The sequence below is a fragment of the Chryseobacterium amylolyticum genome, assembly GCF_051011775.1.
Classification (GTDB): domain Bacteria; phylum Bacteroidota; class Bacteroidia; order Flavobacteriales; family Weeksellaceae; genus Chryseobacterium.
In genome coordinates, this window is sequence record NZ_JBPCHX010000004.1 from 115,343 (window position 1) to 346,028 (window position 230,686).

Sequence of the window (230,686 nt, forward strand, 5' to 3'; positions counted from 1 at the left end):
AACTTCTCTTGAGTGCTGAAGTAAGTTCTGTCCGTAAGAAGAACGGTATTTCATTCTACCTACGATTTTGATCAGCTCAGGGTGTAATCCATGGATTCCTAAATCAATGATCGTTCTCTTACCTACTTCAATGATTTCCTCCTCGATCTGTTTTCTTGTTTTTTCAACCACTTCTTCGATTCTTGCCGGGTGAATTCTACCGTCAGTTACCAACCTGTGAAGGGATAGCCTTGCAATTTCTCTTCTTACCGGATCGAAACAAGAAAGAAGAATTGCTTCCGGGGTATCGTCAACAATGATTTCTACTCCTGTTACCGCTTCCAAAGCACGGATATTTCTACCTTCTCTACCGATAATTCTACCTTTTACTTCATCAGACTCAATGTTGAAAACTGATACTGAATTTTCGATAGCCTGCTCCGTCCCGATTCTCTGGATCGTTTGGATAACGATTTTTCTTGCTTCGTTTTTAGCATTCATCTGAGCTTCCTCCATAATGCTCTGAACGTGTGCCTGTGCTCTTGTCTTCGCTTCAGCTTTCATGGTTTCTACCAGTTCAGCCTTAGCTTCTTCAGCGGTATAGTTCGAAATTTTCTCAAGTATTTCGACTTTCTTAGCCGTTGCAACATCCAGTTCCTGTTGTTTTCTTTCCAGAATTTCGTTCTTCTTAGCGTAGTCAGCAATCTGCTTATCCAGATCTTTTTCAAGTTTTCCGGTCTTACTAAGCTCGTCATTCAGCTTATGTTCTTTATCCTTGATTCTTTTCTCAATCTCCTGCATTTTCTTTTCGCGGGCCTGAATGTCAGCGTCATGCTGTGATTTCAGTTCCAGGAATTTTTCTTTTGCCTGGAGATTCTTTTCTTTCTTTATGGATTCAGCCTGTACATTAGCTTTTTCTATAAGGTTTTCGGCATTTTTCTTGGCATCATCTATGATGAATTTTGCTTTAGTATTCAGAGAACTTCTGGAAAAAAACATTCCCACTACGGCTCCGATTACCAAACAAACAACACCGACTATAACTTCTATCATAATATATATTGAGTTTTAATTGTATTCATATCTAAATAAAAAAGCCTACAATAATCCAGAGATTGAGAGTAAACTCCTAATCAACACGATTTGAACTGATTTCCACTGTCTGTAATCCGGAAGCCCGGCACGCCATTCAATGGACATTTGTTCGGTAATTGTTTAGCGTTGAGTTTACCTTTAATGTGTTAGAATTATTGTAGGCAGTAATTTTTCAGGAAAAAAAATCTATTTCCCGATTTCATTCAGCGATTGATTAATCTGCGTTAATCTTTCGTTGGTAGAATTAATATTTTTCTCGTAGTTAAGAGAAACCACTTCTGCATTGGTTCCCAGTTTAAGGGCACACATAGCCAAAGCATCCTGTTTATCTCTTACATCGAAGTTCTGTTCAAAATCTTTAATCATATTCTCGATCTGCTTCCCTACTTTGCGCAAAGTTTCTTCCTCTGCTGCCGGTACGTTCAGCGGATACACTCTTCCTGCAATGTTGACGGTTATTCTCCTTATCTCCATTATAATCCACTGTTTTGAAGCTGAGCAATACAGAAATCAATTTCTTTTACCAATCTGTTGATATGGTTTTTCATTAATCTATTGTGTTCAGGATTTCCTGATATTGCTGAATAAAGTTTTATATTTTTTTGTTCTTCTGCTAATACCTGATTTTTTCTTCTTTCTTCATCATACTTCTTCTTCAACTCTTCATGCTCAATACTTAATTCTTTTAAATTTTCCGTAAGATTTTTATAGTTCTTTTGCAGAGTCGAAATCTTTCTCTCTAATTCTGAAAAATTATTTTCTAAATCTTGAAGCATTTCAGGTTTGTATATTCTAACTAAAAGCAAAAATAAAAAAATAATAACACTAACAAAAATAAAACGCTCTATATTTTGATATATAAACAAAAAAGGAGGCGCCAGAGCGTCTCCCATGTATTTTCCAGTGAAAATTTTTATTCAAATTTCAGCACGAACATTACTGCTCTTGTCTGTAATGTAGAAACAGCAGATGCCCAGTAAGGAGGTGTAGTCGCGTTATCCGCCACTTTCTCATTGTTCATGAAGAATGTTCCTCTGATTGCAGGAGTCAGTTTAAACTTGTTGAAATAAAACTGGATTCCCATTTCTGCAGACCATGCAAAGTTGTGCGTGGTAGATCTGAAGATACCCTGCATGTTATCATCGGTAGAAGTTGCATTAGACTGCAGGTTTACTACATAGTTCACCCCTGCTGCAACGTAAGGTCTTGAGTTATACCATCTTTGTCCGTGAAGCTCCAAAAGTACCGGAATATCAATTAATGTGGATTTAATTTCTCTTACTTTATCCTTTTCCTGTAAAGGGAACGGTATGAAGGGATCATTCGTTAAAGATCCGCCTGCATAAATATCATTGGATTGAGTATTAAAAGTCAACTGTCTTTGTGCAAACTGTAAACCTGGCTCTATTCTTACGTCTAGATAGTCGTTCAGTCTCCATTTTGCAATAAGCCCGGCACCGAAACTATAACTTTCCTTGGAGGTAACAAGGTTTTCATTATCATTCATCCCATATTTCGGATGTAAAACAATGCGGTAATCCAGTCTGTTCCCGTTCAAATAAAACCCCCAACTGAATTTCTGTTCGTCGAAATCTTCCAGCTTATCCATTCTGTTTCGGGTTCTGAATTGCGCGTTTGCAAAAACGGCAACATTTACTGAGGTTAAAACCAGTGCTTTTAATAGAAATTTATTCATAGGTTACTTTGTTGCTTTATAAATTGTGGCTATACCTAAACTTAATTTTTTATATTCAACTTTCTTAAATCCCGTATCTAAAAGAATTTGCTTCATCTTCTCCCCGAAAGGAAAAGCATTTACAGAATCCGGAAGGTATGTATATGCCCTATTATCCTTGGAAACCAGCCTGCCAATCGCAGGCAATATATTTTTGAAATAAAACATATACAATGGCCCCATGAAACCCTCAACCTTTGAAAACTCCAGTATATAAACACTTTTGTTATCTTTAACTACTCTTCTTAACTCTGCCAAACCTTTGGTAAGGTTCTCAAAATTCCTTACTCCAAATGCAACGGAAACCGCATCAAATCTATTGTCCTCAAAAGGTAAATTTTCTGCATCTCCTTTTTGCATGGAAATTTTGCCGTCTAATTTAAGTTTTTTTATTTTAATAACGCCAACATTCAGCATTTGTTGTGATAAATCTAATCCGACTACTTTAGAACCGGTTCCTTTTTCTATAGTAATAGCCAGATCTCCCGTTCCTGTAGCCACATCCAGCACTTCCTGCGGATTATCATTTTTCATCCATTTTACCAGTTTATTTCTCCATAAAACATCAATTTTCATGGATAAAACATGGTTCAGAAGGTCGTACTTCGGTGCAATGTTGTCGAACATATCCTCTACCTGGCTTTTTTTCGTAGCCTCTGAATTGTAGGGAGTAACTTTGGTAATATCTTTTGTCAAAACTTAAAACTTGTAATATTCTTTGTAATAATTTAGGTAATCCTGCTTTCTGAAGATTTTGGATCTTGATTCCACTTTCTGGATATTCTTGATCACTTTGTCATAGTCTTCATCCACATTGTAATAAAAATCTTCTGTGTAAAGCTTGTTGAAGCGTTTCGCTCCTCCGTAATAATCTTTTCCGTCAATAACTGTTTTATCAAGTGCTGTCAGTAGCGAATCCTTTTTAAGGTTGTATCCGTAGTACTGATCATTGATATAGTAATCCTGGTGGGTAATATTGATCAGACCGCGAAGCTTGTTGACTTCAAATGCCGAATCGTACAGCATTTTTTTATTCTGATCAAAAACCTGAATAGAGTTTTTCCCCTTATTCAAATCCACATGCACATACTGCCCCGCTGAAATAACGCCTTCAGATCCGTTATTGATCTTGAAATAATAGGTATTCGGGGTAGGATTATCTACAACATAATAATTCTTCTTGGCTAAAAAAAGGAAGTAGATCCCAAAGGCAACGATAAACGCCACAGCTGCAATAAGTAAGCCTTTTAAGGACGAGTTGTTTTTCATAGATTGTAAAGTACAATTTTTGCAAATTTAATAATATTTTTAATTCTCCGTTATTAATATTAATTATTAACTTTGCAACTTTAAAAAAATCATATAAACGAATGCCGAATACGATCATTATTGGCTCTGGATGTTATATTCCGAACAGAGTTATTGGTAGAGATTACTTCATGAATTCTGAGTTCTACACTGAAGACGGAGTAAAGATTGAAAAGCCTGTGGAAGAAACCATTGCGAAATTTGTAGAGATTACAGAAATCGAAAACAGGAGATTCATTGAGGATCATCTTTCCAACTCACAAATCGGTTATGAAGCTGCAAAAATTGCCCTTGAGGATGCAAAAGTAGATGGCGAGGACCTGGATTATATTATTTATGCAAGCAATTTCGGGGAAGTTACTGAACACGGATATGCTGATTTTATGCCTACCATGGCAGCGAGAGTGAAGAACAAACTGGGAATCAAAAACAGAAAGTGCGTAACCTACGATATGCTTTTCGGATGCCCTGGATGGGTAGAAGCCATGATCCTGGCAGATAACCTGATTAAAGCCAAAGTAGCCAAAACGATCTTGGTAATAGGAGGTGAAACATTAAGCCGCGTAACAGATCCGCATGACAGAAACAGAATGATTTTTGCTGATGGTGCAGGAGCTGTAGTCGTAAAAGCAACTGATGAAGAAAATGTGGGAATTATCGCTCACAATACGATCTGTGACAATGGCCCGGAACTGAACTATCTTGAAAACGCTCCTTCCATCAATAAAGAAGTAGATCAAAGACGTCTGTATGTAAGAATGTTAGGAAGAAAAATCTATGAGTATGCTTTAAAAAATGTACCGGTTGCGATTAAGGATACCATTACCGATGCCGGTCTTTCTATTGAAGATATAGACAAAATCTTAATTCACCAGGCAAATGCTAAAATGGATTATGCAATGATCGAAAGGCTTCACAAGCTTTATGATGTGAAAGAATACGATCATGCCATCTCACCTATGACCATTCAGGATTTCGGAAACACTTCTGTAGCAACGATTCCTACCATGTATGATTTAATAATTAAAGGAAAAATGGAGGGTCAATCGTTTAAAGAAAAAGGTAACATTGTGATGACTTCGGTAGGTGCCGGAATGAACATCAATGCTATCGTATACAGATTTCCTTAAAAATATTTAATAAAACAAAAAAATATAAAGCACAGGGAAGTTATTCTTTGTGCTTTTTTTGACCAGACATGCAAAAGAATTTTTTAATCATTGCCGGAATCTTCCTGTTTTTGGAAGTGTACATTTACCAGGCTGTCAGAACACTTACCGATAACCTGTGGATCAAAATCGGATATTGGGTTATATCATTAGCTGTATATGGAATCTTCGCTTATGAAGTTACCCATTACCAGCGATCAGACAGAAGCATGGTAAGGGCCCAGATCATGATTTCATTATTTTTGATTTTTATCCTTCCGAAAATTTTCGTGGTTCTGTTTTTATTAATTGATGATATCATCAGAATCGGAGGCTACCTTATCGGTTTTTCCAAACCTTCGGAAAATTTCTTCCCGGAAAGAAGGAAATTCTTGAGCCTTGTGGGACTGGGAATGAGCGGAGTCCTTTCTGCCCTTTTCATAGATGGAATTACGTTTGGAAAGTACAGGCATAAAGTAAGAAGGGTAAGGGTAAATTTTACCAATCTTCCGAAAAGCTTTAAAGGATATAAGATCATTCAGATTTCGGATGTTCACAGCGGGAGCTTCTCTGATCCTAGCAAATTAGAGCATGCCATTGAGCTGATCAATGAACAAAAGCCCGACCTGGTATTATTTACCGGAGATATGGTAAATAATGTTGCGGATGAGTTCAAACCATTTATACCCCTGTTTTCTAAAATTCAGGCTAAAGACGGTAAGTTTGCAGTCTTAGGCAACCATGACTACGGAGATTATGTGACATGGGCATCACCTGCTGCCAAAAAAGAAAATCTTGACACCCTGATCCGTTATGAAAAACAAGCCGGATTTGACATGCTGAGAAATGAGCACAGGGTTATTGAAAAAAACGGAGAAAAACTCTATATACTGGGTGTTGAGAACTGGGGATTAAAACCATTCCCTCAATTCGGAAAAATAGATGACGCCTTAAAAGATGTACCGGAATCCGCCACGAAGATCCTGATGAGCCATGACCCTACCCACTTTGATTATGTGGTAAAAAAACACCCTGCAAACATCCATTTAACCCTTTCAGGACATACCCATGGAATGCAGTTTGGTCTGGATCTTAAAAATGTAAAATGGTCACCGGTACAATACAAGTATCCTAAATGGGCGGATTTATATGAAAGTGAAGGAAAGCTGCTGTATGTCAACAGAGGATTCGGAGTATTGGGATATCCGGGAAGAGTGGGTGTATTGCCGGAGATTACGCTTTTTGAACTGAGTTAGAGAGCGGTTATTGGTTGCTGGTTGTTTGGTTGCTGGCTGTTTGGTTGTTTGGTTGCGAGTTAGTTTATTCCGGGTTACATGTTACACAGAACATCAAACATTAAACCTTGAACTTAAAACCTTAACCCCTTTACCTGATCCCTGCAACCTAATATCTGCAAACTGGCACCTAACATCTAAAAAATATAATCTTTCATACGGGAAGTAGCCATTTCCCTGTCGTTGAGAAAAGTAAGGAGGGCATCTAATTTGTCCTCCATTTTTTTACCCGAAAATAAGCTGCGGTAAAAAGGAATATCAAAGCGGTATTTTTTGAAATCCGTAAACTGCCATGTGTTAAGATAGATCAGCACAAATTCTTCATTCTGCAGAGTCTCCAGTACCATATTCTGATAATACTTCATCGGCAGGATCTGGAACACGAAATCATTATAGGGCAGCTGACTGTAAGGAGAGATACTTTCCGGGACAATACTCAGTCCGTCCTCTTCTATAATTTCCGTATCTCTTTTGAGTCTTTTGAATGGGAAAAGAATATTGGCATTATCAATATTAGAAACGTAATTGAATTCCATCAGCTTCAAAATATCCTGCGGAACTTTCACATCTTTCTGGCGGATTCCCCTGATCTGTTTTTCCAGAAGATCCTGAATATTCTTTTTGGCATTTTCAATTTCTTCAGGATTTGAACCTTTATTATAAAAAGCAATTTCATGCCCTTTGGATGAAATTGCTTTTATTAAATTCTGAAGTTTTTCAGTAAGAGAAATTTCTACAAAAAAACTTGATTTGATATCATGAATATCTAAAATTCTAAGAATTGCTTTGGTATTATTTTCTATGATTTTCAATCGCTCTTCATCGGAAATCCGGAAGCCTTTTTTTACTTCAGCTTCAATACAAGTGATGTTAAACGTCAATAATACCATTTAAATTAAATTTTATATAAAAGTTTTAATATATTAAAAATCAGATGTTAAAAACATTATTATTTAAAGTATTACTTTACCTTATTAATTCTTACCCAATTTTACTTTCAGATTCCTGATCATATCTTTTGTCATTTCAGAAATTCCGAAATCATATGTAAGGCCCCAGTCTTTTTTCGCTACCGAATCATCAATAGAAGCCGGCCATGAATCTGCAATTGCCTGTCTGAAATCCGGGTTATAATCAATCGTAAAATCCGGAATTTCTTTCCTGATTTCTTCCGCCAGTTCTTTTGGGGTAAATGACATTCCACCCAGATTGTAAGAAGAACGAACTGTTACACTTTCTTTTGGAGCTTCCATCAGTTTCAAGGTTGCATTGATGGCATCATCCATATACAGCATCGGCATTCCTGTATTTTCGGAAATAAAGCTTGTATATTTTCCGTCTTCAATTGCTTTGTAGAAAATCTCAACAGCGTAGTCAGTGGTTCCTCCTCCTGCGGGAGTCTTCCATGAGATCAATCCGGGATACCTGATACTTCTTACATCCACTCCATGTTTGTCGAAATAGTATTCACACCACTTCTCCCCTGCCATTTTTGAAATCCCGTAAACAGTGGTAGGATTCAACACTACATCCTGTCCCACGTCATGCTTTGGAATTCCTTTTCCAAATACAGCGATAGAACTTGGCCAGAAGATCTTTTTAAGAAGCCCTTCTTTCGCCATTTCACAAAAATGAAGCAGTGGCTCAAGATTCAGTTTCCACGCAAAAATAGGCTGCTTTTCCGAAGTCCCGGATAAAAGCGAAGCAAGGTGATACACTGTAGTGATATCGTAATCTTTAATCACCTGCCTTACCAATTGCGTATTGGTAACATCCATTCTTTCATAGTGTCCGGCAGAAGTAATTCCTTCCTGCCATCTGTCCAGTCCTGAAGCAACAACATTTTCTGCTCCGTGGATTTCAACAAGTCTGTTCGTAAGTTCGGTACCAATTTGTCCCAGGGCACCTGTAATCAGTATTCTTTCCGTATAGGATTCCATTTTCAGATTTTTTTAGAATTGTACAAAAGTAAAAAAAACATGTCAACCATAATAAAAAAGGTGTATTTAAAAAATACACCTGATGTCGCTGAAAAAACCTTTATGAATTCCAGCCAAAAAACAAAGCTAATCCATGCACTACCTGTCAGAGTTTCTTACAGTGTTTCAGTTTTCATATTTAATTTTTTTCGTCTCAAGGACCGCAGTACCCGTTACATCTATAGGATTAGAAGGATCAGTAATATCGGTGACTTTAATCAACTTTCTCATATTTGCCATTGTACTTACTATTATTTTGCTATCGCCCATATAAAGCAGGTCATAGGCGTTGATATTGTTTTGCGATTGTCCCGAATTCTCTATACCGGTATATAAATAGCGGTTTTTGTATCCATTGGCTAGTCCTGACTTTGAGGCAAATACCCGCAAAGGAACATTGATAAGCGGCTCCCAGGTACTTTGATTGAGAGAAATAAAAGGAGGAACATGAAAATCGCTTTTATCTTTAAATAACTTTTGAAATACCTTCAGATAGGCCCCTCCATTGATATCGATCTGTTTCCGATAGCCAAGCAGCTGAACAAGGATTTTTTTTCCTTTGGCCACCTTAACCGTTACAGCCGTTTTGTACCAATTTAATTTCCTTGTGGAAGTTGTAAGTGTTTCTGAGTTAGTACTGCTGTATTCAAATTTATATGCTGTATTCGTTTTTATCGTGACCACTTTAAGCACATTGACACTTACTTCATACGATAAGGTAACACCGCCAACAAATTGATTCTCGGTACTATTGGTCATTACTACTGTCTCTTCTTCCTGTTCACTAAATTCACTCATCAGACTTACTTCATCTGATTCAGTAAGATTTTGCAGCACGTCAGATTTGATTTCGACTAAATCTCCTTCAACGTTAGTATAAGTTGACACGTTCTCTCCACCTATATATTGCCCCTGAATGTTCGATTTCAACCCCGGATGCCAGCTTTTGTAAGGTTCTCTGGAAGCCGCAGACTTACTGATATCCGACTCAGGCGGCTCATCATAATAGTACATAAAATCCCACGGTTTATCAGGATCTCCGGTATTATACACCCCATACGTCAACGGCAGATCCCACCATATTCCCAGATTATAGTAATAGCCGTCATGATAGGTTTTATTCAGGAATTCACTTTTAAAATCCCCTCCCCTCAAATTGTCCTGCAAATAGTAACCGAAAGCAGCATGTGAATTACTTAACTGTCCGGCACCATACCCATCTACAACCAACATAGGGTCAACAGGTCTTAAGTCCACATTCTTAAAATAACCATTATACATATAACATTGATTGAAATTATTAGGACCAATGAAATTCCAACTAAAATCATGTTCAGGAACACTCCACCATTCTTTTCCATGTCTGTTGATACTCGTTGTCTGGGTTTGGTTTTTATACAATAAATCCATCCGATGCTTATTATCGTTAGGAAATATAGAATTTGGCCTATGAGTCGATACTGTACCTGCAGCCAAAATAAAATTATTAAAACCGGGAACTTGAGTTTTTTGGGTTAGCTTACGTAAACTTTGATGGTTAATACCCCAGCTATAAAGCACAGCAGGAGGCAGTTCAAAAATCTTTCCGTCAGAGGCTTTTCTGGAAACTTGTTCAGGAGCGTTTTGAGAGAGGATTGCGGGGGCATTTTCAAAATCTAAGGCTATTGCATTTTTTACCAGGAGATCATACTCAGGGGTTCCCTGCTTAATAATTTTTTTTCCGTTAAAAGTTTCTCCCGCAGGTTTGTCGGGTTCATGAGAAGCTTTAAGCACTTCCCGTTCAACTTCACAGGCTGTTAAAGATAAAACAGCCATCAGAAGGACTATAATTTTACTGTTTTTTTGCATTTCTATAGTATTTATGAGGTTAGTTTTTCGTACAAAGAACACCTTAAGTCCCAGACATCAGTATCTTACCGGTAGTATAGATTTCTATAAGAGATGGCTGATTTCTTTTGCCCTTTGAGAGTTTTCCCGGCCATTTCAAATTAATTAACTGATTAAAAGACCGGCAAAAGCCAGTCTTTTAATCAGCGATCAGTACCTTCATCCTGCATTAATTATATCGAGCATTTATGTTAGCCTTACTAGTCACATCCCGAGGACGGGTAGGGTCAGTAACATCGGTGACCGTAACCTTCTTTCTCATATTTCCTGTTGTAATTATTTTTATTTTGCTATCGCCCATATAAAGCAGGTCATAGGCGTTGATATTGTTTTGTGGTTCTATCGAATAGTCTATTCCGGTATATAAATAGCGGTTTTTGTATCCATTGGCTAGTCCTGACTTTGAGGCAAATACCCGCAAAGGGACATTGATAAGCGGTTCCCAGGTACTTTGATTGAGAGAGATAAAAGGAGGAACATGAAAATTGTTTTTATCTTTAAATAATTTTTGAAATACCTTCAGATAGCCTCCCGCATTGATATCGATCTGTTTTCTGTAGCTAAACAGCTGAATAAGATATTTTTTCCCCCGCGGTACATTAATCGCCACACTCGTTTTGTACCATTTTAATTTTCTGTTGGAAGTTGATTCTGTTGTTGTGTTTGTACGCTGATATTCAAAATTATATGCTGTATTAGCTTTAATATTGAACAAACCAGCCAGACCGGCACTTACTTCATAGGTTAAGGTAACACCGCCAATAAATTTATTCTCGGTATTACTGCCTGTTGTTATCGTCTCTTCTTCCTGTTCATTAAACTCGCTCGTCAAGGTTGCGTCTCCCGGTACATTAACATTTTCCAGCATATCAGATTTGATCTCGATTAAATCCCCTTCAACATTAGTATAAGTCGACACGTTCTCTCCATCCATATATTGTCCCTGAATTTTCGATTTCAGTCCCGGATGCCAGCTTTTATAAGGTTCTTTAGAAGCTGTCTGTTTAACAAATTCCTTAAAATCATAAGAAGGAACGTCATTATAATCCATAAAATCCCACCCAAGTTCAGCATTTGCATTCTCATATGTCCCATACATCAGCGCTATATCTTTCCATACTCCAAAATTATAAAAATACCCATCCTTAAAGGTCTTGGTAAGGAATTCATTTTTAAAGTCCCCTCCCTGCATACCGTCCTGCAGATAGTAACCATAAGCCGCGTTCGACCAAATAAATTCCCCTTTTCGGGTATCATATGCATGTGTAAGAAAAGTAGCCGAATTAGGAATTTTAATCAACACCCCCTTGAGAGTATTTTTATAAACATAACGCTCAGTACCAGAGCCATCAAATTGGGGAAAACTCCACCAGTTTTCTCCATATTTAACAACCTCCTGCCTTTCACTGAGGTATGTTCTATATTCCCCCTCATACATCTGGTACTCTCTAGGAATTAAAATAGCAGGCATACGATACTTTGCTGTGAATTGAGCATTACCAAAGTTCTCAAAGCCGGGACATCCGTCAAATACCGTTAATTTTTGTAAGTTTGCTGTGTTAATTCCCCATCCATAAAGCACATCAGTCGGCAGTTCAAAAATTTTTCCTGTAGAGGCATTACGGAAAGCTTTTTCGGGTAACTTTTTCAGGGGGCTTCCGGGAGAATCGTCCTGAAAATCCAAATCTACTCCATTTTTTACCACAAGATCATACTCAGGGGTTCCCTGCTTAATAATTTTTTTTCCGTTAAAAGTTTCTCCCGCAGGTTTGTTGGGTTCATGAGAAGCTTTAAGCACTTCCCGTTCAACTTCACAGGCTGTTAAAGATAAAACAGCCATCAGAAGGACTATAATTTTACTGTTTTTTTGCATTTCTATAGTATTTATAAGGTTAGTTTTTCGTACAAAGGACACCTTAAGTCCCAGACATCAGTATCTTACCGGTAGTATAGATTTCTATAAGAGATGGCTGATTTCTTTTGCCCTTTGAGAGTTTTCCCAGCCGTTAAGTCCCGGCGTACTTTATTGGATCTTAATATTTTCCGGTCCGTATAACAGCGAGCCGGCGATTACAATCTATTTAGCAGACAGAGGTGAGACCTTCATGAGTTACAGGCTCATATTTAATCTGAGAAACAGAAATCTTCCATTCATTCCAAACTGGGAAACGTTTCTGGAGTAGACAAACTGATCCTGATTGGTAAGATCAATACTCCTGATTGCATTTCCTGCAGCATCTACAGAGGGAATCTTTAAAGATTGGGGTCCGATGTTTCTGTCCGGATAGATATCAAACAAATTATTGGCACCTAACGTCAGCCGAAAGCTTTTAGTAAACCGGTATCCGATGGAAAGATCTGTAATGAGTTTACCTCCCCACACAGGATGTTCAACAGGAACCTCCTGCCCGTTGATGAAAGTACTGTTGACGATACCATCTCCATTTACATCTGTTGTATTGGGGTCAGTAACTTTTCCAAAATATACATTCCTCAAAAGAATACTAAATTTGTTAAACTCCAAAGCATTATTCAATGAAGCTTTAAAACGTGGCACAGCTTCCTCAAGGTAAACGCGGCTGGTTTCGGAATAATACTTATTGACCTGTCCTGCATTAACCAAAATATCAGAACCATGAATATTTCCTACCCTGTTGGTTTTGGAAAGTGTTGCTGCGAGATCAGAATTCAGCGATACTTTGTCAGAGGCTTTCCACCTGTGGGAGACTACCGCTTCTACCCCTTTGGTTTGGGTATCGATGGCATTCGCAAAGAATGTTGCAGCATTAGCATTAGCTTTATCAAACCCCTTTTGAAGTTCATATTGAGGACTTCCTTCCGGAAATGTACCAACAGGTCTGGAAAACTGATCTGTTAATACTACTCTATTTTTTATTTTGATATAATATCCGTCTACGGTAAAAGTTAAATTCACTTGTGGAATCTTAGCAGTAATACCTACAGAAAAACTTCCGGACTTTTCTTGTTTTAGTTGCGGAATACCTAAAATCTGCGCCACATCAGAATCATTGGAAAAGGTGCCTACCTCATACGCTGTACCGCCAACGAATTGGGTAGCTGTTGCATTAAAATAAATCTGTTGCAGAGAAGGGGCTCTGAAGCCTGTTGAATGGGCAGCTCTGATATTAATATGGTCTGTAAGTCTAAAACGCGATGCTACTTTATAGTTGAAAGTAGAACCAAAGTCCGAATAGTTCTCGAACCTCAAAGCTGTATTGATCAGAAGTCGGGTCGTAACATCCAGTTCTGTGTCCAGATAAGCAGCTACGGAACTCCTCCCTTTTCCCAATGCATTTTCAGGTCTGAATCCCGGAAATACCTGTGCTCCTCCCGGCCTGGTTGCCCCCATAAAATCCGTGGGTTTTAGTAAAGCATCTGTTCCGGGAGTCTGTATATTCCCATGAATATCATAAAGTGCCCATGAATCTTGTTCTCCATTATTTATCTTATATCGTTCCAGCCTCATCTCCGCACCAAAGGCAATATTAAAACCTTTCATCCATTCAAATCTGATATCAAAATCTGCATTAACAGTATTTTGCAGAAATCCTAAACCTCCGGCCCTGAACTCTCTTTTATCTGAACGTAACATGGAAGTATTAGCTGTATTCTTTATCGTATAATCAAACGTATTCTGACCAAAAGTATTGCTGATATCATAACCGATCTTTCCTACTTTCCCTTTAAAACCGGCTGCCAATGAGAGATCAATCACATCAGAATCAATTTCCGGAAGAAAGCCGTTGGGGTAAAGGGAAGTAGGCGTACGGCTTTGGTTGGGTCTCCTATAAAATCCACCCGCATTTCCCTTCCTGTATGAAACTCCTCCAAATGCATATCCACGAACAGACGAAGAAATATCAAATTCTGAATTCACAAAAAGCTGTCCCGATTCCAGTTTAGACTGCCCGACCCGCATATTAAAATCTCTTCTCTCCAGCCTCCTATAGGCCAGCTCATTCTCTGTAACATCAGTCCTTAAAATTGATTGCAGCGCAGGGATTGTATTAGCCTTTTGTATCTCTGTTACCATGGCCGGACTGAAATAATTCACTTGGGAAGCATATTGATGAATATAATTGATAATCTGCTGAGTATTGGGTGTATTTCCAATATTTCCAAATAAAGAGTTGATATCCACCCTGTTTTCACGGGCTCTCTGTTCAATGGCATTGTAAGCGTTAAAGATATTTCCTGTTGCTGTTCCTGCTCTTCGCGTCATGTCCCGGTTCAGAATGCTTGCTGTCATATTAACAAATCCTTTCTGTCCGAGCTTTACTCCGTAGTTGAGGTCCAGCTGGTATTTTTCTCCATCCCAGCCATCCTGGTGATCGTTGGATCCTTTTGAATTGAAACCTCCTCCGGTAATGGCTGCCGTGAAATTATTCGTATTTTTTTTCATGATAACGTTAATAACACCAGCGATGGCATCAGAGCCATATTGTGCGGATGCGCCGTCTCTCAATAGCTCGAGTCTTTCAATGGAAAAAGCAGGAATCGCATTCAGATCAGTCCCTACGGAACCTCTTCCGGGTGAGCCGTTAATATTGACAAGGGATGAAGTATGCCTCCTTTTCCCATTCAGAAGTACAAGAACCTGATCAGGGCCCAATCCTCTCAGCTGAGCAGGATCAATATGATCCGTTCCATCAGCAACGGTGGTAGAATTGGAGGTAAATGAGGGGGCTGCATAATTCAGAATCTGGTTAAGATCCATTTGAGGGCTAAGAAGTGCTTGAGATCCGATATTGATTACATCCACAGGAACCGGTGTATCAACAGCTACCCTGCTTTTATTTCTCGATCCAACAGTAATTTTAACTTCATCTACAGTTTTAACCTGTATTGAATCTCCTGTCTGCGCATATCCATGGGCAGAAACTAAAAAGAAAACCCCCAGAGAGGTAATTTTATAATTTTTTTTCATCATTTGTTTTTTTCAAATGTAAACAAAATCATGATATAAATCATATTTATTATTCAATAAAAGACCGCATTTCATAAAACAAATTCAATACAATTTATTTTATACTAAATAATAACCAATTTATCACACATTTTAACATTAAAACAACAAATACTTTAAATAATTTTCACAACCATCTGAACAATAAGTTTTGTATAAAAAATTCAATAATTTTGTTTCAAGAAAAAACAATCATATGAAGAAGATTTTAATTGCTTCGATGCTTTTGGCAGCTCAGCTCAGCTGGGCTCAATTTACTGACATCAATATCATCAAGGAAGTACAGGTAAAAAATAAAGGTGTGGTAGTCTCTGCGCACCCGCTGGCCAGTGAAGCGGGAGCCAAAATCTTAAAGATGGGCGGAAATGCTTACGACGCTGTTACAGCCACACAGTACGCCCTTGCCGTTGTGTATCCGCAGGCCGGAAATATTGGCGGCGGCGGGTTTCTGGTAGGGGTAAAAAACAATGGGGAAAAATTCACATTGGACTACAGGGAAACTGCTCCTAAAAAAGCTTCACGGGATATGTATATCGACAAAAAAGGAAAGGCAGATACGGATCTTTCTCAAAACGGAAGACTGGCAGTAGGCGTTCCTGGAAGTGTGGCAGGATTTTTTGCTACCTTGAAGTATTGCAAGCTGCCGATGGAAAAGATCATCCAGCCTGCCATTGATCTCGCAGAAAAAGGGTTTGCCATCACAGACAAAGAGGCAGAAATGCTGAACAGCCAAAGAGAAAAATTCCAGAAGCATAATAAATCTTCTATCATTTTTGTAAAAGATACTCCCTGGAAAGCCGGAGATCTGTTAATTCAGAAAGACCTGGCCGAGACTTTAAAACGAATCCAGAAATCAGGAGCCAAAGGTTTTTATGAAGGGAAAACAGCTGAACTCCTGGTTGCTGAAATGAAAAGAGGAAACGGAATCATCACTCTGGAAGATCTTAAAAACTATAAAGTTGCAGAAAGAAAAGCTCTTGAATTTGATTATAAAGGAAATGATGTTGTCACCATGCCTCTACCATCAAGCGGAGGAGTGTTGCTTGCACAGATGCTGAGGATGGCAAGTTTTGAAAACCTGGAAAAATATCAGCAGAACTCAACAAAAGCAGTTCAGATTATGGCTGAAGCAGAAAGAAGAGCTTTCGCAGACAGAGCAGAATATATGGGTGACCCTGATTTTATTCAGGACAAAACTTCTTACCTGATTTCTGACGAATACCTGAAAGGCAGATGGAAAAGTTTCAGTTTTGATAAAGCTACCCCAAGTGCAGAAGTTGGCAAAATCATAGAACAGCCTAAGGAATCAATGCAGACTACTCATATTTCCGTATTGGATAAGGATGGAAATGCTGCTTCAGTAACCACAACCCTTAACGGATATTACGGAAGTAAAGTTTTAGTTTCCGGAGCAGGATTCTTTTTAAATAATGAAATGGATGATTTCTCAATCAAGCCGGGTGTACCGAATATGTTCGGAGCTGTGGGTGGAGAAGCCAATTCCATTCAGCCTAATAAAAGAATGCTTTCATCTATGACCCCAACCATTATCCTGAAAGGCGGAAGGCCTTATATGGTAGTGGGAACTCCCGGAGGAACAACTATTCCAACATCAGTATACCAGTCTATTGTGAATGTTGTAGATTTTAAACTGAACGCCAATCTCTCAGTAAATGCACCAAAGTTCCACCATCAGTGGCTTCCGGAAACCATTACGGTAGAGAACAATTTCCCTGAAAGTACTATTTCTGAACTGAAGAGTAAAAATTATGTTATTGAAAAGACAAAATACATCGGAAAAACAGAAATGATCGTTCTTGATGAAAACGGAAATATCCATGCAGTGGCAGACGGCCGTGGGGATGATTCCGTAGCCGTGGAATAAACATTTCACAATTATCAAAAAGTAAAGTTCCGGCTTCATTCTTCGAATGAAGCCGGAACTTTTTACTCCTTATAAAACCAGTCTTACAGATTCTTTTCAATGACTTTTGTCATGTTTTTAGATAAATTTTCTTAATTTTCGCCCTTAAAAAAACAAAACGACTGTTCTTTGAAAGCAAAAAAAATATACAATCAGCTTTATTTTCAAGTCATTATCGCAATTATTGCAGGTATTCTTCTTGGAAAGTTTTATCCTGAACTGGGAGAAAAAATGAAACCTTTGGGAGATGGATTTATCAAATTAGTGAAAATGATTATCGCTCCGGTTATCTTCATTACACTTACGCTGGGAATTGCCCACATGACCGATTTAAAAAAAGTAGGAAGAATTGCAATAAAGGCAATGATTTACTTTTTCACTTTTTCAACCCTCGCTCTTATTATCGGGTTAATAGTAGGAAACATTCTACAACCGGGACATGGTTTAAATATTAATCCTTCTACCCTTTCAGGAGATGTTTCACAATATCAGGCAAAAGCACATGAATCTACTCTTACGGGCTTCATTATGAATATTATCCCGGAGACTTTATTCAGTCCTTTGGTAGGAGATAATATCCTTCAGGTTCTGCTGGTGGCTATTTTAATGGGAGTTGCTTTGGTTTTAACAAAAGAAAAAAGCCGGAAAGTAACTGACTTTTTACAGGATCTCTCAACTCCTGTTTTTAAAATCGTACATATGCTTATGAAGCTTGCGCCAATCGGAGCTTTCGGAGCAATGGCCTTTACCATCGGAAAATATGGACTTCATTCTGTACTGAATCTGCTCTTCCTTGTCGGTACATTCTATATTACGTCTGTTCTTTTTGTAGTTATCGTACTGGGAGCTGTGGCCTGGTATAACGGTTTTAACATTTTCAAATTCCTTTTTTACCTTAAAGAAGAGCTTCTTCTTGTTCTGGGAACCAGTTCTTCGGAATCTGCCTTACCGGGAATCATGGAAAAACTTGAAAAAGCCGGCTGTTCAAGAGCTATTGTAGGTCTGGTAGTTCCTACAGGATATTCTTTCAATCTTGACGGAACCAATATTTATATGACACTTGCCTCTCTTTTTATTGCACAGGCATTAAACATTCATCTACCTGTTGAAAAGCAGCTTATGCTCCTTCTGGTAGCGATGTTAAGTTCAAAAGGTGCAGCAGGTGTTACAGGCGCTGGGTTTGTTACTCTCGCAGCAACATTGGCTGTGGTTCCTGAAATTCCAATTGCGGGAATGACCTTAATTCTCGGAATTGACAAGTTTATGAGTGAATGCAGAGCTTTAACAAACGTTATTGGAAATTCTGTAGCTACCGTTGTCGTTGCCAACTGGGAAAAGCAGCTTGACAGGAACCGGCTTCAATACTGCCTGAATCATCCTGCTGAAGTAGAGAAAAAGCTGGAAGTGTAGATCGGTGGCAGATCTTAGATTGCAGCTATAAGGAAGTATTCTATGAAGTTTCAGTGGAAGTTTATTAAGGTCAATAGTGAATTTGCCTGGCAAGTGAATGGTGAATTTTATCAGTAACTAACAACCAGCAACTGATAACTTTAAACTATCTTTTTGTAGCTTTAAACTCAAAACCTTGAACCTTAAACCAAAATATTCAAACTTGAAGGCTGTACTTTAACGTGAATGGGTGATTTGATCTTATTGAATTCACCATCAAGGTGCCAGTTTTTGGTATTGACTTTAAATGATATTTCAGAGACGGGAAGATAAGTGACATATTCATCATCTTTAAGTCTTTTGGTAAACATTCTGAAAGCAAAAAGAGCAGAATACGTCAACGGGAACTTTTTCACTAGAACCATATCAACCAAACCATCACTTTTGCTGGCTTTGGGAGCAATGTATGCATTGTTGCCAAACTGACGGGTATTGGCAATGTTCATCATCAGGTATCTTCCATTGTACTGCTGATATGCTTCATCGAAAAATTTTACTTTGATCGGCTTATAATTGAAGAAAGTTTTCAGGGAAACTTTGATATAGTTTTTGAATCCCCGGCTTGTTTTCTCAAACTCCTTTACTACTTTACCGTCAAAACCTGTTCCTGAAACATTGATGGAAAGCCTGTCGTTCACAGTAAATGTATCAATCTTCCTGGAGTTTTTTGCTTTTATTTTTTCCAAAAGTTCATCCAGATTTTTGCTGAATTGTGTTTCATTGGAAAACCCGTTTCCAGAGCCGGCCGGAAAAATTGCAAGAATTTTTTCAGTATTAATAAGGTTTTTGGCTACTGTAGAAATGGTACCGTCCCCTCCTATTGCCACAAAAATATCCACTTCCCCAAAATGAGCCTGAATAAACCTGTCTGTTCCTGGAATAGATTCTGACACGTAATACAACGGGTCTTTAACCTTCGTTTTAAGTTCGTTCAAAAACGGCTGATAGTTTTTTTTGGCCGAAAAAGGATTGATAATAAAAGCTACTTTGTCCATCACCACAAAATTAAAAAATGCTTCCAGAACTGGAAGCATTAATTTACTTAATTTTCATTCTTTCTTTGAATTCTGCATTTAAGGTGCCTTTCAGATCTTCCCATGAAACAGGAATTGTAATGTCTCCGGCAGCAAAAGCTGCAATTTCATAAGGACTGTAGTGGAAATACAGGTTTTTATCATCAAAATAGAAATTATCGGAAGCCGGAATTTTATCTACCAATAACATTTCTGAATTCTTAACTTCCCCATCGCCATCCATCGTTCCGCTGTTAATTTTATCGATATTTTTCATCAGGATGGCTTCAATTTTATTTTTAGGCATTGACGTAATATCTTTCAACTCCAGTTTTCTGTTGTTTTTAAGATCAAAAACCCTTTCTGAAAATCCGTAATTATCATGGGCACCTCCTTCATAGCCGCTTCCTACATACTGAATATGCATATACCCATTTTTATTGGAAATCAGGTTCATGTGGGAGCTAGAATACCAATTCTGGGCATACGTCACATCTGAAAGCCAGTCTTTATTATCATTTTTTACAGAATTGAAATAATCATTCTTTTCTTTATCAAGATAAGCCTGAAGCCCGGCTTTGGAAAAGTCTTTGATTTTTTCATTCTGGAAATAGATGCTGTCCAGCAATTTTTTATCTTTTAAAGTAGGGAAAACCAACAATTTTGAAGTGAAGCTCACTTTTAAGGAATCTGTAATTTTTGTAGAATCATTTACTTTTACAGAATCTACTACAAATTCTTCAGCTGCTTTGTTTTCTGTTTTTTCTGCCTGCCCTGTTGTTTCACTTTTTTTACAGGCAGCCACGGCCAGGAAAGAAGACAATGCTATAACAGCAATCGTGTTTTTCATAATTTATTTTTTGGTATCAAATACAAAAACCATTCAAAAGATGAATGGTTTCTGAAAATTTTTTATTTTTTGTGTAAATCGTGCTAAAAAATTACTTTTTAACAAGGCTGATCACCTGGTTTTCAAATTTCGAAGCTACTCCCCAGATTTGTTTAAATGCGGGATAATATTCTTTCGGATAGTCTGAACTGTTAACCTTTGTAGTAGTGGTGACCTCCAGTTTATTTCCTTTTTGTTGTACAGAATAGGTGTATGCTATCTCTTTGTCTTCCGTTACAATCTTTTTTTCTTTAGGCATTTCTTCAATCACATATCCGTCCGGGATTTCAAGAGTAACCTTTTTCACTTTGGTTATCGGCGATCCGAAATCGATAGGATATTTTCGGACCTCAGTCTGATCAAATTCATTGGAATTCTTATTTAAAAACAGCATCGGATTAATGATCATTTTCTTTCCTACCCTATCGATAAGGTTTGTTGAAGAAAACTTCATACTGCTTTCAAATTCGCCGTTGTCCAATACTTTTGAATCGATATCCGTAAAATCTATTGAGAAGTTTTCTTTATACTGTTTTTTATATTTTTCAGGATTATCATCATAGCTGTCTTTAACATACATTGCATATGCACCCGTATCTTTATCTGAATAGGTTCCGGAAATACTTCCGTCATCATTAATTCTGGCATTCACGGTAAGGTAAGTATTGCTTGATTTCAGATTAGCCATCTGAATCTGCAGCGCTTTATCCTTGGTTACCAGGATTCCATACTGGTTCCAGTTTTTAAGAGGAATTTCATCCAATGAAGACTGTTTGGAGGTAGCATCATAAATATGTAACTGATCATCCAGCTTGATAGCTGCCAGCACAAAATTCATATTGGATACGTTAGGAGACACCAGATTGATAAGGCCGTTTTCTACGGTAGAAATAACCAGTGGATCAGCCTTAAGACCTGCTTCACGAAGCATCATAACAAGAAAAAGATTAATTTCTGCATCATTCCCTGTTTTCGTTTCCAAAAGCTTCTTAATCCCGTCTTCAGTATAAATTCCTTTATCTTTATTCCAGGTAAAAGTTTTCTGTACGTATGAAAAAATAGCATTTGCCTTTTCAAGATCAGTCTTCATTTCCGAAACTCCTGCAGGCATATTTTCTTTGGCAAGCTTTGTTCTTTTCAGTTCTCCTCCAAAGTCTTCACTTTCATAAAGTCTCTTGGCAATCTGGTCCCATGAAGATGAATACAGCTTAAGCTCACCGAAATTAGTGGAGTTCAGCTCCGCACTTATTTTGGTTCTGAAATTCCTGTCATTTCTTACAAATTTCTCAGTTTTAAAACCGGTTAAATTTTCATAAGCAAATCTAAAGGTCTTATATTGAGTGCCATACAACTGCCTCTCCTCCATTTCCCTGTACTTAGGCGTAATACCTCCGGTATAGTTTACATTATAAGACATATTGATCGGTGCATCAAAAACATATTCTGTATTCAGTGAAGGGGTATCAGACTCTATCAGTACTTCCGGAATCATAAACCGGAACGGGGATACAATTTCATACTGATATTCTATGACAGATCCGTTTTTTACGCCTGGAAAAGCAAATTTTGTCAGCGTAACATATTTATTCTCTTTACTTTTATATTGAGAACTCTTTTCCACCTTTACAGGAACAGCAGCTCCATTCTCAAGGTTATAGGTAAATGCCTTGAACTTCCCCAACGATTCCCTGTTGGTCCCGACATTATAAATAGGAATTTCAAGATTCAGCCAGTCTTCAGCTTTATCTTTATCATATATCTTAACTCTGTAAAAATATCTTTTGTGAAGATTACCCGTATTGGCATCTACCATAAAATAAGCAGATTTGTACAAAATTTCGGCAGGAGCATTTTCATCTAATAAAGATTTTGCTTTAGACAGATCTGCCTCGTTAAACTTAGGTGGATTCAGAAATTCATATTTCTTCTGAGCATTCAGCAATATTGCATTGGCAGAGCAAAGAAGCAATACTATTATTTTTTTCATGGTTATATTTTTGTTATTAAAATTTTTGAATTGTCCATATTCAGAATTTTCTTTCTGAAACTGATATAGTCGTTGTACTTTTCTTTAGGATATAATCCTTTATTAATCTGCATTTTCCTGGTCACCATTATCTGCCCGTCACTTTTAACAAAACTCAGCTTATAGGATCCGAATTCAGAAGTGATATTTGAGTTGTCAGGAACTTCATCTACTTTATAGCCCAAAGGGACTACAAAAGCAATTTCATATTCGTCCTCATAAGACATCCCTACTTCAAAAGGAAGCTCACGGTTTTCATCCGTTTTAAAGACAGCATCAGTAAAAATAGGTACAGATCTGAACAGGAGGCTGTTTCCAGCTTTTTTAGAGAAATTATTGGTCTTAAAATCCAGATCATAGGTAATAATGGCATTGTCTCTGTCGTTATTAAAATTTTTCATTTCAACTTTTTCAAAGTTTAAAATATCAAACCTCCTTTTTATCGCATCATTTTTTTCCTTAGGATCAAGATTGGCAAAACTTAAATTGTAATCATATTGATTTCCGGTATAGGAAAAGCTGCCGCTTCCCGTAAGACTGTTATCCTCATTAAGGTTGACTCTCAGTTTCTGCTTTTCCTTGTTCTGTTCCGCTTTATAAACGGGTGTATTAATCAGTTCTATTCCTTTCGGAGTTACAGCAAGCACATTTCTGTCGGTGGTACTGTAACTTAAATGGTTGAAAGCAATTTGCTGAGAGGTATTTTCAAGCCATATATTTCCTTTTTCTGTCGGAACCATAAGAATAATATGATTTCCCCCCATAGACGGAAATTCCGGATCAAAGGAAACCTGTGAACGCCCGGAATTGATGATACAATAATTAGAAGGAATTCCCGCTTCATTCAAAAGAATCTTCATATAGTTGGTAAGTCCCTTGCAGTCACCATATCCTTTTTTCTGAACTTCATCCGGCAGCATGGGCTGCCAGCCTCCTATCCCTAATGAAACAGCTATATACCGGGTTTTATTCTGCATATACTGATAAATTTTCTTTACTTTATCTTCTACAGATCCCTGTAATTGTAAAGAAGCAACCTCGGCTTTAATAGCAGGAGTAGACGCAGAAACGGGCACCAAAAGATCATTGTAAATCCAGGTTCCGAAATCTGTCCAGTTATTCAAAGTTCCCTGCTTCCCTGCGAGGCTGAATTTTGCAAGAGCAAAGTTGACCGCAGGTAAGATTTTAACAGGCTGCGGGATCATAAAAGCATCGTCTATTGCAGGTACATTTTTATAGGTATATGTTTTATCATTTCCACTACCGCTTTCTATCACGGAAGTATAGTTGTATTTTGATGGGTAAATTTTAGATCTGAGTTCTATTCCCGAATTGTTAATGATTTTAAACTGTGCTTCTTCCAGAGCTATTTTGGTAGCGTTAAAAGGCACAAAATCCGGAATGAAAACGGTGTCTTCATCTTCCACTTCATAGGAAAAATCAATAGTATAGGGATATTGAACCGGCGTATACGAATAAACCAATATCCTGTTATCAGAATAAAAAACTCCCTGAGGATTGTTAGCTACATCTTTAAAATCAGATTTTGAAACACTTTTAATTTTTTTTCCTGATTCATCATAGATTGTAACCTTTATATTCGAAATACTTTTTGACTTATCATAAGGAATGTAAGCTACTGCCTCATCGTCACCATCTTTATTTAAAACTGTAGTTACCGTATTATGCTGATACTTTATTTCATCAACTTTATTGATCTGAACAGTTGTAAAATCCTTCCGTATAACGACGTTAGCGTTTTTCTTCAGATTCTCCGGAATTGCAGAAGCAGGATAGCTTTGTGCAAAATATAATGAGGCGGTAGATAAAGCCCCAAGGACTAATATTTTCATCATAGTTATTAAGATGATGCAAAAATAAGAAAATCTTAATAACTGTTAAAAAAAATATAAAAGACTTCAACCAGTGAAGCCCTTAACCTAATACTTAAAAAAAGTACTGTTTTGAAATGTACCTATAAGGCTATGAACACATTATCAACTTTTCATTAGTAATTTCTGAAAAGTTAAAGCAGAATATTTGTATTCATTCTATATTGAAAGAAGAATATGTATTCTGCTACATGAAGGGATAAGCTTCATATTGTCTGCGTTTCAAATTTAGAATAATTTAGAATTCATATAATTCAAAAGGTGTAGAATTAATTTGAAACAGGAGTACAATTAATTCTACAAATGATGGTAGCAATAAAAAAGACCTCATTGCTGAAGTCTTTAATTTTCTCTTTCTTATATTATTTAATCATTTGGAATACGCTTGCTATCGAACTGATCACTTCCAAGGCCCAATACCGGAATAAAAATAAATCCGAAAAGGAGAATCAGAATCGTGTAAAGTGGTGTTTCTTTTCCAAATCCTTTGGCAAGCCTGTCATATACCACCCAGCATGCAAAAATATTAACCAATGGAATAAAGAAAAGGATGAACCACCAGATTGGTTTTTTCACGATTTCCAGCAATACAATTGTATTATAAATAGGAATAAAAGCTGCCCATGCATCCTGTCTTCCTGCTTTCTGAAAGATCTTGTACATGCAATATCCATAGAATATATAGCACAATAATCCGAAGAACATAGCTCCCATCCCTATGCCTGCAGCGGCTGCGCCAGACACGGCATCTGTCCCGTTATAAGGGTCTGTTTGTAAAAGAGTTAACATATTATTTGTTTTTTGATTTGTCCAAATATAAAAAAAGCTTCCAAATAATCGGAAGCTTTTTTATTATATTTTTAAAAACGTTTATGCATCAATTTTGGCATATTTCGCATTTTTCTCAATAAATTCTCTTCTTGGCGGAACCTCGTCTCCCATCAACATGGAGAAAATACTGTCTGCTTCCACCGCATTATCAATGGTTACCTGCTTCAGAATTCTGTGTTCCGGGTTAAGGGTTGTTTCCCAGAGCTGCTCCGGGTTCATTTCTCCAAGACCTTTGTAACGCTGTACTTCTACCCCTTTTCCGTCCGGAGACATTTCCAAAGTAAACTCTTCACGTTCTTTTTCGTTGTAAGCGTATACTTTTTTGTTTCCTTTCTTTAACAGGTATAAAGGCGGTTGAGCAATATAGATATAACCGTTCTCAATAAGTTCTTTCATATATCTGAAGAAGAAAGTAAGAATCAGTGTAGAAATGTGAGATCCGTCAATATCGGCATCGGTCATGATAACGATCTTGTGGTATCTCAGTTTTGATAAGTTCAATGCTTTGCTGTCTTCCTCAGTTCCTACAGAAACTCCAAGAGCTGTATAGATATTTCTGATCTCTTCGTTATCATACACTTTATGAAGCATTGATTTTTCTACATTCAGGATTTTACCTCTTAACGGTAGAATTGCCTGGAAGTGTCTGTCTCTTCCCTGCTTGGCAGTACCCCCTGCGGAATCTCCCTCTACAAGGAAGATCTCAGATTCTGCCGGATCTTTTGATGAACAGTCAGACAGTTTTCCCGGAAGACCAGAACCTCCCATCGGAGATTTTCTCTGAACCATTTCACGGGCTTTCTTAGCAGCCTGCCTTGCTTTTGCTGCCAAAACCACTTTCTGAACAATCTGTTTCGCTTCATTTGGGTTTTCTTCAAGGAAATTGGTAAGCATTTCCCCTACAATTTTATCTACAGCACCGGAAACTTCAGAGTTTCCTAATTTTGTTTTAGTCTGTCCTTCAAACTGAGGCTCCATTACTTTTACGGAAACTACAGCTGTTAACCCTTCACGGAAGTCATCTCCTGTAACTTCTACTTTTTCCTTCTGTGGAATCCCTAAATCATCAGCATATTTCTTAAGGGTTCTCGTCAAAGCACGTCTGAAACCTGCCAGGTGAGTTCCCCCTTCATGGGTATTGATGTTGTTAACATAAGAGTGAAGATTCTCATTGAACGAAGTGTTATAACGCATTGCTACTTCTACCGGGATATCATCTCTTTCTCCTTCCATGAAAATCACATGCTCCATGATAGATTCACGGTTACCGTCAATGTAAGCAACGAACTCTTTCAATCCGCCTTCAGAATGAAAAACTTCTGAACGGAAAGATCCGTCTTCCAATTTTTCTCTTTCATCGGTAAGCGTAATGGTAATCCCTTTATTAAGGTAAGAAAGCTCTCTTAAACGGCTTGCTAATGTATCGTAATTGTAAACTAATTCTGTAAATATAGTATCATCCGGCTGGAAAAACTGCTTGGTTCCTCTTCTTTCGCTGTGACCGATCTCTTCAACACCGGTCTGCGCTTTTCCTCTGGAATAAATCTGCTGGTAAACGTTTCCGTCTCTGTAAACAGTAGTGATCATCTCATTGGAAAGTGCATTCACACACGAAACCCCTACCCCGTGAAGACCTCCTGAAACCTTATAAGAGTCTTTATCAAACTTACCTCCGGCTCCGATTTTAGTCATTACAACTTCAAGGGCTGATTTCTGCTCTTTTTCGTGGAAATCAACCGGGATACCTCTACCGTTATCACTTACTTCAATTCCGTTTCCTTCCTTGATGCTAACGAAGATCGTATCGCAGTATCCTGCCAAAGCTTCGTCAATAGAGTTATCTACTACTTCATAAACCAAGTGGTGAAGTCCTCTGACTCCTACATCACCAATGTACATTGAAGGACGCATACGAACGTGTTCCATTCCTTCCAATGCCTGAATACTACTAGCTGTATATTGTTTTTGACTCATATTAAATATTAAAAATCCTGCTCTATGCAAAGACTTACAAATATCGTGATTTTTTTCGAGGTATGAAAGTTAAAAAGTGTCAAAAAAATGGAGTGTTTTCTTAGCCCAGACATAAGGGATAAGAAGTCAATAAAAGAATCAAAATTAAAATGTATTGGTGAAATATCAACTGTTGTAAATCATATTCATCATCAATAATTTATGCGTAAATTTATTTACTGAAAAGTTGATATTATGGATGATTTTATAGCAGCACGTGCTCAGATGGCACTTTCCCTGGGCTTTCATATCATATTCTCCTGTGTGGGTATGGTGATGCCTTTTCTGATGGCTTTTGCCCATTGGAAATATCTTAAAACCAACAATGAAGTATATAAAGGATTAACAAAAGCATGGAGCAAAGGGGTGGCTATCCTTTTTGCCACCGGAGCTGTTTCCGGAACAATGCTTTCCTTTGAACTGGGACTTTTGTGGCCCGGTTTTATGAAACATGCCGGTCCTATTTTCGGAATGCCTTTTTCTCTGGAAGGAACAGCCTTTTTTATTGAAGCAATTGCCATTGGGTTCTTTCTCTATGGCTGGGAAAGGTTTAATAAATGGTTTCACTGGTTCTGCGGATTTCTTGTGGGGCTAAGCGGACTTGCCTCCGGAATTCTGGTGGTGGCAGCCAACTCATGGATGAATTCACCGACCGGTTTTGATTATATTAACGGGCAGTACCTTAATATAGATCCTATAAAAGCAATGTTCAATGATGCATGGTTTCCTCAGGCTCTTCATATGACAGTGGCAGCATTTTGTGCGACAGGATTTGCAGTTGCAGGAGTTCACGCCTTTATGATCATGCGAAAAAGGAATATTGAATTTCATACCAAAGCTTTTAGAATTGCGGTGGGCTTTGCCCTTATCGGAGCTTTTGGCGCTCCTTTAAGCGGTGATGTCGCGGCTAAATCCGTTGCGGAAAGACAGCCCATCAAACTGGCGGCTATGGAGGCGCATTTTGAAACTGAAAAAGGAGCTTCATTCGTGATTGGAGGAATTCCAGATGAGAAAAATGAAGAAGTGAAATATGCAGTGAAAATTCCAAAGGTTTTGAGCTTCCTGGTAAGCAACGATTTCAATTCCGAAGTAAAAGGTCTTAAAGATTTTCCGAGAGATGAGTGGCCTCCGGTTGCAGTTGTTCATTATGCTTTTCAAATCATGATTTTCTTTGGTGTGGTCATGATTGTTATCGGAGCTGTCTATTTATATGCTTTTTTCTTCAGAAAAGAATGGCTGAACAAAAACTGGCTGTTAAAAACCTTCCTCATCGCAACACCTTTTGGATATATTGCACTGGAAGCAGGATGGACCGTAACTGAAGTGGGAAGACAGCCATGGATTATCTACGGCATTATGAGAACTGTAGATGCCGTAACCCCGATGCCGGGAATACAATATTCATTCTATTTCTTCACCGCAATTTTTGTATCCTTATCACTGATCCTTATTTTCCTTTTAAAAAGACAGATTCAGATGGTACCGAAACTTTACGACCCTACCGATTCTCAGTTTAACGATAAAAACAAAAAATCATGATTTACATTGTAATAGGTTTTCTCTGGCTTTCCATCTGTCTTTATATTATTCTGGGAGGTGCTGATTTCGGGGCAGGAATTGTGGAACTCTTCACGAATAAAAAAGCCCGTCATAAAACTCAGGAAATCATGTATGAATCCATAGCTCCTGTATGGGAAGCCAACCATATGTGGCTGATCATTGCCATTGTAATTCTTTTTGTAGGATTTCCGGAAATTTATACCACGATGTCTACCTACCTTCATATTCCTTTGGTTCTGATGCTTTTGGGAATTATTGCGAGAGGAACGGCGTTTACATTCAGACATTATGATGCTGTAAAGGATAACTGGCAGGTTTTATACACCCAGATTTTCTACTACGCGAGCCTGTTAACACCTTTCTTTTTAGGATTAATTGCTGCTGCAACAGTTTCACATTCCATCAACCCTGATGCAGCAGGTTTTCTGGATTTGTATGTTTTCAGCTGGCTGAACTGGTTTGGGGTTTCTGTGGGCTTATTTACGGTAGCGCTTTGTGCTTATCTTGCTTCTATCTTTTCATTAAGAGAAACGCGTGATAAGGCCGATCTTTTATTAATGATAAGAAAATCCAAGCAGACGATGATCTTTGTTGTGGTTACAGGAATATTGGTATTTGTTACGGCTTATATTTCAGACATTCCACTTTTGATGTGGGTATTTTCGAAGCCTTTGGGGATTATGGCAATTGCTTTTGCAACAATTGCGCTATTACTCGTCCTACGAGCAATGAACCGTCAAAAACTGCTTCCGGTACGTGCATTGGCTGGATTTCAGATGGTGATGATTTTAGTTGCGGCAACCTATCAGCATAATCCGGATATTATTTTATTGGGAAACGGACAGCATCTTTCACTACTGGAGCATATGGCCCCTGAAAAAACGATTGCCGCATTGGGATGGGCCCTGATGCTGGGATCATTGTTTATTCTTCCGTTTTTATTTTACCTGATGGCTTCTTTCAGTAAACTGAGAAAATAAGTAAGGTATGCAGGGATACAGGAACAAAGAGGAATTTATTGAAGAGCTCAAGAAAAGATACCAGCTCTATAACCAGGAATTTAACGATATAAAGGAAGATGAAAAGAATCTTCTGCAGCCGGGTGTAGACAAAACGCCATCGCAAAATATCTCCTATCAATTGGGCTGGACACACCTGCTCTTACAATGGGAATCTGATGAAAGTAACGGAATTGAAGTAAAAACTCCTGCTCCTGATTATAAATGGAATAACCTGGGAGGATTATATCAATCTTTCTATGATCAATATGGCTCTTACAGTTTACAAGAGCAAAGAGAACTGCTGCAAAATAAAGTTAATGAAATCATTACATGGATAGAAAATCTTGACGATGAAACATTATTCACTCCCGGACGGAGAAAATGGGCAGCTACTCCTGCTCAGTGGCCGGTCTGGAAATGGATTCATATCAATACCTTAGCTCCGTTTAAAAGCTTCAGAACACAAATCCGGAAATGGAAAAAAGAAAAAGGTACAGCATAACACTGTACCTTTTTTATTTATATTTTCTTAGAAATCTTAAGCCAGTTTCATCAAAAGATTTTCGTCAATCTTCTCTACTTTCACAATATTGTTTTTTGTCAAAGTCTTGGAAGCTTTATCCCATTTTTTACCGGATAACTGGCTTCTTTCTTTTACTTGAGCCAAAGCCATCGGTTCTTCCTGGGAATTAAGGATTTCAAGGATTACTTTTTCATCCTCTCCCAATTCAATCTGCGGTGCAGCTTTTTCCGGTCTCATCTGAGGGAAGAATAATACTTCCTGAATCGATGCATTATTGGTTAGGAACATAATCAATCTGTCCATTCCGATTCCTAATCCTGAAGTTGGCGGCATACCGTATTCCAATGCTCTCAGGAAGTCCTGATCGATGAACATTGCTTCATCATCTCCTCTTTCAGATAAAGCCATCTGTGCTTCAAAACGCTCTCTCTGATCAATAGGATCATTAAGCTCTGAATAAGCGTTGGCAATTTCTTTACCGCACACCATTAATTCAAAACGTTCTGTTAAACCTTCCTTGCTTCTGTGTTTCTTTGTTAATGGAGACATTTCAATCGGATAATCTGTAATGAAAGTCGGCTGAATGAAGTTTCCTTCACATTTCTCACCGAAGATCTCATCAATAAGTTTTCCTTTACCCATCGTCTCGTTCACTTCAATGCCGATAGACTTTGCGAAATCATATAATTCCTGCTCAGTTTTTCCTGTAATATCGAAACCTGTAAATTTCAGGATCGCTTCTGTCATAGAAACCCTTGGGTATGGAGCTTTGAAATCCACTTCATGTTCCCCAAAAGTAGCTTTTGTAGTTCCGTTTACCTGGATCGCACAGAATTCCAGTAATTTCTCAGTGAAATCCATCATCCAGTTATAATCTTTGTAAGCCACATAGATTTCCATAGCAGTAAATTCCGGGTTATGGGTTCTGTCCATCCCTTCGTTTCTGAAGTTTTTGGAGAACTCATATACTCCGTCAAAACCACCTACGATTAGTCTTTTCAGATATAATTCGTTGGCAATTCTTAAATATAATGGAATGTCTAATGCATTGTGGTGCGTGATAAACGGTTTTGCTGCTGCTCCACCTGGAATCGACTGCAGGATTGGGGTTTCCACTTCAAAATATCCTGCATCATTAAAGAAAGTTCTCATGGCATTGAACAATTTTGTTCTCTTCACAAAAATTTCTTTTACCTGTGGGTTTACCGTTAAATCTACATAACGCTGTCTGTATCTTAATTCAGGATCTGTAAAGCCATCGTGTACCACTCCGTTCTCGTCAGTTTTAGCCTGGGGAAGAGGACGTAAAGCCTTTGTAAGAAGCGTAAAGTTTTTCACTAAAACCGTCTTCTCTCCTACCTGAGTGGTAAACAATTCTCCTTCGATACCAATAATATCACCGATATCCAAAAGGTGCTTGTATACTTCATTGTATAGTTCTTTATCTTCACCCGGACAGATCTCGTCCCTGTTGAAATAAACCTGAATTTTTCCTTTAGAATCCTGCAATTCTGCGAAAGAAGCTTTCCCCTGAATTCTGCGGGACATCAATCTACCAGCGATCTTTACCTGTTTACTTTCAGAAAAATCCTGTTTTATAGATTCTGTCGTATCTGTAATTGTATACTCATCCGCAGGGAACGCATTAATCCCCATTTCAGTAAGCTTGTTCAGCTTTTCTCTTCTAATGATTTCTTGTTCTGATAATTGCATTTCTTATTTTTCTAAAAGCGTACAAATTTAGGCATTTTTGACTTGACCGTCAATGGCTTTTTTAAGAAATTTTAAAAAGTAGCAGAGATGCAGGGTGTTGAGGTCCGTGTTACGTGTTACCGGGCTAAGGGTGTGAGATTCGAGCCTGGATTATTGTGCTATTGGCCTCAGCCCTTAAACATTGAACTTTAAACCTTGAATTTTAAATAAACCAGTTTTTTCTGTCTTTTTGAGGAATAAATGTCCAGGCAAGTATTCTGCTTACTTTTTGTCCCTGGGCCATATCGATGGTTTTCACTTCTGCAGCTTTTACTTTCTTTAAAAGATTCGTCAGTTTATTGAGATTATCTTTTTTAGAAACCAGACATGTGAACCAAAGAACCTGCGATGAAAACAATGTACTTTCATTGATCATTTTAGTAATAAAAGCAAGTTCACCACCTTCACACCAAAGCTCAGACTGCTGACCGCTGAAGTTAAGAAGAGGTTGGGTTTTCTTCGATTGATGAAGGTTTTTTGTTTTCCTGATATTTCCTTTCATGGCAGACTCTTCAGAATCATGAAAAGGAGGATTGCACATTGTAAAGGTAAATCTGTCTTCCGGATTAATGATATTGACAAAGATATGGTCTGCATCAGGCTGACTTTTCAGCTGAATAACAGAAGCCAGATCCGGGTTCTGATCTAAAATATGCTGAGCATTTTTCAAAGAATCCTGATTGATATCCGTCCCCAGCATGGCCCAACCATAAGATCTGTGACTGATTAAAGGATAGACAAGATTGGCGCCTGTTCCTATATCCAGACCTTTTACAGAATTTCCTGCCGGAATTTTGTCAAGCTGTTCGGCTAAGAGATCGGCAATATAATGGACATAGTCTGCTCTTCCCGGAATAGGCGGACAGAGATTGGTGTCTGGAATATCCCAGCCTTTAACATGATAAAAATGTAAGAGTAAGGCTTTGTTGAGCAGTTTCACTGCCTGTGGAATGCTGAAATTAATGGTTACCGTCTGATAAGCATTCACAAAAACATAATGTTTCAGTTCCGGCACACAAGAAATAAGCTGATCAAAATCATAGGGATTACGATGCAGGTTTCTTGTGTGCAGACTGGATTTTTCAGCGGACATATTTTATTTCTTCTGACTCAAAATATATTCCACCATTTTTTTGGCATCTTCTTTTGACACCTGTGGATGGGCAGCCATAGGCACACTTCCCCATACACCACTTCCGCCTTCTATAATTTTGGAAGCCAGCAATTCCGTATCCTTTTCAGAATACTTTCCTGCAATTTCCTGATAAGAAGGTCCTACCATTCTTTCATTCACAGCGTGGCATCCTGAGCAATCCAATGTTTCGATGATCTGATCACCGGAAAGATTGGATTTTGCCGGTTCTGAAACGGTAGCCGTTTCAGAAGAAGCTGCCACTTCTGCTGTATTTTCTTTTTTAGAACAGGAAAGGATCATAAGACCCATCACTCCTGCCAAAAGTATTTTTTTCATTATTTCTTCGCAGTAGAATCTGTTTTAGCAGCTTCAGGTGCAGGTGCAGCCGGAGTTGCAGCAGCTGGAGCGGTAGTTTTAGCAGTAGAATCTACAACTGTAGTTGCTTCCGGTTCTTCAAGCATTGTGTTGCTATCCTGTAAAGAGTGATCCGGCTTTTTTTTGCAGCCTGTCAATAATAAACCTCCGATAAATGCGATTGCTAATACTTTTTTCATTTTTTTCTAATTTGGAAGCAAAAATATAAAAAATAAACTTTTAAACTTATGACAAATGTTTTCTTTAGGAAATATTTTTACGTCAGGATCTTAACCAAATGACAAAAAAATAATTCAAACATCAGAGAGTTTTAAATAAGTTGTTATTTTTGTATATCGGATGATTCAAACCAAAACTCAACTTATTAATTGAAAATGTATGATTAAAAAAAATGTATCAGGTACAACGTTCTTTGTTGTATTTTCTTCCCTCCTTCTGTCATGTGATAACTCCTCAAACGAGCCACAATCAGAATATTCTGATAAAATTGAATCGGTAACGCTTTTAAAAACAACAAAATCCTGGGACGGAACAACGTATCCGGCCTATCCTGCAAGCCAGCCGGAAATTTCGGTTCTTAAAATTGCCGTACCTCCCAATTCAGCCCTGAACTGGCACAAACATCCGGTCATTAATGCCGCGTATGTGGAAAAAGGCGAAATTCAGATTGAAAGAAAAGAAGACGGCAAAACGCAATGGGTAAGAAAAGGTCAGGTACTTCCTGAAATGGTTAATACCGGCCACAGGGGCAAAACCGGAGAACAGGGAGCAACTTTGATTGTTTTCTACAGCGGAACACCAGACATTCCATTGTCTGAACCAGTACAGTAGAAAGTTCAAACGCCAGGTTCGCAAAGCCATTATGTTAAAACTCTGTTTTTCGTTATCAGGACTACTACTTTAGCTAATGACATTACATTTTGCTGAGTAAAAAGCCTTTAGGTTCTCTCTAAACATTTGCATTAATTATATCTTTGCGATCCCGGCGTTTAAATAATTATTATATTTAATGCATGGTTTTAATTTCAAAAATTCTGTTTTTCACCAGTCATCATGGTTTTTATACTGTGATTCTGCTGCTGGTGTTCTTTGGAGGGCTTTCCTACCTGACCAAAAAAGCCTGGCTTTTAATTCCTATCATTCCTCTGGCGATATTGAACGGGTTCGGAGGACAGTTCCTAAATGCGTGGTTCTTGAATAAATACGGTGTTGAAAGCACTGCGATCATTACTGCTGATGTAGAGACCAATTCTACCCTGAATGACATGTATATTCACGATTATGAAGCTATTGTAAAGAAACAGGACGGAAAATACACCACTACTTTCTTCTCTACTACCAGTGCTGCAATTTATCCAATCCGAAATTCAATCAGAATTCCGGATGACAAGGATATTCCCGTAAAATACATCCCGGGATATGAGAAAAACATTGTCATCCTTTATGACCAGTCCAGGGAAGGAAAAATTGTATTACAAAATGAAAAACTGGCTCCCGTTAATTCTGCAAAAATAAAATATGAGGCAGACAGAACGAATAAGGAATTCATTAAAGAATATATTAATGCGCTCGAAAATTATGTAAAAGACTATGATGATGAAAATTACAATAAGAAACTTGAGGAATTAAGGCAGGAACTCAAACAGCTTAAATAAAAGGTTTCAATGTTAAGTTTTTTTATTTTCAGAAATTTTTTAGTCCAGGTATAAAAAAAATTTCTACATTTGTCCCATGTTTAAAATGAACAACAATATTTGGTGGTGGCTTTCAAACTCTTCGTCGGGTCTGAAGGTATTGTCATGTTGTTAATTACAGCAGAAATAATCAAAAAACAATATATAGGCTTTGACGGATACCGTTGAAGCCTTTTTTATTCTTTAACCTTACAAAAAACAAAAAGATGTTTACAGACACAATCAAAATAAAAACTGTTTCGAAAAAAACACTGGGAGACCTTCACACTCCCATGAATATTTACCTCAAGATCAGGGATAAATTCCGTGATACAATTCTTCTGGAAAGTTCAGATTCAAAAAGTATTGATAATAACTTTTCCTTTATTGCAGTGAATGCCATTGCCGGAATTGAAGTAAAAAACCTCAACAAATACGAAATTAAACTTCCTGCCTCTACTCCTGTAAAGCAGTTTATTATGGAGCGGAATATCACAGATATTTTTGAAGATTTCCGCAATATTTTTAAATGTGAACCCACCAATGACGCAATAGAGCAGACAGCCCAGAGCCTTTTTGGGTATACAAGCTTTGAAGCGGTACAGTTTTTTGAAAACATCAGCCTTAAAGCACAAAGCAAAGAAGTTGAAATTCCTGTCCTGAGATACAGATTATACCAATATGTGATTGCTATCAATCATTTCAATGATGAGATGTATCTTATCGAGAATTTTATTGATGGAGTAAAATCTGAGCTTCACCTGTTGGAAAATCTTATTAAAAATCAGAATACTCCTATTTATCCTTTCGAGAAAACAAGTGAGGAAACCTCCAATATTACAGATGAAGAATATATTGAACTGGTAAAAACAGCTCAGAAACACTGCATGCGCGGAGACGTTTTCCAATTGGTTCTGAGCAGACGATTTGAACAGAAATTCAAAGGAGATGAGTTCAATGTTTACCGGGCTTTGAGAAACATCAACCCTTCCCCTTACCTTTTTTATTTTGATTACGGCAATTATAAATTATTCGGATCAAGTCCTGAAAGCCAGTTAATCATTAAAGATAATAAAGCCACCATCCATCCGATTGCCGGAACATCCAAAAGAACGGGAAATTTTGAAGCTGACCTTGAAGCCATTGAAGTCCTGAAAGCCGATCCTAAAGAAAACGCAGAACATACCATGCTGGTGGACCTGGCAAGAAATGATCTTGGAAAGCTAGGAAAAAATGTAACGGTGACCAAACTTAAAGAAATCCAGCTGTTCTCGCACGTTATTCATATGGTAAGTGAAGTGACTGCTGATGTTTCTGATGATATTAATCCTCTTGAAATGGTGTCTGCCACCTTTCCCCAGGGAACCCTCAGCGGTGCACCCAAACATAAAGCGCTTCAGCTGATCAATCAATATGAAAAAGATTCCCGCGGTTATTATGGCGGCTGTATAGGAATCATCGGACTGAACGGAACCTGCAACCAGGCCATTATGATCAGAACTTTCTTAAGTAAAAACAATACATTATTTTACCAGGCAGGTGCCGGACTGGTGGCAAAATCTGTCCCGGAAAATGAGCTGCAGGAAGTCAATAATAAACTGAATGCCCTTAAAAAAGCTGTGGAAAAAGCAGAAAAAATAGTTGAAAAATAAACCCACCAACTATCAACCAGCAACAAAAATAACCAGCAACAAAAAATAACCAGCAACTATCTAACAAAAAAGCAATGAACAACACTATAAACTCTCAACAGCCGTCACTCAAAGTCCTCGTTTTCGATAACTATGACAGCTTCACATACAATCTGGTCCAGATCATCGAAAGAATTCTGAATCAAAAAGTGGATGTGGTAAGAAATGACGAAATCACTCTGGAAGAAATCGGAAAATATGACAAAATCATCCTTTCTCCCGGCCCCGGAATTCCCGAGGAAGCAGGTATTTTATTAGACCTTATCAAAGAATATGCTCCTACAAAAAGCATCTTTGGTGTATGTTTAGGCCAGCAGGCTATCGCGGAAGCTTTCGGGGGAAGCCTGATCAATCTGTCTGAAATCTTTCACGGAGTGGCTACCACGACTGAGCTGGTGAAAGAAAATACCAAACTTTTCAAAGATTTGCATTCTGGTCTGGAAGTGGGAAGATACCACAGCTGGGCAGTCAATACTGAAGGTTTCCCGGAAGAGCTGGAAATCACTGCTGTAGATAAAGACGGAATGATCATGGCTTTACAGCACAAAACGTATGATGTACATGCTGTACAGTTTCACCCTGAAAGCATTTTAACGCCCGAAGGTGAAATGATCATTAAAAACTTCCTACTGTCATGAAAGCTTTAGAAAATCCTTCAGCAACTATAAAAGCACCTCAAATGAAAGAAATACTGCAATACCTGTTTAATCATAATACGCTTTCAAAATCAGAAGCTAAGGCTACGATGATTGAGATTGCACAGAATAAATTCAACTCCGCAGAGGTTACTGCCTTCATCAGTGTTTTCCTGATGCGGAATATTACCCTGAAAGAACTGGAAGGCTTCAGAGAAGCTTTATTACAGATGGCCGTTCCTGTAGACATTGATTCCAGTGATGCCATTGATATTGTAGGAACGGGAGGTGATGGAAAAGATACGATCAACATCTCTACACTGGCCAGCTTTGTGGTAGCCGGAGCCGGTCAAAAGGTAACCAAACACGGAAATTACGGAGCTTCTACCACTACAGGCTCTTCCAATGTACTGGAAGAATTAGGCTATCAGTTCAAAAACAATTCGGAACAATTGAATGAGGATCTTGAAAGAGCCAACATCTGCTTCTTACACGCTCCTTATTTTCATCCCGCACTTCAATCTGTTGGATTATTGAGAAAATCTCTGGGATTAAGAACATTTTTTAACCTCCTGGGCCCGTTAGTGAATCCTGCAAAACCCAAATATTCAATGATTGGGGTGTACAATCTCGAAATTGCCAGAATTTATCAGTATCTTCTTCAAAAGGAAGAACGTGAATTTATTCTGGTCCACGGTCTGGACGGATATGATGAGATAAGCCTTACCGGCGACAGCAAAATCATCACGAAAAACGGTGAGGAAATCTATTCTGCTGAAGACTTAGGCTTCAATGCTGTAACGCTGGAAGATATTAAAGCAGGAAACTCCATTCAGGAAACCGCAAAAATATTTATGAATATCCTGGAAGGAAAGGGTACGGAACAACAGAACTCTGTGATTCTGGCCAATGCTTCAGTAGCGCTGTACAACACACACCGCTTCGGAACATATGATGAATGTCTTCTACTGGCTAACGAAAGTCTGCAAAGCGGAAAAGCATTGAAAAGTTTTAATCTTTTGATTAATTAAAATTCACCATTTACTAAATTCTAAACACAAAAATGACCATACTGGATAAAATTATCGAACGAAAAAAGGAAGAAGTTGCATCAGCTCAATCAAAAATGCATCTTGATCACCTAAAAGACAGTGCTCTTTTCAGGAGAAAAACAATTTCTCTGAAAGAATCTGTCAAAAATAAAAATGGGATCATCGCTGAGTTTAAAAGACAATCTCCTTCAAAAGGAATCATCAACAATACCGTGGAACCATTAGAAGTGATTTCAGCATACGAAAATTTTGGAGCCAGTGGAATTTCCATTCTTACCGACAGAGATTTTTTCGGAGGGGATTTAACGGATATTGTAAATGTAAGAGAACAGATTACAATTCCCATACTCCGTAAAGATTTCATGATTGATGAATATCAGTTTTATGAAGCTAAAAGCATCGGTGCTGACGTGGTTCTACTGATTGCATCTTGTCTTTCACCGGATCAGGTTCAGGAATTTACAGACCTGGCCCACGAACTGAAAATGGAGGTTTTGCTGGAAATTCATACCGAAGATGAACTGAAGCATTTTAATTCAAAAATTGATCTGGTAGGCATCAACAACAGGAACCTTAAAGATTTCAAAGTAGATCTGCAGCATTCCGTTCAGCTGAAAAATCAGCTTCCGAAAGGCGTTTTGTCTGTTGCAGAAAGCGGTATTTACAGTCTGGAAGATTTCAGATTTTTAAAGGAAAAAGGATTTGACAGCTTTCTGATGGGCGAATATTTTATGAAAAATACAAATCCGGCCAAAGCGTTTGAAGAATTTGCTTCTCAAATTTTAAATAATAATTAACAATGAACCTGCAACCTCCGACCTTATACCAGCCATCTTTGCTCAAAGTCTGCGGACTCACAAAGCCGGATCAGATTCAGGAATTGATTTCTATGAATGTAGATTTCCTCGGTTTTATTTTCTATGAAAAATCACCGAGATATGTTTTGAATCGTCTGAGTACGGAAGAGATCTCAGCTATTGATCATCAGGGAAAAACTGGTGTTTTCGTTAATGAAAAAATGGATATCATTCTACAGATGGTACAAAAAGCAGGATTGAATTTTGTTCAGCTTCATGGCGATGAAAGTGATGATTTCATTGTTGAACTAAGACAAAAACTGAATCCGGCAGTTGGTATTATTAAAGCAATAAGGATCGGAAACAATGCAGCTGAAAATAAAATGAAAATAACGCAGGTTTTTCACTTTCAACGGACAACCTGCAATCTGCAACCTGTCACCTATTATCTTTTTGATACAGACAGCAAAGCCTTTGGCGGAACAGGAAAACAATTCGACTGGAATATCCTGAATGAACTTGAGATTCCTCTACCCTACTTTTTAAGCGGTGGTATTTCAGAAGACAACATCGGGAATATTGAAATATTGAAGCATCAGCCTTTTGCACTGGATATCAATTCAAAATTTGAAACAGAGCCCGGACATAAAAATATTGACAGAATAAGAGAATTTAAAAGCCTGTACCAGCAGAATAATAATAAAAAAAAACACAATGATGAATATACATTTGCTAAAAAAGACATTTTACAAAACATTATTTCCCCCTAAATTCGGGAATGAAAAAATTCAGAACCTGTACCATTTTGTTGCGGAGAATGACAGTAACACAGAACATTGGGAAGCAGGCGGGTTATTGTCTGATTTCATCTGTATCATTAAAGATTTTGAAGAAGGAGATATCCAGTATTTTTTTGAAAGAATCAGCCTGTGGAACAGCTATTATCTGGTTATTATTTCGGATAAATTTTTAGAAAACCATGTCAGATCAGTGGTAAAGTATGACTTAGGATTAATTTATGCTAAAATATTTTTACTTTATGACGATTCTGACTCTTACTATCTGATTGATAATCTCGAAATTGCTATCACGATGTATCAGTCGAAAATAGACAAAGCAACCTTAATAGATTTAATGCACAAAATTGAGTTGTTATATTATAAAAAACTGATCACCAAACAACAATATGATTACCATCTTACATTTATTAATAGTTTAAACCCATGAAATATCAGATAAAAGAAACTCAGGATTTAAAGGAAAAGGAAATAGAACATATTTTGCAACTATGGGATATTTCTGCATGGAACGCCATGAAATCTGCCTATTTTATTACTTTTTTTAAAGATTCGGAATTTCATTTCCTGTTGGATACGGATGAAAATATACTGGCGGTTATGCGGGTGAATTTTGATTTTACCTTAGAAATAGCAGGCAATGAATATTCCTTTGCTGAAGTGGTAGGACTTGTTTCCGCTCATAAAAAGAAAGGATATGGAGCAGCGTTGGTTCGTCATTTCAAAGAGAATGCTGTACAAAGAAATCTGGAGGCGATTGGTTTCTGCCATTCGGATCTTCGTCCTTTTTATGAAAAATGTGATATTGAAATACTTCATGACAAAGCCAAAATGATCAAAGAAAGTATCGGCTCGGAATGGGTGAATTCTGAAGATGATGATATTTTGATTTTTCACACCACACAGGAAAGAAAAGAACTGCTCAACCAGCTGAGCCCACAAAACAATGCTTATTTAATGACTAAAGAATAAAAAAATGAATTATAAAAACCCCGATGAAAACGGATATTATGGAGAGTTTGGAGGTGCTTTTATTCCCGAAATGCTCTATCCTAATGTAGAAGAGTTACAAAGAAACTATCTTGAAATTATAGAATCTGAAGATTTTCAGGCTGAGTATCAGGATTTGCTGAAAAACTATGTAGGACGTGCTACACCGCTATATTTTGCTAAAAATCTAAGCCAGAAATACAATACGCAGGTCTATCTGAAACGGGAAGACCTCAACCATACCGGAGCCCATAAAATCAATAATGCCCTGGGACAGGTTCTTCTGGCAAAACGTCTCGGAAAAACGAGAATTATTGCTGAAACCGGAGCCGGGCAGCATGGTGTTGCCACTGCTACAGCATGTGCTCTGTTGGGTTTACAATGCATCGTTTATATGGGAGAAATTGATATCCAGAGACAGGCCCCGAATGTGGCGAGAATGAAAATGCTGGGTGCAGAAGTTGTAGCAGCCACTTCAGGTTCAAAAACCCTGAAAGATGCTGTGAACGAAGCCCTGAGAGACTGGATCAACAATCCTGTAACGACTCATTATGTGATCGGAAGCGTGGTTGGCCCTCACCCGTTCCCGGATCTTGTGGCACGATTCCAGAGTATCATCTCAAAGGAAATCAGAGAACAGCTTAAAGAAAAGACCGGAAGAGAAAATCCTGATTATGTGATTGCCTGTGTAGGTGGCGGGAGTAATGCTGCCGGGACTTTCTATCATTTTGTAGAAGAAAAGGAAGTAAAAATTATCGCCGCTGAAGCCGGTGGTCTGGGTGTAGATTCAGGAAAGTCTGCTGCCACTACTTTTTTAGGAACGCTTGGTGTACTTCACGGAAGCAAAAGTCTTGTAATGCAGACGGAAGACGGACAGGTTATTGAGCCGCATTCAATTTCCGCAGGACTGGATTACCCTGGAATAGGACCTTTTCATGCGAATTTATTCAAAGAAAAAAGAGCTGAATTCTTTAGCATTAATGACGATGAAGCTTTGCAATGTGCTTTTGAGCTGACCAAACTGGAAGGAATTATCCCGGCATTGGAAAGCGCTCATGCCCTTGCTGTTCTGGACAAAAAGAAATTTAATGAAAACGATATCGTTGTTATTTGTCTGAGTGGCCGTGGGGATAAGGATATGGAAACGTATCTGAAGAATTTGTAAAATGTCAGATGTAAAATGTCAGATGTAAAATGTACAATGTACTTTCTCACCTGAGTTTAATACTACTTTATACATTGTACTTCGTACATTATACTTTGTACATTATACTTTAATACAATAAAAAATGAAAAAACTGAATATATACTTCACAGCAGGAATTCCACAACTGGAAAATACCGCTGATATTATACAACTGATTCAGGATTCCGGAGCAGATATGATTGAAATCGGAATGCCTTATTCTGATCCTGTAGCAGACGGCCCTGTGATCCAGAAAGCTCACGAACAAGCTTTACAAAACGGAATGACCATTGAAAAACTGCTGTCACAATTAAAAGCCATCAAAGACAAAATCAGAATTCCTGTTATTCTGATGGGCTACATCAATCCGGTATTGAGTTTCGGATTTGAGAAATTTTGTGCGGCGTGTGCAGAAAGTGGCGTTTCAGGACTGATCCTCCCTGACCTCCCTCCTATTGAATTTGAGAAAAATTATCAGCAGATTTTAAAACAATACCATCTTAATTTCACCTTTCTTGTAACTCCGGAAACATCCGATGAAAGAATGATCTATCTGGATTCATTAAGTTCAGGATTTCTGTACGCAGTAAGTTCTTCTTCCACCACCGGAAATGAAAATGCAGTTGTAAAAAATGAAGATTATCTTTCCAGACTCGCTGCCCTTCCGCTTAAAAATCAGATAATGATCGGGTTCGGGATTAAATCGAAAGAAGATTTTGAAAATGTAACGGAAAAGGCAGATGGCGGTATTATCGGAACTGCCTTTGTCAATATCCTTCTGAATGATAAAGACTGGAAAAAGAATGCCATAGATTTTATCCATTCTATAAAAGCGTAAAATTCACTAAATTTGTATATCAAAAATTGCAATGAATACAAATCAGAATAAAGTAGTAGAATTTGAAGATTTAGGAATCAGAGAATATCAGCCGGCCTGGGATTATCAGGAGCAACTGATGAAAAACATCATTGATACCAAAATAAAAAACAGGGATCTTCCTGCTGAACAACATAGTACCACCCCGAACCACCTTCTTTTTGTAGAGCATCCGCACGTGTATACATTGGGAAAAAGCGGGCATGAAGAAAATATGCTTGCCGGTATTGATACACTGAAAGAAATTGATGCCACTTTCGTGAAAGTAAACCGTGGCGGAGATATTACCTATCATGGCTACGGACAGGTTGTGGGCTATCCTATTCTGGATCTTGAAAACTTTTTTACAGATATTCATTTATATATGAGAAACCTGGAAGAAGTGATCATCAGAACCATTGCCGAATATGGTATTAAAGGAGAACGTTCCCCGGGAGAGACCGGAGTATGGCTGGATGTAGGAAAACCTTACGCCAGAAAAATGTGTGCTATGGGCGTGAAAGCTTCCCGCTGGGTAACCCTTCATGGTTTCGCACTGAATGTGAATACGGATATGCGTTATTTTGAATATATCATCCCATGTGGTATCAAAGACAAGCAGGTGACTTCTTTAAAAAGAGAGCTTGAAAGAGAGTTGACACCAGAAGAAATGGAAGAGCTGAAAGCAAAGATCAGAAAACATTTTGCAGACGTTTTTCAGGCAGAATTGCTTTATAAATAATCAGAATAATTTTCATCAAGATATAAGAATGCCAGTTTCAATAAATGAAACTGGTTTTTTAGTTTAATCCGTAGTTAAGATTCTTACGGAATGGACAGAGTATAAACAGCTTATCTTATTGAAAAACATTTGTATGTCAGGAATAAATTATCCATCCACCTTGTCCATTCCGTAGGAATCCAGTTCCTGAAATTCTATTTCAAGATTTTTCTACTTTTACAGAATTCTACTATTATTGAGACTGTTTTTAGATGTAATCCGTATTACATCGTTGAGATTCCTATGGAATGAACAAAGTATAAACAGCTTATCTTATTGAAAAACATTTGTATGTCAGGAATAAATTATCCATCCACCTTGTCCATTCCGTAGGAAGCCAGTTCCTGAAATTCTATTTCAAGATTTTTCTACTTTACAGAATTCTACTATTATTGAGACTGTTTTTAGATGTAATCCGTATTACATTGTTGAGATTCCTACGGAATGGACAAAGTATGAATAGACTTATCTTATTGAAAAACATTTGTATGTCAGGAATAAATTATCCATTCACCTTGTCCATTCCGTAGGAATCCAGTTCCTGAAATTCTATTTCAAGATTTTTCTACTTTACAGAATTCTACTATTATTGAGACTGTTTTTAGATGTAATCCGTATTACATCGTTGAGATTCCTACGGAATGGACAAAGTATGAATAGACTTATCTTATTGAAAAACATTTGTATGTCAGGAATAAAGTATCCATTCACCTTGTCCATTCCGTAGGAAGCCAGTTCCTGAAATTCTATTTCAAGATTTTTCTACTTTACAGAATTCTACTATTATTGAGACTGTTTTTAGATGTAATCCGTATTACATTGTTGAGATTCCTACGGAATGGACAAAGTATGAATAGACTTATCTTATTGAAAAACATTTGTATGTCAGGAATAAAGTATCCACCCACCTTGTCCATTCCGTAGGAAGCCAGTTCCTGAAATTCTATTTCAAGATTTTTCTACTTACAGAATTCTACTATTATTGAGACTCTTTTTAGATGTAATCCGTATTACATCGTTGAGATTCTTACGGAATGAACAAAGTATGAATAGACTTATCTTATTGAAAAACATTTGTATGTCAGGAATAAAGTATCCATTCACCTTGTCCATTCCGTAGGAATCCAGTTCCTGAAATTCTATTTCAAGATTTTTCTACTTACAGAATCCTACTATTATTGAGACTGTTTTTAGATGTAATCCGTATTACATTGTTGAGATTCCTACGGAATGGACAAAGTATGAATAGACTTATCTTATTGAAAAACATTTGTATGTCAGGAATAAAGTATCCACCCACCTTGTCCATTCCGTAGGAAGCCAGTTCCTGAAATTCTATTTCAAGATTTTTCTACTTACAGAATTCTACTATTATTGAGACTCTTTTTAGATGTAATCCGTATTACATCGTTGAGATTCTTACGGAATGAACAAAGTATGAATGGACTTATCTTATTGAAAAACATTTGTATGTCAGGAATAAAGTATCCATTCACCTTGTCCATTCCGTAGGAATCCAGTTCCTGAAATTCTATTTCAAGATTTTTCTACTTACAGAATCCTACTATTATTGAGACTGTTTTTAGATGTAATCCGTATTACATCGTTGAGATTCTTACGGAATGGACAAAGTATAAATACAGCATAATGTATTTTTTTTCAAAAAAATTCTTGCATATATTTTAATTTTCATTACTTTTAATATCACAAATAAGTGAACTATTACAATTAAAAAGTTCATTGAAAACTAACCACCAAAATATAAAAACTATGAAAAAATTTCTGTTATCCATGATGGCATTCGTGACTATCCTGTCATTCAATGCCTGCTCAGATTCAAATGCCAACCAGGATCCGAATCTTGTCGCTAAGGAATCTAACGAAATTGCTATGAAAGATTTCGGCAAGACTGTTCCGGTAGGGATTGAAAAAGAAGATGGAAAGTTTAAAATCTCATTTATGGTTACTGCCCAGCCGTATGAAATTGCGGACAGTAAAGAAAATGCAGGCTATATTTCCATGATCAGACAGGCTGTTGAGAATGAAACTCCTGTTCATGTTTTCCTTAAAGCCAATACCAATAAAATTGCAAAAGTAGAAAAAGCAACAGATGATGACATCCGTTATTTCAAATCGGTATTCAACAAAGAAGAAAGAGGGGAAAGCAGTAAGGCTGTAAGCGTAATTCCTAATCTTGCAACGTTAAACAGCCTTTTTGCTCAGATTAAAAACCAGGCTTGCGGAACTTCTACCGCCTCTTCACCATGTATCACTTTCAGATATCCTGTAGACGGATGCTATGCAAGAGCACACAAAATGAGACAAATACTATTGAATGCCGGCTACGACTGTGAAAAGCAGTTTGTATATGGTAATCTGAGAGCTTCTACAGGAACATGCTGCGTATCCTGGGTATACCACGTGGCGATATTGGTAAGCTTCAAAAATGCTTCCGGAATTGTTGAAAAAAGAATCATAGATCCTTCATTATTCTCCAGCGGACCGGTAACTGATTCTGCATGGAGAGCTGCATGTACCAACACAAGCTGCGGATCTGCTTCAGTATCTTCTTATGCCAATACTGCAGGAAATGTATACTACAGAAGTCCGTCAGGTTCATTGCTGTATGACAACAACTATGTGAATACCAACTGTGTACTGAATATATTCTCATCCCTTTCAGGATGTTCTCCTTCCCCTGCACCAAGTGTAGCAAGCTGTGGATTTTAACTAATTTATATAGAGCTCCTGCAATTATTTTGATACATTGCAGGAGCTTTTTATTTAATACTTTTTCATTATGAAAGCCTGGTCCTATTTATTATTAATTTTTATTATGATTGCATCCTGCTCCGGTAATTCCGGTTCACAGAATTTAACCTGGTATAATAATGCCACTATTTCAGATATCACCGAAGATCCGGACAAACCCAATGAAATGGTACGTGTCGCGATTGGAATCAGTGCTCAGGTATTTTATCTTTCCAAAAAATCGCCGGATTATAAAGCTCTTATGGAAAAAGCAACCCAAAGCTTTAAGAAAAGTAAGGCTTATAATATAGGTATTGAAAACAAAACCAATATCATCAGAGAAATTAAAGATATTCAATAATCGTATTATCTGATTACAGAAATACCTGCATCTACTTTTACTTCCGCTCCGTGGATATACGACGCCTCCTCCGAAGCCAGAAACAGTACTACATTAGCTATTTCGGAAGGTTCGCCCTGCCTTTTAAAAGGAATCGTGGGAATGATATCTTCAATAGCACTTTCAATCTGCTCGCCGGTTAAACCAGTATTGTTAAAAATATTGGTTTTGATATGTCCGGGGCTCACTCCATTGACACGAATACCGCGTTCTGTAAGTTCTACTGCAAACGTTTTGATAAATGACTGCACCGCAGATTTTGCTGCAGAATACACCGAAAAATTAGGCATGGCAATATCCGTTGCCACTGAAGTATTGAAAATAACGGAGCTGCCGCTTTTCATTAAAGGCAATACCTGCTGTACCGTAAAAAACGGCCCTTTTACCAGCATATTAAATAATTCATCAAACTGATTTTCATCTACATATTCCACAGGAGCAAATCTTCCATATCCTGCATTGGCAAAAATCACATCAATCTGTTCCGTATATTTTCTGATTTCGTACTGCAGGTTCATAAGGTCTTTCATATTTCCGGCATTGGAAACAATTCCAAAAGCCCTTTCTCCAAGTTTGTCTAAAGCTTTATTCACCGTTTCTTCACTTCTTCCGGTGATGATCACTGATCCTCCTTCATCAATAAATTTCTGAGCGGCAGCCAGCCCCATCCCGTTCGTTCCGCCCGTAATTAATGCGGTTTTGTTTTTAAATCTCTGCATTGTTTTTAATTTAAAATTCTATGGCAAAGATTGGAATAGTGGTTGTTTTATAAAATCCGAATCGTGTGGAATTGAGTGAAAAGGCAAATAATGCAACTCCTGTTTGCGATTTAGCTCTTTTATTTTTTGCCATTTAAAGTTTATCAATAATTGCCATCAATAAAATCACTCAAAATTAAATTGTACACAATTAAATTGATTGTATATTTGTACTGTTAATTCAGCTGAACATAAAAGCTGAAATTTAAAAATCAACAAGTAGTTTAATTTAAAAACAAAAAGAAAAATGTCATTAATAGAAGATCTGAACTGGAGACATGCTGTAAAAGCTTATGATCCAACCAAAAAAGTTTCACAGGAAGACCTTAACACTATTTTAGAAGCTGCGAGACTGGCGCCTACTTCATCGGGATTACAACCTTTCCGAATTATTGTAGTTGAAAGCCAGGAACTGAAAGAAAAAATGGTAGCCGGAGCTTTAAACCCTGAAGTAATGAGAGATTCTTCTCACGTTTTGGTGTTTGCTGCATGGGACAGCTATTCCAATGAAAAAATTGACAAAGTTTACGATTATCATACTGACGTAAGAGATCTTCCAAGAGGCCGTTTCGGAAGCTATACTGATAAGATCAAAGAAATATATGGTGCACAGACTCCTGAAGAGCATTTTGCACATACTGCCCGCCAGACTTATATTGCATTAGGGATTGCCCTTGCTCAGGCTGCAGAACTTAAAATCGACAGTACTCCGGCAGAAGGATTCAGCAATGATGTTGTGGATGAAGTACTGGGACTAAGAGAACTGGGATTAAAAAGTGTAAGTCTTTTATATCTCGGATACCGTGATGAAGCTAATGACTGGCTTTCCACTATGAAAAAAGTCAGAATTCCAATGGATGAATTTATCATAAAAAAATAATACCTTCATCGAATCTTTCGTACTCAAAAAATTATGGAAAATCCGAAAACACCCAAACTGGAAAACCAGATCTGCTTTCCACTATACGTAATCGCCAAAGAGATTACGGGACTTTACCGTCCCTTTCTTGATGAACTGGGCATTACTTACCCACAGTATCTTGTTATGATGATATTATGGGATGGAGACGGACTTACAGTAAGCCATATCGGGGATAAGCTGTTTCTGGACAGCGGTACTCTGACGCCTCTTCTTAAAAGGCTTGAGTCTAAAGGATTTATTACCCGAAAAAGGAAAAAAGAGGATGAAAGAGTAGTTGAAGTATTTTTAGACGAAGCGGGCAGGCAGCTTCAGCAGAAAGCTTGTGAAATTCCGGGGAAAATTCAGGAAAAACTGGGAATACAACCGGAAGAACTGCTGCACCTTAAAGACACGGTACTAAAAATATTAAACAAAATAGAAAATAAATGAAAACGTTATATACAACACAGGTCACTGCTAAAGGAGGCAGAAACGGCCATGTAAAGAGTGCAAACGGAGTATTGGATCTTGATGTAAGAATGCCGAAAGCTTTAGGAGGAGCCAATGATGATTTCACCAACCCGGAAATGCTGTTTGCAGCAGGATATTCTGCATGTTTCGACAGTGCTCTGAACAGAGTGATCAGTCTTTCTAAAGTAAAAACCGGGGAAACAACGGTAACAGCAATGGTGAGTATAGGACAGCTTGAGAATGGCGGTTTTGGGCTGGCAGCTGAACTTGATGTCAATATTCCAGGTGTTTCTCTTGAAGAAGCACAGGTTTTGACAGAAAAAGCACACCAGATTTGTCCTTATTCCAATGCGACAAGAAATAATATGGAGGTGAAGCTTTCTGTGACCAACAACGATTAATCCAATTTTTTTAAGCATAGTTATAACGAAAGGAGCTGTTTCACTGGAAACAGCTCCTTTTTATTTTTAGTTTCCCACAGATTTCCCAGATGGGCACAGATGATTACGGATATTTTTGGGCGTAAGAATTTCATTCATCATTCATCATTACCTTCTCTCTTTATTTAGATCGCTTTTCTGATAGGCATCTACTTTTTTATAGGAATCATTCTTCTCTTTTTCTTTTTTATCGGAAATCAGGATGCCGAAAAGATGGTCGATTTCATGCTGGAAAATAACGGCTGTAAAACCTTCTACAATTTCTGAATATTTCTGCCCTTTCAGATCGACATATTCCAGCTGAATGACTTTACTTCTGTAAAACTGGTCTCTGAAGTCGGGAATAGAAAGATCGCCCTCGGGACCAAGATTCTGCAGATCGGAACGCCAGACAATTACCGGATTGATAAAGTATTCCAGCGGAGTTCCTTCTTTATCGAAACGCTGTACCCAGATGATCTTTCTGTTGATGCCTACCTGTGGAGCTGCAATTCCTACTCCTCCGTCTGTCGACAGAAGAGATTCTTTCATCCTTTTTACCAGAACTGCGGTATTGGGATCAAGAGGATCTGCTTCTGAAGAAATGCTCAGCAGTGTTTTATGCTGATTGGAATCTGTGGTCTGATAAATCGGTAAGGCTGTATTCATATCTCCCTGATTAATTATGGAAAGTTCATGGGAAGTAAGTTTCTGAGCGTTGAGAAATCCAATAAAAAAGATCAGCAGGATGGGTAGTTTCTTCATGTTTTTTGAATGTGATAACAAAGGTATAAATTGTAGAATAAAAATTAAACGCTATTCAATAATTATGTTTGGGCTAAAGCCATCGGAATTTGGTTTAAAAAATAAAACGGGCTGAAGCCCGTTTCTATTGAATTCAATGTAAGTAATTGATTTTTGTCATGCTGAAAGGAATGGAAGGGAGTGAAGAATCTTAAAATTAATTAACAGTGAGATTCTCCCTTCGTCATAAATGGAAGATTCGACGTAGGCAATGACACTTTTGTAAAAATTAAAAAGTCTTGGTCATATCAGCAGGAATAATAAGATTAAAATCTGTCGGGATATACTCTTTAGCTGGCACTTTCAGATCAGGATCTTCTGATTCAAAAACAGAGATGACGGCCATTTTCAGGTTAGGATTTTTTTGTTTGATATACCAATAGATACCTCCAAATTCTTTGCTGTGATAGTTTCCGTTATAATGGACAAATGTTTTTCCGGACTGAACGTTTTCAAGGATAGATTCAGCCATCGTTGCGTCTTTTGTAGCCTGGGCTGAAATAAAATTCATTACTTTGGTTCCTTCCGCATGGTCACCCATCATCTTTTTCATTTCCGGATATCCCGGAGTATCGAGGGTAACTTTGATAGGCAGTTGCGCAATGTAAGTTTTCTCTTTTTCGCTTAATGTATTTAAAGATGCAAGACCTTCTTTGGCAGTTTGAGAGGCATATCTTCTTGGGATATTGGTGGCAATAAACTTCAGCCTTTTATCTTTGGCAAAATCCACCAAAGGTTTATAATCTGTTGAATAGTTGTTCCATAAACGGGCGGAATCTTTTAATGTTTTGGCATCAAATTTCCCATTTAAATACTGATCCAGCTGTGCCTGGTTATCTCTTTCAAACATCTCTGCTCCCAGGATAAGCTGGCCGTTCTTTTTAGCAAACAGAGCTTCTGTAATTTTAAGCTGAAGCCAGTGATTGATAGAACTGTTATGGTTTTCACCAAAAAAGACCACATCATAATCCGCCAGTTCTTTCACCAGTTTTTTCGTCTTTACTTCTTTTCCTTTTTTATCATAAAACTGATACGCCTTAAAGTCCTGACCCTTCAAAGAACAGAAACCGACTATCAGTATCGCTATGAAAATATTTTTCATTTTGTTTTTATAATTTAATTACAAATTACACAAATATTCTGGCACTTACAGATCGTTTGTTATAAAAAAGACCGCTTTGAATCTTACAAACAAAACGGTCTCATTCAAATTATCTAATTATTACTTTTCTAAAGCTGCTACAAGATCCTTCCATTCCTGCAGCTCAGGAATTCCGGGTTTTCTCTTTCCAAAGAACTGGACGATAAAATCACCTTCTTTGTTGAATACTTCGATAGCGGTTACTTCTCCGTCTTCAGTTGGTTTTTTAACGATCCAGGCTTCTGCAATTTTTGTTACATCAAGGTGCAGGTTGAAATCCGGATCCATTACGTTGAACCACTGCTGGTGCCAAAGTGTTTTGTTTACATTTCCTGTGTGGATCTGAATAATTCCTCTGTTTCCAACGAAAACCATGATCGGAACGTTCTTTTCAGAAGCGTCTTCAAGGATATTCACCACTTGGGCATTATCTATTTTCTTTGCAAATCCTTCCGGAGCCAGTCTTAAGGCCTGCGTTCTGCTTACTCCGTATTTTCTGGTCATCATGAAGAAGTCATGGGTGTCTTTCAGTTCTTTCCAGGCCTTTTTAAAGCCTTCCACATCAATTTCCGAATCTGCTTTTTCAGCCTGCTTTGGAGCTACTGCTTCAAATACAAAAGCCTGGTTCTGATCTTCAGCCTTGAATTTTTCAACCAAAGCACCGAAAGTTTCTTCGTTACTGTTTTTTGTCAGATAGATCTTATGAAGGGCCAATCCGTCTTTTCCAAAAAACTGAAGGCTTTTCTTATCTCCTTCCACTACTGCAAAAGCAAACTTCCAGTGGTTAAGGAAAATTCTGAGATCGATATCTTCTCCCACAAAAAGCTGTGCATGCGGACTGCTGAAATCTCCGTTCAGATATGTCCCTTTTCTTTCATGAACACACTCATCGTTACGGGTGAGTGCCATTACTTTTCCAAGCTGTCCGGCTTCCGTAAGGATTCCCTGGAAATCCGGGTTCAGCACCGTTACGCCTTCTCCTATGCCTGTCACTAATAATTCAGCTTCACTTACTCCCAGCTGTGTGGCTGCATTTCTTATTCTGATATGTGGATTTTCTGCTTTCAGAGCTTCCCATTTTTCCTTTAAATCATTAACTAATGTGCTCATTACTTTACTTTTTTATGGTTAAAATTGTATAAATTCTTCGTATGGTTTCGTTTCCTGTTTTACTTTTTATTTCTTCTTCTTTTTCAGAGGTTTTCATTCTTTTAAAATGACTTTTGGAGATCAGTTCTTCCATTTCACTGTTGCTGTACAAGGTGAAGTCATATTCTGTAAACGGCAGTTTTTCCATGAATTCTTTTTGCCCGAATGTTAGAACGAATGTTCCGTCATCTTTTAAAACCCTGTAGATCTCGTTTAAAAAATCCACTGGGTTTTCCCAGAAATACACGGTGTTGACGGTAACTATTTTATCGAAAATGCCATCCTGAAAAGGAAGCTTTTTTCCTTCATATAAAACAAATTCTGCCTGCCTTTCAAATTCTTTATTGAGCCTTTTGGCTTCATTGTGCATGGTTTCAGAAATGTCAATTCCTGTATACCTGAGGTTTTTGGCAAGATTCATTATACTTTTAAGGTGTCCGGCATTTCCGTGTCCTATTTCAAGGATTTGCTGGCCGTCATCTATCGAAAGTGCTCTGATACTTTCTAACGTCATACTGATGTTAGTGGCATTCATCATTTCACCAATCTCGATGCCTTTTTCTCCCCGGGGATTGGCAAGATTCTGTGCGAGGTTTTTGAGTTCTTCTTTTTCCATGGTTATCCAAAAATGATCATTGGGTTATTCGTAATAGGATGGCCGCAGATGGTACAAGGAAAGTTGTAGGCTTTACTGATATTTTCTGCCGTAAAAACTTCCTGTGGGGTTCCATACGCGGAAACTTTTCCTGATTTCATTAATAAAATCTTGTCAGCAAATTGAGCGGCAAGGTTCAGATCATGCAAAACAACAATGGCACTGTTGGCTTTTTTTGTAAACTTTCTGATGATTTCCAGCGCTTTATACTGATGTTTTATATCCAGGTTATTCAGAGGCTCATCCAGAAAAACCAGTTTATGGGTAATGTCGTTCTGTAATTGCGCCATTACTCTTGAAAGATGTACCCGTTGTTTTTCACCTCCTGACAAAGAATTATAGTCTCTGTCTTTCAAATGGAAAATGTCGGTTTCATACAGCATATTATTCATTGCTTCAAGATCCTCTTTTCCAGGCTGTGCTTCAAAATAAGGATATCTGCCCATCATAACGACATCTTTTACATCAAGCGGAATATCATTGCTGTTGTGCTGTGAAAATTTTGCCTTATGCTTTGAAAGCTCCTTCACGTTCCATTCCTGAATAGGCTTATTTTTAAATAATACTTTCTGCTTTCCGGATTTCACTTCATCTGCCAGTACACTCAGAAGGCTTGACTTCCCTGCTCCGTTCGGACCTACAATGGCTAAAAATTCGCCATATTCCAGGGAGACATCTACCCCATCCAGGATACGGAATTCTTTATGTTTATAATTAATCTGGTGTGCCTTGATCATTACAGTGATTTTTTAAATTTAACCAAAATAGCAATAAAGATAGGTCCTCCCATCAGCGCGGTCAGGATTCCGATCGGAAGTTCGGACGGTGCTACAATACTTCTGCTGAATGTATCTGCCGTCAGCAGCAAGATACTTCCACACATCGCTGATAAAGGCAGGATAAAGGTATTATCGGATTTGAATAAAAGCCTTAAAATATAAGGTACAATCAATCCTACAAAACCAATAGTTCCTGAAAATGCTACGCATGTCCCCACCATTAAAGCCACTGTGATAATGATCTGTTTTTTCAGCTTCTCCACATTGATTCCAAGGTGCTGTGCATCTTTTTCTCCCAACATCATGGCATTCAGAGCTTTTCCTTTGGGTAATAAAATGATGTAAGCTATAATCATGACCACGGCCAGAATAATATTCTTTGTCCATGTGGCAGCAGCCAGGCTTCCCAGATTCCAGAAGGTTAAATCTCTGAGCTGTTCGTCTTTTGAAATATAGATCAGGAATCCGGTAATTGAGAAACCGATTGCTGTTATTGCCACTCCGGTAAGCAGCATCATCACTACATTTGTCTTTCCTCCGCTTGTTGAAATTTTATACACCAGCATCATGGATAAAAAAGATCCTGCGAAAGCTGAGATTCCCACCAGCGAAAACTGTACAGCTTCAGGAAGATATGCTTTGACATGTCCTCCCAAAACAATCGCAATGGCCGCCAGCAGTGTTGCTCCTGATGTAAGGCCAATCAAATCTCCGGTTGCTAACGGATTTTTAAAAAGTCCCTGAAGGCTCGTCCCCGAAACGGAAAGCATTCCTCCAATTAAAATGGCCATAACGATTCTGGCTGCTCTTACGTCCCAGATCACATATTGATCACTCAGCGATAAACCGGGCTCTCCTTTTATAAATTGCCACAGGATCATGAACGGGGAATTCCCTCCGAAATCATAAACTCCGGTATTAAGTGACAGTACTGCTATCATAATAAGCAGTACTGCACTTATGATAAGATAAAAGTATAGTTTACTTTGTGTTTTCAATTAAAAGTTTATTTAATGCTACTGCTGCTTCTCCCAGTCTAGGTCCGAAACCTGATACTAAACCTCCGTCCATTGCGATGATCTTCTTATTTTTACCGGCATTCGTTTGTGATACTCCCGGCATTTTAAGGGCTCCTTCATTTCCTCCGGCACCCTGCAAACCAGTTTCGAAGAAGAATAATACATCAGGGTTGGCTTTTACAACGGCTTCAGGTGTCAATGGTTTGAAATCCTCAAAATCCGTTACGGCATTTTCTCCGCCTGCAAGAGTGATCAGTGAAGCCATGGGTGTATTTTTACCGCTCACCATCAGCATATTTCCTCTGGCGTAGATGAACAGTACTTTTGGTTTTTTAGCAATGGGCTGTACCTGTTTCAGATCAGCATCAATTTTGTCGTTTAATTTCTGGTAATCTGTATTTCCGATCGCTTTTGCTACCTGTTCGATCAGTTTTTTAGTTCCCTCTACAGAGTATTCCTGTTTGAAAACTTCAGTCTGAATCCCTGACGATTTGATTTTTCCCATTAGTTCCGGGTTGATATCTTTATCAGAAGCCAGAATTAAAGTAGGGTTTACAGCCATGATCGGTTCAATCGTCATTGATCTCATATGGCCCAAGTCTTTTGCAGTAGCTTTTAATGAAGCCGGATAGGTACTGGTAACATCGGTACCTACGATTTCTTTTTCGTGCCCCAAAGCAGCTACGATTTCAGTAATCCCACCATTTAATGTTACTATTTTATTATTGGTTTTTGGTGCTTCAGAAGCAGCTTCTGTAGTATTTTCTTTTGCTCCTGCTTCTGCCTTTTTGCAGGAATATACTGCTACAAGAACAGAAGCTGCAAGGATGAATTTTTTCATGATATACTATTATTTGATTATTTATAAAGGTTTGTATTCAAATTGAGGTCTTCCACGTTCTCCTGCTGTGTTTGTTATTCTTGTAAATCTTAATTTAAAATAATACCCTTCGGCATCTTTGATCACATAAAAGCGGTCACCATATACTTCAAGCCCATTGGTACCTACAGGATTTCTCCAGTTTCCCCCAATCACTCTTTGGTCACTATAAATAAATTTGGAAGGATCAATATCTGAAGTTTTGAAGTTATTGTATGCTTCTACTCCTGATCCTGAAGCTACTTTCACTTCATAGGCACCTACTCCACCTACATTGTTTGAAAGCACAAAATCAGCATAGATGTAACTTCCCGCTCCGGCAATCAGATTGGTAAATACGGTGAAGCACAGATCCCATTTCTTTTTTTCCGGCTGTATTGTTACCTCACTATTTTTTTCCAGACTTACAAAATTGTAGTTGTAGGCTGTGTTTTTGGTAATGGTTAATTCTTTATGCTCTGTGGCATTCAGTTCAGCATATTTTATTTTGTAGTTGGCGCCCGATCTTACCACCTGAACTTTCATCCAGCCTCTGCTATCACCTCCTGTAGTTACTGATCCTGTAGGAACATTTCCTGTAAAGATCTTTCTTCCCATATTAACAAGATAAATACCATTTTGGGAATCATCAGCTTTGATTTCTTCTATTGCGGTATTGCCTGTAGGGAAATTACCTTTTACATCATCAATATAGGCTTCATTGGCAGGATTGAAGTTCGCTACCTGAACCTGCTCTTTTAATGCAGTAACACTTGCATCTGTAACCAAATCTATATTGGTTGCATTAGGTATCTTACCTGCCGCCATCATGATAGACGAATTCAAAACTACTTTAAATGAAGTCCCTGTATAGAATGCAAAATCCCAATCTGTTCTTTTGGTTGCAACTTCTGTATTGGTACCTAAATCAATCCAAACCTGGTTGGGCTGAGTGGCTCCCCCTACATTTGGATTAACAACAGCTCCATCGGATGGTGCTACCATAACAGCATCTTCATTATCATTAATACAAGATTGAGATATAAAAGAAGCTCCTATTAAAAGGGAAAATAGTATTTTTTTCATTTTTAATCCTTTAAAAATTATAATTTAATCTGGCAAAATAACTTCTGCCATAGAATAGATTCTGTTGATCTGCAGCAGCATTGTGGCTGTTTCCTGCCTGTATTGTATTTCTGACAGAGGTAACGTCAAAAATATTTTTAACCCCTACACTGATTTCAAAATGATTTTTAAAGAAAGGCTGGCTTACTGTGAAGTTCATCATATTATAATCACCAATTTCTCCCAGCACATATTGTCCCGGATCTTTTGGATCCTGCAGGTTTGTCTTATGGGTATATCGTTTCTGAGCTCCTGTATATTTGTAATAAAAAGCAAATAAGGTTTTCGTATAAGGTAGTGTATAGTTGGCTGCCAGATTGGCTTCAGCATAAAAATTGTAATCATCCGGTGAAGTAATATTTCCGGTATTAAGAACTTGGGAAACTCCCATTACTGAAACACCTGCATTCAAAGAAAGATCCCCTTTTCTTACATTTATCCCTCCTCCGAACAATAGAGACTTATAATTGTCAACATTTAAATAGGTAATTTGTAGAGGACTGTTGTTCACAATTACACTTTCAATTCTGTTTTTTACATCTAAAAACATTCCTGAAGCACTGAAATTAAATTTCCAGTCGTTTGAATTAGCCGTTGCATAATCCCAGAATAAAGATGTTGAATATCCCGTTTCAGGTTTCAGATTTTCATTCCCTCTGATATCATGGTTATTATCTACTACAAAAGTGTATAATTCATCGTAGGTAGGAAACCTGTTTGCAGAACCGAATACCAAACGGATGTCAGATTTTGCAGTAGTTTTAAACCTTAAGGTCGTTGAATAGTTATACTGAGAGTCGAATTTATCACTCAAAGCCAGTCTTACACCAGGACGTAGGGAAAACCAATTGTTTACATTCCATTCTGCGGATAAGAAATTAGCATAATTGAATATGGAACGCTGAATATCCTTTCCGTTATTATTGCTTTCAAATGTGCTTGCGCCAGCAAAACCTTTTGTTCTGTCCAACTCATATCCTAACTGAAAATTGATTTTATCACTGTTCAAAAAGTTACTGAACATCCCTCTGGAATAAAGTACGTCAGACTTATAGAAAGTCAGACTTTCATCTCTTGACAATTCCTGTCTGCTCGGAACATCGTAAGTATAGTGTTGTGACTTCCTTTCCTGTGTCTGATAAGAGAAATCTCCGTTGTAATTGATTCTTCCTATTTTAGTCTGGATATTAAATTGATGAATCCATCTTTTAGTATCATAATCAATATCTTGTGCTGTATAAGTTCTGTTACCTCCTCCCAGGTAAAGCTCACTTACTAACGGGTTGTAATAATTGATTTTTTCGGAAAGGAAATTCATTTTATAGTAAAAACTCGTATTATTTTTACTGTAGCGTATCACACCATTGGTTGTGATCTGATCTTTAGGCTGCCAGTCATAACCACGCTGTCCGTCATTGCTTTCACTAAAGTATCTATATCCCTGAAGATTTCCTTTATAACCCTGAAAATCATTATGATTAATATCTGCAGAAACAGACCAGTTGTCATTTATTTTATATCCAACATTCAATGATTGGATATGTCGGCCATTTCCTTTTTTAAACCAGTCATAATCTTTATTAACTGTTTCTTCCTGCAAGGAAGCCAGAATCGAAACTTTTTTGCTATAGCTTTTCTTGGTAATAATATTAATCACACCAGCTAAGGCATTATTACCATATTCTACACCCATGGAACCTTTTACTACCTCAATACGTTCGATATTATTAACGTTAATCTTGGTAAGATCTACAAGATTTCCCATCCCTTCATCACTTACAACAGGAATATTGTCAATAAGAATTTTGGTGTAAGCCCCACTCAATCCCATAATATTGGCACTGGAATTTCCTGAGCCTCTGTTCGGTTCTATTAAAATATTCAGATTTTGATTTAAAACTTCGGCAACATTGGTAACAGCCATATTTTTGATTTGCTGTGCATCAATCACCTCTACCTTGTATATTGATTTATTGATTGACTGTTGCATATACTGACCAGTTATAACAACTTCATCAATGTTATTTTTATTCAGAGAATCTTTTTGTTGTGCGTTCATCCAAAAAGTAATGGACAGTGACAAAACGGTAATCACTTTCTTCTTCATAACTATTGAGAAAAATTTTCAGCAAATATAAAACTTTATTTAGACTCATTAAAAATAATTATATATTTTTGTGTAATAATTCTAAATAAAAATAAAGTTATGACACTAAGATTACTTATTGGAGGTTTAATGCTTACAGCGTTTGGTATGAATGCACAGATGAATAGCATTAATGAAAACTTTGATTCTTTTGCGAATGCTGGCGATGGATCTCTACCTCAGAATGGATGGACAACACAGATTTCAGTTACAGATGCCAGCGTAGCACCAAGACTATCAGTGGAAGCTCCCGGAGCTGCAGACAAATACATCCAGGCCTACTCTCTGTTCTCACCGAATACACCCTTTTATTTAGTATCTCCTCAGATAGCTGCTCCAACCGGAGGCCAGACATTATCTATTACAACATTAAGAATTGGAGGAGCTCCGGGTTCTGGAAGTGTTGAAATGGGTCTTGTAGCAAGTCCTACTGACATGTCCACTTTTACTTCATTAGGAAGCCCTGTTCCGATGACGAATGGTACAGCTGTAGTGACAACTGTAAATGTACCTGCTTCAGCATATCAATACATTGCATTTAAATTTTCGGCAACAGCAAACCACCAGGCTTTGAGATTAGACAATGTCGTTCTTACTCCTGCAGGCTCATTAGGCGTTAATGACGCTTCAAAGTCAACAGAAAATATAAAGTTTATAACGACTTCAGATAATACAGCATTGCAGTTTATCAGCAAAAAATATCCTAAGAATATCCAGATTTATTCTGCAGCAGGTCAAAAAGCAGCTGAAGGAAAACTGAACGGGCAAAGATTTGATATCAGCGCACTTCATACAGGAGTGTATTTCATGAATATTGAAACTGCAGAAGGAAAATTGATCCAATCAAAATTCATCAAGAAATAAAGTTTATTAGACTATTATTTGCCTTTATTAAAGCCGGTAGGACTGTTCTTACCGGCTTTTCTATGTTCTGATTTTAGCATTTTCCGGTGTGATTAAAATAAAAACACGATAAAAATCATGTTTTTATTTAGACTGATTAAAAATAATTATATATTTTTGTGGAATCATTCTAAATAAGGATTTAAAAAATAAATTATGAAAACAAAACTATTATTGGCTTCAGTACTCGCATTGTCTGTTCAGCAGACTGTTTTGGCGCAGACTGACGCGTTGGGATATTCACAGGTCAATATGACCATGGGGAGCGGATATCAAAACCGTGTGTTTGTGAACCTTGCAGATGGTAATATGGTTTCTCAGCCAGCCAATACCTGGGATATTGCTTTTTATAGAAACTCAAACTACGCATTCGGATCAAGAGTAAATGATGCTAAAGATATTGAAGTATTCACCGCATCAACCAATCTAGCCGACTGGGATAATATTAATATCAGCAACGAATCTTCATGGGGAGCACCTCTTTATAATCCGGATCAGACTACTGACTGGAGCCAGGGAGCTTTCGAACAGGGCCCGGTGACTTCTCCAAACCCCAATATCCCATCAACAGGATGGGGTGTTTACAACCCGGTGAATCACCATATTCAGGGGAAAGCAATTTTTGTTTTAAAATATGCTTCAGGAACCTATATTAAATTCGCTATTGAAGATGCGTTTGCCGGATATACCTTCAGATATTCAAAGTGGAACGGAACAGCATGGGGAGCTACCGAAACAAGGACTATTGCCAACGGAACAGATGATTCTTATTTCAATTATTTCTCCTTCGATACCGGGGAAAAAGTTCCGAACCTGGAACCATCCAGAACTGCATGGGATTTTGTATTCACTAAGTATTACACATTCTATATGGGAGTGCAGATGTATCCCCTTTCCGGTGCTATCCAAAGCCCGAATATAAAAGTAGCAATGGTACAGCCTGAAACCCAGCAAACAGCAGCCGGTTCTATTCCTGCCAGTACAAGTTTCTCATCAGCGATTACAACAGTAGGACATTCATGGAAAGGGATCGGGACCGTAAAAAATGATGTTGTATACTACGTCAAAAAAGGAAATGACTACTACAGAATGTACTTCACGACCAATGGTGGAGCAAGTACAGGAAACATGTATTTCAAATACAAGAAGATTACTGAAACATTAGGCATTACCGAAGTTGGGAAAAAAGCATCTTTCGGTTTGTATCCTAACCCTGCAACAGCTGATAAAAAAGTAACGGTTCTTTTTGATGTTAAAGAAAAAGCAGGCAGCAAAGGGAATGCAGAGGTTTATGATCTTACCGGCAAAAAGGTCTATTCTGCGGAACTTACCAACCAGGCAGGTTTCTATAAGCAGGAACTGAACCTTTCTACCCTTACTTCAGGAAATTACCTGATAAAAATTACTTACGGAGGCCACTCGGAGACGAAAAAGCTTATCGTAAAATAAATATTTTATTGTAATACTTTCTATTTTTTCTAATAAAAAGGCGGTTTCAGAGTATTGAAGCCGCCTTTTATTCTTTATTGAAGTTGAGAAAAATCTTTAAGTTTTTAAATTCTTAAATCTTTAAATGTTCAATTAATATATTTTAAATCCTTTATAAACCTCTGCAGAACTCTCCATGATTTTGGAAGCATCTTTACGGAAATCCAACAGATGGTCCTGGCCATTATGCCTGTTGTGGTGCTCAACACTTTCCCAAAGCTCGATCAGGAAAAAAGTGCCTTTATTATCTTTATCTTCAATCAGGTCATACTGCAGACAGCCTTCTTCTTTTCTTGTTTCTTTCACAAGCTTCTGAAACAGCTCTACGGCATCCATCAGATAGTTTTCATTAAACTTAAAAAGTGCAATGATATGTAAATTCATGTTCTAATATTTAGTGATGTAAAAGTAAAGTATTTTCAAAATCAAATATCTTTTTGCCCCTTTTATTTTTCCACACCGAACATATTTTTTTAATTAAAAACTGATTTATAAATAGTTATGGAACTCATCACAATGACCAAAGTTCCGATAATTACAAACATTTTCTTTACAGGAAGCTTAGCGGTAAGCATTGCTGAGAAAGGCGCAGTAACAATTCCTCCGATCAAAAGGCCAAGAATGATATTCCAATGCTGAATTCCCAGGGTAAAGAAAAAGGTAACGGCTGCGGTGATGGTAAGGATAAATTTGGCTACAGTAGAACTTCCTACAGCAAATCTTGGAGTAAATGCATTTTTGATCAGTGTTCCGGTTACCAAAGGCCCCCAGCCTCCTCCTGCAAAGGAATCTATAAAGCCGCCTATCACACCCAGCCTGATCAGATTGGTTTTTCTTTTCAGGGCTTTACTTTGTTTTTCTTTAAATGCATTTGATAAAATCTGAAAACCGAGATATAAAGTATAAAAAGCGATCAGTGTTTTGGTGATCTTCGCGTAATATTCTCCAAGATAAGTAAGACATACCGCACCGATAATTGCCCCGATTACAGCCGGAACAGCCAGCTTTTTCACCAGGTTCTTACTTACATTTTTCAATTTAATATGACTGAGGCTTCCTGCAGCAGTGGTAAAACTTTCTGCCGAATGAATACTTGCACTTACAATATGCGGCGGAATATTCAGAAGCATCAGCGTTGTGGTACAGATTACCCCATATCCCATTCCCATTGATCCGGCAACAATCTCTGCAAAAACGCCCACCAATAGCATCCAGTAAAAAATATAATTATCTTTTGCCAGGATTGCCTGCAGCTCTTCCAGATATCCCAGTTCATACATTGAAAAAACAACAATGGAAACAAGAGCTGCGGTTACCAAAAGAACATTAAGCCTTATCTGAATTTTTCTCGAAATTACCATATCAAAAAGCTGTTTTTGGCCAGTACTCTTTTATGATCATTGCCATTGACAATAAAGGCATTAAACGATTGTGTGTCATCACTATTTCCAGGCCGGATTTTTTTTTCAGATACAATATATGCAGCAGCCCAATGGACTGTAATACGAGAAGGAGTGATCTTTTGTATTTGGTTTTCCTCTTCTTTTGAAATCATAGTTTATTCATTTGAAGTAGTGCAAATATCTGATAAAATATTTATCCTACAAAACAAGTAGACTATTAATTCAAAAAAAAGGATCAGGTTAGTCAACCAGATCCATTAAAGTTTTACTTTCCAGAATATTCAGGGATGCATCACGAACCTCTATCAGTACATCATGAAGTCCGCAGTGGTCTTCATTGCAGTCTTCACATTTTTCATAGAAATTAAGACTTACACAGGGAAGCATGGCAATAGGACCGTTTACCAGACGAATAATTTTTGCCAGTTTCACATTTTCAGGCTTTTCTTTGAAGAAGTATCCTCCACCCTTTCCTTTTTTACTGTCAAGGATATCCGCTTTTTTCAGTTCAAGAAGGATATTTTCCAAAAACTTTAAAGGAATCTTTTTATGTTCCGCAATTTCAGAAATAAGAATCGGGCCTTCATTTCTTTTTTCTACAAGATATGAAAGCGCCTTAAACGCATATTGAGATTTTTTTGAAAGCATTACAGCAAAAATAAGAAAATTGTTTAATATTTGAAAAGAGAGAAAAGTGAAACTGTAAATGAGCAAAAGATAATTTTTTTCATCCGTAATTTTACGGTTTTATATACCACATTTTTGCCTTTCTGCCATTAAATCATTATGTTTGCCATATGTTCAGTAAACAAGAGGCACAGCAATTAAAAAAGGAATTTTGGACAGCTTTCGGAAAGTCATTTCCCAGAAAATGGATTCTTTATGATACCAAAATCAAGGACATGGCATTTAAATTTTCAGCCGACAATAAAAAAGCAGAAGTTTCTCTGGATATCGAAATGAAAGATGAAATTTTCAGAAATGCTTATTATGAGAAAATCTGGTCTCTGGAAGATATTTTAAAAGATTTCGTTGGAGATTTTCAGAAGGAAGAATATTTTACCCTTGAAAATGGCAAAGTGATCAGCAGGATATGGGTTGAAAAACATAGCGTTTCCATTTTTAATAAAAATACATGGCAGGAAATTTTTGAATTCTTTGTAGACAAAATGGATGGCTTTGAACGGTTTTACTATGAATATGAGGATTTTATAAAGGATATATAGAATACTTACGAAATAAATACTATTATGCTTCAGATTAAGATAAAAAAAGAAAACTTATCTTTGCTACACCACTTAAACTAATAGATGAAACAAAATAACATGATTAAAAATGAGAAAAGTGTACAAAAACATTTTTGGAGAGGTCATTTCCAAAAGTAAAGCTGTGAAGCTAAGCGAATATCATCTGTATTATTATGAAGAAGGTACCGATTTCCTGAAAGAAATTGAATTTATTAATGAAGACAGTGTTTACAACATCAATTATTTTTTAAGTGACGAAGAGGACGAAGCGCAGGTAGTGGATTATCTTAAAGAAAAATCTGACTTTTTTGATATTGAAAAAAAAGAAACCACTGACAGCTTTATTATTTCTACCAATAAATTGTATTCCTTATCTGTAGACGACCTCCCTTTAATTTCTAAAACCGTTTTCAAAAAAGACGACCCCGAAAATTTCATCTGTTCACAGGTCATCGATAATGAAACCCACGAACCGCAACTCGAAAGAACTATAAAATGCTGGTACACCAACGACAAAAACGGTGAAAAATATGCAGCGATAGAATGCAGCTATCAGGAAGACGGGAAACTTGAGCTGGCTGTAGATAAAACCCCTGATCCCGATCATGAAGAAAACTGGGTTCATTATGATTATGATACTTTCCAGGATCTTCAGGCACAAATACCCACTGACATCAGCTATTACAAAACAGCCGCCTTACTTCCCAAAGAGGCCTATCAACAATAATCTTTAACACCTATCTCATAGTAAAATTATTAAATGGAAGACAATCCTATTTTTTTTGCAGACGGAAATGATCCGCAAATGATTGAAGCTTACAAAAAAGCACAGGAAACTTTTAAGTATTTCTGGCGCGAACAATCCTGGGAATACAGAAGAATTATTCCGGGGCTTACCGTATCATGTGTTAAAACTGCTTTTGAAGAGCAGGATGAAGAAACCGGAGAAAGCCTGGTAGAACATATGTGGATCAATGAAATATTTTTTGACGGGGATCATGTAAGAGGATATCTTATTAATGAGCCTAACAGCCTTAAAAACGTACAGGTTGGTGATTATGTTGAAATCCCTTTAGAGAACATCACTGACTGGCTTTTTGCCATCACCCCGGGTGTACAGAAACCTAAAGGACTTTCCAGGCTGTTTTCATCTTCTTCAACCCCGCTTCCAAAAGCTTACGGAGGTTTTACCATTCAGAAAATGCGTGCTGATATGTCCGATGCGGAAAGAAAAGAACATGATAATGCCTGGCAGCTTGATTTCGGAGATTTCAATGATATACTTTTGGTCAATAACCAGAAAGAAAATCCGGAAAATCTGATTGAGCATCCCATGAGTAAAAATATGAAGGAGGAATTTGCAAAGTTCTTACAGCAATATCCGGATGAGCTTACACAAGCTGATGAATACGGCCTGACACTTCTTCACAAAGAAACGATTGCAGGAAACTTAACCACTGTGCAGATAGCTTTGGAAGCAGGAGCTGATAAAAATATCCGGTCTAAAAAAGGAAAAACAGCCCTTGATTATGCAAAACAGCTGAAATGGGAACATCTTATTCCGGTATTGGAAGGTTAAAATAATAGAGAGAAGTGTGTGCTTCTCTTTTTTTATTTAACGTAAGCTGTAAAATGTTTTATACTATCTTTTAATCTTACGCAAATTTCCCAGATAACGCAGATTTTAAGATAGAAATATCTTTAACAGATAAGAAGAAAAATGATGTTTTTTATGGGATTTGAAATGTGCCGGAGAAGGAGCAGAGCTTTTTCAATAAGCAGGTTTAAAATTTCACTCCTTTTTAATTATATTTGTAGAAAGACACAAATATAAAAGTCGTTATGGAAAAGCTAAGAAATCTAAGAAAACAAAGAGGCTATACACAAGAATATATGTCTAATATCATATCCACAGATGTCTCCAATTATTCCCGAAAAGAGAATGATGAAGTCAGAATATATGATGATGAATGGGAAAAACTTGCTAAAGCGCTTGATGTTCCTGTAGAAGAGATCAAAGAGGAAAGAAAAACAGCTATTGTCCATAATAATCATGACAATACGACTTTTAATGATAATGCAGGCAGCTATTTCAACAACTTCCACAGTATTCCGGATTCTATTGTAGAAAATTTACAGAGCTATATTAAAATTTTGGAAGAACAGGTGGAAGCTTTGAAGGAAGAGAATAAAAAGTTGAAGTCCAGATAGATTTTTTATTATTACGTCAATATAAACAAAGCTCCCGGCAGAGAAATCTTCCGGGAGCTTTATATTTTATCCAAATTTCTTTTTCCTTAACCAGAAGAACAGTCCTCCCAGAAGGCCGATAATAGCCAGTGGAAGCAATAAGTTCAGCCACTGCCAGGTAGATTTCTCTTCTGTGATTCTTTGCCTGTCGAGAAGTCTTTCTTCGATGTTTCTGTTTCTCAGCTCCATCAGGTTGCTGTCATCCAGCAGATAATCCAAAGCATTTCTCAGGAACTGCTCGTTTCCGAATTGTTCGTTCGTCAACAGATCTACCCCCAGTGGAAGCGGTTTTCCTTTGATCACTTTGTTTCTTCCTACATCTCCGTCTGCAATCACGATCATTTTATTATCCGGACTTGATGTTTTGAATCCCGGGTAAGACTTTCTTTCAATTCTTGATGCATACGCAGAGTTGAATTTCCCTTCCAATGCTACAGCGAAAATCTTCGGAGTACTAGGTTTTTCCATTTGTCCAAGACTGTCTACGCTTGCAATTTCTTTCAGATCCACATAGTTTGGAACCTGTTTCAACAATGTTCTTTCACTGGACTCAAAAAGCACTTTTGTTTTGATATTTTTTCTTCCTCCCAATGTATCGATGGAAGTAGGGAATTCAAACTTTACAGGGTTAATATTTTTGGTAACCGGATTATTGTTTTCAGCAATTCCCAGAGGATAATAAGGCCATGGCAGGCTTGTGTACTGAGGATTTCCGCTTACTTCTCCTGTAACGAGTCTTAATAATGCAAATTTTTTAACGTCTTTTACCAAAGCAGGATTGATTCTTACCCCGTAATTGAAAAAGAAGTCAGTCATATTGATATCGATCGGGAAAGGCATTACTTTTTTGGATCTTGTTAAGGTATCCATTTCAGCATTTACGGCATCAATCATCCAAAGTGTTTTCCCGCCATTCATGATGTACTGGTCAAGAATTACTTTTTCATTATCTGTAAAAGCTTTTCTCGGTTTTGCAATTACCAGGGCGCTCATCTGTTTCAATAAAGGAACATCTTCCAGTGAAAGCTCAGTCTGATTTTTAGGAATAATAGGCCCTGCATCATAATTTTCCATCGCCAGCTGCACAAACCCCTGGAATTCATCCGGATTCAATTCATCATGGTTGACCAAAATCCCGATTTTTTTCCTTTTGGCTGCTGCAATATTTTTAATATTGGAAACAAGGTTATATTCCAGGCCTTCAATAGATCTTGTTAGCTGCTCATCGGCATCAATTCCTGCCTGCTGAACCACTAACGGAATAGAAACACCGTCATTTCCGTGTTTGATCACAGCATAAGGGAAAAGCGTGATCTGTGAGATCTTTCCGTCTTTCACATCGGGAAGAATTGACGGCTGCATTCCCATGGCCATCAGGGTATCCTGAGACATTTTGGTTTTAATCGGATCGATAAATTTAAAATCAATCTTCGGATTAATCTTTCTGAACTCTTCCAGCATGAATTTCGTTTCGCTCTGGAGCTGTTTGAAACTTGCCGGAAAATCTCCTTCCAGATACACTTCTACGGTAAGAGGCTTTTTTACAGACTCCAGTACTTTGATGGTGTTATCGGAAAGTGTATATCTTTTTTCTTTTGTTAAGTCTAACCTGATCCCCGAATACGTAAGGATAATAACCAAAGGAACAATTACAATTAAGAAAATTCCCAGAGGAGATTGAGCATTGAACTTCTTCATGATTCTACTTCTTTTTGTTAATAAAATGATTAGACAATACTAATGAAGCTCCAATGACAAGAATAAAATAAGCTACATCTTTACCATCAATAAGCCCTCTTGTGAAGCCTAAGAAATGCTGATAAAAGCCAATATTCTGAAGAATGAAATCAGCTCCGCCCAAAAGTTTATAACTTGCCAGCTGCTCAATTCCAAAATACATGATGAAGCACATAAAAACACCCAGCAGGTAAGCCATAATCTGGTTCTGTGATAATGAAGAGGCTAAAATTCCCACTGCTGAAAAGGCTGCAATTAACATGATTAACCCAAGGTAGCTTCCGAAGGTCATTCCGAGATCGATATTTCCTGCAGGAACTCCCAAAACATATACCGTATAAAGGTAAATCAGTGAAGGAATAAGGCACAGAATCCCGACAATCCATACGGAAAGGAATTTTCCTGTAACCAGTTCTGAAACCTTTAACGGCTGTGAAAAAAGCCAGTTTAATGTTCCGGTTTGCTGCTCTTCCGCAAAAGTCTTCATGGAAAGGGCCGGAATGATAAACATCAACAGCCATGGTACCAATACGAAATAGCTCTGCAATGAGGCCATTCCGATCTCAAAAATATTAGAATCGTTGTCGAAAAAGAACAGGAAAAGGGTTGCTATCAGGCTGAAAGCAGCAATGATCACCCATGCACTCCAGTTTCCAAAGTAACTCCAAAGTTCTTTCTTTAAAATTGCAATCATAGTTTTTTGTAAGATATAAAAAGGATGGATGTTTTCAGACATACGTCCTGCTCCACAATTATTTGTTTTTTTTGTTTTTGTTAACCAGTTTTACCGTCATCATGATCAGCAATACAAGAACGAAAAATCCTGTAATTAATTGCCACCAGTATTCGATCACCATTGATTTTAAAATAACTGTAAATACCACCAGAAACAGAATGAAGGTTGCAATCTCATTGGCCTGTCTCAGTTTGATATTGGCAATGGGTAGTGTATCTCCATGCAGTTCCTTTAAATGAAGAACTTTTTTCCAGCACCAGTAATGGTAGGCCGCAAGCCCGATAAGGAAGGTCAGTTTTAAGTGGAACCACCCCATTTTCATCAGTCCCTGATTTAAAAAAATCATGACCAGCCCGCATACTGCCATAATTACTCCCGCAGGAACGGTGATAATATTCCACAGCCTTCTGGCCATAAAAGTATACTGCTCTCTCAGAATTTTCTTTTTTTCTTCCGGAAAATCATCAGTGTCTTTATAGTAAACGAAAATCCTTACGAGATAAAAAATTCCCGCAAAGTAGCTTACCATAAAAATAATGTGCAGCGCTTTGATTATTGTATAAAGCATTCAGAAAAAATTAACAGCAAAGATAAGCTTATTATATAATTGTTAAAAATAAATTTCTTTTGATCAGGAAAACCCAATCAAAAACGGATTTATATAAAAAATAGTTCGGCTCGGGGCAGCAAAGCTGCCCGAGCCGAACCTTATATTTTCATTATTGTATCCAATTCAGCGATTAAGAGATCACTCCTAATTCTTTTCCTACTTTTTCAAATGCAGCAATCGCCTTATCCAGGTGCTCTTTGGTATGAGCAGCGGATAACTGTACTCTGATTCTTGCTTTTCCTTTCGGTACTACAGGATAGAAGAATCCGATCACGTAGATTCCTTCATCCATAAGCTTTTCGGCCATTTTCTGAGAAAGTGGCGCATCGTAAAGCATTACCGGAACAATAGCAGCATCGCCTTCAGGGATATCAAAGCCTTTTGCTTTCATTTCTGTTCTGAAGTATTCTGCATTTTCCATTACTTTATCACGAAGAGAAGTGTCATCAGAAATCATATCCAATACTCTCAATGCAGCTCCTACGATTCCAGGTGCTAAAGAGTTTGAGAATAAATAAGGTCTTGAACGCTGTCTCAACATATCAATGATTTCTTTTTTACCGGAAGTAAATCCACCTAAAGCACCTCCTAACGCTTTTCCTAATGTAGAAGTAATGATATCCACTCTACCCATTACCTCATTTGCTTCGTGGGTTCCACGGCCAGTCTTTCCAATGAAACCTGTTGCGTGAGAATCATCTACCATCACCAAAGCATCATATTTGTCTGCAAGATCACAAACTCCTTTTAAGTCTGCAACAATACCATCCATTGAGAATACTCCGTCTGTTACAATAATTTTAAAACGGTGGTTCTTTTCAGAAGCAGCAATCAGCTGAGCTTCCAGATCCTCCATATTATTGTTTTTGTATCTGTATCTTGCCGCTTTACAAAGACGGACACCATCAATAATTGACGCATGGTTCAGTTCATCTGAAATAATAGCATCTTCTTCTGTAAATAAGGGTTCAAAAACACCTCCGTTAGCATCAAATGCAGCTGCGTAAAGGATGGTATCTTCAAGACCAAGGAAATCTGCAATTTTTTTCTCAAGCTCCTTGTGAATATCCTGTGTTCCGCAGATGAAACGTACAGATGACATTCCGTATCCATGAGATTGGATCATATCCTGAGAAGCTTTCATCACTTCCGGATGATTGGATAATCCCAGATAATTGTTAGCGCAGAAGTTTAAAAGCTTTTTTCCGTTAGCCTCTATTTCTGCACTCTGTTGAGAAGTGATGATTCTCTCTCTTTTGTAAAGTCCGTCATTCTCAATATTCTGAAGTTCATTCTGTAAATGTTGAAGGTATTTTTCAGAGATCATTTTTAGTAATTTTTTAGATGTGCTAATTTACTAAAAAGGCAGTAAAATAAAACCTTTTATAACCTTAATTCTAAAAAATCAGTTAAGGTTTAAGTTTTAACACTATTAGTCTACAAATTTAGTAGGATAATATTTATATTTGCTTAAATTTTGAATATATGAGATTAAAGCCGGTACAAAAAATAAAGACAATCAGCTCAGATACCTTTATTAATAACCATATGAAGCCGAGAATTCCAATTATTATTGAAGATTTCATACACCCGGAAAGCCCGGCTTTCAAAAAGTGGAATTATGAGTATTTCAAAGAGATTGCCGGAAACCAGATGGTCAATATATACGGCAGTGAGCTTGATTCCCTGGACAGAGTCGCAAGTGATCCTATTGCCCAAGCCACATTCTCAGAATATCTCGACCTGATTCAATCAACCCCTACCGAACACCGGCTCTTCTTATTTAATTTGCTGAAAATAAAACCTGAACTTAAAAATGATATTATCTACAATGATGTAACAAAGGGTAAAATACTGAAATGGCTGCCATTTATGTTTTTCGGCGGTGAGGGCTCCGTAACCAGAAATCATATTGACATTGATATGTCCCATGTTTTTATCACCCAATTCCGGGGAATCAAAAGAGTCTGGCTCTTCCCCTGGGAGCAATCTGATTTTATGTATAAGCTGCCATACAATTTTCACAGTCTGGTTCAGATTAAAAATCCGGATTACAGAAAATACCCTGCCCTGCTCTATTTAAATGGTTACGAAGCAGTCATTCATCCTGGAGACACGCTGTATATTCCTTCCGGATGGTGGCATTATATTCAGTATGATACAGAAGGATATTCTATATCGGTAAGAGCACTGCCTTCAAGTCCTCTTGAAAAATGGCGCGGTTTTAAAAACCTTGTGATCACCAGACATTTTGATAACCTTATGCGTAAGATATTCAAAGACAAATGGTTCTCCTACAAGGTCAGACTGGCGAGGCAAAGAGGAGCCAGAGCAGCAAGAAAACAAAGAAGCTTTCAAATATGAAAGCTTCTTCTGTATTATATTTAAAAGTTTTCAGAAAGTACCCTCCATACTTTCCCGACCTTCATTTTAGTGCTTAATAAATTTGATATTCTTTTCATCAATCGTAATAAAATAGGCTCCCGGAACCAATTCTGAAATTCCGATCGCTTTACCCGGCTGATATGTTCCTTTTCCTACCAGCTTTCCGTCAATTGCGTGAATCGTAAAGTCCACAGCTCTGTTAATACCTTTCAGATTAATTTCATTTTTAGCAGGATTCGGATATAAGCCAAAATCTTCCTTCTCAACAGAAGAAACACTTAACGTATTATCCTGGGTCACTGTAGAGTTTTTCTCAATAATCTGATACTCATAATTAAACTGTACACTCGCTATCGGGAAGGTTACCGATTGAAGGAAATATTGATTATTTGAGGTATTGTTAAGAACCAGATACGCCGTCTGCCCGGATGTTCCTGTCACTTTAACGGGCAAAGGCATTTCGAAAAAGCTTACCGTAGAGCTGCTCTGGGTCTGTGAAACCTTAAATAAAGCCTGATTCCCGCTCTGCATCCACTTTATGGTATAGGTAGGATATCCTTCTCCATACACCCAATCATTAAAAAACTCTGTAAAATCTGTTCCTGTTGACTGCAGTAAGGAGGCATTAAAATCAGCTGTACGTGCATAGCTGTATGCAAGATTGGGTCTTGCATGATAATCCTTCAGCGCCTGGTAAAACACTGTATCTCCTAAAATCCATTTCAGCATTCTCAGCACATATCCTCCTTTGGCATAAGAAAGCCTGCTGTCAAATATTCTGTTAATGCTGGAAAGTCCGCTATCCGGTACATATACGCTTCCGGTTGTGCCTGCTGTAATATAATTGGACTGACCTTGTAAGTAATTCAGAAAATCTGTATTGTTCATCAATAGCTTCTCATTGGCAACATGTTCCCCGAATGTGGCAAAACCCTCATTCAGCCAGATATCATTCCATGCACCGCAGGTTACCTTATCACCAAACCACTGATGAGTAAGCTCATGAGCAATAAGCTGTTTGCTCCATCCGCCCATAGAAGACATGGTCTGATGTTCCATTCCTCCTCCGTACATAAATTCCATGTGTCCATATTTTTCATTCCTGAAAGGATAAGGACCAAAATAGGTTTCAAAAGTATCCATTACCTGCTTTGTCCAGTTAATATTAGCTACGCTGGTTGCATTTGAGTTTGTGGACGGATAAATATAATTCACAAAAGGGAAAGGAGGATTTCCGATGGTATCAGTAAGCTTTACAAAATTTGTAATCGAAAGAGCGATCAGATACGCCGGTGTAGGATACATCGTTCTCCAAAAGGTCAGTTTGGTATTCCCTGTGGGAAAAGTTTCAGACATCAGCTTTCCGTTAGCTGCTACACTGTAGTTGGATGGAGTGGTAATTTTAAAATCAAATCTTTCAATTTTATCATTTAAACTCTGCTTGGTAGGAAACCAATCCTGCGCACCATAAGGCTCATTTAAAGTAGAAAGCACCGGAGTTCCGCTCTGAAGAGCCGTTTTGAAAGCATCATTACTTGTAGATGGAGCTCCTGCATAATAAATGGTAAGAGAGTCTACTATATTGGCAGGAATAGAGGCCGGAAAATCAATTTTCAATTCTTTTGAAGGAAGCTGCTGAAAGCTTGTAATGTTGATCCCGTGATATTTCACCTGGGAAACCGTTAATGAATTGGAAAGATCAAAATAAATGCTTCCCATACTTTGGGTAGGTTTGAAATGTGAAGTTACCGAACCGGAAATATTGTAGACCGCAGGATCCAGGCTGACATCCATTCTCTGATACTGTAAGTCGTAATTCAGGGTATTGGGATTGATATTCCCGATATTCATCTTTTGGGTGAAGGATTTTTTCTCTTTTTCGATTAATCCTTTCATATCCGTATTTTGCCTTTGCTTCTGGCCATAAAATTGTTGAGACAATAAAAATCCCAACACCAAAAGGTACAATTTCGTCATGTTTTGAAAAATTTAATCAAATATAAAAAAAACCTTTTAATCCATGATTAAAAGGCTGTTATAATATATAAAATAAAAAATTTTTACAAATCCAGTGCAGGTTCAAGAATTTTTTCCATTCTTTTCTTCACCATATCTACCGATCCGGAATAATTATTCACCATTAAAGAAAAAACCAATGTTTTTCCTGAATTCGTTTTCAGATAACCGGCTAATGTTTTCACTTTGTTCAAAGTTCCTGTTTTCGCAAAGACCTGTCCGTTCCCTCCTGCATTGAACATTCTTTTTAAAGTTCCGGATTGCCCTCCGACAGGCAAAGAAGTCAGATAAGATCTGTAGTATTTCTGATCCATCAGGGAAGTAAGGAATTTCACCTGAGAAATCGGGGTTACATTATTACTTCTTGAAAGTCCGCTTCCATCGATGTAGTTAAGTCCGGTCATATCAAAACCTGCATCTTTAAGGTGATTAGTCACCACTATTCTTCCGGATTCTGAAGTCTGGTCACCCATTTTCTGATATCCTACGGTTCTCAGCAAAGCTTCAGCCAATGAGTTGTCACTGTGCTGGTTCGTATAATAAATAATATCGCTTAAAGTTGGGGATTTATATGCTGAAAGCATTTTTCTGTTTTCCGGTGCCGCATCTGTCATTTTCGGAGTTACTTTTCCGGTAACAGGAATGCCGCTTTTCACCAGTGTTGTCCTGAAAGAGTTGGCAAGGTAAGCAGGTGCATCAGGAAGCTTGGTTGTTAAAACTCCGTTTCCTTCGTATTTATCAGCATAGACCATCTGATGATTGTAAGGGGAAACATAGAAAAATTTCTTTTCTGTGGAGAAACCACCTTTTTTAACGATTAATTTTTCGTTGGCCGGGTTGATATCGCGGGTAGTTCCTGCCGGTAAATAATAGTTATTGTTTTCCAACCATACAACATTTTCCGGAAGCATTGAAATATTGCCTTTGAAAAGCGCTGTCTGAATGATAATATCACCATTTACCTTTTTGATTCCCTCTCTTGAAACACCACTTACGAAATCTGAAATGATATCTCTATAAGATGCTGCTCCTGCTTTGTTTGTTCCCAAAGAAGGGTCACCGCTTCCTATGACATAAAGATTTCCGTTTAAAACTCCATTTTCATCTATGGTTCCTGAATATTCCAGCTGAGTCATCCAACGGTAGTTTTCGCCCAGCATATTCAGAGCGGTTTCCGTTGTCAGTAATTTTGTGGTAGAAGCAGGTACTAAAGGAGTATTTTCATTGTACGAAGAGATTACTTTCTTCGTTTTCGGGTCATACACTACGAATCCCCAGGTTGCATTTTTCAGCACAGGATCCGTCATCATTGTGTTCACATTAATGTCTACCAGTTCTTTTGCTGACAAAACAGTTTTCTCCACCACCGTGCTAACGGGTGAAGGTAGGTTTAAGCTGCTTTTCTGATTGTCATAATTCTGAGAATAAAGAACGGTAGAAACGGTAGATTGAGCCAGGAAAAAACCAGAAGCCAACACCGCCGCACTTGAAATATATTTTCTGAAATTTACCATCTATCTTCTTTTTGTTCTATAGCTTTGACTCTATAAAAAATGACAGGTTAAATCATTCATTAAAAGAACCAAACACTTAATCAACGTCCAAAAGTAGAAATTATTGTCATACAACGGACTACAGCCCTATTATAAAAGAGTGTAAAATTTGTTAAAAATTGTTAAAAATCCACAAAAACATCTTTTTTAATGCTTTGATAAGCAGTGATTTCATCAAATTCTTTCAAACTTATTAAAACCATATTCTTGAATTTTTCATAGTTCTTCCCACGGGGAAGTTTAAGCATAATCTGGAACTGGTACAAATTGTTCAGCCTTGCAATCTGAGCTCTTTCAGGGCCTAAAACACAGTCTTCAGGAAGGTATTTTCTGAGAATAGAACCCAGAAACTGAGAAGCACGGTCTGCTTTATCTTCTCTTCTGTGTTTCAGCTCAATCATGATCAGCTTGGTAAAAGGCGGATAATGAAATTTCTGACGCTCAGTAAGGATATATTTATAGATTTTAGCGGGATTGTTCATCTTGATCAACTGAAATACGGAATGATCAGGATTAAAAGTCTGAATGAGAATTTTTCCTTTTCCGGAAACCCTTCCGGCCCTCCCTGAAACCTGTGTGATCAGCTGATAAGCCCTCTCCTCTGCTCTGAAGTCCTGTACATATAATAAGGAATCCGCTTTAGGAATCGCAACCAGTTCGATATGGTCAAAATCCAGCCCTTTGGAAATCATCTGTGTTCCTACGATAATGTCTGTTTCTCCATCTTCAATCTTTTCATACAGCTTTTCGTAGGCAAATTTCTTACGCATAGAATCTACATCCATTCTATCCACCTCATTTTCCGGAAACAGTTTGGAAACTTCTTCGTGAATCTGCTCTACACCTACTCCTCTTTCGTTCAGCTTTTCGGAATTACATTTAGGACAGGTTTTAGGTTTTGATGCTCTCTGGCCGCAATAATGACACTTCATTTCATTGGCCGCTTTATGATACGTCATCACCACATCGCAATTGGAACAGTAATTCACATACCCGCAGCTTTCACATTCAATTACATTGGAATAGCCACGGCGATTATGCAGGACAATAGCCTGATTTTTTGCATCTACTGTTTTCTTAATATCCTCAATAAGCTTCAGAGAGAAGTTTCCGGAAACCTTTTTAGACTCCTGGGCTTCCTTAAAATTGATCAGTTCATATTCAGGTAAATTAACGTTCCCGAATCTTTCATTCAGAAAAACGTATTTCATTTTATCTTTTCTGGCGCTGTAGTAGCTTTCAACGGAAGGTGTGGCAGATCCCAGGATGACTCCCGCCTGATAAAGCCTGCCCAAAACCAATGACGCATCCTTAGCATTAAAATAAGGAGATACTTCCCTTGGTCTGTAAGCAGCATCATGTTCTTCATCCACTACAATAAGCCCCAGGTTTTGGTAAGGTAAAAACAGAGCATTACGGGTTCCGATCAGAATACGGATATCGTTCTGTCTGATTCTTCTCCATACTTCCACCCTTTCAAAATCAGTAAGTTTCTGATGATAAAAGCCTAATTGCCTGCCATATTTTTTTTCTAACCGCTGGGTAATCTGTTTGGTCAGGGAAATTTCCGGAAGTAAAAACAGAACATTCTTTCCGTCACGGATGCATTCATCTATTTTCTCTAAATAAATATGGGTTTTTCCTGATGAAGTGACACCGTGAAGCAGCACATTTTTCCCTTCTTCAAAAGCTTCATCGATCTCGGATTTGGCTGTTTTCTGCTGTTCTGAAAGTTCCTCAAGCTCTTCAATTTCTCCTTCATAACTCGCGATCCTGTCTTTCTGCATATAATATTCCTCCACAAGACCTTTGTCTGCCAGAGGCTTGAAGTGCGAACTTCCAAAATAACCATCTTCAAACAGTTCAGATTTTTTTATAGGTGTATCCGGATTTTCTGTTTGTTTTTCCAGAATAAGAAGGAAAAGATCTTTCTGCTTCTGTGCCCTGTTCAGCTTTAAAAGAATTTCCGTGAGGTTCTGATTGACCAGCACCTCATCATTAATCCTTACATACGCTACTTCTCTGGCTTTATATTTTTCAGCAATCTTCTCATCAATTTCAATATACTGAAGATCGATAAGTGAATTGATGGTTCTGATGATATCTTTTTTAGGTATAAATGCTTCAATATCCGTCAGGTTGATCAGCTGACGCACCTCGAGTGCCTGAATCAGGTACATTTCGTTAACATCCAGATTTTCGAAGTCAACAATTGCACCCGGTTTTAATTTTAAATAGGTTTCACTTTCAAGTTTTAAAGAAGAAGGAAATGAAAACCTGTAAATTTCCCCAAGATTGCACATATAGTATTCTGAAAGCCAGTTCCAGAAATCGATCTGCTCCTGAGGAAGAATAGGTCGATCATCCAGCATGCTGATGATTTCCTTGGCAACAAAATTTTCCGGTGCATTATCATGAAGCTCAAATACAATTCCCGTATAGATTTTCTTCCCGCCAAACGGTACCAGAACACGCATTCCAGGCTGGATTTCGGGCATCATTTCTTCAGGAACTTTATAGGTAAAAGATCCTTTTAAATTCAATGGTAAAACTATCTGAGCGTACTGCAAGGGAAATATTTAAAATGTAAAATTAGATTTTTCCTGAGAGAACTGCAAGTTTACAGAAATTCTTTCATCATCTTTAACCAAGACCTGAAACTGCATTCTACTCTTTATTTTCTCCTTATTTTTGTCCATTCCTATTTCTATGACAAAGCGTGTGGATAAAAGAACAACACAAATCCAGAAAGGATCGAGGAAAGGATTCATGAATGACTAAAAAAGAAGTTCCGTGATCTGATACCAGAATGCAGAAGTAAAAAAGCCTACAATAATACTGAATCCAATGATCAGGTTGGTCAGTTTTGTATTCAGCCTGAACTGTTCTGCAATAATACTTGAGGTTACCAGTGTCGGCATTGCTGCTTCAAATACCGTAATTTTTGCTACATTTCCTTTTATTCCCAGTAATAAAGCCATTCCTAAAACAATTGCGGGTGCCAGAATAAGCTTGTAAAGCATAGACATAGACATCTGCGGGATCAGTTTTTTCCAGCCGTTAAATTTCAGCTGCAAGCCGACAGAAAATAAAGCCAGTGGACTTACCGTTGCTGCCAGCTTATCAAAAAACGGCTCTGCAACAGTAAAATCAATAAACTGTGAGAGTATTAATGCAGAAATACAACCTATTAAAGGAGGAAACGTGACAAGTCTTTTTAAGATGAATATTGCACTTACTTTACCGGATTTACTGCCTCCTTTTACTGCCGCAATAATTCCCAGCGTGGAAAGGGCAAAGAACATGGTCTGATCACAGATAATCGCGATACTCAGAAGCCCTTCCCCATAAAAAGCACTGATCAACGGAAATCCTATGAATGAAGTATTGCTATAACCGCTTGCCAGTTCTAAAGTACTCCTTGAACGCCTTGAATAGCCTCTGCTCCTGCTGTAAAACATCATAAAGAAAAAGCAGAACACTGAAATTAAAAATGTGGCTGCAATCGGGAACAGCATTTCTGTTGTCCATTTTACTTTAGGCAGGTATTTAAATGAAACTGCCGGAAGAGCAAGATAAAGAATCCAGGTATTGATACCCTTATGAGCATCGGGGTGGATAGATTTTGTTGCTTTGAATATCATTCCTGCAATAATGCATACTGCAATCAGAACAAAATTTACCATAACTGTAATAAAATATGGAACAAATTTACGGCTGATTTTTCAGTTGGAAAGGTAAAATTTATATTTTTTTGAGTTAAATTCTAATGACTTTCTTTCATTTTTAAACCTTATAGGCTTTAAAAACCTCTAAGGTTTGGAGACCATTTGCTGTATTTTAACCTTTCATCACCTCCCAAAGACTCAACGTCTCAACATTTTCCAAAGGTTTTGAGAGGATTATTCTTTTTGAAGTTTCCGGCAGGAGATCAAAGAAATTATCACTGAAATGAGTATCTCCAATCAGATAAACATCTTTGGCTAAAACATCTGTAGAGATTTCAATTTCAGTGGGTGATATTTTTCTGATCTTAATCTCAGGTTGTAAAAGTTTCAGATCTTTTGGCTTATTAAAAAAGAACAGCTTTTCGAATTTTGTATCTTTTTCAGAGCTGATCTTTAAAACAGCTCGGGACAAATCAAACTGAGCCAGCTCTGACTTATTGATGCTTCGGATTTTCTTACTAATATCAGTATTGATGATATCTGACTGGTTAGCTTTCCAAAGTGTTTTCCCTTTGAAATCAATGAGTTCAAGCTTGATATCTGCTTTTAATTCTTTGAGCAAATCACTTATCAGATAAACGTCATAATTTTTTTCTGTTTCAGCTACTGATACCAAAACAGGCTCAAAGCTTCTTTTCGCCTGATAATGGAAAGCTTTCCAGTTTCCTAAATAATCGATGGAAGACCATGAGACTACCGGCCAACAGTCGTTGAGCTGCCAATACAATGTTCCCATATTATAGGGTTTTGCACGGCGGTGAGCTTCAATGGCAATCTGCATTCCTCTTGCCTGCAACAATTGTGAAATGTAGTTATATTGTACGAGATCAGTCGGAACCTTATAATCACGCTTCATATATTCATTAATGATATCCCAGCCTCTGGCATGTTTTTCATGCGCTTTGATGGTTGGATTCTGAAGGTTTAAATCAGGAGTTCCGGAAAACATTGATCTTGTCGTTTCAAGAGCAGGAGTTCCCTGAAAGCCATATTCAGACATGAAGCGACCTACTTTTTCGTTGTAAATCTCAAACGGCTGCTCACCCCACCATACGCCCCAGTAATGAGAGTCACCTTCTGTGAGACTTTCTTTATGTCCCCAGCCGATAGACGGAGAGCTCGGCCAGTAGATATTTTTATCTGATTTCAGGTTTTCTGCCAATGCCTTGGGAATGACATCGTGAAACAATTTTTTATAGTCTTTCCAAACCTGAAGGGAGTCATTTTCTGAATATTTGAACTGCTTCTGGTACCCCCAGTTGACAATGGCTTCATCAATTTCATTATTCCCGCACCACAAAGCAATGGATGGATGATTCTGAAGTCTGGCGACCTGATCTTTAACTTCTTCTTTTACGTTATTTAAAAAGGCTTCATCTGCCGGATAAAAGCTTCCTGCAAACATAAAATCCTGCCAGACGAGGATACCGTTTTCATCACAGGCTTTATAAAATTCATCGTCTTCATAAATACCTCCGCCCCAGATGCGGATCATATTCATATTGGCGTCTTTTGTGTCTTTGATCAGTTTCTGATATTTTTCTCTGGTCATTCTTGGTGAAAAACTATCGCCCGGAATCCAGTTGGTTCCTTTGATATACAATGGTTGCCCATTCACTTTAAAGTAAAATGACTTTCCTTTTTCATCTTTTTCCTGAACCAATTCTACGGTTCTTAAGCCTATCCTTATATTTTTAACATCTATATTTTTCTGATCTTTGGAAAGCTTCACTTCGAAATTATAGAGATTAGCCTCACCACGTCCATTGGGTTGCCAGAGCTTCATCCCTTCAGTATCATAAGGAACCGTAATTGTGTTGTTCCCTTTTTTTAAAGTAATTTTTTTATGGATGGAATTAAGGTCCAGCGTATAATCACCGGCGTTCTGCGCATACATTTCTACATCAAAGTGTAAATTGTGAGAGGGTTCAGCATATTTGCTCTGAATATCTTTAACCGAAGTAATTCTGGCATTATTCCAGAATTCCAACTGAACATCTTTCCAGATTCCTGCGGTAACCAGCCTTGGGCCCCAGTCCCACCCAAACTGATATTGAGCTTTTCTTACAAAGCTTCTTGGGGACTCCGGCATGGTAAACGGAACTTTCTTAGCCAATTCTTTTCCGGTATTTACTGCAGAGGTAAACCTGACCTGCAATGTATTGCTACCTGCTTTCAGATATTGTTTCACCGGAATACTCCATTTCCTGAACATATTATCTGTTTTCTTCAGCATCTTACCGTTAAGGTAAATTTCAGAAAATGTATCCAGCCCATTGAATACCAGATCTATATTGTCATTCATCAGTTCCCGGGAAGAAACGGTAAATGCTGTCTGATAATCCCAGTTTTCATTTTCTATCCATTGTACTTTCTTTTCATTTTCATCTTTGTACGGATCCGGAATCATCTTGTTATTCATCAAATCCAGATGAACTGTTCCCGGAACTTTAGCAGGAAGCCAGCTCTGTTCTTTTGAGTTTTTAAACTGCCAGCTCTCCGAAGACAAGCTCCTTTGTGAAAACTGTGCATGAAAAATATTCTGCATGAAAAGGAAAGCAAAAAGGATTGTTCTATTCATCAATAAATTTTTTTTGTATCGTTATCATACCAGTGATTTGTCATTCCGAGGGACAAAGGAATCTCTATTTTATCGGTTTAGATTCCCGCTATGCCTGGAATGACAACCAGAGTGCATATCATTTATTCTTCAACGCAACCACTTCATCCGCATTCGCAAATGCCCCACCATCAGTAATGGCTGAAGAATGGAAGTAACCGGCATTGGTCACAGCTCTTATTTCTGCAATATTAGATGAACGCAGACCTCCTCCTGCGAGTATTTCTATTCTTCCGTTGGATAGTTCAACCAGCTTTTTCAGATTCTCTTTTCCTTCTGAGACATTGGGTTTCTGACCGGAAGTAAGGATGGTTTTAAAACCACATTGAATGACTTTCTCTAAAGACTCTTCCAAACCTTCGGCACGGTCAAAAGCACGATGAAAAGTACATGGAAGCGGTGAAGCCAATTCTACCAAAACTTTATTCTGTTCCATATTAACCTCATCATTTTCATCCAGGATACCGAATACAAAACCGTCTGCATGTAAAGACTTCAAATGAACCAGATCATTTTTCATCTGTTCAAACTCTGAGTCGGAATAAGTGAAATCTCCTCCTCTCGGACGGATCATCACAAAAATCGGGATATTCATTTTTTCACGAAGCTTTTTCATGGTTCCGAAATCCGGAGTAGTTCCGCCTTCGCTGAGACCGTCACATAATTCTATTCTGTCTGCCCCGTTTTCAAAAGCGATTATCGCTGATTCAGGATTAAAACACGCTATTTCTATTTTTGACATTACTGTATAGGTTTAATTTTATTTCGGTTCTCCCTGCCATACATCTGCAATCAGAAAGGAACCGTTTTCTTTTACTACTTTGATTACTGACGGATATTCTGCTTTAAATTTTTTGTCTGTCAGCACTACATTGAAGAGATATTCATCTTTTGAGGAGAGTTCTAAATCACAGCTTCTAACTTCAATTTTATCCCAGTCCTGTGCTGCAATCAGGAAGCCCGCTCCAACACCTGCTTTACTTATATCAAATCTGGTTTTCCATTTATCCTGAAATTCTTTTTCAGTAAGGCCTCCGTCTACATCCAGGTCAACATTCATCGCATCCGTTTTATAATCGAAGTAATCTTTGGTTGTGATCTTCCGCATATTCTTTTCTTCACTTCCGATATCAGCATTAAAGTAATCTGCAATACTCTTTTCCAGCCATTTCTTAGCATCTGCTGCCTCATTGGACTCCTTATTCAGAACTACTTTCTCTTCTGTCTGCTGCGGTTGGGCCTCTGTTTTGATCTCCTTCTTTTCTTCCTTGCACGCAATAATGAGAAATAAGGAAGCGATAATGGTTCTTTTCATTTTTTATTTTAAGTTTTGGCTAAAGCCAATAGATGTTTTATTGATTTTTAAAACGGGCTAAAGCCCATTCCTATTGAATTTTAATTATTTCAAAGCAAATTCAGGCTTTTCAAGGCGGTTTCCCTTCTGGTCATATACCGCAAAGTTGAATCCATCCTGGATACAGTACGATCCATATTCCCCTTGTTTATTGATCGCAATAAAACCTACCTGAATGTCTTTCAGATTTTTGTTTCTTCGCTGATTGATTTTTACAATTCTGTCTACGGCTTCTTTACAGGCTTCCTGCGGATTCCTGCCTTGTCTCATCAGCTCAACCACGAGATGGGTTCCTACAGTTCTTATCACTTCTTCCCCATGGCCGGTTGCTGTAGCGGCTCCTACTTCATTATCTACAAACAAACCTGCTCCGATAATCGGGGAGTCTCCTACTCTTCCATGCATTTTAAAAGCCATTCCGCTGGTTGTACAGGCTCCGGAAAGATTTCCTTGGGCATCCAAAGCAATCATTCCTATGGTATCGTGGTTTTCTATATTGGCAATCGGTTTATACTGGCTGGTCTTTAGCCATTCTTTCCATTCTTTTTCAGATTCCGGAGTAAGAAGATTTTCTTTTTTAAAACCCTGCGAAAGGGCAAACTGCAAAGCTCCGTCACCTACCAGCATCACGTGGGGTGTTTTTTCCATTACTGCTCTGGCCACTGAAATAGGATTTTTAACATGCTCAAGACATGCTACAGAGCCAATATTATAGTTTTCGTCCATGATACAGGCATCCAGCGTCACTCTTCCATCTCTGTCCGGACGTCCGCCATATCCCACACTTCTTTCTTTGGGGTCCAATTCTACGATACGAACTCCTTTTTCAACCGCATCCAGCGCTTTTCCTCCTTTTCCAAGGACTGTCCATGCTTCTTCATTGGCTTTCAGTCCGAAATTCCAGGTAGAAAGAACAATTGGTTTGTTTACTTTTGCTGTGTTATCAATAAAGTCTTTAGCAATTACATCCAAAGGGTTTACGGCCAGTACCAGGGAAGCTGCTGCGGTTTTTTTTATAAAGTTTCGTCTACTTTGCATATCAGGTTTATTAGGCCTACAAATTAGCAATTTTCCGGCTGGTAGAAAAGTAAAAAGACTGCAGAAAAATGATCCGCAGTCTTTTGTCAGTTTAGATCCATTTAATATAATTGGATGGATTGTTGAATACCATAAATTTCTTCTTTCAATGTGGTAATTTGTCTCTGAAATACCCATATACCCATGTTCCGGCAATAGCACTCAGTAAAGTAACGGATACTGCTAAAGCTCCCGTTCCGATCTGCGCGAACAGAGGTCCGGGGCAGGCTCCGGTAATGGCCCAGCCGAACCCAAAGATCAGCCCTCCATAGATCTGGCCTTTATTAAACTCTTTAGGGGCAATTCTGATGGGTTCCCCATATATTGTTTTTATATTGAACTTTTTGATCAACGTTACTGAAATGACTCCTACCAATACAGCACTTCCGATGATTCCGTACATATGAAAAGACTGCAGGCGGAACATTTCCTGTATCCTGAACCAGCTGATCACTTCTGCTTTCACGAAAATGATTCCAAAAATAATCCCTGCCGCAAGATACTTCAGGTTGTGATACCATGGACGGGTAAGAATGCTTTCGTTTACACAAACGGTATCCTGCTGATCTATGTTCTGTTCTTTTTCTTTTTCTTTTTCTTTTATCATGATATAAATTGCTCTTTTAAAATTAGACTTATAAAGAAAGAATTACAGGCAGGATAAGGTTAGCCATTAAAAATCCTCCGATCATAAAACATATTGTCGCCACCAAAGACGGCCACTGCAGGTTGGAAAGCCCCATAATGGCATGTCCGCTGGTGCATCCTCCTGCATATCTTGTTCCGAAACCTACCAAAAATCCTCCTGCAACCATAATTATAAATCCTCTCAGTGTCAACAGGCTTTCAAAATTTATAAGCTGTTCAGGAACCATACTGCTGTAATCTGTAATTCCGTAGCCAGCCAATTCTGTTTTCAGTTCGGGATTTACCGTTATTTCATTGGGGTTAACCAAAAAATGGGCAGCAATCATCCCTCCGAAGAAAATTCCCAATACAAAAAATAAATTCCAGGCTTCTTTTTCCCAGTCGTATTTGAAAAATTTCACATTGGCTGGAAGGCAGGCTGCGCAGATATGCCTTAATGAAGAGCTTATTCCAAAGGATTTATTGCCCATAATCAATAAAGCAGGTACAGTAAGGCCAATTAACGGACCGGCAATATACCACGGCCACGGTTCTTTTATCATTTCCAACATTTCTTCTTTTTTAATCTAATGTATTTAAAATTTTAGTCCGGCAGACAAAATCACTTTTAGGAATACCTGTAGAAGCAATCGCTTTAAAGCCTCCTTCAACTTCTGTAAAGTTTCTGTATCCTCTTGCCTGAAGAATGCTTGCTGCCATTGTACTTCTGTAGCCACTTCCACAATGCATGTAGAAATGTTCTGCCGGCTCGATCTCATGAATCCACTCATTGATATATGCCAGAGGCTTGCTGTAAGCTTCATGAATATGTTCTGCATTGTATTCACTTTCTTTTCTTATATCAATAATTTTTGCTTCTTTTTCTTTGATTTCTGCTTCAAACTGTTCTGCATAAATACGGTTGACAAAGTCAGTTTCCATTCCGCTTTTTTCCCATGCTTCAAAGCTTCCTTCCAAAAAACCCAGGATATTGTCGAATCCTACTCTGCTCAACCGGGTTACCGCTTCTTCTTCAGTTCCTTTTTCAGCTACCAGCAGTATAGGCTGGCTGACATCTGCAATTAAAGCTCCTACCCACGGGGCAAAATCACCATCCAGTCCTATATTGACAGACTGCGGGATAAAGCCTCTGGCAAAATCACGGTTGGTTCTTACATCTAAAATCAAAGCTCCTGAAGCTTCAGCAATTTCTTTAAATTGTTCCGGTACAAGAGCATGCAAGCCTTGCGAAAGAACTTTATCAAAACTGCTGTATCCTTTTTTGTTCATCATGACATTCATCCCGAAATAAGCGGGCGGAGGTAAAAGCCCGTCTGTCACTTCTTTAATAAAGCACTCCCGGTCTTTCTGATTTAAAGCATAATTGGTTCTTTTTTGGTTTCCCAATGTATCTGCCGTTTCTTTCTGCATGTTTTTACCACAGGCAGAACCTGCTCCATGCGCCGGATAGACAATAATCTCATTATGCAAAGGTAAAATCTTATGATAAAGACTATCATATAAAAGCCCTGCCAGTTCTTCCTGTGTCATATTTGCTCCTTTCTGTGCCAGGTCCGGGCGGCCAACATCCCCGAGGAATAAGGTATCACCACTGAAAAGTACTTTCTCAACGCCATTTTCATCAATCAGCAGATAGCATGAACTTTCGAGGGTGTGTCCCGGTGTATGCAGCACCTTAATTTTGATGTCTCCAATTTCAAATATCTGTCCATCCCCTGCGATGACAGCCTCAAAATCAGGATTGGCCGTGGGTCCATATACAATCGGGGCACCGGTTTTATAGCTTAAATCAAGATGTCCGCTGACGAAATCTGCATGAAAATGAGTTTCAAAAATATATTTCAATTCTACTTCATCTTCTTTCAGTCTGTTGATATAAGGCTGAGTTTCTCTTAAAGGGTCAATAATAGCGGCTTCTCCGGCTGAGGTGATGTAATAAGCTCCCTGTGCCAGGCATCCCGTATAAATCTGTTCTATGTTCATTGTATTTATTTTTTGATTTTGTTATCCGATACAAATTTCCCGTTTTCTTTTTTCCTTCACAGCTACTTTTGTTACACAAGAAGATTAAAAGAAGATTTCTTTGGTAATAATATAAATGCCCATCATCAGGATAAACCATCCGAATGCCGGTTTCAGTTTTTTACCGTCAATTTTTTTTGATAACTGAAAACCTATGATTATTCCCGCAACGGCGATGATTGTAACAGAAATCAATAGTTCCCAATCTATTCTCATATGATTAACCGAAGAAAAGAATCCAATTAAAGAATTCAGGGAGATAATGACCAGAGAAGTCCCTATCGCAATTTTCATAGGAATTTTCAACAGGTTTACCAATGCAGGAATGATCATAAAGCCTCCTCCGGCTCCCACCAATCCGGTTAAAATACCCACTAAGGAACCCTGCCCTGCTGCCAGCAAAGCATTATTCTTATCTGTCTTATGATCTGAAGTATTTTTTCTTATCATTTTATAAGAAGCCAGCATCATTAAACCGGCAAAAATCAGCAGTAAAAAAATATTTCTGGTAAGGGTAAAGTTCTGTATTCTGAATACGTCCTCAGGAATCAAGGGAAGAAGATACATTCTGGTCAGAAAAATAGAAACTATCGAAGGAACTCCAAAAACCATTGCGATCTTAAAATTGATCAATCCTTTTTTAAAGTATGACACCGAACCTACAAGGCTGCTTATTCCTACTACAAAAAGAGAATATTCTGTTGCCATAAAGGCATCGATGCCAAAAAGATAAACAAGTACAGGAACGGTGAGGATACTTCCTCCACCTCCTATTAAACCGAGAGAAATGCCTATAAAAACGGCTGCTGTATATCCTATAATTTCCATTTCACTATCCCATTAATTCTGATGCAAAAATGGAAAATCGGGATGAGGGCTACAGCTACTTTTGTTACATAAGGAAAGATTTAACACGAATGGACACTAATTTCCACAAGGGCACTAAGGGGGTATTGTGAGAATATTTTGACCACCCCGTCAAAAATTTTATGAATTTTTGCCACCCCTCCGGAGGAGGGGAATGGTGTACGTATCAGTAAATTGAGATAGGATTTATGAATTAAGGGACTTCAGAAGGGTGATTTTATTTCTGCCGAGCTTTAACCTTCCGTCTTCTTCCAGCTGCTTGAGAAGTCTGGATACCACTACCCTTGCGGTACCCAGCTCATTGGCCAGCTGCTCATGGGTGGTATTGATGGTTTCGGAACGGGTAAGCTCTGACTTTTTCTGCAAAAGATTCAGCAGCCTTTCGTCTACTTTTTTAAAGGCAATAGCATTAATGATATCCAGAAGCTCTTCAAATCTTTTATGGTAGAGCCTGAAGATATAATCCAGCCATTCGGGATGTTCTTTAATAAATAAAGATACCTTGTCTACAGGCAGAAAAAGAATTTCGGCATCTTCTTCAATTTCAGCTCTTACAATACTTTTTTCGTTGTGCATTCCGCCCAGGAAAGACATGATACAGCTCTCTCCTGCTTTGATGTAGTACAGTAAAATTTCACGCCCGTCTTCTTCTGTTCTGATGACTTTAAGCATTCCTTTCATCACAATAGGAATAGAACGGATGGAGGCATTTTCATCTAAAACAATATCTCCTTCATGATAATTTCTAGTTGTACCATACTGATACAGCTTTTCTACCAGTTCCGGAGATGATGAAAATTCGGAAGAAAGTACGGTATCGCCCTGCATTTTTTATTCTAATTTACACCAATTTCATCAACAAACAACCATGCTTTTGAATCTGCTCCCGGATTTCCTGCCGGGATAATTCCAGCATTTTCAATACTTACCTTCAGATATTTAGCATTCTGCGATCCTACATTTATTTTGATTTTGCCATGGGCCTCCTGAATTTCTGATGTCCCAATCTCTTTGATCAGTTTAAAATTCCTGTTATCATCAGAAACAAAAATCTTTGCAGATTTTGCAAGGTGAATCCAGCTGCCTTTATTTTCAAGGGTATTGAAATAGACTTCCGTAAAAGCTGTTTTCTGACCAAAATCTATGGTTGCCACTACATCTTTTCCCTGGAAACCAAGCCAGGTTTTACCCAATTGCTTTATATTTCCGATAATACCGTCTACTAAAGTAAAAGCCCCGCCAAAAGAATAGTTTTCACTCGGCTGTTGTTCTAAGGTTATATTCTTCCCTGTAGTTTTTGAAACAATAAATTCCTGTGCAGAAACCGCACTCTTTAACTGGCCATTTTCAAAATAAGCTGTTTTTATCGTTAAAGAATTAGGGATCTGAACTGCTTTCTGATACGTTTTAGAACTTATGGCAGGAACAGTTCCGTCTAAAGTATATCTGATGCCGTTTACGTTTTGTGAGGTTGACAGTTCGTAAGCAATTCCGTTATTGGAAGGAATTACTTTTCCGGTGATATTATAAATGCTTCTTGCATAGTTCACCTTCATTTCATCCAGCATTTTAAAATGGCTGATCACCCTGTTTTCAAATTCTTTATAATTTTCAGGATCCGATGTTCCCCATCCCACTTCAGAGAGTGCCATTAATCTTGGAAAGATCATGTACTGTACCTGTTTGAAATCCAAAATATATTCTGTCCAAAGGTTAGCCTGAACTCCCAAGATGTATTTGGCCTGCTCTGCATTTAGCTCGGAAGGGACAGGGTTATAAGAGTATACTTTGTCTAAAGGAGTAAAACCACCAAAAGCATTAGGCTCCGATTGAGGATCCCCCTGATAATGATCAAAATAACAGTATGCTCCCGGAGTCATTACAGCGAAATGTTTTGATTTTGCAGCTTCAATACCTCCGTTTACACCAGTCCAGCTCATTACCGCAGCATTCGGTGCCAGCCCTCCTTCTAAAATTTCGTCCCAACCGATGATTTTCCGGCCTTTACTGTTCACATATTTTTCAATACGATGAATAAAGTAGCTCTGTAAGCCATGTTCGTCTTTTAAATTATTTTTTTTGATCAATTCCTGACAGTGTGCACATTCTTTCCATCGTGTTTTCGGGCACTCATCACCACCGATGTGAATATATTGAGATGGGAAAAGCTTTATCACCTCATCCAGAACGTTTTCCAGAAAAGTAAATGTTTCATCTTTCGGGCAGAAAACATCATCAAAGACGCCCCATTTTGTGGCAGGTTCAAAAGGACCTTTTGTACATGCCAGTTCGGGATATGCAGACAGCGCTGCCAAAGCGTGTCCCGGCATTTCTATTTCCGGAATAACAGTAATATGCCTGTCCTGAGCATATTTTACCACCTCTTTTATCTGTTCCTGTGTATAAAAATAAGGGCCGTAAGGTGTACCGTCAAATGTATTGTCAACGTAAGCTCCGATCATAGACTCTTTACGTTTTGAGCCAATCTGTGTTAGCTTCGGATATTTTTTGATTTCAATTCTCCATCCCTGGTCATCCGTTAAATGCCAGTGGAAAGTATTCAGCTTATACATGGCCAGATAGTCAATATACTGCTTTACCTCATCTACTGTAAAAAAATGACGGCAGACATCCAGGTGCATTCCTCTCCATGCAAATTTTGGCTGGTCTTCAATTTTTAAAGCAGGAATTTTCTTAGTCTCCTTATATTGTTCGAAAATCTGAATCAGGGTTTGCAGCGCAAGGAAATATCCTTGTCTGGTGTAAGATTTTATACGAATCTGCTCCGGAGAAATTTCTATGGAATAAGATTCTTTTTTCTGTTCAGCACTGACTGATGTTGGCGGCATTACAGAATTGACCAGATGAATCCCATTCCCTTTCTGGATATTCTGAAATTTAAACTGAGGACTTAAACGTTTTTTAAAATATTCCGTCTCTTCTTTTGGCAGATTACTGCTTAATACAAGCGTTTCCGGGATTACAAATTCTCCCTGGAGAAACTCAAGTTTTTGAGGATAAGGAATTAAATTCAATTTATTTTGGGCAAAAATCACGTTTGAAAGCAATATAAAAAATACTAAAAAATTCCGTATCATTGGAGGTGGTTAAGGTTTGAGCTAAGATAATTATTTTTCAAAACTCCCGGAGTCTTTTTAAAAACAAAATTCAGATATCTTAATTATCCGGTTTATGAAGCATACAATTAAAGTTACTAAGTGACTTGTATAGAAATTGTTCTATTCTATTCTGTGTATGATGGTTTGTTTTTTGATCAACTTTGACGACTTAAAAAAATTAAAAGATTTAAATTTGTAAAAAAATATGATGAAAAAAAGCATTTTTGTGGCAGCCGGATTATTATTCTCAATGTCAGCACAGGCACAAATTTTAGATATTATAAAATCTACCGTTAAAAATAAAACAGGTGTAGACCTTAATGTTCCGGTAAAAAATAATGGTACGGCAGCGCCCACCAAGACTACCACTACCACCTCCGTTAATTCGTCGGCCAGTATTGGAAACCTTACTTCCACTCAGATTTCATCGGGATTGAAAGAAGCCTTAAGCATTGGGGTAACCGATGGGGTTAAAAAACTGGCGGTAACCGATGGTTTTTTCAAAAATGAAGCGGTAAAAATTTTAATGCCTGAAAAGTTAAGAAAGATTGATACAACCTTACGTTCCATCGGTATGGGCAGTCTTGCAGATGAAGGTGTTAAGCTATTAAACAGAGCTGCTGAAGATGCCGTAACAGAAGCGGCTCCTATTTTCACCAATGCGATTACTTCCATGACGATTACAGATGCAAAAAATATTCTGTTAGGCAGTAATAATGCAGCAACTAACTATCTTCAGGGAAAAACACAGACCCAGCTTTTCAATGCTTTTCAGCCTAAGGTAAAAGCCTCATTGGGAAAAGTAGGAGCTGATACGCTTTGGAAAAACCTGATTTCAAAATACAATACATTTACAGGGCAGTCTGTAACAACAGATCTTAACGAGTATGTTACTACAGAAACCATTAATGGAGTGTTCAAAATGGTAGCAGACAAAGAAAGCGGGATCAGAAATACGCCCGCTATGAGAACGACCAGTATTCTGCAAAAGGTTTTTGGAGCGCAGGATGGGAAATAAATGAGAAGTTAGATAGCAGAGGGTAGAAATTAGATGACAAACTAACCTTTACAATTTTAAATATAAAAAGCTGTTTCATGATGCAACAGCTTTTTATAATTTCTTTTGTCTTGAAATCGAAGATTCGACGGAGTCAAACAAAAGAAACAAAAGTTCAAGACCTGGATCTCTACGCTAAAAATAAATCCTGTTCTCTAAAAATTCTAAACTTGCGCGAAGTCTTTATTTCTTAATCGGTTCTAATTGTGTCTCGCGCTTCGGACAAAAGAATTTTCTTAACGTTCACAGCATTTATTTTTTTGACGCTCCGATCTCCTATGTCGTTTATAAAAAGATTCGGCCTCACAAAGTGAGGCCGAATCTTTTTTATTTTTTAAGCAAATTAGAACTGCATTTCCGGAATTTCTCCTTCAATAATCAGATCTGCTTCTGTCGCTTTGATAATATCTTCTACTGAGACACCCGGGGCTCTTTCCACCAGTTTGAATCCTGCCGGAGTTACATCCAGAACAGCTAACTCAGTAACCACTTTTTTCACACAGTTTACTCCTGTTAAAGGAAGTGTACATTTTTTAAGGATTTTACTTTCTCCTGCTTTATTCACGTGCATCATTGCAACAATAATATTTTCAGCAGAAGCTACAAGATCCATGGCGCCTCCCATTCCTTTCACCATTTTTCCGGGAATTTTCCAGTTGGCAATATCTCCGTTCTCTGAAACTTCCATAGCACCAAGGATGGTAAGGTCAACTTTCTGACCGCGGATCATCCCGAAACTGAATGCAGAATCAAAAAATGAACCTCCTTCTAAAATAGTAATAGTCTGCTTTCCGGCATTGATGATATCAGCATCTTCTTCTCCTTCGAAAGGGAAAGGCCCCATCCCCAGAACTCCGTTTTCACTCTGGAATTCTACGGAAATACCTTCCGGAACATAGTTGGCAACCAAAGTAGGAATCCCAATTCCCAGGTTTACATAATAACGATCTTTCAGTTCTTTTGAAATTCTTTTGGCAATTTGTTCTTTTGTAAGCATAATAAAAACTTAGACTGCAATTTAATTATTTTCACTTGAATACAAAAGGCCTTTGTTGTATTGAACAATTAACACTGTTAGTTAAAATAATATCTGTAATTTTGCTTCATTATTTTAACAGAATGAAAATACTTTTTAGATATCTTAAACCTTATCAGTGGCTGATTATCATTTCTTTGTTTTTGGCTACTGTCAATCAGGTTTTTTCTTTATTTGCCCCGGCTATTACAGGAAATATCCTGGATCAGCTGGTTACCCATCCTAACTTTTTTGATAAAGAAAAACTGCTTCCCAGAACCCTGAATGAGTATTTATACGGAAGCCCTGAATACCATGGTGCTTTTTATTTCCTGGGACTTCTGATCGGGACGGCTATGGTGAGCAGAATTGCCAAAGCTTTTCAGGATTATGTGGTAAGTGTAATTACACAAAAATTCGGAGCAAAAATATTTACAGATGGTTTAAAACATTCTATGGCGCTGCCTTATCAGGAGTTTGAAGATCAGAGAAGTGGAGAAACTCTTTCAATTTTAACGAAAGTAAGAGAAGATACCGTAAAATTCATTACGAATTTCATCAATATTTTCTTTGGAATTCTGGTCAGTATTATTTTCGTGTCCGTATATGCAATCCGTTTACATTGGTCTATTATGCCGGTGTATATCTGCGGGATTTTCTTTATTGCCATTGTTACGAATTTACTGAGCAAAAGAATAAAAGTAATCCAGAAAAATATTGTTACTGAAACCACAGCGCTGGCCGGAAGTACTACAGAAAGCTTGAGAAACATTGAGATTGTTAAAAGTTTAGGATTAACCAGCCAGGAAGTAATCCGTTTAAACAACAATACCTATAAAATCCTTGGCCTTGAACTGAGAAAGGTAAAAAGCATCCGTTCTTTGAGTTTTATCCAGGGAACAATGGTCAATTTTCTTCAGCAGATGATTACCCTTACCTTATTGTATCTGATTTTTAAAAATATTGTGACTCCGGGTCAGTATCTGTCTCTGATGTTTTATGGCTTTTTTATTTTCGGGCCTATGCAGGAAATAGGAAATATTATTATTTCTTACCGTGAAGCAGAAGCTTCTCTTCAGAATTTTGACCGTTTGATGAAAAAGGAAGTGGAAGAAAAACCGCTTCACCCAAAACAGATCGGTGCCATTGAAGAACTGGAGTTCAAACATGTTTCTTTCAAACATCAGTCTGCTCAGTATAAAGCTCTGAATAATATTTCCTTTGATGTCAAAAACGGAGAAACCATTGCTTTTGTAGGACCAAGCGGTTCCGGGAAAAGCACACTCGTCAAATTACTGGTTGGGCTATACAGACCTCAGGAAGGAAATATTTTTTATAATGGAATTAATGGAAAAGAATTTGATTTTGATGAGCTGAGAAATCAGATTGGCTTTGTTACTCAGGATACTCAGTTATTTGCAGGAACCATTAAAGAAAACCTTCTCTTTGTTAATCCTTCGGCTACTGATGAGGAGCTGGCAATTGCTTTACAGAAATCAAGCTGTACTGCATTGCTGGAAAGAGCAGAAAAGGGTATTGAAACCATTATCGGCGAAGGTGGTCTGAAGCTGAGTGGCGGTGAAAAGCAGAGAATTGCTATCGCAAGGGCCCTTTTGAGAAAACCTCACCTGCTGATCTTTGATGAAGCTACTTCTGCGCTTGACAGTATCACCGAAGAAGAAATCACCACTACGATAAAAGACATTTCAAAAGAGAAAGAACAGATTACTGTTCTTATTGCCCACCGTTTAAGTACGATTATGCATGCAGACAAAATCTATGTTCTTGAACGCGGACAGATTGTAGAAACGGGTTCTCATGCGAATCTCATTGACGAAAAAGGACTCTACTACGCCATGTGGAGGCAACAGATCGGAGAAAGAAAAACACTTACTCCCCAGGCATAAAAAAAGCGCTGAAATTGTTTTCAGCGCTTTTTATTTTATTATTTAAGCTTATTCTTTAGGTCTTACTGTTCTCTGTTCAATTCTTTTTTCAAATTTTTCTCCCTGGAAAATTCGCTGAACCATAATTCCCGGAATGTGAATTTCATTGGGATCTAATTGTCCCGGTTCTACCAGCTCTTCTACTTCAGCAATAGTAATCTTTGCAGCACCTGCCATCGGATGGTTGAAGTTTCTTGCAGAACCTTTGAAAATAAGGTTTCCGGCATGATCTCCTTTCCATGCTTTTACGATAGAAAAGTCTGCATCATAAGCGTGTTCTAAGATATGAGGTTTTCCTTTGAATTCTTTTACTTCTTTCCCTTCTGCTACTTCAGTTCCGTAGCCTGCAGGCGTGTAAAAAGCAGGAATTCCCGCCTGAGCAGCCCTGCATTTTTCAGCTAAAGTTCCCTGCGGCGTAAGTTCTACATCCAGCTCCCCGGAAAGCATCTGTCTTTCAAATTCAGCATTTTCTCCTACATAAGAAGAGATCATTTTCTTAATCTGCCTTTTGTGAAGCAGTAATCCTAATCCGAAATCATCTACTCCCGCATTGTTTGAAATACAGGTCAGATCTTTCACATCGCTTTCTACCAAAGCATTGATTGAGTTTTCAGGGATACCGCAAAGTCCGAATCCACCAAGCATCAGTGTCATTCCATCTTTAATTCCTTCGATGGCCTCCTTTGCATTTTTTACTCTTTTATCTATCATGAAATATTAGATTTTTCTGTTGGCTAAATTTAATAAATTTTCCTGTATATCTGATGAATAGAAAAGCCTTTGAAATTTCACACTGTTTTCCCAACTTATAAAGCCATAAAAATCAAACCCTTACCTATAAAAACGAACAGATCTGTTCGTTTTTTGTGGGATTTTTCATCTATATGATTTATCTTTGAGGCTTTAAATTCAGAAACACAGCTTATTTGTTGTTTTCAGAGATCATTTTTTAAACACAATTTTAATGTAGAAATTATTTTATGACAGGCTACTATTGCCTTTTCACTTCTTGTGATCTATCTATACATAGATCTTCTTATATCAATCATTACATTAATCATATACAATATTAAGCTTACATAAAAACATGAAAAAATTATTTACCTCAGCATTACTTGCACTGGTACTTAGCATCAATGTATGCGCACAGGAGAAAACTTATTTCGATGAAAACTGGGAAAAAACCACTCAGGATAAAATGGAATATTACCGTGAAACAACTTCAAAAGGAAAACTAACCTTTATCAAGGATTTCTATAAGGATGGGAAACTTCAGATGGAAGGTCTTGCTTCGGATCCTACCCCCAACAGTGAAGTCTTTGAGGGAAAAGTGACCTGGTATACCCCTGAAGGAAAAGTATCAAATTTTGCCACTTATTCCAAAGGTCAGCAGATAGGTCCTGCCCAGACATATGATGTTAAAGGCAGACTGACAGAAGATGTTGTATATAAAGCTGACGGGACTTTTTCAGGAAAAATGTTCAGCTATAAAGATGCTGAAGAAGGGGTTGACTTTAATATCCTGGTCGATTATGAAAACTCCATACCTGTCAAAACAACGGTTTATGATGATGACATTAAAGGCATCAGAAGTGAAACCATTACCGGTAAGGATTATAATACTGAAACGAAATATTACGGAGAAAAGGGTAAATATCTGGGAAGCGGCACCAGCGGTCCGGGCGAAAATATGGTGGTTGATTATTATTCCAACCCGATGAGGATTTCCAGAATAGAGAAATACAGTAAGGACGGCAGCGTAAAGGAAGGTGTATCCTATAGCAAAAGCGGAAAAGTTTTACAGGAGCAGAAAATGAATAAGAAAGACGGCTATAAAACCACTTATGATGAGTCAGGTAAAAAAATAGGACATCTTGTATATCAGTATGATAAGGAAAACGATATTTATAGTCCTATGAATGGTGAAGATTACCAGATTTCTTATTCACAGATTTCATCGATAGATATTTATGAAAAAGGCTCGATTGTGACCAGTAAGATTTTTGATGAAAACGGAAAATTATCCTATGAAAAGTTTTTAAAAGATGATATCACCCAGGAAATTAAATATTATGCTCCTGACGGAACATTGAAATCAACCTTAACCTATAAAGATGGTATTCCTTATAATGGTACAGCTTATGAGGGTTTTAATGAAACAGTTTATAAGAACGGTGTTATTTCGAATATCAAAAACTTTTTCGAAGATCATACACTGAATTATGAAAAAAAGCTGAATGCTAAGCAAACAAGCTATGAAACAACTGTGTATGACAGAAAAGGTACTGTTTTGTATACTTTTTCACAACCTGTCAGTGAAGACGGAGAAGATTATTCCTTCACCGCACAAGTTACACAATATGTAAAAGGGAAGCCTGCCAATAAGTCTTCTGTAAAAGCAGGTGTTATTCAATCCGGAAAAATCAGACTGAAAACATTGGATGGCGCCAAAGAACTTGAACGTAACGGAAAATGGGTTCTTTTAAGACTTTATAATACGGATGGAAAGCTTATTCAGGAAACGAAGACGCTGGCCGATGCTCAGGATGAAAATGCCTCTGCTGAAAACCAGACGCTGTTAAGTGAGGATGATCTGTACTATCAGTTTGACTAATTATCACAACTCTAATATCAAAGCGGTTTCAATTTTTGGAATCGCTTTTTTTATTTGGGCACAGATTTTCACAGATATTTCCGGTTAGATGTACCTTATTTTTAAGATTTTTAAAAACTTATGTGAACTTATTCTCTGTAAGAATATCTTCTTAATTAGCTTAGGTGTTCAAACCTTTTGTGACTCTTGTGGTTTGTTTTTGCCCGCAGATTACACAGATTTTCACAGATGATTATGGGAAATTGTACTTTTTATATCAATAAAAAGAGACTATCATTTCTGACAGTCTCTTCGCTATGATTGTGTTTTAGTTTACCTTACTGAATAATCAGTTTTAAAGTAAATAGTTTTCTTCCATGCACTTTTACAAAATAAACACCTGCAGGGAGATTTTCGTTCACCAGAGAAAAACGCTGGTTATTGATATTTTTTGATACGTAAAGCAGCTCTCCTGAAGCTGAAACCAATTCGATTTTCTCAATCGGGTAGTCACTTTTAATAAAAGTAGGCTGTCCCGGTTTGGTTGGATTTGGATACAAGACTACATTTTTCTCTGTGCTTCTGGTTTCTTCAGTTCCCAACGTTGGTGAAGCTACCTGGAACTGTACCCTGTTTGAAACTTCTGTATAGGAATCATTGGTAAACATCACCATGTAGTAATTCCCCGGAGTTGCAGGTACTGCTGTTCCCTGGATGGTTTTTGTTCCCTGAGTCACTCCGTCAAAATAAGTATACGAAACAAAATTATCGTCCGGTGTCTGAACACTTTGAGGATAGATTCCCAACCAGTCTTTAATGATTCCCGGAGAATCCGTCCAGGAAGCGGTAATATTTTCACCTAAAGTATAAACAGGTTTGTTGATCCAAAGATCTGTAACAATATCCCCTACTTTAAAGAATACCTTTTCCCCGATTCCGTTATATCCGTCTTCCAGTAAATACTGAGCATAATAATATCCTTTTGGAAGCCCTGTAAAATTAAGAGTTCCGGATGCTGTTGTTACATAACTCCATTTGATAGACGCTGTCGTTCCCGGAGTCTGTCCCATTTTATAAATTCCGATCCAGTCTTTCTGTAAGTTGGGACCGTTTGTAAAATTAATCGTAACAGTTCCTCCTACCGGATAAGTATCAGCGGTAGCCTGCAGCTGCACTTTCGGTCCTACATAGAAATTTTTCCTTGGGGTGATTTCCGTATATCCGTTGTTGGCAAAAAAACCTGCAAAATACTGGCCTTTATTAGGAAGACCATTATTGAAAGTTACGGTTCCTGCAGTCTGTCCATTCGTATAAATATATCCTTGTGAAGTGGTTGTTGCCGGAGTTTGTCCTTTCTTATAAATTCCTACCCAGTCCTGCTGATTTCCGGGGCCTCCTGTGAAAGTAGCTGTGATGGCTTCATTCTGAGCATATTCTGTTTTGTCTAAAGTAAAAGTCGGGTTTGACACCACACTCCCTGTAATTTCGAACTGCTTCACATCACTCCAGTCGCTCCATTCAAGGTTTCGGTCTCTGTAACGTGTTTTTACGTAATAAATTCCATTCGGAATAGAATTCGCTGCCAATGTTGCTTTAGTGATGTCTACTCCATCATTCAGGTTTTTGGTTTTATCCGGAGTTCCGTTTCCATCTTTTCCGAACCAGTTTTCAAAATCACGGTAAAATTCTTTTTCAATTACAGAAAAATTCGAAGCTTTACTGATCAGGAACTGAGTTGTATTCAACAGTTCTCCGCTGGAAGAAGAAAATGCACTTCCATTCAAGGTTAAAGGTAAAGTAATCGGACCTGAAAAATTGTTTGTAATAGTTGGTTTCGCCGGCTTAGGCTGATTTTTATACCTGTGGAAAGAATCTACCAGCACATTGTTTTTCTTATTGTACACCCCACCGATAGAATAGCATTCAACATCAACCTTTCCGGTTGGAACATCTACTTCCACAATCTGGTACGTCCAGTCTGTAAGGGTTTTCTGAACATCATCAAAATCCTGCTCATTAGACATTCCCCAGTACTGATCCCAGGCTGTTCCTCCGGAAATAATCTGATAATTCGGGGTATTTTTAAGCTGGCCTCTGTGGTATAAATGATGGTGAGCTCCAACGTGCATCAGATATTTATTGGAAGTTACCAGAAGCGGTACCGCATTTTCTCTCACCCATGTGGAGATATCTCCTACATACTGCTCAGCCTGATAAGGTCTGTGGCTTAAAGAAATAATCCAGTCTACAGTCGGATCATCATTAGCTGCCGTTAAGACCTGCTGAAGCCAGGTCTGCTGTGCTGATCCTGTATGCTCGGAACTTAAACTTACAAATAAAACATTCCCGGCCTGCTGGGCATAGTAGTTCTCATTACCGGAACTGATATTCTTATATTTGATTTCGTCAATATAAAAGTGGGCATAATAAGAATTCATTCCTAAAGTACCGTAGGTTTCATGATTTCCTACCGTTGTCTGAATAGGCAGATACGGAGATAGCTTGATATTCTTTTTAAAGTGAACATTCTCATAGTGATCCAGTGTTCCCACATCCACCTGATCTCCCACCATAAAGGTAAGGGCAATATTATCTGAAGGATCTGAAGCAGCCCCGAATTTTTCCTTTAATTTTTTATAAGCATTCAATGTAAGCGTATCATATCTTGGTTCTGCTTTGATCTGGTTGTCACCCATGATAAGGAAACGGATCTTCCCATTGGCCGTTGCAGCCTGTCCCGGCAGGGGAAGTGTTCTGAAATTATAAACAGCAGACTCACTGGTTCCTGTTTTTATCTTATAATAATACTTTGTATTAGGCTGCAGATTGGTAATCTTTGCCGTGTGATAATAGTAGTTGTTGTTGTATCCCGTATCTGAAAAAATATTGGTGGTTCCGGTTACCGTCACGTTCAGATTGGATGGAGAATCTCCATAGATTACTGTTGTTTCATTATTGGAAGAAGTTTTCCAATTGACGATCATAGAATTCGGAGTGGGATTTTGTAAATAAGGAAACAAAACCTGCCCGAAAGCCATCTGGACCGCGAAACAAAAAAAGAAGAAATAATGTTTCATAATCGTTTTCGTTTTAAAATAACATATAGAATTTCGAATTGTAAATCAGCCATTTAAAAATCCCTGTTCAGATTTTCATTTCGGGCAAAAGTAGAGTTCATATATAAACTCTGGCTGATGGTATTTTAAAGAAACCGTTAAATTTTGAACAAAATCAGGAAGAAAAAATTATAGTTTTTAGCACATAAATTATTTGGCATATTTGAAAACTATTTTGTACATTTGCAACCTGTTATTCAACCTCTGACGAAAAACGTGTAAGTTGCTTAGCTTTAACATTTTATTTATTAATAATGGATTTATTAAAGTACGTACAAGACAAGTACATCGCGAAAAAAGAATTCCCTGAATTCAAAGCAGGTGATACAATTACTGTGTATTACGAAATTAAAGAAGGACAAAAGACAAGAACTCAGTTCTTCAAAGGAACAGTTATCCAATTGAGAGGTACTGGTTCTACAAAAACTTTCACGATCAGAAAAATGAGTGGTGATGTAGGTGTAGAAAGAGTATTCCCTATCAACATGCCTGCACTTCAGAAGATTGAAGTTGACAGAAGAGGTAGAGTTAGAAGAGCTAGAATTTACTACTTCAGAGACCTTAGAGGTAAAAAAGCAAGAATCAAAGACGCTGCTTACAAGAAGAAATAATTCAGACAACAATAAATGCAAAAAGAGGCTGTTTACTTATAAACAGTCTCTTTTTTTGTTGAAGTATTCCCTTATTTTTTATATGGAGTTCCGCTCCCTGTTTCCAGAAACTTTTTTAAACTCCCAAGGAATTGCTGCCACCCGCCGGAACAGATTTCATAGCATTCAATATCCGGATTCAGGCCGATATGGGTAAGCTTTACCTGGGTGATATTATTATTCTGTTCAATTTCCCAGACAATTGTTGTTCCTATCCATTCCGTCTGATTTTTTAATTCAGGAAGCGCAATCAGTGAATCTTCTACCAACCAGACAATTTCTGCATTGTCCGTTAATTTTTTTATCTGCATTGTTTTGTGAATCTGATCTCCGAATCTTATGGTAAAGACGCTGCCCACCTGTGAAGATGATCCTTCAAACATTTCAGTCCACCAGAGAGGAATTTCGTGGGTCAGAGCATGAAATACTTTATCTGCTGTAGTATTGACCTCCATTATATGGGTGTAATTCTCAACGCTATTTGTATTGATTGTTTTCATAAAATTATTGTATTAGGTACTACAATTTTATGTAAATTATTCTGAATCAGACTTTTCATAAGACAAGAAATATACAGAACATTAAAGATGCAAAACATCAATTACTCATTCTTCATAAGATACTGCAAAGGCGTTGTTCCTGTATATTTTTTGAAAAAATCTATAAAAGCACTGTCTGATGAGAAGTCTAAAATATGTGACACCTCTCCTATTGAGTTGCTTTCTGCCAAAAGTTCAATCGATCGCTGAAGCCGCCATTGCTGTCTCCAATCCTGATAAGACAGTCCGGTTTCTTTTTTAAAAATGCGGCTGATAGTTTTTTCTACAGCTCCGGTTTTTTTTGCAAGGTCTTTCAGCATTGGCGGTACAGACTGCCGTAACGTCCATTCTTCAGCAACTTTTGCAAAACGTTTATCCTTCGGCATTTTAAGTTCCAGTTTTTCTTCCGGAGCTTTACTCATTTCATCCCAGAATACTTTTAAAAGGTTAGCCTGATCATTACCAAGATCCGACCATTCCCAAAAACAAATCCTTTCAATAATCTCCTTTAACAAAGAGTTTACATGAAGAACCTTCAGATCAGGCTTCATATATTTCCTGGAGTAGCTTACGTCAAAATAGATTGACCTGTAGGCTACAATATTCCTGAAATTCACCCGGTGAACTTCATGGGCAGGAATCCAAAGCATCCTGAACGGAGGAAGTATCAATTGCCTGTCAGAGGTAGTCACTGTCATACAGCCAGCCGGTGCATACAGCAACTGGGCTTTTGTTGTATGAAAATGAAATCCGGAATCATGCATTACCATATCAGAAGCTATGCCGACTACGTGTTCATGAATTGAGTCTGCATTAAAGTCTTCATTCTGTTTCAGTACAGCCATGTCCTATTTTTGATATTTTTTGTTTTTATATCATTATAAATATACATTGATTTTTTGGAAACTTTGCAGGAAAAAAATGAAAAAGACAAATCCAATCTGGCTCCTGACTCTACTTGTTATGCTTCCACAGTTTGCAGAAACTATTTACAGTCCCGTTTTGCCGATGGTACAAAACCATTTTGGAATCAATGAAGAATCAGCTACTCTGACCATCAGCTTATATTTTATAGCATTTGCATTGGGAGTTGCATTTTGGGGAGTTCAATGCGACAGGATCGGAAGAAAAAAATCCTTGGAATACGGTCTTATCACCTATGGGGCAGGCACCCTGGCAGCTATTTTCGCTCCTGATTTTATCACTCTTCTGGGCGCCAGAATCATTTCCGCATTCGGAATTGCTGTGGGTTCTATTGCAACCCAGACCATTTTAAGGGATACTTTTGACAAAGACAATATCAGCAAAGTATTTTCCTGGATCGGAATCGGTTTGTCTATCAGTCCGGTAATAGGAATGGTTACCGGTTCAATACTGGCTTTCTTCGGCGGACATCAGGGCATATTTATTACATTGTGTATTTTGGGTATACTTTTTTTACTACTTTCCAGGCAGAAGATTTCTGAAACTCATCGCTCAAAGAAATCCATCAATATAAAGACTTTAATCAATTTACTGAAACGGATGCTTCGTGATCAGAGCATCATTAAATGCTGTTTACTGATCATGAGTTTTAATGTCCTGCTGTTTTCATATTATTCACTGGCTCCGTTTATATTTAAAGAAAATCATTATTCTTCTTATACTTTCGGATACAGCAGCATCATTCTGGCTGGAGGCACATTCGCCGGAGCAAAGCTCAACCGGTTTCTGCTGCTGAAAAATATACAACCTGACTATTTAGTGAAAGTGAGTACATTTTCAGCATTCATTGCTTCGGTATTTGTATGGATTCTTATCAATACAGGAATCTGTTTTTTAATCCCTTACTTTCTTATTGTGATGGCATTCAGCATTGCCATTCCGAATATTCTGAGTACCGCACTAATTAATTACAAAAATGAAACAGGAACTGCAGGAGCTTTATTAGGGTTGATTTATTATATATTGATAGGTTCAGGACTGATAAGTATTGGGTTTATACAAAATCTGGGAATTTCATGTGTCTTGTTTTCAGGAATTGGAGTTTGTACTTTATTATTTTTTAAGAACAAATAAATTAATCTATTGTATAAAATTATACAGTGCTTCAAAAAATTTCGGATATATTTCTATATGAGGAAGATGCCCAACATTATCGATTTCCACAAGCTTTGAACCTGCAATTTCACGTTGGGTTTTCTTTCCCAGTTCCTGATACTGTCCCATTTTAGGTTGTAGTTCTTTAGGGGCTCTGTCCTTTCCTATCGCGGTTCTGTCTCTCGTACCAATAATAAGCAATGTAGGAACTTTGATATTTTTAAACTCGTAGCATACCGGCTGGTTGTAGATCATATCCGAAGTAAGCGCTGCATCCCAGGCCACCTGAGGATAATCTTTATGAAGAGTCCATCCTGCAATTAAGTCAAGCCAGGGTTGGTATTCTTCTTTCCATTTGTTATCATAATAGAATTTCAGCTGATAATTTTTATAGGTTTCCGCTGTATTTTTAAGCTCAGACTGGTAGGCCTGATCAATGGTCTGGTAGGCTGCGAAAGCTTTATAATCTTCGAGTCCTATCGGATTTTCGAGAATCAGTTTCTGCACTTTATCGGGATACAGTAACGTAAATCTGGTTGCCACCATTCCTCCCATTGAATGCCCAAGCACTATTGTTTTATCAATTTTTAATTCATCCAGAACCGCTTTGGTATTTTCTGCCAGCTGTGAAAAGGAAAACTGGTAAGCATGAGGTTTTGAAGACTTTCCAAATCCTATCTGATCCGGAATGATTACCCGGAATCCCCTATCAGAAAGGTCTTTCGCAGTTCTTTCCCAATATGCTCCGTTAAAATTTTTCCCATGAAGAAGCATGATTACTTTTCCATTTGGTCTTTGTGGCTTTACATCCATATAAGCCATTTTCAGATCTTCTCCCTGGGACTTTAAATTAAGAAAATGTACTTCATAGGGATATTGATAATCAGATAACATTGCATCCAAAGGTCTTACCTGTGAAAACATAAAACCGGACACCGTTACTGTGAAAACGGCTATTATATTTCTGAAATATTTCATGAAGCTTTATTTTAAAGACTAAAATTAAAAAAAACCGCTCCAACGGGAACGGTTTCAACTGTTATTTTTAGTTAAATATTTTTAAGATACTTCTGCCATTGAAACTTCTTTTTCTTTTTTCGAAGGTAAATTCATCAAAACAATAGCAAAAAGAATCAGGGCAATTCCTACCCATTGGATGAAAAATACTTTTTCTCCCAATAAAACAAAAGCCATCGTTACAGAAACCGGAAGCTCAAGTGACGAAACAATACTTCCCAATCCTAATCCTGCATTCGGGAAACCGATATTGAATAAAACCGGTGGAATGATCGTCCCAAACAAAGCCAGAACAAAACCGTATGTCAGGAAAATTGAATAGTTGAACGGATGAATATGCTCTGTATTATCTGTAAAATTTAAGTATAATGATTTTAAGCCATCAAAATACATCGGCCCTATCTGAGCAAAGAATAAAAATGCAAAAACCACTACAGAACCTCCTGCCAGCATGATGATACTCTTTCTGAAAACCGGAAGATGGGTGGCCAGCGTATTGGAAGTAAACATCGTTAAGGTATATGAAGCAGCTGCCATCAATCCCCAGAAGACGCCATGCCAGTCCAGTTCTATTTCCATATTAATAAGATTGGTTGCCAGAACGGTCCCGAGCAATACAATAATCACAGAAACTACTTTTCTTGCATTAGGAAGTTTCCGGGTAAGGATACTTTCAACTACCACACTGAACCAAACCGACTGCATCAGCAATACAATAGCAATGGAAACATTGATGTATTGAACTGCAATATAATAGAACAGACTCGTTCCTCCCAGGGAAGTTCCTGCAAGCAGCAGCATTCTGACTTCTTTAGAACTTGGCGTCGATAATTTCTGTTTTGAGGTTAAGGTTTGAATAAAATTAAGGATCAGAAGTCCCGTCAAACCTAATACGAACTGGGAAGTAGTAACTTCTGAGGTTGTAAAACCATCATGGTAAGCCATTTTCACAAAAGTGGCCAACATACCGTATATACTAGCTCCAATCCCTACAAATAAAACGCCTTTTAGTATATTTTTCTTCTTCATAATTTTTTTAACAGCCTGCAAAGGTACGATATAAAAATTAAATGATATTGAAGTGCTGTGATAACGGATAAATAAAATCGCCACAAGCTAGCTTGTGGCGATTCTGAAATGAATTATAAAAGTAAATTATTTTTTAACCATTACTTTCGAAGCTGCTTCGAAACCAAGCCCTTTTATTTTAACCATATAAGTCCCGTTGACAAGATTGCTTGTAGAGATTGCTTTCTTGGCATCCGGTGAAATCTTATCTTCTGAAGAAACCAACTTACCAGACATGTCATAAAGCTCTACACTCACTTTTCCAAGGGTATTGCTTGGGAAGTTAATATAAAACTCGTCTTTAGCAGGGTTTGGATAGATAGAGATATTCTTATTCTTATCAGCATTCACTTCATTGGTAGCCAGTAAACATTCTTCCGGTACATTGAAGTCCTGAACCTGATCATTGATATTATTTTTAACTCCTGCAGATGCATTCACTCCCAGACCTCTTCTTGCAAAAACTCCCCAGATCATACACTTATCCTGTCCCTGGGTAGTAGCTAATTCTGCAGCCAGTATTGCATTTCTTCCATCAATAAAGCTTGGATTACATCCCTGTAATTTCAGAGCATCTGTTACCAGCTGTAAAACTTTTGTACTTCCATTAGGAGTTGTTGATAATACATCTGAAGAATAGCCATATTTCTCAACATATTTCCAGTGAAGATCCCATAACATTGTTGCCCATACAAAACCAATAGAGTGTACATCCGGAACGATTGCTGATCCGTTATTGTATTCCATTCCGTTGGTATTTCCGTAGGTAAATCCGTTAACGGCAAGATTTGTTGAATATTTTGCCGGTCTGATACCGGCACCTGTTATCGCCTGCCCCAGTGCATAAGTACCTGTACCTCGCGCTACAGTGGCATTGTCACCTGCTTTATTAGTCAACATCAGAGCAAAGAAATCAGACCAGCCTTCTCCCATTTGTTCTTTACTAATATTAGCATTCAGACATGCATATCCTGCACCTGTCATTCTGTTTGATATTCCGTGGCCGTATTCATGGGTTACAATTCCGTTATCAAAGCTGCCATCCGGCGTCATATTTCCTTTTAGGGTAACATTTACAGTTGTACTTGCTGCAAGCTGAGTTTTAATGTATTCTCCTTCTGTATTGGTTATCAATACTGAAGGAATGGTAATTGTAGGATCATTCCCTGCCATATTTCCTATAGTAGAGCCATTCGCAACATTATTATACACAATAGCTGCTTTAGCTCCGGCATCCTGAAGGTTTTTTACTTTAATTGCAAAAGCACATGTTCCTCTTTCAACCAGTCCTATTTTATCAGTCAGTGAACTTGCCGGCAAAGCTGTACAGCCATCCAACACTGGTGAAAGCGTTACATCTCCGGTTATCCCGTTCATAGGCAACGGATTTCCAAACTGCGCAGTTCCGGCTCCCGGCGTACGGGAAACAGCTGCAGTAGGGGCATTATAATAAAATATTCTTCCTACCGGAGACCAAAGGTACATCTGCATCTTTCCATTGTAACCGTCCTGTGGTGAAGAGAAATTTGCGTTATTCAAGCCGCTTCCATCCTGTGCTTCTGCATATACAGAATCATCATCTCCTCCTACAGGCCCACTACCAAAATTGTTCTGCTGAAAATTTCTCGCAGATTCTGTAAATCCGAATTTGTAGAAAATATCGTGAATCCTGTTATTCAGATAAAATAAGTTGGTAATAGCAGCATTTCTGTTGTTTAATGGCGTTTCATTAATATTAAAAGGGAAATCAAAATTCCTCGCAGCTCCTCCGTCTGCCGGAGTTCCTGTAAGATAATCAGGAGCTGTTAAAGCTGTTCCTGCTGCATCTTCATAAGCAAAAACGTTATTTCCTCTCGTAATGGTATAATGATTGGTTCCGTCAGAATGCCATCCTTCAGGAGAAGCACTCAGAATCCATGGGTTGGTGATGACGGATCTGGAACCAAAAGTAGGCGCTTCAATAGGCAATGGAAATACATTGTATGATGCATTATCCGGTAAAAGTAATGGAATGTTATTCTCTGCTAAATTATTTTGAGGTCCTGTTAATGTATTTTCAAAATGATCAGCATGGCTGTACTCTGAATCTGAACTATAAGCATCATGATGGAAATTACATGACAATGTCAGGTTATTTTTTAACAGAATGTTTCCATTGTTGGCATCTACTAAAATGTTCCAGTAATTGGGAGTCTTTGGCTCCATTAAGGTATATTCATACGCAAGACGAAGGTTACCATTTTCATCATTCGTATAAACCAGCCTTTGGTTGGCTGAAGCAGCTCTTTTCTGCGTCTTTTCAAGGTATCCAAGAATGGTAAAATCAGCAATAGCAGGGTTCTTCAGTTCTTCAGCAATCTTTTGAAGCGCTGTAGTTTTATTAATAGCAGCTGTACCTGATGTAGCGGTAGTATAATCTTTTACAAAATTATCTGTGTAATAAACAATTTTATTATCCTTAATTAATGCAGTTCCTACAGAGCTGTATATAGGTAAGCCATTATAGGTCTGTAAAAATTTTATAACGTTTCCGTTCAGTGATTTTGAAGGATCTACATTATCAACAATGAAATTATTAAGGTCAGACTTTTTATATTCCCTTATTTTGTTTTGAGAAATATAATCTTTAATTAGTTTTTCATTATCCTGTCCGGATAATATTGCCGGAAATACAGAAAATACTGCAAATAAAAGAGGTAAAGCTTTGTTTTTCATATCCATTATTAAAGGCGCTAATCTACAAATAATTCACACAAGTTTAATATTTTTTTTATCAAAAATTAAAATATAACGAAATACATATATAGAACAGAATATTAAAATTATTTTACATATTTGTCAATCAACAGAAAAGTATAATATATTTAGATTTATTAGGTTTTGTTTCTAGACTTTTTAAATACTTTTGATTTAAATATTTCCGTCAGATAAATCATTTTATTAATAAATTTTTATTGTGTATACCAATTAACTTTTAATATTTTACTTGAAGAAACTCGTTATTTAATATTTTAAATATTCTGCTGTTCTTCATGACATAGATTCACAAAAAAAGCCGCTCAAATGAGCGGCTCCATATTTATATCAATGGTTCAAAGATTATTTACCTTCTTCCATTTTTCTTTTCAACTCTGCTAATGCATCGATGTCTCCAAGAGTAGATCTTTCTTCGTTGTTAGAAGAAGAAGTTACGTTTCTAGAAGAAGCTTCTTTTACGTTTTTCTTCTCTTCGTCTCTGAAGATACCTGTGTGAGATACTACTACTCTCTTGAATTCTTTGTTGAATTCGATTACTTTAAACTGAGCTTCTTCACCTTTTTTGATTTTAGATCCATCTTCTTTCTCTAATAATCTTGAAGGGCAGAATGCTTCTACTTCAGCATCTTCGAATTGAACAGAAGCTCCTTTATCGTGAACTTCTACAGCTTTACCAGCGTGGATAGTTCCTTCAGCATATTTAGTTTCGAATTTATCCCATGGGTTTTCAGTCAATTGCTTGTGACCTAGAGATAATCTTCTAGCCTGAATATCTAATTCAAGAACTACAACGTCTAATTTATCACCTACTGCGCAGAACTCAGATGGGTGCTTGATTTTCTTAGTCCAAGAAAGATCAGAGATGTAGATTAATCCGTCGATACCTTCTTCCAACTCTACGAATACACCAAAGTTAGTGAAGTTTCTTACAGTTCCTACATGCTGAGATCCTACAGGATACTTAGCTTCGATGTTTTCCCATGGATCTTTAGACAATTGCTTGATACCAAGAGAAATTTTTCTTTCTTCTCTATCTAAAGTTAATACTTCAGCTTCTACTTCATCACCTACTTTTACGAAATCTCCGGCAGATCTTAAGTGAGTAGACCAAGACATTTCAGAAACGTGGATTAATCCTTCAACACCTGGAGCGATTTCTACGAATGCACCATAGTCAGCAAGAACTACTACTTTTCCTTTTACTTTGTCACCTACTTTCAGGTCAGCAGAAAGAGCATCCCAAGGATGAGCTTCTAATTGCTTCATACCTAATTGGATTCTTGTTTTCTCATCATCGAAATCAAGGATTACAACTTTTACAGTCTGTCCGTCCTCAAGGATTTCAGATGGGTGGTTCACTCTAGACCAAGAAAGGTCTGTAATGTGGATCAATCCATCTACACCACCTAAGTCGATGAATACACCGTAAGAAGTGATATTCTTAACAGTACCTTCAAGAACTTGTCCTTTTTCAAGTTGAGCGATGATTTCTTTTTTCTGACCTTCGATATCTGCTTCGATCAATGCTTTGTGAGATACAACTACGTTTTTGAACTCAGGGTTGATTTTCACAACTTTGAACTCCATAGTTTTTCCTACGAACTGATCGTAATCTTTAATTGGCTTAACGTCAATTTGAGAACCAGGTAAGAATGCTTCGATTCCGTGAACGTCAACGATCATACCTCCTTTAGTTCTTGATTTAACAAAACCGTTAACGATTTCACCAGTTTCGTGAAGTTCGTTTACTTTATCCCAAGCTTTAAGCGTTCTTGCTTTTCTGTGAGATAATTGTAACTGACCAGTTTTGTCTTCTCTTTTGTCAACCATTACTTCTACCTCGTCACCTACTTTAAGGCCTTGGTTGTAACGGAATTCGTTAAGAGAGATAACACCTTCAGATTTGAAGTTGATGTCAACGATAGCTTCTTTATCAGTTAATCTTACAACTTTACCAATTAGAACGTCATTATCGTCTAAGTTGTTTAAAGATCCGTTGTAGATTTCTTCTAAATCGCTTTTCTCTTTTCTAGCATCAGCATCAAGACCAGATTCGAAAGAATCCCAGTCAAATTGTTCAGGTGCTACGTTTTGGTTTAATAATAATTCAGCTGAATTTGTCTCTTTTGACATAATTCTAAAAAAATTTGTATTCCTTCTCTTTCAACGGTCTTAATCAATGTGATTGAAAAATACGGAAGTTATTAATATTTAATATTTTACTTTCTCAGACCTTTACCACAAAAAGTGGGTGCAAAGATAAGAATTTTATTTAAGATAAGCAACAGGTTATATAATCTTTAAAGTTCATATAACTCAATGATAATCAGATATCACCTTATCCTTTTCCATAAAACAGTACAGCGGATTCTGGAGATTCTTCACTGCGCTGCATTCAGAAAGACAGCAACATCAAACTATAACTGATCATCATCTCAAACCTCCCATTCACAACCCTCAAACCCTCAAACCCTCCTACTCTCAGACTCTAAGACTCTCCCACTCTGAACTTTCAAACTCCAAAATTCACTACCTTTGCACTATGGAACTACAATCAATCTATCAGAAACTGCAGATTCAGGATATGAATCAGATGCAGAAATCTACTTATAAAGCGTCTGAAAATAATACGGATATTGTTTTACTCTCTCCTACAGGATCCGGAAAAACCCTTGCTTTTTTATTTCCTGTTCTCAGAAATCTGAAAAAAAACGTGCAGGGCGTTCAGGCATTGATATTGGTTCCGGCAAGAGAACTTGCCCTGCAGATTGAACAGGTTTTTAAAACGATGGGAACAGATTTTAAAGTTTCTGTTTGCTATGGCGGACATGATAAGAAAATTGAGGTTAATAATCTGATTGAAGCTCCGGCTGTATTGATCGGGACCCCGGGAAGAGTTGTTTATCATTTAAGAAATAACAATTTTGATCCGAAAACCATCAAAACACTGGTTCTTGATGAATTTGACAAAGCACTGGAACTGGGCTTTCATGATGACATGGAATTTATTTGTAATTCTTTAAAAGGTCTTTCACAGAGAATTCTGACGTCTGCAACAACTATGGATGAAATTCCTGCTTTTACAGGATTGAAAGATGAAAAAGTAATCAGCTTCCTGAAAGAAAATGATGTAAAACCGGATCTCCAACTGAGAAAGGTGATGACGATTCCAGAGGAAAAACTGAATACGCTTTTCAACCTGGTTTGTAAAATCGGAAACAGAAGAACCCTGATCTTCTGCAATCACCGTGATGCCGTAGACCGTATTTCAGAACTTCTTCACCAGATGGGAATAGACAGGGAAACCTTCCATGGCGGTATGGAACAGGATGAAAGAGAACGTGCCCTGCTGAAATTCAGAAATGATTCCGCAAGGATTCTTATTACAACAGACCTGGCTGCCCGCGGCCTTGATATTCCTGAAGTAGAATCTATTGTTCATTACCAGCTGCCTCCGAAAGAAGATGCCTTCATCCACCGAAACGGACGTACTGCAAGAATGAATGCCAAAGGTTTTGTCTATCTGATCATGACTGAAGAGGAAAACTTCCCGTTCATTAAAAATAACACCCCCGAAGAAAGTGTTGCCGGATTTACTAAAGTTCCACAAAAAACACCTTTCCAAACGGTATACATCAGTGCAGGCAAAAAGGATAAAGTAAACAAAGTGGATATTGTAGGTTATTTACTGAAGAAAGGCGAATTACAGAAAGAGGATGTGGGAATTATTGAAGTAAAGGATACTACGTCCTATGTTGCCGTTTCCAGAAATAAAGTAAATGCACTTTTGAGAAAGCTTCAGAACGAAAAACTGAAAGGAAAGAAAGTGAAAATGGAGATTGCTTATTAAGTTTTCTGCTCAACACTTCTATTGTCATTTGTCATTGCGAACGAAGTGAAGCAATCTCAATATTTAATGAAAAGAGATTGCTTCGTCGCCATGCTTTCCGCAAAAATTATTTTATTCCTCTTACTCTCAGAGGGAAAGTATAAACAGACTTAGAGGCAGTAATGAAAAGAATATCATTATTTTTTCCGCCAAAAGTGACATTGGAAGTCCAGTCTTCAGGAATCGGAATATGATAGATCTTCTTCCCGGAGCTGTTGAAAACATGAACTCCGTTTCCGGTTAAATATAAATTTCCATGTTTATCCATAGTCATTCCATCTGAGCCCATTTCGCAGAACAGTTTTTTCTCAGACAGTTTTCCTTCCCCTAAAATATCATACACATAGGTCTTCCCGGCATCAATATCAGAAATGTATAATTTCTTTAATTTTTCACTTCCAACAATTCCATTGGGCTGTGTGAATGTTTCCAGCTTTGTAACTTTTCCTGTTTTATCCCTGTAATAAAGGCTTTTATGAGGCAGTTCCTGTTTGAAATCTATCCAGTAATCCCTTTTGTATAAAGGATCTGTAAAATACATTCCTCCAAATTCATCATTCCACACATCATTGGGACCATTCAGTCTTTTTCCTTCAAAGCCTTTAAGCAGAACTTCCACTTTTTTATCTTTGGAAATCTTCCAGATCTCTCCCTGGTCGTCTGAACAGGTGATCAGATACCCGTCTTTGTCAAAATGAGTCCCGTTGGCTCTTCCTGTTTTATCAAGAAATTCTATTACCTGATTACTTTTCCAGTCCCAATAATAGATCTTATCATTAGGCTGATCCGTAAAGTAAACATTTCCATCCTTATCTGCAGATGGCCCTTCTGTGAAACTGAACTTGTCTGAAACCTTTTCCGGCTGTACTCCTTCATAAAACATTTTACTATAATTTACTGATTGACAGTTTACCAATGCGAAAACCAAACCAATCATACCTATTTTAAAGATATTCTTCATGCTTCATTTTTAAACCCGCAATTTACAATATCAATAATAGCTTTCAAAATATTTTCTCTTTCTGATACAATAAAAAAACAAATTTAAAAATGTCCCAATTGTACTATTTTTTAAGTAGATCATATTAGCAGCAAAAAGATATAATCCGGAGCTTTGCAGTAGCAGGATCAATCATTTTTTCATGGAAGTGAATTTGAGAAATAAGATCGGTCAGGATGAAAATTGTACCAAAATACTTTTATAGCATACAACAATGAGCGCAGAGTCCAACAATATCAAGTCTTTGGAAATTGAAAATAAAGATTTCAGAAATTCCGTAGGAACCATGGATGAAACCGGAAAAAGGAAGTGGGTTTTTCCCCGAAAGCCTAAAGGTAAGTACACGAACTACAGGAATTACACGAGCTATCTTCTTCTTGCTTTATTTTTCGGATTGCCGTTTGTAAAGATCAATAACAATCCTTTTCTGCTTATCAATGTTATCGACAGGAAATTCTTTATTCTCGGCCAGCCTTTTTATCTGCAGGATTTTTTTATCCTTGCTTTGGGAGCAGTAACTTCTGTGATTTTTGTAATGCTGTTTACCGTAGTTTTCGGGAGAATATTCTGCGGCTGGCTGTGTCCGCAGACCCTTTTCATGGAAATGGTTTTCCGGAAAATCGAGTATTGGATTGAAGGAGACCGGAATAAACAGATGAAGCTCGACAGACAGGAATGGGATTCAGAAAAAATACGGAAAAGACTGACTAAATGGTCTGTATTTCTCCTAATTTCACTGATCATTTCCCACTTCATGTTCATGTACATTGTCGGATATGAAGAGGTTTTCCGTATTATGAGTGAGGGACCTGCAGAACATTCACTGAAGTTTATGGCTATGATATTCTTTACCATGACTTTCTATTTTGTCTTTGCATGGCTTCGTGAACAGGTCTGTACATTGGTTTGTCCTTACGGAAGACTTCAGGGCGTATTGATTGACAAGCAGACCATTAATGTATATTATGATTTTAAAAGAGGTGAAGGCCGCGCAAAATGGAGAAATAATGAAGACAGGAAAGCTGCGGGGAAAGGAGATTGTATTGACTGTAACCAATGCGTTGTGGTCTGCCCTACGGGAATTGATATCCGAAACGGCCAGCAGCTGGAATGCGTGAACTGTACGGCATGTATTGATGCGTGCGATGAAGTAATGGAAAAAGTAGGCTTGCCTAAAGGCTTGGTACGCTATGCTACGGAAGCAGAAATTGAAAACCGCGATAAATTCAGATTTACTCCGAGAATGAAAGCTACCACTGTAATTCTTGCCCTGCTAATCGGATTTCTTGGATTTTTAATGTACGACCGTGGTTCTATGGAAGCCAAGTTCATTAAACCGGCGGGTTCTACCTTTTTCGTTAAAAATGGTAAAATCACCAACACCTTTATTTATACTCTTCTGAATAAATCTAATGAGAAGAAAACCCTTACCATTAAAGTTATCACTCCGGCAAATGCGGAAATCACTTATTTTGGTTCTGAAAAAATCATATTGAAAGGAGACCAGATCCTGAAAGGTAACATCAACATTTCTTTCCCTGAAGACGAAATTAAGTTCTCAAAACAAAATATGGTCATCGGTGTTTTTGATGAAAAAGGGAAACTTGTGGATTCATTTGAGACAACTTTTGAAGGACCGTTTAAGTTGGCACTTTAGGTTGCAGATGGCAGGAGGAATGCGGCAGAGATCAGAATAGTAGTTGCTATTTCCCTAATTCCCCTCCTCTGGAGGGGTGGCGAAAATTCAAAGAATTTTTGTCGGGGTGGTTTTCAACAGTCTCTCTCCCAAACTTTGAACCTTACACTTTAAATTTTAAACTCATCAAACCTTATATTTCCTCATAAACTGCGTGGGAGTCATTCCGGAACTTTTCCGGAATACTCTTACAAAGTAGGAATATTCTTCGTATCCCAGCCGGAAAGCAATTTCCACCAGGCTTTCGTCCAGGTACATCAGCATCCTTTTGGCTTCCAGCACTACTCTTTCCGTAATAACATCAGTCGCTGTTTTTTGAACAACAGTCTGTGCAATCCTGTTCAGATGTTTGGATGAAATTCCCAGCAACGATGCATAATATGCAATTGATTTCTGCTGTGTAAAGTGCTGCTCAATCAGGTTTTCAAAATCCTGATAATGTTTAAAATAAGAAAGTCCGGCTGAAGAAGCCAATGTATCAAAGTCTTTCGAAAACAATCTGGCAGCATTGATGAAAATCCGGGACATCAATGACAAAATCAAACCTTCTTTCATTATATTTTTTGCCTGATGCTCTTCCCCCAGTTCCTGAAATAAATTTACATATTTCTTTAGCTCATGCGAATCCAGCTGAAGTTTCCTCGGGAACGATACAGATCCGAAAAAAGGAAAGTTTCTGAGCTTCTGATTGACATAATGCATTTCATAAAATTCCTGAGAACAAAAGAAAATATAGCCTTCAATATCCTCCGAAAGCTCCCAGCTGTGAACCTGCCCCGGCGACAGAAAGAAAAGACTTCCTTCAGAGACTTCATATTTATGAAAATCAATTTCATGGACTCCTGTTCCTTTCGTAAAGAGAACAGCGGCATAAAAATCATGTCTGTGGGGTTTCTCTATATGACGATGTCCCACCACCAGATGATTCTTCATCGTGTTAAAATAAAAATCTGAAGTATTTTTACCCGCCTGAAAAAGATCGATATGAAGAACTGAGATCGGATTCATTAATATTGGTATAAGAATTTACAAATTTAGATAAAAAGAACTGGTATATAATGATCCTTACCATCTGTACTTTATTTTACTCCCATAAATTTCCTTTAAAACAAAGCCTTACCTTACTTTTTGCAATATATTTTGGATAAAACTTTAAAAAATTTTTATCTTTGAAGTTTAGGAGTTGTAAAATGAAAATAAATTTACCTGATAAACTGTACTATTCTATAGGAGAAGTTGCAAAAGCATTCGATGTAAACACTTCATTAATACGTTACTGGGAACAGGAATTCCCCATTATCAAGCCTAAAAAAAACAGAAAAGGAAACCGATATTTCACCCCTGAAGACATCAAAAATCTTCAGATGATCTACCATTTGGTAAAAGAAAAAGGATACACTCTTGACGGAGCCCGTGTAGCTCTTACCACCAACAGTAAAATTTCTGAAACCATCACCCTGATTGACCGGCTGGAGTTTGTAAAAGCTGAGCTTATCAAGCTGAAAGAATCCCTGGGAGAAAAAGATAGTGAATAAATTATTCAAAATACAGAAAAGGCGCCGCAATGAATTGCGGCGCCTTTTTATTGATACACTCTTATTGAGTTATTAGCTGCAAAGCAACAATTAATTCCTATTTATTCAGGTAAAAATCACTTATCCTCTTTCTTAAAGCTCACCACCAGATATTCTCCGTCTGAACAATATTTCTTACAGCTATCATCTTTAAAACTTTCAGGTTTTCTGGTGAACTCTTCGATATATTTGGTGCTTTCAGCCGTATCAGCCGGAACGATAACAATATGGTAATTATCAACAACTGTACTGTCAGCCTTTTTCAACGCTTCTTCCTTGTATTGTAATGCTTCACTGTATTTCATAGTATTATCAATTAATGGGTGTTGGATAAATAAAAAATTACAAAAACCAAGCCGTTAAGAAAAATATACAATATAAAAACAATCACAACTTTTAGCTCTGATAACGAAATTATATCACATAAAGAACATGATCCTCATTATCTTTTAAACAATAAAGTATCTTCTCTATATAATCTTTAACCATTTCATCATCAGCTATTGCTATGCTTTATTTTTATCAATAAGTTTACTTCATGATGAGAAAAAACGATTACCGGAAACTGGCATTTATGGTCACATTGCTGACTGTTTTATTTGCCTATCAGAAATATACCAGTAGGGAAAAAGAACCTTTTCCTGAGGTAACATTCATTACAGAAGCTTCAAAGCCGGCAAGCCTATCGGATTTTGATCCCAATGTTCTGAACAAAGAGCAATGGAAGAAACTGGGGTTTTCAGAGAAACAAACCGCTACCATTCTTAAGTATAAAGATATGGTAGGCGGAACGTTTACTTCAAAAGAACAGCTGAGAAAATGTTATGCTATTTCTGAAGAAAAATTTAATGAAATAGCATCTTTCATCCTGCTTCCTGAACTGACAGAAAAAGAAAATTCAAAAGGAGTCAATACGTCCGGAAAAAGAGGAATCACCATTTCAGGAAAATTCAATCCTGATCAGTTTTCTGCTGATGACTGGCACAGGATGGGCTTCAGTGAAAGGCAGGCAGAAGCCATTATAAAGTATAGAAATTATTTAGGCGGAAGCTTTATCAGTAAAGAGAAATTTAAAGAATGCTTTATTATTTCGCCAGAAAATTACAGCAAACTTGAACCCTATATTCTACTGCCGGCAAAAACTCCCGAAAGTTTCAGAAAATTTGCGAAGAGCAATACTGTAAAATCTAAAATTCAGTATCACAATTTTGATCCTGATCAATTAAACCTGGACGGGTGGAAAGCACTTGGATTCTCAGAAAAACAGGCTGCCGCCATCATCAGTTACCGCGACAGGAATTTACAGGGAAGCTTTAAAAGTCCTGAAGAGCTGCAAAAATGCTTTGTGATTTCCGCTGAAAAATTTCAGGAAATGAAGCCTTATATCAAACTTCAGGAAAAACAGCAGGAAAAAACAGATTTTTCAAAAACAGATCTCAATATCATTACTTTCAAACAGCTTATGGAGTTCGGGCTGGACGAAAGAAGCGCAGGTTCAATTATCGGTTTCAGGAAGAAGCTGGGAGGTTTTATGAATAAGCAGCAGATTCTAGGCACTTACAATATTGATCAGGACCTTGTCCAAAAGCTGATTTTAAAAGCACCGCTGGATACATCCAATGTTCCAAGATACACATTAGCAGACGCACCGGAAGAATGGCTTAAAAATCATCCTTATTTCAAATATTCTGCAGACAAAATCATATTCTACCGGATCAGTAATCCGGATGATAAAAAAATATGGAAACTGTTAAAATTGAAACCCGAGTATGAAGAAAGAATGAAATTATATTTAAAATAAAAACTATTCCAAAAAATAATATCCGGAATAGTTTTATTAAAGCAAAATACTGAATGTTAATGATGCATATAACTGCTGGGGCCATTGGTCCCTTCAATCGATTCCGGCAGTATCCCGTATTTGTTGCGCAGATCCACTGTTCCCAGTTTTTTTCCGGTATTAATATCAATAATACTGATGGTTCCGGAGTTTAAATCAGGAAGATCCAACAGATTATTTTGTACCGCTACCACATCTTTTCCTGATCTGGTTTTAAAGAAAGCCATATGATGAGCTCCTTTATCAGCGTCAAAAGTTTTCAAAAGCTTCAGCTGAGGAAGATTGCTTATATCAAACACAAGCACTTTTCCAGGATCTGCAAAACTTACGTAAAGTTTATTTGAATCATCAATATACATTTCAAGTGTCCAGCCTAATCCTTGTGTGCTTCCGTCAAAGACCTTCGTAAAAGCATCATACTTTTGGGTTGTGTTATTGTATGGAGCTATCCAGATATCGCCGCCAAGCATGGTCGTAGCAAGTGCATATTGTGGAAATTTTCCGCGCAGCAGTAAAACTTCAACGGGAGCAGACAAATCCGTTGGTGAATCTGCTACCTGATAGGTCTCCTTGATTTCATAAGTATTCAGATCCAGTAATGTACACGTATTTCCCATCCCTGTTGTAAGATCCGGATGAATGGTAGAGGTTACCATCATCAGTCCTTTTTCTTCATTAACCGAAATACCATGCGGATACATGATAAATTTATTGGGATTACTCTGAACGGGTGCTTTAATCGTCTTGATAAGCTGATTATTGTTAGCATTAAAAACCCCGATGCTTCCATCTTTCGGACCTCCTGCACCCCCCATGAAAGTCATAAAATATCTTCCGTCATTAGTGAAAAATAAATTTTCACCTACCGTATTCTCCCCGGTATCAATAGGGGTGGCGCTTATGAGTTTCGGCTGCCCATTTTGATCTTTTCCTGTTTTTATTTCATAGAGATAGCTGCCTCCTAAAGCTGTTGTAAACATTTTTTTCGCATCCAGATTATAATAAATATGATGCGGCAATACACCAATACCCAATTCAAGCCTGCTGCTGATGTTTCCAAAATTCGGGGCCTCAGGATCAAGTTCTATAACTGCTATTCCGTCTGATGATCCTTTTAAGCTTCTGTAATCAATGTAAAATGAAGTATTATGAGGATGGTCGGGATTGTGGTTCTCATTCAGACAACTCGTAAATATTACCAAATTAATAAACAGGAATACTGATTTAAATTTTAATTTCATGATTTTATGATTATGGTTATTAGTCTTATAAATATAATATATTTCCTGTAAAAAACACAATATATTACACCAATATGTGAAAAATCATTACTCATAAAAAAATACCATCCGGTTTATATTACCGAACAGTAAGAAATTAAAATCATTAAAAAGTTCTGTTTTTAATCAAAGGTTTTACTGGAATCCGCCAGTAAAGTGTTTAGCATATTAAGCTCATCATCAGTCAGATCCCTCCACTTTCCGACCGGGAGATCAAGCTTGATATTCATGATGCGGATTCGTTTCAGCTTTTTTACTTCATATCCGAGATATTCGCACATTCTTCGGATCTGTCTGTTAAGACCCTGAGTAAGAATGATTCTGAAATTCATTTCATCAATCTTCTCAACTTCACATTTTCTGGTAACGGTATCAAGGATGGGAACACCGTTTCTCATTTTTTCCAGAAACTTTGGAGTGATCGGTTTATCTACACGGACAAGATATTCCTTCTCGTGATTATTACGGGCTCTCAGAATTTTATTGACAATATCACCGTCACTTGTTAAAAGAATGAGTCCTTCACTGGGTTTATCCAGTCTGCCGATAGGGAAAATTCTTTTCGGGTGGTTGATATAGTCAACAATATTATTCTTTTCACGTTTTGTATCTGTAGTACAGACAATTCCTACCGGTTTATTAAAAACGATATATACCGGTTTTTCCTGAGGTTCTCTGATCGGCTTTCCATCTACTTCTACAAGATCTTCGTCTGAAACTTTTGTTCCCAATTCAGGAATTTTTCCGTTTATTGTAATCCTGCCCTCTTCCAGAAGTTTATCTGCCGCTCTTCTTGAGCAGTATCCCACTTCGGATAAATATTTATTGATACGCGTCTTTTCCATTAGTCTTTTCCGTAGCCGGTATAATTTTTATTGCTGAAAATAGTAATTCTGTAAGTTAAGCCTGTAAAAAAATATCAGCTCCATTTTTAAGGTTATGTCATTCCTATTCTCACAGACTTTCGAATCTATAATCATTATTCAGGAACTGATCTGTAGCATCTTCAATCGCATAATCACCGATTTTGGTACGCCTCAGCTGTGTCAGATAAGCTCCTACTCCCAGTTCCTGCCCGATATCATGAGCCAGGCTTCTGATATATGTTCCTTTTGAGCATCCCACCATGAAACTTACAAGAGGAAAATCTATTTTGATATCTTTAATATAATGAATGGTTGTTTTTCTTGCCTTCATTTCAACTTCTTCACCTGCTCTGGCAAGGTTGTAAGCTCTTTCACCATCAATTTTAATCGCTGAATAAACCGGTGGTTTCTGCTCTATTTCTCCGACAAATTTCTCCAGAGCGCTTTTTACCTGTTCTTCAGTAATACCCGAGATATCCTGATGAAGGATTTCAGGCTTTTCGGTGTCATAGGATTCTGTCTGTACACCAATCTTGATCTCTGTCCAGTATTCCTTGGGAGCGTCCTGAATCTCAGGAATTTTCTTAGTAAATTTCCCACAGCAGACAATAAGTAGTCCGGTTGCCCTAGGATCTAACGTTCCGGCATGTCCGATTTTAAATTTCTTGGGAAGATCAAATTCCCTTTTAAGTTTATATTTCATTTTATTGACAGCCTGGAAGGAAGTCCAGTCCAGAGGCTTATCCAATAAAAAAATGTATCCTGATTTCAGTTCTTCAGCAGTCATGAATGGGTATAGTATGTAATTTCTTATTTAAAGAAATAAAAATAAATCAACAGGGCTATTCCAACAAAAATACGATACCAGCCCCATGGTTTAAATCCATATTTGTTAAGTACTCCAATGAAAGCTTTAATCGCAATAAGAGCCACGATAAATGCCACTATATTTCCGATCACAAAGATCATAATGTGATCCTGAGAAGCCATAATCATTTCATATCCTTTCTGTGGATTGGCTGTTTCCTTTCCCCAGGTCTTAACGAAAACTGAATATACAGTTACTGCCAGCATGGTAGGTACCGCAAGGAAGAAAGAGAATTCTGCGGCTGCTTTTCTGGTAAGACCTTGTGCCATTCCCCCAATAATAGAGGCTGCACTACGGCTTGTACCCGGCATCATTGCAAGACACTGCCAGAAACCGATGGTAACAGCATTTCTTATGGTAATTCCTTTTTCATCATCAATTTTAGGATTCTTAAACCATTGATCTGCAAACAATAAAACCACACCACCTAATACCAATACTGAAGAGATCGCAATCTGATTTCCAAGGACAGCTTCAATTTTATCATCAAATAAATACCCCAGTACCAAAGCAGGAACTACAGCAAAAGCAAGTTTGAAATAAAACTGGATATTATTTAAATCAAAAAATTTTTTCCAGTATGCCACTACCACAGATAAAATGGCTCCAAACTGAATAGACACCTGAAACATTTTTAAAAATTCTGTTTCTTCCAACCCCATAAGATTTGCTGTGAATCCCATATGTGCTGTAGAAGAAATCGGAAGATATTCTGTCAGTCCTTCTACGATGGCAATAATAATTGCTTTGATTAAATCCATATTCTTTTAAAAATTAAAAAGATTAAAAGATTTAAGAATTAAAAAAATCGGCTCACTGGCTTACATCTTTCAATTCTTAAATTTTTTAATCCTTAAATAAAATTATTATTTATTTTCTTTTTAAGATCGCGTACACTTCTATTACAAACCCGATCACAACAAACAGAGGCGCTATTCTGATTCTTCTGATAGAAAAGATATCGTCATTCCATGAGTTGGGATCAAATTTTCCATCTACCGTATTGGCATCAGGCCCCATCATCAGTAGAAATCCTACTACAATAAATGCCAGCCCTATCAGCATCCATTTGAAATTCTGCTGCCCGAAATAGAAAGCGTTTTCCTGTGGTACTTCTGCTTCACGTCCAAAGTCTGAAGCGGAAAATTTATTTGTTTTTTTGCTCATTATTAAGAGTAATATAAATCGTCAACGTTTGATTTTAAGAATCTCCATGTAGCGAAAATCGTACTTAAGACAGAAATAAAAATTCCTACTCCAAGCACCAGGATGACCAACCAGAAATATTGGTTGTTGTCCTGTACAAAGGCAGAGCCAATCTGGCTTGTGAAATAGTACCAGACTCCTCCCAGAGCAAGAAGACCTATTACAGAGCCTATAGCTCCCAAGATAACAGCTTCCACAATGAAAGGTTTAAGGATAAATCTTCTTTTCGCCCCTACCAGCTGCATTGTTTTAATAATAAATCTCTTAGAGAATATTTTCAGACGGATTGAGTTGTTGATTAATACAACGGCCAATATCAGGAATAGGATGGAAAATCCAAGGATCCATTTTAAGATTCTGCTCAGGTTATTGTATACATCCACCATCAAAGTACTGTCATTCTTAACATCAATGATTCCCGGAACGGACTTGATCTCTTTAATGGCTTCATCAATTTTGGCAGGATCTACGAATTCCGGCTTTAAAGCAACTTCAATAGAGGAAGGGAAAATATTTTCCTCGAACAATGCATCACTGTCGATTCCCATACTTTTCTTGGCTTCTTTTGCCGCCATATCTCTTGAAATATAGGTTGCTTTTTTTACAGGAGCTAATAACTGTACCTTTTTAAAAGTTTCTTCCTCAAGTTTTGCAATTTTTACAGAATCTTTAGCATCATAGTTTTCATCAAAATAGGCGTTTACCACCAATTGTTCTTTGATATAGTCAGAATACTTCTGGGCATTAATCAGAATAAGCCCCATTAATCCTAACAAAAATAACACTAAGGCAATACTTATCACTACTGTAATATTGCTGGACCGAAGCCTTTTCTTATTAAATTCATCTACAGATTTAGCCATTAATATTAAAATTTTTGGCTAAAATAGAAAAAAACTTCCGAAATTTGGGACGAAATAAAGAAAATCATTGTTAATAAAATCATAAAAAACTTTGAGTGTAAAAGCAAAAAAACATCTGGGGCAGCACTTCCTGACAGATGAAAACATCGCAAGGAAAATCGTAGAAGGCCTTAGTTTTGAGAACTATAATAATATCATGGAAGTAGGTCCCGGAATGGGCGTTCTTACCAAATATCTTCTTGAAAAGGATCAGAATATCTACCTTGCAGAAATCGATACGGAATCTATCGAATACCTGAAAAACAATTATACAAAGGTTACTGAAGAAACTTTTGTAGGAGATTTCCTGAAGCAGGATTTCAATTTCATCAAGGAGGATCAAATTGCCATCATCGGTAATTTCCCTTATAATATTTCATCCCAGATCCTGTTTCAGATTGTGGACCATTATCAGTTGATTCCGGAAATGGTAGGAATGTTCCAGAAAGAGGTAGCGGAAAGAACAGCCGCCGTTCCGAGAACTAAAGATTACGGTATTCTTTCTGTTCTGATACAGGCCTATTATGATGTATCCTATATGTTTACGGTACATGAGAATGTCTTCAATCCTCCACCAAAGGTAAAGTCGGGAGTCATCAGGCTTACAAGAAATCCTAAGGAAGGCCTTGCAGGGAACGAAGTTCTTTTTAAACAGATTGTAAAAGCAGGATTTAACCAAAGGAGAAAAAAGCTTTCCAATGCTTTGAAAATATTAAACATTCCTGAAGCTTTAAAAGGCCATGAATTTCTTGACAAAAGAGCTGAAGAGCTTAGTGTTTCAGATTTTATACACTTCGCCAATCTCTGGAAAGAAAATCAGTAAAAACATCAAAAGCTCCTATAGCAGGAGCTTTTTTAATGGACTTAAACATGACTGTATTAGCCGGTAAAAAGCAGAAAGCCTTTCAAACGTATTCGAAAGGCTTTCTTTATGTTGCATTATCAATTTTAGTTTCTGTTCTTCAGCATGATCCATCCTGACCAGTTCATCTGAGCTTTTGATTTTGGATACTCAAAATTGAACTTATACCAGTATGTAGCTGTCGGAAGTCTCTTACCTCCTACTGTTCCGTCCCAGGTAGGGTTTTCTTTTGAGAACCTGAACATTTCTACTCCATATCTGTCATATACAGAACCTGTAAAGTTTTTAAAGTCTCCGAGAGCTTTAAGGTCCAGTACATCATTGATTCCGTCTTGGTTCGGAGTGATAATATTGTTGATCTGTAAAGTAAAGAATTCAAGAGATCCAACGCAGTGTGTGCCTACTCTTCTCACTAAAACAGTATAGTTTGTATTATCTAAAAGGTTGCTGAACACGTTGGACGCCTGCCAGGTTATTCCGTTATCTAAAGAATATTCCAAAGTACTTGGTGTATTGTTCATTGGCGGGTTTTCAGCAGTGATGGTTACTGTTTTCTTGATGCTTTCATAATTTAAAGCGGTAACAAAAGGAGTAGCCGCTCCCATTACTTTGGCTTCAAAAACTTTTTTACAGATACCGTTATCAACTTCCACGCTGTAGATACCCCATTGGTCTACATTAATTTTCTGTGTTGTAGCACCCGTGCTCCATAGGTATTTGAAACCTTGTCCTGCTCCTGCATCAAGGGTTACGGTATCCCCTACACACATTTCAACATCTTTTAATGGTGACGTGATTTCCGGTGTAACTTCAATTCTTATGGTTGCCGGATTAAGGGATTTACAACCTTTTGTTCCAATTGCATATACTGTAAATGTTGTAGTCTGGTATAGAGTAACCGTCTGCATATTGCCTGTTCCCATGAAATTGCTCCACAGATAGGTATCTCCTCCTTCAGCGGTAAGGGTTACAGATTCTCCCGGACAGATTTTTATTCTGGAAGCTTTTACTTTAGCCGTAGGTGTTACTTCTTTCAGTAATTTCAGTTCTACAATCTTACTACAAAATGCTCCATTGGAAACAAGCACATACAGGATTTGGCCGTCGTTACCATTATAGTTTAACGGAGTCTGAATATAATTCCCGTTTTGTGCAATTGCATCCGCCTGGTTTTCGTAGAACTTAAAGATGGCTCCCGGTGTCGGGCTTATGGTGGATGTAATTGTACTCAGGTCAAACGTAGTAATATCCGGTGTGGTACATAGCAGCAATGTCGCATCCTGAGCCTGAGGGGTTGTTCCTCCGTGAATTTCTATTGATGCTTTCCCCGGACATGGGTTACCAGGAACACTTACTTCAATGGTATAAGTACCTGGCTGTATTGCTGTAATGGTATTGGTAGTGGCATTTGGTACCGGTGCACCATTATAATACCATTGGTATACAAGGTTAGGATCACTTACAGAAGCCGTAATTACCTGAGGTACATTATCACATACATTGATATCTGAAGGTAATTTTGTTCCTGCTGAATCTAAAAGGTCTACCCCGATATTGAAAGATCCTCCTTCAAGAAATACCGCAGAGTCATAACTGTGGTCACTGAAATCGGCAATTACCATTTTGAAGTGATATTGCTGTCCTGCTACTACTGTTGCTGTTGCCGTTAACGGAATTGTTCTTCCGTTAAAGTTGGTTTCAACGTTAGCTGTATTGTATCCTCCAAAGTACTGTTCGTTTACGGCACCACAGCTGCCTGGTACTGCAGGGTGGATATTCGTAATACTTACCGGTCCTGCTCCACCAGGAAGCACAGCCATATTTACATAAGGTCCGCCTGAAGTAGGTCTCAGCAAAATAGCAAATGCATCTGCAAAGTTACAAGGGAATGAACCTGTATATTCTTCTGATGCGATCAGGTAATTAAATTTAATCTGCGAGGTTGTAGGAACGAAGTCAAATTCCAGAAGAACAGCATCATTCAGTCTGTTTTCCACTACCCCGATTACCTGTGCCAGATCGGCATCTGATCCTCCGCCATTAACATCATTAAGTGCACCTTCAAAGCCATTACCTGCTCTTCTTGCAAATCCGGTGGAAAGTATAAGTCCATCTTTAAATGGAAAATTGGTAGTAGCTTTATGAAAATATCCCCATGCTCTGTTGGCATCACTTGCAGCATGATTAGGAGTAATCTTCACATTGGTAACGTTCGGAGTAAGACAGGTATTAGTCCCTGATGAGATCAATACATCTTTAACCATTTTCTCAATAGTATAACTACTTTCAGCATACTGCGGAGCGTTCACATCAATAAAAACACCTGCCCTTCTGGACATATTGGAAGGAGTTTCTTTTACGGGTTTACGTGGAGGCAGATTCTGTGAAAATAAAAAAGTCGAGATGACTAAAAAAAATAAACAAAGCGGTAGATATCTTCTCATAATATTTTTGTTTCAACAAATTTAATTTTTTTTTAAATATCTCATATACATATTTATATTTTTTACATTAAAAAAACAAAACAAGAATGTTTTACAGTAAATTTTCGTTAATCAACCTTTATCCGGACAAACCGTAAATTGTGTGGCAGTATTGTTTTAACATATTTGCCATCTATTTTAAATAATTCACGAAACACGATACAGTTTCCCTTTAAAAACAACAAAATCTCTCATTGCTGAGAGATTTTGTTGTTTATTTTTTATTTTAAAAATATTTAATTTCTGTTTTTCAGAAGAATCCATCCTGAGCGCTGTTCCAGTTTTTTACTGGCCGGGTTTTCCCACTGTACCCTGTACCAATATGTTCCTGTAGGTAGATTGATTCCTTTTAAGGATCCTCTCCAGATAACATCACCTTTACCGGCTTTGAATACCTCTGCTCCATATCTGTCAAAGATGGAAGCTGCAAAATCTTTATATCCGCTGATTCCGGAGAAGTCTATCGTGTCATTGATACCGTCCATATTAGGGGTAATAGCATTGCTGATGACGAATGTAAAGTAATCCAGTGAAGTACCGCACTTAGCTCCTTTCACCCTTACCATTACGGAATACATGGTATTATTCAAAACTCCTGTAAATACATTTGATGACTGCCATGTCAATCCGCCGTCTATAGAATACTCTAAAACACCGCCTGTAGGATTACTTGCCGTAAGCGTTAGAATATGATTGTCGTAAACAATATTTGTAAACTGCGGCAGGTCAGGATTGATCAGCTGCGCAGAGAAAGTTTTGGAACAAACTCCATTGCTGATTGTCACGGAGTACGTTCCGGGAATATTAGTTGTTATAGTTTGTGTTGTAGCTCCTGTACTCCATACATAGGTATAGTTTGGCCCTGAACCGGCATCCAGAGTTCCTTTATCTCCGGCACATACAAATACATCTTTTAAAGTAGAAACGATTGCAGGAACTACTTCAATGGTAACTTTAGCCGGATTAACAGAACTACACCCGTTTCCTCCCAATGCATATACTGAATATTCTGTTGTTGCTGTAGGCGTAACGATCTGTGTGTTTCCGTTTCCGGTAAGTCCCACCCAGTTATAAGTAATACCTCCCGAAGCTGTTAATGTTACAGATTCGCCTTCACAGATTTTTAATTTAGATGCTGTAAGCCCTGCTATTGGCGGGCCTACCTGAACCGTCACACTTGCCGGCGTTGCAGAAATACATCCGTTAGCTCCAACGGCAAATACTGTATATACCGTAGTTGTAGTAGGCGAAACAACCTGAGTATTTCCATTTCCGGTAAGACCGTTACCCCAGTTATAGGTTACTCCTCCTGAAGCTGTTAATGTTACAGATTCACCAACGCAGATACGGGGTTGTGATGAAACAAGCGCAGCAACCGGCTGTACCTTATCTTCCTGCACTGTTACCGTTGACGTAAAGGTACAGGTCAGGTTTCCTGGTTGTGATACATTAGTAACTGTTAAAGTATATGTTCCGCCAGCGCTTACTACAGGGGTCAGTGTATTTCCTCCGGATACAATAGTTCCTCCGGTAGTTGTCCAGGCAATAGTAGATCCTGCAGGCACTACAGATGCTGAAGCGTTGATTGTGATCTGAGGGGTTGTACAGGTAATTGTTTGTGGCGCAGCAATCGTAAGCGTTGTCTGAGCTGTGCTTAATAACTGCAATGATACTACGTAGCTGCATCCTCCGTTGCTTACCAGTACGTAAATAGTCTGACTTGCTCCCGGCGGCGTATAGGCTGTAGGCGTTACAATAAAGTTTCCGTTAGCAGCAATAGCATCAGCCTGATTGACGTAGTAAGTAAAAGTAACTCCTGCTGTAGTGGTGATCTGAGGCTGGGCTTCTGTAAGATTATAAGTTAATCCCGGCTGGTAACATTTATGTAATGTTGCATTCTGTGCTGTAAAAGGTTCTGAAACTTCAATTGTTATACTCGCGGGATTTTGGGATGCACAACCGTTAGCTCCCACTGCTGTTACGGTATAAGTAGTTGTCACAGTAGGTGAAACAACCTGAGTATTTCCGTTTCCTGTGAGGCCATTACCCCAGTTATAGGTAGCTCCGCCCGAAGCGGTAAGTGTTGTGGAATCTCCTTTACAGATTTTTATTTTGCTTGCCGTAAGACCTGTAACAGGCGGAGCGCTGTTTCCTGTTACGGTTACAGTTCCTATTGCTGTACAGCTAATGTTTCCTGGCTGATAAACTTTCGTTATGGTTAAAGTATAGGTTCCCGGAGCGTTAACAACAGGATTCAGGGTAGTTCCTCCTGAGACAATATTTCCTCCGGTAGTCGTCCAGTTAAATGTTGCACCTGCCGGATAAACGGAAGCTGATGCATCCAGTGTAGTCTGAGAGCTGGTACAGGTAAGTACTGCCGGCGGTGCAATAGTAGGAACCATTTGTGGGGCTTTTACCAATTGAAGCTGTGCTACTTTTGCACAGAAGCCGGTTGCTACTCTTACATATACTGTTCCTCCTGCACTCGGATAAGCGGTAGGATTGGGAATTGTATTGGCATTTCCTGCATTGGCATCTGCCAGTGTGGTATAGTATGAAAACACAGCTCCCGGAGTTGTACTTATTGAAGCCTGTGCTGATGTTAAATTAAAGGTTGCATTTCCGGCAGCATAACAAGCCGTCAGTGTGGCATTCTGTACCGTGGGAGATGTTCCGCCAACTACCGTAATGGTAGCCTCTCCGGGACAGCTGTTACCCTGGATAAAAACCTTAACGGTATACACACCTGGTGCTGTCGCCGTGTAACTTGCGCCGGTAGCTCCCGGAATCGCATTGGTTCCCAGATACCACTGGTATGTTATATTAGGTCCCTGCACAGAAGCTGTAAAAGTCTGTGGGGTATTATCACACATATTGACGGATGAAGGCAGCTGTACTCCAGCCGGATCCAGAATTTTCACTCCGATATCGAATGATCCTGCTTCAAGAAATACGGCAGAATCAAAGTTGGGATCCTGGTAGTCTGCAAGGACAATCTTAAAATGATAAGTTTCCCCTGGAATTACCGTTGCATGAGCAGTCAGCGGAATGGTGCGCCCATTAAAGTTAGTTTCAATCTGAGCTGTATTGGTTCCTCCGTAATACGCTTCATTCTTAGGTCCACAGTTTTGGTATTGCGGATGGATATTGGTAACGCTTACAGGTCCTGCTCCTCCCGGAAGCACTGCAAGATTGGTATAAGTAGGATCAGATGCTTTTTTTAATAACAGGGCAAAACCATCGGTAATGGTACATGGAAAGTTTTGCTGATATTCTTTAGAAGCGAACAAATATCTGAAAGTAATTTCGGTAGAAGCAGCTACAAAGTCAAACTCTATAGATGTTGCATTGGTAAGGCTATTATTACTGATTCCCAAAGCGTTTGCCAGGTCTACATCTCCTCCGGTTCCCAGATCATCACTTAGAGTTCCCTGAAAAACATTCCCGGCTTTACTGGCATACCCTGTAGAAAGGATAATCCCCTTACTGAAAGGAAAATTGGTATTTGATTTATTAAAATATCCCCAGCTTCGGTTCTGATTGCTTGCAGGCAGATTTGGGGATACCGTTACATTGCTTACACTTGAGCTGGTACAGGTAGTTCCTCCTGATATGAGAACATCATTGATCAGCTGGGTTATAGGATAGCCGGATTCCGGATAGCTTGGTGCATTCACATCTATAAAAACACCAGCCCTTAAAGAAGCAGCCTTAGGTTTTGCAGCAATTTCTACCCTTCCTTTATTCTGAGCCAGAATAAAATTTCCCATGAAAGCTAAAAATAACGCTAAAAATAAATTTCCTCTCCTCCTATTTAACATTTTATATTATTTTAAACAAAAATACTATTTTTTTTAATTGAAATTCAAGTTAACACAATTTACATTATTACTAACGCAAATTTATTTATGTTAGAATATCAACTCTGTTTATTTTAAAATAATAAAAAAAAGACTGACAAAATTGTCAGTCTTTCAGTTATAGTTTAATTATTCTATATTTTTAAGCAATATCCATCCTGTTTTCACGGTAAGTTCCTTACTGGCAGGATCTTCAAAGGTTACCTGATACCAATATGTTGAAGTAGGAAGCTTTTTACCCTGGAAATATCCGTCCCAGTACGGCCTGATCTTCTCTGCCTTGAAGACTTCTCTTCCGTAACGGTCGAAAACCTGTCCGCTGAAATCTTTATAGTTGACTACTCCGCTAAAATCAATAGTATCATTAATATTATCCCCGTTCGGAGTAATTACATTTTTCATTACGAAGGTAAAAAATTCAAGGAAACCTACGCAGCTTGTATATTTAACTCTAACCCTGATCGAAATGATTTTATTTTTAGGCACATTGTTAAATACATTTGAAGACTGCCATGTAACTCCGTTATCCACTGAATATTCCAGAATACCATTACTTGGATTACTTGCCGTGATAATCATAGTTCCGCTCTCATTATAATCCACTTTTATCACTTCAGGGATTACGGCTTTAATCACCTCAGTTTTAAACTCTTTTGAACAAACTCCGTTACTGATCATTACCGAATATACTCCCGGAGTAGCTACTGTAATACTCTGACTTGTTTCGCCAGAACTCCACTGATAGGTATATCCCGGTCCTGAACCGGCATCCAGGATAATTTTATCACCCTGACAGATATGGCCTCCTTTCAGGTTTGAAACTATAGCCGGAACCACTTCAATTGTAATACGAGCCGGCTGAAGAGATTTACATCCCTGTGCTCCGATCGCGTATACAGTATATGTTGTTGTCTGAGTTGGGCTTACGGTTCTTATTCCTCCGGTAGCCGCTGCAGCATCACCCCACTCATATGTTACCCCTCCGGATGCAGTTAACAATACGGATTCACCGGCACAGATCTTTAATCTTGGAGCTGTCAGCACAGCGGTTGGTGTTTCTTCTTTTCTTAATGTTAAAGTAGCAATCTTACTACAGAAAGCACCATTGGAAACCAGCACATATAATATTTGTCCATCCGTACCTGTATAATTGGTCAGATTGGTAATATAGCTGTTATTTTGAGCCTGCGCATCAGCCTGATTTGCATAGAAACGGAATACCGCTCCCTGCGTTGTACTGATGAGAGGTTTTGCCGTTTCCAGATTAAAGGTAGTCAATGAAGGTGTTGTACAGAGCTTAAGTTCAGCATTCTGTACGGTAGGACTTGTTCCTCCGACGATTGTAATGGTTGCTTCACTAGGACACTGGTTCCCCGGAACCATTACTTTTACCGTATAAACTCCTGCCTGGGTAGCTATATATATAGCACTGGTTGCTCCCGGAATGGCCACGCCGTCTTTATACCACTGATAAGTCATTCCCGGAATCGGGGCTACCTGGGCTTTAAGCTGTTTTGGTGTGTTGTCACACATATTGATGCTTCCCGGTAAAACCACTCCTGTTTCATCTACAATCTTAATTCCAACATCAAAAGATCCTCCTTCCAGGAATACTGCTGAGTCATGAGTAGAGTCTTTTGCGTCTGCCAGTACCATTTTGAAATGATAGGTCTGCCCCGGGATTACATCTGCAACAGCCGTTAAAGGTGTTGTTCTTCCAAAATAATTAATAAGCAGATGCGGGTTTGCCAATCCTCCAAAATAAGCAGCATTGATAGGTCCGCAAGTGAATCCATTTCCTGAAGGGACAATATTGGTTGCACTTACAGGCCCCGCAGTTCCAGGTAATACCGCAAGATTGGTATAAGTGGGATCCCCTACTTTCTTCAGCAGCAGTGCAAAAGCATCAGAATAACCGAGACATGGATAATTTGAAGTATACTCATCGGAAGCGAATATGTAGTTAAATTTCACCTGGTTGGAATTCGGAACGAAATCAAATTCAAGGGCTACTGCATCCGTTAAGTTAACATTGGCTCCGGTAGCTGCTACAAGATCAGCATCACTTCCTGTTCCTACTGATTGTCCTACAGCTGCTACATAGCTATTACCTGCTTCAGAAGCATACCCTGTAGTCAGCACAATCCCATCCGTAAAGGGAAAATTGGTTGTTCCTTTATGAAAATATCCCCAGAATCTGTTGTTGTTGGTCACATCATGATTAGGAGATACAGTAACATTCGTAACGTTGGCTGTCGTACAGTTGGTACCGCCATTAATCAAAATATTCTTTACCAGCTGCTCCGGAGTATAGTTTGAAGGGGTATAAGGAGGTACATTCACATCAATGAATGCTCCGGCCCTGAGACTGGCGGCAGAAGGCTTTATCTTTTCTGATTTTCTGGCAGGTCTCGTTTGAGAAAATGCAGAAATAGAAATCAGTAAAAGAGAAAAAAGGAAAAAATAGTTTTTTAGTCTATAAGTTAACATTTTAATTTCATTTGTTCAAATGTAGCAAAAAAAAACATACTAGATCAGCCTTTAACATTACTATTTCATAAACATACAGATAGATTCACAACATTTTTTCCTTATTGTTACATTTTCTGCAAATCATAAAAACAAAACCCATAGCATAAAAAAACAGATCAATAGTATGATCTGTTTATGTTTTAACGGCTATTCTTCCGTCTGTTTATCATCTTTTTTCAACTGATCGATTTCATTCTGCAGCTGAGATATAATATCTTTTAAAGCCTTTATTTCATTTTTGTTCGAGCTTACATTACTTTTCAGCATTACATTTTTTGCTCTTTCATTGTGATCTTCTTCATCTTCTTCCTCATTGATCTCCTCAATATCTTCCTGGATGTCTTCGATATCTTCGTTAATTTCTTCAATGTCTTCACTGATTTCTTCGATATCCTCGCTGATCTCTTCAATATCTTCCTGGATATCTTCAATATCTTCACTGATCTCCTCAATATCCTCCTGGATATCTTCGATTTTCTCATGGCTCTTGTTCACGGACATCTGGATGAAGATTGCCAGATAAATAGCTTCCAGAGAAAGCACTGTCGTAAGAATCAGAAGCATTTTATCAAAATTGACAATATCCAGCATCGGAAGCACAAACGAGGTAATGAACAGTAATGTATGGACAATCAGAGACTGGATAGATCCTATCCATGATGTAATCTTATCTGCTATTTTTTCAAGAACTTCTGTTTTTTCGTTATATTTTTTCATCCTTATATGTTTACAACAGTTCCTTTGTTACTCCTAATCCAAACAAAGCAAAATCATATTTTGCCGGATCTTTCTCATCAAATTTTCTGATGGCAGTATCCAATTCTTCCACCGTTTTCCAGTCATTCTGGGTTCGGGAAACCAATCCCAGCTTTCTGGAAATATTTCCGGTATGCACATCCAGAGGAATGGAAAGGTTTTTCTGATCTATATTTTCCCAGATTCCAAAATCTACGCCACGTTTATCTTTGCGCACCATCCACCTCAAAAACATAATAATTCTTTTGGCAGAAGAATTTTTATAAGGTGAGCTGATGTGTTTATGACTTCTGTGCTTTTCTGTTTCCAGAAATCCGCTTCTGAACCTTTCTATGGCGTGCAGAAAGTTATTCTCCGTTTCTTTTACTTCAAATAAACTCTCCAGACTTTCATTTTCTTTATAAATCCTCTTGAACTGTCTGATGAAATAGGAAAAATCCTGCCCGTTGAACGTTCTGTGAATGCTTTTATCCTGAATATTTTCCAGATCTTTTTCTGAATAATTCATCACAAAATCATAGGGAGAGTTTCCCATCATATCAAGCATCTTATCCGCAGAATTAATGATCGACTTTCTGTTTCCCCAGGAGATCGTAGCTGCCAGAAATCCTGCAATTTCAATATCCTGCTTTAAAGAAAAACGATGCGGAATCTGTATCGGGTCATTTTCAATAAAATCGGGAGCGTTATACTGATCTGCCTTTTCGTTAAGAAAATCTCTGAGTTCTTCAAATTTCAGCATATTCATTTTAAATCTTTACACTTTCCAATGCTTTTGGCAGGAATGTATTGGGAAAAATTTCTCTGGCTTCATCGGTAAATACGGTCAGATCGCCGTATCTGTTGGAAAAATGCCCTAAAATCAGCTTTCCTACCTGAGCTTTCTGAGCAATGGTTGCTGCTTCTAATGCCGTGGTATGTCCTGTATAATCCGCCATCTCTTTCAGATCATGTAAAAAAGTAGATTCATGATATAAAACCGTCACATTTTTGATAATCGGAATAACGCTTTCAAGATATCGGGTATCACTACAGAATGCATAGGAAACTGATGGAGCCGGATCAACAGTCAGGATCTCATTTTTAAGAACATAACCGTCACTCAGTACAAAGTCCTTCCCTGCTTTGATATGATGATAATCGCAGGTTTCAATTTCGCTGTATTTAGCAATCTCTTTCATATTAAGATGCCTGTCTTTCGGCTTTTCTTTAAAAAGGTAACCGTTACAGTAAATCCTGTGATCCAAAGGAATAGTATATACCTCTATCCTGTTGTCCTCATATATTTTTTCAGAATAATCTTTATCCAGCTCATGGTAAACCACTTCAAAACCACGGTGGGTTTCTGTTATCTGAAAAATGGTTTCCAGCATTTTTTTAATTCCTTTCGGACCATAAACATGCAGCGGGTTTTCTCTTCCCAAAAGACGGAAAGAAGCAATAAGTCCCGGCAGCCCGAAACAGTGGTCGCCGTGAAGATGGGAAATAAAAATATGATTGATTTTTGAAAATCTTGCTTTCGCTTTTCTCAGCTGTACCTGTGTACCTTCTCCACAATCGATCAGGAAAAGTCTTTCTTCCATTTCCAGCAGCTGGGCTGTGGGGGATGTGTTGATGGTTGGAATCGCTGAATTAAAGCCTAATATTGTTAAATAAGTACTCAAATCAATAATTTATGATGACAAATGTACAACAGAAAAACCAAATGGACGTTTTGCCCTGATATTTAAACTTAATCAGTCACTTTTAAAAAATCCATAAATAAATCTAATGCCTGCTTACGGTGGCTGATCTTATTTTTATCTGCAGGATCCATTTCTGCAAAGGTTCTTTCATATCCTTCAGGAACAAAAATCGGATCATATCCGAATCCTTTAAAGCCTTTATTTTCTGTGAGTAAATTTCCGTGAACCCTGCCTTCAAAATATTGGGCCCCGTTTTCATCATAGTAGCACAGAACTGTCACAAAATAAGCTTTCCTGTTTTCAATGCCCTGCATTTCTTCCAGTACTTTTTCAATATTTTTTGCAAAGTCATGATCTCCGGCATAACGGGCAGAGAAAATCCCAGGTCTTCCATCCAAAGACTCTACAACCAGACCGCTGTCATCCCCCAAACTTGGAATGCCTGTTTTTTCAAAGCAATATTTGGCCTTGATCAGGGCATTGGCATGGAAAGAATCTCCATCTTCCACAATTTCTTCGTGAATATTGTAATCGGTAAGACTTTTCACAACGCACCCATTCCCCAGGATCTGCTGTATTTCTTCTTTTTTATGTTCGTTGTGGGTAGCTACTAATAATTCCATTTCTATATTCATTTTCAATTTTACTTTTTTAATCAGGTTACCTACATTTCAGCATAATGCACTTTATACTTTTTCATAAAAAGATAATAGAATAAAGAAAAAAGTACAATTCCTGCAGCCAATACAAGCCATTCTGAAATATGAAGGACCTTCGCAAAACTCTCATCTTTACCGTATAGTACCAGTAAAGACAGGGTTAAATTATTAAATGCATGCAGCAGTATCGGCAACAGCAAAGATTTTGTTTTATGATATACCAATCCCAGCACACAGCCCAGCATTACTGCACTGATAAACTGCCATGGATTTCCGTGAACAACTCCAAAAATAACAGAGGCATACAAAATGGCTCTCCAGGGCTTCACTCCTTTGTTGATCAATCCTTTCTGAATAATTCCCCTGAATATAATTTCTTCAAAAACCGGAGCCATAATTACCGTCATAATAATCATTACAACGGGATTATCAGTTAATTGACTCATCAACTGAGTAAAATATTCATAAAAGTCCCCGAAAAACGGCCCTGTTGTAGGAATCTGAGCGGCAACAAACTCAGAAATAAACATCATCCCGGCCATCATTGGGAAAATAAGAAGGTATGTGGAAAAATTAACCGATGATAAGTTAAAGTTAAGCCTCTTTTGGGTGGTACGTCTTACGATGAGAAAGTCAAAAAAGACAATTGCAGTAAGGAATCCCACGGAATTCGCCACCATCAGAAACCAGTCTTTCAGTTCAATATTTTCCCTGAAAACAACTTTCCAAAAAGTGCTGAATAAGGAAACAGCCATTGTTCCTACGAATAATCCAACCACCAAAACAACACCGCCAATCCATGTAAAAGTAAACTTCGGATATTTGCTATTTTCCATCCTTTATCTGTAAAAGTTTATCAGAAACAAAGATAATTTTTTTGACTGCCACAGGCAACTAAAAAAGGATTTTCTTATTTTCGTTCCTTTATCCATGAACATCACAAAATGCAAACAGAATTTCCATTCCAAAGAATTGAGTCTACCACCAACAGGTGGATGACTGTTGTCCTGAATGCTCTTTTCTTTGTGATCTTTATTCCTTTCGCTTTGCTTTTCGTTTTGGGTCCTGTTTACGGAATTTATAAAAGAGGATTTGAAGCCATGCTGTACCCTACCGTGATCGGCTGGGGACTTTCATTACTGATTCTGATTCCTGTTATCCGTTATTATATCATCAAAAGAAAAAAAATAGCCTGCAAAATTGTGATTGATGAAACCGGGCTTTCATTTTATAATTCACAAAATAAAATTGTGGATCAGATCCTTTATACAGAACTCCGGCCTTCAAAACGGGATTTTGATATTTACAAGATAAATCCGTTAGGATCAGGAATCGCTCCTTTACTGGAAGTAACAATCTTATCAGAGAAAAAAGAAGAAACAACAAGACGTATTGATATGAATCTTCCTTTAAAAGTGGTAAAAAACAAATCTGCTTTGTATGCTCATTTTCTGCACGGCATTGTTGCTTTCCGCCCTGATTTAAAGGTAGATCCTCTCGTTTTCCGCAGCTATTCTATTGATACCGAAACCTGGAAAGTGAACCGCAAAGGGATTTCTTTGGGAGCCTGGCTTTTATTTCTGGCAGCACTCATAATTACGGCACTTATATGCGGGCTCGTTTTTTTGTTAACTGAAACCAAGAATTAATATGATTGAAAAATTTCAGGCCATAGAATCCAAAATCAATATACCCATTACTTCTTTTCTCATGGGAATTCTCTGGATCGCTGTCATTCTGATTATGGTGGTAATCGGGGTTGTTTTTAATCTTATTTATAATAATTTCAGACCACATATAGAAAATGACCTTGGTATCTCTGTCACGATTCTCATTGCCCTGCTTCTACTTATGTTCTGCTGCATCGCTTTGATCGTGGCTTTAACTTACAGAAAAAAACAAAAGATCCGAAAAGCCATTGTGGATGAAAAAGGAGTAACATTCTACAACCACCGTAATATAATTATTGAGACTATATTATATCATGAACTTCAGCCAGCTCAGCACTCATCCACCGATGTACACGTTTTCAACACCCAGACCGTAAAATACGGCAAAACGACATTGCAGGTCTACTTAAAAAATAAAGCTGGGGAAATTATGCCTTCAACGGTAGATTTTAATTTTAATTTAGTAATTCTACGCAACCAATATCAGCTTTACCGTCATTTTCTTAAAGGTATTCAACACTTTCGTCCGGATCTGAGAATAAGCCAACAAACAATTGATCAGTACAACCTTAGCTCAGAACCGCAAAAAACAGAATTTGGAATATTTGAATACATCATGTCTGCAGTTTTTATACTGATTGCTGCCGGATTGGTTTATGTCTTTATATTGCTGATCAAAATGTTTGCCTGATAAGTAGCGTTGACGCAAAGCCAATTACTGATGAGCTTATAGCCATATCTTTCATTCTCAAATGCGGTGATCCTTCTATTCTTCTGCGTTATGAATATTGTCTTCATTTAAATTTGAAAACCTCGTAAAAAATCACGATTTTTGCAACTTCAAAATACGATATGTCAGACTTAATCAAAGAAATACAAAAAAGAAAAACCTTCGGGATCATTTCCCACCCGGATGCCGGAAAAACAACCCTTACAGAAAAGTTACTTCTTTTCGGGGGTGCTATTCAGGAAGCGGGTGCGGTAAAATCCAACAAAATAAAAAAAGGAGCCACCTCCGACTTTATGGAAATCGAAAGACAGAGAGGGATCTCCGTAGCAACTTCCGTATTGGCTTTTGAATACAGAGACCATAAAATCAACATTCTTGATACTCCGGGTCACAAAGATTTTGCTGAGGATACCTACAGGACATTAACTGCTGTAGATTCCGTGATCGTTGTTATTGACGTTGCAAAAGGGGTTGAGGAACAGACCGAAAAACTGGTGCAGGTTTGCAGAATGAGAAACATTCCGATGCTTGTTTTCATTAATAAACTTGACCGTGAGGGTAAAGATGCCTTCGATCTTCTGGATGAAGTAGAACAGAAATTAGGATTAACCGTTTGTCCGCTTTCTCTTCCCATCGGTATGGGAAGTGATTTCCAGGGAATTTATAACATCTGGGAAAACAATATTCAGTTATTCCTGGAAGAGAAAAAACAGAAGGTTGGTGATTCCATTAAGTTTGATGATATCAACGATACTTCTATTGACGAGGTTATCGGTGAAAAAGCGGCTAACACTTTAAGAGAAGAGCTGGACCTGATCCAGTCTGTATATCCCGAATTCAATCGCGATGATTATATGAGAGGTGATCTTCAGCCTGTATTTTTCGGTTCGGCTTTGAATAACTTTGGTGTCCGTGAATTATTGGATGCTTTCATTGATATTGCTCCGATGCCACAGCCAAAAGAAAGTGATACCCGTCTGGTAAAACCGGAAGAAAACACTTTCACAGGGTTCGTTTTCAAAATCCATGCGAACATGGACCCTAAGCACAGAGACAGACTTGCTTTTGTAAAGATCGTTTCCGGGACTTTTAAAAGAAATGAAAACTATTTACTGGTAAGAGAAGGTAAAAAAATGAAATTCTCCTCCCCTAACGCATTCTTTGCAGATAAAAAAGAAGTGGTGGAAGAAAGTTTCCCTGGTGATATTGTTGGTTTACATGATACGGGAAGTTTCAGAATCGGAGATACACTGACGGGTGGAGAAAAATTAAACTTCAAAGGTATTCCAAGCTTCTCTCCTGAACATTTCCGTTATATCAACAACAATGATCCGTTAAAAGCCAAGCAGTTGGCAAAAGGTATTGATCAGCTGATGGACGAGGGAGTTGCACAGCTGTTTACCCTTGAAATGAACGGAAGAAAGATCATCGGAACAGTGGGAGCCCTTCAGTACGAGGTTATTCAGTACCGTCTTGAACATGAATATGGTGCCAAATGTACTTATGAACCATTATCCATGCATAAAGCATGCTGGGTAGAAGCTGATGAAAAGTCTGAAGAGTTCAAGGAATTCGCAAGATTAAAGCAGAGATTCCTGGCAAGAGACAAATACAATCAACTGGTATTCCTTGCTGACTCTTCTTTCACCATTCACATGACACAGGAGAAGTTCCCGAATGTGAAACTGCACTTCATCAGTGAGTTTAGAGATATTAAATAAGGCAAAAGGTAAAATCGCAAAAAGGCGAAATTGTTTCAATATAGATCCGCAGAGAATTTCTGCGGATTTTTTTCTTACTGTAGAATCATTTTGATAAAGGATGTGATTTTTAATATACCCGGATTCCTACGGAATGACAAAGTATGGACAAAAGTCAGCATTCTGTATGTCATTCCATAGGAATCTAATCCATGAACAATAAAGCTTTGTGATTAAATAATTCTTTAGAGAATATAAATCCTGTTGTTACACTCCTAAAACACAGAAAAATATTTTGTAAATCTTTTGTAAAACAAATACAAAACACTGAAAATATAACAGTTATAATTTTACCAGCGGAATACAGCCTATTTACAACTGTTACAAGAACTTCACTTCTAATTTTACTTCATCAAAAAATTAATCTTATGAAAAAGTTCATATTACTCGTTGCTGTATCAGGCACTTTCATTATGTGTAAAAAAGGAGAAGCTGCTCAGGATAAGATCACTGAAGCAATCCACACAGCTGACAGCGCTGCGGCGGTGGCTACGGAAACTGTTGACAATGTCAGCAAAACAGCAGATAAGGTTCTCGATTCTGCCAGTATCAAAATAAAAGATTTTGAAAATACCAGAAATGACATCCGGCAAAAAATAGAAAACACTTCCAAAATGGTAGATTCGTTATCTGAGAAAATAGCTTCTGCAAAACTGGAATCAAAAGTCGGAAAACCAGATTCTGCAGAAAAGAAATCTGAAAAAATTGCTGTAAAAACCCCTGCTCCGAAGGTTATTAAAGAAACCAAAATCATTTACAAAGAAAAGCCAAAAAATGACAGCTATGAACTGAATATACCGAAAGATAAGATGGTAAAATCAGGGTATCTTGCCATAAAAGCAGAAAATGCAGAAACGGTAAAGGAAATCATCAGGGAAGAAGCCTATAGAAACAATGCTTACATCAAAAATGAAAATCTTTCTTATGAAGAATCTGCCAACCCGCACGGAGAAGATCAGAAAATTTACAGCCTTGATATTAAAGTTCCTATCCGCCACTTCGACGGTTTAATGAATGCTATCAGCAACAATATCGGGGATATTGACACAAAAGATATCCAGGTTTCGGGAAGCCAGTATGCAGATAATACCATCTGTACGATCAATGTCAGGATCAGTGATCAGTCCAAAGCAGCAAAAGAACCGGAAACTTTTGGTGGAAAATCATTAGCTGCCATTGAATCAGGGTGGAATGTTATTACTTCCATATTCCTGTTTATCCTGCCGTTATGGCCTTTATTTCTTATTGCCGGTATTGGATATTATTTTTATAAAAAGAAGAATAAAAACACCGCTGGCAATGGCTCTCATTAGATTTTTAATTTTTTTTTAATGAGATTTGGAACTGATGTTCGATTCTTATGGTTAATTTTATCAAATATTCAACGGAAGTATTGTTTATTAGAAAAATTACTACTAACTTTAAGTATAATCAAAGTGAATGAATCTTCGATACAGACGAAGTTCTCAATAAAACGGAAATTTTAATTTCATATATTAATATTTTGTGATTTGGTGTAAAAGTAAGGCTCTCAATATGAGAGCCTTATTTGTTTTATTTCATATTCACTACTTTATCAACGATAAATTTTGTATTTCCTCTCCACGGAAGAGCCCCGTTGTACTCTTTATAATGCAGATCAAAGGTTTTACCGCTATTGGTTTCCAGTTGTTTGAAAACTTCAGGATCATCTACAGAAAACTCAAACTCATAGCTTGTAATGGTTCCTGTTTTTCCCCTTCCAAAACCTTCCTGAATCAGTTTTCCTTCATAGGTTTTAAAGATATAGCCTTTTTTCATGGCATAATTCAGGTATCCGGATTTTACTCCTTCCCCGAAAACGAAATAATACTTATACCATACAAATACTCCCAGTAACAGCAGTACAACACCGAGGGTGATCCACAAAGATTTTTTCATAGTAGTGTGTTTATAAAATGTTATTTTGCGATGCTTCTTGAGATCACAATTTTCTGGATTTCAGAAGTTCCTTCATAGATCTGAGTGATTTTTGCATCTCTCATTAATCTTTCTACGTGATATTCTTTCACGTATCCGTATCCACCGTGGATCTGTACTGCTTCAATAGTAGTATCCATTGCTACCTGAGAAGCGTATAGTTTTGCCATAGCTCCGCTTTCAGAAATATCTTTTCCCGCATCTTTTTCACAAGCTGCCTTGAAGCATAACATTCTTGCTGCAGTGATCTGAGTAGCCATATCTGCCAGTTTGAACGCGATAGCCTGGTGGTTGATGATCTCAGTTTTGAAGGCTTTTCTTGTTTTAGCATATTTCAGTGCCAGTTCGTAAGCTCCTGAAGCAATACCCAAAGCCTGGGAAGCAATACCGATTCTTCCTCCGTTCAGTACAGCCATTGCAAAGTTGAACCCGAATCCGTCTTCACCGATTCTGTTCTCTTTTGGAACTTTTACGTTATTAAAGATCAAAGAATGTGTATCACTTCCTCTGATTCCTAATTTGTCTTCTTTTGGTCCGATTTCAAAACCTTCCCACCCTCTTTCTACGATGAAAGCATTGATTCCTTTATGCTTTTTCTCAGGATCTGTCTGTGCAATGACAATATAATAGGTAGCTGTACCACCGTTTGTGATCCAGTTTTTGATACCATTTAAAAGATAGTAATCTCCTTTGTCTTCAGCAGTTGTTTTCTGAGAAGTTGCATCAGAACCTGCTTCCGGCTCAGATAATGCAAAGGCTCCGATTACCTGCCCGCTCGCCAGTGGAGTAAGATATTTTACTTTTTGCTCTTCAGAAGCAAATTTTTCAAGACCGGCACAAACCAATGAATTGTTTACAGACATTACAACAGCTGCAGAAGCATCCACTTTTGCAATTTCCTCCATGGCAAGCACGTAAGAAACGCTGTCCATACCCGCACCTCCGTATTTTGGATCTACCATCATTCCTAAAAGCCCCATTTCTCCCATTTTCTTCACCTGTTCTGCAGGGAATTTCTGGTCACGGTCTCTTTCAATCACTCCAGGTAAAAGTTCGTTCTGTGCAAAGTCTCTTGCTGCCTGCTGAATCATCAGCTGTTCTTCCGATAAATTAAAGTCCATAAAAAAAAATAATTAGATAGCCGTAAATTTACACTTTTTAAGCAAATCTGAAAAAATAAATTAAAAGCAGGAAAAAGGCACAGAAAAACCAATTTTTGAGAGGTTTAAGGATCTGAGCTACCTGTTTCGGGATTCAAAAAAATAAGATCTCAGATTGAAACTGAAATATCACAGGAATTGTGGAGTTATATAAAAGACCAATCGAAAGGATAAACCTCCCATTGAGGCTACCAGAGCTGTTTTTGATGAAAATTATTATGGTAAGCATTTAACTAATTTCTAATTATTGGCTTCAGATGTTTTCAATTAAAAAAAATGCTTATATTTAAATTTCTTTATAAATTATGTAAAAAATCATGACGATCAAGAGATTATTCGATATTCCGCACTATGCTTTAGAAAAATATCCTAAAACGGATATGTTTGTAACGAAGTATCATGGTGAATGGAAAAAAACTTCTACGCAGGAGTTTATTAATGAGGGAAATAAGATATCCAGAGGGTTACTGAAGCTGGGCATAAAGCCTGGTGACAAGATCGCTTTGATTACTACAAATTCCCGCACAGAATGGGCAATTATGGATTTCGGGCTCTCTCAGATCGGGGTTGTTTCAGTACCGGTTTATCCGAGTATTTCTCCGGAGGATTATGAATTCATCTTTAATAATGCAGAAATTCAGTACTGTTTTGTTTCTGATAAGGAGCTGTTGAATAAGGTCATGAAAGTAAAACACAACATCCCGAGCTTACAGGGAATTTTTACTTTTGATAACATCAGTGGCGCGGCCAACTGGAGAGAGATTCTGGATCTGGGTAAGGATGAATCTACACAAATTGAAGTGGATGATCTTTCCAATGCGATCAATACGGAAGATCTTGCAACCATCATCTATACTTCCGGAACTACAGGAAGACCTAAAGGGGTAATGCTTACCCATAATAATATTGTTTCAAACATCCTGGGAGCCATTCCGAGGATTCCCAAAAAGAGAAGTTTTGATTACAAAGAAGCCAGGGCACTAAGCTTCCTTCCTATCTGTCATATTTTTGAAAGAATGCTGTTTTATCTTTATCAGTACAACGGTTTTTCCCTTTATTTCGCGGAAAGCATTGAAAAAATGGGTGAAAACGTAAAAGAAGTTAAGCCGCATTACATGACTGTAGTACCAAGACTGGTAGAAAAAGTATATGATAAAATTTACAATACAGGATCTTCTGCCGGAGGACTGAAATCAAAAATCTTCTTCTGGGCACTGAACCTAATCAGTAAAAAGAAAACCATTTCAAAGCCATCCGGACTTCAGGAAATTATAGCCGATAAACTTGTATTTTCCAAATGGAGAGAAGGTTTAGGCGGTGAAATTGTGACTTTGGTTTCAGGATCCGCAGCATTGTCCACAAGACTCAATTTAATGTTCCAGAATGCAGGAATTCCTATTCTGGAGGGGTATGGTTTAACAGAAACTTCTCCGGTAATTTCTGTAAACAGCTTTGAAAAGATGAAGGTGGGAACCGTAGGGATTCCATTGGATAATTTAAAGGTAAAAATACAGGAAGACGGGGAAATTACCGTTAAAGGCCCATCTGTATTCAAAGGATATTTCCAGAATGAAGAAATGACCAGAGAAGCCTTCACAGAGGATGGATACTTCAAAACCGGCGATATCGGACATATAGACAGTGACGGATTTTTACAGATTACCGACCGTAAGAAAGAAATGTTCAAGACTTCAGGCGGAAAATATATTGCTCCCCAGACTATTGAAAATTTAGCAAAAGCTTCTAAATTCATTGAGCAGATTATGGTAGTAGGTGATGGTGAAAAAATGCCATGTGCTTTGGTACAGCCTGATTTCGAATTTGCAAAAAGCTGGGCCATGAGAAACAACCTGAATATCGGCTCTACACCGGAAGAGATTGCGAAAAGTCCTGAACTGAAGCAAAGAATTGAAAAAGAAATAGAAGGCATCAATGAACACCTTGGAAACTGGGAGAAAATCAAAAAAATTGAGCTTACCCCTGAAGTATGGAGCATTGAAAGCGGACTGCTTACGCCAACGTTAAAACTGAAAAGAAAAGCAGTAAAAGAGAAGTTTATTGCTTTGTACAATAAGATGTATGATCATCATGATTAAAAATCATCAACCGCTTCATTTTGAGGCGGTTTTTTTATAGGTTTTGGCTGAAGCCAATGGAGAATATCTTATTTTTGATTAAACGGGCTAAAGCCCGTTCCTACTGACTCCCATCATTCAGTTTTTTAATCAATTACAACACTATCACTGTCATTCGCAGGAATCCATGCTATGTTTAGATCAATTCATTCAGATAAAAAAAGCTGTTTCATTTCTGAAACAGCTTTTGTATGTTATAAAATCAATAACTAAAATTTAATTACAGATTTCATTTTTTCGTTTTCTTCCATTACCAACTCGTCATCAACAAGGATTTTCCCGGAGTGCTCATCAATGATGATTTTCTTTCTCTGAGCAATTTCCATCTGCTTTTGAGGAGGAATCGTGAAGAAAGATCCTTTTGGAGCTCCTCTTTCCAATCCTACTACAGCAAGACCGTTGATAGAGTTTGTTCTGATTCTGTTGTAAGAAGCCAGTAATCTCTCATCGATTTTAGCTGCGAATTCTTTAGACTGCTCCAGAAGATATTCTTCTTCTTTCTGTGTTTCAGAGATCAGGCCATCCAATTCTTCTTTTTTGAATTTCAAGTGGCTTTTCAAATCGTCGATCTTAGCATTCAGTTCGCTTAAAGTTTCGTTTTTGTGAGCAATTTTAGCTCCGAATTCTTTAATTCTTTTTTCAGCAAGCTGAATTTCCAGATCCTGGAATTCTATTTCCTTCCCTAATGCTTCAAACTCTTTATTGTTTCTTACATTATCCTGCTGAGATTTGTATTTCTCAATTAAAGTTTTAGCATGGTTAATCACTTCATGCTTTGTTTTGATCTGATCTTCCTGATCTTTGATATCTGCATGAAATTTTTCAGCTCTTTTTTCAAGACCTTCAATCTCGATTTCAAGATCTTCAACTTCAATTGGCAATTCTCCTCTAGTATTTCGGATTTCATCCAATCTTGAATCAATGATCTGTAAATCGTATAAAGCTCTTAATTTTTCTTCAACTGAAATATCGTTGGTTTTTGCCATATTTAAATGAAATAATTTACTGGGTTTGTTTTTTCAATAGATTTTGAAATTGCAAATGTACTAAATTTTTGTGATAAAATTTCAAATAATTGTTGAGTAACAAATTGTTCAGATTCATAATGTCCTATATCACAGATCAGCATTTTAGACTCTGCCAGAAAATAGTCATGGTATTTAAGATCTCCGGTAAGGTAAGCATCACATTTTTTGGCGGCTGCAGATCGTATTCCACTGGCTCCCGAGCCACCCAGAACCCCTACTCTTTTGATTTTTTTATTATTGAAAGCCGAATGTTTTATGACTTCAAGGCCAAACTTTTCTTTCACAAATCCAAGGAAATCTTTTTCATCCATTTCTTCTTCCAGGTCTCCGTACATTCCCAGTCCGGCATAATGATTTTTATTGTCCAGACTGTATATCTGGTGAGCCACTTCCTCGTAAGGGTGGGCCGCTTTCATCGCTCCTACAATCTGGCCCTGTTTAAAGCTTTCAAAAATTACAGAGATCATGTCTTCATCCGCATTTTCACGAATTCCCTGCTGTCCGGAAAACGGATCTGATCCTTCCACCGGTCTGAATGTCCCGTTACCGTTCACTGTAAAACTGCATTCGTCATAAAACCCGATATTGCCTGCACCGGCTGAGAACATAGCTTCTTTTACTTTTCCTGAATATTCTTTGGGTACAAAGACCGTTAATTGTTTTAAATTATTTTCTTTTGGCTGAAGGATTTTCATATTCTTCAGTCCCAGCTGGCTGCAAATTCCATGGTTTACCCCAAAGAAATCATTATCAAATGCGGTATGAACGGCATAAATCGCCACTTTATTTTCAATAGCCTTTAAAACAGCTCTTTCCACATAGTTTTTTCCTGTTAAGGATTTTAATCCGGAAAATATAATAGGATGAAAACATACAATCAGATTACAGTTTCTTGCAACCGCCTCATCTACCACATTCTCCAGTGCATCATGGCATACCAGAATTCCGGATACATCGCGGTCATAAACACCACACAGCAACCCTACATTATCAAAATCTTCTGCCTGTCTGATCCTTATTTCCTCTTCTATCTTTGCAATTACAGTTTTTAGTTTCATTACTTTATATTTTACGGTTGCAGCGAAGATATTAATTTTACTAAAAATCCGGAAAATTTTCTGCAGCAATAAAAAAACCGGCTTTCATCGGCCGGTTTCATTTTGATATTAAAAGAATAAAAAAGGCTGTTAATCTTTGAAAAGCGATACTCTGGTAAAGGATTCTATTACTACACCGCAGTTTATATCAGACTCCATAAAAAGCTGGTAGCCTCTGCCCGGATCAAGACTCGCAGGGTCTGCAATGGTATAGAAATAAAAGGTAAGAATGTTACCTGTTCCACTAGAACCGCTTGGAACCAGCTGGATAGAGTTAATTTCAAAACCGGAATCAGGATTTTTAAAAGTAGCTTTTATTGATCCTGATGAATTGGACCCTGGAGTAATTGTAGCAATGGCTCTCCAGATGTGTACTTGCCCGTAAATTTCATTTTCCCTCCATTTACCGGTGGCCGAGACATAAATATTACTTGTAACTCCCGGAAATGGAACCGTTGTTTCCGGCCAGCTTGTAGTAGGGCTTGGCGCAAAGACCAGCGGTGTGGCATAAAGCACCTGTTGTCTCGGGCCATAGCCGCTTCCTGCTGCACTTAAACTGAATGAGGGTTTTACATTTGCGTTTCCAGAATTTATTTTAACGACACCGTCGTTACCAGCCTGAGAAGATGTGGGAACAAAAAGCTGTCTCCAGAGGGTACCATCCCAATACTGGAAGTTATTCGTTGTCGTATTAAAAATAAGGGTTCCTGCAGTAAGGTTAGCATTTACAACACCTGCAGGAGGTACTGTGGAAGCATTATTATCAGCCAGGTAAGTATCCCGGTCGGTATCGGTAAGACGAGGAATAAGAATTCCTTTCTGGTTGGAAACTATATCCAGTACTGAAGCACCATTCGGCGCGGTAGTATTAATCCCAACCTGACCATACATAAAACTGCTTATCAAAAACAGCATAAACAAGGTTAAAATTTTTCTCATGATATAAAGCTTTTGTAGAATAAAATTACAAACTTGACCCATAAAAATGTTAAAAAAAACATTTTTATATGTCATATTTTATTCGTATTTTACTAAATATAACACATTGAAAAACATGTAATTAAGTATAAATAATTCACTTTTTAATGACAGAAAATTCATTAACATTTGCAGGATTCTTTTAACAATCATATATTTACCCTATACTTTGCAGAAATTATTAACTTCGCTGTGAAATAACCCTATAGAAATGGAAAGAGAACATAATCTTGTTCCTGAGGATAAACTTTGGAAAAGATACCTTTACAGGATAATTTATCGCTCCGATACAAAGCTTGGAAAACTCTTCGACATCATATTATTATCTTTAATTCTTGTAAGTACTGCCATTATTATGATGGAAAGCGTGCCTAAGCTTGATAAAAGATTCCATTATACCTTTCTGATCCTTGAATGGGTAATCTCGATTTTTTTTACTGTTGAATATTCTATGCGGATTGCTGTAGTAAAAAATAAACGTAATTATATATTCAGTTTTTTCGGAATTATAGACTTCCTTGCCCTTGTACCTTTTTACCTCAGCTTTTTCTTCCCTGTCACCAAATATTTCCTGATCTTCAGAATGCTGAGAATGCTGAGGATATTCAGGATTTTCAATTTGCTGGATTTTATGAATGACGGTTACTTAATTGTAAGGGCTTTAAAGAACAGTTCGAGAAAAATTTACATATTCCTTCTGTTTCTGATCATTTTCTCCGTTATTGTAGGTTCGCTTATGTTTATGGTGGAAGGCGGAAGAGAAGGCTTTGAAACGATACCGCAATCCATCTACTGGGCAGTGGTTACGGTAACCACCGTAGGATATGGTGATGTGTCTCCTATTACGCCTTTAGGAAAGTTTTTTGCAGTTGTTCTGATGCTTGCCGGTTATTCCATTATCGCAGTTCCTACCGGTATTGTAACAGCGGAAATGAGAAACAAAAGACAGAACCTGGAAATGGTATGTGAACGGTGTGGCAATGATGACATTGATGATGACGCAAGGTATTGCAAGAAATGTGGCAAGAAATTAGCTTAATATTTGATATAAGTAAAATATTCACCAAATACCACGAAATCATGGAACCGAAAAAGAAAAACAGACCCAATAGCCTAGTGATTATTCTTTTTGCACTGGTAGTGCTGATGATCATCATTTACTTTATCTTAGTAATGTTCTTCCCTACTGTTTTTGATCTTATGAATAAGGGAGATATACAGCCGGTGCCCAACAAATGACAAGTAATGGGTAATAAATAATTCATAATAGATGATCATCATGATAAAATAAAAAAGATGAGTGAAATTATTTCACTCATCTTTTTTGATCAATTAACATCTAAATAAATCATTTACCAATAAAAATGACGGGTCAATGTGACCCGTCATTCTCTTTTTATTTAAATGATTAGTTACTTTTTAATTGCTTTAATGGTCTGCTTGGTCCCGTCCTTCATTTCAAGAGTTACCCAATAGACACCTTGCATTAAATCCTTTAAATGGATCGCAGATTCAGGGTTTGTCATAGTTTTCACCAATCTTCCTGCAGCATCTGTTACCGATATATTTTTTACATTCTTACTGTCAGAGATATTCAAAACATCTGTAAACGGATTAGGATAAACCTGGATTGTATTTTTTGCCACAGCAACTTCAGATGTTGCAAGGTTCGCATTGTTAATACTAATATCATCAATATACAGATAATACTGGTCAGAATCTGAATAGGCATTAAATCCAAAGAAATACACGCCTGTTACAGGAACTGTAAATGTCACAGACTCCGTATGGGCAACTCCATCATTGATTGAAGGATAATCTGCTACAGAACCTGTCATCGCTGCTGCATCCGGTGAAGTTCCATAGGCTACTTTCAATTTTTCAACATAGGTTGATGAGTTATTACCATACTTATAGCTGATGGTATACTGTACTCCTGCCGTTAAATTCAGTCCTTGTGTAAAGAACCAGGTATTGGCAGCGCTGGAAGAGTTATAATGATATTTCAATACATTAGTCGTGAATCCCTGGCTGTCAGAAGGTGGATCTGACGTTTCCCAATTATTTCCTGTTCCCGCATTAACATTCGTTGTACAGCCCGGAAGCGCCGGAACAGTAACATTTTCAAAATCTACAGTATAAGGAAGGCCGGAGCTTGAACATAATGTTGTAAATGAAGCCGACTCACTCCATACACTTTTACTGGTGGCACTGCATGCGGATCTTACCCATACATAATAAGCAGTAGAAGCTGTTAAGCTAGGAATATTATAGGTAGTCGCAGTAATTCCTGTGAAATTAGGTGTACTTGTTGATGTAGGTGCTGTATTGGTTGTACTGTAATAGATATCATATCCGTTCGCAGGGACGGGAGTTGCTCCTGTCCAGGAAACTGTAGCTCCAGCTGCACTAAGATTGGAAATGACTAATGCGCTAGGTTCACTACAAGCCGGTGCCACATCTATATTGATATCATCCACATATAATTTATTCATATTAGCATCAGAATAGGCCTGGAACCCAAAATAATAGACTCCTGTAGAAGCTGGTGTGAAATTTACAAAAGCACTTGTTGCCGCACTGGTGACAATATTCGGGTAATCTGCCAATGTATTGGTCATTCCTGCACCTGTAGCGGAAGTGCCGTAAGCTACTTTTAACTTTTCAGCGTACACAACTCCTTCTGCATTTGCATATTTATATTTTATCCTGTAGGTAACTCCAGCGGTAAGGTTAATTCCATTCGTGAAGAACCATGTATCAGCACTATTGGCATAGTCATAAGAATACTTAAGTACATTTCCTGTAAATCCTTGTGCATCCAGGTCATCTGTTTCCCACATGTTTCCTGAGCCGTCATTAACCACTGAGGTACAGTTCGGCAGGTCAGGAGGAGTTATACTTTCGAAATTCAGGGTATATGGTACTCCTACTGCAACGCAGGATGTCATAAATGTAGCCATTTGAGACCACGTACTTTTATCTGTAGCAGTACATACAGAACGTACCCATACATAATAAGTAGTTGCCGGTGCAAGTGAAGGCAGATTGGCAGTCAGTCCGGTGCTTGTTCCGGAAGCTACGGTAGTAGCAGGAGGATAGGTACTGGAAGTTGAATAGTAATATTCATAACCAATGCCCGGAGCAGAAGACGGAGCTGTCCATCCAATCTGGGCTGAATTCGCCGTTACGGCAGAAACAGTTACGGCAGAAGGAGCAAAACAGGTTGGAACCGCGCCAATTACTACTGTATAATCATGGGCTTCTCCATATCCATCCATATTACAAGGAATAGGATCACTCGAATAACGGTCACCTACCCTCATTCTGTAAGTACCGGGAGTAACGGTGGAAGGAATCGCTATAAGTCCCGAAGTAATATTGTTTCCACCTACAAAAGTACTGCTTGCAGAAGCTACAAGCTCCGGAGCTGCATCATCAAAAGTTCCGTCATTATTAAAATCTATCCAGATGCGTACATTCTGATCACTGTAATTATGTTTAACGCTAAAATCATAACTCAAACCTGCATTCAGGTTGATTGTCATAGAAGTGTAATCCCCGTATGCATCCGTAGAGCATCCTGTATTCGAATGATCAAATCCGGCACCCGGAATTTTAAAAGAATCTATCATGTCCCCTCCATCACAGCCACTGGCAAACTGAGGTATACAGTAAGTTTGGGCGGAGGATAAAAAGCCGGCTATAAAAAAACCAACAAGTAAAAAGTTTCTCATATAAAACAGTATTAGTTAATCAAATCTAGTGAAAATCAGTAATAAAAAAAATAATTTATTCATAATATGACAACAAATACAAATTTCCCTTCAACAAAAGACAATTCCACCTATAAAAAAAGACTGCCCAGTTTGAGCAGTCCTTTTTTCATATCATTTAAAAGTCACTTATCTTTTAATTGCTTTAATTGTTTGCTTAGATCCGTCTTTCATATTTAAAACAACCAGATATAATCCTTCTTTCAGATCTCTCAACTGAAGTTCAGAAGATGGTTTTTCAATTGTCTTAATCAATCTTCCGGAAACATCAACAATTGAAACGGACTGTACCTTAGAAACATCAGAAATTGTTAATGTATCAGTAAACGGATTCGGATATACATTAATATTATTCTCTTTCACAGCAGTTTCAGAGGTTCCCAAATTAGGATTTTGTTTTATTTCAACATTATCTAAAAGAACATCATCATAGAAGTATCCGTTACCATTTACATTTTTATTTACAGTAAACCTTACCTGAATAGTAGCCCCGATATAGGAAGCAGCTAAAGGAACAGCAACTGTTCTCCATTGATTCAGGTTTGTATTATCACTAAAGATCACTACCCAGCCATTTCCATCATTCACCTCTACAGTAAGTTTATTGTTGTCATAAGTAGATGGAGAAACCGTAGTAGATGTTGATGTTGAATGATTTTTAAACCAGTCAAAAGAAACAAGTGGTGCAGTTAATCCTGCCAGATTCACAGAAGGAGTAACCAATTGTACTGTATTGACTCCTGCTCCGCTATATGGTGAACTTGCATCTACCCAGGCATAAGTACCTGCCGGTTTTCCATTGTTAGCTGTATTGGCACCATAATCTGCTGATCCTGAGAATTTCCAGAAAAGATTCGCATCAGTAGTAGTTGCCGTAGGATTTACATTATTCCAGCAGCTTGGAGCAACTCCCGCATCAAAGTTTTGAGAGAAAGGAGCTGTTACTGCGTTACAAAGTGTAGTAAAAGCAGTTGCCGGAGAAGTCCAGACACTCTTGTCAGAAGCGCTGCATACAGATCTCACCCAAACATAATAGGTTGTAGAAGCCGATAAGCCGGATAAAGGCACTGAAGCTGTAGTACTGGTTCCCGAAGCAGTTGTAGAAGCTGTAGGAGCAGTATTGCTTGTAGAATAATAATATTCATATCCATTTCCAGGAGCTACAGCAGGAGCAGTCCAAGAAACAGTTGCGCCACCGTTTGTAACAGCAGAAACAGTAACACCTGATGGCTCTGAACAAGTAGGGGTAACATCTATATAAATATCATCAACATAAATCTGGTTCATATCCGCAGCAGAATAAGCCTGGAATCCGAAATAATAAACTCCCGTTGCACCTGGTGTAAAGTCTACGAAAGCACTTGTGGCAGTTCCACCGGTAATATTAGGGTAATCAGCTAAAGTATTTGTCATCGCTGCACCTGTAGCTGAAGATCCGTAAGCAACTTTTAATTTTTCAGGATACTGTGTTGTTCCTGTTGAATTTGCATATTTATATTTGATTCTGTAGCTAACTCCGGCTGTAAGGTTCAGCCCTTGTGTAAAGAACCACGTATTAGCAGCATTACTGCTGTTGTATGAGTAGTTAAGTACTTTTCCTGTAAAGCCAGTTGGTCCGGTCGCTGTTTTCCATAGATTTCCAGAACCATTATTAACAACTGTTGTACAGATAGGTAAAGCAGGCGTCGTAACATTTTCAAAGTCTAAAGTATAGGGTAAGTTGGTAGAATTACATATTGTCTGGAAAGACCTTACCGTACATGCTGTAGCCGGCCCTGTAATATTAGCTGTATATGCAGTAACAGAGTAATAATAAGCTGTTGAAAAATTTAAAGGAGAAGTGAAAGTATAAGATGTATTAGCTCCACCAGCAATATCCGTATCTAAAATATCATTTCCTCCTGAAGTTGTTCCAACTTTTAACTTGTAGCCTGTAGCTCCATTTACAGCATTCCATGTTATTGTAGGGGTTACACTTACTCCTGTAGCACTGGATGCCGGAGCGGTAACGGTAGGACAAAGACCTAATGTTGTAAAGTTGGCTGAACTTGACCATACTCCTTTATCTGTTCCGTTACAATTTCCTCTCACCCAATAATAATACTGAGTTGAAGGCGTCAGACCGGATAAATCTGCGGTTGTTATTCCGGCACCTACAGAACCTGAAGGAGTAGCCGTTGAAACAGGTGTTGTGGAAGATGTAGAATAATAATATTCATATCCGTTACCTGGCGGCGTTGTTGAAGCAGTCCAGCTTATCGTTGCAGTTTCAGGAGTTAAAGCAGAAGACGAAAGACCAGTAACTGTACTTGCACAGTTGGCCAATGTTGTAAAAGATCCTGCAGAAGCATAACCGCTTCCTGTTCCTGCAGCATTTGGAATATGAGAGTAAACAGATTGCACCGAACCATTTAAAGCCTGCACCTGTACCTGATACGTTGTATTCTGAGCCAGCCCTGTAATTGTGGCAGAAGTAGCAGAAACCGGATTACCAACGAAGTCAGTCCAGTCACAGCTTCCCACCGCTCTGTACTGAACATTGTAAGCCGTTGCACCTGTTGGAGCGGTCCAGTTGATTGTCGCGGCATTATTAGCAATTGCAGTTGCAGCAGCAAAAGTTCTCACTGGCGCCTGCGTGCCTGGAGTCCATTTATACTGCAGTCCGGCCGGAATTTTAACACTTGCATTGGTTGTACTGGAGAAAAGCATAGTGCTGCTATTAGCACTACCGGTAACAGCTTTAGACCAATCACAGGTAGTACCGGAAGGTACATTTCCAATCATCAGAGAGTTTACATTGGAAGCGTAGGTAGTACTATTTCCTCTTATTCCTACCTGAGGTGTACTGTTGGAAGTACTGGTTCCAGGATCTGTACAGTTTCCATATATGATTTTGATTTCTCCGGTAGCATACACAAGACGGATCTGAAAATTCAACCTTTCAGTAGATCTGTTGCTGTAATTGGCATGATCCTGCCACTGTACAACAAACTCAGTTCCCAGATCCTCATATCTTACTTCATGATTTCCGGGTGGCTGTGTTGTATCTGATGATGAAAAACCACCATCCTGCCCAAAGGCTGAAATAGCTCCTGTTGTTGAGCCCAGAGATGATAAAGGAGTATAATTTGTCCCTGAAGGCGCAGCTCCAAAGGCTATAAATCCATTAGCACTCACATAACATGTAGTCATGGCAACACCTCCAAAATTAAAAGGGGAAGAAAGAGGGATTGCCGCAGATACGTCATTATCATAAGTTGTATTATTTCCTACCGGAAATAATTTTGTCCCTCCCGTAATTGAGGTGTAAGTCACCCCCGTACTTTTAGAAAAAGTATAGTTGGCAACGTTGGTTTGTGCATAGACTCCCATACTTAAAGAAGCCAGACACGAAAGTAGTAATTTCTTCATAAATATAGTAATAATAAAAGTTAGGGCGGTAAATGTATAAATATTAATTTAAATTTTAAATAAAACACTAAAAAATATCATAAAATTTTAAATAAAAACAAATAAAAAGAACATAAAGACACAATAAAATCAAACGTTTATTTAATTTTGATATTTATTTCGCAATATGTTGAAAAATAACAAATAACTGACAATCAATATTTTAATTACCATACTATTAAAATAGACTTCAGAAAATTTTTCTAATTAACATAAAAACACGTTAATTTTTTTTCATAAACACCCTCAATATGCAAAAAAAAAAAAGAGTGACCTAAGCCACTCTTTTATATTCATATTTTATTTATATACTAATTCAAATAAAACTCATATTTATTCAATAACTGAATTTCTTTAATCAGATCTCCGTTCAGATCAACTGAATGTTTCATAGACTGCACTTCGATATGGGAATCATCTTCAAGGTTTTTAATAAAGAACTTCAGTTTTTGATTTCCTTTATTCCTATCCAGAACTGTCCTGAAAAAATCAAGGTCTTCAGGTCTTACATCCATTACATCCATCACAAGCGATATACTTTTTGCAAATCTTTCGAATGCTTCCTGAAGCTCTATAACGTCAACTACATTAACAAAGACTCTTCCGTCTTTCACCTGGGCAAATTTTATTTTAAAAATAACAAATCTCTGAACTTCCAGTTTTTCCTTCAGTCTCATATAATCCCTGTCTCCCAACCTGAATGAATATGACCCGGAATAGTCTTCCAGCGTAACAAAAGCCACTTTCTCACCACTTCTGAAACCATCCTGAACTCTGTATTCCGTAATAAGGCCGGCTACAGTATACTCTTTTCCTCCGCCGCCATTTTCTCTTTCTTTCTGAAGGGTTTTCCAGTCTTTCTTTTTCTCTTCAAACAATTCCTCCTGCTTGTTGGCAAAAGCCTGCTCTTTGTAAGCATCCACCTCATCGAGATTCAGGAACAGGAAATTTCCTTTGGGTTCTGCTTTTTTGGTCACTTCTTCTATAACTTCTTCTTCTCCCACTGACAAATCATCAGAAACAATCTCGCTTAAATCAACAGCATCATCCTGGGAATCAGGCTCAAGAACAGGAGCTTCATCTGTAACGATTTTCTCCTCCACTCCTTTTTCCAGGACCGCTTTCTTGGAAAGCTGCCCCTGCATAAACTGGAACTGATATTTAAATTCATCCAGCGGATGTGCAGAAAGGTAGAAACCAATAATCTCTTTTTCTTTATTGAGCTTATGCATATTAGGCCATTCAGGACATGGTGCAAGTTTAGGCTGCTCAATCTGAACTTCTTCCGCAAAATCTGCAAATAACGAGTGTTCCATCTCATTTTTACTTTCCTGGAAGCTTTGCCCGTATCTGATCAGTCTTTCCAGGTTGGTTTTCCCGGCCATATCAATATCAAAATACTGACCTCTGTGGAAAGAATCCAGCTCATCAAATGCACCGGCAAGCACCAAACTCTCCGCTACCCTCTTGTTCATCTGGGAAGGTAAAATTCTTTCAAAGAAATCGTAAATATTTTTGAATCTTCCGTTTTCCCTTTCTCTGGTGATCGCCTCACTTGGGCCTTCACCAATTCCCTTAATCGCTCCCAACCCAAAACGGATCTGTCCTTTTTCGTTTACTGAGAATTTATATTGAGATTCATTAACATCAGGACCTAATACATCTACTCCCATACTTTTACAATCTTCCATGAACATGGTAATTGAATCCGTATTGTTAATGTTGTTACTCATCACACTCGCCATGTATTCTGCCGGGTAATTGGCTTTTAAATAAGCGGTCTGATAAGCGATAAAGGCATAACATGTTGAGTGAGACTTATTGAAGGCATATTCTGCAAAGGCTTTCCAGTCATTCCAGATTTTCTCCAGTCTCTCTTCATTCAGGTTGTTTTTACGGCCACCTTCAATGAATTTCGGGTACATTTTATTCAGAACGTCAATCTGCTTTTTACCCATTGCTTTCCTTAGCGTATCAGCCTCACCTTTGGTAAAATTGGCCAGCTTCTGGGATAAAAGCATTACCTGCTCCTGATAAACGGTAATCCCGTATGTTTCTTTTAAATATTCTTCCGTTTCCGGTAAGTCATAGACGATTTCTTCAATTCCATGCTTTCTGTTGATAAAGTTTGGAATATATTTAATCGGGCCCGGACGGTACAAAGCATTCATTGCAATAAGGTCGGCAAAAACCGTTGGTTTAAGCTCCCTCATATACTTTTGCATGCCGGGACTTTCATACTGGAAAATCCCTACTGTTCTTCCTTCTTTAAATAACTGATAGGTTTTGGCATCATCAAGCGGAATAAGATCCGGATCAATATCTACTCCATGCCGTGCCTTCACCAGTTTTAAAGCATCTTTAATGATCGTCAGTGTTCTGAGTCCTAAAAAGTCCATCTTCAGAAGGCCTGCACTTTCCGCCACCGAGTTGTCAAACTGAGACACCAGGATATCAGCATCTTTGGCTGCAATCGTCACAGGAACCAGATTACTCACATCTTCAGGTGTGATGATCACCCCACAGGCGTGAATTCCGGTATTTCTGATACAGCCTTCCATCTTTTTAGCACTGGCCAGAACACCGTGCCGCGAATCATCCGGACTCTCCAGAACGTACCTCATTTCATCAACGAGCATCTGTTCTTCCGGCTTTAGTTTATCATATTTCGCCAAAGCTTTGGCAATATTCATTCCGGGTGTGGAAGGAATCAGCTTGGCAATATTATTCGTATCCGGAATCGGAACATCCAGTACTCTTCCGGCATCTTTAATCGCAGACTTCCCTCCAAGTACAGAATAGGTAATAATCTGTGCTACCTGACTCTGTCCGTATTTTTCAATTACCCACTTGATAACCCTGTCTCTTCCTTCATCATCAAAATCAATATCAATATCGGGCATAGATACCCTTTCCGGGTTCAGGAACCTCTCAAAAAGGAGGTCGTATTTAATAGGGTCTACATTGGTAATTCCAATACAGTAAGCTACTGCAGATCCTGCAGCGGAACCCCTTCCCGGACCAACCCAAACGCCCATTTTACGGGCTTCATTACAGAAATCCTGTACAATAAGGAAGTATCCAGGATAACCGGTATTGGCAATTACTTCAAGCTCAAAGTCAAGACGTTCCTTAATTTCTTCAGTAATACCATCTGCTCCATATCTGTTTTTTGCCCCTTCATAGGTAAGATGCGTCAAATAAGCCATCTCTCCTCTTTTCCCTCCGTCTGCCTCATCCTCTGCATGGATAAATTCTTCGGGAATATCAAACTTCGGCAGGAGTACATCTCTTTTTAAGGTATAAGGTTTAAATTTTGCCGTAAATTCTTCATAAGCATCAAATGCATCCGGATAAGCTAAAAAGGCTTCTTTTATCTCATCAGAATTCTTGATGTAATACTCACCTGTCGCCAGCCCTCTTCGTTTTCCAAATCCTTTTCCGATAGGTGTTGTGAGTTTTTCACCATCTTTGATACAGCTTACAATATCCTGGATATTGGCATCATCTTTATTGGTGTAAAAAGTCTCGTTCTGAGCTAAGATTTTGACATTATACTTATCCGCCAGATATAAAAGCACTTCATTCAAATGCTCTTCTTCAGGCAGTTTATGATTCTGAATCTGGACATAGAAATCATCTTCAAAAGTATCTTTCCACCATTTGAAAAGCTCTTCCCCTTTCTGTTCACCGGTATTTAAGATGGCATCAGGAATATCTCCCATAATCCCGGAAGTTAAAGCTATAACTCCTTCTTTATACTGGGCAATCAGTTCACGGCTTACCCTTGGAACTCCAAAATAGAATCCTTTAAGGAAACCAATACTGGAAAGCTTTGCCAGGTTTTTATACCCGTTAAAATCTTTTGCCAGAAGCACTACCTGCGTTCTCCTGTCAGGATCATCCTTGGTAAACTGCTTTTGCTCGTAACGGTCTGAAATATAAAATTCACACCCCACGACAGGAATAAGCGGTTCTGAAACAGGTTCTTCTTCATTAAATTCTGTTCCGTTTTCTTCTGCTTCCTGTTTTTTAGCAAGATATTCTTTATGTTTTTTCGCTCTGTCTGCATTAGCCCCTTCCACTGCTGAAACGAACTTAAAAGCTCCCATCATATTTCCGAGATCCACCATTCCGACAGCTGGAAAGTTTTCATCAGAAGCTTTTTTAATCAGATCATTGATACTTGAAGTAGCTGTAAGTGTAGAGAAAACACTATGGTTATCAAAATTGAAATATTTACCTAAATCAATTTCATCAATGCTTCCAAAATCCTGTTGCTTTTTCTTATTATGAAAATCAGCAACCTGCCTTCTGATAACAATATTGAAAGGCTTTATCGGACCCGGGTAAAGACTCTTGAAATAAGCCAGCTGGTCTTCCGAAATCTTTAATGTTTCTGCAGGAACCACCCCAATTCTTACCATTTCGAAGAAAGCTCTGGCCGTTGCATTAACATCGGCTGCAGCATTATGGGCTTCATCAAACTTACTTCCGTAAAGCTTCTCATAAAGCTCTTCAAGTTTCGGAGGTTTAAATCTTCCTCCACGACCTCCACCAAGCTGACAGAAGTCGGTACCCAAAATCATGGTATCCGCTTTGGGCTTTTCCTGGAGATTGTCTTTAAGATTCTTCCTGTAAAATTCTGCTCCTACAATATTATAGTCGAACTCTACATTATGCCCGGAAACCACTCTTACCTTTTCCAAAACTTTGGAAAATTCTTCCAAAATCTCCTGAAGATCTCGTCCTTCCTCATTGGCAATTTTCGTGGTAATCCCGTGAATCCTAGCTGCGTTGAAGGGAATATCATACCCTTCAGGTTTTATTATATAATCCTGGTTTTCAATCAAGTTCCCGTCATCATCGTGCAGCTGCCAGGCAATCTGTACCATTCTCGGCCAGTTATCCGAATCTGAAAGCGGAGCGTTGAAATTTTTTGGTAAACCGGTTGTTTCTGTGTCAAAAATTAAATACATATAATGCTCTAACTTTTTTATAAAAGAGAATGTAAAGTTACTTCATTTTTTCGAATTACATTCTGAATATTACAAGATAAACAATCAACATTTTTGAAACTCAATATCGAAATTATCAATAAAAATACCTTAACTGCGCATAGAAATCAATAGCCTATAAAAAAACTTAATTATTATAATTATCCAGAAATTCATTTATCTTCTCACACTTAAATTAGCAAAACAGAAGGCTAAAAAAGACTTATCTTAAAAAAAATAATTATAGAATATGCAGTAAATCAATGAATTTATTACAAAATACTAACAGTTGTTAGTATTTTGTTTTTTTATGTATATTTGCTTCCTATGGAAAATGCACTTCACGAAAAAGTTTCTCAAGATATATTACTCAAAGCGTATAATCATATGATGCTCGCCAAGGCAATGGCTGATATTTACGAAGAAAACAGAAACGTATGCAAATATGTTCACAGTACTTCAAGAGGTCACGAAGCCATCCAGCTTGCAACAGCTTATCAGTTAAAAAAAGAAGACTGGGTTTCTCCTTATTACAGAGATGAAAGTATTCTTTTAGGCATTGGTTTTGAACCTTACCAATTAATGCTCCAATTACTGGCTAAAGCTGACGACCCTTTTTCGGGAGGAAGATCTTACTATTCGCATCCTTCCAGCAGAGATGAGAACAAGCCAAAGATCATTCACCAGAGTTCCGCAACCGGAATGCAGACTATACCTACGACGGGAGTAGCACAGGGAATCAAATATATTCAGGATTTTAACCTTCAGAATTTTGAAAACAACCCTGTTGTTGTCTGCAGTCTTGGGGACAATTCAGTTACAGAAGGTGAAGTGAGTGAGGCATTACAGTTTGCTGCCCTGCACCAGCTTCCTATCATCTTTCTTGTTCAGGATAATGAATGGGGAATTTCTGTAACCAAGGAAGAAGCAAGAACTTGTGACGCCTACGATTTTGTAGCAGGATTCACAGGATTAAGCAGAATGAGAGTAGACGGAACTGATTTTGTGGAAAGTTTCGAAGCTATGAAAAAAGCTGTAGATTTTGTAAGAACGGAAAGAAAACCTTTAGTTGTTTGCGCCAAAACAGTACTGATCGGACATCATACTTCCGGAGTAAGAAGAGAATTCTATAGAGATGAAGAAGATTTAACTAAACACAGAGCAAAAGATCCGGGAGAAATCCTTAGAAAATATTTACTGGAAGCAGGTGTTGACGAAGATCTTTTAAAGCAAATTACAAAAAAAGCACGTCTTGAAACAGAAGAAGCTTTCGAAAAAGCTAAAAACGCAGAAGACCCGAAGCCTGAAACCGTAATGCAGCATGTTTTTGCTCCTACTCCTATCACGGAAGAAACAGGAACACGTGAACCTGCTAACGGTGAAAAAATTGTAATGGTAGACGCCGCAATCCACGCCATTCAGGAATTAATGTGGAAACATCCTGAGGCCCTTCTTTATGGACAGGATGTAGGAGAAAGGATAGGTGGGGTTTTCCGTGAAACGGTTACGCTAGGAAAAAAATTCGGAAGCAAAAGAGTGTTTAACACGGCTATTCAGGAAGCTTATATTATTGGGTCTACAGCTGGCATGAGTGCTGTTGGATTAAAACCGATCGTTGAAGTTCAGTTTGCTGACTATATCTATCCGGGTATTAACCAGTTAATTACAGAGATTTCAAAATCAAGTTATTTAAGTGGCGGGAAATTCCCGGTAAGCAATATTATCCGTGTTCCTATCGGAGCATATGGAGGTGGCGGACCTTACCACAGTGGAAGTGTTGAAAGTATTCTTGCCAATATCAAAGGAATCAAAATAGCATACCCAAGCAATGCTGCAGACTTTAAAGGTTTATTAAAAGCAGCCTATTACGACCCGAATCCTGTAGTGATGCTTGAGCACAAAGGATTATACTGGAGTAAAGTTCCGGGAACTGAAGATGCAAAAACCATAGAACCGGCCGAAGACTATATACTTCCGTTCGGAAAAGGTAAAGTAATCATCGAAGCTGATCAGGCTGAAACAGAAAAAGGCAGAACTTTATTGGTCGTTACTTATGGTATGGGTGTTTACTGGGCTAAAGAAGCAGCCAAAAATTTCAACGGAAGAGTTGAAGTGATCGATTTAAGAACTTTAATTCCTCTTGATGAAGAACTTGTTTTCGAAAAAGTGAAAACACATGGAAAGTGTATTGTTCTAACTGAAGAGCAACTTAATAACTCATTTGCAGAAGCATTTGCACACCGTATTTCTAAAAACTGCTTCAGGTATCTTGATGCTCCTGTAGAAACAATGGGATCACTGGATGTACCTGCTGTACCCATCAATCTTGTACTGGAAAAAGAAATGCTTCCGAATGCAGAGAAGCTTTCCAAGAAGATCGAAGAAATGCTGAAATATTAAATATATGAAACCTCTGATTTTTCAGAGGTTTTTTTATTAATTTTAATAAACAGAACGGATACCTCATTTTGGTATTCATTTTGTTTATATGCACTCCAAATTTCATACGTTTTTATGATTACAACCAAATATGTTAATTATAAGCAGGTTCTCAATTTATCAGGTTTTCACCTCATCCTGATTTCAATCTGGTGTACCCTGATCGCTGTGCTGTTCTATTTCTTCAACTGGCAATGGATGACCATTCCATGGGTTCCTGTTGCCCTGATTGGTACTGCAGAAGCATTCCTTGTGGGTTTTAAAAACAACCAGGCGTACGACAGACTTTGGGAAGCCAGAAAAATCTGGGGTGGAATTGTGAATTCAAGCCGCTCGTTTGCTTCTATGGTATACGCTTTTGATACTAAAAATGAAGAAATCGGTGTATTTGATCTTGAAGACCGTAAAAGAAAAATTGTTTACCGCCATATTGCATGGCTGTATACTTTCCGTGAGCAGCTTCTGGTTCCAACGGAATGGGAGCATATCAGTACAGAAAATAAATTCGGGAACATCAACCTGAGAAGGAACAGACTGATCAAAGCAGGATTTCCTGATTACGGAAGAGCTCCTATTTTCTTACATAAATACCTTTCAGAAGAGGAATATGATCTTAAAAATGATTATAAAAACTTCGCTACTTACCTGATTGCCCAACAGGCAAAAGATATCAATGAGCTGAAAAACATGAATGCTATCACAGATTTTAACCAGACTCAGCTGCAGAACAGTCTGAATGAATTTTATAATTTCCAGGGGCAGGCAGAAAGAATCAAGAAATTTCCTTCACCAAGACAATTTGCCAGTACAGCCTTTGTTTTTAATATCCTGTTTATCATGCTTCTTCCATTAGGATTGGTAAACGAGTTCGCAAAGCTTGGCGACTGGGGAATCTGGACCTCAATTCCTTTCTGTATCATCATCGGATGGATCTATATCATTATGGAACTGGTGGGAGATTATTCCGAAAATCCTTTTGCAGGGCTGATGTTTGACGTTCCTATGCTTTCTATCTGCAGAACCATTGAAATTGATCTTCTTCAGCTAGGCGGAGAAACAGAACTTCCTGATCCTATCTCTTCCAAAAACGGAGTTCTGGTATAATTTCTTTTTCCAAAAATCATTGTAAAAAAATTTCAAAGTATATTTCAAATTTCATTGTTATTTCATAACTTAGAGAGTTGAAAACATCAGCTGAAATCTGTCCAAAATTGGGGTATTATTCTATTTCGGACAGATTTTAATTTATAATTTTCTCCACTAATAATTTATCCTTTTTTTTAACAATGAGATCCAAGCAAGTACTGCAGGTTATGACAATGCTGTGTCTTATCCTATCCTGTCCTGAAGTAAAGTCACAGGCTGCTTTCAACAAAGAATTACCCAAAGAATTCACAGACAGATTTACCAAAGAAATCAACGACAGTATTCCTTCTCTGGGATCTTTCATTGTTTCTCAGAATGACAGGATAATTTATGAGCAATATTCTCACGGAGCCGGCAAAGAGACTGTTTTCAGTATAAAATCTGTTACCAAAAGTATCGTTTCTGTTCTTGCGGGAATTGCAAAGGATAAAAACTTACTTCCCAATCTCAACACTCCGGTTTTAAAAATCCTTCCGGAATACAATGTTTCAAGGAGCAGTTTCAAAAATATTTCCAATATCGAAGGAAAAGTGCTTCACGATTCAATAAGAAATACATTAACGTTAAAAAATCTGCTGACCATGCAGGGAGGATTTGACTGGGTTGAAAATTCAAAAATCTCAACAGCGATGTCATTTTCCGGTGATCCTGTGAAGTTTGTGCTGGATCTTCCTTTTGAGGAGTATCCGGGAACTGTATTCAATTACAACAGCGGCGAATCTCACCTTTTTGGCGCTGCACTGGCAAAAATTGTAAAAACCAGTCTGAAGCAATTTGCAACAGAAAATCTTTTCAGACCTTTAAAAATGAACGTTTCCCAATGGGATACGGATTCAATGAACAGAAATCTTGCAGGGTCTGAGCTTTTTATGAAGCCTGAAGATATGTTGAAATTTGGCTTAATGATCCTGAACAACGGAAAATTGGGAGGCAGGCAGATTGTATCCCAGAAGTGGATCCAGGAATCTACAGCTGAACACGTAAAACTGGATTCCTGGGATGTAATGCCGGATGCCAACGGATATGGCTATTACTGGTGGCGAAGAAAAACCAACGGTCACCAGGCTTTTGTAGCAACCGGCTATGGAGGACAGCTTATCTGTGTCATCCCGGATTTAAAAACGGTTATCGTGACGACCTGTTTTTTGAATGACAAAAACAGAGGCAGAACCGAGATTAAAAGGCTTCATTATTTTATTGATAAAGTCACCAAGGAGATTGATAAGGATTAATCTCCCGTTCAATTTAAGTCAAAAGTTTCGGTAATCTATAATACGATTGCTGTTGTATTTTTTACTTCGGAAATCATAAATGAACTGTGTGTGCTTGCAATATGCTGAAGCGTTGTAAGTTTCGTCAGCATAAAACTGCGGTAATCTTCAATATCTTTCACCCCTATCTTAAGGATATAATCATAATCTCCGCTTACATGAAAGCATTCTGTAACTTCTTCAAGATCCATCACTTCCTTCTCAAACTGAAGTACAAATTCTTTTTTGTGCTGGCTTAATTTTACGTGGCAAAGCACAATAAAGTTTTTCTTAACTTTACTCTTGTCCAGCAAGGCTACATATTTTGAAATAACGCCCGCATTTTCAAGCTTTTTGACACGCTCATAAATTGCTGTAACAGACAATCCCAGCTTACCGGACAGTTCTTTGGTGGTTTGTTTGCAGTCTTCCTGTAAAAAATACAGGAGTTTCCTGTCAGTTTCGTCAAGTTCCATAGATATTTTTTTGGTGAAAATTTAACAATCCCGAAGATACTAAATATTTTTTCTAAATAACCAATATTTTACAGTTTTATTTTCTATAAATTCAAATTTATGTTGTAATAATTAACAAATTAATGCAAATTGAGACCATAAAATAAAAACGATATTTATGGAAAACTTTAACGCAGCCAATGAGATCCAGGATCTTCAGTATTTTGGTGAATTCGGAGGAGTGAATCCTTCTATCTCTGACAGCTCTACGTATACATTCCTTTCTGCAAAGACCATGTTTGATACTTTTGAAGGAAATGCTGAAGGATGCTATCTGTATTCCAGACATTCATCCCCGATGAACCTTTACCTGGCTCAGGCTCTTGCCAAGATGGAAAACACAGAATCAGCCAATGTTACAGCATCCGGTATGGGAGCTATCACTTCCGTTTTAATGCAGGTATGCAAAAGCGGAGACCATATTATTTCAAGCAGAACCATCTACGGAGGAACCTATGCTTTTCTTAAAAACTTCTTTCCCCAGTTTAATGTAGCAACTACTTTTGTTGATATCAACAATTTCGAATCTATAGAAAATGCCATCACTCCCAATACTAAGGTTATTTATTGCGAAAGTGTGAGCAATCCGCTTCTTGAGGTGGCAGACCTTCGAAAACTTTCTGAAATCTGTAAAAAACATAACCTGAAACTGATTGTAGACAATACCTTCTCTCCTCTTTCGATCTCTCCTACATTATTCGGGGCAGATGTTGTGATTCACAGCCTGACAAAATTCATCAACGGAAGCAGTGATACGGTAGGAGGTGTATATTGTGCCACACAGGCTTTCATTGACGATACTAAAAATGTGAATTCAGGAGCATGTATGCTTCTTGGGCCTACGATGGACAGTTTGAGATCTTCAAGCATTCTGAAAAACCTGAGGACATTACATATCCGAATCAAACAACATAGCCACAATGCCATGTATCTTGCGGAAAGATTCGAAAAAGACGGATTAAAAGTATCTTATCCGGGATTGCCATCACACAAAAACCATGAATTGATGAAAAGCATGATTCATGAAGAGTACGGATACGGAGGATTGCTGACGCTGGATGCCGGAACTACAGAAAAAGCAAACGAACTGATGGAACTGATGCAGACAGAAAACCTGGGTTATCTCGCAGTAAGCTTAGGCTTCTATAAAACCTTATTCTCATGCTCAGGAAAATCTACCTCCTCTGAAATTCCTGAAGAAGAAAGGGCTTCCATAGGCATTTCTGACGGGCTGATCAGATTCTCCATCGGTCTTGACCACGATATCAAAAGAACTTACCAGAAAATGAAGGAATGTATGCTGAAAGTAGGAGTTCTTAACCACCATGAAAACATTTCCATATCCTAAATTTATTGTAAAAGGCTGTTTCGTTTTTGAAACAGCCTTTTTTATTTTGGTTTAAATCACAACATATAATTTTAGATTCCTACGGAATGACAACTTTGTGTATAATAATTCCTGCTAAAGAAAATCAATAGGAATGGGCTTTAGCCCAAACTTAAAAATTACATCTTACTATTTCTTATAATAATGATGCGGAAAGGCATCCTCAGGTTTCATTCTGAAAACATTCAGCAAAATCCAGGATTTTAAGAAACCATATCCGTAAGAAAACATCTGGATATAAGTGGAAATAACCGCCATTCCGGCAATACTGATATTTTTAGTCAGGAATAAGGCATGAAACAACACCAGGAAAGTATACAAGCCATAAAAAGCAAGGATGATTCCTCTATGCATGATGAAATACTCCAGGAAGCCCATTACATATCCTAACATAAATAAGGTAGGAAATGCGAAAGAGATTTTCACATAATCCGGATGTCTCTGGTTAAGAATCGGCCTTGCACAACCAAACTGATAGACCTGTTTGGAAAATTTCCCAAAATCGACTCTGCGTTTATGATAAACGGCAATATCATCAAAAAAAGCAGTGGTAAATCCGTTTTCCCAAAGCGTCATAGAAAGATCCGGATCCTCACCGATTCTCATTTCAGAAAACCCGCCCACTTTCTTAAAGACTTCTTTTTTCACGCCCATATTAAAACTTCGGGGCTGAAATTTGGAAACCGCTTTCTTACTTCCCCTGATTCCTCCGGTTGTAAACACCGATGTCATAGAATAGGAAATGGCTTTCTGCATCAGGTTAAATCCTTTATGCGCTTTATCTGCTCCTCCAAAAGCATCACAGGGAATGGTCAGGATATCGTTTTTAATATGCTCTATATAATCTTTTTCAACGATGACATCACTGTCTACAAATACCAGCCACTCATTTGCTGCTCTTGCTGCACCATAGTTTCGGGTCAGTCCGGGTCCTGAATTATCTTTTCTGAAATATTTAATATCCAGAATTCCATCAAAATTTTTAATGGTAGGCTTCAGGTCGATGAGAGAACCATCATCTACAATAATGATCTCGAACTCCTTATCCGTCTGCTGGGTAAGGGAAGTCAGCAACTCAAAAAGTTCGTCTTTTCGGTTATAAATAGCAACGACAATGGAAATAGTGGGCTTCAAATTGAAAATTTTTCAAAATTACTTATTCGCGGAACAACCTACAAACAGTTTAACAGCTTATTCAGAGAAATTAACGATATTGAGTTTATTTACCTTAATGAATGGGGATTACACATGAAATTCTGGACCAAGTTATTTGGCATTTTAAACAAAATAAGCACCGGGAATCCATCCTAATTTTGCTATAGAAATTTAAACCAATAAAAAATGGAAACAATGATCAGCGCATTACAGCAACCTATTAACTCAGGCTTTAATGCTTATTCAACAGCTCAGGAAGTTATTCAGGGAATTGATCTGACCGGAAAAACGGTGATCATTACCGGCGGTTATGCAGGAATAGGTCTCGAAACCACAAAAGCACTTACTTCAGCCGGAGCCCATGTTATTATTCCTGCAAGGGATATTGAAAAGGCAGGAAAAAATCTCACAGGAATTGAAAATATTGAACTTGAAAAAATGGATCTGATGGACCCGGCATCCATTGATGCTTTTGCAGAACGATTTACAGCATCAGGCCGGAGTCTGGATATTCTTATTAATAATGCAGGAATCATGTGGGTACCTCTCCGCAGGGACAGCAGAGGCATCGAGTCTCAACTGGCAACCAATTATCTGGGACAGTTCCATCTTACCGCAAAACTATGGCCGGCACTGAAAAAATCAAATGGTGCACGGGTTATCAGTGTTTCTTCTTATGGACATCAGATGGCACCGTTTGATTTTAAAGATCCCAATTTTGAGAGGAGAGAGTATGATACCCTTTCCGGATACGGACAATCCAAAACGGCCTGTAATTTATTTGCTGCAGCATTGGATGAAAGAGGTAAAGAACACCATATCAGAGCCTATTCTGTTCATCCGGGTTCTGTGTATGGGACTGATCTGGGAAGAGAAGAACCTATCGAACTTTTTAAACAGCTTGGGACACACGATGAAAACGGAAATATCAAACCTGAAGTACAAACCCGGTTAAAAACAATCCCACAAGGAGCTGCCACTACAGTCTGGTGTGCTGTAAGTCCGTTACTTCAAGAAATCGGAGGCGTTTACTGTGAAAACTGTGATATTGCTGAAATAGACAGAGGACAAATTGAGCACAGGTTTGATGAACCGGCAACCATCCGTGGAGTACAGCCCTATTCTATTGATACGGAAAATGCAGAACGTTTATGGAAATTAAGTGAAGAGATGCTTGGATTCCGGTTTGAAACCAAGTAATTGTTTTTAAATACATTTGTAATATTAAACTTTTGACAATGGATTTCCAGATACAATACCTCACACCGGATATCAAGCTTTCCAGTTATGATGACAGGCTCTTCAAAACGGAAACGGTTTTTGAATACCATATGTTGGTCTGGTTCATATCAGGAGAAACAAAAATTATCCAGGCAGATAAAACCTATTTATTTAAGACAGGAGATATTTTCCTGATTCCAAGAAATCATCTTGCTACCATTATCAATTATCCGAAAGACGGGCTGCCACATAAGGCTGTAGTGATGCATCTTACGACAGAGCGCCTCAGAGATTTTTACAGTTCTGTTGATCATCAAAAGAAAAACAGCCAGCGGGAATCCAGTATCCACAGTTTCAGCAGCCACCCGCTTCTGAAGAGCTGTCTTACCTCACTTATTCCTTATTTTGAAATTGAAGGGCCGTTTCCTGAAAACATTGCTGATTTAAAGATCACTGAGGCCATCAGTATTTTAAGGGAAATTGATCCGGATATAGATGCTGTACTTGCTGATTTTGATGAGCCGGGAAAAGTGGACCTGATTAATTTTATGGAAAAGAATTATATGTTCAATATGCCTCTGGAACGATTTGGCTATCTGACAGGAAGAAGCTTATCTACGTTCAACCGGGATTTCCGAAAAATTTTTCAGACCACTCCGCAACGGTGGCTTACCCAAAAGCGTCTTGAACTGGCCTACTATCATTTGTCAGAAAAGAATAAAAAACCTTCCGATGTTTTTCTGGAAGTAGGCTTTGAGGACCTGTCGCATTTTTCGCATGCTTTTAAAAAACAGTATGGGTTTGCCCCTTCACTGGCAAGATAAAAAAAGGTTGTACTGACGGGTACAACCTTTTTATTATTCAAATCATAGCATCTGATTTTAGATTCCTACGGAATGGCAATGGAAGTAGAAAAAGCGCTACTCTAACTGTATACAAAAAGCTTCTCAATAATTGAGAAAACTTTTTCCCCTGCAATTTCTGAAAAAAAGGAATATTTTTTCGCGTAATATTTTGCATATTTGTAGAAAATACGGGTCATGCAAAAAGAAAAACTACGCAACGTAAGAAAAAGAAAAGGTATCACACAACAGCAAGTGGCAGATTTCATGGCTACAGATGTATCTAACTACTCCAGAAAGGAAAGTGGTGATGTATCTATAAGAAATGACGAATGGGAAAAAATCGCCCGCTTTCTGGAAGTTCCTGTAGAAGAAATCTATGAAGAAGATGAAGCGAAACTGATCAATAATTTTGAAAATAATACCAATAGTAATAATATTGGAACAGTAAGCAATACAGTAAGCAATAATGAAATTGCAACAGTAAGTGGAAATTATTATTGCAACGTCCCTGAATTTCTTCTGGAAAATCAAAAAGACTATATAGAGCTTCTGAAAAAGGAAAACGAAAGGTTACGGGAAGCCCTTAAGAATAAAGAATAAAAAAACTCAGCAATGTGCTGAGTTTTTTTGTCATTGCTAGCAATGACAAAACCTTATTTCTGCGGTATAGTGTCACCATAATCTTTCTTCTCTAGCGAAAAATTTTTAGCCGCTTCTATCAGAAGTTGAACATGAATCAGAACCAAATAGTTCCAATACATTGACAATTATTTCAAGTCCATCAAAAAAATTCCACGACATTTATTCTCAGAGTTTATTAATTATTACCCTCCAGCTTATGTACTTTCTTCGTTCCTTCATACATTTCGTACTGTAAAAATCTTGTTTCCAGTTTTCCGTTGAAAAGTTTGATTTTTCTGGAAGGACGCAATCCGATTTTCTTCACTGCTTCCAGATCAGAGGAGATCAGCCACGCCAGTGTATTCGGATAATTTGTTTTAAAGGTATCCCCGATCTTTTTATAGAAGTCATCATCATTAATGGAAATTCTCTCATCATATGGTGGATTAAATACCATTAATAACGGGAACAGTTCTTTTTTAGAATCAAAGAAGTTTTGTTTTTTAATCTCAATAACATCTTCCATTTCTGCCGCTTCCACATTCATTCTTGCCGCATTCAGCATTCTTGCATCAATATCGTATCCTACAATTTTCCCGTCAAACTGTCTGATTCTGTTTACTCTGAATTCTTTGATCTTTGCAAACAGATCTGCATCGTAGTTATTCCAGTTCTGGAACCCGAATCTCTTTCTGAAAATCTGTGCCGGAAGATCCATCGCGATCATCGCAGCTTCAATCAGCAATGTTCCCGAACCACACATGGGATCAAGAAAATTTCCCTTTCCGTCCCAGCCTGCCAGCTGAAGCATTCCGCTTGCCAGAACTTCATTGATAGGTGCTTCCCCCTGCTCTCTTCTGTAGCCTCTTTTAAATAAAGGATCTCCGGAAGAATCCATGGAAATCATCACCAGCTCCCGGTCAATATGGAGATGGAATTTAATATCCGGATTTCTCGTTTCCACATTCGGGCGTCTTTTGAATTTTTCCTGGAAATAATCTACAATGGCATCCTTCATTTTCAGAGTGACAAACTGAGAATGTTTGAATGTTTCAGAGTTTACCGTTGCATCAATAGAGAAAGACTGGTCAACATCCATGAAGTTTTCCCACTCAAATCTGAATAACCTGTCATAAAACTGATGCTGATTAAAAGCTTTAAATTCATGAATCGGCACCAATATTTTCAATGCTGTTCTTGCAGAATAATTGATCTTATAAAGAAAACCAAGATCTCCTTCACAATTTACCGCTCTGTTTTTAATTTCAACATTTCTACCCCCTAATTTCTTGATTTCTTCTGCCAGAATCTGCTCCAATCCGAAGAATGTCTTTATCTGTATTTTAATATTTTCTGTATCCATAAGTATGTATTAAAAGATTTAAAGCTTTAATAATTAAAAGATTAACCATCCGATTTCTTCCCCAATTGAATTTTTCAATCTCTTAATGTTGTAAAATACTTTGCTTTTAACCGCACAAATTTAACTATTTTTGCGTTATGGAATGGTTTGAATCTTGGTTTGATACCCCTTATTATCATTTGCTTTACAGCAACAGAGACTATACTGAAGCTGAAAACTTCATTACAAAGCTCACTGCGGATCTCCAGCTTCCGCCTCAGTCGAAAATCATAGATCTTGCCTGCGGTAAGGGAAGACACTCGGTTTTCCTCAACAAATTAGGGTATGATGTTTTGGGATTGGACCTTTCAAGACAAAGTATTGAATCTGACAAACAGTATGAAAATCAAACCCTGCTTTTTGAAGTTCATGATATGAGAAACCCGATTGATGCAGATCCTATGGATGCGGTATTCAATTTATTTACGAGTTTTGGGTATTTTGACAATGAAAACGATGACAAAAAGGTATTTCAGTCGGTTTACAATGTTTTAAAACCGGGAGGATATTTTGTACTGGACTATCTGAATGAGGAATTTGTAAGAAATACTTTGGTTCCTGAAACCACGATTAACCGTGGGGATATTGAATTCAGAATCCTTAAGAAGATCGAAGGCAGGCATATCATCAAAGATATCCGTTTTGAAGCAGACGGTAAACCTTTTCATTTCTTTGAAAAAGTAAAGCTTCACACCTTGGAAGCCATCCACAGTTATGCTTCTGAATGTGGGTTTGAAAGAATTAAAATCTGGGGAGATTATCAGCTGAATGAATTTAAAAAAGAAAATTCCCCGCGATGCATCAATTTATTTAAGAAAAAATAATGACAACAGTATTTTTACTGATTTTAAGTGTCGTAACAGGAGTATTTCTGGGAAAATACTTTGGTAAGAAAGAGAAGCTGGCCAAAAACCTTCTGATATTAAGTGCCGGCTTTCTGATTACGATCTGTCTCAACGAAGTTTTTCCCCAGGTTTATACCTCATCCGGAAGCAGCAACCTTGGGATATTCGTTATCGCAGGAGTACTTCTCCAGATGATTCTGGAGGCTCTTACCAAAGGTTTTGAGCACGGACACTTCCATCATCATAATGAACATAATATTCTTCCCGTTGCTTTAATGGTGGGATTATTCATCCATGCTTTTATTGAAGGAATTCCTTTGGCTAATGAACAGCACGAGATGTCGCCTTACCTTTGGGGAATTGTATTTCACAATCTGCCCATATCATTTATTCTGGGAGCATTTTTATTTAACAGAAAAGGAGAATCAAAAGCTTCCTCATCTTATCCCTCTATTCTCATTGTAGCCTTATTTGCACTGGCTTCTCCCATGGGAATGTTATTGGGGAATTATTTCAATCCGGATCTTCAGCCTTATTTTCTGGCTGTTGTAGGCGGAATTTTCCTGCATATTTCATCCGTTATCATTTTTGAAAGCAATAAAAATCACAATATAGACTGGGTAAAAATCGGGCTGGTTGTTTTAGGAGTTTCACTTGCATTGATGATGCATCTTTTTCACCAGCATCCCACTGCTCATTCTCATTAAAAAAATTAAAAGCTCCGGAATATCCGGAGCTTTTATTATATGGCTTACGTAAAGCTTAGAATTTCCATCCTAATGTAAGGAAGAAATTATTTCTGTTGTTTTTCACATCGCTTACAGCATACGAATCACTTTCAAAGATTTTACTCGAAGAATAATAAGATGAGTCAAAATTATCCCCCATATATCCTCTCATAAAAGGGTTGGTATATTTAGAGGAGATGTTCTGATAAGATGCATCGATGTAGAATGATTTGAAATCATATCCGATACCGAATGAAAGCGTATTTCTGTCACTTAGCATCAGATTGCTGTAAGACTGGTCACCCACAGTACCGGCATCATTAAACCTGCTGATTGTAAGGGCATCAAACGGACTTGACTGGTAAGAATACCCACCTCTCAGTCTGAACTGCTGTACCCGGTACTCAGCTCCTACTCTTACTTCCGAAAGGTTCTTGTAATTATCTTTAAAGAAGTCATTCAATTCTCTTTCTGCACCTCCATATACTTTATAATCAGGTTTTGTAAGGCCAAGGGTATAATCTACGTTTAATGAGAAATTTTTACTTGCTACAAAAGCTGCACTCACAGTTGCTTTAAGCGGTGAAGTAAACTTTCTGTTTTCAGCACCCATATCATCTCCGTAAACAGGATCGTTGTAGAAATAATAATTTCTGTCTATTGTCCAGAATGTAGGCGTCTCAAGGGATGCTCCCACTCTGAAATTAGGGCTTAGCTTTCCGATCACCCCTAAGGAAGCTGAAAAACCTGAAGATCTTTCTGAATAAGGGGTATCCTGCTTACTGAATCCTTCCGTAGAATTATTTGCCAGATTTCGATAAAATAAGCTGTCATACTGGTCCAGTGAAGCATTAAAGAAATTAAAACCTGCTCCTAAATATAAATTATGATTATAATTAGCCCCAACCCCAAAGCTCATCTTTGACAAATTACCATATCTTTCATACATATGGCCTGCCAATGCAGCATCTTTGGTGATATCATCCTTATCAAAAGCATACACGATATTATTATTTCCCGGTGACTGGATTACATTGTCCAGCGTCTGGTTGGAGAAATTAATACCTATATTGATAAACTTCCATCCTGTTTCTGTCATCAGAGGAAAAGCAATGATTCCTCCGGCATTTCCAAGATCACCTTTCGTTTTGCTATAATCTATGGTAGCTCCCGCTAAAGAACTGCTGTTTTTATTTCCTAAAATAGATAAAGTTCCTGAAACCTCTCCTGAAATAGCTACTCCTAAACCTGCAGGGTTCGTAAGCAAAGAATTTGCATCACCACCCAGCGCACCATTAGCTCCAGCCATTGCATTAAACTTAGCTGATCCCACCATAGGAGTACTTGAGTAAACTTCTACAGTATTTCTTATCACAGAAACATCCTGAGCCTGCGCATAAAATGCAGCAGAAATACTCATTAATACTAAAGATTTTTTTAACATTATTTTTTTATAGTTTATTAGTTTGAACAATTATCTGAAGCCTCCTCTGCCGCCGCCACCGGATCTCATTCCGCCGCCGCCAGAAGAACCACCTCTGAAGCCTCCGCCTCCGCCATTGAAACCTCCGCTGGATCTGAAACCTCCGGAATCATTAGATCTGAAGCCTCCGTTATTGTATCTTGGCTGTGGCTGCTGATAATTATAGTTAGGTCTTGTTTGTGGTGCAGAATTACGGAATCCACCATTGGACTGAGTATTTCTGAAACCTCCTGAACTTCCGTTTCTGAAGCCTCCGGAGTTGCCCCTGAAGCCGCCATTTGAGTTAGAGTCTCTGAAACCGCCGTTATTGGTGTTCCTGAATCCGCCATTTCCGTTGCTATTTCTGAATCCTGAGTTAGCTGTATTCGTTCTGTAAACTGCGTTGGCTACCCCTGTATTCTGGAATCCTCCTCCACTGATACCGCTTCTTCTGTAAACAGGTCTGTTGTAATAGCCGCCACCCCAGTAGCCTCCTCCGTATCCCCAATATGGGTTTCCGTAGTACCCGCCCCAGAATGGATCATAATATCCTCCCCAATAAGGAGAGTAGCCCCAGTATGGACTTCCCCATCCGAAAGAGCCTCCCCAGCCCCAGCCGAATGATCCGCCCCATCCCCAGGAAAGGCTTGCACCCCAGCCCCAGCCGCGGTTCCAGCCCCATCCCCAATATGGGCTATAACCACCATACCATCCCCACGGAGATCCCCATCCCCAAGAGTTGTCATAGTAGTTTGTCTGAGAACCTGCATAAAGTCCCCAGTCGGAATCTGTAGCAGTGGTATTCCAATTTGGATTGGTCCCGCTCCAGTCATTATATCTGTTCTCCTGCTCACGGTTATTCGCCTGTGCATTCTGAATTACATTGGAATCCTGATAGTAGTCATAATATTCTCCTACTCTGTTTCCGCTATCATTGATGATAACTCCTTCAGGTAGCGTATCCTTATTGGGGTCGTAATACACCCCGTCTGTCTCGCTATACCCTCCCATCTGAGCACCACAAGACACAAGTAATAATCCGCCTGATATAGCCAGAATCCCTTTGGATCTTAGCAGACCAAGCAAATTTTTATGTATATTTCTTTTCATGATAACGTAAAAATTTTTAATTTAAATTATATTTGCAATCTGTACCAAAAATGTACCAAAATACTGGTAAAAAAATCTATCAAAAATAGATTTTTATTTTTAGATAACAATAATGTACAAAAGTTAAAAAAATTAAAAAAAATAATGGCAAAATTAACCTCAAGAAGCGAAGATTACAGCAAATGGTATAATGAGCTGGTTGTAAAAGCTGATTTAGCTGAAAACTCAGGCGTGCGTGGATGTATGGTGATCAAACCGTATGGCTATGCGATCTGGGAAAAAATGCGTGATGAAATGGATAAGAAATTCAAGGAAACAGGTCACGTTAACGCATACTTCCCGCTTTTTGTGCCCAAGAGCTTGTTTGAGGCAGAGGAAAAGAATGCAGAAGGTTTTGCAAAAGAATGTGCTGTTGTTACCCACTACAGATTAAAGACGGATCCGGATAACCCATCCAAGCTGATTGTGGACCCGGATGCAAAACTGGAAGAAGAACTTATCGTTCGTCCTACTTCAGAAGCTATAATCTGGAACACATACAAAAACTGGATTCAGTCTTACAGAGACCTACCGATATTGATCAACCAATGGGCTAATGTTGTCCGTTGGGAAATGAGAACACGTCTTTTCCTAAGAACTGCTGAATTCTTATGGCAGGAAGGGCACACTGCTCACGCTACAAAAGATGAAGCCGTTGAAGAAGCAGAAAAGATGAATAAGGTATATGCAGATTTTGCAGAAAACTTTATGGCTATTCCTGTTATCCAGGGGTTAAAAACACCTTCTGAGAGATTTGCAGGAGCTGATGAAACTTATTGTATTGAAGCATTAATGCAGGACGGAAAAGCCTTACAGGCCGGAACTTCACACTTCCTGGGTCAGAATTTTGCAAAAGCATTTGATGTAAAATTCACCAACAAAGAAGGAAAAATTGAACATGCATGGGCAACATCATGGGGAACTTCAACCCGTCTGATGGGAGCTTTGATTATGACACACTCTGATGATTTCGGATTGGTACTGCCTCCTACTCTTGCACCAATTCAGGTAGTAATAGTTCCTATTTTCAAAGGGGAAGAGCAATTGGAACAAATCAGCGAAGTGGCTTTGGATATTCAGGCTAAACTGAGAGCAAAAGGAATTTCTGTGAAATTTGACAATGATACTCAGAACAAACCAGGATGGAAATTCGCAGAATACGAACTGAAAGGAGTTCCTGTAAGAATCGCCATGGGACCAAGAGACCTGGAGAACAAATCTGTTGAAATCGCAAGAAGAGATAACCTGACAAAAGAAGTTCGTTCTATTGAAGGACTTGATTCTTATATCGAAGATCTGTTGAAAACTATTCAGCAGGATATTTACAACAAAGCATTTGAATTCAGAAAAAATAATATCACCAGGGTGGATACTTATGAAGAATTCAAGAAAGTTCTGGAAGAGAAAGGAGGATTTATCTATGCTCACTGGGATGGTACTGCTGAGGAAGAGGAACAGATCAAGGAAGAAACAAAGGCAACCATCAGATGTATTCCTTTGGATGATGATATAGAAGAAGGTATTTCACTGATCTCAGGCAAACCGTCTAAAAGACGTGTGTTATTCGCAAAAGCTTATTAATAATTTTAATGATTTTAAAAAAAATCATTAATTTTTAAAGAAATATTCAAAAAAAGGTGACATTTGGACGGATTTTTTGTTTAAATTTATCTCAACATTAATCCAAAAAAATTTATTATTATGTCTTTAAATGTCATTGATTTAATTAAAGGACAATTAGGTCCCGCTTTGGTTTCACAGGCTGCATCGCAGTTTGGAGAAAGTGAATCCGGTATTTCTAAAGCAATTGGCGGATTATTACCTGCTGTAGTAGGAGGATTAGCCAATAATGCAGATAAGCCTGGCGTTGTGGATGCTATTACACAAGCCTCTTCAAGTGGAATTTTGGGAAATTTATTAGGCGGAGCGTCTAATAACCCTATTATTTCGAACTTGCTATCTTCAATATTTGGAGATAAAATAAGCGGACTGGTAAATTCCATAGCCAGTTTTTCAGGAGTGAGTAACACCACTGCAGGTTCTTTATTAAACCTGGTGACCGGAGCTACAGTAGGCACTGTTGGAAAATATGCAGCCGACAATAATCTGGGGGCTTCAGGTATTTCCAGCTTACTGAATGATCAGAAAGGCATTGTTTCTTCTCTGCTGCCTGCAGGTCTTTCTTTGGCATCCTTCGGATTAGGAGCTGAAAATTGGTTTGGACAGGCAAAAGAAACTGTTTCTTCAGTAACCTCTACAGCTAAAGATAACATCGCTGAAAGTGTTGCTACAGCAAGAGAAAATGTTTCAGAAGGAGCTAGAGAAGTAAGAGAAAGATTTGAAAATAACAACAATAATAATCAAGGCGGAGGTTCAATCTGGAAATGGTTGCTTCCGCTTTTATTATTAATAGCTGCTGCTTATTTCTTATGGAAACAGTGTGAGAAAAAGCAGACCACTACAACTACTACCACTACGTCTGATTCAACAGCAGCCGGTTCAGCTACTGATACAGCTGCTGCTACAGGAACAGCAACACCTGCACCGGCAACCGCTAAAACTGATGAAAACATTGACCTTAACGGGGTAATGTTAAAAGGTTACAAAGGCGGAATGGAAGACCAGATGATTTCATTCCTGAAATCCGGAGGTTACAAAAATGCAGCTGATGATTCTGCATTGAAAGATAAGTGGTACGACTTCGATCACGTTAATTTCAAAATGGGAAGTTCTACTGAACTTGAAGCAGGCTCACAAGGACAGCTGGACAACTTAGTGGCTATCCTTAAGGCTTTCCCGGATGCAAAAATCAAAATCGGAGGATACACTGATAAAACAGGAAATGAAGCTTCCAACGTTAAACTTTCCCAGGCAAGAGCTGATTATATCAAATCTGCTTTAGCTAAAGCAGGTGTTGGAGGTCAGGTACTTGGTGCTGAAGGCTACGGAAGTAAATTTGCTAAAGTTGACGCAAAAGCTTCTGATGCCGAAAGAGCTGCTGACAGAAAAATGTCTGTAAGATTTGCCAAATAATCTTTAGACTCAATAAAAATTAAATCCCGGAAAATAGTTTCCGGGATTTTTTTATCTCATGATTTTTCTGTTTACATTTATTTAATTAAATTTGTTAGTCATTTCTAACATTTATGAATTTCAATATAAAAAGCGCCTGGCGAAAAGATAAAACAAATCATTCCTTATCAGAGGTTTATTCATCCATCAAAGTACCTAAAAATGCAACTTTCTGGAGAAAATATCTTGCCTTTGCAGGACCGGGATTAATGATTGCCGTAGGTTATATGGATCCGGGAAACTGGGCAACGGATATTGCAGGAGGAGCTCAGTTTGGGTATACACTTCTTTCAGTGATTCTTATCTCCAATATTTTTGCAATGGTTTTACAGCACTTATCTGTGAAACTCGGAGTTGTTGCCGAAAGAGATCTTGCACAGGCCTGCAGGGACCACTTCAGCCCAACCACCAATTTTATACTCTGGGTATTCTGTGAAATAGCGATTGCAGCCTGCGATCTCGCCGAAGTCATCGGATCTGCGATTGCCTTAAATCTGTTATTTCATATTCCGCTGACCTGGGGTATTGTTATCACAACGGTAGATGTGTTAATTATCCTTTTGCTTCAGGCGAAAGGCTTCCGGTGGATCGAGAGTATTGTAGGCGGGCTTATATTCATTATTCTGGCTTGCTTCATGTACGAAATTGTTATTTCCAAACCTGCGTTTAATGAAATTCTGGGAGGGTTGGTCCCACAAAAAGAAATTATTCAGAATCCTGCTATGCTTTATATTGCGATCGGGATTTTAGGAGCTACGGTAATGCCCCATAACCTGTATCTGCATAGCAGTATTGTACAGACCAGAGATTATGCCCGTGATACAGAAGGGAAAAAAGAAGCCATAAAGTTTGCCACTATCGACAGTACAGTTTCATTGATGCTGGCTTTCTTCATCAATGCAGCAATCCTTATTCTGGCTGCAGCCACATTCCATACAACCGGAAATGAACATGTTGCAGATATTCATGATGCCTATAAAATGCTGACTCCCATTTTAGGAGCTTCAATGGCAAGTATTGCCTTTGCTATTGCTTTGTTGGCATCCGGGCAAAACTCTACGCTGACAGGAACTCTTGCCGGTCAGATCGTGATGGAAGGATTTCTGAATATCAGATTAAAACCATGGCTTCGAAGACTGATCACAAGGCTTATTGCTGTAATTCCTGCACTTATTGTTGCTATACTTTACGGCGAGCAGGGAACGACAGAGTTATTGGTTTTAAGCCAGGTAATTCTATCTATGCAGTTAAGTTTTGCAGTGGTTCCATTGGTAATGTTCACCAATGATAAAGCCAAAATGGGTGAATTTGTCAATAAACCCTTTCTTAAAATCTGTGTTTGGATTATTTCCATCATTATTATTGTTTTAAACCTATATCTGCTCTACCAGACATTTGCCGGAAAATAAAAAATAAAAAATACAGCTATAGTTTTAAATTGGCTATTGGACATTGTTAGGTCAATGGTCAATAGTCAATTTTTATTTCGCAAAGTCAATTCTTAATGCTGGACAATTACAATTCACCATACATCGCTGCTCATTTTTCTGCCTTAATGTCCAGATTTCAGATTTGGCAGGTTCTTTGTCAAACAATCTGTAAATAAATATTGAATTATGGAAAACCAGGATATTAACGAAGAAAGCATCAATAATCAGGAAGAAAACAATGTTCAGAATGACGCAACATCTCAGGACAATGTGACAGCTACTCCTTCTGCGGAAGAACTTTTGGCAGAAGAAAAAGACCGTTACATCAGATTGTATGCTGAATTCGAGAATTATAAAAAGAGAACAAGCAAAGAGAAGATGGAATTCTTCCAGTATGCCAACCAGGAGATGATGGTTTCAATGTTAGGGGTTTTAGATGATTTTGAAAGAGCATTAAAAGAAATCGCTAAAAACGGAAATCCGTCTGATCTGCAGGGTGTAGAACTGATCTATCAGAAATTCAAGAATAAACTTACTGAAAAAGGCTTAAAAACAATGGAAGTAAAGGCTGGTGACAGCTTTGATGTTGATTTCCATGAAGCGATTACCCAAATCCCTGCTCCATCAGAAGATTTGAAAGGAAAGATCGTAGACGTTATTGAAACAGGATACACTTTAAATGATAAAGTAATCCGTTTTGCAAAAGTGGTAACAGGAAATTAAAATTCATAAATGATAAATGGTGAGTGATAATTGATGAATGTTTCACTTATTAGCTTTACAATATCTTTTATCATTTATCAACAATCAATTATAAAATTGTCATGTCAAAAAGAGATTATTACGAAGTTCTTGAGATCAGCAAATCTGCATCAGGCGACGAAATAAAAAAAGCATACCGTAAAATGGCCATTAAATATCACCCGGATAAAAATCCAGGGGATAAAGAGGCTGAAGAAAAATTTAAAGAAGCTGCTGAGGCTTACGAAGTTCTGAGCGACGATCAGAAACGTGCCAGATACGACCAGTTCGGGCATGCCGGAATGGGTGGAAATGGTGGTTTCGGAGGCGGAGGCTTCGGAGGCGGAATGAACATGGAAGATATTTTCAGTCAGTTTGGAGATATTTTCGGAGGCGGTTTCGGAGGTTTTGGTGGTGGCGGTGGCCGTCAGCAGGTAAAAGGTTCTAATTTAAGAATCAGAATCAAGCTGAACCTTGAGGAAATGGTAAACGGAACTCAAAAAACCATTAAGGTAAAAAAGATGAAGATGGCAGAAGGGGCCACTTCAAAAACATGTCCTACCTGTAACGGTTCCGGTGTTCAGATAAAAGTAATGAATACGATGTTTGGCCAGATGCAGACACAGACTACCTGTGGTACATGTCAGGGAATCGGAAAAGTTGCCGATAAAATTCCTGCCGGTGCCAATGCACAGGGTCTTGTTAAGGATGAGGAGGAAATTACAATCAATATTCCTGCAGGGGCAAGAGACGGTATCCAGCTGAATGTAAGAGGAAAAGGAAATGATGCTCCGTTCGGAGGAACTCCAGGGGATTTATTGGTGATCATTGAAGAGGAAATAGATCAAACCATCAAGAGAGAAGGTGATAATCTTCACCAGGAGCTTTACGTTTCATTTGCTGAAGCCGCTTTGGGAACCAAAAAGGAAATCCCTACAGTAGGCGGAAAAGTAAAAATCACTGTTGATCCGGGAACACAGTCCGGAAAGATCTTAAGATTGGCAGGAAAAGGACTTCCAAGTATTGACAGCTATGGTAAAGGAGACATGTTCATCCACATCAATGTATGGACACCACAGAAGCTTACCAAAGAGCAGAAAGACTTCTTTGAAAAGCAGATGTCCAGCGGAGAAATGGTTGCAGAGCCATCCGGAAAGGAAAAAACTTTTTTTGATAAAGTAAAAGATTTATTCAATTAATATAGAAAAAGAGACTTTTTACAAGTCTCTTTTTCTTTGTTCAAAGTTTAGCATCGAAAGGTTTTAAATTATATTTCAGCCACATCATAAAAAATCCTGCACCTTTCCGGTACAGGATTTTTTGGTTATTTAATTCTAATTCTGTTTATTTTTTTGTTGCCAGGGAATAAATTGATTTTCCTAAAGTGAACACTGCTACTGCAGCAATCCCTCCTACAAGACCAAATGTAAACTCTTTCAGCATAGCCGGCCATGTTGGAAGCAATTCATGCAGGTAATGAATATTGTGAGCAAAAATACCGCCTGAAACCAGGATCAGAGCAACAGTTCCCACAATTCCCAGAAGTTTAATAATAACGGGCAATGCTTTTACCAATAAATGTCCGATCTTGGAAAAAAATCCTTTATCATGACTTTTTCTGATCAGGCTGAAACCGGCATCATCCATTCTCACGATCAATGCTACAATTCCATACACCCCAACCGTTGCCAAAAATGATACAAAAGTTACTGTTAAAATCTGTGTAAGGAGCGGGTGTTCCTGCTGAATAACAGTTCCCAATGCAATAATTACAATCTCAATGGAAAGGATAAAATCTGTTCTGATGGCTGAGTTTATTTTCGCTTTTTCAGAGGCTTCGGAATTTTCTTCTTCATCACTTTCTTTAATGACTTCATGTCCTTTTTTGGAACGGTGAAACAGGAATTCTATAATCTTTTCCACTCCTTCAAAGGCAAGATAGATTCCACCTAAAATAAGAATCATTTCAATAGCCGGCTTATAGAGCCAGTTGAGCAGAAAAGCGATGGGAAGAATAATCAGTTTGTTGATAAATGAACCTTTGGTAATAGCCCACAGCACAGGAAGTTCTCTTGAAGAAAGAAAGCCCGTAGCTTTTTCTGCATTTACGGCCAGGTCATCTCCTAAAATTCCCGCTGTCTTTTGTGTAGCAATCTTACTGGTAACCGCTACATCATCCATCAATGCTGCAATATCATCTAAAATTGCAAAAAAGCCTGATGCCATATTTTAATAATTTTTTAATCTTTGTTAAGTTCAGCAAAAATAAATATTTAATTCCGTTTTTGAATTCATAATCTGACAATAATTTTGAAAATTATAAGATCGATTAAACAATGCTTAGCTTTCAATATTTTATATCTTTGTTTAAAATCTATCCGATGGATGAAAACTGGGAAACCCAATTACAAAGTATATGGCTAAAACTTGGAACGATAAGCGATGAAGAGTTTATTCAGCAAATTGAAAATCATGTAGAATTGCTTACCATTAAGGATGATCAGGCTATTGCTGATTTTGAAAGAGCGTGTGCTTTTGACTCCACCGGACATGAAAAGGAAGCAGAGCCTTTGTACAGATCAGCATTGGATCAGGGATTAACCGGCTTACGAAGAAGGAGAGCAAGAATCCAGCTGGCAAGTACCTTAAGAAATAACGGAAAAACAGAGGAAAGCATCCGTATTTTAAGGGAAGAAAAAGCCCGTTATTCTGATGAGCTGAATGATGCGGTAGATTCTTTTTTAGCACTATCCCTTTCTTCAGCGGGAATGTATGAGGAAGCTTTATCACTAACCCTAAAGGCAATTTCACATCATTTACCACGATACAGCCAGTCTCTTTACCGTTATGCAAATGCTGTGTATAAAGAATTGCCATAATATTTCTTTATTTTGATTCTATGAAAAAACTCATTCTCAGGTATCATTTTTTCGTGATGGGATGCATTGGCTTCGTGCTGCAGTCCTGCAATACGAAATTCAGAGTCTGGGTAGGCCCCGGAGGCCAGCAGAAAATCTATAATCTCAAATATGGTGAGCATAAAAGGCAGAAAATGGATGTCTTTCTTCCCAAAGATTATGCTGAAGATACTCCTGTCGTTCTTATCGTTCATGGCGGAGCCTGGAGTTTAGGTAAAAAAGAGCATATGATCCAGATTCAGAAAATGCTTTTTGAAAACAGGATTCCAAGCATCAATATGAATTATAGATTGGTTTCTGCAAAGAAAAAAATCACTTACAAGCAACAGCTTGAGGATATTGGCCAGGTGATTGAAAAATTTAATTCACTCACGGATAAAGCTCAGCTTCAGCCCAATAATTATATCCTTCTGGGGGAGAGTGCCGGCGGACATCTGGCTCTTCTTTACGGATACCAGCATCCCGAACAGATCAAAAAAATCATTTCACTAAGTGGACCAACAGATTTTTTCAGTTCGCAATATCTTAAATCCTTTTATTCAAAATATACCTCTCCTACTATCCAGAAAGTGGTAGGTACCAAATTCGACCGCAAAAATGTTTCTGAAGCCTTTAAGGCAGCCAGCCCTATTGCAAATATTACCAATGTTCCTACACTGTTATTTCAGGGAAACAATGATGTCCTGGTCAATCAGCATCAGGGAATTGCCATGGATTCGGCGCTTACCCGGATGAATGTTCCGCACAAATTTGTCTTTATGAAAGGAGCAGGGCATGCACCAAGGTTCTTCAGTAAAAGAAAAAGAGACAGTATTATTTATCCTAATATCCTGGAATGGATCAAAGAATAAAACTACTGAAGGGACTTTATTTTATTTAACGCAGAGGTTAAAATGATTCCACCGTTCCGTTTTAAGAGCAAAGAGAAGTGACTTTGTCACTGATGAAGCTAACGAATATATCTCCATACACTTAGAAAGAATCAATTTCATTGATTTCTGCCTTTGTGCTCTTAAAAGAATACTCAATACAAATTAATCTTTGCGTTTAAGCAATAAAAAAGCCATCTCATATTGAGACGGCTCTATATTTTTGATTGAATCTAATTCTTATTCAAAGTCCTGATCTTCGTATTTGGATAAATCTTCCTTTTTTCCGAAAACAAACTTGATGATTACCGGAAGTGTAGTTACCAATACAATTACAATAATGATATACTCCAGTTTTTCTTTTAGGTTGATTCCAAACTGTTCCATAAAGAGCTTATCCAGATAATGTCCTGCAAAGATCAGAATGAACGACCATAATACGGCACCAATAATATTATCTCTTAAAAATTCTTTTTTGTCCATCTTCACGATACCGGCTACAATAGGGGTAAATGTTCTTACAACTGGTAAAAACCTTGCCATAATCACTGCCAGCGCTCCGTGTTTTTCAAAGAAATCATGTGCCTGATAAAGATATTTCTTTTTGAAAAGCATTGAATCTGGTCTTTTATACAAAGCTGGTCCAGCCTTTCTTCCGAAATAATATCCCACTTCATTTCCAATAACGGCTGCAAGGGCTACTCCTGAAGCTAATAGTGTAGTATCTAAGAAATCGCTCCCTGTAGAGCCAAAAGTCTCTTTGATAATTTCAACGGCATAAATTCCTGAAACGAATAAAAGTGAATCTCCCGGCAGGAAAAATCCTACAAAAAGCCCTGTTTCAGCAAATACGATAAACAAAATAAGCCAAAACCCTCCCATTTTAATATAAAACTCAGGGTTTAATAAATCCTTCCAGCTATTGAAATCTTCCATAAATATCGATGAACAACAAAAATAGGTCTAAAATGTCTGAAACAAAAATTAATTATAAGATTTTAACTAAAATTCAAACATGATTTTTATAAGTCGAGGTCATCATCGGAAACTGCCGTCCCATCGGCCATTAAGAATGCTTTCAGGAAAGGAGTGATATTACCGTTCATAACAGCATCCACATCTGACGTTTCATGTCCTGAGCGTACATCTTTTACCAGCTTGTAAGGGTGCATGACGTAATTTCTGATCTGGCTTCCCCACTCGATCTTCATTTTGTTGGCTTCTATCTCGTTTCTGGCTTTCATACGTTCTTCCAGTTCCATTTCGTAAAGCCTTGAACGTAAGAGCTGCATGGCTTTCTCTTTATTCTGAAGCTGGGAACGGGATTCGGAGTTTTCGATGATAATGCCGGTTGGAGCGTGACGAAGACGTACAGCGGTTTCCACCTTGTTTACGTTCTGCCCTCCGGCTCCGGAAGCTCTCATGGTTTCAAAACTGATATCGGCCGGGTTGATATTGATCTCAATGGTATCATCCACCAAAGGATAAACATACACGGAAACAAAGCTCGTATGACGCTTCGCATTACTGTCAAAAGGTGATATTCTTACCAGTCTGTGAACTCCGTTTTCTCCCTTCAGATATCCGAAAGCATATTCCCCTTCAATTTCAAGGGTTACAGTTTTCACTCCTGCTACATCACCTTCCTGGAAGTTCAGTTCACGGATTTTATACCCCTGCTTTTCTGCCCACATGGTATACATTCTCATCAGCATGGATGCCCAGTCACAACTTTCTGTTCCTCCTGCTCCTGCTGTAATCTGAAGAACGGCAGAAAGCTCATCCCCTTCATTGGAAAGCATATTCTTGAATTCAAGGTCTTCAATTTTTTCCACCAATTGCGGAAATGTTTCATCCAGTTCTTTTTCAGAATCCGGATCTTCTTTGGCAAAGTCAGCCAATACCTGCAGATCTTCAAACTGTGTCTGAATCTCATCATAGCTTTCTACCCATTTTTTCTTGGAACGAAGCTGTTTTAAAAATGCTTCAGCCGTTTTTGGATTGTCCCAAAATTCCGGAGCCGCAGTTTTTTCATCATCATTGGCTATTTCAATCTTCTTTTTCTCAATCTGAAGATACCTGTGTAAATCTTCAATTCTGGATTGAACTTCTTTTATCTGGTCGTTGTTAATCACGAATGTTTCTTTTTTGCAAAAATAAGGAATTCTTTTAGAGTGGAGAGAGGCGGGTTAAAGTTTTGGATCCGAAGTTCGGGTTCCGGGATGGAGTTAAAGGTCTGAATTTGAAATTTAAAGACGACAAAATATTTTTCCTTTATATTTATACTTTAAAACAGGTTAAATGGATATCAATGATTGGATTAATCAGCGTAAGGGAAATTTTGCTCAGTTAAAAAAGCTTATTATTTCAATGAATATAATGCCTGGTCTTTCTAAAAACAGTTTTGACCACTTAACAGAAAAGCTTCTTCAACAACTGGAAAAAGGAGCTGATCAGGAAAAGCTGGAAAATATTATAGAAACCGAGTTGGGAGTCACTTACGGTCTTTACAGGTCTGAGTTTATTGCTGAAGACATTGCAAAACCTATTTTAAAGTGGTGGGAAAACAGCTAAATCACTCATTGATAATTTCAGCTTCAAAACTTCTTCTAAGATATTCTTTTGCTTGTTTACTTTCCGATTTGAACCCTGCCATAGTTAAAGCGTAGACAAACAGGAGCATGCCTAAAGGAAGAAAAAGCTCTACCGCTATTTCTTTTTCTCTTATAGCTCTTAGAGAAACACCTATGAAGAAAATCAGGGCAAATGAGCACCAGACTATTAAAAAAAAGAAGACAAATGCATGTAGCGACATGGTTACCTGTATCTGGGTTCCGTTATTTTCATTTTGAATTCTACCGTTTATCTGGGGAAGAAAAGAATTTCTATACTGAATAACTCTGCTTATTTCAAAGCTATTATTATTCACAGATCCTTCATAGTCTTTTATATAATTCTTTCCCAAACCAAATTTTTTAGGTTCTACAAAACCGGAAAGTCTTGTTAAAACTTCCTGTTCAGACAAGTTTGTTTTGTAAGTAATACGTTCAAATGGTAAGTATTTCATGAGTATCAACGTAGTATTTATATCATTTCTGCTATCATCTCACCAATTTTGGGGGCTAAAGCTACTCCCATTCCTGAAAGCCTAACGGCGCAAAACTGTCTTTCAGAAACCTGTTTTACAATAGGTGTTTTTTCCGGACCCATTGCCATTATTCCTGACCAGCGGAGTGCAATTTTAAAGTCTTTATGAGGAAGAATAACTTCTCTTAAAAAGTTTTCCAGGTGATTCTGCAGAAATTCTGTGGTTTCAAAAGCAGTGGTTTCTTCGGTTTTAAAATCCTGATTTCTTCCACCGCCCAGCAATATCCTGTTTCCTAGATTTCTGAAATAATAATACCCTTCATCATAATGGAACGTTCCTTTAAGCTTCAAACCGTCTATCGGTTCTGTCAAAATAACCTGTCCACGGGCAGGAGCGATATTTTCTTTTACCAAAAACTTTGATGTGAAAGCATTGGTACAATAAATTACTTTACCAGCTGTTACTGAAACATTGCCGGAAAGATAAACCTCAGCATTTTCTGCTCTTTCTTCAATCTTCAGGACTTCTGTTCCGAATAAAAACTCAACCTTCAATTCATAACATTTTTCCAGCAGCTTTTGTAACAGTTTCCCCGAATGAAGGCTTCCTTCACATGGGTTTTCTATCAGGAATTCAGATTTTTCAAGTCCGAATTCCTGTATTTTATCCTGTTTCGGAATATACGTTTTATCCAGTCCGGTTATTGATTTCAGTTTTTCATTAACACTATCGATATGAGTTAAAGGTCCTTCATTATTTACAATTTCATAACCTCCTTCAAGTTCAAAATCAATTTCATCATTTTTAAAATAATGCTGAATTTTCTGAAGCCCATCAAATCTCATTGTAACAAGCTCCAGTGTTTTTTCCCAGCCCATTTTCTCAGAATCAGCAATGATTTCGGTAAGGCTTCCAAAACAGGCAAACCCTGCATTTCTTGTTGAAGCGCCTAACGGAATAGCGCTTCTTTCAACAATTACAACAGATTTTTCAGGATATTTCTCTTTGACAGCTATCGCAGTCCAGAGTCCGGAAAATCCTGACCCTATGATGATAACATCTCTTTTCCTATAGAAAGTGTCCAGCTCCCAGATGCTGTTCATAAATAATGAGTGATTTTTATAAAACCTTAAACTTTAAACATCGAACGATTACCCTTTATCTCCCCCATCATTATGTTGAAAACCGATGGCTCTTTGTGGCTCTTCCACTACTCTGTAGGTTTCCAGTTCATTTTTCAATGCCTGAATTCTGAACTGAAAATCATCAAAATTATTGATAATTACATCAGCCAGGAATCTTGCTACCTGATCAAGATATTCTTCAGTGAGCTTGGATCCGGCATCCCTTAAGGCACCGTTTAAAAGATTCTGGTCGATCTTCAGTTTTTCGTTTCTGGTTTTCTGGTAAAGGTTTTTAATCCTTTTCTTTAAGCTTTGGGTAAAGTCGATCATCATGGTATTGCTGAATGCCTTCATCTTTGAAGAGATGTCATGCCAGAAAGGAATTTTATCCGCTTTGTTGTTTTTAAGGATTTTATACAATAAAGAATCTTCCTCAAGACCTCTTGTCATGGCATAAAGAATAATTTCAGAACGTTCAGAAGCATTAGGAGGAAAAACAGGGATCAGTACATCAAATCTTCCGGGTGCCAGAATTTCCTCATCAATTTCTGCCACAGAATTAGCTGAGCCTACCATCAGAACTCCTTCTTTTTCAAATTTGCTGATATAATGAAGAATAAGCTCCTGCGCTTCCAGATTACAGGAAGCAACATCCGTCTCTGCTTTTCGCTGCATCATAATTTCGTCAAAATCATCCATGAAAAGAAGCATTTTATTTTCCTTCATCATGCTCAGCAGAAAATCACTGAAATTGATTTCGTTGCCGTCAATCAATGAAGTTCCGAGATAGTGTTTTTTGACTTCTTTAAACTGATAACCGATGATTTCAGCAATCTTGTTGGCCCAGAATATCTTACCGCTTCCGGGAGGCCCATACAGGATAATTCCTGCCGGTTTGTTGATTCCCCAATCCTTGATCTGCTGCGGATTGAGGAAGGGTTCCAAAACAGTGGAGGTATAAAAAAACAGGTCCCTGTATCCTATGAAATCTCTTTGCTGCAGACTGGTTTTATGCCCGAAATAATCATACACAAACTGATAGTTTCCTCCCAGTTTATTATCAATTCCATAACTTGATACAGAAGATTTGAAAAAACCGTTATCGAAAATATTAAGGTTATTATCTTTGATGACCTTTTCAACCTTGTCTTTTGGCTGCTTGATCACTTCTGCAATCTGCTCCAGGGTCTTATTTTTATCAAGATCTTTTTCGTATAACCTTAGAAAATCTACATTTTCACGGGCAAACTTTTCAAAATCTTTCTTTACCTCAAAGTTGGTACTGATACAGTCTACCAGTTCAAGATCAAAATCCTGAATAAACTGTTTGATGGCTTCTGCAGATACATTTAATTCTTCTGCCAGTTCAATTAGCTTCATAACTGTTGATTAATTCTATCAAATTTAATGTATTTACCCTTAAATTAATATTGATTTATAATAATTCTGTAACATTCTCTAATTTATATAGACTACTACTATGTAAAACAAATTACATGGAAAAGATTTTATCAGTAAAAAATTTGACGAAGAAATTCAAAAGAGTTGTGGTCAACAATATTTCTTTTGACGTCGAAAAAGGCAATGTTTATGGGCTTCTGGGGCCAAACGGAAGTGGAAAATCCACAACTTTTGGAATGCTGCTTTCAACCATCAACCCTACCAGCGGCGACTGGTTCTGGTTTGGAAAAAAGGGAACCGATCCGGACACCTTAAAAAAGATCGGGGCTATTATTGAACAGCCTAACTTTTATCCTTACTTAAGTGCGGAAACCAACCTTAAGATTGTTGCAGAAATTAAAAATACTCCCTATTCAAGGATTGATGAAGTTCTGAAAACCGTTAATCTGTACGAAAGAAGAAAAGATGCTTTCAAAACTTTTTCTTTGGGGATGAAACAGCGTCTTGCCATTGCTTCTGCCATGCTGAACAATCCGGAAGTATTGATTTTAGACGAGCCTACCAACGGACTGGACCCCGAAGGGATCATACAGATCAGAGAAATCATCAGCGATATTGCCAAACAAGGCATCACCATTATTATTGCAAGCCATCTTCTGGATGAAATTGAAAAAATCTGCAGCCATGTAATTGTATTGAAAGAAGGAAATTCCATTTACTGCGGAAGAGTGGATGAAATGACCTCCAACAATGGGTATTTCGAATTAAAAGCAGACAACAACACTTTGCTTTTAAATGCTTTGAATGAACTTCAATGGTTCTCTTCCATCAATCAGGAGGGTGATCTTATCAAAGCTCAGATCCGTGATGATGCTTCAATTTCAGCTTCGGCAATGAATCAGAAGCTGGCAGAGAAAGGAATTTATCTTTCCCATCTGACGAAGAAAAAACTGTCCCTTGAATCTCAATTCCTTGAACTTGTAAAAAACACGAATTAATCATGATAAAATTATTAAAACTGGAATACTACAAAAACCTGAATTATAAGCCATTCAAGGTTTTTACGATACTTTATTTCGCCATTCTTATTGCTTTGCTTTTCATTGGATTGGTAGACTTTGATGTTTTGGGAGGGACTGTTAACTTAAAAGAACAGGGGATTTATAATTTCCCGGAAATCTGGAACTTCACCACCTGGATTGTTGCCTTATTGAAAATCTTCCTGGGACTGATTATTGTTTTCTCCATTTCACAGGAGTTCAGCAACAGAATGTTCAAACAGAATACGATTGATGGGCTGAGCAGAAAAGAATTCATTACTTCAAAATTACTGACGATAAGTATTTTCACCATTGTTTCAACAGCCATTGTATTGGGAATTACTTTATTTCTGGGATATCAATATTCGAATACAACGGAATCTGCAAAGGTTTTTGCTGAAATTTTCTTCATCGGAAACTACTTTGCCAAGCTATTCACTTTCTTCTGCTTCTTAATGTTCCTGTCCGTTTTACTGAGAAAATCAATTTTTGTATTTCTCGCTCTTTTTGTTTTCTGGATTGGTGAGGGGATTTTAACAGCTGTTGAAGTATTCTCAAAAGTAAAAGGAATGCAGGGCCCGCAAAGAAATGAGATTCTTCAGAATGATTTCTTTATCACGCATCTTTTGCCATTGGAGAGTATGTCTAACCTTATTCCAAATCCAATGATGAGATTAAATATGGCCAAAATGATGGGTGTAAAATATGAATTCCACTACCCTACGGAAAGTCTTATTGCCTGTCTGGTGTGGTGTGGTGTTTTTATATTCGGATCATATTGGATCCTGAGAAAAAGGGATTGGTAGTTTTCTGTGCTGAAGATTAAAAGATTTAATTATTAAAATATGTAAAGATTCTTTTTAAGTGGTTCGTTTTCCGGATCACTTTTTTTGGCTTAAAATTTTCATTCAATCCTTTTAAAAAACTAACCATGAAAAAAATATACTACTTTCCGGGATTGATCAGTGCCCTACTGATTCCTGTTCTGTTTTGGTATTATGGAAATCAGAAGTTTGAAAACATTAACGTTTCTGTTATTGACATCGGACTTCCTGCCAAAGAAAGAGAAGGGATTAAAAATACTTTAGCAAGTTTCGAACCTGCACGGAACTGGAATTACAAAAAAATAAAAATAGCCCCCGGTACAGCTAAAGAAAATTCAAATTTATATGTTTCAGAATTGAAAAATCTCCAGAAAAGAAATGAGAAAGAGTCTGGTATTGAATTTATTTTAGATCAAAATAATACGTATGGTGATTTTGTCTCAGTTTTAAACGATCTGGCAATAGCTAAACAAGAGCAGTATGCAGTTGATGTAGAGAAAACGGGACATATTTTTGCTGTTTTTAGCTATATTGATCCTAAATTACAATATCCTGAATATGAATGTTTGCTTTGTAACGATACTATAGATGGGGGACCTGGAGAAACTGCAGATATTTTCGAATTTACCTGCTATGGAAAAATCTTTAACCTGTTTACAACCGCTTCCAGAGAAACTTCCTACATTATTTTTGGATTCCTTATATTTCTGAATATCTCCATGTTCAGCATCAAAGAAAGATTTCAAACTCATACATAAAAAGGCTGCCATTCGGCAGCCTTCCTTTCACATTACTTTTTATCTAACAACGGAAGATATTTTCCGTATCCTTTACTTTCCATTTCTGCTTTTGGAATAAATTTCAGAGAGGCACTGTTGATACAGTAACGAAGTCCTCCTTTATCTTGCGGGCCATCTGTAAAAACGTGTCCTAAATGGGCATCACCGGTTTTACTTCTTACCTCTACCCTTGTCATCCCGTGGGAACGGTCCATTTTTTCTTCAATCAGGCTTTTTGTAATCGGTTTTGAAAAACTTGGCCATCCACATCCGGATTCAAATTTATCTGTAGAAACAAACAATGGCTCTCCTGTGGTGATATCCACATAAATTCCTTCACGGGTTTCATTCCAGTATTCGTTTTGGAAAGGTCTTTCTGTACCGTTTTCCTGGGTAACGTTATATTGTTCTGCAGTCAGTTTTTCTTTCAAAACTTTTTTATCCTGTTTTTGATAGGCCGGTTTTGGAAGAGGATTGGCTTTTTTTGCCATTTCAAAAAGTCCCGGTTCAATGTGACAATATCCGCCCGGATTTTTGTCCAGATAATCCTGATGATAGTCTTCTGCTTTGTAGAAGTTTTTCAACGGAATAGTCTCTACCAATATCGGCTTGCTGTAATTTTTTGCCAGCTTCTGAACTTCATCTTTTACTACCGCTTCATCGGATTTGTTGGTGAAATAGATCCCGGTTCTGTACTGGTTTCCTCTGTCATTTCCCTGCTGATCTTTACTGGTAGGATCAATAGTTTTAAAATACAGATCAATCAACAGTTTCAGATCTACCTGTTCCGGATCATACTTTACTTTTACGGTTTCTGCAAAACCTGTTGTATGGCTCACCACTTCTTCATAGGTAGGATTTTGAGTATTCCCGTTGGCGTACCCCACTTCTGTTCCTACCACTCCACGAATCTGTTGAAAAAAATGTTCTGTTCCCCAGAAACATCCACCTGCAAAATAAATCTCTCTAACGTTTTTACTATCCATAATTTTTTCATTTTCTTTTTTTACTTCCACTATGCCGGGCTTCGTTTTCTTAAACAGTCCCGATCCTGCAGCAAATACTGCGATACCCAGAATGATTCCGAGTACGATTAATATATTTTTCATATTGAGCTTTTTATTCATTACTTATTATTTTGAACGATCATTAATCCAAATCCTAAAAGCATAAGATCTTTTACAATAAAGAAATCCGTCACAGGCACTCCATCCACTATCTTCCACATTCCAGGAGTAGTAAACAGATAGCTTAATGTTGTCAGGAAAATGACAATCATTCCTGTTCCTGCATACTTCCTTAGTACAGCAAATTTCGCACTAAATACCAGGAGTAATGCAATGATAATTTCTATCACTCCGATAAGATTAGACACTGCCTGGACGCTTATAATCTTATATACGAAAAAAGTTAAGAAATGGTTTTCCACCAAAGGTTTTATTGCGGCTGCTTCTGTAGGGGTAAATTTGAAGATACCGATCCACAGCAAAATAAGAGCTGCTCCGAAGAGTGAGATGTAATACCCTGTCCGGGTTAACTGATTTTTAGATTCCTGTACTGTTCCGACCATGTTTTAAGATTTTAATTAATACTTTATCGTTTTCAAAAGTATAGTCGGAGCCTTTTTAAAATCCTGACAGAATTTTTATCAGAAATCTAATTTATCGAACATTTTATTTTTAAAGTCCTGAATTTCAGAATCATTTATTTCTGTTTTCTGGCCCGTAAATGTTCTGGCCAGCATTTGATCCAGAACTTCCAGTTTCCGTTTGTACATCCTGCACCATTTACAGATCATCAGATGCATGGTAAGCTTTCTTTTTTCTTTGGCGGAAATGGTATCGGCATTACGTTTTTCCATGAGCAGCGTTGCTTCACTGCATGGTAAAAAAAGGATATGTAGTATTTTTCTTATCATTTCATTTACGATCTTAAAAACCAATTGAGCTCCAGACATTCTCTGAGCTGTACCCGGCTTCGTTGAAGGATCTTCCAAAGGTTAGTCGTGGAAATATTCAATTCCTGACTTACTTCCGGAGCTTTTTTTTCTTCAATATAATACATTTTCAGCAGGATCTTCCATCTGGAGGGTAATTCTTCGATACATTCCTCCAATGTTTTATTAAAATCGCGGTTATCTAAAAGCTCGCCGCCTTCCCCCGATACATTCCAGTCATTTAAAACATTATTATCTTTCCATGAACCGGTTTCATCAAAAAAATGATCAAGCCTGATATCAGGTTCCGATTTATATTTTTTCCGGTAAAAATCCGCAACTTTTCTGTTAAGAATAGCCATCAGCCAGGTCAGAGGCTGACTCTTTCCTTCAAAAGAATCATATCCTGAATAGGCAGCCAGAAAAACTTCCTGAACCACATCCTGTGCATCTTCTTTATTCGAAAGTACATACAGCGCCCGCTTCAAAAGCGGCCCTGAATATTGTTCTATCCAGTTTTTCAACTCTTCATCTTTTGTCATGGGAAGGATTTTTGTCTTATTTCAGATCACGGCGAAGGTAATAAGTTAAGTGTGAAACTGCAAAATTCATGAATTATTAAATTAAATATATAACTTAAGTCTTATCTTCCTGTTTGAAGCTTTATTTTCACCCCCAAAACCTTACAGGTTTTAAAACCTGTAAGGTTTATCCGGCGTCTGTGCTGAAAAAACAAAATATGAAAGCTAAGGCCGTCACCATTCAAAACATAGCATAAAATTATTACAAATCGCTTAAAAATAGTAAATTTGCATCTTATCAAAATTTGATACTAAAAAAAGCAAAAGCAATACTATGACATCACAAGAGATACGTCAAAAATTTTTAGATTATTTTAAAAGTAAGGAGCATTTAATCGTTCCTTCAGCTCCTATTGTGCTGAAAGACGACCCTACCCTTATGTTTTCCAACTCCGGAATGACGCAGTTCAAGGATTTCTTCCTTGGATACAAAACCCCTACCGCCCCTAGAATTGCCGATACACAAAAGTGTCTTAGAGTTTCAGGGAAGCACAATGACCTGGATGATGTAGGTAGAGATACTTACCACCACACCATGTTTGAAATGCTGGGAAACTGGTCTTTCGGGGATTACTTCAAAAAAGAGGCTATTGCTTTTGCCTGGGAATTACTGACTGAAGTATACGGAATTCCGAAAGAAAATTTATACGTTACCATTTTTGAAGGGGATGCTTCAGAAAATCTGGACAGAGACCAGGATGCTTATAATTTCTGGAAATCTCACATTTCAGAAGACAGAATCATCAACGGAAATAAAAAAGATAACTTCTGGGAAATGGGTGAAAGCGGACCGTGCGGACCGTGTTCAGAAATCCATATTGACCTGAGAACTCCTGAAGAAAAAGCAGCTGTTCCGGGAATTTCCCTTGTAAATCAGGATCACCCGCAGGTTGTGGAAGTATGGAACCTTGTTTTCATGGAATTCAACAGAAAGGCAGACAAATCTTTAGAAAAACTTCCTGCTCAGCACGTAGATACGGGAATGGGCTTTGAGCGTCTTTGTATGGCGCTTCAGGGAAAATCTTCCAACTATGATACTGATGTATTTACTCCGCTTATTTCTAAAGTTGAGGAGCTTTCAGGTAAAAAATACACCGGAATCTTAGAAGATGAAAAAGATATCGCCATCCGTGTTGTGGTAGACCACATCAGAGCGGTTTCTTTTGCTATTGCTGACGGGCAGCTGCCATCCAACGGAGGTGCCGGTTATGTAATCAGAAGAATTTTAAGAAGAGGAATTTCTTATTCTTACCGATTCCTGGATATGAAAGAGCCTTTCCTTTACAAACTGGTTGCTGTTCTGCAGGAACAGATGGGGCCATTCTTCCCTGAAATTGAAAAGCAGGGTAAACTGGTTGCTGAAGTAATCAAAAGTGAAGAAGATTCATTCTTAAAAACTATTGAGAACGGTCTGATCAGAGTTGAAAAGCTGATACAGCAGACCATTGCCAATAATCAGAAAGTATTACCAAGCGAAGAAGTGTTTGAACTGTATGATACTTATGGTTTTCCTGATGACTTAACAAGAATTATTGCTGAGGAAAAAGGATTAACGATTGATGTAGCAGGTTTCAAAGCTGAAATGGAAAAGCAAAAACTTCGTTCCAAGGCAGATTCTGCCCAGAAGGTTTATGACTGGGTTGTTTTAGAAGAAAAACCTGAATCATTCGTTGGATATGACCAGATTGAATCTGAAACCTATATTACAAGATACAGAAAGGTAGAAAACAAAGACGGGGAATTTTACCAGGTGGTATTAAGCAGCTCTCCATTCTACCCTGAAGGCGGTGGACAGGTTGGAGATAAAGGTGTTCTTGAAAACGCTGCTGAAAGCTTTGAAGTACTGGAAACTAAAAAGGAAAATGGTCTTATCATTTCTTTAATTAATGGTCTTCCAAAAGATGCAGGCGCTTTATTCTATGCTAAAGTTAATGCAACAGACAGAAAGAACTCTCAGGCTAACCACTCTGTGACTCACCTTCTGCATGAAGCTTTAAGAGATGTTCTGGGAACTCACGTGGAGCAGAAAGGTTCTTATGTAGGTCCTGATTATCTGCGTTTCGACTTCTCTCACTTTAATAAAATGACTGAAGAAGAAATTGCTTTAATTGAAGAAAAAGTAAACCATAAGATCAAGGAAAGCATTGCTTTACAGGAATTCAGAAGCATCCCGATTAAGGAAGCTCTGGAAAAAGGTGCCATGGCTTTATTTGGCGAAAAATACGGGGACAATGTAAGAATGATCCAGTTCGGAAGTTCAAAAGAGCTTTGCGGGGGAACTCACGTAAAAAATACCAGCGAAATCGGTCATTTTAAGATCACTTCTGAAGGTTCTGCGGCTGCAGGAATCAGAAGGATTGAAGCTATTTCAGGAGATAAATCTGAAGAATACTTCAAAAACCTTGAAAAGCAGATTACCGAGCTTTCCCAGTTATTAAAGTCTAAAGATGTGGTAAGATCTATCGAAAAACTGATCGAAGAAAACACTTCACTGAAGGCTGAGGTAGATGCTCTTAAAAAGGAAAAAGCAAAAGGAGAAATCGGGGAATGGAAAAATGCTTATGAGCAGAAAGGTAATAAGCAGCTTCTTGTGAAGAAAACTTCTCTGGATGCTGGTTCTGTGAAAGACATCGTATTCCAGCTGAAGCGAGAAATTCCGTCTTCAGTAACGATCATACTTTCTGATGCAGACGGGAAACCAATGATTACTGTTGGAGTTTCTGACGATCTTGCTGCAGATTACCAGGCTGGCGCTATCGTAAAGGATCTTGCAAAAGAAATCCAGGGCGGCGGCGGCGGTAACCCGGGCTTTGCTACGGCTGGTGGTAAAAACCTTGAAGGTTTAGAAAACGCTTACCAAAAAGCATTGAATATCTAATAGAAACATCTGTTATAAATTTTAGCCCCGGCTGTCTAATTCTGAGACAGCCGGGGCTCTTTTTGCCATACATATATTATTTTTAACTCAAAGCTCAATACTTATATTTCAGAAGGCAGAACGGAATCAATTTAATTGATTCTTACCAAACGAAGTAATAATTCTATGTCGCAGATCAGGTATGCTTTACCCGTAATAACTGAGCAATCTGTGAAATCAGCGGGAACCTTTACGAATGAAAAAAAATAGAAATAAAACTTTTTGGTACTCTGCGTTGCAACACATATCATTTTTTACTGTTAAGATTTTTATTCGTATTCTTTATTTATATCCATTCTAATTATTGACCTTGCCTTAACAAATCATCACCTAATCTTAAACTATTTGTTTTATCTTCTTAAAACTTAATTAACACCGGACCATTAGTTTTGCCATAATCGAAATTCAAAAAATGTAATTATGAAAATTAACAAAACTATCGGAGCTTTATTCCTTGCAGCTATTGTTTTTCAAAGCTGTAATGATGATAATAACGGGGGTTCCAATACCCCTCCCAATGACAAAATCAAACTTGAAAACTTTTCTAAAGAACCCGCTTTCGTTTTTGGGATGCCTGGTTTTGAAAATTTAAATATTACCACTCTTATTTCCAGTTCCGATGTTCTTCCAGGTTCTCCTGATTTCGTTTTCGGAGGTCAGCCTGACGGTATGGGAATTATGAAAGATCCTAACTCTGACGGTTATCTGATGATCACTAATCACGAGATCAAGCAATCTGTATCAAGAGTATACTTAGACAAGACTTTTAAACCTGTAAAAGGAGAATATATCTTAAACGGAACCGGAGGAATGACAAGATTGTGTTCTGCAACACTGGCAACTCCGGAAATTCATGGTTTCAGCGCGTTCCTTACCGCAGGTGAATCAGGTGAAGAAAGTATGGTTCATGCTTTAAACCCATTGGCACCGGTATCTCAGGCAGCTGATAAAACAAGAGTAAAACCTGCTTTGGGAAAAGCTTCCATGGAAAATGCAGTTCCGCTTCCTAAAGATGTTTCTAACGGAAAAACGTATATCATTATTGGTGAAGACCAGTCTTATTCTTCTTCCCATCAGTCTGCAGGACAGCTGATCATGTATGTAGCCGATACACAGGGAGATCTGGATAACGGTAAGCTGTATTCTTTAAGGAGAACAAACAGCAACTATACAGAAACGGATATGACGAAAGGAAACAGCTACGATGTAGAATTTGTTGAAATTCCTAACGCCAAAAATCTTACAGGTGCACAGATCAATCAGAAAAATATTGATAATAACGCGATCCGCTTTTCAAGAGTGGAAGATGTAGACTACAGAAAGGGAGCAGGAAAAGGAAGAGAAATTTATTTTACCGCTACCGGAGAATCTTCCGACGGCATCAATCCAAAAGCAGGATTAACCATGTGGGGAAGAGTGTACAAACTTGTTCTGAACTCCAATAATATGCTTACAGGAAAATTAGAAGTAGTTGCTGAAGGGGACTCTAATCCTGGAAATAACCTTATCAATCCTGACAACTTATGTGTTACTGAAAACTTTGTTTACATCCAGGAAGACGGAGATTCTTACTACAAAAATGCCAACCACGATTCTTACATCTGGCAGCTGAATATTGCCACCAAACAATATAAGCCATGGCTGAATATGAAGCACAACAGAAATGACTCTGCATGGCAGACTGCTTACAACCAGTCCGGAGACCTTCAGAAATTCGGTTCATGGGAATTCGGGGCGATGGTTGATATTTCAGACATCATCGGAGTTCCGAATACATTCTCTGTGAATATTCACTCTCATACGTGGCAGCTTGATAAATTCAAAAATCCTGACGGTTCCGGAATCAACGCCAATAAAGAAGGCGGGCAGATTGTAATCATCAGAAACGTAGAAAAATAGTTTCAAATTCTTCATATCAAATTCAATTAAAGTATCAATAGAAAATCTCTGTTGATACTTTTCATACTTATGAATACACTTTCAAAATACCCGATACTCCTCTTCCTGTACTCTGCTGCAGCATTTTTCACCCTTTCCTATTGTAAAAACAATAAGCAGCAGCCGGTATATGAAGATCTTGGTTCTGTAAAAAACACGATTCTCAAAACCAATACAGATTTTGAGAAACAGATCAACCAACTGAAAACCCTTGTTACCAAAGATTCCGATGAAAAACTTCTTCAGCAGCAATTCCAGGACATCAGAAAAACCTATAAAAAAATGGAATGGGCTGTAGAATATTTCCTTCCCCACTCCGCAAGGTTTATCAACGGTCCTGCTCTTCCGGAAATTGAGATGGATGAGCATACAGAAATAGAGCCCGAAGGCTTACAGGTATTGGAAGAAATGCTCTACCCTTATGATAAAAGAAATAAGGAAGAGGTGATCAGAATGCTTAACAAGCTCATAAACAAAAGCAACACCATAAGCACCAGCTTTCAGGTAATTACCATCAGTAAGGATCAGGTTTTTGATGCGTTAAGACAGGAAACTTTCAGAATTTCAAGCTTAGGAATATCAGGTTTTGATACCCCTGTTTCAGGAACATTTTTACAGGAAATGCCTTCTTCTCTTCAGGGAATTAAGGAAACGCTTAAACAAATTTCCACTGAGCGGTCAAGAGACAAAGCATTAAAAAGTATCGAAACAGAAATCAATTCGGCAATTGAAGTGCTGAAAAGAAACACAGATAAAAATACGTTTGATTACGTCAGTTTTATCCCTGACCACCTGAATAAAATCACGGCCTTAATGCTTGAGTTTAAAGGTCAGGAGAAAATCCCGGATGTTGAAGTAACAACAGCTTTAAACAAAAATGCAGCTACTTTCTTTGCTAAAAATGCTTTTGATCCTAATGCCTTCACTCCCGGAAAAGAATATGCCTATTCTGAAGAAAAAGCCGCTCTGGGTCATCAGCTTTTTAATGATAAAATTCTATCCAGCAATAATAACCGGAGCTGTGCAACATGTCATATTCCGGAAAAAGCTTTTACTGACGGACTTGCCAAAGCAATGTCTCTTGAAAATTCGGAACTGGCCAGAAACACACCTTCCCTTAATTATGCGGGATATCAGCATGGTCAGTTTTGGGATATGAGAAAGGATGATCTGGAAGGACAGAGCTCCGATGTGATCTCCAATAAAGAAGAAATGCATGGTGATCTGAATGTTATTCTTGCCAAGATCAATCAGGATAAAAAATATCAGGCAGCATTCAAAAATATTTATCATTCTCCAAAAACAGAAGTTTGGCAGCTTCAGAATGTATTGGCAAGCTATATCCGGTCTCTGGCTAAATTCAATTCTGATTTTGATGAATATATGAGAGGAAATAAATCAGCGATGACGGATGACCAAAAGCGGGGCTTTAATCTTTTTGTAGGAAAAGCGCAGTGTGCAATATGTCATTTCCTTCCTTTATTCAACGGTACGGTTCCTCCTAATTTCAAGAAAACCGAACAGGAAGTTTTAGGATCAGCAGTAAACGGAGAAAACAAGACTTTTGACCATGATCCGGGAAGAGGTAAGTTTCATGAGACAGTTCCCTCATTACAGCATTCATTCAAAACACCCACCCTAAGAAATATCAGCAAAACAGCGCCATATATGCACAATGGCGGTTATAAAACATTGAAAGAAGTCATGAACTTTTATAACAAAGGTGGTGGAAAAGGTTTTGGATTTAAAGTCGAGAATCAGACACTCTCTGATGCGCCTCTGCAGCTTACAGATCAGGAGGTCAATGATATTATTGAGTTTATGAAATCCCTTGATGACAAATAAAATACGATTCTAAAACACAAACAGCAAAAAACAATTAAAACTCCCGGATATCAATTGTTCAGGGAGTTTTTTTATTGGTAATCTCAGGAAATACAGAAAGAGTATCTGAATAACTTATCACTCAGTTTTGTCACGGAAACGTCCATAAAAACATTAGATTAAATCAATGTTATACTCTGTTAAAAACTTTTCTACCACAATAAATATTATTAATTTTGACCTAGTTTTTTTACATGAAAAGGGGTTTACTGTTAATATTTTTTCTGATCTGCTTTCTGGGGTATTCACAAACAAAAATTAAAGTTGTGGATGACGCCAGTCAAAAGCCTGTCTTTAAAGCTAAAGTATCCTGTGACAATACGGTTATCGGATATACCAATGAACAAGGTATCCTGGAATTTAAAACAGGATGTAAAAATATTGATATTGAAGCGGATTCTTATCAGAAAGAAAGCCTTACTGTAGAGAGCAGCATGGAAGTTTCCCTGCTGAAAAAAACATCCAGAACCACCAATATTGAAGCGGTGGTGATTGAAGATAAAAGTGATCCCAGGGCTTTGGAAATTCTAAAAAAAGTAAATAAGCTCTGGAAAGAAAACTCTCCGAAAAGCTTAGGTTCCTATTCTTACAAATCCTATGAAAAAATTTCCCTTGATATTGATGAGGACAGCCTTTCTCAGTTTAACCAGTATTTTAATGATCTAAATATTTTCAGGAAAAAAAGGGAAAAAGACTCTTTGAATAATATCACCGCAAGCAAAATCTTTTCAAAAAGTAAGCTGTTTCTCTGGGAAAGGGCTCAGGAGTTTTTATATTCCAAAAAATACGGTGAAAAAATCAATATTCTGGACAACAGAATTTCAGGTCTGAAGCAGCCTATTTACGAAATGATCGCCCTTCAGCAGAGTAACAGGGATGTTGTTCCCGAACAGGTAAAGCCGGAGAACAGAGGGCTATACAGATTCTTTCTTTCTGATACCGTTACCCTGGACGGAAGAAAAACCTTTGTGATCCGTTTCCGTGAAGTGAATTACAAAAAACCAGACAGAAAACGAAAATATAACGGTGCCATCTATGTGGATACTGAAACGTACGGAATCAAAAAAATCGAAAATTTCAGTAAAAATAAAAACGAAGGAATCATTACCAGCACCTGGGTATTTTACAATAACAAATGGTTTCTTGCCCACGAAAAAGCCAAGCTAAAAATGGGTAAAATGGCTATGGATGACAAAGTGCATGCAGATGATAAGAAAGACAAAAAAAGCTTTGGTACCTACGCTTTCCTCACTTCAAAATATTTTGATTTCGAATCTCCTATTGAAGAAGATCCCAAAGATTTCAAAGGCTACACTTTCTCGGTAAAAAATATTGACGGACAATCACTGGACCGCTACAGAACCGAAGCTCTTACTGAAAGAGAACAGAACACCTATAAAACTATTGACAGCTTAGGGAAAAAATATAAAATTGACAGCAAAGCACAGATCTTGTCAGGATTGCTGAACGGACAGATCAGAGTGGGTTCTGTAGATTTTGCAGTGGATGAAATTGTGAATTACAACTCTTATGAAGGATTCAGACTAGGTTTAAAAGCCAAGCTTAATGAGAATTTTGATCCGCATTTTTCACCGGATTATTATTTCGCCTACGGGGTAAAGGACAGAAGATGGAAATACGGAATGGGGCTGGATATGAAAACCACACTGGAAAAAAACTCTTTTTTCAGATTTGAGGTTTATGATGATGTAACGGCCTCAGGAGAGTTCAACCGAAAGCTATGGAATTTCAAAATGAGGATGATGAACTTCGGGAATAACCTTAATAACGACAAATACTTTCATTTTAAGGGAGCTACATTATCTTATATGAATGATGTCACCAACGGTCTAACCCTTGCCCTTGCCGTAAGAAGAAATACCGAAGAAGCAGAGTTCGATTATCAGTTCAGGGACAGAGGCACTTCATACAGAAACTTCAATACCCTGTTTACCCTGAAGTATTCTCCGAATTCAACCAATATTATGACGCCTCAGGGAAAATCCCTGATCGATCAGAAGTATCCTGAACTGTACTTCAACTATGAGCAGAGCTACAAATTACTACAGGGAGATTTTAATTATTCCCGTTTTGACGCCCTGTTTGTTCATAATTTCAAAACACCCATCGGAACTACTGGTTTCAGGCTGTACGGAGGAGTTGTTCTGGGAGGAGCTCCAATCTGGAAAAACTTTACGATGAACGGACTTGCTTCTCCGGGAAAAGACTTTAATTTTAACCTTACTTCTTACCTTGGGTTTGCCACCCTGGAGGGCGGAAAATATTATAATGATAAATTCGTAGCCTATTATTTCACTCACAAACTGCCCTGGTATTTAAAAAGCTTCGGACATAATATTTCCAGCTTTGATTTTGTCCTTAGAGGAACTATCGGGGATATGAAGCATCCGGAATACCATCAGTTTAAGTTCAGAAAGCTGGACCATCTTTATCAGGAAGTCGGTGTGGAATGGAGCAATTTTCTTTCCAGCTATTTCAATCTTGGGGTATTCTACAGAGTGGGTTATTATGCAACACCTCATTTCAAAGAAAATTTTGCTATTCAGTTTAAACTGAAGTTTCTGGAATTTTAATATTCCCGATCTTTACAGCAAAAATTATACATTATACATTATACATTATACATTATACATTATACATTATACATTATACATTATACATTATACATTATACATTATACTTAATATCATGCAGAAAATCGAGATCAAAGCAGAACAGTTTTTTGAATTATTAAAATTAAAAGACACTCCGATGTGGGAGATTTTCTCACAGATGATTGATGGAAATGAAAAAGAAATTATCTTTTTAGACAATGAAGAAAAGATTCTTTTTAATTATATTTTACCTTCCACACAGGAGAAGCTGGAAGAAGACAGGAAGGAATTTTCAAAGCAGTTTTCAGAGAAATTAGCTAACTTTAATTAAAAGTTTGTATGAATAAAAGTTATGTTTTCTGCCTGTTAAGCATTTTTCTGTTGACCCTTGGAAGTGCCCAGACCTATAAAAAACCATTGGTTTCCGCTATCAAAGAATCTGACCTCCGCACCGATATGTATCAGCTTGCTGCAGACCAGTTCTGGGGCCGTGAAGCAGGAACCCCGGACGAATTAAAGGTTTCCATGTGGCTTGCTGACAAAGCCAAAGAAGCAGGAATGAAACCTGCCGGAGATAACGGAACATTTTTCCAGTTCTTTGATATGTACAGACATCAGGTGATCCCGCAAAGCACTCTGAAAATCGGAGACAACAGTTTAAAATTATGGAAGGATTTCCTTGTTGCAGAACCAGTGAATGCTTCTGTAGACGCTGAAATTGTATATGCAGGAAACACAGAGCCTGAAGATCTTGCCAGACTGAATATCCAAGGAAAAGTTCTTGCAGTAAACGCATCCGGCAAAAATATTTCTAAGGATATGACCCTTTTTGTAAGAAGATATCCTGGATTTGTAAGAAATAAATATTACAATAAAGCTTCTGAACTGGGAGCCAAAGCCATTATCTTCATCACCGATGATATCTCCGAGCAAAGCTGGGTAGAAGTACTGCCTCAAATGACAAGAGGAAGCTACGGCGTGGAAGGATTAAGAGAAAAAATCACAAATAATATTCCTGTTTTGTGGATCAAAAGAGAAAATGCAGCTTGGGTAAAAAACAATCCGAAAGCATCTTTAAATCTGATCACTGAAACCTACAAATACCCTTCAGTAAATATTATCGGGAAAATAGAAGGTACAGATCCTGTTCTTAAAAACGAATATGTTTTGCTAAGCGGACATCAGGACCATGACGGCATCAGACATCCTGTAAAGAACGATACCATCTATAACGGTGCTGACGATAATGCAAGTACATGCGTTGCAATGTTGGCTATGGCAAGAGCTTATAAAAAGCAGCCGGGAAAAAGAAGCATTCTGTTTGTTTTTCATGGAGCCGAAGAGAGAGGGTTATTAGGATCGAGATGGCACGCAGCCCACCCTGTTGTTCCGAAAGAGAAAATTGTAGCTGTTCTGAATGGTGATATGATCGGAAGAAATGACAATAATGAAGCTGCTTTATTGGGAGGCAATGCTCCTCATAAAAATTCTGAAGAGCTCGTGAAAATGGCCGAAGAAGCCAATAATGAAAGTACAAAATTCAAATACCTGAAAGATTGGGATTCTCCAAGTCATGCTGAATATTTTTATTTCAGAAGTGATCATCTTCCGTATGCTAAAATCGGGATTCCGGCGATATTTTTCACCAGTGTACTGCACGACCAGTACCACACTCCGCAGGATGAATCTGAAAATATCAATTACAAAAAGCTTTATAAAATGACTGAGTGGATGTATAGAACATCCTGGAAAGTAGCTAATGAAACGGAACGCCCAAAAGTAATTGCGAATTTTTCACTTGAAAGATAATATATTAGATTTAAGAAGAATTTAAGTTGTAAGGAAAGTTAAGATTCAAATTCATTTGAATGATGCGTTCTGCTTATTCAATATCGAAAGAGATTTCCTTCATTATTCTTTTGTCTTGAAACAAAAGAATCAAAAATTCAAGACTCAGAAACTTCCGCTAAAAATGAAATCTGTTCTCTAAAAACTCTAAACTCGTGCGGAAACAGTCTATATTTAGAATCAAAGATTATCCCGTACTCAGGACAGTAGAGTTTTTTTAACGTTCACAGAATTCATTTTCTTAACGCTTCAGTTTCTTATGTCATTGACATTGTCAAAAAAACAAAAGCTTCACGGATTGTGAAGCTTTTTCATTTCATCATTGTGTTTTTAGAATCTGATTGGGTACAAATAATTTAATTTAAATATCATTTGGAACATTAAGAAGATTCAGATTGTAAGGAAAGTTAAGATTCAAATTCATTTGAATGATGCGTTCTGCTTATTCAATATCGAAAGAGATTTCCTTCATTATTCTTTTGTCTTGAAACAAAAGAATCAAAATTCAAGACTCAGAAACTTCCGCTAAAAATGAAATCTGTTCTCTAAAAACTCTAAACTCGTGCGGAAACAGTCTATATTTAGAATCAAAGATTATCCCGTACTCAGGACAGTAGAGTTTTTTTAACGTTCACAGAATTCATTTTCTTAACGCTTCAGTTTCTTATTTCGCTTTTTAATGTCATCAAAAAAATATTTCTCTTTTTCAATCTACTTTTTTTAAATCAGCAAATTCATCAGCGCAGGATCATTATTCAGATAGTTGACAAAGAAATCATATTCCTTCATCTTACTCATCAAAGGAGGAAAATCTCTGTTTTTTTTCAGCGCAATTCCCACAACTGCAATTCCTTTTTCTTTTGAATTTTTTTGGGTGTATTCAAAATAGGTAATATCATCATCCGGTCCCAGCACATCCATTACAAAAGTTTTTAATGCTCCGGGACGCTGCGGAAATCTTACCAAGAAATAATGTTTTAATCCTGCGTGCAGCAAGGCTTTTTCCTTGATTTCTTCCATACGGGTGATATCATTATTGCTTCCGCTGATAATACACACTACATTTTTACCTTTTATCTCTTCTTTATATTTGTCCAGTGCTGCTACTGAAAGCGCTCCGGCCGGTTCTACCACGATAGCATCCTTATTATACAGTGATAATATGGTTTCACACACTAATCCTTCATCTACTGTAGCCATATCATACAGGATATTTTTACAGCGCTCGAAAGTAATGTCTCCCACCTGCTGTACAGCTGCCCCGTCTACAAAACGGCTGATCTTTTCAAGAAGAACAGGTTTTCCCTTTTCAAGGGCTTTTTTCATGCTCGCAGCTGCTGAAGGTTCTACACCAATAATTTTTGTTTGCGGCGACAAATGCTGAAATACAGTGCATATTCCTGCTGCCAGTCCGCCGCCGCCTATCGGCACAAAAAGATAATCCACCATACCTTCCGCCTGTTCCAGGATTTCCAGCGCTGTTGTAGCCTGCCCTTCAATAATCGCCGGATCATCAAAAGGATGAATAAATACACTGTCATGCTCTTTGCAAAACCTCATCGCAGCGTCTTTAGATTCATCGAATGTATCTCCGAATAAAATAACATCAATGTATTCTCCACCAAACATCTTTACCTGTTCGAGCTTTTGTCCGGGGGTTGGCAAAGGCATAAAAATCGTTCCTTTCACTTTCATGGTATGGCATGCAAAGGCTACTCCCTGCGCATGATTTCCGGCACTGGCGCAAACGGCTCCTCTGGAAAGTTCTTCCTGTGACATGGTGGCCATTTTATTGTATGCACCCCTTATTTTATAGGATCTTACTCTTTGCAGGTCTTCCCTTTTAAAGCTGATGCTTGCTTCATAAATGGCTGACAAATTATTATTGACAGCCAAAGGTGTTTTTACCACTACATCTTTTAATCGTTCCTCCGCTTTATAGACATGCTCTAAAACGGAGGAACTTACTTCCTCTTTCATCATCTTTAAGTAATTAATTGTTTTCGGGTCTCAGGCTGCGCACTGTCTTACCGGCTTTCCACATTTCGCTTTCTCTCAGCTCAGTAAGTTCGGCTTCCAGTTTTTCACGATAATCCGGTTTGCTGTTGCTGTCAATCGAGCGTTGTGCTTCATTTCCTTTAGCTACGTTGTCATACAATTCTTCAAACAAGGGCGAAGTAGCATCTCTGAAACGTTTCCACCAGTCCAGTGCACCTCTCTGAGCGGTTGTGCTGCAGTTGGCATACATCCAGTCCATTCCGTTTTCTGCCACTAATGGCATTAAAGACTGCGTCAATTCTTCTACGGTTTCGTTAAAAGCTTCCGAAGGGCTATGCCCATTTTTTCTCAATACATCGTACTGAGCGGCAAATATTCCCTGTACAGCGCCCATCAGTGTACCCCGTTCTCCGGCAAGGTCACTGTATACTTCTTTTTTAAAGTCGGTTTCAAACAGATACCCGCTTCCTATTGCAATTCCCAATGCGGTTACTCTTTCTCTGGCTTTTCCTGTAGCATCCTGATATACGGCAAAACTGCTGTTCAGACCTCTGTCCTGCAGAAACATTCTTCTCAATGATGTTCCTGAACCTTTTGGTGCTACCAGAAAGACATCTACATCGGATGGAGGAACAATTCCTGTACGTTCGTTGAATGTAATCCCGAAGCCATGTGAAAAATACAGCGCTTTTCCAGGGGTAAGATGCTGTTTTACTTTTGGCCAGTATTCAATCTGTGCGGCATCACTCAGAAGATAGCAGATAATGGTACCTTTTTCCAGAGCCTCTTCGATTTCAAATAATGTTTCTCCCGGTACAAACCCGTCCGCTACTGCTTTATCCCATGATTTGGAGTTTTTTCTCTGCCCTACAATGACATTAATTCCGTTATCTTTCTGATTCAACGCCTGCCCTGGTCCCTGTACTCCATATCCAATGACTGCCACAACTTCGTTTTTTAATACTTCCTGGGCTTTTTCCAACGGAAATTCTTCTCTTGTTACTACATTCTCCTCTACTCCTCCAAAATTCAATTTTGCCATTTTTTTTGATTTTATTTATTACTGATTATGATGTTAATTTCTGAGCTTAGCTCGCGTGTTCTACTGCCGTCAGGTAAGGATTCCTATGATAATGCACTTCCAGAACGTCAACCTGCTTTTCCATCTGTCTGCTGATTTTCTGAACAGAATCTTCCGTTTCCCTGATCACAATGACAAACTTTTTTACTTTTTCCATTTCTGAAGGACCTACATTAAAGGTCACCATAGAAATTCTCCTTCTTGAAAAAATAGCATTGATACGGCTGATCAATCCTAAATAATCTTCTGTATACGCTGTAATGGTATATTCTTTATGATCTGTTTTCATCTTTTTATTTTTAAACTTTATTATTTAGTACAATCTCCGAAACACTTTTCCCCTGGGGAATCATCGGAAATACATTGTGTTCTTTTCCTGTCATCACTTCAAGAAGGAAAGCTCCTTCATGATCAAGCATTTCGCGGAGTGCCCACTTCAGATCTTCTCTTTCAGACACTCTGTTTCCCTGAATATTGTATCCTTTTGCCACCTGAACAAAATCAGGACTCTGAATATCTACTGAGGAATATCTTTCTTCGTGAAACAATTCCTGCCACTGTCTTACCATTCCCAGATAGCAATTATTAAGAATTAAAATTTTTACCTCAGGATGATACTGCATAATGGTTCCCAGCTCCTGGATATTCATCTGTGCTCCGCCATCACCCATCACTGCAATAACAGGCCGGCCGGTTTCCGCATAGGATGCTCCTATCGCAGCGGGAAGACAGAACCCCATCGTTCCCAGCCCTCCGCTTGTCACATTGGTACGGGAATGTTTGAAATGCGAGTAGCGGCATGTTGTCATCTGATGCTGTCCTACGTCTGTCACAATTATGGCTTCACCTTGTGTCATTTCATTCAGAGACCGGATCACTTCTCCCATGGTAATCTCTCCTTCATCAGGATAAAGTTCTGTATGAATCAGATTGATGCTTTCCACTTCATGGCATTTTTCAAATCTTTCATGCCAGGCATGATGTTCTCTTTTTGCAACCCTTTCCGTAAGAAGGGGAAGGGTATGTTTGCAGTTACCAAGAACCGGGACATCAACTTTTACGTTTTTATTGATCTCTGCTTTATCAATATCCAGATGAATAATTTTTGCCTGTTTTGCGTACTGATCCAATCTTCCTGTTACACGGTCGTCGAAACGCATTCCTACAGCAATCAGAACATCACATTCGTTGGTTAATATATTCGGGCCATAGTTTCCATGCATTCCTACCATTCCTACAGCCTGCGGATGATTGGTAGGGATGGCACTCATTCCTAAAACAGTCCATGCTACAGGAGCTCCTGTTTTTTCAGCAAATTCTAAAAATTCATTTTCCGATTTTCCCAGCATAATTCCCTGTCCTGCAATGATAAATGGTCTTTCAGCCTCATTTATTAACGATATTGCTTTTTCAATACTTTCAAAACATGGTTCGGGATCCGGTTTATAGCTTCTCAATGAATGGCATGGAGTATATCCTTTATAATCAACAGACTGTAGCTGGGCATTTTTAGTCACATCAATCAACACAGGACCGGGACGCCCTGACTTTGCAATATAAAATGCTTTTGCCAATACTCCGGGAAGCTCATTGGCATCAGTGACCTGATAATTCCATTTGGTAACAGGACTTGTAACGTTCATTACATCTATTTCCTGGAAGGCATCGGTCCCCAGAAGGTGTTCAAAAACCTGTCCTGTAATACAGACCAAAGGGGTGTTATCCAGCAACGCATCTGCTAATCCTGTTACAAGATTGGTTGCTCCGGGTCCGCTGGTTGCCAGCACTACCCCTACTTCTCCTGATACTCTTGCCAGCCCCTGTGCTGCATGTACTGCTGCCTGTTCATGGCGTACAAGAATATGCTCCAGTGTTTCCCTATAATCGTAAAGGGCATCATAAATAGGAATAATAGCTCCACCCGGATATCCGAAAACGGTTTTTATACCTTCCTGCAGAAATGCCTCGAGAATGATCCGGCTTCCGGTAAGTTGTATTTCTGTTGATAAATTCAGGTTTTCCATATACTTTTATTGAGTGATTTCGTCCGTTACACAGCCTTCTGCAGCCGATGATACTGTTAATGCATATTTATAAAGCAATCCTTTCTGTACTTTAAGAGGAGGTTTTTGCCATCCTTTTTTTCTTCTTTCTATTTCTTCTTCTGAAACTTTAAGCTGTATGGTGTTGTTTACCGCATCTATTTCGATCAGGTCATCATTATGTACAAAAGCAATAAGACCTCCTTCATGCGCTTCAGGTGTGATATGCCCTACTACAAAACCATGGGTTCCTCCACTGAAACGTCCATCTGTGATTAAAGCAACACTGCTTCCCAGACCGGCTCCTATCAATGCACTTGTTGGCTTCAGCATTTCCGGCATTCCGGGAGCCCCTTTCGGGCCTTCGTGGCGGATGACAATGACATCTCCGTGCTGTACGGTTCCATCCTGAATTCCTCTGATCAGATTTTTTTCGCCATCAAACACACGGGCTTTCCCTACAAAGCGCTCACCTTCTTTTCCTGTAATTTTAGCAACACTTCCTTTTTCCGCAAGATTTCCGTACAATATTCTCAAGTGTCCGGTAGCTTTTACAGGTTCTGAAAGTGGCTTTATAATTTTCTGAGTATTAAAATCCAATCCCGGAACATCTGCCAGATTTTCGGCTACTGTTTTTCCGGTAACGGTAAGGCAGTCTCCATGCAGTAATCCCTGTCCCAGTAAATATTTCATTACCGCCGGGGTTCCTCCATGTTCATGCAGATCCTGCATCAGGTATTTTCCACTCGGCTTCAGGTCTGCCAATACCGGAGTCTGATCGCTCATCTTCTGAAAATCATCCTGAGTAAGAGGCACCCCAACACTTTTCGCCATGGCAATAAAATGCAGAACAGCATTTGTACTTCCTCCCAAAATAACAATAAGGCGGAGTGCATTTTCAAATGCTTTGCGGGTCATGATATCTGAAGGTTTAATATCTTTTTCCAGTAGTACTTTCAGATATTTTCCTGCCTCAAGACATTCTTCCTGTTTTTCTTTGCTTAAGGCCGGGTTGGAAGAGGAATAAGGAAGACTCATTCCCAGTGCCTCTATAGCAGAAGCCATTGTATTGGCGGTATACATCCCTCCACATGCCCCAGCTCCGGGACAAGAGTTTTTCACCACTCCGTCAAAATCTTCTTCAGTGATTTCTCCTGCAATCTTTTTGCCCAACGCTTCAAAAGCAGAAACAATGTTAAGCGCTTCCCCTTTATAACAGCCTGGAGCAATAGTCCCCCCGTACACCATGATCGAAGGTCTGTTCAGTCTTCCCATTGCGATAATGGTTCCTGGCATATTCTTGTCACAGCCTGGCAGAGCGATCAGTCCGTCATAATATTGTGCACCGCAGATCGCTTCGATACTGTCTGCTATCACATCACGGCTTACCAGAGAATAGCGCATTCCGTCTGTTCCGTTGCTCATTCCGTCACTTACGCCGATGGTATTAAAAATCAGTCCGGCCAATCCGTGTTCCCATGTTCCCTTTTTTACTACCTGAGCAAGATCATTCAGGTGCATATTGCAGGTATTCCCGTCATAGCCCATACTGGCAATTCCGACCTGAGCCTTGTGCATATCTTCTTCTGTAAATCCTATCCCGTACAACATGGCTTTGGCGGCCGGCTGTTCACTGTTTTGCGTGAATGTTTTTGAATATTTATTTAACATATTTATCCTGCATTTTCTGTTCTTTTCTTCTCTTTAAACTGAACTTTTTTACTAAATTTTGATTCAAAACTACATTTTGTAATATTCTTTTCATTTCCGGTTTGTCTGAAAATTACAATATTCAATGATTTAAAAAAGACATTTACAATATTGATAATCAATAATTTAAATTCTAAAAATTTACAATGACAGAACTCTTACCAATTTTAAATATGCCTGCTGTACTCTTCTACTTGCAGTATCTTCCCAATTTCTGGTAAAAGGAACATCATCAAGTGAATCCAGAGCCACAATTTCTGCTGCCGTACCACAGAAAAAACCAGCATCTGCACCACGCATTTTCTCCGGTTTAAAGAAGGTTTCTTTTACCGGAATTTTAAGCTCACTACAAATCTCCATAACAGTTTGTCTTGTGATTCCCGGAAGGATACTTCCCTTAGCCGGTGTATACAAAACCCCGTCTTTTTCGTAGAAGACATTGGCTCCTGAACTTTCGGCAACATTTCCGTTTTCATCCAATACCAGTGCTTCATCATAACCTTTGTCTTTGGCATCCTGACAGGCTAATATTGAGTTTACATAGTGCCCTCCTACTTTAGCTTCAACCTTGAAAGCCTTAGGATTAGGACGTTGAAAAGGCGAGGTTATGATTTTCATTTTATCTGCCAGATATCCGTTATTCCATTCCCAGGCAAGAAGTGACAGGTAAGATTTCTGTCCTTTTGAAAGTGACATATTGGGAGAGCACGTAACCAATGGACGGATATAGGCGTCTGTAAACCCGTTACGTTCCAGCAGCTCATAGGTAAGATCTGTAAGCTGGTCTACAGAATAATCGAAGGGTATGTGCATCAGTTCTGCTGATCTTTTCAGTCTTTCATAATGTTCTTTTGCCTTGAAAATCCTGGTTCCGTGATCTGTGTTGTAAGATTTGATACCTTCAAAAACCGAATAGCCATAGTGTAAGGATTGTCCGTAAAGATCCGTTCCGGCATCTTTCGCTTTCATAAATTTTCCGTCAAAATAGATGGTCGTGTCGTCGTTGTAATACATGTTATAGAGATTAAAAAAAATTAACAAATGGGAATAAAAAAAGCCCTCTCACAGTGTGAGAGGGCTTAATATATGTACAGTCATACATCTTCCTTCTCACAGCCGCAAGGGAATAATAATGACGATAATAATTACTGATAATAACTGATACATACTCTGTATTCTAAAAATTAAAACAAAAAAAGCCGTTTCAAATATGAAACGGCCTATATATAATTTAAATTAAAATCTGTTTAAAATGCCGCTTCCTTACTGTTGTTAATGACAACAGCAATAATAGAAATGACAATAATATTTTTCTGATTCGTAAAATTCATACTGCAAATGTATAAACTTTTTAATAACCCACAAGTTTTTTTGACACTTTTTATTTTCTTTGCAAAAAACGGGTCAAAGTTTCCTTTGCCCGGGCTACATCATGAACCCTTACAATCTTTGCTCCCTGCTCCAACACTTTCATATGAAGTTTCTGGGTTTCTTCATTAATGTCCAAAGGGGATTTACCAAGAGGCTTATAAATAAATGACTTTCTGGAAATACCTATCAATAAAGGAAATCTGCCAAATCCAAGATATTCAACTTCGTCAATCATTTTCATCTGGTCTTCTACTGTTTTTCCGAAACCAAAACCGGGATCCAGAATGATATCGTTCACTCCTTTTTCTAAAAGTTCTTTTGTTTTTTGAGAAAAATACCGGTTAACTTCCAGCGTAATATCTTCAAATCTGGTTTTATCATGCATGGTTTCATAAGACGGATTCACATGCATCAGGATATAAGGAAGCTTTGTCTGAGCTGCGGTATCAAACATTTCTGCATCATACTGTCCACCGGAAATATCATTGATCAGATCAATCCCTTCATTGAATCCGAATTTCACTGTTTCCGCATAAAAAGTATCCAGGGAAACCAGGACTTCCGGAAACTCTTTTTTAATCAGAGAGATTATATTTCCGATCCTGTTGATCTCTTCTCCGGCGCTTAAAAATTCTGCGTTGGGACGCGTGGACTGCGGGCCGATATCCAGTACTTCAGCTCCTTCTTTCAATAGTTTTTCAGCATGTTCCAATGCTGATTTTTCATTATTGAATTTTCCGCCGTCAGAGAAAGAATCCGGGGTCAGGTTGAGAATTCCCATGATCTTTGGGGTGTCCAGCTGTATCAGACGCCCGTTGCAGTTGAGTGAGTACGTTGGAGCGTTGGAACGTTGGAGGGTTAGAGAGTTGGAGGACATGAGGTTAAGGTTTATAATTGATTGATGAATGATTTTGTACTGCAAAATTAGTGATTTATAGCTTTTAAGAGATAAATTGAGGCTGGAAGTTGGAAGTCAGGCCAGACACTCAAACATCTTTACTCTCAAAACACTCCCACTCTTACCGTATCCCATATCCTGTATCCCGAAACTAATCAAACAATCCAACCCTCCCACTCACAAACTCAGCTCATCAAATTCAAAAATCTGAAACCGAATTCGTATATTTGGAAGATTAAGAAAATTTATGCTAAAAACATCAGTACAGTTCGGGAAAGTTATCAGTCAGTGCCGTGATCTTTTCGGTAAAAAATTACAGGATTACGGAGCAGCATGGAGGGTTTTAAGACCAAGCTCCATTACAGATCAGATTTATATCAAAGTTAACAGGATCCGTACGCTGCAGATGACCGATAAAAAAATGGTGGATGAGAGTGAGGAGGATGAATTTATCGCAATTGTCAACTATTCTATTATTGGGCTTATTCAGCTTGAGAAGGGCCTTTCCAATGATTTCAATGAAAATAAGGAAGAAATTTTAAGTCTGTATGACAAATATGCCAATGAAGCAATGGCTTTGATGGAAAGAAAAAATCATGATTACGGTGAGGCATGGAGAGATATGAGAATTTCTTCGATCACGGATCTTATTTATCAGAAAGTATTAAGAACCAAGCAGATTGAAGATAATCAGGGACAGACCATCGTTTCGGAAGGGCTTGATGCCAACTATTTCGACATGCTGAATTATGCTGTCTTCTGCCTGATCAAGTTCTCGGAAAAAGAAAATCAATTCGAACCCAAAAATATTTAATATGATCAAAGGTATATTACGCTTTATTATTGCTGTTATTTTTATCCTTTCAGGCTTTGTGAAAGCTGTGGATCTGGTAGGTTTTTCTTTCAAAATGGAAGAATATTTCGCTCCTCCGGTTTTCAATATGCCATTTTTAGAAAAGTTTGCCCTGCTGTTTTCCATTATAGTAGTGGTAATGGAACTTTTCTTAGGATTCATGCTGCTGCTTAAACTAAAGCTTAAATTTACCTTATCCGTATTAATTGCCCTTTGTATTTTCTTTGGATTCCTTACTTTCTATTCGGCTTATTTTAATGTGGTCACAGACTGTGGCTGTTTTGGCGACGCCATCAAATTTACGCCTTGGCAAAGCTTTCTTAAGGATGTTGTGCTTCTTGTTGGGCTGATCATTTTATTCGTCCTGTATAGAAAAGAATTCCGTAAAAAAGATGCGTACGGAGCTACTTCAAAAGAGTCATCAAATACAGTAAAATATGTTCTGTTAACAGTATTTTCTCTGGGTATGATCTATGTTATGGCCCAGGGAATTATGCATGAACCGATCATTGATTTCCGTGATTATAAAATCGGAACAGACATCAAAGCTGAAAAAGCTAAAATTGACAAAAATCCTTCTGAGTACAAGACTTTTTATTCTCTTAAAAATCAGAAAACAGGGCAGGTCGTAAAAGTAAACCAGGATGATTATATCAAAAAAACAGAATACTGGGCAGAGGGTTCTCCATGGAAAATTGAGGATGGAAAAAATGAATCTGTTCTGATCAAGGAAGGATACAAGTCTGAAATTGTGAAATTCAAGATTGAAGATCCTACGGGAATGGATGTCACCAATGAAATCATTAATGCTCCCAAAGCTGTTCTGATTTTCTCCTATCATCCAAAAGATGTTCCGGCTGATCTGCTTCAGAAAGCAGAAGCAAAAGTCAATGCCCAGAAAGGGGCTCTTATCTATGGAATTTCCACAGAGCCTAACACTTTCAAAACTATCAGGAATGTATTGATGGATGGAACTGCTATTAAAACAATAGCGAGAAGCAATCCTTTTGTCCTGATCCTTGAAAACGGAAAAATTGTAGATAAACAGCCTGCCAAGGACTACGTTAACTAATGATGAATGATGAATTATAAATGATCTTTTTTGACGAAAGCTAATCGTGGATCTATTATCTATTATCAAATTTAAACACTAAACTTAAACATATAAAAGCACATGCAAAAATCAAATAAATCAATCGCCGGTTACCACTTATTAATGATCCTTTCTTCTGTAGACGGAGAATTTGCTCCTGAGGAAGGAATGCTGGTACAGCAATATCTGGCGGATGAATTTCCGTTCAGAATGAATCTTGACAACGAACTGGAAACCCTGGCTCTTTTACAGCCGGAAGAATGGAAAGATCATTTTGAATTCCATGCAAGATGTTTCCATGAAGATTCTACAGAAGACGAACGCAAAAAATTTGTTCAGTTTGCCAAATCTTTGATCAAAGCTGATAATAAGGTAACTGAAGAGGAACATACATTCTATGTTTTGCTGAAAAACCTTTGGGGATTATAGTATAAGATCAAAAATATCATGAAAAGAATTTATCCAGGAGTTTTAATGTATGCTTTCATGTTCGAATTAGAAGTAATTATTAAATAATTTTTAGATCAGAACTAGGTGGAAAAAGTTTTAATAATTGGTAACGGATTTGATTTAAGGCATTTTCTGCCTACTAAATACAATCATTTTATTTGTATTCTTAGAGAGATTGAAAGCAGTAACATTGTTTCTGATTTTAATTTTGAAAATTTATTTAGTAATCAGTTTCAGAGATATGATTCTTTTTTTTATGAAAAGATTAAAGAATTTTATACAGTAGATGATTTAAAATTTAAAAAAGATGATCTGAATAAAATTAAAACGAAGTTAGGACAAAATCTTTGGTATAAACATTTCAAATCAATTGATGATTCTCATATTGAAACTTGGATTGATTTTGAAACGGAAATAAATAGAGTCTTAGAAGATATAGTTAACTTGTTTGATAAATTAGATAATAAGATTAAAAATTCTAATAGCTCTTTTAATGGAATATATTATTATGATTACCGTTACAATTCTGAAGATCACTTTGATTCTTCTTTAACAAGAATCTTATTAACTAATCTAGAAATATTCTTACCTTCTTCTGATAGTGGAAGGTTTGATTTAAATGATGAATATTGTTTTAAAATTGGGAATGAAGTTCAAATAATTCATAAAAATAGAATATTGAATAATCTTTATTATTCCTTACAAGAATTTACAGGGATTTTTAATGATTATTTTTATTCAATAGTATCAAAATTTTATGAAAAATTCCGTGAAGAAAAAAAAGATAAATTTTTAAAACATCATGATATAAATTTACTTGATTCCATTGATAAAATTTATTCATTTAATTACACTAAAACTGTTGAAAAATTATATTCAAACAAGGAGATTGATTACTTACATGGCCAAGTAATTGAAGATTGGAATGATTTAGATGATTTAAAAATTGTACTAGGAGTAGATGATTTAGACCAAAATCTCAAAAAACATAAACTATTTAATTTTACAAAATATTTTCAAAAGCTTCATAAACAAACTGATTTCCAATTTTTACATGATATTGGAGAGATTTCCTCTCATACATTTTATTTTTGGGGACACTCTCTTGATATCTCAGATAAGGAATACATTAGAGAAGTTTTTGATCAATTGGATCAATCCAAAAGTAAAATTTTCGCTCCCTACATAATAGATACAAAAATTATAATTTTTTATCATTCTATTTCATCCAAAGCCGACTTACTAAATAATCTTTTAAGTATAATAGGAAAAGATGAAATAGAAGGTTTAATGAAACAAAAAAGACTTACTTTCGTACAAGCAACAGAAGATAATTTATTTAATGTAATAAACAATTAAAACTATGAGAAGAAAAATAGTTGCAGGCAACTGGAAAATGAACAAAATTGTAATTGATGCACAACAATTAATGATTCAGTTACTAAGCTATAAAAATAATAACGCTACCAACTGTGAAGTTTGGATCGCTCCCCCTTCATTATATCTGATGATGGCCAAAGATATTTTTGAAAAGGATGAGATCGGTGTATTTTCTCAGGATATGAGCGAGCATGAAAGCGGTGCTTATACCGGTGAAATTTCTGCAGATATGCTGGAATCTATTGATGCTACAGGTTCATTGATCGGGCATTCTGAAAGAAGACAATACCACGGAGAAACTGATTCTCACTGTAACAGAAAAATCAAACTGGCTCTTGATAAAGGTCTTATTCCTGTTTACTGTAACGGAGAGACTCTTGAGCAGAGAAAAGCAGGGCAGCACCTGGAAGTCGTAAAAAATCAGACTGAAGTGGCACTTTTCACGCTTTCTGCTGAAGAAATTAAAAAAGTGGTGATTGCTTACGAACCGGTTTGGGCTATCGGAACGGGAGAAACGGCAAGCCCGGAGCAGGCTCAGGAAATCCACGCTCACATCAGAAACATTATTGCAGCAAAATACGGACAGGAAGTTGCTGATGAAGTTTCAATCCTTTATGGAGGATCTGTAAAACCGGACAACGCAAAAGAAATTTTCTCTCAGCCGGACATCGACGGAGGTCTGATTGGAGGAGCTGCTTTGAAACTGGAAGACTTCTCTAAAATTATTGAAGCTTTTAACTAAAATTTCATTGATCTAAAAATAAAAACGGCGGAATCTCTGATTCCGCCGTTTTCTTTAAAAAAAATCTAATTATTGAATATCGACTACATACATAGTTCCTTTGTCTACTTTACCTGTTTTAGGTAAAATTTTGGCTTTAGGGTTTCCGTTTCCATCATCCACCACTCCGAAATCATCATCATTGAAAACAGCCAGTTTATTGTTTCCTAAATAAACGATTCCCTCAAATTTATCATGCTCATAGCCCAGTTTTGCTACCAGATCCACTGCCAATGTTTTGGTAACAGCCTTTATTCCGGCATTCGTAATTTCATCCCATGAGCATTGCTCCAAAGCTTTTCCGTTAACTTTCATTCCGTCAACGGCGTTAATATCTGCACCGTTTACATCTGTTGCGTTACTCAGATTGATTCTGTAGACTTTTTTAACGCCTCCCTGAGATCCGAAATTTCCATCTCTTTCAATGACTAAGAATTCACTGTTACTTATTGCTGTGATATCACAAACCGAGTCAGAAGCACCACCATCCTGTCTGTATAAAAACTGCCTGGTCTGTCCTGTTATAATATCGAAAGTTACGATTCTTGTTAAAGTAGTATTGGTTGCCAACGCTTTGCTGGGTACATACATCATAGACTGTATGGTTCCTACCAGTGTTCTGCCGTCCGGAGATATACAAAGTCCCTCCATCCCTCTGTTAGCTCTTCTTTTTGCTAAAACAGCAGGCAGTTTTCTTGGTCCTGTATTTACACCAACCGGACTTATTCTTTCCATTTCAATTCCATCTGCACTGTAATGTACAATGTGTGGTCCGTATTCATCAGAAACCCAGAATGTTCCGTCAGCTGCTGCCACAATACTTTCGCTGTCAAGACCGTACTGATCAGTACCTAAAACATTTCCGGAAGCATCATATGCAGTCTCTCCTGTACTCCCCATTCCTGCAGGATTTGGAAGCCCTGTAATAGGCTGCCCGGAAGGATTTTTAAGCTTGATATATTTAATCACCTCAACATTTCCGTCTGCATTGATTTTAAAATGCATAATGGTTGGGGTAAAGTTAGGGGCAAGGAATTTTTTCCCGTTCTGGAAATCAGTATTAGGACCTCTGTCTGTAATGACATAAAATTCACCTTTTCTTGTAGGATGGGCGGCTGCTCCGGAACCAAATCCGCCATTGATAACATCTACTCCGTTTATCGTAGCCAGCTTTGTAAATGGAAATTCCTGAGGCAGCTTTGAATAATTAATGTCCTGATTAATTATTGTTGTATCATCGTCACTTTTACATGATGCCAATACTGCCAGCACTACAGCAGACCATAGTAATTTTTTCATATTCACTTTTATGGCAGCGAAAGTATAAATTGATTGTAAACTGATCTTGAATGTAATAATAATTGTATTTTAACAATGTTGAGTGGTTGCCAGCTTTAAAGTCACCCCGTCAAAAATTCTTTGAATTTTCGCCACCCTCCAAAGGATGGGAATTCTTGCTTCTTCAGCTGAGAATATGGTCTGGATTGTAGATTTTTTCTGATGTATTTCTTCATGAGTGATTGTGACTGGGTTCCTCCAGACATTATACTATTAGAAATCTTAAAATATAATCAAACAAAAAACCGCACCAGACTAGACTGGTGCGGCTTCTTATGATTTTTAAAATCAATTATTTTTTCTCTGTAGATCTTTGTAAAACCTCATCTACCATTCCGTAGCCTTTTGCTTCTTCAGAAGTCATCCAGTAATCTCTGTCAGAAGATTTTTCTACCCACTCATAGGTTTGTCCCGAGTGATGAGCGATGATCTCATAGAGCTCCTGCTTCAGTTTCAACATCTCTCTTAAGTTGATCTCCATGTCAGAAGCAACCCCCTGGGCACCTCCTGAAGGCTGGTGAATCATTACTCTTGAGTGCTTAAGTGCAGAACGTTTTCCTTTTTCTCCGGCAACCAGTAATACAGCCCCCATTGAAGCAGCCATACCTGTACAGATTGTTGCTACGTCAGGTTTGATGATCTGCATCGTGTCATAAATACCTAAACCTGCATAAACACTACCACCAGGAGAGTTGATATAGATCTGAATGTCTTTTGATGGGTCAGCACTTTCCAGGAATAAAAGCTGAGCCGTAACGATGTTGGCAACCTGGTCATCAATACCTGTTCCCAGGAAGATAATTCTGTCCATCATCAGACGGGAAAAAACGTCCATCTGGGCAACGTTTAATCTTCTTTCTTCCATGATGTACGGAGTAAGATTCGTTGGTCCATACATTCCCATATACTGATCGGTTACCAAACCGCTGTTTCCTAAATGTTTTACAGAGAAGTCTCTGAATTCCTTTTTAATGTCCATATTTCTATTATGTATTATTTTAAAATATTATCGAAGTTTAAATTACAATATTTATTCCTAAAATTTTATAGGACTTTTTGTCACAGCCTTCCAAAAAAATCTGACTTTAAACTATCTCTTTCTATCTACATAAATCCCTTTGATAGGTGAATATTCGATGATATTACTCAACCGGATGGAAGCCTGCTTCAGCAAAGTGATCTTTTTGATCAGCTCGTAATACTTTATTTCATCCGTATTGCTGTACTGATCAAGTTCTTTGGCTGTTTCTTTGATCAGATAATCAATATATCTGTATTTATGTAATAAAATATCCCCTTTGATCTGATCTGCCACTTTATCTCCGTAATTGGGAGGATAAATATTTCTGGAAGCCCAGTTTTCAAGCTCATCCAGCGGAATCAGAGCATCCACAACTTTCGTGGTAATCTCTTCATCCATAAAAGATACAAAAAAGTTTCCACTTCTCAGCTCATCCTTTTGAATTCCTTCCCTCACCTGATTGATAATGATCTCATTTTCTTTGACTAAAAATGTATACTGCTCTTCTTCGAAATGGTGAAGAATTTCTTCAATAACGGTAATCTGATATTCCTCATTCTGCTCATTTCTCCTTTTCAGGATAATGTCTCCGAACATCAGCATATGATCCACCAATTTGTTCTCCATGAATAAGACATCATACAGAAAAGGATCTTCTTTTTCCTGATCAAGAGGAACAATCTCCATCTTCGGAGCTGCTGCTTTTTCCTTTTGCTGCTGTTGAACATGATGCGTCTGATTCTGCGTGATCTGCTTCTGAACATCCAATTCATTGAAAAGACTCTGCTCGGAAAGTCCGAATTTATTGGAAACCTCTTTAAGATACACTTCTCTTTTCAGGGCATTCTGTACAAAGGAAACCGATTTTACAATATCCCTTATCGCCTCAGCCTTTTTGATAGGATCGTTTCCTATATCTTTTAACAGAATTTCCGCTTTAAAGTCGATGAAATCCATCGCTTCATTTTCGATATACTTTTCAACGTATTCCTGCGGATGTTTTCTGGCGAATGAATCCGGGTCATCTCCATCAGGGAAAAGCAATACACGGATATTCATTCCTTCTGTCAGAAGCATATCAATACTTCGGAAACTGGCTTTAATACCGGCATTATCTCCGTCAAAAAGAATCGTTACATTTTCTGTAAGTCTCTTAATGAGTTTAATCTGCTCAGTAGTTAAGGATGTTCCGGAACTTGCCACAACATTTTCAATTCCTGACATGTGAAGTGAAATCACATCCATATATCCTTCCACCAAAAGACAGGCATTCTTCCTTGAAATAGCCTGCTTGCTCTGGTTTAATCCATAAAGGACATTTGATTTATGGTAGATCTCCGTTTCCGGTGAATTGAGGTATTTCGCTGTTTTGACATTATTTTTAAGGATCCTTGCCCCAAAACCCAATACTCTTCCGGAAAAACTGTGAATCGGGAAAATGACCCTTTCCCTGAAACGGTCTACCCCTGCAGGAGTATTTTCCGGGAAAATAGAAAGTCCGGACTTTTCAAGAATTTCTTTAGTGTATCCCTTTTCCAGCGCATATGCCGTAAAGGCATTCTTTTTCTCAGGAGAATATCCGAGCTGGAATTTTTTAATAATGTCATCCCGGAGTTCTCTCTCTTTAAAGTAAGAAAGTCCTATGCTCCTGCCTTCCTGATCATCCCAAAGAATCTCCTGAAAATAAGTATTGGCAACTTCGTGGATTTTATACAGCAGATCTTTTTCTGTCTGGGCATTTTTTGCTTCCTCAGAAATGTCACGCTGATCTTCTTCAATTTCAATTCCGTATTTTTTTGCAGCGTGGCGGAGTGCCTCAGGATACGTAAAGTTTTCAATTTCCATCAGGAAAGAGATGGCCGTTCCTCCTTTTCCTGTAGAGAAATCTTTCCAGATCTGCTTACTCGCAGAAACTACAAAACTGGGTGTTTTTTCATCGTGAAACGGACTGAGTCCTTTGTAGTTAGACCCTGCCCTTTTCAACTGCACATACTCACCCACAATCTCTTCAACGCGGATGGTGGAGAATATTTTATCAATGGTCTGTTTGGAAATCATGCTGTAAAATTAAGTAATTTATGGTGAAGTTGGAACAGGCTGAGAATTTCAGGATTCGGGATTCGAGTTTGAGAGTGGGTACGGAATGTACTGTTTATAACTTCCATCTTCAGGCTTCTATCTTCCAGCCTTTAAATTTCTGGCTTAAACAAGTCATAATTCATTATTTTTGCAAAACAAATCAATATATGCAGTTCACTATCAATACAATCGAAGACTGGCAGGAAGTTGTTGACAGCATCATTCCTCAATTACAACATAATATTCTTTTATTAAAAGGAAATCTGGGAGCGGGTAAAACAACATTCACTCAGTTTCTGCTTAAAAATATGGGCAGCAAAGATGAAGTAAACTCCCCTACTTACTCTATTGTAAATGAATATAGTACAGAAAAAGGAAAAGTATATCATTTTGACCTTTATCGTCTGAAAAACATTGAAGAAGTGTATGATATCGGCATTGAAGAATACCTGGACAATTCCTTTTTATGCATTATCGAATGGCCGGAAGTGTATGAAGAAGAGCTTTACGGGCTCAACTACCACACAATGAGCATTGTGAACACGGGTGAAAACAGAGAAATTTCATTCGATTAAATATTATGTATCTTTGCTTCTTAATTGAGTGTAAAAAAACAATCTGTAAGACATAATTTAATTTAAGGATGAGTACAAATATTTTTACTCCTTTCACAGAAGAAGAATTAATGCCGAAAGAGGAAAAATTGGAGGTTATAAAAAAAGGAAAACAGTTCAGTATTGGGATTCCTAAAGAAACCTGTCTCAACGAAAGGAGAACCTGCATTACTCCCGACGCCGTACAGGTGCTGGTAGAGCATGGCCATGAGATCATTATAGAGGCAGGGGCCGGACAAGGTTCATTTTTTACAGATTTACAATACTCTGAATCTGGAGCAAAGATCACGAATGATCCTAAAGAAGCTTTCGGGCAGGATCTTATCCTGAAGGTAAATCCTCCTACAGAGGAAGAAATTGAGTACATGAAGCCCAATACGTATCTGGTTTCGGCACTTCAGATCAACCTCAGGGATAAGGAGTATTTCTTAAAGCTTGCAGAGAAGAAAATAAATGCCATTGCCTTCGAATTTATTGTTGATGAATATAAGCAGCTGGCTTTGGTAAGATTAGTAGGAGAAATTGCAGGAACCGTTTCTATTTTATACGCTTCCGAATTATTAGCCTTATCCAATGGCTTAATGCTTGGAGGAATCACAGGAGTAAGACCTACAGAAGTAGTAGTTCTCGGAGCCGGAATTGTAGGCGAGTTTGCTACAAAAGCAGCGATCGGTTTAGGAGCCAGCGTAAAGGTTTTCGACAACTCTTTATCAAAACTGAGAAGACTTCACACCATTGTTGACAGCCGTGTACCGACTTCCATTATTGACCCTAAAGAACTCAGCAAAAGTTTAAGACGTGCTGACGTAGTAATCGGAGCACTACCAAGACTGAATATGACACCTATCGTGACCGAAGATATGGTCATGAAAATGAAAAAAGGAAGTGTCATCATCGATATCACCATAGATAACGGTAAAGTAATTGAAACTTCAGAACTTACCACCATGGAAAAGCCTTACGTCATCAAACACGGCGTCATCCACTGCGGGCTTCCGAACCTTACCTCAAGAATGCCGAGAACCACCACCAAGGCGATCTCAAACTTCTTCCTTTCCTATATTTTAAATTATGACGAAGAGGGCGGCTTTGAAAACATGCTCATCCGCAAAAACGAAATGAAGCAGAGCTTATATATGTACAAAGGAAGACATACGAAGAAGATCATCTGCGACCGTTTCGGGCTTACCTACCACGATATCAATCTTTTAATTTTCTAATGAAGAAACTGAAATTTTATGCAATAGGCTTCGTTCCGGGGCTTCTGATCGTATTTTTTATTTTGAACAAGAAAGGAGCAAGCTGCAGCGGCTACTTACCCAACAGCCGTGTGATTGCAGAAACACTTTCCAAGGAATTCAAATATTCTGATGAGGCTAAAAATGCCATGACAACCTACAAGATTGATGAAAAATTTATAAAAGACAGTATCATTACCAACGGAAAAGTGGATTTTGACCGCAGCCATGCTCAGAAAAAACCATGTCCCGATTATCTTTTAACCTACCCTGAAAAAAATCCGTCTTACGAGATCACTTTTGAAAAATGTGAAGAAAGTGTGACAGTAAACGGTCTTAAGAAACTTAAATAGTTTTTTCATAATCCTACGCTATGGAAGGCAATTACTACATGATTCATGATTATCTGATATTCATCGGAGTTTTTGCCATTTTCCTGTTTCTGACAACAAGTATTTATCTCTTCAGCCAGAACCACAAACTGAAACAGAGAAATACCAAATTATCAGAAACCAATAAGCTTATTGAACAGCGTATGAATGAAGTCCGTCTGGAACACATTGGTACTAAGCTGAACCCGCATTTGTTTAAAAACATTCTCAATTCAGTTCAGTCACATGCCTATCAGACGTATATGTCACTGGATAAGCTGGCCAATGTGCTGGATTATATTTTATACGAAAGCAACAACAAGTTTGTCAGCCCTAAAGAAGAGCTCAATTTTGCTTTAAGCCTTATTGAGATTAATAAAATCAAGATCAATCCCCTCTTCGACTTCAGAATCAAATCCAGGATCAACAAGACCGATTCCGTGTATGAAGAAAAAGTATTTGCCCCGCTGATTTCTGTAGATCTTATTGAAAATGCTTTCAAACATACGGATTTTCTCGCCCAGGACTCTTTTATTTCTATTTACATGGAGCTTGAAAACGGTATTTTCACCATGAAAGTAAGCAATAAAGCTTCTTTAAAAAATATCCTGGAAAAAGAAAAGAGCGGTTTTGGAAGCCAGTCTTTTGATCAACGGCTTAAGATGATCTACAGCACATATTACCAGCTTGAAAGAAGCTCAAGAAACGGAGTTTTTACAGCAGAATTAAAAATCAATTTAGGAGAATTCTATGATAAAATGCGTTATTCTGGATGACGAATTACTGGCCATCAGTTATTTAAAACTTCTATGTGAGCAGATCGAAAATGTAGAAGTGGTAAAAGCGTTCAATGACCCTAAAGTTTTTCTGAATGAAATAGACAGCATCGACTGCAATCTGTGTATTCTGGATATTGAAATGCCCGGAATGACAGGCCTTCAGGTAGCTGAAATAATATCAGGCTCAAAAAAAATCATCTTTACAACAGCTTATAAAGAATATGCTGCCGAAGCTTTCGACCTGAATGTGGTGGATTACGTAAGAAAACCTATTAAAAAAGAACGGTTGATCCAGGCGTTTGAGAAAGCGAAGGAACTTGTGGAAGACAGTCCTAAAAAGGCATTTATTGAATGGAATACCAACATTGGAAAAACGGTCATATTCACAGAACAGATTTCTTATATCAAAACCTCCGAAATAGACAGCAGAGATAAAGATATCATGCTCAGTGACGGAACCACCATTGTCTTAAAAAACCTGAATTTCAAA

General features: G+C 38.0%; 196 protein-coding genes (2 of these 196 cut by a window edge). 84 read left to right on the forward strand and 112 right to left on the reverse strand.

Annotation, left to right across the window (positions count from 1 at the left end; all coding sequences use genetic code 11):
* The 6 genes from rny to ACR1PO_RS12505 form a co-directional block, all read right to left on the reverse strand.
* On the reverse strand, window positions 1-1,032 hold the 5' portion of the coding sequence (rny, locus tag ACR1PO_RS12480) for a ribonuclease Y (protein WP_332388491.1). It extends 534 nt beyond the left edge of the window; 1,032 of the gene's 1,566 nt are visible here — the first part of the coding sequence; it begins with the start codon at window positions 1,030-1,032; its stop codon lies off the left edge, out of view.
* Between the two features lie 228 nt (window positions 1,033-1,260).
* Entirely contained in the window at window positions 1,261-1,548 is a 288-nt protein-coding gene (locus tag ACR1PO_RS12485) for a cell division protein ZapA (protein ID WP_077415090.1), read from the reverse strand.
* Window positions 1,548-1,967 (reverse strand): V-type ATPase subunit a family protein, encoded by a 420-nt coding sequence (locus tag ACR1PO_RS12490; RefSeq protein ID WP_232723173.1) that lies wholly within the window; start codon window positions 1,965-1,967, stop codon window positions 1,548-1,550. Before ACR1PO_RS12490 ends, ACR1PO_RS12485 begins: the two co-directional genes overlap by 1 nt.
* A gap of 20 nt (window positions 1,968-1,987) precedes the next feature.
* Entirely contained in the window at window positions 1,988-2,770 is a 783-nt protein-coding gene (gene porT, locus ACR1PO_RS12495; RefSeq protein ID WP_002980527.1) for a type IX secretion/gliding motility protein PorT/SprT, read from the reverse strand.
* Between the two features lie 3 nt (window positions 2,771-2,773).
* Window positions 2,774-3,505, reverse strand: coding sequence for a bifunctional demethylmenaquinone methyltransferase/2-methoxy-6-polyprenyl-1,4-benzoquinol methylase UbiE (gene ubiE, locus ACR1PO_RS12500; protein ID WP_066699084.1), 732 nt, complete (start codon window positions 3,503-3,505; stop codon window positions 2,774-2,776).
* Window positions 3,506-3,508: 3 nt separating this feature from the next.
* Entirely contained in the window at window positions 3,509-4,078 is a 570-nt protein-coding gene (locus ACR1PO_RS12505) for a hypothetical protein (RefSeq protein WP_332388493.1), read from the reverse strand.
* Between the two features lie 101 nt (window positions 4,079-4,179).
* Between ACR1PO_RS12505 and ACR1PO_RS12510 the strand changes: the two genes are divergently transcribed.
* Together ACR1PO_RS12510 and ACR1PO_RS12515 are read left to right on the forward strand one after the other, a co-directional pair.
* On the forward strand, window positions 4,180-5,247 hold the full coding sequence (locus tag ACR1PO_RS12510) for a 3-oxoacyl-ACP synthase III family protein (protein WP_002980530.1): 1,068 nt from the start codon (window positions 4,180-4,182) through the stop codon (window positions 5,245-5,247).
* 68 nt (window positions 5,248-5,315) lie between these two features.
* Window positions 5,316-6,521: a metallophosphoesterase gene (locus tag ACR1PO_RS12515; protein WP_433986959.1), complete on the forward strand. Its 1,206-nt coding sequence runs from the start codon at window positions 5,316-5,318 to the stop codon at window positions 6,519-6,521.
* 176 nt (window positions 6,522-6,697) lie between these two features.
* Here the strand turns inward: ACR1PO_RS12515 and ACR1PO_RS12520 are convergent, their stop codons facing one another.
* The 5 genes from ACR1PO_RS12520 to ACR1PO_RS12540 form a co-directional block, all read right to left on the reverse strand.
* Window positions 6,698-7,450: a polysaccharide deacetylase family protein gene (locus ACR1PO_RS12520; RefSeq protein WP_433986960.1), complete on the reverse strand. Its 753-nt coding sequence runs from the start codon at window positions 7,448-7,450 to the stop codon at window positions 6,698-6,700.
* An 84-nt stretch (window positions 7,451-7,534) separates the two neighbouring features.
* A complete protein-coding gene (locus ACR1PO_RS12525; RefSeq protein ID WP_332388496.1) occupies window positions 7,535-8,500 on the reverse strand; it encodes an NAD-dependent epimerase/dehydratase family protein in 966 nt (321 codons plus the stop codon).
* A gap of 165 nt (window positions 8,501-8,665) precedes the next feature.
* The gene (locus tag ACR1PO_RS12530; RefSeq protein ID WP_433986961.1) at window positions 8,666-10,387 is read right to left on the reverse strand and encodes a hypothetical protein; all 1,722 of its coding nucleotides are present in this window, start codon (window positions 10,385-10,387) and stop codon (window positions 8,666-8,668) included.
* Between the two features lie 208 nt (window positions 10,388-10,595).
* Window positions 10,596-12,299: a hypothetical protein gene (locus ACR1PO_RS12535; protein ID WP_433986962.1), complete on the reverse strand. Its 1,704-nt coding sequence runs from the start codon at window positions 12,297-12,299 to the stop codon at window positions 10,596-10,598.
* 237 nt (window positions 12,300-12,536) lie between these two features.
* The gene (locus tag ACR1PO_RS12540; RefSeq protein WP_433987173.1) at window positions 12,537-15,374 is read right to left on the reverse strand and encodes a TonB-dependent receptor plug domain-containing protein; all 2,838 of its coding nucleotides are present in this window, start codon (window positions 15,372-15,374) and stop codon (window positions 12,537-12,539) included.
* Between the two features lie 235 nt (window positions 15,375-15,609).
* Between ACR1PO_RS12540 and ggt the strand changes: the two genes are divergently transcribed.
* Window positions 15,610-17,298, forward strand: coding sequence for a gamma-glutamyltransferase (gene ggt, locus ACR1PO_RS12545; protein ID WP_433986963.1), 1,689 nt, complete (start codon window positions 15,610-15,612; stop codon window positions 17,296-17,298).
* 168 nt (window positions 17,299-17,466) lie between these two features.
* On the forward strand, window positions 17,467-18,747 hold the full coding sequence (locus ACR1PO_RS12550) for a dicarboxylate/amino acid:cation symporter (RefSeq protein WP_433986964.1): 1,281 nt from the start codon (window positions 17,467-17,469) through the stop codon (window positions 18,745-18,747).
* Between the two features lie 182 nt (window positions 18,748-18,929).
* Here ACR1PO_RS12550 and ACR1PO_RS12555 read toward each other — a convergent pair whose 3' ends face one another.
* From ACR1PO_RS12555 to gyrB, 6 genes are all read right to left on the reverse strand, one after another.
* Window positions 18,930-19,781, reverse strand: coding sequence for a diacylglycerol/lipid kinase family protein (locus tag ACR1PO_RS12555; protein ID WP_433987174.1), 852 nt, complete (start codon window positions 19,779-19,781; stop codon window positions 18,930-18,932).
* A gap of 43 nt (window positions 19,782-19,824) precedes the next feature.
* On the reverse strand, window positions 19,825-20,649 hold the full coding sequence (locus tag ACR1PO_RS12560) for an RsiV family protein (RefSeq protein WP_332388502.1): 825 nt from the start codon (window positions 20,647-20,649) through the stop codon (window positions 19,825-19,827).
* Between the two features lie 91 nt (window positions 20,650-20,740).
* On the reverse strand, window positions 20,741-22,675 hold the full coding sequence (locus tag ACR1PO_RS12565; protein WP_332388503.1) for a transglutaminase-like domain-containing protein: 1,935 nt from the start codon (window positions 22,673-22,675) through the stop codon (window positions 20,741-20,743).
* A 2-nt stretch (window positions 22,676-22,677) separates the two neighbouring features.
* Window positions 22,678-24,570 (reverse strand): DUF3858 domain-containing protein, encoded by a 1,893-nt coding sequence (locus ACR1PO_RS12570; protein ID WP_433986965.1) that lies wholly within the window; start codon window positions 24,568-24,570, stop codon window positions 22,678-22,680.
* Window positions 24,571-24,972: 402 nt separating this feature from the next.
* The gene (locus ACR1PO_RS12575) at window positions 24,973-25,395 is read right to left on the reverse strand and encodes a DUF5684 domain-containing protein (protein ID WP_332388506.1); all 423 of its coding nucleotides are present in this window, start codon (window positions 25,393-25,395) and stop codon (window positions 24,973-24,975) included.
* Between the two features lie 81 nt (window positions 25,396-25,476).
* The gene (gyrB, locus tag ACR1PO_RS12580) at window positions 25,477-27,411 is read right to left on the reverse strand and encodes a DNA topoisomerase (ATP-hydrolyzing) subunit B (RefSeq protein WP_002980541.1); all 1,935 of its coding nucleotides are present in this window, start codon (window positions 27,409-27,411) and stop codon (window positions 25,477-25,479) included.
* A 234-nt stretch (window positions 27,412-27,645) separates the two neighbouring features.
* Between gyrB and ACR1PO_RS12585 the strand changes: the two genes are divergently transcribed.
* From ACR1PO_RS12585 to ACR1PO_RS12595, 3 genes are read left to right on the forward strand one after another with little or no spacing between them, the layout of a single operon-like run.
* Window positions 27,646-28,989 carry a cytochrome ubiquinol oxidase subunit I gene (locus tag ACR1PO_RS12585; RefSeq protein ID WP_332388507.1) on the forward strand — a complete coding sequence of 448 codons (1,344 nt, stop codon included), beginning with the start codon at window positions 27,646-27,648 and terminating at the stop codon, window positions 28,987-28,989.
* Window positions 28,986-29,990 (forward strand): cytochrome d ubiquinol oxidase subunit II, encoded by a 1,005-nt coding sequence (locus tag ACR1PO_RS12590; RefSeq protein ID WP_332388508.1) that lies wholly within the window; start codon window positions 28,986-28,988, stop codon window positions 29,988-29,990. Before ACR1PO_RS12585 ends, ACR1PO_RS12590 begins: the two co-directional genes overlap by 4 nt.
* Window positions 29,991-29,997: 7 nt before the next feature.
* Window positions 29,998-30,513: a ClbS/DfsB family four-helix bundle protein gene (locus ACR1PO_RS12595; protein ID WP_433986966.1), complete on the forward strand. Its 516-nt coding sequence runs from the start codon at window positions 29,998-30,000 to the stop codon at window positions 30,511-30,513.
* A gap of 36 nt (window positions 30,514-30,549) precedes the next feature.
* Here the strand turns inward: ACR1PO_RS12595 and lysS are convergent, their stop codons facing one another.
* The 4 genes from lysS to ACR1PO_RS12615 all read right to left on the reverse strand — a co-directional run bounded on the left by lysS (window position 30,550) and on the right by ACR1PO_RS12615 (window position 33,975).
* Window positions 30,550-32,247 (reverse strand): lysine--tRNA ligase, encoded by a 1,698-nt coding sequence (lysS, locus tag ACR1PO_RS12600; protein ID WP_142725616.1) that lies wholly within the window; start codon window positions 32,245-32,247, stop codon window positions 30,550-30,552.
* A gap of 202 nt (window positions 32,248-32,449) precedes the next feature.
* Window positions 32,450-33,379 carry a 23S rRNA (adenine(1618)-N(6))-methyltransferase RlmF gene (gene rlmF / locus ACR1PO_RS12605; protein ID WP_332388509.1) on the reverse strand — a complete coding sequence of 310 codons (930 nt, stop codon included), beginning with the start codon at window positions 33,377-33,379 and terminating at the stop codon, window positions 32,450-32,452.
* Between the two features lie 3 nt (window positions 33,380-33,382).
* Window positions 33,383-33,757: a c-type cytochrome gene (locus ACR1PO_RS12610; protein WP_374463951.1), complete on the reverse strand. Its 375-nt coding sequence runs from the start codon at window positions 33,755-33,757 to the stop codon at window positions 33,383-33,385.
* Complete coding sequence (locus ACR1PO_RS12615) at window positions 33,757-33,975, reverse strand: hypothetical protein (RefSeq protein WP_433986967.1); 219 nt, start codon at window positions 33,973-33,975, stop codon at window positions 33,757-33,759. The genes ACR1PO_RS12610 and ACR1PO_RS12615 overlap by 1 nt, the downstream gene beginning before the upstream one ends.
* Before the next feature lie 199 nt (window positions 33,976-34,174).
* Between ACR1PO_RS12615 and ACR1PO_RS12620 the strand changes: the two genes are divergently transcribed.
* From ACR1PO_RS12620 to ACR1PO_RS12685, 14 genes are all read left to right on the forward strand, one after another.
* Window positions 34,175-34,627, forward strand: a complete 453-nt coding sequence (locus ACR1PO_RS12620; RefSeq protein WP_433986968.1) for a cupin domain-containing protein — start codon at window positions 34,175-34,177, stop codon at window positions 34,625-34,627.
* 182 nt (window positions 34,628-34,809) lie between these two features.
* On the forward strand, window positions 34,810-35,451 hold the full coding sequence (locus tag ACR1PO_RS12625) for a hypothetical protein (protein WP_433986969.1): 642 nt from the start codon (window positions 34,810-34,812) through the stop codon (window positions 35,449-35,451).
* A 245-nt stretch (window positions 35,452-35,696) separates the two neighbouring features.
* Window positions 35,697-37,121 (forward strand): anthranilate synthase component I family protein, encoded by a 1,425-nt coding sequence (locus ACR1PO_RS12630; protein WP_433986970.1) that lies wholly within the window; start codon window positions 35,697-35,699, stop codon window positions 37,119-37,121.
* Window positions 37,122-37,195: 74 nt separating this feature from the next.
* Window positions 37,196-37,798: an anthranilate synthase component II gene (locus ACR1PO_RS12635; protein WP_433986971.1), complete on the forward strand. Its 603-nt coding sequence runs from the start codon at window positions 37,196-37,198 to the stop codon at window positions 37,796-37,798.
* 41 nt (window positions 37,799-37,839) lie between these two features.
* Window positions 37,840-38,826 (forward strand): anthranilate phosphoribosyltransferase, encoded by a 987-nt coding sequence (gene trpD / locus ACR1PO_RS12640; protein ID WP_332388525.1) that lies wholly within the window; start codon window positions 37,840-37,842, stop codon window positions 38,824-38,826.
* A gap of 32 nt (window positions 38,827-38,858) precedes the next feature.
* The gene (trpC, locus tag ACR1PO_RS12645; RefSeq protein ID WP_433986972.1) at window positions 38,859-39,644 is read left to right on the forward strand and encodes an indole-3-glycerol phosphate synthase TrpC; all 786 of its coding nucleotides are present in this window, start codon (window positions 38,859-38,861) and stop codon (window positions 39,642-39,644) included.
* A 2-nt stretch (window positions 39,645-39,646) separates the two neighbouring features.
* On the forward strand, window positions 39,647-40,414 hold the full coding sequence (locus ACR1PO_RS12650) for a phosphoribosylanthranilate isomerase (protein WP_433986973.1): 768 nt from the start codon (window positions 39,647-39,649) through the stop codon (window positions 40,412-40,414).
* The gene (locus ACR1PO_RS12655) at window positions 40,359-40,871 is read left to right on the forward strand and encodes a hypothetical protein (RefSeq protein WP_433986974.1); all 513 of its coding nucleotides are present in this window, start codon (window positions 40,359-40,361) and stop codon (window positions 40,869-40,871) included. The genes ACR1PO_RS12650 and ACR1PO_RS12655 overlap by 56 nt, the downstream gene beginning before the upstream one ends.
* The gene (locus tag ACR1PO_RS12660) at window positions 40,868-41,413 is read left to right on the forward strand and encodes a GNAT family N-acetyltransferase (RefSeq protein WP_433986975.1); all 546 of its coding nucleotides are present in this window, start codon (window positions 40,868-40,870) and stop codon (window positions 41,411-41,413) included. The genes ACR1PO_RS12655 and ACR1PO_RS12660 overlap by 4 nt, the downstream gene beginning before the upstream one ends.
* Window positions 41,414-41,417: 4 nt before the next feature.
* On the forward strand, window positions 41,418-42,596 hold the full coding sequence (trpB, locus tag ACR1PO_RS12665; RefSeq protein WP_433986976.1) for a tryptophan synthase subunit beta: 1,179 nt from the start codon (window positions 41,418-41,420) through the stop codon (window positions 42,594-42,596).
* 124 nt (window positions 42,597-42,720) lie between these two features.
* Window positions 42,721-43,455: a tryptophan synthase subunit alpha gene (gene trpA / locus ACR1PO_RS12670; RefSeq protein ID WP_433986977.1), complete on the forward strand. Its 735-nt coding sequence runs from the start codon at window positions 42,721-42,723 to the stop codon at window positions 43,453-43,455.
* Between the two features lie 31 nt (window positions 43,456-43,486).
* Window positions 43,487-44,215, forward strand: coding sequence for a lipoyl(octanoyl) transferase LipB (gene lipB / locus ACR1PO_RS12675; RefSeq protein WP_433986978.1), 729 nt, complete (start codon window positions 43,487-43,489; stop codon window positions 44,213-44,215).
* A gap of 1,809 nt (window positions 44,216-46,024) precedes the next feature.
* Window positions 46,025-46,984, forward strand: coding sequence for a protein-glutamine glutaminase (locus ACR1PO_RS12680; protein ID WP_433986979.1), 960 nt, complete (start codon window positions 46,025-46,027; stop codon window positions 46,982-46,984).
* Between the two features lie 70 nt (window positions 46,985-47,054).
* Window positions 47,055-47,366, forward strand: coding sequence for a hypothetical protein (locus ACR1PO_RS12685; protein WP_433986980.1), 312 nt, complete (start codon window positions 47,055-47,057; stop codon window positions 47,364-47,366).
* Between the two features lie 5 nt (window positions 47,367-47,371).
* Here ACR1PO_RS12685 and ACR1PO_RS12690 read toward each other — a convergent pair whose 3' ends face one another.
* Window positions 47,372-48,124 carry an SDR family oxidoreductase gene (locus ACR1PO_RS12690; RefSeq protein ID WP_433986981.1) on the reverse strand — a complete coding sequence of 251 codons (753 nt, stop codon included), beginning with the start codon at window positions 48,122-48,124 and terminating at the stop codon, window positions 47,372-47,374.
* A gap of 286 nt (window positions 48,125-48,410) precedes the next feature.
* Here ACR1PO_RS12690 and ACR1PO_RS12695 point away from each other — a divergent pair, with 286 nt between their 5' ends.
* From ACR1PO_RS12695 to ACR1PO_RS12705, 3 genes are read left to right on the forward strand one after another with little or no spacing between them, the layout of a single operon-like run.
* The gene (locus tag ACR1PO_RS12695; protein WP_433986982.1) at window positions 48,411-49,043 is read left to right on the forward strand and encodes an NAD(P)H-dependent oxidoreductase; all 633 of its coding nucleotides are present in this window, start codon (window positions 48,411-48,413) and stop codon (window positions 49,041-49,043) included.
* A 33-nt stretch (window positions 49,044-49,076) separates the two neighbouring features.
* Window positions 49,077-49,514 carry a MarR family winged helix-turn-helix transcriptional regulator gene (locus ACR1PO_RS12700; RefSeq protein WP_002980567.1) on the forward strand — a complete coding sequence of 146 codons (438 nt, stop codon included), beginning with the start codon at window positions 49,077-49,079 and terminating at the stop codon, window positions 49,512-49,514.
* Window positions 49,511-49,936 (forward strand): organic hydroperoxide resistance protein, encoded by a 426-nt coding sequence (locus ACR1PO_RS12705; RefSeq protein WP_332389203.1) that lies wholly within the window; start codon window positions 49,511-49,513, stop codon window positions 49,934-49,936. The genes ACR1PO_RS12700 and ACR1PO_RS12705 overlap by 4 nt, the downstream gene beginning before the upstream one ends.
* Window positions 49,937-50,083: 147 nt before the next feature.
* On the opposite strand, the gene ACR1PO_RS12710 is transcribed toward ACR1PO_RS12705, so the two are convergent.
* The 9 genes from ACR1PO_RS12710 to ACR1PO_RS12750 all read right to left on the reverse strand — a co-directional run bounded on the left by ACR1PO_RS12710 (window position 50,084) and on the right by ACR1PO_RS12750 (window position 59,592).
* Window positions 50,084-50,719 carry a peptide deformylase gene (locus ACR1PO_RS12710; protein ID WP_433986983.1) on the reverse strand — a complete coding sequence of 212 codons (636 nt, stop codon included), beginning with the start codon at window positions 50,717-50,719 and terminating at the stop codon, window positions 50,084-50,086.
* Between the two features lie 268 nt (window positions 50,720-50,987).
* The gene (locus ACR1PO_RS12715; RefSeq protein WP_433986984.1) at window positions 50,988-51,860 is read right to left on the reverse strand and encodes a ChaN family lipoprotein; all 873 of its coding nucleotides are present in this window, start codon (window positions 51,858-51,860) and stop codon (window positions 50,988-50,990) included.
* A gap of 120 nt (window positions 51,861-51,980) precedes the next feature.
* On the reverse strand, window positions 51,981-53,009 hold the full coding sequence (locus tag ACR1PO_RS12720; protein WP_433986985.1) for a hemin-degrading factor: 1,029 nt from the start codon (window positions 53,007-53,009) through the stop codon (window positions 51,981-51,983).
* Between the two features lie 4 nt (window positions 53,010-53,013).
* On the reverse strand, window positions 53,014-53,664 hold the full coding sequence (locus tag ACR1PO_RS12725) for a class I SAM-dependent methyltransferase (RefSeq protein ID WP_433986986.1): 651 nt from the start codon (window positions 53,662-53,664) through the stop codon (window positions 53,014-53,016).
* A 2-nt stretch (window positions 53,665-53,666) separates the two neighbouring features.
* A complete protein-coding gene (locus tag ACR1PO_RS12730; RefSeq protein ID WP_433986987.1) occupies window positions 53,667-54,440 on the reverse strand; it encodes a heme ABC transporter ATP-binding protein in 774 nt (257 codons plus the stop codon).
* Window positions 54,440-55,480 carry a FecCD family ABC transporter permease gene (locus tag ACR1PO_RS12735; protein ID WP_433986988.1) on the reverse strand — a complete coding sequence of 347 codons (1,041 nt, stop codon included), beginning with the start codon at window positions 55,478-55,480 and terminating at the stop codon, window positions 54,440-54,442. Before ACR1PO_RS12735 ends, ACR1PO_RS12730 begins: the two co-directional genes overlap by 1 nt.
* Window positions 55,464-56,342: a heme/hemin ABC transporter substrate-binding protein gene (locus ACR1PO_RS12740; RefSeq protein WP_433986989.1), complete on the reverse strand. Its 879-nt coding sequence runs from the start codon at window positions 56,340-56,342 to the stop codon at window positions 55,464-55,466. Before ACR1PO_RS12740 ends, ACR1PO_RS12735 begins: the two co-directional genes overlap by 17 nt.
* Before the next feature lie 21 nt (window positions 56,343-56,363).
* A complete protein-coding gene (locus ACR1PO_RS12745; RefSeq protein WP_433986990.1) occupies window positions 56,364-57,446 on the reverse strand; it encodes an HmuY family protein in 1,083 nt (360 codons plus the stop codon).
* Window positions 57,447-57,456: 10 nt separating this feature from the next.
* Window positions 57,457-59,592 carry a TonB-dependent receptor plug domain-containing protein gene (locus tag ACR1PO_RS12750; RefSeq protein WP_433986991.1) on the reverse strand — a complete coding sequence of 712 codons (2,136 nt, stop codon included), beginning with the start codon at window positions 59,590-59,592 and terminating at the stop codon, window positions 57,457-57,459.
* A 99-nt stretch (window positions 59,593-59,691) separates the two neighbouring features.
* Between ACR1PO_RS12750 and ACR1PO_RS12755 the strand changes: the two genes are divergently transcribed.
* Window positions 59,692-60,495, forward strand: a complete 804-nt coding sequence (locus tag ACR1PO_RS12755; protein ID WP_433986992.1) for a T9SS type A sorting domain-containing protein — start codon at window positions 59,692-59,694, stop codon at window positions 60,493-60,495.
* Between the two features lie 195 nt (window positions 60,496-60,690).
* Window positions 60,691-61,983 carry a T9SS type A sorting domain-containing protein gene (locus ACR1PO_RS12760; RefSeq protein ID WP_433986993.1) on the forward strand — a complete coding sequence of 431 codons (1,293 nt, stop codon included), beginning with the start codon at window positions 60,691-60,693 and terminating at the stop codon, window positions 61,981-61,983.
* A 132-nt stretch (window positions 61,984-62,115) separates the two neighbouring features.
* Here the strand turns inward: ACR1PO_RS12760 and ACR1PO_RS12765 are convergent, their stop codons facing one another.
* The 4 genes from ACR1PO_RS12765 to ACR1PO_RS12780 form a co-directional block, all read right to left on the reverse strand.
* Entirely contained in the window at window positions 62,116-62,406 is a 291-nt protein-coding gene (locus ACR1PO_RS12765; RefSeq protein WP_131438555.1) for a putative quinol monooxygenase, read from the reverse strand.
* Between the two features lie 89 nt (window positions 62,407-62,495).
* Window positions 62,496-63,383, reverse strand: a complete 888-nt coding sequence (locus ACR1PO_RS12770) for a sulfite exporter TauE/SafE family protein (RefSeq protein WP_433986994.1) — start codon at window positions 63,381-63,383, stop codon at window positions 62,496-62,498.
* Window positions 63,377-63,577, reverse strand: a complete 201-nt coding sequence (locus ACR1PO_RS12775) for a hypothetical protein (protein ID WP_433986995.1) — start codon at window positions 63,575-63,577, stop codon at window positions 63,377-63,379. Before ACR1PO_RS12775 ends, ACR1PO_RS12770 begins: the two co-directional genes overlap by 7 nt.
* 88 nt (window positions 63,578-63,665) lie before the next feature.
* Window positions 63,666-64,073 carry an RrF2 family transcriptional regulator gene (locus ACR1PO_RS12780; protein WP_433986996.1) on the reverse strand — a complete coding sequence of 136 codons (408 nt, stop codon included), beginning with the start codon at window positions 64,071-64,073 and terminating at the stop codon, window positions 63,666-63,668.
* Window positions 64,074-64,222: 149 nt separating this feature from the next.
* Between ACR1PO_RS12780 and ACR1PO_RS12785 the strand changes: the two genes are divergently transcribed.
* From ACR1PO_RS12785 to ACR1PO_RS12800, 4 genes are all read left to right on the forward strand, one after another.
* Window positions 64,223-64,651 (forward strand): DUF4268 domain-containing protein, encoded by a 429-nt coding sequence (locus ACR1PO_RS12785; RefSeq protein ID WP_433986997.1) that lies wholly within the window; start codon window positions 64,223-64,225, stop codon window positions 64,649-64,651.
* A gap of 109 nt (window positions 64,652-64,760) precedes the next feature.
* Window positions 64,761-65,399 (forward strand): hypothetical protein, encoded by a 639-nt coding sequence (locus tag ACR1PO_RS12790; RefSeq protein ID WP_433986998.1) that lies wholly within the window; start codon window positions 64,761-64,763, stop codon window positions 65,397-65,399.
* Between the two features lie 33 nt (window positions 65,400-65,432).
* A complete protein-coding gene (locus ACR1PO_RS12795; protein WP_433986999.1) occupies window positions 65,433-66,251 on the forward strand; it encodes a DUF2314 domain-containing protein in 819 nt (272 codons plus the stop codon).
* 263 nt (window positions 66,252-66,514) lie between these two features.
* On the forward strand, window positions 66,515-66,883 hold the full coding sequence (locus ACR1PO_RS12800) for a helix-turn-helix domain-containing protein (RefSeq protein WP_332389188.1): 369 nt from the start codon (window positions 66,515-66,517) through the stop codon (window positions 66,881-66,883).
* A gap of 66 nt (window positions 66,884-66,949) precedes the next feature.
* Here ACR1PO_RS12800 and gldG read toward each other — a convergent pair whose 3' ends face one another.
* The 4 genes from gldG to kbl all read right to left on the reverse strand — a co-directional run bounded on the left by gldG (window position 66,950) and on the right by kbl (window position 71,332).
* Window positions 66,950-68,620 carry a gliding motility-associated ABC transporter substrate-binding protein GldG gene (gene gldG / locus ACR1PO_RS12805; RefSeq protein ID WP_433987000.1) on the reverse strand — a complete coding sequence of 557 codons (1,671 nt, stop codon included), beginning with the start codon at window positions 68,618-68,620 and terminating at the stop codon, window positions 66,950-66,952.
* 4 nt (window positions 68,621-68,624) lie between these two features.
* The gene (locus ACR1PO_RS12810; RefSeq protein WP_433987001.1) at window positions 68,625-69,353 is read right to left on the reverse strand and encodes an ABC transporter permease; all 729 of its coding nucleotides are present in this window, start codon (window positions 69,351-69,353) and stop codon (window positions 68,625-68,627) included.
* A 58-nt stretch (window positions 69,354-69,411) separates the two neighbouring features.
* Window positions 69,412-69,963, reverse strand: a complete 552-nt coding sequence (locus ACR1PO_RS12815; protein ID WP_433987002.1) for a CopD family protein — start codon at window positions 69,961-69,963, stop codon at window positions 69,412-69,414.
* A gap of 172 nt (window positions 69,964-70,135) precedes the next feature.
* Window positions 70,136-71,332 carry a glycine C-acetyltransferase gene (gene kbl, locus ACR1PO_RS12820; RefSeq protein WP_233332589.1) on the reverse strand — a complete coding sequence of 399 codons (1,197 nt, stop codon included), beginning with the start codon at window positions 71,330-71,332 and terminating at the stop codon, window positions 70,136-70,138.
* Window positions 71,333-71,490: 158 nt separating this feature from the next.
* Between kbl and ACR1PO_RS12825 the strand changes: the two genes are divergently transcribed.
* Entirely contained in the window at window positions 71,491-72,369 is an 879-nt protein-coding gene (locus ACR1PO_RS12825) for a cupin-like domain-containing protein (RefSeq protein ID WP_433987003.1), read from the forward strand.
* Window positions 72,370-72,435: 66 nt separating this feature from the next.
* Here the strand turns inward: ACR1PO_RS12825 and ACR1PO_RS12830 are convergent, their stop codons facing one another.
* The 14 genes from ACR1PO_RS12830 to ACR1PO_RS12895 form a co-directional block, all read right to left on the reverse strand.
* Entirely contained in the window at window positions 72,436-74,286 is a 1,851-nt protein-coding gene (locus ACR1PO_RS12830) for a M1 family metallopeptidase (RefSeq protein ID WP_433987004.1), read from the reverse strand.
* A gap of 164 nt (window positions 74,287-74,450) precedes the next feature.
* Complete coding sequence (gene dacB, locus ACR1PO_RS12835; protein WP_332389180.1) at window positions 74,451-75,920, reverse strand: D-alanyl-D-alanine carboxypeptidase/D-alanyl-D-alanine endopeptidase; 1,470 nt, start codon at window positions 75,918-75,920, stop codon at window positions 74,451-74,453.
* 161 nt (window positions 75,921-76,081) lie between these two features.
* Window positions 76,082-78,529 carry a replication restart helicase PriA gene (priA, locus tag ACR1PO_RS12840; protein ID WP_433987005.1) on the reverse strand — a complete coding sequence of 816 codons (2,448 nt, stop codon included), beginning with the start codon at window positions 78,527-78,529 and terminating at the stop codon, window positions 76,082-76,084.
* A 207-nt stretch (window positions 78,530-78,736) separates the two neighbouring features.
* Complete coding sequence (locus tag ACR1PO_RS12845; RefSeq protein WP_433987006.1) at window positions 78,737-79,645, reverse strand: AEC family transporter; 909 nt, start codon at window positions 79,643-79,645, stop codon at window positions 78,737-78,739.
* Window positions 79,646-79,799: 154 nt separating this feature from the next.
* A complete protein-coding gene (locus tag ACR1PO_RS12850) occupies window positions 79,800-82,268 on the reverse strand; it encodes a beta-mannosidase (RefSeq protein ID WP_433987007.1) in 2,469 nt (822 codons plus the stop codon).
* Between the two features lie 118 nt (window positions 82,269-82,386).
* Window positions 82,387-83,049, reverse strand: a complete 663-nt coding sequence (locus ACR1PO_RS12855; protein ID WP_433987008.1) for a copper homeostasis protein CutC — start codon at window positions 83,047-83,049, stop codon at window positions 82,387-82,389.
* A gap of 18 nt (window positions 83,050-83,067) precedes the next feature.
* The gene (locus tag ACR1PO_RS12860; RefSeq protein ID WP_433987009.1) at window positions 83,068-83,622 is read right to left on the reverse strand and encodes a hypothetical protein; all 555 of its coding nucleotides are present in this window, start codon (window positions 83,620-83,622) and stop codon (window positions 83,068-83,070) included.
* Window positions 83,623-83,706: 84 nt separating this feature from the next.
* A complete protein-coding gene (locus tag ACR1PO_RS12865; protein ID WP_433987010.1) occupies window positions 83,707-84,699 on the reverse strand; it encodes an isoaspartyl peptidase/L-asparaginase family protein in 993 nt (330 codons plus the stop codon).
* A gap of 145 nt (window positions 84,700-84,844) precedes the next feature.
* On the reverse strand, window positions 84,845-85,345 hold the full coding sequence (locus ACR1PO_RS12870; protein ID WP_433987011.1) for a DUF6691 family protein: 501 nt from the start codon (window positions 85,343-85,345) through the stop codon (window positions 84,845-84,847).
* 28 nt (window positions 85,346-85,373) lie between these two features.
* On the reverse strand, window positions 85,374-85,937 hold the full coding sequence (locus ACR1PO_RS12875; RefSeq protein WP_433987012.1) for a YeeE/YedE family protein: 564 nt from the start codon (window positions 85,935-85,937) through the stop codon (window positions 85,374-85,376).
* 10 nt (window positions 85,938-85,947) lie between these two features.
* The gene (locus ACR1PO_RS12880; RefSeq protein ID WP_433987013.1) at window positions 85,948-87,369 is read right to left on the reverse strand and encodes an MBL fold metallo-hydrolase; all 1,422 of its coding nucleotides are present in this window, start codon (window positions 87,367-87,369) and stop codon (window positions 85,948-85,950) included.
* Window positions 87,370-87,453: 84 nt separating this feature from the next.
* Window positions 87,454-88,236: a sulfite exporter TauE/SafE family protein gene (locus ACR1PO_RS12885; protein ID WP_433987014.1), complete on the reverse strand. Its 783-nt coding sequence runs from the start codon at window positions 88,234-88,236 to the stop codon at window positions 87,454-87,456.
* Window positions 88,237-88,461: 225 nt separating this feature from the next.
* Window positions 88,462-89,103 carry a Crp/Fnr family transcriptional regulator gene (locus ACR1PO_RS12890; RefSeq protein WP_332389169.1) on the reverse strand — a complete coding sequence of 214 codons (642 nt, stop codon included), beginning with the start codon at window positions 89,101-89,103 and terminating at the stop codon, window positions 88,462-88,464.
* An 8-nt stretch (window positions 89,104-89,111) separates the two neighbouring features.
* A complete protein-coding gene (locus ACR1PO_RS12895; protein ID WP_433987015.1) occupies window positions 89,112-91,373 on the reverse strand; it encodes a glycoside hydrolase family 20 protein in 2,262 nt (753 codons plus the stop codon).
* Between the two features lie 226 nt (window positions 91,374-91,599).
* On the opposite strand from ACR1PO_RS12895, the gene ACR1PO_RS12900 reads away from it, so the two are divergent.
* Window positions 91,600-92,412, forward strand: a complete 813-nt coding sequence (locus ACR1PO_RS12900; RefSeq protein WP_433987016.1) for a DUF4197 domain-containing protein — start codon at window positions 91,600-91,602, stop codon at window positions 92,410-92,412.
* A 382-nt stretch (window positions 92,413-92,794) separates the two neighbouring features.
* Here the strand turns inward: ACR1PO_RS12900 and ACR1PO_RS12905 are convergent, their stop codons facing one another.
* A complete protein-coding gene (locus tag ACR1PO_RS12905) occupies window positions 92,795-93,448 on the reverse strand; it encodes a CoA transferase subunit B (protein WP_002980639.1) in 654 nt (217 codons plus the stop codon).
* Window positions 93,449-93,570: 122 nt separating this feature from the next.
* Here ACR1PO_RS12905 and ACR1PO_RS12910 point away from each other — a divergent pair, with 122 nt between their 5' ends.
* Window positions 93,571-95,373 (forward strand): ABC transporter ATP-binding protein, encoded by a 1,803-nt coding sequence (locus ACR1PO_RS12910; RefSeq protein WP_433987017.1) that lies wholly within the window; start codon window positions 93,571-93,573, stop codon window positions 95,371-95,373.
* A 48-nt stretch (window positions 95,374-95,421) separates the two neighbouring features.
* Here ACR1PO_RS12910 and ACR1PO_RS12915 read toward each other — a convergent pair whose 3' ends face one another.
* Window positions 95,422-96,123: a CoA transferase subunit A gene (locus ACR1PO_RS12915; protein ID WP_002980643.1), complete on the reverse strand. Its 702-nt coding sequence runs from the start codon at window positions 96,121-96,123 to the stop codon at window positions 95,422-95,424.
* Between the two features lie 376 nt (window positions 96,124-96,499).
* On the opposite strand from ACR1PO_RS12915, the gene ACR1PO_RS12920 reads away from it, so the two are divergent.
* A complete protein-coding gene (locus tag ACR1PO_RS12920) occupies window positions 96,500-98,026 on the forward strand; it encodes a toxin-antitoxin system YwqK family antitoxin (RefSeq protein ID WP_433987018.1) in 1,527 nt (508 codons plus the stop codon).
* A 317-nt stretch (window positions 98,027-98,343) separates the two neighbouring features.
* On the opposite strand, the gene ACR1PO_RS12925 is transcribed toward ACR1PO_RS12920, so the two are convergent.
* Window positions 98,344-101,082 carry a fibronectin type III domain-containing protein gene (locus tag ACR1PO_RS12925; protein WP_433987019.1) on the reverse strand — a complete coding sequence of 913 codons (2,739 nt, stop codon included), beginning with the start codon at window positions 101,080-101,082 and terminating at the stop codon, window positions 98,344-98,346.
* 293 nt (window positions 101,083-101,375) lie between these two features.
* Here ACR1PO_RS12925 and rplS point away from each other — a divergent pair, with 293 nt between their 5' ends.
* Entirely contained in the window at window positions 101,376-101,732 is a 357-nt protein-coding gene (rplS, locus tag ACR1PO_RS12930) for a 50S ribosomal protein L19 (RefSeq protein WP_002980648.1), read from the forward strand.
* 71 nt (window positions 101,733-101,803) lie between these two features.
* Here the strand turns inward: rplS and ACR1PO_RS12935 are convergent, their stop codons facing one another.
* Both ACR1PO_RS12935 and ACR1PO_RS12940 read right to left on the reverse strand, forming a co-directional pair.
* Window positions 101,804-102,271, reverse strand: coding sequence for an SRPBCC family protein (locus tag ACR1PO_RS12935; RefSeq protein ID WP_433987020.1), 468 nt, complete (start codon window positions 102,269-102,271; stop codon window positions 101,804-101,806).
* A 101-nt stretch (window positions 102,272-102,372) separates the two neighbouring features.
* Complete coding sequence (locus ACR1PO_RS12940) at window positions 102,373-103,155, reverse strand: AraC family transcriptional regulator (protein WP_433987021.1); 783 nt, start codon at window positions 103,153-103,155, stop codon at window positions 102,373-102,375.
* A gap of 76 nt (window positions 103,156-103,231) precedes the next feature.
* Between ACR1PO_RS12940 and ACR1PO_RS12945 the strand changes: the two genes are divergently transcribed.
* Complete coding sequence (locus ACR1PO_RS12945; RefSeq protein WP_433987022.1) at window positions 103,232-104,368, forward strand: multidrug effflux MFS transporter; 1,137 nt, start codon at window positions 103,232-103,234, stop codon at window positions 104,366-104,368.
* A gap of 6 nt (window positions 104,369-104,374) precedes the next feature.
* Here the strand turns inward: ACR1PO_RS12945 and ACR1PO_RS12950 are convergent, their stop codons facing one another.
* The 4 genes from ACR1PO_RS12950 to rpsA form a co-directional block, all read right to left on the reverse strand.
* The gene (locus tag ACR1PO_RS12950; protein ID WP_433987023.1) at window positions 104,375-105,367 is read right to left on the reverse strand and encodes an alpha/beta fold hydrolase; all 993 of its coding nucleotides are present in this window, start codon (window positions 105,365-105,367) and stop codon (window positions 104,375-104,377) included.
* Window positions 105,368-105,448: 81 nt separating this feature from the next.
* The gene (locus ACR1PO_RS12955) at window positions 105,449-106,435 is read right to left on the reverse strand and encodes an EamA family transporter (RefSeq protein ID WP_433987024.1); all 987 of its coding nucleotides are present in this window, start codon (window positions 106,433-106,435) and stop codon (window positions 105,449-105,451) included.
* Between the two features lie 126 nt (window positions 106,436-106,561).
* Window positions 106,562-109,189 (reverse strand): T9SS-dependent M36 family metallopeptidase, encoded by a 2,628-nt coding sequence (locus tag ACR1PO_RS12960; protein WP_433987025.1) that lies wholly within the window; start codon window positions 109,187-109,189, stop codon window positions 106,562-106,564.
* Window positions 109,190-109,573: 384 nt separating this feature from the next.
* Window positions 109,574-111,364, reverse strand: coding sequence for a 30S ribosomal protein S1 (rpsA, locus tag ACR1PO_RS12965; RefSeq protein WP_002980663.1), 1,791 nt, complete (start codon window positions 111,362-111,364; stop codon window positions 109,574-109,576).
* A 409-nt stretch (window positions 111,365-111,773) separates the two neighbouring features.
* Here rpsA and ACR1PO_RS12970 point away from each other — a divergent pair, with 409 nt between their 5' ends.
* The gene (locus ACR1PO_RS12970; protein ID WP_433987026.1) at window positions 111,774-113,081 is read left to right on the forward strand and encodes a DEAD/DEAH box helicase; all 1,308 of its coding nucleotides are present in this window, start codon (window positions 111,774-111,776) and stop codon (window positions 113,079-113,081) included.
* A gap of 106 nt (window positions 113,082-113,187) precedes the next feature.
* On the opposite strand, the gene ACR1PO_RS12975 is transcribed toward ACR1PO_RS12970, so the two are convergent.
* The gene (locus tag ACR1PO_RS12975; RefSeq protein WP_374465064.1) at window positions 113,188-114,081 is read right to left on the reverse strand and encodes an SMP-30/gluconolactonase/LRE family protein; all 894 of its coding nucleotides are present in this window, start codon (window positions 114,079-114,081) and stop codon (window positions 113,188-113,190) included.
* 253 nt (window positions 114,082-114,334) lie between these two features.
* On the opposite strand from ACR1PO_RS12975, the gene ccoG reads away from it, so the two are divergent.
* Window positions 114,335-115,777, forward strand: coding sequence for a cytochrome c oxidase accessory protein CcoG (gene ccoG / locus ACR1PO_RS12980; RefSeq protein WP_433987027.1), 1,443 nt, complete (start codon window positions 114,335-114,337; stop codon window positions 115,775-115,777).
* 165 nt (window positions 115,778-115,942) lie between these two features.
* Here the strand turns inward: ccoG and ACR1PO_RS12985 are convergent, their stop codons facing one another.
* Window positions 115,943-116,824 (reverse strand): AraC family transcriptional regulator, encoded by an 882-nt coding sequence (locus ACR1PO_RS12985; protein ID WP_433987028.1) that lies wholly within the window; start codon window positions 116,822-116,824, stop codon window positions 115,943-115,945.
* Window positions 116,825-117,006: 182 nt separating this feature from the next.
* Between ACR1PO_RS12985 and ACR1PO_RS12990 the strand changes: the two genes are divergently transcribed.
* Window positions 117,007-117,351: a MerR family transcriptional regulator gene (locus ACR1PO_RS12990; RefSeq protein WP_002980674.1), complete on the forward strand. Its 345-nt coding sequence runs from the start codon at window positions 117,007-117,009 to the stop codon at window positions 117,349-117,351.
* Window positions 117,352-117,467: 116 nt separating this feature from the next.
* Here the strand turns inward: ACR1PO_RS12990 and ACR1PO_RS12995 are convergent, their stop codons facing one another.
* Entirely contained in the window at window positions 117,468-117,695 is a 228-nt protein-coding gene (locus ACR1PO_RS12995) for a hypothetical protein (RefSeq protein WP_332389148.1), read from the reverse strand.
* Between the two features lie 233 nt (window positions 117,696-117,928).
* On the opposite strand from ACR1PO_RS12995, the gene ACR1PO_RS13000 reads away from it, so the two are divergent.
* Window positions 117,929-119,191, forward strand: coding sequence for a ComEA family DNA-binding protein (locus ACR1PO_RS13000; RefSeq protein ID WP_433987029.1), 1,263 nt, complete (start codon window positions 117,929-117,931; stop codon window positions 119,189-119,191).
* Window positions 119,192-119,247: 56 nt separating this feature from the next.
* On the opposite strand, the gene ACR1PO_RS13005 is transcribed toward ACR1PO_RS13000, so the two are convergent.
* The 6 genes from ACR1PO_RS13005 to ACR1PO_RS13030 form a co-directional block, all read right to left on the reverse strand.
* A complete protein-coding gene (locus ACR1PO_RS13005; RefSeq protein ID WP_433987030.1) occupies window positions 119,248-120,471 on the reverse strand; it encodes a YncE family protein in 1,224 nt (407 codons plus the stop codon).
* 161 nt (window positions 120,472-120,632) lie between these two features.
* Window positions 120,633-121,355, reverse strand: coding sequence for a 23S rRNA pseudouridine(2604) synthase RluF (rluF, locus tag ACR1PO_RS13010; protein WP_332389144.1), 723 nt, complete (start codon window positions 121,353-121,355; stop codon window positions 120,633-120,635).
* A 109-nt stretch (window positions 121,356-121,464) separates the two neighbouring features.
* Window positions 121,465-122,163 carry a tRNA pseudouridine(55) synthase TruB gene (gene truB, locus ACR1PO_RS13015; protein ID WP_332389143.1) on the reverse strand — a complete coding sequence of 233 codons (699 nt, stop codon included), beginning with the start codon at window positions 122,161-122,163 and terminating at the stop codon, window positions 121,465-121,467.
* 23 nt (window positions 122,164-122,186) lie between these two features.
* Complete coding sequence (locus ACR1PO_RS13020; protein WP_433987031.1) at window positions 122,187-123,005, reverse strand: undecaprenyl-diphosphate phosphatase; 819 nt, start codon at window positions 123,003-123,005, stop codon at window positions 122,187-122,189.
* A 109-nt stretch (window positions 123,006-123,114) separates the two neighbouring features.
* A complete protein-coding gene (locus ACR1PO_RS13025; protein ID WP_131438506.1) occupies window positions 123,115-123,411 on the reverse strand; it encodes a DUF3098 domain-containing protein in 297 nt (98 codons plus the stop codon).
* 2 nt (window positions 123,412-123,413) lie between these two features.
* Window positions 123,414-124,313, reverse strand: a complete 900-nt coding sequence (locus ACR1PO_RS13030) for a cell division protein FtsX (protein ID WP_332389142.1) — start codon at window positions 124,311-124,313, stop codon at window positions 123,414-123,416.
* A gap of 91 nt (window positions 124,314-124,404) precedes the next feature.
* Between ACR1PO_RS13030 and rsmA the strand changes: the two genes are divergently transcribed.
* Window positions 124,405-125,175 carry a 16S rRNA (adenine(1518)-N(6)/adenine(1519)-N(6))-dimethyltransferase RsmA gene (gene rsmA, locus ACR1PO_RS13035; protein WP_332389141.1) on the forward strand — a complete coding sequence of 257 codons (771 nt, stop codon included), beginning with the start codon at window positions 124,405-124,407 and terminating at the stop codon, window positions 125,173-125,175.
* Between the two features lie 125 nt (window positions 125,176-125,300).
* Here the strand turns inward: rsmA and ACR1PO_RS13040 are convergent, their stop codons facing one another.
* The 8 genes from ACR1PO_RS13040 to ACR1PO_RS13075 form a co-directional block, all read right to left on the reverse strand.
* On the reverse strand, window positions 125,301-127,658 hold the full coding sequence (locus ACR1PO_RS13040; RefSeq protein ID WP_433987032.1) for a choice-of-anchor L domain-containing protein: 2,358 nt from the start codon (window positions 127,656-127,658) through the stop codon (window positions 125,301-125,303).
* Window positions 127,659-127,933: 275 nt separating this feature from the next.
* A complete protein-coding gene (locus ACR1PO_RS13045) occupies window positions 127,934-131,518 on the reverse strand; it encodes a choice-of-anchor L domain-containing protein (RefSeq protein ID WP_433987033.1) in 3,585 nt (1,194 codons plus the stop codon).
* 168 nt (window positions 131,519-131,686) lie between these two features.
* Window positions 131,687-134,047, reverse strand: coding sequence for a choice-of-anchor L domain-containing protein (locus ACR1PO_RS13050; RefSeq protein ID WP_433987034.1), 2,361 nt, complete (start codon window positions 134,045-134,047; stop codon window positions 131,687-131,689).
* 189 nt (window positions 134,048-134,236) lie between these two features.
* Window positions 134,237-134,806: a DUF1003 domain-containing protein gene (locus tag ACR1PO_RS13055; RefSeq protein WP_332389136.1), complete on the reverse strand. Its 570-nt coding sequence runs from the start codon at window positions 134,804-134,806 to the stop codon at window positions 134,237-134,239.
* Window positions 134,807-134,816: 10 nt separating this feature from the next.
* A complete protein-coding gene (locus ACR1PO_RS13060) occupies window positions 134,817-135,587 on the reverse strand; it encodes a TIGR02757 family protein (RefSeq protein WP_433987035.1) in 771 nt (256 codons plus the stop codon).
* Between the two features lie 7 nt (window positions 135,588-135,594).
* Entirely contained in the window at window positions 135,595-136,509 is a 915-nt protein-coding gene (locus ACR1PO_RS13065) for a ribonuclease Z (protein WP_433987036.1), read from the reverse strand.
* A 68-nt stretch (window positions 136,510-136,577) separates the two neighbouring features.
* Complete coding sequence (gene rdgB, locus ACR1PO_RS13070) at window positions 136,578-137,153, reverse strand: RdgB/HAM1 family non-canonical purine NTP pyrophosphatase (protein ID WP_376746461.1); 576 nt, start codon at window positions 137,151-137,153, stop codon at window positions 136,578-136,580.
* A gap of 41 nt (window positions 137,154-137,194) precedes the next feature.
* Window positions 137,195-138,025 (reverse strand): CPBP family intramembrane glutamic endopeptidase, encoded by an 831-nt coding sequence (locus ACR1PO_RS13075; protein ID WP_332389135.1) that lies wholly within the window; start codon window positions 138,023-138,025, stop codon window positions 137,195-137,197.
* A gap of 108 nt (window positions 138,026-138,133) precedes the next feature.
* On the opposite strand from ACR1PO_RS13075, the gene ACR1PO_RS13080 reads away from it, so the two are divergent.
* From ACR1PO_RS13080 to ACR1PO_RS13095, 4 genes are all read left to right on the forward strand, one after another.
* Window positions 138,134-138,838: a hypothetical protein gene (locus ACR1PO_RS13080; RefSeq protein ID WP_433987037.1), complete on the forward strand. Its 705-nt coding sequence runs from the start codon at window positions 138,134-138,136 to the stop codon at window positions 138,836-138,838.
* Window position 138,839: 1 nt separating this feature from the next.
* Window positions 138,840-139,550 carry a hypothetical protein gene (locus ACR1PO_RS13085; protein ID WP_433987038.1) on the forward strand — a complete coding sequence of 237 codons (711 nt, stop codon included), beginning with the start codon at window positions 138,840-138,842 and terminating at the stop codon, window positions 139,548-139,550.
* A 161-nt stretch (window positions 139,551-139,711) separates the two neighbouring features.
* Window positions 139,712-141,310 carry a peptide chain release factor 3 gene (locus tag ACR1PO_RS13090; protein ID WP_374465085.1) on the forward strand — a complete coding sequence of 533 codons (1,599 nt, stop codon included), beginning with the start codon at window positions 139,712-139,714 and terminating at the stop codon, window positions 141,308-141,310.
* A 407-nt stretch (window positions 141,311-141,717) separates the two neighbouring features.
* On the forward strand, window positions 141,718-142,662 hold the full coding sequence (locus tag ACR1PO_RS13095; protein ID WP_433987039.1) for a DUF4349 domain-containing protein: 945 nt from the start codon (window positions 141,718-141,720) through the stop codon (window positions 142,660-142,662).
* A 241-nt stretch (window positions 142,663-142,903) separates the two neighbouring features.
* On the opposite strand, the gene ACR1PO_RS13100 is transcribed toward ACR1PO_RS13095, so the two are convergent.
* Window positions 142,904-143,269 carry a hypothetical protein gene (locus ACR1PO_RS13100; protein WP_002980711.1) on the reverse strand — a complete coding sequence of 122 codons (366 nt, stop codon included), beginning with the start codon at window positions 143,267-143,269 and terminating at the stop codon, window positions 142,904-142,906.
* 20 nt (window positions 143,270-143,289) lie between these two features.
* Window positions 143,290-144,429: an acyl-CoA dehydrogenase gene (locus ACR1PO_RS13105; RefSeq protein WP_433987040.1), complete on the reverse strand. Its 1,140-nt coding sequence runs from the start codon at window positions 144,427-144,429 to the stop codon at window positions 143,290-143,292.
* Window positions 144,430-144,785: 356 nt separating this feature from the next.
* On the opposite strand from ACR1PO_RS13105, the gene ACR1PO_RS13110 reads away from it, so the two are divergent.
* The gene (locus tag ACR1PO_RS13110; protein WP_433987041.1) at window positions 144,786-146,564 is read left to right on the forward strand and encodes an AMP-dependent synthetase/ligase; all 1,779 of its coding nucleotides are present in this window, start codon (window positions 144,786-144,788) and stop codon (window positions 146,562-146,564) included.
* Window positions 146,565-146,812: 248 nt separating this feature from the next.
* Here the strand turns inward: ACR1PO_RS13110 and ACR1PO_RS13115 are convergent, their stop codons facing one another.
* From ACR1PO_RS13115 to ACR1PO_RS13125, 3 genes are all read right to left on the reverse strand, one after another.
* Window positions 146,813-147,589: a zinc ribbon domain-containing protein gene (locus tag ACR1PO_RS13115; RefSeq protein WP_374464681.1), complete on the reverse strand. Its 777-nt coding sequence runs from the start codon at window positions 147,587-147,589 to the stop codon at window positions 146,813-146,815.
* A gap of 2 nt (window positions 147,590-147,591) precedes the next feature.
* The gene (locus tag ACR1PO_RS13120; protein WP_433987042.1) at window positions 147,592-148,689 is read right to left on the reverse strand and encodes a Nif3-like dinuclear metal center hexameric protein; all 1,098 of its coding nucleotides are present in this window, start codon (window positions 148,687-148,689) and stop codon (window positions 147,592-147,594) included.
* A 129-nt stretch (window positions 148,690-148,818) separates the two neighbouring features.
* On the reverse strand, window positions 148,819-149,667 hold the full coding sequence (locus tag ACR1PO_RS13125) for a phage tail-like protein (protein ID WP_332389127.1): 849 nt from the start codon (window positions 149,665-149,667) through the stop codon (window positions 148,819-148,821).
* Window positions 149,668-149,917: 250 nt separating this feature from the next.
* Here ACR1PO_RS13125 and ACR1PO_RS13130 point away from each other — a divergent pair, with 250 nt between their 5' ends.
* Window positions 149,918-150,745: an ion transporter gene (locus ACR1PO_RS13130; RefSeq protein ID WP_374464678.1), complete on the forward strand. Its 828-nt coding sequence runs from the start codon at window positions 149,918-149,920 to the stop codon at window positions 150,743-150,745.
* A 41-nt stretch (window positions 150,746-150,786) separates the two neighbouring features.
* Complete coding sequence (locus ACR1PO_RS13135; RefSeq protein WP_374464677.1) at window positions 150,787-150,945, forward strand: hypothetical protein; 159 nt, start codon at window positions 150,787-150,789, stop codon at window positions 150,943-150,945.
* 173 nt (window positions 150,946-151,118) lie between these two features.
* Here ACR1PO_RS13135 and ACR1PO_RS13140 read toward each other — a convergent pair whose 3' ends face one another.
* The 3 genes from ACR1PO_RS13140 to dnaE form a co-directional block, all read right to left on the reverse strand.
* Window positions 151,119-153,443 carry a GEVED domain-containing protein gene (locus ACR1PO_RS13140; RefSeq protein WP_433987043.1) on the reverse strand — a complete coding sequence of 775 codons (2,325 nt, stop codon included), beginning with the start codon at window positions 153,441-153,443 and terminating at the stop codon, window positions 151,119-151,121.
* 168 nt (window positions 153,444-153,611) lie between these two features.
* Complete coding sequence (locus ACR1PO_RS13145) at window positions 153,612-156,893, reverse strand: fibronectin type III domain-containing protein (RefSeq protein ID WP_332389124.1); 3,282 nt, start codon at window positions 156,891-156,893, stop codon at window positions 153,612-153,614.
* 350 nt (window positions 156,894-157,243) lie between these two features.
* Window positions 157,244-161,911: a DNA polymerase III subunit alpha gene (gene dnaE, locus ACR1PO_RS13150; protein ID WP_433987044.1), complete on the reverse strand. Its 4,668-nt coding sequence runs from the start codon at window positions 161,909-161,911 to the stop codon at window positions 157,244-157,246.
* 345 nt (window positions 161,912-162,256) lie between these two features.
* Between dnaE and ACR1PO_RS13155 the strand changes: the two genes are divergently transcribed.
* The 3 genes from ACR1PO_RS13155 to ACR1PO_RS13165 all read left to right on the forward strand — a co-directional run bounded on the left by ACR1PO_RS13155 (window position 162,257) and on the right by ACR1PO_RS13165 (window position 166,746).
* On the forward strand, window positions 162,257-164,329 hold the full coding sequence (locus ACR1PO_RS13155; protein ID WP_433987045.1) for an alpha-ketoacid dehydrogenase subunit alpha/beta: 2,073 nt from the start codon (window positions 162,257-162,259) through the stop codon (window positions 164,327-164,329).
* A 114-nt stretch (window positions 164,330-164,443) separates the two neighbouring features.
* Window positions 164,444-165,472: a bestrophin family protein gene (locus ACR1PO_RS13160; RefSeq protein WP_131438487.1), complete on the forward strand. Its 1,029-nt coding sequence runs from the start codon at window positions 164,444-164,446 to the stop codon at window positions 165,470-165,472.
* A 182-nt stretch (window positions 165,473-165,654) separates the two neighbouring features.
* Window positions 165,655-166,746 (forward strand): serine hydrolase domain-containing protein, encoded by a 1,092-nt coding sequence (locus tag ACR1PO_RS13165; protein WP_433987046.1) that lies wholly within the window; start codon window positions 165,655-165,657, stop codon window positions 166,744-166,746.
* Between the two features lie 35 nt (window positions 166,747-166,781).
* Here ACR1PO_RS13165 and ACR1PO_RS13170 read toward each other — a convergent pair whose 3' ends face one another.
* Window positions 166,782-167,240, reverse strand: coding sequence for an Lrp/AsnC family transcriptional regulator (locus ACR1PO_RS13170; RefSeq protein WP_332389122.1), 459 nt, complete (start codon window positions 167,238-167,240; stop codon window positions 166,782-166,784).
* Between the two features lie 157 nt (window positions 167,241-167,397).
* On the opposite strand from ACR1PO_RS13170, the gene ACR1PO_RS13175 reads away from it, so the two are divergent.
* A complete protein-coding gene (locus ACR1PO_RS13175) occupies window positions 167,398-168,627 on the forward strand; it encodes an aminotransferase class I/II-fold pyridoxal phosphate-dependent enzyme (RefSeq protein WP_433987047.1) in 1,230 nt (409 codons plus the stop codon).
* 168 nt (window positions 168,628-168,795) lie between these two features.
* Here ACR1PO_RS13175 and ACR1PO_RS13180 read toward each other — a convergent pair whose 3' ends face one another.
* Window positions 168,796-169,800 carry a glycosyltransferase family 2 protein gene (locus tag ACR1PO_RS13180; RefSeq protein ID WP_332389120.1) on the reverse strand — a complete coding sequence of 335 codons (1,005 nt, stop codon included), beginning with the start codon at window positions 169,798-169,800 and terminating at the stop codon, window positions 168,796-168,798.
* 207 nt (window positions 169,801-170,007) lie between these two features.
* On the opposite strand from ACR1PO_RS13180, the gene ACR1PO_RS13185 reads away from it, so the two are divergent.
* From ACR1PO_RS13185 to ACR1PO_RS13195, 3 genes are all read left to right on the forward strand, one after another.
* Window positions 170,008-171,021, forward strand: coding sequence for an SDR family NAD(P)-dependent oxidoreductase (locus ACR1PO_RS13185; RefSeq protein WP_433987048.1), 1,014 nt, complete (start codon window positions 170,008-170,010; stop codon window positions 171,019-171,021).
* Window positions 171,022-171,059: 38 nt separating this feature from the next.
* Complete coding sequence (locus tag ACR1PO_RS13190) at window positions 171,060-171,866, forward strand: helix-turn-helix domain-containing protein (protein WP_433987049.1); 807 nt, start codon at window positions 171,060-171,062, stop codon at window positions 171,864-171,866.
* A gap of 216 nt (window positions 171,867-172,082) precedes the next feature.
* Complete coding sequence (locus ACR1PO_RS13195; RefSeq protein WP_433987050.1) at window positions 172,083-172,487, forward strand: helix-turn-helix domain-containing protein; 405 nt, start codon at window positions 172,083-172,085, stop codon at window positions 172,485-172,487.
* Between the two features lie 217 nt (window positions 172,488-172,704).
* On the opposite strand, the gene ACR1PO_RS13200 is transcribed toward ACR1PO_RS13195, so the two are convergent.
* The gene (locus tag ACR1PO_RS13200; protein WP_433987051.1) at window positions 172,705-173,871 is read right to left on the reverse strand and encodes a THUMP domain-containing class I SAM-dependent RNA methyltransferase; all 1,167 of its coding nucleotides are present in this window, start codon (window positions 173,869-173,871) and stop codon (window positions 172,705-172,707) included.
* A 137-nt stretch (window positions 173,872-174,008) separates the two neighbouring features.
* Here ACR1PO_RS13200 and ACR1PO_RS13205 point away from each other — a divergent pair, with 137 nt between their 5' ends.
* Window positions 174,009-174,734, forward strand: coding sequence for a class I SAM-dependent DNA methyltransferase (locus ACR1PO_RS13205; protein WP_332389117.1), 726 nt, complete (start codon window positions 174,009-174,011; stop codon window positions 174,732-174,734).
* The gene (locus ACR1PO_RS13210; RefSeq protein ID WP_332389116.1) at window positions 174,734-175,462 is read left to right on the forward strand and encodes a ZIP family metal transporter; all 729 of its coding nucleotides are present in this window, start codon (window positions 174,734-174,736) and stop codon (window positions 175,460-175,462) included. The genes ACR1PO_RS13205 and ACR1PO_RS13210 overlap by 1 nt, the downstream gene beginning before the upstream one ends.
* Before the next feature lie 55 nt (window positions 175,463-175,517).
* On the opposite strand, the gene ACR1PO_RS13215 is transcribed toward ACR1PO_RS13210, so the two are convergent.
* The gene (locus ACR1PO_RS13215; RefSeq protein ID WP_332389115.1) at window positions 175,518-176,903 is read right to left on the reverse strand and encodes an OmpP1/FadL family transporter; all 1,386 of its coding nucleotides are present in this window, start codon (window positions 176,901-176,903) and stop codon (window positions 175,518-175,520) included.
* A gap of 54 nt (window positions 176,904-176,957) precedes the next feature.
* Window positions 176,958-178,055 carry a prolyl-tRNA synthetase gene (locus ACR1PO_RS13220; RefSeq protein WP_332389114.1) on the reverse strand — a complete coding sequence of 366 codons (1,098 nt, stop codon included), beginning with the start codon at window positions 178,053-178,055 and terminating at the stop codon, window positions 176,958-176,960.
* 144 nt (window positions 178,056-178,199) lie between these two features.
* On the opposite strand from ACR1PO_RS13220, the gene proS reads away from it, so the two are divergent.
* The 5 genes from proS (at window position 178,200) to dnaJ (ending at window position 184,536) form a co-directional block, all read left to right on the forward strand.
* The gene (gene proS / locus ACR1PO_RS13225; protein ID WP_433987052.1) at window positions 178,200-179,675 is read left to right on the forward strand and encodes a proline--tRNA ligase; all 1,476 of its coding nucleotides are present in this window, start codon (window positions 178,200-178,202) and stop codon (window positions 179,673-179,675) included.
* A 120-nt stretch (window positions 179,676-179,795) separates the two neighbouring features.
* A complete protein-coding gene (locus ACR1PO_RS13230; protein WP_332389112.1) occupies window positions 179,796-181,127 on the forward strand; it encodes an OmpA family protein in 1,332 nt (443 codons plus the stop codon).
* 113 nt (window positions 181,128-181,240) lie between these two features.
* Complete coding sequence (locus ACR1PO_RS13235) at window positions 181,241-182,575, forward strand: Nramp family divalent metal transporter (protein ID WP_332389111.1); 1,335 nt, start codon at window positions 181,241-181,243, stop codon at window positions 182,573-182,575.
* A 204-nt stretch (window positions 182,576-182,779) separates the two neighbouring features.
* The gene (locus tag ACR1PO_RS13240) at window positions 182,780-183,319 is read left to right on the forward strand and encodes a nucleotide exchange factor GrpE (protein ID WP_374464683.1); all 540 of its coding nucleotides are present in this window, start codon (window positions 182,780-182,782) and stop codon (window positions 183,317-183,319) included.
* 101 nt (window positions 183,320-183,420) lie between these two features.
* A complete protein-coding gene (gene dnaJ / locus ACR1PO_RS13245; protein ID WP_433987053.1) occupies window positions 183,421-184,536 on the forward strand; it encodes a molecular chaperone DnaJ in 1,116 nt (371 codons plus the stop codon).
* 145 nt (window positions 184,537-184,681) lie between these two features.
* Here dnaJ and ACR1PO_RS13250 read toward each other — a convergent pair whose 3' ends face one another.
* Window positions 184,682-185,563, reverse strand: coding sequence for a DUF808 domain-containing protein (locus ACR1PO_RS13250; protein WP_332389110.1), 882 nt, complete (start codon window positions 185,561-185,563; stop codon window positions 184,682-184,684).
* A 155-nt stretch (window positions 185,564-185,718) separates the two neighbouring features.
* Here ACR1PO_RS13250 and ACR1PO_RS13255 point away from each other — a divergent pair, with 155 nt between their 5' ends.
* Together ACR1PO_RS13255 and ACR1PO_RS13260 are read left to right on the forward strand one after the other, a co-directional pair.
* Entirely contained in the window at window positions 185,719-186,216 is a 498-nt protein-coding gene (locus ACR1PO_RS13255; RefSeq protein ID WP_433987054.1) for a tetratricopeptide repeat protein, read from the forward strand.
* Between the two features lie 20 nt (window positions 186,217-186,236).
* Window positions 186,237-187,106, forward strand: coding sequence for an alpha/beta hydrolase (locus ACR1PO_RS13260; RefSeq protein ID WP_433987055.1), 870 nt, complete (start codon window positions 186,237-186,239; stop codon window positions 187,104-187,106).
* 258 nt (window positions 187,107-187,364) lie between these two features.
* On the opposite strand, the gene ACR1PO_RS13265 is transcribed toward ACR1PO_RS13260, so the two are convergent.
* Both ACR1PO_RS13265 and prfB read right to left on the reverse strand, forming a co-directional pair.
* Window positions 187,365-188,060 carry a DedA family protein gene (locus ACR1PO_RS13265; protein WP_433987056.1) on the reverse strand — a complete coding sequence of 232 codons (696 nt, stop codon included), beginning with the start codon at window positions 188,058-188,060 and terminating at the stop codon, window positions 187,365-187,367.
* 86 nt (window positions 188,061-188,146) lie between these two features.
* Complete coding sequence (gene prfB / locus ACR1PO_RS13270; protein ID WP_131438467.1) at window positions 188,147-189,259, reverse strand: peptide chain release factor 2; 1,113 nt, start codon at window positions 189,257-189,259, stop codon at window positions 188,147-188,149.
* Between the two features lie 166 nt (window positions 189,260-189,425).
* Here prfB and ACR1PO_RS13275 point away from each other — a divergent pair, with 166 nt between their 5' ends.
* Complete coding sequence (locus ACR1PO_RS13275; RefSeq protein ID WP_433987057.1) at window positions 189,426-189,698, forward strand: hypothetical protein; 273 nt, start codon at window positions 189,426-189,428, stop codon at window positions 189,696-189,698.
* 1 nt (window position 189,699) lies between these two features.
* Here ACR1PO_RS13275 and ACR1PO_RS13280 read toward each other — a convergent pair whose 3' ends face one another.
* Genes ACR1PO_RS13280 through ACR1PO_RS13290 form a run of 3 tightly spaced genes read right to left on the reverse strand, consistent with a single transcriptional unit; the run spans window position 189,700 to window position 192,716 of the window.
* Window positions 189,700-190,191, reverse strand: coding sequence for a hypothetical protein (locus tag ACR1PO_RS13280; RefSeq protein ID WP_433987058.1), 492 nt, complete (start codon window positions 190,189-190,191; stop codon window positions 189,700-189,702).
* Window positions 190,192-190,208: 17 nt separating this feature from the next.
* A complete protein-coding gene (locus tag ACR1PO_RS13285; RefSeq protein WP_332389102.1) occupies window positions 190,209-191,315 on the reverse strand; it encodes an NAD(P)/FAD-dependent oxidoreductase in 1,107 nt (368 codons plus the stop codon).
* 48 nt (window positions 191,316-191,363) lie between these two features.
* Window positions 191,364-192,716, reverse strand: a complete 1,353-nt coding sequence (locus tag ACR1PO_RS13290; RefSeq protein WP_433987059.1) for an AAA family ATPase — start codon at window positions 192,714-192,716, stop codon at window positions 191,364-191,366.
* 116 nt (window positions 192,717-192,832) lie between these two features.
* Between ACR1PO_RS13290 and ACR1PO_RS13295 the strand changes: the two genes are divergently transcribed.
* From ACR1PO_RS13295 to ACR1PO_RS13305, 3 genes are all read left to right on the forward strand, one after another.
* Window positions 192,833-193,735: an ABC transporter ATP-binding protein gene (locus ACR1PO_RS13295; protein WP_433987060.1), complete on the forward strand. Its 903-nt coding sequence runs from the start codon at window positions 192,833-192,835 to the stop codon at window positions 193,733-193,735.
* A 2-nt stretch (window positions 193,736-193,737) separates the two neighbouring features.
* A complete protein-coding gene (locus tag ACR1PO_RS13300; protein WP_433987061.1) occupies window positions 193,738-194,583 on the forward strand; it encodes an ABC transporter permease in 846 nt (281 codons plus the stop codon).
* A gap of 125 nt (window positions 194,584-194,708) precedes the next feature.
* Window positions 194,709-195,359 carry a hypothetical protein gene (locus ACR1PO_RS13305; protein WP_433987062.1) on the forward strand — a complete coding sequence of 217 codons (651 nt, stop codon included), beginning with the start codon at window positions 194,709-194,711 and terminating at the stop codon, window positions 195,357-195,359.
* A gap of 32 nt (window positions 195,360-195,391) precedes the next feature.
* On the opposite strand, the gene msrB is transcribed toward ACR1PO_RS13305, so the two are convergent.
* The 4 genes from msrB to ACR1PO_RS13325 all read right to left on the reverse strand — a co-directional run bounded on the left by msrB (window position 195,392) and on the right by ACR1PO_RS13325 (window position 197,858).
* A complete protein-coding gene (msrB, locus tag ACR1PO_RS13310) occupies window positions 195,392-196,489 on the reverse strand; it encodes a peptide-methionine (R)-S-oxide reductase MsrB (protein ID WP_374464808.1) in 1,098 nt (365 codons plus the stop codon).
* A gap of 17 nt (window positions 196,490-196,506) precedes the next feature.
* Window positions 196,507-196,950, reverse strand: a complete 444-nt coding sequence (locus ACR1PO_RS13315) for a DUF417 family protein (protein WP_433987063.1) — start codon at window positions 196,948-196,950, stop codon at window positions 196,507-196,509.
* 78 nt (window positions 196,951-197,028) lie between these two features.
* The gene (locus tag ACR1PO_RS13320; protein ID WP_332389094.1) at window positions 197,029-197,241 is read right to left on the reverse strand and encodes a hypothetical protein; all 213 of its coding nucleotides are present in this window, start codon (window positions 197,239-197,241) and stop codon (window positions 197,029-197,031) included.
* A gap of 62 nt (window positions 197,242-197,303) precedes the next feature.
* Window positions 197,304-197,858, reverse strand: coding sequence for a sigma-70 family RNA polymerase sigma factor (locus tag ACR1PO_RS13325; protein WP_433987064.1), 555 nt, complete (start codon window positions 197,856-197,858; stop codon window positions 197,304-197,306).
* A gap of 313 nt (window positions 197,859-198,171) precedes the next feature.
* Here ACR1PO_RS13325 and alaS point away from each other — a divergent pair, with 313 nt between their 5' ends.
* From alaS to ACR1PO_RS13355, 6 genes are all read left to right on the forward strand, one after another.
* Window positions 198,172-200,775, forward strand: coding sequence for an alanine--tRNA ligase (gene alaS / locus ACR1PO_RS13330; RefSeq protein ID WP_332389093.1), 2,604 nt, complete (start codon window positions 198,172-198,174; stop codon window positions 200,773-200,775).
* Window positions 200,776-201,234: 459 nt separating this feature from the next.
* Complete coding sequence (locus tag ACR1PO_RS13335) at window positions 201,235-202,713, forward strand: PhoX family protein (protein ID WP_433987065.1); 1,479 nt, start codon at window positions 201,235-201,237, stop codon at window positions 202,711-202,713.
* Between the two features lie 69 nt (window positions 202,714-202,782).
* Entirely contained in the window at window positions 202,783-204,597 is a 1,815-nt protein-coding gene (locus tag ACR1PO_RS13340; protein WP_433987066.1) for a cytochrome-c peroxidase, read from the forward strand.
* 305 nt (window positions 204,598-204,902) lie between these two features.
* Window positions 204,903-207,230, forward strand: coding sequence for a hypothetical protein (locus tag ACR1PO_RS13345; RefSeq protein WP_433987067.1), 2,328 nt, complete (start codon window positions 204,903-204,905; stop codon window positions 207,228-207,230).
* A 115-nt stretch (window positions 207,231-207,345) separates the two neighbouring features.
* A complete protein-coding gene (locus ACR1PO_RS13350; RefSeq protein ID WP_002980821.1) occupies window positions 207,346-207,582 on the forward strand; it encodes a hypothetical protein in 237 nt (78 codons plus the stop codon).
* Window positions 207,583-207,590: 8 nt separating this feature from the next.
* Complete coding sequence (locus ACR1PO_RS13355) at window positions 207,591-209,060, forward strand: M20/M25/M40 family metallo-hydrolase (protein ID WP_433987068.1); 1,470 nt, start codon at window positions 207,591-207,593, stop codon at window positions 209,058-209,060.
* Between the two features lie 759 nt (window positions 209,061-209,819).
* Here the strand turns inward: ACR1PO_RS13355 and ilvA are convergent.
* From ilvA to folP, 7 genes are all read right to left on the reverse strand, one after another.
* Entirely contained in the window at window positions 209,820-211,082 is a 1,263-nt protein-coding gene (gene ilvA, locus ACR1PO_RS13360) for a threonine ammonia-lyase IlvA (RefSeq protein ID WP_433987069.1), read from the reverse strand.
* Between the two features lie 10 nt (window positions 211,083-211,092).
* A complete protein-coding gene (gene ilvC, locus ACR1PO_RS13365) occupies window positions 211,093-212,139 on the reverse strand; it encodes a ketol-acid reductoisomerase (protein ID WP_433987070.1) in 1,047 nt (348 codons plus the stop codon).
* Between the two features lie 46 nt (window positions 212,140-212,185).
* Window positions 212,186-212,467, reverse strand: a complete 282-nt coding sequence (locus ACR1PO_RS13370) for an ACT domain-containing protein (protein ID WP_002980829.1) — start codon at window positions 212,465-212,467, stop codon at window positions 212,186-212,188.
* A 10-nt stretch (window positions 212,468-212,477) separates the two neighbouring features.
* Entirely contained in the window at window positions 212,478-214,202 is a 1,725-nt protein-coding gene (gene ilvB / locus ACR1PO_RS13375; RefSeq protein ID WP_433987071.1) for a biosynthetic-type acetolactate synthase large subunit, read from the reverse strand.
* A 6-nt stretch (window positions 214,203-214,208) separates the two neighbouring features.
* Window positions 214,209-215,891, reverse strand: a complete 1,683-nt coding sequence (gene ilvD, locus ACR1PO_RS13380) for a dihydroxy-acid dehydratase (protein WP_433987072.1) — start codon at window positions 215,889-215,891, stop codon at window positions 214,209-214,211.
* A gap of 180 nt (window positions 215,892-216,071) precedes the next feature.
* Window positions 216,072-216,944, reverse strand: a complete 873-nt coding sequence (gene ilvE / locus ACR1PO_RS13385) for a branched-chain-amino-acid transaminase (RefSeq protein WP_433987073.1) — start codon at window positions 216,942-216,944, stop codon at window positions 216,072-216,074.
* Between the two features lie 367 nt (window positions 216,945-217,311).
* On the reverse strand, window positions 217,312-218,178 hold the full coding sequence (folP, locus tag ACR1PO_RS13390; RefSeq protein WP_491701020.1) for a dihydropteroate synthase: 867 nt from the start codon (window positions 218,176-218,178) through the stop codon (window positions 217,312-217,314).
* A 268-nt stretch (window positions 218,179-218,446) separates the two neighbouring features.
* On the opposite strand from folP, the gene ACR1PO_RS13395 reads away from it, so the two are divergent.
* The 5 genes from ACR1PO_RS13395 to tpiA all read left to right on the forward strand — a co-directional run bounded on the left by ACR1PO_RS13395 (window position 218,447) and on the right by tpiA (window position 222,717).
* A complete protein-coding gene (locus tag ACR1PO_RS13395; RefSeq protein ID WP_332389085.1) occupies window positions 218,447-219,013 on the forward strand; it encodes a DUF1599 domain-containing protein in 567 nt (188 codons plus the stop codon).
* A gap of 1 nt (window position 219,014) precedes the next feature.
* Complete coding sequence (locus tag ACR1PO_RS13400; RefSeq protein WP_433987074.1) at window positions 219,015-220,124, forward strand: BT_3928 family protein; 1,110 nt, start codon at window positions 219,015-219,017, stop codon at window positions 220,122-220,124.
* A gap of 102 nt (window positions 220,125-220,226) precedes the next feature.
* Window positions 220,227-220,574 carry a TerB family tellurite resistance protein gene (locus ACR1PO_RS13405; protein WP_002980854.1) on the forward strand — a complete coding sequence of 116 codons (348 nt, stop codon included), beginning with the start codon at window positions 220,227-220,229 and terminating at the stop codon, window positions 220,572-220,574.
* Window positions 220,575-220,679: 105 nt separating this feature from the next.
* Window positions 220,680-221,954, forward strand: a complete 1,275-nt coding sequence (locus tag ACR1PO_RS13410) for an AbiH family protein (protein ID WP_433987075.1) — start codon at window positions 220,680-220,682, stop codon at window positions 221,952-221,954.
* 4 nt (window positions 221,955-221,958) lie between these two features.
* Window positions 221,959-222,717: a triose-phosphate isomerase gene (tpiA, locus tag ACR1PO_RS13415; protein WP_433987076.1), complete on the forward strand. Its 759-nt coding sequence runs from the start codon at window positions 221,959-221,961 to the stop codon at window positions 222,715-222,717.
* A gap of 69 nt (window positions 222,718-222,786) precedes the next feature.
* On the opposite strand, the gene ACR1PO_RS13420 is transcribed toward tpiA, so the two are convergent.
* From ACR1PO_RS13420 to dnaG, 3 genes are all read right to left on the reverse strand, one after another.
* Complete coding sequence (locus ACR1PO_RS13420) at window positions 222,787-224,055, reverse strand: esterase-like activity of phytase family protein (RefSeq protein ID WP_433987077.1); 1,269 nt, start codon at window positions 224,053-224,055, stop codon at window positions 222,787-222,789.
* 331 nt (window positions 224,056-224,386) lie between these two features.
* Window positions 224,387-225,073, reverse strand: coding sequence for an ATP-dependent Clp endopeptidase proteolytic subunit ClpP (clpP, locus tag ACR1PO_RS13425; RefSeq protein ID WP_002980860.1), 687 nt, complete (start codon window positions 225,071-225,073; stop codon window positions 224,387-224,389).
* A gap of 111 nt (window positions 225,074-225,184) precedes the next feature.
* On the reverse strand, window positions 225,185-227,173 hold the full coding sequence (gene dnaG, locus ACR1PO_RS13430) for a DNA primase (protein WP_002980861.1): 1,989 nt from the start codon (window positions 227,171-227,173) through the stop codon (window positions 225,185-225,187).
* Window positions 227,174-227,361: 188 nt separating this feature from the next.
* Between dnaG and tsaE the strand changes: the two genes are divergently transcribed.
* The 5 genes from tsaE to ACR1PO_RS13455 all read left to right on the forward strand — a co-directional run.
* On the forward strand, window positions 227,362-227,769 hold the full coding sequence (tsaE, locus tag ACR1PO_RS13435) for a tRNA (adenosine(37)-N6)-threonylcarbamoyltransferase complex ATPase subunit type 1 TsaE (RefSeq protein ID WP_332389080.1): 408 nt from the start codon (window positions 227,362-227,364) through the stop codon (window positions 227,767-227,769).
* A 68-nt stretch (window positions 227,770-227,837) separates the two neighbouring features.
* Window positions 227,838-229,028, forward strand: a complete 1,191-nt coding sequence (locus ACR1PO_RS13440; protein WP_433987078.1) for an alanine dehydrogenase — start codon at window positions 227,838-227,840, stop codon at window positions 229,026-229,028.
* Window positions 229,028-229,399: a hypothetical protein gene (locus ACR1PO_RS13445; RefSeq protein ID WP_332389079.1), complete on the forward strand. Its 372-nt coding sequence runs from the start codon at window positions 229,028-229,030 to the stop codon at window positions 229,397-229,399. The genes ACR1PO_RS13440 and ACR1PO_RS13445 overlap by 1 nt, the downstream gene beginning before the upstream one ends.
* A gap of 20 nt (window positions 229,400-229,419) precedes the next feature.
* The gene (locus ACR1PO_RS13450; RefSeq protein WP_433987079.1) at window positions 229,420-230,193 is read left to right on the forward strand and encodes a histidine kinase; all 774 of its coding nucleotides are present in this window, start codon (window positions 229,420-229,422) and stop codon (window positions 230,191-230,193) included.
* Window positions 230,168-230,686: the 5' portion of a LytR/AlgR family response regulator transcription factor gene (locus ACR1PO_RS13455; protein ID WP_433987080.1), read on the forward strand. The gene runs 192 nt beyond the window's last position; the window shows 519 of its 711 coding nt (coding positions 1-519); the start codon lies at window positions 230,168-230,170; its stop codon lies beyond the right edge, outside the window. The genes ACR1PO_RS13450 and ACR1PO_RS13455 overlap by 26 nt, the downstream gene beginning before the upstream one ends.

Excerpts from the sequence above, each read along its gene's own strand:
- ACR1PO_RS13230 (WP_332389112.1), top strand. The coding sequence starts at position 179,796 with ATGTCTTTAAATGTCATTGATTTAATTAAAGGACAATTAGGTCCCGCT.
- ACR1PO_RS13305 (WP_433987062.1), top strand. The coding sequence starts at position 194,709 with ATGAAAAAAATATACTACTTTCCGGGATTGATCAGTGCCCTACTGATT.
- rpsA (WP_002980663.1), bottom strand. The coding sequence starts at position 111,364 with ATGTCAAAAGAGACAAATTCAGCTGAATTATTATTAAACCAAAACGTA.
- rlmF (WP_332388509.1), bottom strand. The coding sequence starts at position 33,379 with ATGTCCGCTGAAAAATCCAGTCTGCACACAAGAAACCTGCATCGTAAT.
- ACR1PO_RS13355 (WP_433987068.1), top strand. The coding sequence starts at position 207,591 with ATGAATAAAAGTTATGTTTTCTGCCTGTTAAGCATTTTTCTGTTGACC.
- ilvA (WP_433987069.1), bottom strand. The coding sequence starts at position 211,082 with ATGATGAAAGAGGAAGTAAGTTCCTCCGTTTTAGAGCATGTCTATAAA.
- ACR1PO_RS12510 (WP_002980530.1), top strand. The coding sequence starts at position 4,180 with ATGCCGAATACGATCATTATTGGCTCTGGATGTTATATTCCGAACAGA.
- ACR1PO_RS13145 (WP_332389124.1), bottom strand. The coding sequence starts at position 156,893 with ATGAAGAAATTACTACTTTCGTGTCTGGCTTCTTTAAGTATGGGAGTC.
- ACR1PO_RS13260 (WP_433987055.1), top strand. The coding sequence starts at position 186,237 with ATGAAAAAACTCATTCTCAGGTATCATTTTTTCGTGATGGGATGCATT.
- ACR1PO_RS12630 (WP_433986970.1), top strand. The coding sequence starts at position 35,697 with ATGTTTACAGACACAATCAAAATAAAAACTGTTTCGAAAAAAACACTG.
- ACR1PO_RS13210 (WP_332389116.1), top strand. The coding sequence starts at position 174,734 with ATGACAACAGTATTTTTACTGATTTTAAGTGTCGTAACAGGAGTATTT.
- ACR1PO_RS12770 (WP_433986994.1), bottom strand. The coding sequence starts at position 63,383 with ATGGTAATTTCGAGAAAAATTCAGATAAGGCTTAATGTTCTTTTGGTA.
- ACR1PO_RS12760 (WP_433986993.1), top strand. The coding sequence starts at position 60,691 with ATGAAAACAAAACTATTATTGGCTTCAGTACTCGCATTGTCTGTTCAG.
- ACR1PO_RS12855 (WP_433987008.1), bottom strand. The coding sequence starts at position 83,049 with ATGTCAAAAATAGAAATAGCGTGTTTTAATCCTGAATCAGCGATAATC.
- ACR1PO_RS13185 (WP_433987048.1), top strand. The coding sequence starts at position 170,008 with ATGGAAACAATGATCAGCGCATTACAGCAACCTATTAACTCAGGCTTT.
- trpD (WP_332388525.1), top strand. The coding sequence starts at position 37,840 with ATGAAAGAAATACTGCAATACCTGTTTAATCATAATACGCTTTCAAAA.
- ACR1PO_RS13350 (WP_002980821.1), top strand. The coding sequence starts at position 207,346 with ATGCAGAAAATCGAGATCAAAGCAGAACAGTTTTTTGAATTATTAAAA.
- porT (WP_002980527.1), bottom strand. The coding sequence starts at position 2,770 with ATGAATAAATTTCTATTAAAAGCACTGGTTTTAACCTCAGTAAATGTT.
- ACR1PO_RS13340 (WP_433987066.1), top strand. The coding sequence starts at position 202,783 with ATGAATACACTTTCAAAATACCCGATACTCCTCTTCCTGTACTCTGCT.
- ACR1PO_RS12650 (WP_433986973.1), top strand. The coding sequence starts at position 39,647 with ATGAACCTGCAACCTCCGACCTTATACCAGCCATCTTTGCTCAAAGTC.
- ACR1PO_RS12860 (WP_433987009.1), bottom strand. The coding sequence starts at position 83,622 with ATGAAAAGAACCATTATCGCTTCCTTATTTCTCATTATTGCGTGCAAG.
- ACR1PO_RS13085 (WP_433987038.1), top strand. The coding sequence starts at position 138,840 with ATGATTGAAAAATTTCAGGCCATAGAATCCAAAATCAATATACCCATT.
- rluF (WP_332389144.1), bottom strand. The coding sequence starts at position 121,355 with ATGGAAAAGACGCGTATCAATAAATATTTATCCGAAGTGGGATACTGC.
- ACR1PO_RS13195 (WP_433987050.1), top strand. The coding sequence starts at position 172,083 with ATGCAAAAAGAAAAACTACGCAACGTAAGAAAAAGAAAAGGTATCACA.
- ACR1PO_RS12955 (WP_433987024.1), bottom strand. The coding sequence starts at position 106,435 with ATGAAGAAGAAAAATATACTAAAAGGCGTTTTATTTGTAGGGATTGGA.
- ACR1PO_RS13235 (WP_332389111.1), top strand. The coding sequence starts at position 181,241 with ATGAATTTCAATATAAAAAGCGCCTGGCGAAAAGATAAAACAAATCAT.
- ACR1PO_RS13155 (WP_433987045.1), top strand. The coding sequence starts at position 162,257 with ATGGAAAATGCACTTCACGAAAAAGTTTCTCAAGATATATTACTCAAA.
- ilvD (WP_433987072.1), bottom strand. The coding sequence starts at position 215,891 with ATGTTAAATAAATATTCAAAAACATTCACGCAAAACAGTGAACAGCCG.
- ACR1PO_RS12795 (WP_433986999.1), top strand. The coding sequence starts at position 65,433 with ATGGAAGACAATCCTATTTTTTTTGCAGACGGAAATGATCCGCAAATG.
- ACR1PO_RS12595 (WP_433986966.1), top strand. The coding sequence starts at position 29,998 with ATGCAGGGATACAGGAACAAAGAGGAATTTATTGAAGAGCTCAAGAAA.
- ACR1PO_RS12540 (WP_433987173.1), bottom strand. The coding sequence starts at position 15,374 with ATGAAAAAAAATTATAAAATTACCTCTCTGGGGGTTTTCTTTTTAGTT.
- ccoG (WP_433987027.1), top strand. The coding sequence starts at position 114,335 with ATGAGCGCAGAGTCCAACAATATCAAGTCTTTGGAAATTGAAAATAAA.
- ACR1PO_RS12920 (WP_433987018.1), top strand. The coding sequence starts at position 96,500 with ATGAAAAAATTATTTACCTCAGCATTACTTGCACTGGTACTTAGCATC.
- ACR1PO_RS13045 (WP_433987033.1), bottom strand. The coding sequence starts at position 131,518 with ATGTTAAATAGGAGGAGAGGAAATTTATTTTTAGCGTTATTTTTAGCT.
- lipB (WP_433986978.1), top strand. The coding sequence starts at position 43,487 with ATGAATACAAATCAGAATAAAGTAGTAGAATTTGAAGATTTAGGAATC.
- ACR1PO_RS12685 (WP_433986980.1), top strand. The coding sequence starts at position 47,055 with ATGAAAGCCTGGTCCTATTTATTATTAATTTTTATTATGATTGCATCC.
- ACR1PO_RS12725 (WP_433986986.1), bottom strand. The coding sequence starts at position 53,664 with ATGGAAAAAGAAGAACTCAAAAACCTCGCACAGAATCTTGCCAATCCC.
- ACR1PO_RS13300 (WP_433987061.1), top strand. The coding sequence starts at position 193,738 with ATGATAAAATTATTAAAACTGGAATACTACAAAAACCTGAATTATAAG.
- ACR1PO_RS13075 (WP_332389135.1), bottom strand. The coding sequence starts at position 138,025 with ATGGAAAATAGCAAATATCCGAAGTTTACTTTTACATGGATTGGCGGT.
- ACR1PO_RS13000 (WP_433987029.1), top strand. The coding sequence starts at position 117,929 with ATGATGAGAAAAAACGATTACCGGAAACTGGCATTTATGGTCACATTG.
- ACR1PO_RS12865 (WP_433987010.1), bottom strand. The coding sequence starts at position 84,699 with ATGCAAAGTAGACGAAACTTTATAAAAAAAACCGCAGCAGCTTCCCTG.
- ACR1PO_RS12485 (WP_077415090.1), bottom strand. The coding sequence starts at position 1,548 with ATGGAGATAAGGAGAATAACCGTCAACATTGCAGGAAGAGTGTATCCG.
- ACR1PO_RS13190 (WP_433987049.1), top strand. The coding sequence starts at position 171,060 with ATGGATTTCCAGATACAATACCTCACACCGGATATCAAGCTTTCCAGT.
- ACR1PO_RS12785 (WP_433986997.1), top strand. The coding sequence starts at position 64,223 with ATGTTCAGTAAACAAGAGGCACAGCAATTAAAAAAGGAATTTTGGACA.
- ACR1PO_RS13440 (WP_433987078.1), top strand. The coding sequence starts at position 227,838 with ATGAGTACAAATATTTTTACTCCTTTCACAGAAGAAGAATTAATGCCG.
- ACR1PO_RS12610 (WP_374463951.1), bottom strand. The coding sequence starts at position 33,757 with ATGAAAAAAATACTTTTGGCAGGAGTGATGGGTCTTATGATCCTTTCC.
- ACR1PO_RS12800 (WP_332389188.1), top strand. The coding sequence starts at position 66,515 with ATGGAAAAGCTAAGAAATCTAAGAAAACAAAGAGGCTATACACAAGAA.
- ACR1PO_RS13420 (WP_433987077.1), bottom strand. The coding sequence starts at position 224,055 with ATGAAAAAATTACTATGGTCTGCTGTAGTGCTGGCAGTATTGGCATCA.
- ACR1PO_RS12825 (WP_433987003.1), top strand. The coding sequence starts at position 71,491 with ATGAGATTAAAGCCGGTACAAAAAATAAAGACAATCAGCTCAGATACC.
- ACR1PO_RS13140 (WP_433987043.1), bottom strand. The coding sequence starts at position 153,443 with ATGAGAAACTTTTTACTTGTTGGTTTTTTTATAGCCGGCTTTTTATCC.
- ACR1PO_RS13105 (WP_433987040.1), bottom strand. The coding sequence starts at position 144,429 with ATGGACTTTAATTTATCGGAAGAACAGCTGATGATTCAGCAGGCAGCA.
- dnaE (WP_433987044.1), bottom strand. The coding sequence starts at position 161,911 with ATGTATTTAATTTTTGACACAGAAACAACCGGTTTACCAAAAAATTTC.
- ACR1PO_RS12985 (WP_433987028.1), bottom strand. The coding sequence starts at position 116,824 with ATGAATCCGATCTCAGTTCTTCATATCGATCTTTTTCAGGCGGGTAAA.
- ACR1PO_RS13080 (WP_433987037.1), top strand. The coding sequence starts at position 138,134 with ATGCAAACAGAATTTCCATTCCAAAGAATTGAGTCTACCACCAACAGG.
- gyrB (WP_002980541.1), bottom strand. The coding sequence starts at position 27,411 with ATGAGTCAAAAACAATATACAGCTAGTAGTATTCAGGCATTGGAAGGA.
- ACR1PO_RS12755 (WP_433986992.1), top strand. The coding sequence starts at position 59,692 with ATGACACTAAGATTACTTATTGGAGGTTTAATGCTTACAGCGTTTGGT.
- msrB (WP_374464808.1), bottom strand. The coding sequence starts at position 196,489 with ATGAAAAATATATTAATCGTACTCGGAATCATTCTGGGTATCGCAGTA.
- truB (WP_332389143.1), bottom strand. The coding sequence starts at position 122,163 with ATGACTGCTGAAGAACTGAAATCAGGATACATTTTTTTATTGGATAAG.
- ACR1PO_RS12870 (WP_433987011.1), bottom strand. The coding sequence starts at position 85,345 with ATGATAAAAGAAAAAGAAAAAGAAAAAGAACAGAACATAGATCAGCAG.
- ACR1PO_RS12560 (WP_332388502.1), bottom strand. The coding sequence starts at position 20,649 with ATGAAAAACACGATTGCTGTTATAGCATTGTCTTCTTTCCTGGCCGTG.
- ACR1PO_RS12520 (WP_433986960.1), bottom strand. The coding sequence starts at position 7,450 with ATGGTATTATTGACGTTTAACATCACTTGTATTGAAGCTGAAGTAAAA.
- trpC (WP_433986972.1), top strand. The coding sequence starts at position 38,859 with ATGACCATACTGGATAAAATTATCGAACGAAAAAAGGAAGAAGTTGCA.
- proS (WP_433987052.1), top strand. The coding sequence starts at position 178,200 with ATGGCAAAATTAACCTCAAGAAGCGAAGATTACAGCAAATGGTATAAT.
- ACR1PO_RS12885 (WP_433987014.1), bottom strand. The coding sequence starts at position 88,236 with ATGGAAATTATAGGATATACAGCAGCCGTTTTTATAGGCATTTCTCTC.
- ACR1PO_RS13285 (WP_332389102.1), bottom strand. The coding sequence starts at position 191,315 with ATGAACAGCATCTGGGAGCTGGACACTTTCTATAGGAAAAGAGATGTT.
- ACR1PO_RS12720 (WP_433986985.1), bottom strand. The coding sequence starts at position 53,009 with ATGAGCACATTAGTTAATGATTTAAAGGAAAAATGGGAAGCTCTGAAA.
- folP (WP_491701020.1), bottom strand. The coding sequence starts at position 218,178 with ATGTCCTCCAACTCTCTAACCCTCCAACGTTCCAACGCTCCAACGTAC.
- ACR1PO_RS12590 (WP_332388508.1), top strand. The coding sequence starts at position 28,986 with ATGATTTACATTGTAATAGGTTTTCTCTGGCTTTCCATCTGTCTTTAT.
- ACR1PO_RS13025 (WP_131438506.1), bottom strand. The coding sequence starts at position 123,411 with ATGAGCAAAAAAACAAATAAATTTTCCGCTTCAGACTTTGGACGTGAA.
- ACR1PO_RS13090 (WP_374465085.1), top strand. The coding sequence starts at position 139,712 with ATGTCAGACTTAATCAAAGAAATACAAAAAAGAAAAACCTTCGGGATC.
- ACR1PO_RS12585 (WP_332388507.1), top strand. The coding sequence starts at position 27,646 with ATGGATGATTTTATAGCAGCACGTGCTCAGATGGCACTTTCCCTGGGC.
- ACR1PO_RS12790 (WP_433986998.1), top strand. The coding sequence starts at position 64,761 with ATGAGAAAAGTGTACAAAAACATTTTTGGAGAGGTCATTTCCAAAAGT.
- ACR1PO_RS12935 (WP_433987020.1), bottom strand. The coding sequence starts at position 102,271 with ATGAAAACAATCAATACAAATAGCGTTGAGAATTACACCCATATAATG.
- tsaE (WP_332389080.1), top strand. The coding sequence starts at position 227,362 with ATGCAGTTCACTATCAATACAATCGAAGACTGGCAGGAAGTTGTTGAC.
- ACR1PO_RS12535 (WP_433986962.1), bottom strand. The coding sequence starts at position 12,299 with ATGCAAAAAAACAGTAAAATTATAGTCCTTCTGATGGCTGTTTTATCT.
- ACR1PO_RS13265 (WP_433987056.1), bottom strand. The coding sequence starts at position 188,060 with ATGGAAGATTTCAATAGCTGGAAGGATTTATTAAACCCTGAGTTTTAT.
- ACR1PO_RS12660 (WP_433986975.1), top strand. The coding sequence starts at position 40,868 with ATGAAATATCAGATAAAAGAAACTCAGGATTTAAAGGAAAAGGAAATA.
- ACR1PO_RS12890 (WP_332389169.1), bottom strand. The coding sequence starts at position 89,103 with ATGCAGGGCGATACCGTACTTTCTTCCGAATTTTCATCATCTCCGGAA.
- ACR1PO_RS13335 (WP_433987065.1), top strand. The coding sequence starts at position 201,235 with ATGAAAATTAACAAAACTATCGGAGCTTTATTCCTTGCAGCTATTGTT.
- ACR1PO_RS12830 (WP_433987004.1), bottom strand. The coding sequence starts at position 74,286 with ATGAAAGGATTAATCGAAAAAGAGAAAAAATCCTTCACCCAAAAGATG.
- ACR1PO_RS13030 (WP_332389142.1), bottom strand. The coding sequence starts at position 124,313 with ATGGCTAAATCTGTAGATGAATTTAATAAGAAAAGGCTTCGGTCCAGC.
- ACR1PO_RS12680 (WP_433986979.1), top strand. The coding sequence starts at position 46,025 with ATGAAAAAATTTCTGTTATCCATGATGGCATTCGTGACTATCCTGTCA.
- ACR1PO_RS13450 (WP_433987079.1), top strand. The coding sequence starts at position 229,420 with ATGGAAGGCAATTACTACATGATTCATGATTATCTGATATTCATCGGA.
- dacB (WP_332389180.1), bottom strand. The coding sequence starts at position 75,920 with ATGGTAAATTTCAGAAAATATATTTCAAGTGCGGCGGTGTTGGCTTCT.
- ACR1PO_RS13405 (WP_002980854.1), top strand. The coding sequence starts at position 220,227 with ATGCAAAAATCAAATAAATCAATCGCCGGTTACCACTTATTAATGATC.
- ACR1PO_RS12745 (WP_433986990.1), bottom strand. The coding sequence starts at position 57,446 with ATGAAAAAAATACTATTTTCCCTTTTAATAGGAGCTTCTTTTATATCT.
- dnaG (WP_002980861.1), bottom strand. The coding sequence starts at position 227,173 with ATGATTTCCAAACAGACCATTGATAAAATATTCTCCACCATCCGCGTT.
- ACR1PO_RS13280 (WP_433987058.1), bottom strand. The coding sequence starts at position 190,191 with ATGAAATACTTACCATTTGAACGTATTACTTACAAAACAAACTTGTCT.
- ACR1PO_RS13040 (WP_433987032.1), bottom strand. The coding sequence starts at position 127,658 with ATGAGAAGATATCTACCGCTTTGTTTATTTTTTTTAGTCATCTCGACT.
- ACR1PO_RS13255 (WP_433987054.1), top strand. The coding sequence starts at position 185,719 with ATGGATGAAAACTGGGAAACCCAATTACAAAGTATATGGCTAAAACTT.
- ilvC (WP_433987070.1), bottom strand. The coding sequence starts at position 212,139 with ATGGCAAAATTGAATTTTGGAGGAGTAGAGGAGAATGTAGTAACAAGA.
- ACR1PO_RS13205 (WP_332389117.1), top strand. The coding sequence starts at position 174,009 with ATGGAATGGTTTGAATCTTGGTTTGATACCCCTTATTATCATTTGCTT.
- ACR1PO_RS12655 (WP_433986974.1), top strand. The coding sequence starts at position 40,359 with ATGATGAATATACATTTGCTAAAAAAGACATTTTACAAAACATTATTT.
- ACR1PO_RS12620 (WP_433986968.1), top strand. The coding sequence starts at position 34,175 with ATGATTAAAAAAAATGTATCAGGTACAACGTTCTTTGTTGTATTTTCT.
- ACR1PO_RS12915 (WP_002980643.1), bottom strand. The coding sequence starts at position 96,123 with ATGATAGATAAAAGAGTAAAAAATGCAAAGGAGGCCATCGAAGGAATT.
- ACR1PO_RS12555 (WP_433987174.1), bottom strand. The coding sequence starts at position 19,781 with ATGGACAAAGTAGCTTTTATTATCAATCCTTTTTCGGCCAAAAAAAAC.
- ACR1PO_RS12635 (WP_433986971.1), top strand. The coding sequence starts at position 37,196 with ATGAACAACACTATAAACTCTCAACAGCCGTCACTCAAAGTCCTCGTT.
- ACR1PO_RS13290 (WP_433987059.1), bottom strand. The coding sequence starts at position 192,716 with ATGAAGCTAATTGAACTGGCAGAAGAATTAAATGTATCTGCAGAAGCC.
- ACR1PO_RS12810 (WP_433987001.1), bottom strand. The coding sequence starts at position 69,353 with ATGATTGCAATTTTAAAGAAAGAACTTTGGAGTTACTTTGGAAACTGG.
- rdgB (WP_376746461.1), bottom strand. The coding sequence starts at position 137,153 with ATGGAATTATTAGTAGCTACCCACAACGAACATAAAAAAGAAGAAATA.
- ACR1PO_RS12970 (WP_433987026.1), top strand. The coding sequence starts at position 111,774 with ATGGAACTACAATCAATCTATCAGAAACTGCAGATTCAGGATATGAAT.
- ACR1PO_RS13050 (WP_433987034.1), bottom strand. The coding sequence starts at position 134,047 with ATGTTAACTTATAGACTAAAAAACTATTTTTTCCTTTTTTCTCTTTTA.
- ACR1PO_RS12910 (WP_433987017.1), top strand. The coding sequence starts at position 93,571 with ATGAAAATACTTTTTAGATATCTTAAACCTTATCAGTGGCTGATTATC.
- ACR1PO_RS13220 (WP_332389114.1), bottom strand. The coding sequence starts at position 178,055 with ATGAAAAGAAATATACATAAAAATTTGCTTGGTCTGCTAAGATCCAAA.
- ACR1PO_RS13125 (WP_332389127.1), bottom strand. The coding sequence starts at position 149,667 with ATGAGAAAAATTTTAACCTTGTTTATGCTGTTTTTGATAAGCAGTTTT.
- ACR1PO_RS13445 (WP_332389079.1), top strand. The coding sequence starts at position 229,028 with ATGAAGAAACTGAAATTTTATGCAATAGGCTTCGTTCCGGGGCTTCTG.
- ACR1PO_RS12960 (WP_433987025.1), bottom strand. The coding sequence starts at position 109,189 with ATGAAAAACAAAGCTTTACCTCTTTTATTTGCAGTATTTTCTGTATTT.
- ACR1PO_RS12740 (WP_433986989.1), bottom strand. The coding sequence starts at position 56,342 with ATGAAAAAATTCATCCTTGCAGCTTCTGTTCTTGTAGCAGTATATTCC.
- ACR1PO_RS12710 (WP_433986983.1), bottom strand. The coding sequence starts at position 50,719 with ATGAAGAAACTACCCATCCTGCTGATCTTTTTTATTGGATTTCTCAAC.
- ACR1PO_RS12905 (WP_002980639.1), bottom strand. The coding sequence starts at position 93,448 with ATGCTTACAAAAGAACAAATTGCCAAAAGAATTTCAAAAGAACTGAAA.
- ACR1PO_RS13200 (WP_433987051.1), bottom strand. The coding sequence starts at position 173,871 with ATGGATACAGAAAATATTAAAATACAGATAAAGACATTCTTCGGATTG.
- ACR1PO_RS13315 (WP_433987063.1), bottom strand. The coding sequence starts at position 196,950 with ATGGTCGGAACAGTACAGGAATCTAAAAATCAGTTAACCCGGACAGGG.
- ACR1PO_RS13215 (WP_332389115.1), bottom strand. The coding sequence starts at position 176,903 with ATGAGTATTTCTGCTGCATTTTATGCGCAGGCTCAGGATGTTTCTGTG.
- alaS (WP_332389093.1), top strand. The coding sequence starts at position 198,172 with ATGACATCACAAGAGATACGTCAAAAATTTTTAGATTATTTTAAAAGT.
- clpP (WP_002980860.1), bottom strand. The coding sequence starts at position 225,073 with ATGGACATTAAAAAGGAATTCAGAGACTTCTCTGTAAAACATTTAGGA.
- ACR1PO_RS12990 (WP_002980674.1), top strand. The coding sequence starts at position 117,007 with ATGAAAATAAATTTACCTGATAAACTGTACTATTCTATAGGAGAAGTT.
- rplS (WP_002980648.1), top strand. The coding sequence starts at position 101,376 with ATGGATTTATTAAAGTACGTACAAGACAAGTACATCGCGAAAAAAGAA.
- ggt (WP_433986963.1), top strand. The coding sequence starts at position 15,610 with ATGAAGAAGATTTTAATTGCTTCGATGCTTTTGGCAGCTCAGCTCAGC.
- tpiA (WP_433987076.1), top strand. The coding sequence starts at position 221,959 with ATGAGAAGAAAAATAGTTGCAGGCAACTGGAAAATGAACAAAATTGTA.
- ACR1PO_RS12625 (WP_433986969.1), top strand. The coding sequence starts at position 34,810 with ATGGTTTTAATTTCAAAAATTCTGTTTTTCACCAGTCATCATGGTTTT.
- ACR1PO_RS12775 (WP_433986995.1), bottom strand. The coding sequence starts at position 63,577 with ATGATTTCAAAAGAAGAGGAAAACCAAATACAAAAGATCACTCCTTCT.
- ACR1PO_RS13095 (WP_433987039.1), top strand. The coding sequence starts at position 141,718 with ATGAAAAAGTTCATATTACTCGTTGCTGTATCAGGCACTTTCATTATG.
- ACR1PO_RS13060 (WP_433987035.1), bottom strand. The coding sequence starts at position 135,587 with ATGCTGAAATTTGAAGAACTCAGAGATTTTCTTAACGAAAAGGCAGAT.
- trpA (WP_433986977.1), top strand. The coding sequence starts at position 42,721 with ATGAAAAAACTGAATATATACTTCACAGCAGGAATTCCACAACTGGAA.
- ACR1PO_RS13115 (WP_374464681.1), bottom strand. The coding sequence starts at position 147,589 with ATGGCAAAAACCAACGATATTTCAGTTGAAGAAAAATTAAGAGCTTTA.
- ilvE (WP_433987073.1), bottom strand. The coding sequence starts at position 216,944 with ATGTATTACAACGACGACACGACCATCTATTTTGACGGAAAATTTATG.
- ACR1PO_RS13170 (WP_332389122.1), bottom strand. The coding sequence starts at position 167,240 with ATGGAACTTGACGAAACTGACAGGAAACTCCTGTATTTTTTACAGGAA.
- kbl (WP_233332589.1), bottom strand. The coding sequence starts at position 71,332 with ATGATCTCTGAAAAATACCTTCAACATTTACAGAATGAACTTCAGAAT.
- ACR1PO_RS12570 (WP_433986965.1), bottom strand. The coding sequence starts at position 24,570 with ATGATGAAAATATTAGTCCTTGGGGCTTTATCTACCGCCTCATTATAT.
- ACR1PO_RS12995 (WP_332389148.1), bottom strand. The coding sequence starts at position 117,695 with ATGAAATACAGTGAAGCATTACAATACAAGGAAGAAGCGTTGAAAAAG.
- ACR1PO_RS13250 (WP_332389110.1), bottom strand. The coding sequence starts at position 185,563 with ATGGCATCAGGCTTTTTTGCAATTTTAGATGATATTGCAGCATTGATG.
- ACR1PO_RS12925 (WP_433987019.1), bottom strand. The coding sequence starts at position 101,082 with ATGAAACATTATTTCTTCTTTTTTTGTTTCGCGGTCCAGATGGCTTTC.
- ACR1PO_RS12515 (WP_433986959.1), top strand. The coding sequence starts at position 5,316 with ATGCAAAAGAATTTTTTAATCATTGCCGGAATCTTCCTGTTTTTGGAA.
- ACR1PO_RS12505 (WP_332388493.1), bottom strand. The coding sequence starts at position 4,078 with ATGAAAAACAACTCGTCCTTAAAAGGCTTACTTATTGCAGCTGTGGCG.
- ACR1PO_RS12695 (WP_433986982.1), top strand. The coding sequence starts at position 48,411 with ATGTCATTAATAGAAGATCTGAACTGGAGACATGCTGTAAAAGCTTAT.
- lysS (WP_142725616.1), bottom strand. The coding sequence starts at position 32,247 with ATGCAATTATCAGAACAAGAAATCATTAGAAGAGAAAAGCTGAACAAG.
- ACR1PO_RS13320 (WP_332389094.1), bottom strand. The coding sequence starts at position 197,241 with ATGGAAAAACGTAATGCCGATACCATTTCCGCCAAAGAAAAAAGAAAG.
- ACR1PO_RS12845 (WP_433987006.1), bottom strand. The coding sequence starts at position 79,645 with ATGGTAAATTTTGTTCTGATTGCAGTATGCATTATTGCAGGAATGATA.
- ACR1PO_RS12850 (WP_433987007.1), bottom strand. The coding sequence starts at position 82,268 with ATGAATAGAACAATCCTTTTTGCTTTCCTTTTCATGCAGAATATTTTT.
- ACR1PO_RS12750 (WP_433986991.1), bottom strand. The coding sequence starts at position 59,592 with ATGAAGAAGAAAGTGATTACCGTTTTGTCACTGTCCATTACTTTTTGG.
- ACR1PO_RS13370 (WP_002980829.1), bottom strand. The coding sequence starts at position 212,467 with ATGAAAACAGATCATAAAGAATATACCATTACAGCGTATACAGAAGAT.
- ACR1PO_RS12690 (WP_433986981.1), bottom strand. The coding sequence starts at position 48,124 with ATGCAGAGATTTAAAAACAAAACCGCATTAATTACGGGCGGAACGAAC.
- ACR1PO_RS12940 (WP_433987021.1), bottom strand. The coding sequence starts at position 103,155 with ATGGCTGTACTGAAACAGAATGAAGACTTTAATGCAGACTCAATTCAT.
- ACR1PO_RS13295 (WP_433987060.1), top strand. The coding sequence starts at position 192,833 with ATGGAAAAGATTTTATCAGTAAAAAATTTGACGAAGAAATTCAAAAGA.
- ACR1PO_RS12875 (WP_433987012.1), bottom strand. The coding sequence starts at position 85,937 with ATGTTGGAAATGATAAAAGAACCGTGGCCGTGGTATATTGCCGGTCCG.
- ACR1PO_RS12730 (WP_433986987.1), bottom strand. The coding sequence starts at position 54,440 with ATGATCAAGGCACACCAGATTAATTATAAACATAAAGAATTCCGTATC.
- ACR1PO_RS13020 (WP_433987031.1), bottom strand. The coding sequence starts at position 123,005 with ATGGATTTAATCAAAGCAATTATTATTGCCATCGTAGAAGGACTGACA.
- trpB (WP_433986976.1), top strand. The coding sequence starts at position 41,418 with ATGAATTATAAAAACCCCGATGAAAACGGATATTATGGAGAGTTTGGA.
- gldG (WP_433987000.1), bottom strand. The coding sequence starts at position 68,620 with ATGAAGAAGTTCAATGCTCAATCTCCTCTGGGAATTTTCTTAATTGTA.
- ilvB (WP_433987071.1), bottom strand. The coding sequence starts at position 214,202 with ATGGAAAACCTGAATTTATCAACAGAAATACAACTTACCGGAAGCCGG.
- ACR1PO_RS12900 (WP_433987016.1), top strand. The coding sequence starts at position 91,600 with ATGATGAAAAAAAGCATTTTTGTGGCAGCCGGATTATTATTCTCAATG.
- ACR1PO_RS12815 (WP_433987002.1), bottom strand. The coding sequence starts at position 69,963 with ATGCTTTATACAATAATCAAAGCGCTGCACATTATTTTTATGGTAAGC.
- ACR1PO_RS13325 (WP_433987064.1), bottom strand. The coding sequence starts at position 197,858 with ATGACAAAAGATGAAGAGTTGAAAAACTGGATAGAACAATATTCAGGG.
- ACR1PO_RS12705 (WP_332389203.1), top strand. The coding sequence starts at position 49,511 with ATGAAAACGTTATATACAACACAGGTCACTGCTAAAGGAGGCAGAAAC.
- ACR1PO_RS13110 (WP_433987041.1), top strand. The coding sequence starts at position 144,786 with ATGACGATCAAGAGATTATTCGATATTCCGCACTATGCTTTAGAAAAA.
- ACR1PO_RS13100 (WP_002980711.1), bottom strand. The coding sequence starts at position 143,269 with ATGAAAAAATCTTTGTGGATCACCCTCGGTGTTGTACTGCTGTTACTG.
- ACR1PO_RS12575 (WP_332388506.1), bottom strand. The coding sequence starts at position 25,395 with ATGTTAACTCTTTTACAAACAGACCCTTATAACGGGACAGATGCCGTG.
- ACR1PO_RS13175 (WP_433987047.1), top strand. The coding sequence starts at position 167,398 with ATGGAAAACTTTAACGCAGCCAATGAGATCCAGGATCTTCAGTATTTT.
- ACR1PO_RS12765 (WP_131438555.1), bottom strand. The coding sequence starts at position 62,406 with ATGAATTTACATATCATTGCACTTTTTAAGTTTAATGAAAACTATCTG.
- ACR1PO_RS12880 (WP_433987013.1), bottom strand. The coding sequence starts at position 87,369 with ATGAACATAGAACAGATTTATACGGGATGCCTGGCACAGGGAGCTTAT.
- ACR1PO_RS13130 (WP_374464678.1), top strand. The coding sequence starts at position 149,918 with ATGGAAAGAGAACATAATCTTGTTCCTGAGGATAAACTTTGGAAAAGA.
- ACR1PO_RS13005 (WP_433987030.1), bottom strand. The coding sequence starts at position 120,471 with ATGAAATTAAAATTTAAATCAGTATTCCTGTTTATTAATTTGGTAATA.
- ACR1PO_RS12780 (WP_433986996.1), bottom strand. The coding sequence starts at position 64,073 with ATGCTTTCAAAAAAATCTCAATATGCGTTTAAGGCGCTTTCATATCTT.
- ACR1PO_RS12945 (WP_433987022.1), top strand. The coding sequence starts at position 103,232 with ATGAAAAAGACAAATCCAATCTGGCTCCTGACTCTACTTGTTATGCTT.
- dnaJ (WP_433987053.1), top strand. The coding sequence starts at position 183,421 with ATGTCAAAAAGAGATTATTACGAAGTTCTTGAGATCAGCAAATCTGCA.
- ACR1PO_RS13160 (WP_131438487.1), top strand. The coding sequence starts at position 164,444 with ATGATTACAACCAAATATGTTAATTATAAGCAGGTTCTCAATTTATCA.
- ACR1PO_RS12700 (WP_002980567.1), top strand. The coding sequence starts at position 49,077 with ATGGAAAATCCGAAAACACCCAAACTGGAAAACCAGATCTGCTTTCCA.
- ACR1PO_RS12715 (WP_433986984.1), bottom strand. The coding sequence starts at position 51,860 with ATGAAAAATATTTTCATAGCGATACTGATAGTCGGTTTCTGTTCTTTG.
- ACR1PO_RS13165 (WP_433987046.1), top strand. The coding sequence starts at position 165,655 with ATGAGATCCAAGCAAGTACTGCAGGTTATGACAATGCTGTGTCTTATC.
- ACR1PO_RS12530 (WP_433986961.1), bottom strand. The coding sequence starts at position 10,387 with ATGCAAAAAAACAGTAAAATTATAGTCCTTCTGATGGCTGTTTTATCT.
- ACR1PO_RS12565 (WP_332388503.1), bottom strand. The coding sequence starts at position 22,675 with ATGAAAAAAATAATAGTATTGCTTCTTTGCTCTGCCAATGCAATATTG.
- ACR1PO_RS13400 (WP_433987074.1), top strand. The coding sequence starts at position 219,015 with ATGATCAAAGGTATATTACGCTTTATTATTGCTGTTATTTTTATCCTT.
- ACR1PO_RS13395 (WP_332389085.1), top strand. The coding sequence starts at position 218,447 with ATGCTAAAAACATCAGTACAGTTCGGGAAAGTTATCAGTCAGTGCCGT.
- ACR1PO_RS12615 (WP_433986967.1), bottom strand. The coding sequence starts at position 33,975 with ATGAAAAAAGTATTAGCAATCGCATTTATCGGAGGTTTATTATTGACA.
- ACR1PO_RS13120 (WP_433987042.1), bottom strand. The coding sequence starts at position 148,689 with ATGAAACTAAAAACTGTAATTGCAAAGATAGAAGAGGAAATAAGGATC.
- ACR1PO_RS12490 (WP_232723173.1), bottom strand. The coding sequence starts at position 1,967 with ATGGGAGACGCTCTGGCGCCTCCTTTTTTGTTTATATATCAAAATATA.
- ACR1PO_RS13275 (WP_433987057.1), top strand. The coding sequence starts at position 189,426 with ATGGATATCAATGATTGGATTAATCAGCGTAAGGGAAATTTTGCTCAG.
- ACR1PO_RS12895 (WP_433987015.1), bottom strand. The coding sequence starts at position 91,373 with ATGATACGGAATTTTTTAGTATTTTTTATATTGCTTTCAAACGTGATT.
- ACR1PO_RS12525 (WP_332388496.1), bottom strand. The coding sequence starts at position 8,500 with ATGGAATCCTATACGGAAAGAATACTGATTACAGGTGCCCTGGGACAA.
- ACR1PO_RS12950 (WP_433987023.1), bottom strand. The coding sequence starts at position 105,367 with ATGAAATATTTCAGAAATATAATAGCCGTTTTCACAGTAACGGTGTCC.
- ACR1PO_RS13055 (WP_332389136.1), bottom strand. The coding sequence starts at position 134,806 with ATGAAAAAATATAACGAAAAAACAGAAGTTCTTGAAAAAATAGCAGAT.
- ACR1PO_RS12975 (WP_374465064.1), bottom strand. The coding sequence starts at position 114,081 with ATGAAGAATATCTTTAAAATAGGTATGATTGGTTTGGTTTTCGCATTG.
- ACR1PO_RS13135 (WP_374464677.1), top strand. The coding sequence starts at position 150,787 with ATGGAACCGAAAAAGAAAAACAGACCCAATAGCCTAGTGATTATTCTT.